At 61.1% G+C, this 179,391-nt stretch carries 135 protein-coding genes and 5 pseudogenes; 68 read left to right on the forward strand and 72 right to left on the reverse strand.

All coding sequences use genetic code 11. From position 1 onward, the window contains the following. Positions 1-197: 197 nt before the first annotated feature. The gene (locus ACM110_RS19935) at positions 198-1,121 is read right to left on the reverse strand and encodes a TIGR03571 family LLM class oxidoreductase (protein ID WP_416129111.1); all 924 of its coding nucleotides are present in this window, start codon (positions 1,119-1,121) and stop codon (positions 198-200) included. Between the two features lie 237 nt (positions 1,122-1,358). Here ACM110_RS19935 and mrdA point away from each other — a divergent pair, with 237 nt between their 5' ends. The 6 genes and pseudogenes from mrdA (at position 1,359) to ACM110_RS19965 (ending at position 9,344) form a co-directional block, all read left to right on the forward strand. Next, positions 1,359-3,251, forward strand: coding sequence for a penicillin-binding protein 2 (gene mrdA / locus ACM110_RS19940; RefSeq protein ID WP_416129112.1), 1,893 nt, complete (start codon positions 1,359-1,361; stop codon positions 3,249-3,251). 11 nt (positions 3,252-3,262) lie between these two features. Further along, positions 3,263-3,502 (forward strand): annotated as a pseudogene (locus tag ACM110_RS19945) (histone deacetylase family protein); the annotation flags it as partial. A gap of 244 nt (positions 3,503-3,746) precedes the next feature. Then, positions 3,747-5,651, forward strand: coding sequence for a sigma-54-dependent Fis family transcriptional regulator (locus ACM110_RS19950; protein WP_416129113.1), 1,905 nt, complete (start codon positions 3,747-3,749; stop codon positions 5,649-5,651). Beyond that, positions 5,651-7,369 (forward strand): ABC transporter ATP-binding protein, encoded by a 1,719-nt coding sequence (locus ACM110_RS19955; protein ID WP_416129114.1) that lies wholly within the window; start codon positions 5,651-5,653, stop codon positions 7,367-7,369. Before ACM110_RS19950 ends, ACM110_RS19955 begins: the two co-directional genes overlap by 1 nt. A 5-nt stretch (positions 7,370-7,374) precedes the next feature. Continuing rightward, on the forward strand, positions 7,375-8,052 hold the full coding sequence (locus tag ACM110_RS19960) for a S8 family serine peptidase (protein WP_416129115.1): 678 nt from the start codon (positions 7,375-7,377) through the stop codon (positions 8,050-8,052). After that, the gene (locus tag ACM110_RS19965) at positions 8,049-9,344 is read left to right on the forward strand and encodes an NAD(P)/FAD-dependent oxidoreductase (RefSeq protein ID WP_416129116.1); all 1,296 of its coding nucleotides are present in this window, start codon (positions 8,049-8,051) and stop codon (positions 9,342-9,344) included. Before ACM110_RS19960 ends, ACM110_RS19965 begins: the two co-directional genes overlap by 4 nt. 89 nt (positions 9,345-9,433) lie before the next feature. Here the strand turns inward: ACM110_RS19965 and ACM110_RS19970 are convergent, their stop codons facing one another. Then, complete coding sequence (locus tag ACM110_RS19970) at positions 9,434-10,924, reverse strand: aldehyde dehydrogenase family protein (RefSeq protein ID WP_416129117.1); 1,491 nt, start codon at positions 10,922-10,924, stop codon at positions 9,434-9,436. 489 nt (positions 10,925-11,413) lie between these two features. Here ACM110_RS19970 and peaA point away from each other — a divergent pair, with 489 nt between their 5' ends. The 4 genes from peaA (at position 11,414) to peaD (ending at position 15,974) form a co-directional block, all read left to right on the forward strand. Then, a complete protein-coding gene (gene peaA, locus ACM110_RS19975) occupies positions 11,414-12,994 on the forward strand; it encodes a quinohemoprotein amine dehydrogenase subunit alpha (protein ID WP_416129118.1) in 1,581 nt (526 codons plus the stop codon). An 81-nt stretch (positions 12,995-13,075) separates the two neighbouring features. Beyond that, the gene (gene peaB / locus ACM110_RS19980) at positions 13,076-14,506 is read left to right on the forward strand and encodes a quinohemoprotein amine dehydrogenase maturation protein (protein ID WP_416129119.1); all 1,431 of its coding nucleotides are present in this window, start codon (positions 13,076-13,078) and stop codon (positions 14,504-14,506) included. 1 nt (position 14,507) lies between these two features. Then, a complete protein-coding gene (gene qhpC / locus ACM110_RS19985) occupies positions 14,508-14,831 on the forward strand; it encodes a quinohemoprotein amine dehydrogenase subunit gamma (RefSeq protein WP_008016081.1) in 324 nt (107 codons plus the stop codon). 24 nt (positions 14,832-14,855) lie between these two features. Further along, on the forward strand, positions 14,856-15,974 hold the full coding sequence (gene peaD, locus ACM110_RS19990) for a quinohemoprotein amine dehydrogenase subunit beta (RefSeq protein ID WP_416129120.1): 1,119 nt from the start codon (positions 14,856-14,858) through the stop codon (positions 15,972-15,974). Between the two features lie 135 nt (positions 15,975-16,109). Here the strand turns inward: peaD and ACM110_RS19995 are convergent, their stop codons facing one another. Beyond that, entirely contained in the window at positions 16,110-16,511 is a 402-nt protein-coding gene (locus tag ACM110_RS19995) for a lysozyme inhibitor LprI family protein (protein ID WP_338582125.1), read from the reverse strand. A gap of 160 nt (positions 16,512-16,671) precedes the next feature. Between ACM110_RS19995 and ACM110_RS20000 the strand changes: the two genes are divergently transcribed. Then, positions 16,672-17,160, forward strand: coding sequence for an SRPBCC family protein (locus ACM110_RS20000; protein ID WP_338582124.1), 489 nt, complete (start codon positions 16,672-16,674; stop codon positions 17,158-17,160). A 7-nt stretch (positions 17,161-17,167) separates the two neighbouring features. Beyond that, positions 17,168-17,534, forward strand: a pseudogene (locus tag ACM110_RS20005) (aminoglycoside phosphotransferase family protein). 270 nt (positions 17,535-17,804) lie between these two features. Here ACM110_RS20005 and inhA read toward each other — a convergent pair. After that, on the reverse strand, positions 17,805-18,491 hold the full coding sequence (gene inhA / locus ACM110_RS20010; RefSeq protein ID WP_416129229.1) for an isonitrile hydratase: 687 nt from the start codon (positions 18,489-18,491) through the stop codon (positions 17,805-17,807). 89 nt (positions 18,492-18,580) lie between these two features. Between inhA and ACM110_RS20015 the strand changes: the two genes are divergently transcribed. Beyond that, complete coding sequence (locus ACM110_RS20015) at positions 18,581-19,564, forward strand: GlxA family transcriptional regulator (RefSeq protein WP_416129121.1); 984 nt, start codon at positions 18,581-18,583, stop codon at positions 19,562-19,564. Here the strand turns inward: ACM110_RS20015 and ACM110_RS20020 are convergent. Both ACM110_RS20020 and ACM110_RS20025 read right to left on the reverse strand, forming a co-directional pair. Beyond that, positions 19,533-20,435: an alpha/beta fold hydrolase gene (locus ACM110_RS20020; RefSeq protein WP_416129122.1), complete on the reverse strand. Its 903-nt coding sequence runs from the start codon at positions 20,433-20,435 to the stop codon at positions 19,533-19,535. The genes ACM110_RS20015 and ACM110_RS20020 overlap by 32 nt on opposite strands. 201 nt (positions 20,436-20,636) lie before the next feature. Then, the gene (locus ACM110_RS20025) at positions 20,637-22,460 is read right to left on the reverse strand and encodes a glycoside hydrolase family 15 protein (RefSeq protein ID WP_416129123.1); all 1,824 of its coding nucleotides are present in this window, start codon (positions 22,458-22,460) and stop codon (positions 20,637-20,639) included. Positions 22,461-22,706: 246 nt separating this feature from the next. Here ACM110_RS20025 and ACM110_RS20030 point away from each other — a divergent pair, with 246 nt between their 5' ends. The 5 genes from ACM110_RS20030 (at position 22,707) to ACM110_RS20050 (ending at position 48,859) form a co-directional block, all read left to right on the forward strand. Further along, positions 22,707-23,879: an MFS transporter gene (locus ACM110_RS20030; RefSeq protein ID WP_416129124.1), complete on the forward strand. Its 1,173-nt coding sequence runs from the start codon at positions 22,707-22,709 to the stop codon at positions 23,877-23,879. A gap of 169 nt (positions 23,880-24,048) precedes the next feature. Then, entirely contained in the window at positions 24,049-24,783 is a 735-nt protein-coding gene (locus ACM110_RS20035) for a thioesterase II family protein (protein ID WP_416129125.1), read from the forward strand. Positions 24,784-25,000: 217 nt separating this feature from the next. Then, the gene (locus ACM110_RS20040; RefSeq protein WP_416129126.1) at positions 25,001-35,998 is read left to right on the forward strand and encodes an amino acid adenylation domain-containing protein; all 10,998 of its coding nucleotides are present in this window, start codon (positions 25,001-25,003) and stop codon (positions 35,996-35,998) included. Next, positions 35,998-47,760, forward strand: coding sequence for a non-ribosomal peptide synthase/polyketide synthase (locus tag ACM110_RS20045; protein ID WP_416129127.1), 11,763 nt, complete (start codon positions 35,998-36,000; stop codon positions 47,758-47,760). Before ACM110_RS20040 ends, ACM110_RS20045 begins: the two co-directional genes overlap by 1 nt. Before the next feature lie 142 nt (positions 47,761-47,902). After that, positions 47,903-48,859 carry an alpha/beta hydrolase gene (locus ACM110_RS20050; RefSeq protein ID WP_416129128.1) on the forward strand — a complete coding sequence of 319 codons (957 nt, stop codon included), beginning with the start codon at positions 47,903-47,905 and terminating at the stop codon, positions 48,857-48,859. Positions 48,860-48,944: 85 nt separating this feature from the next. Here ACM110_RS20050 and ACM110_RS20055 read toward each other — a convergent pair whose 3' ends face one another. The 6 genes from ACM110_RS20055 to pvdM all read right to left on the reverse strand — a co-directional run bounded on the left by ACM110_RS20055 (position 48,945) and on the right by pvdM (position 58,676). Continuing rightward, the gene (locus ACM110_RS20055) at positions 48,945-50,138 is read right to left on the reverse strand and encodes a Fic family protein (RefSeq protein WP_416129129.1); all 1,194 of its coding nucleotides are present in this window, start codon (positions 50,136-50,138) and stop codon (positions 48,945-48,947) included. A gap of 420 nt (positions 50,139-50,558) precedes the next feature. Beyond that, entirely contained in the window at positions 50,559-53,039 is a 2,481-nt protein-coding gene (locus ACM110_RS20060) for a TonB-dependent siderophore receptor (protein WP_416129130.1), read from the reverse strand. A 117-nt stretch (positions 53,040-53,156) separates the two neighbouring features. After that, on the reverse strand, positions 53,157-54,806 hold the full coding sequence (locus ACM110_RS20065) for a cyclic peptide export ABC transporter (RefSeq protein ID WP_416129131.1): 1,650 nt from the start codon (positions 54,804-54,806) through the stop codon (positions 53,157-53,159). 207 nt (positions 54,807-55,013) lie between these two features. After that, on the reverse strand, positions 55,014-55,877 hold the full coding sequence (locus ACM110_RS20070) for a formylglycine-generating enzyme family protein (protein WP_416129132.1): 864 nt from the start codon (positions 55,875-55,877) through the stop codon (positions 55,014-55,016). A gap of 127 nt (positions 55,878-56,004) precedes the next feature. After that, positions 56,005-57,297 carry an aminotransferase class V-fold PLP-dependent enzyme gene (locus ACM110_RS20075; RefSeq protein ID WP_416129133.1) on the reverse strand — a complete coding sequence of 431 codons (1,293 nt, stop codon included), beginning with the start codon at positions 57,295-57,297 and terminating at the stop codon, positions 56,005-56,007. Positions 57,298-57,326: 29 nt separating this feature from the next. Continuing rightward, positions 57,327-58,676: a pyoverdine-tailoring dipeptidase-like protein PvdM gene (gene pvdM / locus ACM110_RS20080; RefSeq protein WP_416129134.1), complete on the reverse strand. Its 1,350-nt coding sequence runs from the start codon at positions 58,674-58,676 to the stop codon at positions 57,327-57,329. Between the two features lie 238 nt (positions 58,677-58,914). On the opposite strand from pvdM, the gene ACM110_RS20085 reads away from it, so the two are divergent. Next, positions 58,915-60,525 carry a PvdJ/PvdD/PvdP-like protein gene (locus ACM110_RS20085; RefSeq protein ID WP_416129135.1) on the forward strand — a complete coding sequence of 537 codons (1,611 nt, stop codon included), beginning with the start codon at positions 58,915-58,917 and terminating at the stop codon, positions 60,523-60,525. Positions 60,526-60,634: 109 nt separating this feature from the next. Here ACM110_RS20085 and ACM110_RS20090 read toward each other — a convergent pair whose 3' ends face one another. Genes ACM110_RS20090 through ACM110_RS20100 form a run of 3 tightly spaced genes read right to left on the reverse strand, consistent with a single transcriptional unit; the run spans position 60,635 to position 65,183 of the window. Continuing rightward, positions 60,635-62,029: an efflux transporter outer membrane subunit gene (locus ACM110_RS20090; protein WP_416129136.1), complete on the reverse strand. Its 1,395-nt coding sequence runs from the start codon at positions 62,027-62,029 to the stop codon at positions 60,635-60,637. Positions 62,030-62,036: 7 nt separating this feature from the next. Beyond that, the gene (locus ACM110_RS20095; protein WP_416129137.1) at positions 62,037-64,010 is read right to left on the reverse strand and encodes a MacB family efflux pump subunit; all 1,974 of its coding nucleotides are present in this window, start codon (positions 64,008-64,010) and stop codon (positions 62,037-62,039) included. Continuing rightward, positions 64,011-65,183, reverse strand: a complete 1,173-nt coding sequence (locus ACM110_RS20100) for an efflux RND transporter periplasmic adaptor subunit (protein ID WP_416129138.1) — start codon at positions 65,181-65,183, stop codon at positions 64,011-64,013. Between the two features lie 232 nt (positions 65,184-65,415). Here ACM110_RS20100 and ACM110_RS20105 point away from each other — a divergent pair, with 232 nt between their 5' ends. The 6 genes from ACM110_RS20105 to ACM110_RS20130 all read left to right on the forward strand — a co-directional run bounded on the left by ACM110_RS20105 (position 65,416) and on the right by ACM110_RS20130 (position 75,085). Then, the gene (locus tag ACM110_RS20105) at positions 65,416-65,940 is read left to right on the forward strand and encodes a sigma-70 family RNA polymerase sigma factor (protein WP_416129230.1); all 525 of its coding nucleotides are present in this window, start codon (positions 65,416-65,418) and stop codon (positions 65,938-65,940) included. A 146-nt stretch (positions 65,941-66,086) separates the two neighbouring features. After that, positions 66,087-67,424 carry a lysine N(6)-hydroxylase/L-ornithine N(5)-oxygenase family protein gene (locus ACM110_RS20110; RefSeq protein ID WP_416129139.1) on the forward strand — a complete coding sequence of 446 codons (1,338 nt, stop codon included), beginning with the start codon at positions 66,087-66,089 and terminating at the stop codon, positions 67,422-67,424. A 483-nt stretch (positions 67,425-67,907) separates the two neighbouring features. Beyond that, positions 67,908-70,610 (forward strand): magnesium-translocating P-type ATPase, encoded by a 2,703-nt coding sequence (mgtA, locus tag ACM110_RS20115; RefSeq protein WP_416129140.1) that lies wholly within the window; start codon positions 67,908-67,910, stop codon positions 70,608-70,610. Between the two features lie 100 nt (positions 70,611-70,710). After that, the gene (locus tag ACM110_RS20120) at positions 70,711-71,124 is read left to right on the forward strand and encodes a response regulator (protein WP_416129141.1); all 414 of its coding nucleotides are present in this window, start codon (positions 70,711-70,713) and stop codon (positions 71,122-71,124) included. Positions 71,125-71,236: 112 nt separating this feature from the next. Further along, entirely contained in the window at positions 71,237-71,863 is a 627-nt protein-coding gene (locus ACM110_RS20125) for a response regulator (protein WP_416129142.1), read from the forward strand. Further along, positions 71,864-75,085: a transporter substrate-binding domain-containing protein gene (locus ACM110_RS20130; RefSeq protein ID WP_416129143.1), complete on the forward strand. Its 3,222-nt coding sequence runs from the start codon at positions 71,864-71,866 to the stop codon at positions 75,083-75,085. Positions 75,086-75,088: 3 nt separating this feature from the next. On the opposite strand, the gene dkgB is transcribed toward ACM110_RS20130, so the two are convergent. The 3 genes from dkgB to ACM110_RS20145 form a co-directional block, all read right to left on the reverse strand. Next, the gene (gene dkgB, locus ACM110_RS20135; protein ID WP_416129144.1) at positions 75,089-75,892 is read right to left on the reverse strand and encodes a 2,5-didehydrogluconate reductase DkgB; all 804 of its coding nucleotides are present in this window, start codon (positions 75,890-75,892) and stop codon (positions 75,089-75,091) included. 261 nt (positions 75,893-76,153) lie between these two features. Next, positions 76,154-76,693, reverse strand: a complete 540-nt coding sequence (locus tag ACM110_RS20140) for a PaaI family thioesterase (RefSeq protein ID WP_416129145.1) — start codon at positions 76,691-76,693, stop codon at positions 76,154-76,156. Positions 76,694-76,790: 97 nt separating this feature from the next. Continuing rightward, the gene (locus tag ACM110_RS20145) at positions 76,791-77,699 is read right to left on the reverse strand and encodes a LysR family transcriptional regulator (RefSeq protein ID WP_416129146.1); all 909 of its coding nucleotides are present in this window, start codon (positions 77,697-77,699) and stop codon (positions 76,791-76,793) included. Positions 77,700-77,803: 104 nt separating this feature from the next. Between ACM110_RS20145 and ACM110_RS20150 the strand changes: the two genes are divergently transcribed. The 4 genes and pseudogenes from ACM110_RS20150 (at position 77,804) to ACM110_RS20165 (ending at position 81,216) form a co-directional block, all read left to right on the forward strand. Further along, positions 77,804-78,670 carry a pirin family protein gene (locus ACM110_RS20150; RefSeq protein ID WP_416129147.1) on the forward strand — a complete coding sequence of 289 codons (867 nt, stop codon included), beginning with the start codon at positions 77,804-77,806 and terminating at the stop codon, positions 78,668-78,670. 94 nt (positions 78,671-78,764) lie between these two features. Further along, positions 78,765-79,448 carry an isochorismatase family protein gene (locus tag ACM110_RS20155; RefSeq protein ID WP_416129148.1) on the forward strand — a complete coding sequence of 228 codons (684 nt, stop codon included), beginning with the start codon at positions 78,765-78,767 and terminating at the stop codon, positions 79,446-79,448. A gap of 24 nt (positions 79,449-79,472) precedes the next feature. Next, a pseudogene (locus tag ACM110_RS20160) lies at positions 79,473-79,604 on the forward strand (hydrolase); the annotation flags it as partial. 169 nt (positions 79,605-79,773) lie between these two features. Then, positions 79,774-81,216: a mechanosensitive ion channel domain-containing protein gene (locus ACM110_RS20165; protein WP_416129149.1), complete on the forward strand. Its 1,443-nt coding sequence runs from the start codon at positions 79,774-79,776 to the stop codon at positions 81,214-81,216. A 131-nt stretch (positions 81,217-81,347) separates the two neighbouring features. Here the strand turns inward: ACM110_RS20165 and ACM110_RS20170 are convergent, their stop codons facing one another. The 3 genes from ACM110_RS20170 to ACM110_RS20180 are packed head-to-tail and all read right to left on the reverse strand — an operon-like array spanning position 81,348 to position 85,177. Further along, positions 81,348-83,696, reverse strand: coding sequence for a TonB-dependent siderophore receptor (locus tag ACM110_RS20170; RefSeq protein ID WP_416129150.1), 2,349 nt, complete (start codon positions 83,694-83,696; stop codon positions 81,348-81,350). A gap of 15 nt (positions 83,697-83,711) precedes the next feature. Further along, the gene (locus ACM110_RS20175) at positions 83,712-84,671 is read right to left on the reverse strand and encodes a FecR domain-containing protein (RefSeq protein ID WP_416129151.1); all 960 of its coding nucleotides are present in this window, start codon (positions 84,669-84,671) and stop codon (positions 83,712-83,714) included. Then, entirely contained in the window at positions 84,671-85,177 is a 507-nt protein-coding gene (locus ACM110_RS20180; protein ID WP_416129152.1) for a sigma-70 family RNA polymerase sigma factor, read from the reverse strand. Before ACM110_RS20180 ends, ACM110_RS20175 begins: the two co-directional genes overlap by 1 nt. Before the next feature lie 211 nt (positions 85,178-85,388). On the opposite strand from ACM110_RS20180, the gene ACM110_RS20185 reads away from it, so the two are divergent. Further along, positions 85,389-85,829 (forward strand): carboxymuconolactone decarboxylase family protein, encoded by a 441-nt coding sequence (locus ACM110_RS20185; RefSeq protein ID WP_416129153.1) that lies wholly within the window; start codon positions 85,389-85,391, stop codon positions 85,827-85,829. Positions 85,830-85,852: 23 nt separating this feature from the next. Here the strand turns inward: ACM110_RS20185 and ACM110_RS20190 are convergent, their stop codons facing one another. From ACM110_RS20190 to ACM110_RS20200, 3 genes are all read right to left on the reverse strand, one after another. Further along, positions 85,853-87,445, reverse strand: a complete 1,593-nt coding sequence (locus ACM110_RS20190) for a DHA2 family efflux MFS transporter permease subunit (protein WP_416129154.1) — start codon at positions 87,443-87,445, stop codon at positions 85,853-85,855. Next, the gene (locus ACM110_RS20195; protein ID WP_416129155.1) at positions 87,442-88,563 is read right to left on the reverse strand and encodes an HlyD family secretion protein; all 1,122 of its coding nucleotides are present in this window, start codon (positions 88,561-88,563) and stop codon (positions 87,442-87,444) included. The genes ACM110_RS20190 and ACM110_RS20195 overlap by 4 nt, the downstream gene beginning before the upstream one ends. 95 nt (positions 88,564-88,658) lie before the next feature. After that, a complete protein-coding gene (locus tag ACM110_RS20200) occupies positions 88,659-89,423 on the reverse strand; it encodes an AraC family transcriptional regulator (protein ID WP_416129156.1) in 765 nt (254 codons plus the stop codon). Between the two features lie 99 nt (positions 89,424-89,522). Here ACM110_RS20200 and ACM110_RS20205 point away from each other — a divergent pair, with 99 nt between their 5' ends. After that, a complete protein-coding gene (locus ACM110_RS20205; protein ID WP_416129157.1) occupies positions 89,523-90,659 on the forward strand; it encodes an MFS transporter in 1,137 nt (378 codons plus the stop codon). A gap of 69 nt (positions 90,660-90,728) precedes the next feature. Here ACM110_RS20205 and ACM110_RS20210 read toward each other — a convergent pair whose 3' ends face one another. Continuing rightward, positions 90,729-91,664 carry a choline ABC transporter substrate-binding protein gene (locus ACM110_RS20210; RefSeq protein ID WP_416129158.1) on the reverse strand — a complete coding sequence of 312 codons (936 nt, stop codon included), beginning with the start codon at positions 91,662-91,664 and terminating at the stop codon, positions 90,729-90,731. A gap of 404 nt (positions 91,665-92,068) precedes the next feature. Between ACM110_RS20210 and ACM110_RS20215 the strand changes: the two genes are divergently transcribed. After that, the gene (locus ACM110_RS20215) at positions 92,069-92,797 is read left to right on the forward strand and encodes a class II aldolase and adducin N-terminal domain-containing protein (RefSeq protein WP_416129159.1); all 729 of its coding nucleotides are present in this window, start codon (positions 92,069-92,071) and stop codon (positions 92,795-92,797) included. Positions 92,798-92,799: 2 nt separating this feature from the next. Here ACM110_RS20215 and ACM110_RS20220 read toward each other — a convergent pair whose 3' ends face one another. The 3 genes from ACM110_RS20220 to ACM110_RS20230 form a co-directional block, all read right to left on the reverse strand. Beyond that, complete coding sequence (locus ACM110_RS20220) at positions 92,800-93,873, reverse strand: GlxA family transcriptional regulator (protein WP_416129160.1); 1,074 nt, start codon at positions 93,871-93,873, stop codon at positions 92,800-92,802. A gap of 9 nt (positions 93,874-93,882) precedes the next feature. After that, the gene (locus tag ACM110_RS20225; RefSeq protein WP_416129161.1) at positions 93,883-95,544 is read right to left on the reverse strand and encodes a choline dehydrogenase; all 1,662 of its coding nucleotides are present in this window, start codon (positions 95,542-95,544) and stop codon (positions 93,883-93,885) included. A 137-nt stretch (positions 95,545-95,681) separates the two neighbouring features. Next, a complete protein-coding gene (locus ACM110_RS20230) occupies positions 95,682-96,851 on the reverse strand; it encodes an aromatic ring-hydroxylating oxygenase subunit alpha (protein ID WP_416129162.1) in 1,170 nt (389 codons plus the stop codon). Positions 96,852-97,244: 393 nt separating this feature from the next. Between ACM110_RS20230 and ACM110_RS20235 the strand changes: the two genes are divergently transcribed. After that, positions 97,245-97,595, forward strand: coding sequence for a hypothetical protein (locus tag ACM110_RS20235; protein WP_416129163.1), 351 nt, complete (start codon positions 97,245-97,247; stop codon positions 97,593-97,595). Between the two features lie 198 nt (positions 97,596-97,793). Here ACM110_RS20235 and ACM110_RS20240 read toward each other — a convergent pair whose 3' ends face one another. The 3 genes from ACM110_RS20240 to ACM110_RS20250 all read right to left on the reverse strand — a co-directional run bounded on the left by ACM110_RS20240 (position 97,794) and on the right by ACM110_RS20250 (position 98,715). Continuing rightward, positions 97,794-97,922, reverse strand: a complete 129-nt coding sequence (locus tag ACM110_RS20240) for a hypothetical protein (protein WP_416129164.1) — start codon at positions 97,920-97,922, stop codon at positions 97,794-97,796. Between the two features lie 19 nt (positions 97,923-97,941). Further along, positions 97,942-98,187 carry a DUF2790 domain-containing protein gene (locus tag ACM110_RS20245; RefSeq protein ID WP_416129165.1) on the reverse strand — a complete coding sequence of 82 codons (246 nt, stop codon included), beginning with the start codon at positions 98,185-98,187 and terminating at the stop codon, positions 97,942-97,944. 114 nt (positions 98,188-98,301) lie between these two features. Next, the gene (locus ACM110_RS20250; protein WP_416129166.1) at positions 98,302-98,715 is read right to left on the reverse strand and encodes an ester cyclase; all 414 of its coding nucleotides are present in this window, start codon (positions 98,713-98,715) and stop codon (positions 98,302-98,304) included. A 135-nt stretch (positions 98,716-98,850) separates the two neighbouring features. Here ACM110_RS20250 and ACM110_RS20255 point away from each other — a divergent pair, with 135 nt between their 5' ends. Further along, on the forward strand, positions 98,851-99,735 hold the full coding sequence (locus tag ACM110_RS20255) for a LysR substrate-binding domain-containing protein (protein WP_416129167.1): 885 nt from the start codon (positions 98,851-98,853) through the stop codon (positions 99,733-99,735). A gap of 98 nt (positions 99,736-99,833) precedes the next feature. Here ACM110_RS20255 and ACM110_RS20260 read toward each other — a convergent pair whose 3' ends face one another. Then, positions 99,834-101,015 (reverse strand): acetyl-CoA C-acyltransferase family protein, encoded by a 1,182-nt coding sequence (locus ACM110_RS20260; RefSeq protein ID WP_416129168.1) that lies wholly within the window; start codon positions 101,013-101,015, stop codon positions 99,834-99,836. Continuing rightward, the gene (locus ACM110_RS20265) at positions 101,012-101,794 is read right to left on the reverse strand and encodes an enoyl-CoA hydratase-related protein (RefSeq protein WP_416129169.1); all 783 of its coding nucleotides are present in this window, start codon (positions 101,792-101,794) and stop codon (positions 101,012-101,014) included. Before ACM110_RS20265 ends, ACM110_RS20260 begins: the two co-directional genes overlap by 4 nt. Positions 101,795-102,002: 208 nt before the next feature. Between ACM110_RS20265 and ACM110_RS20270 the strand changes: the two genes are divergently transcribed. The 3 genes from ACM110_RS20270 to ACM110_RS20280 are packed head-to-tail and all read left to right on the forward strand — an operon-like array spanning position 102,003 to position 105,472. After that, on the forward strand, positions 102,003-103,109 hold the full coding sequence (locus ACM110_RS20270; protein WP_338582067.1) for a polyamine ABC transporter substrate-binding protein: 1,107 nt from the start codon (positions 102,003-102,005) through the stop codon (positions 103,107-103,109). 39 nt (positions 103,110-103,148) lie between these two features. Beyond that, positions 103,149-104,567 (forward strand): aminotransferase, encoded by a 1,419-nt coding sequence (locus ACM110_RS20275; RefSeq protein WP_416129170.1) that lies wholly within the window; start codon positions 103,149-103,151, stop codon positions 104,565-104,567. Next, positions 104,564-105,472 (forward strand): LuxR C-terminal-related transcriptional regulator, encoded by a 909-nt coding sequence (locus tag ACM110_RS20280; protein WP_416129171.1) that lies wholly within the window; start codon positions 104,564-104,566, stop codon positions 105,470-105,472. The genes ACM110_RS20275 and ACM110_RS20280 overlap by 4 nt, the downstream gene beginning before the upstream one ends. A gap of 118 nt (positions 105,473-105,590) precedes the next feature. On the opposite strand, the gene paaZ is transcribed toward ACM110_RS20280, so the two are convergent. From paaZ to paaA, 9 genes are all read right to left on the reverse strand, one after another. Continuing rightward, positions 105,591-107,645 (reverse strand): phenylacetic acid degradation bifunctional protein PaaZ, encoded by a 2,055-nt coding sequence (gene paaZ, locus ACM110_RS20285; RefSeq protein ID WP_416129172.1) that lies wholly within the window; start codon positions 107,643-107,645, stop codon positions 105,591-105,593. A 58-nt stretch (positions 107,646-107,703) separates the two neighbouring features. Next, positions 107,704-108,957, reverse strand: a complete 1,254-nt coding sequence (locus tag ACM110_RS20290) for an OprD family porin (protein ID WP_416129173.1) — start codon at positions 108,955-108,957, stop codon at positions 107,704-107,706. A gap of 22 nt (positions 108,958-108,979) precedes the next feature. After that, on the reverse strand, positions 108,980-110,626 hold the full coding sequence (locus ACM110_RS20295; RefSeq protein ID WP_416129174.1) for a cation acetate symporter: 1,647 nt from the start codon (positions 110,624-110,626) through the stop codon (positions 108,980-108,982). Further along, positions 110,623-110,931 (reverse strand): DUF485 domain-containing protein, encoded by a 309-nt coding sequence (locus ACM110_RS20300; RefSeq protein WP_160387643.1) that lies wholly within the window; start codon positions 110,929-110,931, stop codon positions 110,623-110,625. The genes ACM110_RS20295 and ACM110_RS20300 overlap by 4 nt, the downstream gene beginning before the upstream one ends. 181 nt (positions 110,932-111,112) lie before the next feature. Then, positions 111,113-112,189 (reverse strand): 1,2-phenylacetyl-CoA epoxidase subunit PaaE, encoded by a 1,077-nt coding sequence (gene paaE, locus ACM110_RS20305; RefSeq protein WP_416129175.1) that lies wholly within the window; start codon positions 112,187-112,189, stop codon positions 111,113-111,115. Positions 112,190-112,223: 34 nt separating this feature from the next. Further along, positions 112,224-112,757 carry a 1,2-phenylacetyl-CoA epoxidase subunit PaaD gene (gene paaD / locus ACM110_RS20310; protein ID WP_416129176.1) on the reverse strand — a complete coding sequence of 178 codons (534 nt, stop codon included), beginning with the start codon at positions 112,755-112,757 and terminating at the stop codon, positions 112,224-112,226. Then, positions 112,744-113,505, reverse strand: coding sequence for a 1,2-phenylacetyl-CoA epoxidase subunit PaaC (gene paaC / locus ACM110_RS20315; protein WP_416129177.1), 762 nt, complete (start codon positions 113,503-113,505; stop codon positions 112,744-112,746). Before paaC ends, paaD begins: the two co-directional genes overlap by 14 nt. A gap of 8 nt (positions 113,506-113,513) precedes the next feature. After that, positions 113,514-113,795 (reverse strand): 1,2-phenylacetyl-CoA epoxidase subunit PaaB, encoded by a 282-nt coding sequence (gene paaB, locus ACM110_RS20320; protein WP_007943393.1) that lies wholly within the window; start codon positions 113,793-113,795, stop codon positions 113,514-113,516. Positions 113,796-113,965: 170 nt separating this feature from the next. Continuing rightward, positions 113,966-114,955, reverse strand: a complete 990-nt coding sequence (gene paaA / locus ACM110_RS20325) for a 1,2-phenylacetyl-CoA epoxidase subunit PaaA (protein WP_416129178.1) — start codon at positions 114,953-114,955, stop codon at positions 113,966-113,968. A 227-nt stretch (positions 114,956-115,182) separates the two neighbouring features. Between paaA and ACM110_RS20330 the strand changes: the two genes are divergently transcribed. After that, complete coding sequence (locus tag ACM110_RS20330) at positions 115,183-115,968, forward strand: hypothetical protein (protein WP_416129179.1); 786 nt, start codon at positions 115,183-115,185, stop codon at positions 115,966-115,968. A gap of 195 nt (positions 115,969-116,163) precedes the next feature. Here the strand turns inward: ACM110_RS20330 and paaK are convergent, their stop codons facing one another. From paaK to paaF, 6 genes are all read right to left on the reverse strand, one after another. Next, positions 116,164-117,489: a phenylacetate--CoA ligase PaaK gene (paaK, locus tag ACM110_RS20335; protein WP_416129180.1), complete on the reverse strand. Its 1,326-nt coding sequence runs from the start codon at positions 117,487-117,489 to the stop codon at positions 116,164-116,166. 99 nt (positions 117,490-117,588) lie between these two features. Then, complete coding sequence (gene pcaF, locus ACM110_RS20340) at positions 117,589-118,800, reverse strand: 3-oxoadipyl-CoA thiolase (protein ID WP_416129181.1); 1,212 nt, start codon at positions 118,798-118,800, stop codon at positions 117,589-117,591. Continuing rightward, positions 118,793-119,242, reverse strand: a complete 450-nt coding sequence (gene paaI, locus ACM110_RS20345) for a hydroxyphenylacetyl-CoA thioesterase PaaI (protein ID WP_416129182.1) — start codon at positions 119,240-119,242, stop codon at positions 118,793-118,795. Before paaI ends, pcaF begins: the two co-directional genes overlap by 8 nt. Beyond that, positions 119,235-120,752 carry a 3-hydroxyacyl-CoA dehydrogenase PaaH gene (paaH, locus tag ACM110_RS20350; protein ID WP_416129183.1) on the reverse strand — a complete coding sequence of 506 codons (1,518 nt, stop codon included), beginning with the start codon at positions 120,750-120,752 and terminating at the stop codon, positions 119,235-119,237. The genes paaI and paaH overlap by 8 nt, the downstream gene beginning before the upstream one ends. 3 nt (positions 120,753-120,755) lie before the next feature. Continuing rightward, positions 120,756-121,547 (reverse strand): 2-(1,2-epoxy-1,2-dihydrophenyl)acetyl-CoA isomerase PaaG, encoded by a 792-nt coding sequence (paaG, locus tag ACM110_RS20355; protein WP_416129184.1) that lies wholly within the window; start codon positions 121,545-121,547, stop codon positions 120,756-120,758. A 43-nt stretch (positions 121,548-121,590) separates the two neighbouring features. Further along, positions 121,591-122,364: a 2,3-dehydroadipyl-CoA hydratase PaaF gene (gene paaF, locus ACM110_RS20360; protein WP_416129185.1), complete on the reverse strand. Its 774-nt coding sequence runs from the start codon at positions 122,362-122,364 to the stop codon at positions 121,591-121,593. 347 nt (positions 122,365-122,711) lie between these two features. On the opposite strand from paaF, the gene paaY reads away from it, so the two are divergent. From paaY to feaR, 3 genes are all read left to right on the forward strand, one after another. Further along, on the forward strand, positions 122,712-123,314 hold the full coding sequence (paaY, locus tag ACM110_RS20365) for a phenylacetic acid degradation protein PaaY (RefSeq protein ID WP_416129186.1): 603 nt from the start codon (positions 122,712-122,714) through the stop codon (positions 123,312-123,314). 117 nt (positions 123,315-123,431) lie between these two features. Next, a complete protein-coding gene (paaX, locus tag ACM110_RS20370) occupies positions 123,432-124,355 on the forward strand; it encodes a phenylacetic acid degradation operon negative regulatory protein PaaX (protein WP_338582047.1) in 924 nt (307 codons plus the stop codon). Between the two features lie 85 nt (positions 124,356-124,440). Beyond that, positions 124,441-125,355, forward strand: coding sequence for a transcriptional regulator FeaR (gene feaR / locus ACM110_RS20375; protein ID WP_416129187.1), 915 nt, complete (start codon positions 124,441-124,443; stop codon positions 125,353-125,355). 93 nt (positions 125,356-125,448) lie between these two features. On the opposite strand, the gene tynA is transcribed toward feaR, so the two are convergent. The 3 genes from tynA to ACM110_RS20390 form a co-directional block, all read right to left on the reverse strand. Continuing rightward, positions 125,449-127,737, reverse strand: coding sequence for a primary-amine oxidase (tynA, locus tag ACM110_RS20380; RefSeq protein WP_416129188.1), 2,289 nt, complete (start codon positions 127,735-127,737; stop codon positions 125,449-125,451). 143 nt (positions 127,738-127,880) lie between these two features. Continuing rightward, positions 127,881-128,549, reverse strand: coding sequence for a DUF3313 domain-containing protein (locus ACM110_RS20385; protein WP_416129189.1), 669 nt, complete (start codon positions 128,547-128,549; stop codon positions 127,881-127,883). A gap of 23 nt (positions 128,550-128,572) precedes the next feature. Next, positions 128,573-128,887, reverse strand: coding sequence for a hypothetical protein (locus ACM110_RS20390; RefSeq protein ID WP_416129190.1), 315 nt, complete (start codon positions 128,885-128,887; stop codon positions 128,573-128,575). A gap of 164 nt (positions 128,888-129,051) precedes the next feature. Between ACM110_RS20390 and ACM110_RS20395 the strand changes: the two genes are divergently transcribed. The 5 genes from ACM110_RS20395 to ACM110_RS20415 all read left to right on the forward strand — a co-directional run bounded on the left by ACM110_RS20395 (position 129,052) and on the right by ACM110_RS20415 (position 135,375). Next, positions 129,052-129,759, forward strand: coding sequence for a response regulator (locus tag ACM110_RS20395; protein ID WP_416129191.1), 708 nt, complete (start codon positions 129,052-129,054; stop codon positions 129,757-129,759). Next, positions 129,756-131,111 (forward strand): ATP-binding protein, encoded by a 1,356-nt coding sequence (locus tag ACM110_RS20400; protein ID WP_416129192.1) that lies wholly within the window; start codon positions 129,756-129,758, stop codon positions 131,109-131,111. The genes ACM110_RS20395 and ACM110_RS20400 overlap by 4 nt, the downstream gene beginning before the upstream one ends. Before the next feature lie 95 nt (positions 131,112-131,206). After that, on the forward strand, positions 131,207-131,707 hold the full coding sequence (locus ACM110_RS20405; RefSeq protein ID WP_416129193.1) for a sigma-70 family RNA polymerase sigma factor: 501 nt from the start codon (positions 131,207-131,209) through the stop codon (positions 131,705-131,707). A gap of 160 nt (positions 131,708-131,867) precedes the next feature. Continuing rightward, a complete protein-coding gene (locus tag ACM110_RS20410) occupies positions 131,868-132,851 on the forward strand; it encodes a FecR family protein (RefSeq protein ID WP_416129194.1) in 984 nt (327 codons plus the stop codon). 97 nt (positions 132,852-132,948) lie between these two features. Next, positions 132,949-135,375: a TonB-dependent siderophore receptor gene (locus tag ACM110_RS20415; protein ID WP_416129195.1), complete on the forward strand. Its 2,427-nt coding sequence runs from the start codon at positions 132,949-132,951 to the stop codon at positions 135,373-135,375. Between the two features lie 93 nt (positions 135,376-135,468). Here ACM110_RS20415 and ACM110_RS20420 read toward each other — a convergent pair whose 3' ends face one another. Together ACM110_RS20420 and ACM110_RS20425 are read right to left on the reverse strand one after the other, a co-directional pair. After that, the gene (locus ACM110_RS20420) at positions 135,469-136,620 is read right to left on the reverse strand and encodes an MFS transporter (RefSeq protein WP_416129196.1); all 1,152 of its coding nucleotides are present in this window, start codon (positions 136,618-136,620) and stop codon (positions 135,469-135,471) included. Between the two features lie 109 nt (positions 136,621-136,729). After that, the gene (locus tag ACM110_RS20425; protein WP_416129197.1) at positions 136,730-138,301 is read right to left on the reverse strand and encodes a glucan 1,4-alpha-maltotetraohydrolase domain-containing protein; all 1,572 of its coding nucleotides are present in this window, start codon (positions 138,299-138,301) and stop codon (positions 136,730-136,732) included. 206 nt (positions 138,302-138,507) lie between these two features. On the opposite strand from ACM110_RS20425, the gene ACM110_RS20430 reads away from it, so the two are divergent. Further along, positions 138,508-139,500 (forward strand): diaminopimelate epimerase, encoded by a 993-nt coding sequence (locus ACM110_RS20430; RefSeq protein WP_416129198.1) that lies wholly within the window; start codon positions 138,508-138,510, stop codon positions 139,498-139,500. 128 nt (positions 139,501-139,628) lie between these two features. On the opposite strand, the gene codA is transcribed toward ACM110_RS20430, so the two are convergent. From codA to ACM110_RS20450, 4 genes are all read right to left on the reverse strand, one after another. Beyond that, positions 139,629-140,873, reverse strand: a complete 1,245-nt coding sequence (codA, locus tag ACM110_RS20435) for a cytosine deaminase (protein WP_416129199.1) — start codon at positions 140,871-140,873, stop codon at positions 139,629-139,631. 158 nt (positions 140,874-141,031) lie between these two features. Further along, on the reverse strand, positions 141,032-141,850 hold the full coding sequence (locus tag ACM110_RS20440; RefSeq protein ID WP_416129200.1) for an alpha/beta fold hydrolase: 819 nt from the start codon (positions 141,848-141,850) through the stop codon (positions 141,032-141,034). Positions 141,851-141,952: 102 nt separating this feature from the next. Continuing rightward, positions 141,953-142,309, reverse strand: coding sequence for a 6-carboxytetrahydropterin synthase QueD (queD, locus tag ACM110_RS20445; RefSeq protein WP_008056290.1), 357 nt, complete (start codon positions 142,307-142,309; stop codon positions 141,953-141,955). A gap of 75 nt (positions 142,310-142,384) precedes the next feature. Next, positions 142,385-143,464, reverse strand: coding sequence for a patatin-like phospholipase family protein (locus ACM110_RS20450; protein ID WP_416129201.1), 1,080 nt, complete (start codon positions 143,462-143,464; stop codon positions 142,385-142,387). A gap of 253 nt (positions 143,465-143,717) precedes the next feature. On the opposite strand from ACM110_RS20450, the gene ACM110_RS20455 reads away from it, so the two are divergent. The 4 genes from ACM110_RS20455 to ACM110_RS20470 all read left to right on the forward strand — a co-directional run bounded on the left by ACM110_RS20455 (position 143,718) and on the right by ACM110_RS20470 (position 146,334). Continuing rightward, the gene (locus ACM110_RS20455; protein ID WP_416129202.1) at positions 143,718-144,026 is read left to right on the forward strand and encodes a PepSY domain-containing protein; all 309 of its coding nucleotides are present in this window, start codon (positions 143,718-143,720) and stop codon (positions 144,024-144,026) included. A 77-nt stretch (positions 144,027-144,103) separates the two neighbouring features. Beyond that, positions 144,104-144,349, forward strand: a complete 246-nt coding sequence (locus ACM110_RS20460; protein ID WP_416129231.1) for a PepSY domain-containing protein — start codon at positions 144,104-144,106, stop codon at positions 144,347-144,349. A 3-nt stretch (positions 144,350-144,352) separates the two neighbouring features. Beyond that, positions 144,353-145,021, forward strand: coding sequence for a response regulator transcription factor (locus tag ACM110_RS20465; RefSeq protein WP_416129203.1), 669 nt, complete (start codon positions 144,353-144,355; stop codon positions 145,019-145,021). Further along, positions 145,018-146,334: a sensor histidine kinase gene (locus ACM110_RS20470; protein ID WP_416129204.1), complete on the forward strand. Its 1,317-nt coding sequence runs from the start codon at positions 145,018-145,020 to the stop codon at positions 146,332-146,334. Before ACM110_RS20465 ends, ACM110_RS20470 begins: the two co-directional genes overlap by 4 nt. Before the next feature lie 123 nt (positions 146,335-146,457). Here the strand turns inward: ACM110_RS20470 and ACM110_RS20475 are convergent, their stop codons facing one another. From ACM110_RS20475 to ACM110_RS20485, 3 genes and pseudogenes are all read right to left on the reverse strand, one after another. Then, positions 146,458-148,134, reverse strand: coding sequence for an MFS transporter (locus ACM110_RS20475; protein ID WP_416129205.1), 1,677 nt, complete (start codon positions 148,132-148,134; stop codon positions 146,458-146,460). Between the two features lie 294 nt (positions 148,135-148,428). Next, positions 148,429-149,184, reverse strand: coding sequence for a methyl-accepting chemotaxis protein (locus ACM110_RS20480; protein WP_416129232.1), 756 nt, complete (start codon positions 149,182-149,184; stop codon positions 148,429-148,431). A 102-nt stretch (positions 149,185-149,286) separates the two neighbouring features. Continuing rightward, positions 149,287-150,576 (reverse strand): annotated as a pseudogene (locus ACM110_RS20485) (HAMP domain-containing protein); the annotation flags it as partial. A gap of 323 nt (positions 150,577-150,899) precedes the next feature. Between ACM110_RS20485 and ACM110_RS20490 the strand changes: the two are divergent. From ACM110_RS20490 to ACM110_RS20500, 3 genes and pseudogenes are all read left to right on the forward strand, one after another. Further along, positions 150,900-152,216, forward strand: a complete 1,317-nt coding sequence (locus ACM110_RS20490; RefSeq protein ID WP_416129206.1) for a Na+/H+ antiporter family protein — start codon at positions 150,900-150,902, stop codon at positions 152,214-152,216. A gap of 150 nt (positions 152,217-152,366) precedes the next feature. Further along, positions 152,367-153,185 (forward strand): annotated as a pseudogene (locus ACM110_RS20495) (cache domain-containing protein); the annotation flags it as partial. Between the two features lie 102 nt (positions 153,186-153,287). Beyond that, positions 153,288-154,043: a methyl-accepting chemotaxis protein gene (locus ACM110_RS20500; RefSeq protein WP_416129233.1), complete on the forward strand. Its 756-nt coding sequence runs from the start codon at positions 153,288-153,290 to the stop codon at positions 154,041-154,043. 123 nt (positions 154,044-154,166) lie between these two features. On the opposite strand, the gene ACM110_RS20505 is transcribed toward ACM110_RS20500, so the two are convergent. Continuing rightward, entirely contained in the window at positions 154,167-155,102 is a 936-nt protein-coding gene (locus ACM110_RS20505) for a LysR family transcriptional regulator (RefSeq protein WP_416129207.1), read from the reverse strand. 111 nt (positions 155,103-155,213) lie between these two features. Here ACM110_RS20505 and ACM110_RS20510 point away from each other — a divergent pair, with 111 nt between their 5' ends. The 3 genes from ACM110_RS20510 (at position 155,214) to ACM110_RS20520 (ending at position 157,284) form a co-directional block, all read left to right on the forward strand. Further along, positions 155,214-155,708, forward strand: a complete 495-nt coding sequence (locus tag ACM110_RS20510; protein WP_416129208.1) for a DMT family transporter — start codon at positions 155,214-155,216, stop codon at positions 155,706-155,708. Then, positions 155,708-156,163, forward strand: coding sequence for a DMT family transporter (locus ACM110_RS20515; protein WP_416129209.1), 456 nt, complete (start codon positions 155,708-155,710; stop codon positions 156,161-156,163). Before ACM110_RS20510 ends, ACM110_RS20515 begins: the two co-directional genes overlap by 1 nt. Before the next feature lie 962 nt (positions 156,164-157,125). Beyond that, positions 157,126-157,284: a metallothionein gene (locus ACM110_RS20520; protein WP_416129234.1), complete on the forward strand. Its 159-nt coding sequence runs from the start codon at positions 157,126-157,128 to the stop codon at positions 157,282-157,284. A 75-nt stretch (positions 157,285-157,359) separates the two neighbouring features. On the opposite strand, the gene ACM110_RS20525 is transcribed toward ACM110_RS20520, so the two are convergent. Then, entirely contained in the window at positions 157,360-157,587 is a 228-nt protein-coding gene (locus ACM110_RS20525; RefSeq protein WP_338582022.1) for a DUF6555 family protein, read from the reverse strand. A gap of 147 nt (positions 157,588-157,734) precedes the next feature. Here ACM110_RS20525 and ACM110_RS20530 point away from each other — a divergent pair, with 147 nt between their 5' ends. The 5 genes from ACM110_RS20530 to mnmH all read left to right on the forward strand — a co-directional run bounded on the left by ACM110_RS20530 (position 157,735) and on the right by mnmH (position 161,974). Further along, positions 157,735-158,514, forward strand: coding sequence for an AraC family transcriptional regulator (locus tag ACM110_RS20530; protein ID WP_416129210.1), 780 nt, complete (start codon positions 157,735-157,737; stop codon positions 158,512-158,514). Positions 158,515-158,615: 101 nt separating this feature from the next. Next, a complete protein-coding gene (locus ACM110_RS20535) occupies positions 158,616-158,789 on the forward strand; it encodes a DUF1427 family protein (RefSeq protein WP_192304656.1) in 174 nt (57 codons plus the stop codon). 30 nt (positions 158,790-158,819) lie between these two features. After that, entirely contained in the window at positions 158,820-159,776 is a 957-nt protein-coding gene (locus ACM110_RS20540) for a quinone oxidoreductase family protein (RefSeq protein ID WP_416129211.1), read from the forward strand. 60 nt (positions 159,777-159,836) lie between these two features. Then, positions 159,837-160,871: a selenide, water dikinase SelD gene (gene selD, locus ACM110_RS20545; protein ID WP_416129212.1), complete on the forward strand. Its 1,035-nt coding sequence runs from the start codon at positions 159,837-159,839 to the stop codon at positions 160,869-160,871. Then, positions 160,871-161,974: a tRNA 2-selenouridine(34) synthase MnmH gene (gene mnmH / locus ACM110_RS20550; RefSeq protein WP_416129213.1), complete on the forward strand. Its 1,104-nt coding sequence runs from the start codon at positions 160,871-160,873 to the stop codon at positions 161,972-161,974. The genes selD and mnmH overlap by 1 nt, the downstream gene beginning before the upstream one ends. 111 nt (positions 161,975-162,085) lie before the next feature. Here mnmH and ACM110_RS20555 read toward each other — a convergent pair whose 3' ends face one another. Beyond that, on the reverse strand, positions 162,086-162,760 hold the full coding sequence (locus tag ACM110_RS20555) for a histidine phosphatase family protein (protein WP_416129214.1): 675 nt from the start codon (positions 162,758-162,760) through the stop codon (positions 162,086-162,088). Positions 162,761-163,128: 368 nt separating this feature from the next. On the opposite strand from ACM110_RS20555, the gene ACM110_RS20560 reads away from it, so the two are divergent. Continuing rightward, positions 163,129-163,839, forward strand: coding sequence for a glutathione binding-like protein (locus ACM110_RS20560; protein WP_416129215.1), 711 nt, complete (start codon positions 163,129-163,131; stop codon positions 163,837-163,839). A 138-nt stretch (positions 163,840-163,977) separates the two neighbouring features. Then, positions 163,978-164,952, forward strand: a complete 975-nt coding sequence (hemB, locus tag ACM110_RS20565; RefSeq protein ID WP_416129216.1) for a porphobilinogen synthase — start codon at positions 163,978-163,980, stop codon at positions 164,950-164,952. Positions 164,953-165,073: 121 nt separating this feature from the next. Here hemB and ACM110_RS20570 read toward each other — a convergent pair whose 3' ends face one another. Beyond that, positions 165,074-166,609, reverse strand: coding sequence for an FAD-dependent oxidoreductase (locus tag ACM110_RS20570; RefSeq protein ID WP_416129217.1), 1,536 nt, complete (start codon positions 166,607-166,609; stop codon positions 165,074-165,076). Between the two features lie 102 nt (positions 166,610-166,711). Next, entirely contained in the window at positions 166,712-168,916 is a 2,205-nt protein-coding gene (locus tag ACM110_RS20575) for a TonB-dependent receptor (RefSeq protein ID WP_416129218.1), read from the reverse strand. A gap of 228 nt (positions 168,917-169,144) precedes the next feature. Between ACM110_RS20575 and ACM110_RS20580 the strand changes: the two genes are divergently transcribed. Beyond that, entirely contained in the window at positions 169,145-170,236 is a 1,092-nt protein-coding gene (locus tag ACM110_RS20580; protein ID WP_416129219.1) for a DUF1615 domain-containing protein, read from the forward strand. Between the two features lie 210 nt (positions 170,237-170,446). On the opposite strand, the gene ACM110_RS20585 is transcribed toward ACM110_RS20580, so the two are convergent. The 4 genes from ACM110_RS20585 to ACM110_RS20600 all read right to left on the reverse strand — a co-directional run bounded on the left by ACM110_RS20585 (position 170,447) and on the right by ACM110_RS20600 (position 172,820). Then, positions 170,447-170,848: a hypothetical protein gene (locus ACM110_RS20585; protein WP_416129220.1), complete on the reverse strand. Its 402-nt coding sequence runs from the start codon at positions 170,846-170,848 to the stop codon at positions 170,447-170,449. Positions 170,849-170,993: 145 nt separating this feature from the next. Then, the gene (locus tag ACM110_RS20590; protein WP_416129221.1) at positions 170,994-171,698 is read right to left on the reverse strand and encodes an anti-sigma factor domain-containing protein; all 705 of its coding nucleotides are present in this window, start codon (positions 171,696-171,698) and stop codon (positions 170,994-170,996) included. Beyond that, positions 171,695-172,222 carry a sigma-70 family RNA polymerase sigma factor gene (locus tag ACM110_RS20595; RefSeq protein ID WP_416129222.1) on the reverse strand — a complete coding sequence of 176 codons (528 nt, stop codon included), beginning with the start codon at positions 172,220-172,222 and terminating at the stop codon, positions 171,695-171,697. Before ACM110_RS20595 ends, ACM110_RS20590 begins: the two co-directional genes overlap by 4 nt. 76 nt (positions 172,223-172,298) lie before the next feature. Continuing rightward, a complete protein-coding gene (locus ACM110_RS20600) occupies positions 172,299-172,820 on the reverse strand; it encodes a DUF3455 domain-containing protein (protein WP_416129223.1) in 522 nt (173 codons plus the stop codon). A 151-nt stretch (positions 172,821-172,971) separates the two neighbouring features. Here ACM110_RS20600 and ACM110_RS20605 point away from each other — a divergent pair, with 151 nt between their 5' ends. Continuing rightward, positions 172,972-173,601 (forward strand): glutathione S-transferase N-terminal domain-containing protein, encoded by a 630-nt coding sequence (locus ACM110_RS20605; protein ID WP_416129224.1) that lies wholly within the window; start codon positions 172,972-172,974, stop codon positions 173,599-173,601. 93 nt (positions 173,602-173,694) lie between these two features. On the opposite strand, the gene ACM110_RS20610 is transcribed toward ACM110_RS20605, so the two are convergent. Next, positions 173,695-174,135 (reverse strand): CBS domain-containing protein, encoded by a 441-nt coding sequence (locus ACM110_RS20610; RefSeq protein ID WP_084323695.1) that lies wholly within the window; start codon positions 174,133-174,135, stop codon positions 173,695-173,697. 369 nt (positions 174,136-174,504) lie between these two features. On the opposite strand from ACM110_RS20610, the gene ACM110_RS20615 reads away from it, so the two are divergent. Then, a complete protein-coding gene (locus ACM110_RS20615; RefSeq protein ID WP_416129225.1) occupies positions 174,505-176,865 on the forward strand; it encodes a DNA polymerase II in 2,361 nt (786 codons plus the stop codon). Here ACM110_RS20615 and ACM110_RS20620 read toward each other — a convergent pair. Together ACM110_RS20620 and ACM110_RS20625 are read right to left on the reverse strand one after the other, a co-directional pair. After that, positions 176,830-177,300 carry a DUF1810 domain-containing protein gene (locus ACM110_RS20620; RefSeq protein WP_416129226.1) on the reverse strand — a complete coding sequence of 157 codons (471 nt, stop codon included), beginning with the start codon at positions 177,298-177,300 and terminating at the stop codon, positions 176,830-176,832. The two genes, ACM110_RS20615 and ACM110_RS20620, sit on opposite strands and share 36 nt — an antisense overlap. 27 nt (positions 177,301-177,327) lie before the next feature. Next, positions 177,328-178,149: an aldo/keto reductase gene (locus ACM110_RS20625; protein ID WP_416129227.1), complete on the reverse strand. Its 822-nt coding sequence runs from the start codon at positions 178,147-178,149 to the stop codon at positions 177,328-177,330. A 305-nt stretch (positions 178,150-178,454) separates the two neighbouring features. Between ACM110_RS20625 and ACM110_RS20630 the strand changes: the two genes are divergently transcribed. Then, positions 178,455-179,192 (forward strand): hypothetical protein, encoded by a 738-nt coding sequence (locus tag ACM110_RS20630; protein ID WP_416129228.1) that lies wholly within the window; start codon positions 178,455-178,457, stop codon positions 179,190-179,192. Positions 179,193-179,391 lie beyond the last annotated feature (199 nt).

Below are 179,391 nucleotides of genomic sequence, written 5' to 3' on the forward strand. Positions count from 1 at the left end.
TCCCATCCCGAACTCAGCAGTGAAACGATGCATCGCCGATGGTAGTGTGGGGTTTCCCCATGTGAGAGTAGGTCATCGTCAAGATTAAATTCCGAAACCCCAATTGCGAAAGCAGTTGGGGTTTTGTTTTGGGCGAAAGAAAAGTGCCGCGAAAAAAAGGGATAGCCTGTTGGCTATCCCTTTTTCATTTCGCAGCATTAATGAAACTTCGGCAGCACGAACTCTGCAATCTCTTCAATAACCTCTGCGACTGGCCGTTCGCTGCGACGCACATGCAGCCCGACGTGCTGAACGTCTGCCTCACGTAATGCCTGAAGTTCGTCAATCAATGCCAACCGTCCACAGCTACCACCGAAGCGCACACGTCTCATCGGCGCATGAGGGTTGGCGACCAGGTCCAGGTGAACGAAGCTTACATAAGGTTTATCCCCGCCAACCTCTCGCCACAACCCCACTCGCCGACGATGCTCTTCCGGCGTTCCAGGATAGGCGAGCCAACCATCCATATGCTGGCCAATCCACGCTGGAGATTGCTGGCCAAGCCCCGCAACCAACATCGGCGCTGACTGATCGCGCTCCGGAAGCAAGCGTGCCCCTTCCGGCAATCGGCCCTCGCCCTGGCTGCGCAGCAATTCAACGGTCTCGCGGAATATTTCGCCGCGCTGATCGTAGTCCACGCCAAATAACGGATATTCCATCGGACGGTCGCCGCTGGCCACGCCCAGCAGCAGGCGCCCATCACTTAACTCATCAATGCTGTTGGCCGACTTGAGGGTCAGCCAAGGCTGACGCAATGGAAGTACAACCGCAGCCGTACCCAGCATGATGTTGTCGGTAATGCCGGCCAGATAACCCAGGTAGGAAAACGTTTCGAACACCTGTGCAGCGTCGCCGAAGTGCGGGTCATAAACCGGTACGTCGCGGACCCAGAGCGCGCGAAAGCCGGACTGGTCTGCCAAGCGCGCCATGGCGGCATGCTGCTTCAAATCAGGCACACCAAAGGGGCGGTCCTCGGCTATCCGCAGCCGTTGACCATCGCTGGACCAATCATTATCCAGCGGCAGTTCCAGTCCGATGGAAAACCCGTTCGAACCCAGTAAGCGTTGAAATCGCGGATGCATGAACACACTCCAGAAAATGACATGCATCCAGTATCGACTGGCCGATCAGCAAGAAAAATGCAGGCACGGGAACATCAATATTGACTGAGGCGCACGAGTCCTCGGCAAAATGGAAATTCAAGTAAAAAAAATGACATAAAAGTGGCTTTGCAGTTTTGTTATGGTGCAGCTCATTTTTTTGACGGACAGTTTTCACGCCAAGGAACGGTATCTTCTTTTCAAAGAGTTGCTTCAAAAATGCCCCAACCGATACCGATCAAGGATCACGAAAAAGAGACGCGCCTGGTCAACAAAAGATTGATGGCTTGCGCCTTGTTCGTCATCGCCATTACCTGCGCGCTGGTGGTGCGCATGTACATCCTGCAGGTCGTCGAATTCGACTATCACTCCACGATCTCCGAAAACAACCGCGTCCATGTACTGCCGATCACGCCTACTCGTGGATTGATCTATGACCGCAATGGCGTTGTCCTGGCCGACAACCGGCCCAGCTACAACCTGACCATCACTCGCGAACGCGCGTCCGATGTCAATCAAGAGCTGGACGAGGTGGTCAACCTGCTGCACCTGCCCGCTGAAGACCGCACGCAATTCGACAAGGCCATGAAACAGGCACGCCATCCGTTCGTACCGGTGACGCTGTTCTATGAGCTGAGCGAAGAACAGATCGCAGTACTCGCGGTCAACGAGTTCCGCTTGCCGGGCCTCGATGTCGAGCCGCAGTTCGTTCGGCACTATCCACTGGGCGAGCACTTCGCTCATTCGGTCGGCTACGTCGGACGGATCAACGAGAAAGAGTCCAAGGCACTGGATACGGTCGAGTACCGCGGGACGCAATCCGTCGGCAAGACCGGAATCGAAAAATTCTACGAGTCGCAGCTGCACGGCCATGTCGGTTATGAAGAAGTTGAAACCAATGCGCAGGGCCGCGTGCTGCGAGTGCTCAAGCACACTGACCCGGTGCCCGGCGAAAACATTGTCCTGAGCCTCGACGTCAAACTACAGGAAGCCGCCGAGCAAGCCTTGGGCGATCGTCGTGGCTCAGTGGTCGCGCTCGACCCATCGACCGGTGAAGTGTTAGCCATGGTCAGCAATCCGAGTTTCGATCCCAACCTGTTCGTCACCGGTATCAGCTCGAAGGAATACTCGACGCTGCGCGACTCCATCGACCGACCACTCTTCAATCGCGTGCTGCGCGGGCTCTATGCACCAGGCTCGACCATCAAGCCAGAGGTCGCGATTGCCGGACTCGACGCCGGTGTTGTCACGCCCCAGACCCGAGTCTTCGATCCGGGTTACTACCAACTCCCGGATTTCGATCACAAGTACCGCAACTGGAACCACAGTGGCGATGGCTGGGTGGACATGGACGCGGCGATCATGCGTTCCAACGACACCTACTTCTATGATCTGGCGCACAAGTTGGGGATCGATCGCCTGCACGACTACATGGCAATGTTCGGGCTCGGTGAGAAAGTCTCTCTCGACATGTACGAAGAATCCTCAGGTCTGATGCCATCCCAGGCCTGGAAACGCGCCACACGCCGCCAACCGTGGTTCCCGGGCGAAACCGTGATCCTCGGCATCGGTCAGGGCTACATGCAGGTCACACCGCTGCAATTGGCTCAGGCGACGGCGCTGATCGCCAATAAAGGAGTGTGGAACCGCCCGCATCTGGCAATGACCGTGGACGGCGCTGCGCCAGTGGATGAGCACCCGATGCCGAATATTCTGCTCAAGGATCCGCGTGACTGGGAGCAGGTCAACCACGGCATGCAGATGGTGATGCACGATGCTCGCGGGATTGCCCGGGCCGCAGCGGCAGGCGCGCAATACCGGATCGCCGGCAAGAGCGGCACTGCGCAAGTGGTGGCGATCAAGCAGGGTGAGCGCTACAACCGCGAGAAAACCCGCGAGCGTAACCGCGACAACGCCTTGTTCGTCGGTTTCGCCCCGGCCGAACACCCGAAGATCGTGATTTCGGTGATGATCGAAAACGGCGAGGCCGGTGGCCGAGTTGCCGGACCGGTAGTGCGGCAAATCATGGACGCCTGGCTACTCGATCAGGACGGCCACCTGAAGCCGCAGTACGCCGTGCCGAGCAAGGCGCCGGGCGATCCTCACGTCTGAACCATCAAGGCTTGAACGCGGTGACGGAGTTCGGCGCCGAGGTGCTGGTGCTGTCATTGGGCTTCGATATTTTCGAACTGGACCCGCAGAGCAAGGTGGCGGTGACACGGGAAGGATTCGCCGTGTTGGGTGAGCGGATTCGCAGTCTTGGCTTGCCGTGCCTGATTGTGCAGGAGGGCGGGTATCACTTGGAGAGTCTGGAGGATAATGCCAAGGCGTTTTTTGTGAGCCCTGAGGTTTGGCAGCTCTAAGTTTTTCGCGCCTGGGAGACCGTCATCGCGGGCAAGCCTTGCTCCTACAGGGGATGGGGTTGAATGCAATTGTTGGGTCGCCTCGATACCGTAGGAGCAAGGCTTGCCCGCGATGAACGATAATGCGGTCCACCTGACGGAACACAAGCGCCCTACGGCACTTGCCATCGCCCTGACGTTAACGTAAAGATTGCTCCAGGGCGCCGATGTTTGAAGGCGCAGGGCGGACGACCCGGAGCGCTTGATGACGCTAATAAAAACAAACTCCCCCAAACTGCACCGCGAAGCCCGGCTGGCCCGGGAAAAGCTGCATCTGGAAGGCGAAGTGCCCGATGGCGTGCTGCGCGCCGAAATCGACGCCTCCTGGCGACGCAGCCTCAGCCATGGCGTGCATTTCAATGCCAAGCATGAGCTGGCGCTGGAATCGAGTGCCAGCCTCGACGTGTTGCTGGCGAGCAATCGCTTGCTGATCGACGCCGCGCTGCCGGCCATCGATTACCTGGCCGAACGTCAGGGCAAGGAAGGGCTGATCATCCTCGCCAACTCCGACGCCACCATCCTTGCCGTCGAAGGTCGCGCCGATCGCCTCAAGGGCAGCGGCCTGCAAGACATCACCCTCGGTGCCTGCTGGAGCGAAGCGGCTCGCGGCACCAATGCACTCGGCACCGCGCTGGTGGAAGCCCGGCCAACGCTGATCGATTGCGGCGAACATTATCTGGATCGCCTCAGCGATTTTTCCTGCACCTCGGTGCCGATTCATTGCCCGCAGGGTGACATCCTCGGTGTCCTCGACCTGACCCGCGAAGGCCCGCTTGGCCGCGCCCACGACAGCACCGCACTGCTGGCCATGGCGGTCAGCCAGATCGAAAGTCGGGTGTTCAACGCCAGTTATCCGGACGAGATCGTCCTGGCGTTTCACAGCCGTCGCCAGTACCTCGAATCCCCATGGCAAGGCCTGCTGGCGGTCAGCCTCGGCGGGCAGATCCTCGCGGTCAGCGCCCAGGCCTGCCAGTTGCTGCATGCCGAGCGTTCGGCGCTGGTCGGTCGGCGTTGTGAGGAATTTCTCGGTGTCGATGGCCTGCAATTGCTGGCGCGACTGCATCAGGGCGGCGTCGGTAGCCTGCAAACCGCCAAAGGCGAGTTTTTCTACAAGACCCTGCGCGCGCCGCAACGCTCGATCAATGTCAGCAGCCCGCCGCGCAGCGTGGCGAAAACCGCCAAACCGCAACCGGATCTTGAATCCCTGGCCGGCAGCAATACCCGTTACGCTCGCGCGCTGCGCATGGCTCGACAAGGCCTGGCCAACGAACTGCCGGTTTTGCTGTTGGGCGAAACCGGCACCGGTAAAGAAGTCATCGCTCGCGCCCTGCACATGGCGGGCACTCGCTGCGACAAACCCTTCGTCGCGGTGAATTGCGCGGCAATCCCCGAAGGCCTGATCGAGTCAGAACTGTTCGGCTACCGCGAAGGCGCGTTCACCGGTTCGCGTCGTGGCGGCATGGTCGGTCGCTTGCAGCAGGCCCATGGCGGCACGCTGTTTCTTGATGAAATCGGCGACATGCCGCTGGCCCTGCAAGCACGCCTGCTGCGTGTGTTGCAGGACCGCAAGGTCGCACCGCTGGGTGCCGGTGAAGAACAGGACATCGACGTCGCATTGATCTGCGCCACCCACCGCGACCTCAAGCGTCTGGTCGAAGAAAAGCATTTTCGTGAAGACCTGTTCTACCGGGTCAACGGCATCAGCGTGATGCTTCCGGCCTTGCGCGAGCGCGAGGATTTCGCGGGTTTGGTCAGTCGTTTGCTGGCCAAACTCGATGCGCCGACGGTGGTGCTGCATGACGACCTCAATCGTTTACTTGGCGGGTATCACTGGCCGGGCAACATCCGTCAACTGGAGATGGTCCTGCGCACCGCGCTGGCCATGCGCGAACCGGGTGACACCGTGCTGACCCTCGATCACTTGCCCGACAGCATGCTCGACGAATTGACCGCGACCGAACGGCCCCAGGCCGGCAGCATCCGTGAAAACGAACTGGAGATGATTCGCCAGTCCCTGGACAGCCATCAGGGCAACGTCTCGGCCGCCGCCGACGCCCTGGGCATCAGTCGCGCGACCCTGTATCGCAAGCTCAAACAGTTGCGTTCGTGATGCAGCGTTTGATCGTTCGGCTGATCGACAGCCAGAACCCCGAGGCCCTGCAAGCGGCGTTGCGTTGGCTCTACAGCTTTGTGCGGCCGCATCGGCTGGCGATTGCCGGACTGCTGGGATTGTCGGTGTGCGCCTCGGCGCTGGTGCTGGTGCAGCCATGGCTGACCAAATTGCTGATCGACGATGGTTTGCTGGCGCGCAACTTCCCGATGCTGGTGCTGATCGCCGGGCTGATGATCGTCGCCGGCCTGCTGGACACGGCGCTGTCGGGGATCAACCGCTACCTGCACACGCGGTTGTCCGGGCGCATGCTGTTTGCCCTGCGCGATGATTTGTATCGGCACTTGCAAACCCTGTCGCCGAGCTTCTACGGCCAGCGGCGCATCGGCGACCTCATGTCGCGCCTCGATGGCGACGTGGCGGAGATCCAGCGCTTTGCCGTGGACTCGCTGTTCTCGGCGGTGTCCAGTGTGATCGGCCTGGTGGTGGCGGTGGCGATGCTGCTGACCTTGTCCTGGAAACTGTCGTTGTTGGCGCTGGTGCTGATTCCTCTCGACGTACTCTGGCTGCGCTGGATGCGGCGCAAGGTCGAGCGCGATGTGCGGCAGTTGCGTGAGCGTTCGGCGGACATGTCGTCGTTCATGGTCGAGACGCTGCCGGTGATGAAATTCATCCAGTCGGCCGGCCAGCAGCAGCGTGAAGCGCGACGGCTTGAGAGTCTGGGCCAGGGCTACATGAGCCAGTTGCTGCGCCTGCAAGTCACCGAGTTTTTCACTCAGGCAGTGCCGGGCACATTGACTTCGCTGTCCCGGGCCTGTGCATTTTTGATTGGCGGTTACTGGGTGGTGCAGGGCACTTGGCAATTGGGTGCATTGATCGCGTTTTCCACTTATCTGGGCATGGCCGTGGGGCCGGTGCAAAGCCTTCTCGGGCTGTACGTGGCGATTCAACGGATGACCGTCAGCCTCGGTCGGGTGATGGAGTTGCGTGGCGAAGAACCGACCGTGCTCACACCGGTCACACCGAAGCCGATGCCGGCTTCTGGCGAGCTGCGTTTCGAGGACGTGCACTTCACGCATCCCGGTCGCCAATCGACGTTGCGTGGTATCGAGGCGCGGATTCCCTACGGTCTGAAAGTTGCCCTGAGCGGCGGCTCCGGCGTCGGTAAATCGACGCTGATCGACCTGCTGCAACGACATCACGATCCGCAGTCCGGGCGGGTGCTTTTGGGCGAAGTGGATGTACGTGAACTGGACCTGTTCCAGTTGCGTCGGCGCATTGCGGTGGTCAGCCAGGACATCGTGCTGTTTCGCGGCAGCCTGGCCGACAACCTGGCCTATGCCGTGCCCGATGCCAGCCGTGAAGCAATTGCCGAAGTGGCGCGGTTGGCGCAACTCGACAGCCTGATCGCGTCCTTGCCTGAAGGTCTGGACAGTCCATTGGGCGAGCGCGGCCAGCAGTTGTCCGGCGGGCAGAAACAGCGTATCGCTATCGCCCGCGCGCTGTTGCAGGACCCGCTGATTCTGGTACTCGACGAAGCCACCTCGGCGGTGGATGAAGCCACCGAGCGCGAAGTGATCGAGGCCATCGACCGCCTGTTCGCCGGGCGCACCCGCATCCTGATCAGCCATCGCCCCTCAACCCTGGCCGATGCCAATCTGCGTTTCGAATTGATTGACGGTGTACTGATGTCGAAAACGGTGTTGCATGAAGTCTGAGCCTTATGAAAACTGAGTTGCGTATCGGTGTGGTGGACAGTGGTCACTCGGCGGCGCAACGGGTGCAGGTCGTAGCCGGGCGCAGGTTTTCCCTCGTGGAGGACGGACTCGCCGAAAGCGACTTGCGCGATGATCCATTGGGTCACGGCAGCGCGGTGATCGAAGCCATCGGCCGGCGTGCACCGTCAGCGCTGTTTTGCGTGGCCCAGGTGTTTGATCAGCGCGGGGTCACCAGCGCTTTACAGATCGCCACGGCCATCGATTGGCTGGTGGCGCAGGACGTGCGCCTGATCAATTTGAGCCTCGGTTTGCGTCAGGATCGCAGCCTGTTGCGTACAGCTTGCGCGGCCGCAGTGGCGCGGGGCGTGCTGCTTTGCGCGTCCAGTCCGGCGCAGGGCGAGGGCGTGTACCCAGCGAATTATCCACAGGTGCTGCGCGTCACCGGCGATGCGCGCTGTGCCGAACTCGAGTGGTCATGGCTCAACAGTGCGCAGGCCGATTTCGCCGCGTGTGTGCATGGCACGTATCCGGGGCAGTCGGGCGCCAGTCTCGGCTGCGCGGCATTGAGCGGGCACATCGCCGGTTTCCTGGTGGAACAGCCTGATGCGAGTAACGAACAAGTCATCGAATGGCTGCGACACAACGCGTGTTATCGCGGCCCTGAACGGCGTTTCGCGCCATGACCACGATCGTTATATTGGGCGCCGGACCGGCAGGCGCAGCGGTGGCCTTGGGGCTGCGGCGACTGGGTTTTGCCGTTACGCTGGTCAGTGAATGGCGCCGGTTTGCGGCGCTGGAAGGTGTTTCCATTCGGGTGCTGGAGGCATTGCGCGGCGCGGGCCTGCATCAGGCGTTGGCAGATGCGACGCTGCCTTCTCAACGTCAGGTGAACTGGAACGGCCAGCAGCACGCGCAAAACATCGAGTATCTGCTGGATCGCCCGACCTTTGATCGAGGTTTGCGTGAGGACTTGCGTGCGGCGGGGGTGGTGTTGATTGAAGGCCGGGTGCTTGGCGTGCAGTCGTCGACTTCAAGGCATCAAGTCCAGATCGAAGGGCATGAGGTGTTGAGCGCAGACTTTCTGGTCGAGGCCCGTGGGCGCCAAGCGCCGACCCTCGGCAAAGGCCTGCGCGGGCCGGAGACGGTCAGCCTGCTCAATCGTTGGCAAGGCGCGCCGGGCACTACCGCCAGCGCCGTGGAGAGCCTCAACGATGGCTGGGCGTGGATGGCGCGGCGGGCTGATGGTCAGTGCTACTGGCAATGGACGGTGGACGTGGCCAGCGCCGGGTTGCCGGGCAAGGCGCAATTGCTTGAGTACTGCCAACAGCGGCGTCAGGACTCGGCAGTGGCCCGGGCATTTTTCGGTGACGAACCCGAGCTCGATCTACAGCTGCACGCCCGCAGCAGCACGGCGATTCTGAGCCCGCAGGTGTGCGGCGATAACTGGATTCGCGTGGGCGACGCAGCGATGGCCGTGGACCCGCTGTCGGGCAACGGCATCTTTCAATCGCTGTCGTCAGCGTTGCAGACGCCGACGGTGATCAACACCCTGCTGCGCAAACCTGAACGCGCGGCGTTGGCCCAGCGTTTTCATCAGCAGCGGGTCGAGCAGTTGTTTCTGCGCTTCGCCCGGATCGGCCGGGACTTTTATGCCGATGAGCAGCGTTGGTTCGATCAACCCTTCTGGCAGGCACGGCGGCAATGGCCGGATGCCGAAGTCGCCCATGCCGAGTCGGATTTCCAGGCGCTGAGGATTAAGCGGGCGCCGGTGTTGCGTGATGGGTTTGTCGATGAGGCTGAGGTGGTGATTACCGTGGATCAGCCGTTGGGGATCTGGCATGTGCAGGGGGTTGAGGTGGCGGCGTTGGTGCGGCGGTTGCGCACGGAGCCGGCGGAGAAGGTGTTGGCGGGGTTGACCTGCGAACAGGGGCGGATGGTCAGGAGTTGGTTGTTGGCTCAAGGCTACAAACCGTAGGAGCTGCCGAAGGCTGCGATCTTTTGGCTGCCTCAAACGTACCGAGTATCAAAAGATCGCAGGCTTCGCCAGCTCCTACAAAAACTGTTTCACAGTTTTATCAACACCGATTTCAACTCGGTGTAATGCTCAATCGCCGCATACCCCATCTCACGCCCGACCCCCGACATCTTGTACCCGCCAAACGGCAGCGCCGGGTCCAGGGCGCTGTGGCAGTTGACCCACACCGAGCCGGACTTGATCCGCGGAATCATCCGGTGCACCGCCGCCAGATCGTTGGACCAGATGCTCGCGCCCAGCCCGTAAGGGCTGTCATTGGCCATGCGCAAGGCATCGGCTTCATCATCGAACGGGATCGCCACCAGGACCGGGCCGAAGATTTCTTCCTGCACCAGCGAATGCTTCTGATCGACATCGACAATCACCGTTGGCTTGACGAAAAACCCCGGCCCGAACTGCTCGCCACCGCAGGCGATGGTCGCACCGCTTTCCCGGCCTTTTTCGATGTAGCCGTAGACGCGTTCCTGCTGGCGCGCCGAGATCAGCGGCCCCATGTCGACACTCGGGTCCAGGCCGTTACCAAGCTTCATCGCATTGGCGATATCGCTGATGTCCGCCACCACATTGTCGAAGTGTTTGCGCTGCACATACAGGCGCGAACCGGCGCAGCAGACCTGGCCCTGGTTAAAGAAAATCGCGCTGGCGGCACCGGCAGCAGCGGTTTTCAGGTCGGCGTCGGCCATGACGATGGTCGGCGATTTGCCGCCCAGTTCCAGGGTGACCCGGGTCATCGAGTCCATGGCGATCTTGCCGATCTGCTTGCCCACTGCGGTGGAGCCGGTGAAGGTCAGCTTGTCCACCATCGGGTTGTGGGTCAGGGCGGAACCTGCGGTGATGCCGGTGCCGGTCACCACGTTGAACACGCCTTCCGGATACCCGGCTTCCAGTACCAGTTCTGCGAGTTTCAGCGCGGTCAGTGGGGTTTCGTCGGCGGGCTTGAGCACCACGGTGCAACCTGTGGCCAGCGCCGGGCCAAGTTTCCAGCAGGCCAGCAGCAGCGGGAAGTTCCAGGCAACGATGGCGCCGACCACACCCACGGCTTCGCGGCGGATGAAACTGTGGAATTGATCGTTGGGCATCAACGGCGCCGACACGTCGACCGTGGAACCTTCGATCTTGGTTGCCCAGCCGGCCATGTAGCGCAGGAAGTCGATGGACAACTGCACATCCATTACTTGGGCGACGGCGGCGCTTTTACCGTTGTTCAGGCATTCCAGTTGCGCCAGCAGCTCGGCGTCGCGCTGCATCAGGTCGGCGAGTTTCCACAGCAGGTTCTGTCGCTCCCGTGGGCGGGTGCGGGTCCAGGCTGAATCATCGAAGGCCTGGCGGGCGGCGAAGACGGCGCGGTCGACATCGTCCGGCGTGGCCCGTGGCACCACGCACAGCACTTCGCCGGTGGCCGGGTTGTGCAGGGGCATGGTCTGGCCGTCGGCGGCCTCGACCCATTCGCCGCCGATGAGCATGCGCGGGGCGCGCTGGATGAACGCCGAAGTGGCGGGAAGCAGGTTGGGAAGCGACATGATGAAACCTCGTCTTGTTCGTGTGGCGAGGTCTTTCGCAACGGTTGTGCCAGTTGTGTTTATTTGATTGAAACCCTGATCGGATGGGCCTTTTGAACTATTTGCCCATGGCAGAGGAACAAGTGAACGTCGCAAATTGCGACAGCAAAGATCAAAAGATCGCAGCCTTCGGCAGCTCCTACACGAAAATCGCCGTTCACCTGTAGGAGCTGCCGAAGGCTGCGATCCTTTGATCTTGATCCTATGCTTGTCTCAGGTTGAAACAGTTGTCGCGAAATTAAACGAGGAACGCAGATCCAGCCATTGGCAAAAACCCGGTACTAACCGGCAAATCATTGATTCATTGAGACATTCGTAAGCTGGCACGCTCCGTGTATTGCTCATCGCAGACGTTTCTCTTGCCTCCGTCAGTGGTTCGCCACCGACGGCAGAAACCAAAAAAACGATAAGCCACAAAAATAAGAAAGCACCGTGCGAGGTTCGACGTTGATGAAGAGAAAACTCCGATCAGGCATGAGCGCCAGCCTGCTGGCCGTGGCCGCTTGCGTGGCGCTGCATTCGCCTTACAGCCTGGCAGCCCGCGACGCCCAGACCATCCTCAAGGAAACCTGTCAGGGCTGTCACACCCCTGAAGCCGATAACGCCCTGAGCCGTATCAGCCACCAGCGCAAGACGCCGGAAGGCTGGCTGATGAGCATCGCCCGCATGCAGACCATGCACGGTTTGCAGATCAGCGATGAAGACCGCCGAACGCTGGTCAAATACCTGGCCGACACCCAAGGCCTGGCGCCGAGCGAAACCGATGGCGTGCGTTATGCCATGGAGCGCCGGCTCAACACCGTCGAGCAGTTCGACGACCAGACCAGCCAGATGTGCGGCCGCTGCCACTCCGGTGCGCGGGTTGCGCTGCAACGGCGTCCGGCCCAGGAGTGGGAACGACTGGTGAACTTCCACCTCGGCCAATGGCCGTCGCTGGAATACCAGGCGCTGTCCCGTGACCGCGACTGGTTCGATCTGGCCCGCAAAGAAATGGTGCCGCTGTTGGCCAAGCGTTATCCGCTGGACAACCCGGCCTGGAAAAAATGGCTGAGCACCGCGCCGAAAAGCGAGGCGCTGGTGGGCGACTGGAGCTTCAGCGGTCACCTGCCGGGCAAGGGTGAACTGGCCGGTGTGATGAGCGTCAGCGCCGACGGCAACGACACTTTCAAAGTCAGCGTCAAAGGCCAATACGCCGACGGCACGCCGTTCAAAGGTGAGGGCAGTGCAATCCTCTACACCGGCTACGAATGGCGCGGCAACGTGACCATCGATGGCGTGACCATGCGCCAGGTGTTCGCTGCCCAAGGCAATGCAATGCAGGGCCGGATGTTCGAGGCCGAGCACGATGAACGCGGTCTGGACTTCGTCGCCGCCAAGCAGGGCTCCCAACGTTTGCTGGCGGTGCAGCCGGGTTATGTGAAGGCCGGCAGCGAAACCGAAGTGACGTTGATCGGCAGCGGCCTGAGCGGCAAGCCGAACTTCGGTAAAGGCGTGGAAGTGCTCGAAGTCGTCGAGCAAGGCCCGGAGCAGATCAAAGTCAAAATCAAGGCTGCCGCCAATGCTCAGCCGGGCTTGCGCGCGGTCACCGTCGGCACGCTGAAAGGCCCGAATCTGTCGGTCTACAGCAAGATCGCCTCGGTCAAAGTGGTGCCGGAGTTCTCGGTGGCGCGGATCGGCGAGGGCGGCGGTTCGACGCCGAAAGTCCAGGGCCGTTTCGACGCCGAAGCCTGGGGCAAAGGCGCCGATGGCAAGCCGTATCGCATCGGTGTGTTCCCGGCGCAGTGGAAGGTCGAAGCCTTCGATGACCGCGCCAAGGAAGACGAAGACGTCAAGTTTGCCGGCACCATGCACGCCGACACGGGCGTGTTCACGCCGGGCGATGCCGGGCCGAATCCGGCGCGCAAGATGTCCACCAACAATGCCGGCAACCTCAAGGTGATCGCCGCCGTCGACGACGCAGGGAAATCCCTGACCGGCGAAGGCCACATGATCGTGACCGTGCAACGCTGGAACAATCCACCCATTCCGTGATGTGCCTGGACTTGTACGTTTCAGACATTTTTTCGGAATGACCGCAGGCCCTCAAAGCAGGGCTTGCACAGGAGGTTGGCAATGGGCGCTATCTTGAATCTGGTCGAACGCAACCTGCACGAAGTGCACGTCGATGCCGACCGCATGCTGTTTCACATCCCAAGCAGTTCGCTGTTCGCCAGCGATGAACTGACAGGGACCATCATCGATACCTTGCGCGGTCCAGGCTGTTCTTCGGACGACCTGATCCAGCGCCTGGCCGCGCGCTTCAACGGTGAGGAAATCACCGAAACCCTGCGTGAGTTGATGGCGCTGGAACTGGTCAGCGACGGCTCGCCGCTGACCCCGGACATCGCCACCAAACGCGTCGAGCGCACGGCGATCAATACCGTGGTCCTGAACGTCAACACCGGCTGCAACCTGAGTTGCACCTACTGCTACAAGGAAGACCTCGACAAGCCTTCGGCCGGCAAGAAGATGGACGTGGAAACGGCGATCGCGTCCGTGGAAATGCTGCTGCGCGAATCCCCGGACGAAGAGCGGTTCACCGTGGTGTTTTTCGGCGGCGAACCGCTGAGCAATCGCAAGCTGATCGAGTACATGGTCGACTACTGTGAGAAGCGTTTTCGCGAGGCGGGCAAGTTCGTCGAGTTCGTCATGACCACCAACGCCACGCTGCTCACCGAAGAAACCGTGGACTATCTGAATGCCCACCGTTTCGGGCTGTCGGTCAGTATCGACGGGCCGAAAACCGTGCACGACCGCAACCGCATCACCGTGGGCGGGCAGGGCACCTACGACGTGGTGCGGCGCAAGGCCGAGATGTTGCTGTCGCGCTACAACAGTCGTCCGGTGGGCGCGCGGGTAACGTTGACCACTGGCGTGACCGACGTCGAAACCATCTGGGATCACCTGTTCAACGAACTGGGTTTTGCCGAAGTCGGTTTCGCCCCGGTGACCTCCGGCGACATCAGCAGCTTCAACCTGACCAGCGACGAGCTGATTGAAGTCTTCGCCAGCATGAAACGCCTCGGTCGGCGTTACCTGGAAGCGGCGCTGGAACACCGCAACATCGGTTTCTCCAACTTGCACCAGTTGATCACCGACATCCATGAAGGTCACAAGAAAGCCCTGCCATGCGGCGCGGGCCTGAAGATGCTGGCGGTGGATCACAAGGGCGAGCTGAACCTGTGCCATCGCTTCACCGGTTCGAGCCTGCCGACCTTCGGCAACGTCCACAGCGGCGTCAAACAGGTTGAATTGAACGACTTCCTTTCGCAGCGCCTGGACCGCACCAACACCGGGTGCGAGGACTGCCAGATCCGCAACCTGTGCTCCGGCGGCTGCTACCACGAGAGCTATGCCCGCTACGGCGACCCAACCCACCCGACTTATCACTACTGCGAACTGATGCGTGACTGGGTCGACTTCGGCATCGAGGTCTACACCCGGATCATGGCTCACAACCCTGCGTTCATCAGCAGCTACATCACTCCGCGCAAGGCTCACTGATATGAAACATCTCAAGGCAATCAATAACAAAGCGTTGAAGCTGGATCAGGCCGCAGACGAGAACCGCATCGAAGAAGTGGTGGCAATGAGCTCGGTGGCGGGCTGTGCGTCGACCACCGATCCGGGCTGGGAAATCGATGCGTTTGGCGGTGTGTCGTCGCTGTGCCAGCCGATGGAGGCTGACCTCTACGGTTGCTCCGATCCGTGCTGGTGGCCGGCCCAGGTGCCCGACATGATGAGCACCTACCCGGACTGGAACAAGGATGCCCAGGCGTCCAACGACAACTGGCGCAACCTCGGCACTGTCTTCCCGAAAGACAAGTGATCTGACAAGAAGAAGGATTCCAGCATGCACAGCATAAAAGCCTGCGGCCTGGCCGCTTTCGCCGTCCTGAGCACCTGTTCGCTCAGTGTCCTGGCGGATGAAAACACCGCGTTGCAAGACGGTCACGAATACATGTTGACCACCAACTACCCGAACAACCTGCATGTGATCGACCTGGCCACCGACACCTTGTACAAGACCTGCAAGCTGCCCGACGCCTTCGGCCCCGGCACCGTGCAGTTGTCGCCGGACCGCAAGACCGCCTACGTGTTGAACAACCACTACGCGGATGTCTACGGCGTTGAGCTGGACAGCTGCAAGCAGGTGTTCCACGCCAGCATTACCCAGAAGCCGGGCGAGAAAGCCAAGTCGATGTTCGCCTTCACCCTCAGCCACGATGGCAAGGAGTTGTTCACCGTCGCCAACCCGACCTTGATGCTCAACGATCGCTACGAAGTGCAGCAGCCGCGGCTTGATGTGTACAAGACCGACGCCGGCATGGACGCCAAACCGGTGCGCAGTTTCCCGGCGCCACGTCAGTTGACCATCATGCAGAGCGGCGATGACGGCACGCTGTACGTGGCTGGGGCGGACGTCTACAAGGTCAATGTGCAGACCGGCAAGTTCGAAGTGCTGATCCCCAGTCGTCACTGGAAGCGTGCGAACTACAGCGCGCCGGACGTGCTCTACGTGTGGAACCAGCAGACCTATCGCCATGACTTCTCGCTGCTCTACACCGCCGCGAAATTCAAGGACAAGAAGCAGGACCCGGCCACCGCCGAATACCTGTACGGCCTGTTCAGCGTCGACCTGAAGACCGGCAAGACCGAAACCACCGATTTCGGGCCTCTGACGGAAATCTACTTCAGCGGCATGCGCTCGCCGAAAGACCCGAACCTGATGTTCGGCGTGCTCAACCGGCTGGCCAAGTACGACATCAAAGAGAAGAAAATGCTCCAGGCGGCGACGCTTGATCACTCCTACTACTGCATTTCCTTCAACAAGGATGGCAGCAAGATCTACCTGGCGGGGACGTTCAACGACGTGGCGATCTTCGATGCCGACAGCTTGAAACAGACGGGCAGCATCAAGTTGCCGGGTGGGGATATGGCGATTACCACGGCGCAGATTTTTGTCCGGTAATTGCGGCGTTTAAACTGACGCCATCGCGGGCAAGCCTTGCTCCTACAGATTCGAGTCGTTCACATCTTTGGCGAACAACACGATTACGTAGGAGCAAGGCTTGCCCGCGATGGGGCTCTTACAGGCACTAGAGATTCAAACCCCCGGCACCGGACACCCCAAATCCCCCTCCTGGCACTTCAGATAAGTCTTGAACGTCTCAACCCGCGCCTTGGTCAACTCAGTCACGCAATTGCTGTAGATCAGCGGATAAACACTCCCACCTTCCACCCCGGACGCCGAAAACTTGCACTCGGCATCGCGAAACGCAATCCACGACCGCTGCGCCCCCAGCAGCAGCTTCTTGCTGTCGGGGTTACCCTTCAGGCGCGAAGTGATTTGCTGGTAAAGCGCATTCAACTCCTTGTCCGCCGCCGCATGCTGCTGCGACGCACACTGGTTCATCGTGGCCTGATCGGTGGCGTTGTCGCAGTCAACGGCATGCGCCAGAGAAGTGAACAACAAAGGCGTCAACGCCAGGAGAAAGCGTGCGTACATGGCAGAAACTCGCTGTAACGGGGGAGATTGCGGTGCAGTGTAGCGAAGCCGGCATCGATGTCAGGCGTACGATTACGACAGCTGACAGCCCTCTCATACAACTTTCGGGCTGGACATGTGGTCTTAGAGGCCTACTGTTGTTCAGTACAGGAGGTGACGTATGAAACCAGTTCCCAATAGTTTTGAGCGCAAAATCAAGCTTAAATCGCCGCGCTCCCATGTATGGCGTGCCTTGGTCGATGCGGAGGCGTTTGGTCAGTGGTTCGGCGTAGCGCTTGAAGGCAGGCGTTTCATTGCCGGCGAGTGGACGCAAGGGCAGGTGACGTATCCCGGTTACGAACACGTGTTGTGGAATGTGCTGGTGGAGCGGGTCGAGCCGCAGCAGTTGTTTTCCTTTCGCTGGCACCCTTACGCCGTTAACCCGAAGATCGACTACTCCCAGGAGCCCACCACGCTGGTGAAGTTCGAAATGGAAGACTATGAGGACGGCACGCTGCTCAAGGTTTCCGAGTCCGGTTTCGCGCACATTCCCGACATACGACAGAAGGAGGCGTATTACATGGACAGCCGTGGCTGGGAAGAGCAGTTGAACAGACTGGAACAATTCCTTGTTGAAAACGCCAAGGCCCGCGAGCGCGAGAGTGACTGACGGCAGTATGTTTGAACCCTGGCTGAAACGCTGGGCGCTGGTGCCGGATGGACAACCGATCACCACGCCCGGCAGCCGCTTGTTGCCGGTGCGCCGGGGCGATGCGCCGGCCATGTTGAAGATTGCCATCGATGCCGAAGAAAAATTCGGCAACCTGTTGATGACCTGGTGGGACGGCCACGGACCCGCGACGTTTCCAGCGGCAGATCGAGGTAGTGGCCGAGGCTGCCGGGCTTGATCAGCGCAGGTTGTTGCAATGGGTATTGGCGTTTGCCGGTTTGTCGGCGGCGTGGTTTCTTGAGGATGGCGACGACCGGGCGGCTGAAAGTCAGCTGCACGTCGCGAAACTCGCGGCCTCCAGCCTTGGTGCATGAGGCATCCAAGGGTTTTCGGAGGGGGCGCTATAGCGAATGTCTTACACGCCGTAACAACTATGTCGTCTATTGCGGATTGGATCCCATGCGTATTCTGGCCCCATCCACTGATGCACAGGGAGTGCTCAGGATCATGGATGATCGGCCATTTGCATGGAATGCTGACGACAGGGAGTCGTAATGGTCTTGGAAGAACCCGCCTCGGCGGGTTTTTTTATGGGCGCAGGAAAAGTCCTGGCAGCGGGAGCCTTGGCCCCCCGCAGCTTTTTTCTAGCGACGGTCGAGTTTCGCGGCGGCACGCTCAGTGATTTCCGTGCGCAGTTTCAACGAGCCTGCCGCGCGTTTGCGGGCCTCTTCCAATACGCTGGCTGGCGCAGTTTCCGGGCTACCTGCCTGGAACGGCGGAGCCGGGGCGTATTCCAGCTGCAATTGCACCAGTTCGGCGGTGTCCTGATCGAACAGTTCTGCGGCCAGGGTCAGGGCGAAATCGATGCCCGCGGTGATCCCGCCACCGGTCAGCAGATTGCCGTCACGCACCACGCGATCCTTCACCGCAATCGCCCCCAGCGGTGCCAGCAATTCGTGATAGGCCCAGTGGGTAGTGGCGCGTTTGCCTTTCAACAAACCCGCCGCACCGAGCACCAGCGCGCCGGTGCAGACCGAAGTCACGTAACGCGCATTCGCGGCCTGAGCCCTGATGAACGCCAGCGTTTGTTCATCTTCCATGAGCGGCCCGACGCCGCTGCCCCCGGGCACACAGATCACATCCAGCGCCGGGCAATCGTCGAAAGTAACGGTCGGTTTCAACATCAGGCCGGTGCTGGCGGTGATAGGCATCAGGTCCTTCCAGATCAGATGCACCTTCACATCCGGCAACGAAGCCAGCACGTCGTACGGGCCGGTGAGGTCGAGTTGTTGCACCTGTGGAAACAACAGAAAACCGATCTGCAAGGTCATGGTGTTTTTCTCCTGAAGTGGGTGGACGACTTCACTGTAGACGCCTAGGATTTGGCGCATACGCCAATCACCCCACGAATTGCGCCAAAATGCCGAAAACCATTCACGTACTCGCCTTCGCCAACGTGCAATTGCTCGACGTCACCGGGCCGTTGCAGGTGTTTGCCTCGGCCAACGACATCGCCCGCCAGCAAGGTTCACCGACGCCGTACGCGCCATCGGTGATTGCCAGCGGCGGCGGGGCGGTGATGTCGTCGGCGGGGTTGGCGTTGTTGGCCGAACCATTGCCCGAGCAGGGCAGCGACACCTTGATCATCGCCGGGGGCTGGGGCGTTTACGCGGCGGCGGAGGATCAGCCACTGGTGAGTTGGGTGCGTGAGCATGCGGCCAAGTGCCGACGGGTGGCTTCGGTGTGCACCGGAGCGTTTTTGCTGGCGGCAAGCGGCTGGCTCGATGGCCGGCGCGTGGTCACCCACTGGACCCGATGCGAGCAGTTGGCGCAGCAGCATCCACAATTGCAGGTCGAACCCAATCCGATTTTCATCAACGACGGCCCGGTCTGGACCTCGGCCGGGGTCACTGCCGGCATCGACCTGGCGCTGGCGATGGTAGAAGCCGATCTGGGCCGCAAAATGGCACTCGAAGTCGCCCGACAGTTGGTGGTGTTCCTGAAACGGCCCGGAGGCCAGTCGCAATTCAGCGTGACCTTGTCCTTGCAGAAAGAAGGCAGCCGTTTCGACGAACTTCACGCCTGGATCAGTGAAAACCTCACCAAAGATCTCGGTATTCCGACCTTGGCGCTACAGGCCGGCATGAGCGAACGCAGCTTCGTCCGCCACTACCGCGCCGACACCGGCCAGACCCCGGCCCGAGCCATCGAGCTGATCCGGGTCGAGACCGCACGGCGATTGCTGAGTGATACCGGCGTACCGATCAAACGCGTCGCCATGCAATGCGGATTCGGCAGCGAAGAAACCCTGCGTCGCAATTTCCTACGGGCCATGGGCGTAACGCCGCAAGCCTATCGAGAGCGTTTTTCCGTCAGCGTTGCAGCAGATCCAGTAATGCCTTGAGCGTCGCCTCGGGGGCTTCTTCGGGAATGTTATGTCCGACACCCGCCAGCATCCGGCGCTCGTAAGGCCCGGTGAAATGCTCGATGTCGTCGTCGACCTCCGCTGCCGGGCCAACGCCATCGTCGGCACCACACAGGGAAATCGTCGGCACACTGATGGAGGGTTGTCGGGTCAGCGCCTCCTCGATCGACTCCAGCGCCGGGTCGCCGGCCACATACATGAAGCGGTGACGATAGGAATGAATCACCACGTCGACGAAATCCGGGTTGTCGAAGGCTGGCGCGCTCAAGGGATAGCGTTCGGCCCTGTTTGCCCAGGTCGGTGACCACAGCTTCCACAACAACTCACACACGCCCCGGCGATTTTCCGTCAGTCCCTCAACGCCACGCTGCGTATGAAAATAATACTGATACCAGAGACGATGCTCGGTTTCCGGGTCCCGTGGTCGTACCGAACGAGGAATGTTCTGCAGATTGTAGCCATCCCCCGTCACCAGACAACGAACCCGCTCCGGCCACAACGCCGCGACAATGCACGCCGCCCGACCGCCCCAGTCATAACCGCAGAGCGCCGCTTGCTTGATGGAAAGCGCATCCATCAGCTCGAGCAAATCCTGAGCGAGGGCGGCTTGCTGCCCGGAACGCAGCGTGTCAGGACTGTTGAATCGCGTCGGGCCGTAACCGCGCAGGTAGGGCACGATCACACGGTAGCCCTTGGCCGCGAGAGGCGGGGCGATTTCGTCGAAGGCGCGGGGGGAATAGGGGAAGCCGTGGAGCAGGATAACCGGGTCGCCGGTGAGGGGGCCGTGTTCCTCGTAGGCGAGGTTCAGAATCGGAGTCCGGACATACTGGATCAGCTTGTGATTACTCATTCGTCAGCTTTCCCCTAGGCTTCAACTTCCGCTATTTGGTTGAAATATTTCGCCCGATCCGGCGTAAACGCCACCACCATTTTCGTGCGTGAACAACCCGCTGATGCTCGATGTTAGGTGGGGATGTCACGGCTGGCAACAGGGTGTTTTTGCAGATTTTGTTTAACCAATGTAGGGCGCTGGCTTACGCAGTACCTGTGTTCAAGGCTGCCAAAAACTCTTCTCCGCGCTCAACTTGCGATCCAGAAAACACGCGGCGCTGATCAACGCCAGGTGCGTCAACGCCTGCGGGGTGTTGCCCATATGCCGCGCATGACTATCGAACTCTTCGGCATACAGGCCTAACGGATTGGCGTAACGCAGCAGTTGTTCGAACTCCAGATGGGCCTTTTCCACCCGACCGGCGCGGGCCAGGCATTCGACGTACCAGAACGAACACGCGGCAAACGCGCCTTCGGTGCCCGGCAGGCCATCGATCTGGTTGAGGTCGTTGTGGTAGCGGTAGACCATGCCGTCACGCACCAGGTTTTTTTCGATGGCGTCGAGCGTCGCCAGCCAGCGTGGATCCTTGGCGCTGACGAAACGTACCAGCGGCATCAGCAGCATTGAACCGTCAAGACCAGTGCCGCCGATGTGCTGGACGAAATGCCCGCGTTCTTCATTCCAGAAGTTGTCCCAGATGTCGGCGTAGATCGCTTGCCGAGTCTGATCCCAGCGGGCGAATGGGGCGGGCAACGAGCGTTTCGACGCGAGACGAATCGCCCGATCCAGTGCGACCCAGCACATCAGACGCGAGTGCAGGAAGTGATGCTGCTCGCCGCGCATTTCCCAGATGCCGACGTCTTCCTGCTGCCAGGTTTCGCAGACCTGATCGACCACTTCCACGGTGTGCTTCCAGCCCTCGTGGGAAATAGCCTCGCCGTACTTGTTGACCAGGTACACCGCGTCCATCAGCTCGCCGAAGATGTCGAGCTGAACCTGCGCGTACGCCAGATTGCCGATGCGCACCGGTTTCGCGCCACCGTGGCCGGACAGGTGCGTGAGTTCGATTTCCGGCAGTTCCTGACGGCCGTCGATGCCGTACAGAATGTTGAGTTTCATCGGTTGGCCGCGACAATCGCTGACCCGCCCGCGCAGCCAGCGCATGTAGGAGTTGGCCTCTTCGACAAAGCCCAGGCGCATGAAGGCGTACACCGTGAACGAAGCGTCGCGGATCCAGGTGTAGCGGTAATCCCAGTTGCGTTCGCCGCCGACGGTTTCCGGCAAGCCGAAGGTCGCGGCGGCGAGGATGGCGCCGTGTTTGCGTGAGGTCAGCAGCTTCATCGCCAGCGCCGAGCGGTTGACCATTTCCCGCCAGCGACCGCGATAGTTGGACTGGCCGATCCAGTCGCGCCAGAACTTCAGCGTGCGTTGCAGGCACAGTGCGGCGGCGCCTTCCTTGAAGCGCGGATCGTCGATGGCGCCGAGCAGGAACTCGGCGGTCTGGTCCTGTTCGAGGGTGAATTCGGCGACCGCCGCATTGGCGTCTATGCGCAAAACCTGATCGGCAGACAGGCGCAGCGATGGCTGATTGGCGGCTTCGAAAATTACGTCCTTTTTATCCATGCGCGCGCGGGTCATGGCGCGGGCGTAGTCATGTCGCACGGCGCAACGCAAGTGAAAGGTTGCCTTGCCGCTGACCACTCGCACCCGGCGCATCAGCACCGGAAAATCGTCCTCGCTGTCGCCGATCGGCAGCAGATCGGTCACCTCGACCACCGCGCGATCGCTGAGCCAGCGGGTTTGCAAGACGTTGGTGTCCGGCAGGTAAATCTGTTCACGGCGGGCGTCGGGCAAGTCCGGGGATAACTGGAAAATACCCGCATCGGGACTGTCCAGCAGCGAACAGAAAATCGACGGGCTGTCGAACTCCGGCCAGCAGAAAAAATCCACGCTGCCCTTGTCATTGACCAGCGCGGCACTGCGCATGTCGCCGATGATGCCGTGGGCGTCGATGGGGCTTTGGCGTTCGGGGTGATCAGCCATTGTCGCGAAACTCCGGGAATCAGGGGTCTATTTAGCTGACTGGTTTGGGTGGACTGGAGTTCATTTGTGCGGTGACTGTTATGGCCCTGTCGCCAGCGGCTGGCTCCCACAATGACTGATGTACACCCATCCAATGTGGGAGCCAGCCTGCTGGCGATAGGGCCTTCACATTCAACCAACAATTCCACGCTTTCTTCTCAATCAGCGTTTATGGCAACGTGCAGTCCCTTGACGAGACCTGCCCCCATGCCCAACCCCTACCGCGAACTGTTCAAAGCCCCGGGCGCCCGTGCTTTCGTGCTGGCCGGGATGATCGCGCGCATGCCGATTTCCATGACCGGCATCGGCTTGATCACCATGCTGTCGCAGTTGCAGGGTGGCTACGGATTGGCCGGCGCGGTGGCGGCGACGTTTGCGTTGGCCACGGCGTTTTGTGCGCCGCAGGTGTCGCGGCTGGTGGACCGTTTTGGTCAGCGACGGATTTTGCCGGTGTCAGCGTTGATCGGTGGCGGGGCGCTGTTGATGGTGTTGCTCTGCACCCGTTTGCAGGCGCCGAACTGGACGTTGTTTGTGTTTGCCGCGATTGCCGGTTGCATGCCGAGTATGTCGGCGATGGTGCGGGCGCGCTGGACCGAGTTGTATCGCGGCCAGCCGCAACTGCAAACCGCCTATGCCCTGGAGTCGGTGCTGGACGAAGTCTGCTTTATCGTCGGGCCGCCGCTGTCGGTGGGCTTGTGCGTGGTGGCGTTCCCCGAGGCCGGGCCGTTGGCGGCATTGCTGATGCTGGCGATCGGAGTTACGGCGTTCGTGTCGCAGCGCAGCACCGAGCCGCCCGTGCATCCCTATGAAGAGCATCACGCCGCGTCGATCATCCGCTCCGTGGACATCCAGTTGCTGATGCTGTTGATGGTCGCCATGGGCACCATCGTCGGTGTGGTGGATGTGGTCAGCGTCGCGTTCGCCCAGCATCAGGGCCAACCGGCGGCGGCGAGTATCGTGCTGTCGGTGTATGCGATCGGTTCGTGCATGGCGGGTTTGGCGTTCGGTGCGTTGCGTTCGAAAGTGCCGCTTCCAAGGTTGTTTCTCTATGGTGGCGTGGCGACGGCGGTGACGACCTTGCCGCTGTTGCTGGCGGTGAACATTCTCGGGTTGTCACTGGCTGTGTTTGTCGCCGGTCTGTTTTTTGCGCCGACGTTGATTGTCGCCATGGCTCTCGTGGAGCAGATCGTCCCACCGGCCAAGCTCACTGAGGGCCTGACCTGGCTGGTGACCGGGTTGAGCATCGGCGTGGCGATCGGTGCGGCGGGGTCGGGGTGGATGGTGGATGCGTTCGGGGCCAGGAGCGGGTTTTGGCTGGCGATTGGCGCGGGTGCGGTGGTTCTCGGTTCGGCGGTGCAAAGCTATCGCCATTTGAAATAGGGACCAATTGTGGGAGCGAGCTTGCTCGCGATAGCGGTGTGTCAGGTACCTTGATACCAACTGACACTCCGTCATCGCGAGCAAGCTCGCTCCCACAGGGTTATCAGTACGACTAATTCTCTGCGTACTTCATCCGTTCTCTTTACAGACAACTTTCGAGGTACGCCCGGTGACCCAGCTGACATTGCTGTGCCTGCCCTATTCTGGCGCGAGCGCCATGGCCTATAGCCGCTGGCGGCGCAAACTGCCGGAGTGGATCAAGCTGCAACCGGTGGAATTGCCGGGGCGTGGCGCGCGCTACGGCGAGCCGTTGCACACCGACATGCGCCGCCTGGCGCTGCAACTGGCTCACGAACAAAAGGCCATGCTCAAGGCGCCCTATGCTTTGTTCGGCCATAGCCTCGGCGCGTTGCTGGCCTGTGAAATGGCCCACGCGTTTCGCTCGCTCGGTGGTCCGGAGCCGGTGGCCTTGTTCGCCTCGGGCACCGCTGCGCCGACGATGCGCGCCGATTACGACCGCGGGTTTGCCGAGCCGAAATCCGATGCCGAACTGATCGAGCAACTGCGCACCCTCAACGGCACCAGCGAGGAAGTGCTGGCCAACGAAGAGCTGATGAGCCTGACGCTGCCGATCCTGCGCGCCGACTTTCAGTTGTGCGGGCGTTTCGAACCGATCCAGCGACCGTTGCTCAAGTGCCCGGTGCATGTGCTCGGCGGCAAGGCTGACCGCGCCACCACCGAGCAGTTGATCGGCTGGAGCAAGGAAACCCACGGCAGCTTTTCCGTGGACATGTTGGCTGGCGGGCACTTCTTCATTCATGAGCATGAGGCCAAGGTGCTGCGGGTGATCAAGGATCAGCTGGAGGTGCATCATCGGCGGCATGCCATGGCCGCCAGTGCCTGACCCCGATTCTTGTAGGAGCAAAGCTTGCTCGCGATAGCGGTCTGACATTCAACATAGATATCGACAGTCACACCGCCATCGCGAGCAAGCTTTGCTCCTACAGGTGTTTTACCTCCCTTCTGATACTTGTTCTCATTCGCTAATTTTTCCGGCCTGCATTCGTTTTATAGGGACGACGTGCCTTTGTGCTTCCCGCCACTGATCCGGATACCCAGAAATGAATGCTGAAGACTCCTTGAAACTTGCTCGCCGGTTTATCGGGTTGCCCCTGGAAAAGCGCCAGATGTTCCTAGCGGCCTTGCACAAGGAGGGCGTTGATTTCGCCCGTTTTCCCATTCCTGCCGGCGTCGAGGCCGAGGATCGCCAGGCGTTGTCGTACGCCCAGCAACGCATGTGGTTTCTCTGGCAACTGGACCCGCAAAGCGGCGCCTACAACCTGCCGGGCGCGGTACGCCTGACCGGTCGTCTGAATCTGCCGGCGCTGGAGCAGGCCTTCGCCAGCCTGGTGGCGCGTCATGAAACCCTGCGCACCGTGTTTGCGCCGCAACCCGATGACACCCTGCTGCAAGTGCCAGCCACGGCGCCGCTGGAGATCGATCACGTCGATTTCAGCGCCTTGCCCGCCACCGAACGCGAGCAGGCGGTGGCCCGGGCCGCCGAGCAGCAATCGGAGTTGCCGTTCGATCTGGGCAGCGGTCCGCTGCTGCGCGTGACCTTGCTCAAGCTCGCTGAACAGGAACACGTGCTGCTGCTGACCCTGCACCACATCGTGTCCGACGGTTGGTCGATGAACGTGCTGATCGACGAATTCATCCGCTGCTACGACGCCTTCGATGCCGGCACGCAACCGCAACTGGCTGCGTTGCCGATCCAGTACAGCGACTACGCCTTGTGGCAGCGCCGCTGGCTGGAGGCGGGCGAGCAGGCGCGTCAACTTGAATACTGGCAAGCGCAACTGGGCGACGAACACCCGGTGCTTGAATTGCCCCTCGATCATCCACGCCCGGCGATGCCGAGCTATCGCGGCACGCGCTACGAATTCGCCATCGACGGGCAACTGGCCGAGCAACTGCGCGCCACCGCGCAAAAGCACAACATCACCTTATTCATGCTGTTGCTCGGTGCGTTCAACGTGCTGCTGCACCGCTACACCGGGCAGAACGACATCCGCGTCGGCGTGCCGATCGCCAACCGTAACCGTGCCGAAATCGAAGGCCTGATCGGTTTCTTCGTCAACACCCAGGTGCTGCGCACGCAACTGGACGGCCAGACCCGTGTCGACGATCTGCTGCGCCGGATCAAGGAAACCGCGCTCGGCGCCCAGGCCCATCAGGACCTGCCGTTCGAGCGCCTCGTCGAAGCGCTGAAACTGGAACGCAGCCTCAGCCACACGCCGCTGTTCCAGGTGATGTACAACCATCAGCCGCAGGTCGCGGACATTTCCACGGTGACCACGGCGTCCGGCCTGGCGCTGGGCATGATCGAGTGGCAAGGGCGCACCACCCAGTTCGACCTGACCCTCGATACTTATGACCTCAACACCAATGAAAAGCGCGGCAAACTGCACGCCGCGCTGACCTACGCCAACGACCTGTTCGACGCCGCGACTATCACACGCATGGCGCAGCACTGGACACGTTTGCTGCAAGGCATGGTCAGCGATTCACAGCAGCGCATCAGTGATTTGCCGTTGCTGGAACAGGCCGAATATCAGCGCATCGTGCATGACTGGAACCTCGCCGATGAAAGCTTTGCCGGAGATCTGTGCATTCATCAGCTGATCAGCCAGCAAGTGGCTGCGAGCCCTGATGCATTGGCCGTGACCTTCGCGAACACGCAACTGACTTACAGTGAACTCGACCAGCAAGCCAACCGTCTGGCACACAAACTGATCGAACTCGGCGTCGGCCCGGAAGTGCGGGTCGGCGTAGCGATGCAGCGTTCCGAGCAACTGCTGGTGGCTTTGCTCGCCGTGCTTAAGGCCGGTGGCGCCTACGTGCCGCTCGACCCGGATTACCCGGCCGAGCGCGTTGCCTACATGCTCGAAGACAGCCGCGCACTGGTGCTGATCACGCAGCAGGCTGTCGCCGAATCGTTGAGTGTGAGCGCAGATACTCAAGTCCTGTTGATGGACGACATCCAGTCGCTAACCAACTACCCGCAAAGCGCCCCGGTCACCCGCGTCACGCCGGACAATCTCGCCTACGTGATCTACACCTCGGGCTCCACCGGCAAGCCCAAAGGCGTGGCCATCGCCCATCGCAACGTGTTGGCGCTGATCGACTGGTCCAGATCGGTTTACAGCCGCGGCGACATTCAAGGCGTGCTGGCTTCCACGTCGGTGTGCTTCGACCTGTCGGTGTGGGAGCTCTTCGTCACCCTGGCCAACGGTGGTTCGCTGATCATCGCCCGCAACGCGTTGGAGTTGCCGCACCTGCCGGCCCGGGACCGGGTGCGCCTGATCAACACGGTTCCCTCGGCGATCAACGCGCTGCAACGCGACGGGCAGATCCCGCCGAGCGTGCGCATCATCAATCTGGCCGGTGAGCCGCTCAAACAGAGTCTGGTGGAGGCGCTGTATCAGCAAGCGACCGTCGAACACGTCTACGACCTGTACGGCCCGTCGGAAGACACCACCTATTCGACCTGGACCCGCCGCGAGGCCGGTGGTCGCGCCAACATCGGTCGCCCGCTCAAGCACACCGCTAGCTATCTGCTGGATGCCGACCTGCAACCAGTGCCGCAAGGCGTGTCCGCCGAGCTGTACCTCAGCGGTGCGGGCATCACCCGTGGCTACCTGGCTCGCCCAGGCCTGACCGCCGAAAAGTATGTGCCGAACCCGTTTTCCAGTACCGGCGAACGCCTGTACCGCACCGGCGACCTGACCCGTTATCAAGCCGAGGGCACCCTGCAATACGTCGGCCGCATCGACCATCAGGTCAAGGTGCGTGGCTTCCGTATCGAACTCGGTGAAATCGAAGCGCGGCTGTTGCAGCAGGACGCGGTGCGCGAACTGGCGGTGCTGGCTCAGGACGGCGCCAGCGGTCAGCAACTGGTGGCGTACATCGTGCCAAACGATTCGGCGCTGGTAGTCGATGCCAAGGCGCGAGCAACCCTGCGCGAGACGCTGAAAGCCGCGCTGCGTCAGCATTTGCCGGACTACATGGTCCCGGCGTTCCTGCTGTTCCTCGACCATCTGCCACTGACCCCGAACGGCAAACTCGACCGCAAGGCCTTGCCGGCGATTGATGGATCGACTCAACAATGCGAACACGTCGCGCCGCGCAGCGAACTGGAAAAAGCCCTCGCCGCCATCTGGCGAGACGTGCTGGCCGTCGACAGCGTCGGCCTGGAAGACAACTTCTTCGAACTGGGCGGCGATTCCATCGTCTCGATGCAAGTGGTCAGCCGTGCGCGGCAGGCCGGTATCGTGCTCAGCCCCAAGGATCTGTTCCAGCACCAGACCATCCGCAGCCTCGCCCAAGCGGCGCGCACTGGCGGGCAATCGCAAATCGATCAAGGTCCGGCGGTTGGCGCAGTGGCGCTGGCGCCGGTGCAGCAATGGTTCTTCGAACAGGCGATCCCCGAGCGTCAGCACTGGAACCAGTCGCTGTTGCTGATGCCGCGCGAGGCGCTGAACATCGAAGCGCTGGAGCGTGCCCTGGACCAATTGCTGACTCAACACGACAGTCTGCGCCTGCGTTATGCACAGGCAGAAAACACCTGGCAGCAAACCTACGCCGCACCGACCACGGAGTCGGTGTTGTGGCACCGTCAGGCGCAATCGGTCGAGCAACTCAATGCCTTGTGCGACGAAGCCCAGCGCAGCCTCGATCTGCAAAACGGTCCGTTATTGCGTGCACTACGGGTCGAAATGGCTGACGGCACCGAACGCTTGCTGCTGGTCATCCATCACCTGGCGGTGGACGGTGTTTCCTGGCGCGTGTTGCTGGAAGATCTGCAGCACTTCTACAACGGAGGTACTGCGCAGGCGAAAACCAGCACTTATCAGCGTTGGGTCGCGCGTTTGCAGGATCATCTGCCAGCCTTCGAACACAACCTCGGCCACTGGCAGACCCAACTGCAAGACGCACCAAACGACTTGCCATGCGAACACCCGAACGGTGCGCTGGAAAACCGCTTCGAAGAAAAGCTCGAACTCAAACTCGACGTCGAACAAACCCGCAAGCTGCTGCAACAGGCGCCGGCGGCCTATCGCACCCAGGTCAACGACCTGCTGCTGACCGCACTGGCCCGCGCCGTTTGCCGCTGGAGCGGGCAGGGCAGCACGCTGATCCAGCTCGAAGGCCATGGCCGCGAAGACCTGTTCGACGACATCGACCTGACCCGCACCGTTGGCTGGTTCACCAGCCTGTTCCCGGTCAACCTGAAACCCGTCGCCGAGCTCGGCGCATCGATCAAGTCGATCAAGGAACAACTGCGCAACGTCCCGCACAAAGGCTTGGGTTACGGCGCGCTGCGCTACCTCGGCACGCCTGAGGTCCGCGCGGAACTGGCGGCGCTGCCGCAACCGCGCATTACCTTCAACTATCTGGGGCAGTTTGACCGTCAGTTCGATGAGGGCGCGTTGTTCACGCCGTCCACCGAAGGCAACGGTGTGGCGCAAGACCCATCGGCGCCGCTGGGTAACTGGCTGGTGGTCGAAGGTCAGGTCTATGGCGGCGAGTTGTCCCTGAGCTGGGGCTTCAGCCGCGAGATGTTCGACACCGCGACCATCCAGCGTCTGGCCGACGAATACGCGCATGAACTGAACGCGCTGATCGATCACTGCTGTGCGCTTGAAGTGGCGCAAGCCACGCCGTCGGACTTCCCGCTGGCGCAGATCAATCAGGCGCAACTCGATGAATTGCCGCTCGCCGTCTCGACGCTGGAGGACCTGTATCCGCTGTCGCCAATGCAGCAGGGCATGCTGTTCCACACCCTGTACGAGCCGCAAGTCGGCGCCTACATCAGCCAGTTGCGCCTGGACATCGGCGGTTTGGACACCGAGCGTTTCACCCGCTCCTGGCAGGCAGCGGTCGAGCGTCACGATATTCTGCGCAGCAGCTTTCACTGGCAGGGTCTCGACGTCGCGCATCAGGCGATTGCCCGTCAGGTCATATTGCCGTTGGAAGTGCTTGAAGCGACCGACACCGACGCGCTGGCCGATGCCGAACGTGCCCAGGGTTTCGAGTTGGGCACGGCGCCGCTGTTCCGCTTGAAACTGGTGCGTACCGGCACCGACGCCTGGCACCTGATCTACACCAGCCATCACATCCTGATGGACGGCTGGAGCAACGCGCAGTTGCTCGCCGAAGTCATCCAGCACTACGCCGCCGGGCAGTCGCTGCCAGCGCCAACGGGGCAATACCGCGACTACCTGGGCTGGTTGCAGCAGCAATCGGCCGTCGCTGGCGAGCAATTCTGGAAAGCTGCGCTGGCGCCGCTGGAAGCCCCGACCCTGCTGGCCGAAGCCCTGCGTCCACCGGTTGGCCCCGAGGGCAGCGAGGAACATCGCGTGGCCCTCGACAGCCGCGCAACCCAGCGTCTGGCCGAGTTCGCCCGTCAGCAGAAAGTCACCCTCAACACCGTGCTGCAAGCAGCGTGGAGCCTGTTATTGCAACGCTATACCGGCCAGGATTGCGTGGTTTTCGGCGCCACCGTGGCTGGACGTTCGGCACCGTTGCCGGGGATTGAAGAGCAGCTCGGGTTGTTCATCAACACGCTGCCGCTGGTGTGCTCGATGAAACCGGACCAGACCGTCAGCCAGTGGCTGGGCGAGTTGCAAGGCCTGAACCTGGCGATGCGCGAGTTTGAACACGTGCCGCTCTACGACATTCAGGGTTGGGCGGGGCAACAGGGTTCTGCGCTGTTCGACAGTTTGCTGGTGTTCGAAAACTTCCCCGTCGCCGAAGCGCTGAAGCAGGGCGCACCGGCCGGGTTGTCGTTCGGCAACCTGCACAACCACGAGCGCACTCACTATCCAATGACGCTGGGCGTCGAGTTGGGCGAAGCATTGAGTTTCGATTTCAGCTACGACGCGGCGCGTTTCAGTGCCGCCCAGGTCGCTCAATTGGCGGCCAATCTGCAGCACCTGCTGACGCAATTGGTCGGCGCGCCGGACGCTGCATTGGGTGCGCTGGAACTGCTCGATGCCGAAGGCAAAAACGCGGTACTCGCCATCAGCCAACCGGCCACGGTTGAGTTATCCACAACGCGTCTGGTCCACGAACGGATCGCCGCGCAAGCCGCTGCCACTCCGGATGCGCTGGCATTGCAGGTCGACGGTCACTCCCTGGACTACGGCCAACTGAATACCCAGGCCAATCGCCTGGCCCATCGCCTGATCGACAACGGCGCCGGTCCCGGCAAGCGTGTCGGCCTGGCGCTGCGTCGCGGCCCGCAGTTGATCGTCAGCCTGCTCGCGGTACTGAAAAGCGGCGCGGCTTATGTGCCGCTGGACCCGAAATATCCGGCCGAACGCCTGGGCTACATGATCGAGGACAGCCGTCTCGATGTGCTGCTGTGCGAATCGGGCCTGCTGGACGACTTGCCGCTGCCGGTGCATCTGCGCCTGCTGAGCCTCGACGAAGCCGCAGGTTATCCGGACAGCGATCCACAAAACCGCGCCGTCGCCGCAGACCTGGCCTATATCATCTACACCTCCGGTTCGACCGGTCAGCCCAAAGGCGTGGCCATCGACCATGGCGCGCTGCGCGAGTTCTGCCAGACCGCTGCCGACTATTCAGTGCTGTCGGCCGCCGACCGCGTGCTGCAATTCGCGACCTTCAGCTTCGACGGTTTCGTCGAGCAGTGCTACCCGGCGCTGTGCGTTGGCGGGGCGTTGATCATGCGCGGCGATGACCTGTGGGACGCCGGTCGACTGGCGGCGGAAATCGTCGATCAAGGCGTGACCGTGGCCGACTTGCCCGCCGCCTACTGGTTCCTGCTGGCCCGTGAGTGTGCCAGCGGAGTGGTGCGCAGCCTCGGCGATTTGCGTCAGTTGCACGTCGGCGGCGAAGCCATGTCGGTGGAAGGTTTGCGTCTGTGGCATCAGGCCGGTTTGAGTCACGTACGCCTGCTCAACACCTACGGGCCGACCGAAGCGACCGTGGTGTCCAGCGTGCATGAATGCCGTTTGGACGATGCCAGCGACGCATTCGGCATCCCGATCGGTCGCGCCATTCCCGGCCGAGCGTTGTATGTGCTGGATGCGGCCGGTCAGTTGCTGCCGGCCGATGGCGTCGGCGAATTGTGCATCGGCGCCCCGGCCTGTCTGGCGCAGAGCTATTTCGACCGTCCGGCGCTGACCGCCGAACGTTTCCTGCCGGACCCGTTTGCCTGTGAGCCGGGCGCACGTCTGTACCGCAGCGGCGACCTGGCGCGCTACAACGCCAACGGCGATCTGGAGTACGTCGGGCGTATCGACCATCAAGTAAAAATTCGCGGTTTCCGCATCGAAATGGGCGAGATCGAAGCCTGCCTGCAAGCCCGGGACGAGGTGCGCGAAGCGGCGGTCATCGCCCAGGACGGCACGCAACTGGTGGCGTACATCGTCGCCAGCGGCGCGGTGGCTTTCGAGGCTGATTATCTGGAAGGGCTCAAGGCCGTCATGCGCCAGTCGCTACCGGAATACATGGTGCCGAGCCATCTGATCCTGCTGGCGAAATTGCCGCTCAACAACAACGGCAAACTCGACCGCAAGGCCTTGCCGCGTGCTGAAGCCGGCGTTGCACAGCGCGCGTTCGTCGCTCCGGCTGAAGGGCTGCAAATGCAACTGGCGCAGATCTGGAAGAGCGTATTGCAGGTTGAGCAAGTGGGTCGCGACGACAACTTCTTCGAGTTGGGCGGCCATTCGTTGCTGGTGCTGCAAGTGATCTCACGGGTACGCCAGCAACTGAACATCGAACTGTCGGTGAGCAGCCTGTTTTCCGCTGCGAACCTGGCAGAATTCGCCGAGCGTGCGGCGCTTGCCGACACCAGCGCTCAGCCGCAACTGCGACGTGCGGCGGACGATCAACCGCGGATTCTGTCCTACGCGCAACAGCGCCAGTGGATACTCTGGCAACTGGACCCGCAGAGCAGCGCCTACAACATTCCCGCCGCGCTGCGTCTGAAAGGACCGCTGAACCGACAGGCCCTGCGCCAAGCCTTCCTGCAATTGCAGGCCCGCCACGAAACCCTGCGCACGACCTTCGAACAGGACGGTCAACAGGCGCGTCCTTTGGTGCACGCCGAACTGGCGTTGCAGTTGAGCGAGCGGCCAGTCGCAGAGTCTTCGATCAACGATGCCGTGGCCGAAGAAATCGCCCGGCCGTTCGACCTGCGCAACGGTCCGCTGTGGCGCGCATTGCTGCTGCAAGTCAGCGCCGAGGAACATGTGCTGGTCCTGACCGTGCACCACATCGCCGCCGATGGCTGGTCGATGCAGGTGATGGTCGATGAGTTCAGCGCGTTGTATCAGGCCGCTGCCGAGGGCCGCGCGGCTGACCTCAACCGTTTGCCGGTGGCGTACAGCGACTATGCCCGCTGGCAGCGCGACTGGCTGGAGGCGGGCGAGGGCGCGCGGCAACTGGCGTGGTGGCGCGAGCAACTGAACGGCAGCCAGACACCGTTGGAGTTGCCGAGTGAGCTGACCCGGCCGGCTCGCCGCAGCGAACGCGGGGCAAGTCTGTCGCTGAACGTGGAACGCGAATTGCTGGCCGGTTTGCGTCAGCGCGCACAAGAACAGCAAGTGACCTTGTTCATGCTGTTGCTGGCGAGTTTCCAGACCCTGCTGCACCGTCAGAGCGGGCAGTCGGGCATCAGTGTCGGCGTGCCGAGCGCCGGGCGTTCGCGCCTGGAAACCGAAGGCCTGATCGGCTTCTTCATCAACACCCAAGTGCTGCGTGCCGAGATCGACGGGCAACAGCCATTCAGCACATTGCTGCAACAGGTCAAGCAAACGGCGCTGACCGCGCAGGCCCATCAGGACTTGCCATTCGAGCAATTGGTCGATGCCTTGCAACCGGACCGCAGCCTCAATCACAGCCCATTGTTCCAAGTGCTCTACAACCACCAGCAGCAGCTGGGTGCGAGCGTTGAGCGGGTCATCGCTGGTTTGCAGGTCGAGCGTTTGCACTGGCAGCAGCACACCGCGCAATTCGATCTGGTGCTGGATACCCAAGAGCAGGGCGATGCACTGGACGCCAGCCTGAGCTACGCCACCGACCTGTATGACGAAGCTTCGATGCAGCGTTTGGCCGAGCAGTGGCTGAACCTGTTGCGTGCCGTGGTGGCCGATCCGCAGCAACGCGTCGCTGAGCTGCCGTTGTTGCAGGCGCCGCAATACGACGGTTTGATCCAGCACTGGAACCCGACGTTCCAAGCGCAAGCGCCGTCGCCAACCTTGCATCAACTGTTCGAAGCCCAGGCTGCGCAACGGCCGGACGCGATTGCGCTGGTGTATGAAGGCGAACACCTGAGCTACGCCGCGCTCAACGCCCAGGCCAACCGACTGGCGCGCAAACTGCGCGAGCAGGGCGTCGGCCCGGAAGTGCGCGTGGGTATCGCCACCGAACGGGCGATGCCGCTGGTGGTCGGTTTGCTGGCGATTCTCAAGGCTGGTGGCGCCTACGTGCCGCTGGACCCGCAATACCCGGCCGAGCGTTTGAGCTACATGATCGACGACAGCGGCATTGCGCTGCTGTTGACCCAATCTCACTTGATCGACGGCTTGCCGGCCCGCGATGGCGTGCAGGTGCTGGACCTGGCGTCGCTGCAACTGGACGCCTACAGCGCCGACAACCTGACGCCGCTGGCGACGCCGGACAACCTCGCGTACGTGATTTACACCTCCGGTTCTACCGGTCGGCCAAAAGGCGCTTTGCTCAGCCACGGCAATGTCGGCCGCCTGCTGACGGCCACTGCTGCCGAGTTCAATTTCGGCGCGGACGATGTCTGGACCCTGTTCCATTCCTACGCGTTCGATTTCTCGGTGTGGGAGCTGTTCGGTTCGCTGTGCACCGGCGGACGTCTGGTGATCGTGCCGTATTACATCAGTCGCGAGCCGCAGGAATTCCACCGCTTGCTCTGCGATCAAGGCGTGACGGTGTTGAACCAGACCCCGACCGCATTCCGTCAACTGCTGCCGATTGCCTGCACCAGCTCGCGCAATCTGGCGTTGCGTCAGGTGATCTTCGGTGGCGAAGCATTGGAAGTCGCCAGCCTGCGTCCGTGGTTCGAACGCTTCGGCGATCAACAGCCAACGCTGGTGAACATGTACGGCATCACCGAAACCACGGTGCACGTGACCTACCGCGCCATTCGCCTGGCCGACCTCGACGGCAAGGCGCAGAGCCCGATTGGTCTGCCGATCCGCGACCTGCGCTGGTACTTGCTCGACAGCCAGTTGCAACCGGTGCCGGTGGGTGTGGCGGGCGAGTTGTACATCGCTGGTGCGGGTCTGGCGCGGGGTTATCACGGGCGTTTCGGCTTGACCGCCGAGCGTTTCGTGCCGAGCCCGTTTGACGCATCGCAACGCCTCTATCGCAGCGGCGACCTGGCGCGTCAACGCGCCGACGGCAGCATCGATTACCTCGGGCGCATCGATCAGCAAGTGAAGATTCGCGGCTTCCGCATCGAACTGGGCGAAATCGAAGCCGCGCTGCTGGCGCAACCGGGCGTGCGTCAGGCGGTGTTGAGCGTGCATGCCGGTGACGCCGGGCCGCAGCTCTGCGCCTATGTCGTCGCTGAACAGACCCCGCATGACCCGATCGCCTGGCGCGACAACCTGCGCGCCGCGCTCAAGGTCGACCTGCCGGACTACATGGTGCCGAGCCACTGGCTGCTGCTCGATGACCTGCCGCTGACCAGCAACGGCAAGCTCGACCGCAAGGCCTTGCCGCTGCCGGATGCCGAGGATTGGCAGCGACCGTTCGAAGCCCCCGAAGGCCAACTCGAACAGCAACTGGCGGCGATCTGGGCCGACGTGCTGGGCGTGGCGCAGATCGGCCGTCGCGACAACTTCTTTGAATTGGGCGGGCACTCGCTGCTCGCCGCCCAGGCCAGTGCCCGCGTGGAACTGGAACTGGGCATCGAGCTGCCGCTGCGTGCTCTGTTCGAAAGCAACGACCTTCAGGCTTACGCCGCCATGGCCGGGCAACAAGCCCCGACTGACAACGATGCACGTCTGGATGCGCTTGAGTCGCTTCTCGACGAGATGGAGATCAACTGATGGAACACACCACCGCCATGCGTATCGCCACCCGCTTTGCCGGCCTGCCCGCCGACAAGCGCCGCGAGTTTTTGACCAAGATGCAAGAGCAGGGTGTGAGTTTTGGCCAACTGCCGATTCCGGCCGCTGCCGAGCCGCAAGCGACGTTTGAACTGTCCTACGCGCAGCAGCGCCAATGGTTCCTCTGGCAGCTCGATACACAGAGTTCGGCGTACAACATTCCTGCCGCCCTGCGTCTGCATGGACCGCTGAATGTCGCGGCCCTGCAACAGAGTTTCGATGTGTTGCTGGAGCGGCACCAGAGCCTGCGCAGCCGCTTCGTCGAGGACGACGGCCAAGTGCTGCAAACGCTGGCGGCGTTCACTTCGCTATCCATCGAACAGCACGATTTGCGCGATGAACCTGCGGCGCAACGTTTCGAATGCGCATTGAAAAAGGTCGAGCAGGACATCGCCCGGCCATTCGATTTGCAGCACGGCCCGCTGCTTCGCGTCAGCCTGTTGCAACTGGATGCCGAAGACCATGTGCTGGTGCTGACCCTGCACCACATCGTCACCGATGGCTGGTCGATGGGCGTATTGATCGAAGAGTTTTCCCGACTGTATGCCGGCCATTGCCAAGGGCAGGGCGCGGAACTGCAAGCGCTGCCGATCCAGTATTCGGACTACGCCGCTTGGCAACGTCGCTGGATGGAAGCCGGCGAGCTGGAGCGTCAACTGAACTGGTGGCGTGAAAAGCTCGGCAGCGAACAGCCACTGCTGGAATTGCCGACAGATCGTCCGCGTCCGGCCCAGCCGAGCCAGCGCGGTGCGCGTCTGGATTTCGCACTGGACGCCACTCTCGCAAGCGGTTTGATGGCCTTGGCCAAACAGCGCAGCGTGACGCCGTTCATGCTGTTGCTCGCCAGTTTCCAGGCCTTGCTCTATCGCTACAGCGGTCAGGCTGACCTGCGCATCGGTGTGCCGATCGGCAACCGCAATCGCGCGGAAACCCGTGGCCTGATCGGCTTCTTCGTCAACACTCAGGTGATGCGCGCCGAACTCGACGGACGCCTGCCGTTCAGCCAGTTGCTGGAGCAAACCCGCGCCACCTCGCTGGATGCCCAGGATTATCAGGACTTGCCGTTCGAGCGTCTGGTGCAGGCCCTGCAAGGCGAGCGCAGCCTCAGCCACAGCCCGTTGTTCCAGGTGATGTTCAATCACCAGCAAGCCCGGCCGGCAGCGGTCAGCGGTTTGCTGGCAGGGCTGCGGGTCGAGGCGCTGAACGCCACGGCGCAGACCACCCAGTTCGACCTGCAACTCGATACCCAGGAAGAGGGCGACAAACTGTTCGCCAGCCTGACCTACGCCACCGACCTGTTCGACGCCGAGCGCATCGAAACGCTGGCTCGGCATTGGCGCAACCTGCTCGCCGGGGTGCTGGCCAACCCGCAAACCCCGCTGGCCGAATTGCCGCTGCTGGATGCCGACGAGCGCCTGCGCATCCTCGATGATCTCAATGACACGGCTCAGGTGTATCCGGGCGAAGTCTGCGTGCAGCGGCATTTCGAAGCGCGGGTGATTGACAATCCTGAGGCGACGGCACTGGTGTTCCAGGGCCAGTCCTTGAGCTACGCCGAGCTGAATCTGCGCGCCAACCGCTTGGCCCATCACTTGCGTGCGCAGGGTGTCGGCCCGGAAGTGATCGTCGGGATTGCCTGCGACCGTTCGTTGGAAATGGTCGTGGGCCTGCTGGCAATCCTCAAGGCCGGTGGCGCCTATGTGCCGCTGGACCCGGAATACCCGCTCGATCGCCTGAGCTACATGATCGAAGACAGTGGCATTTCGCTGCTGCTGACCCAAGCGCATTTGCTGGCGCAACTGCCGACGCCGGACAACGTGCGCACTTTCAGCCTGCACGCCGATGCTGACTGGCTGAGCGACCTGCCGGGCAGCGATCTGCCGAACATCGCCGTGGCAGAAAACCTCGCCTACATGATCTACACCTCCGGCTCGACCGGTAAACCAAAAGGCGCGGGCAACCGCCATGTGGCGCTGCACAACCGCATCGAGTGGATGCAGGAAGCCTACAACCTGCTGCCGTCGGACCGCGTGCTGCAAAAGACGCCGTTCAGTTTCGACGTGTCGGTGTGGGAGTTTTTCTGGCCGCTGATGAAAGGCGCCACGCTGGTGATCGCTGCACCGGGTGACCATCGCGACCCGCAACGCCTCGCCGCATTGATCGTCGAGCAATCGATCACCACGCTGCACTTCGTGCCGTCGATGCTCTCGGCGTTCATCGGTGCCGACGAAGCGCTGGCCTGCACCTCGCTGACCCGGATCATTTGCAGTGGCGAAGCGCTGCCGATGGAACTGCAACGCCAGACCCTGCGCAGCCTGCCGCAAGCCAACCTGTACAACCTGTATGGCCCGACCGAAGCGGCCATCGACGTGACCCACTGGACCTGCGTCGAAGAGGGCCGCGACAGCGTGCCGATCGGCCGTCCGATCGCCAACCTGCGCACCTGCATTCTCGACAGTGAACTGCAACCGTTGCCGCTGGGCGCGGTGGGTGAGTTGTACCTCGGTGGCGTTGGTTTGGCGCGCGGTTATCACCGTCGTGGTGCGCTGACTGCCGAGCGTTTCGTGGTCGACCCGTTCGGCAGTGGCGAGCGCCTGTACCGCACCGGCGACCTGGCGCGGTATCGCGCCGATGGCGCCATCGATTACTGCGGACGCATCGACCACCAAGTGAAAATTCGCGGCTTGCGCATCGAACTGGGAGAAATCGAAGCGCGCCTGCAAGAACATGCCGACGTGCAGGACGCCGTAGTCCTGGCCCTCGACGGCCCGAGCGGCAAGCAACTGGTGGCGTACATCGTGCCGCAGGATCGCGCTTTGGTCGGCGCCGATGCCGAGCAACAAGGCGCGTGGCGTGAAACCCTGAAAAGCCATTTGCTCGGCAGCCTGCCGGATTACATGGTGCCGGCGCAGACCGTGTTGATCGAACAAATGCCGCTGAGCCCCAACGGCAAGCTGGATCGCAAACGCCTGCCGGCGCCGACCGCGCAGGTCAGCCAGCGCGCATTCGAAGCGCCGCGCAGCAGCCATGAGCAGGTGCTGGCGCAGATCTGGCAGGACGTGTTGGGCGTGGAGCAGGTCGGGCGTCAGGACAATTTCTTTGAACTGGGCGGCGATTCGATCATCTCGATCCAAGTGGTCAGCCGCGCCCGCCGCGCCGGCCTGAGCCTGCAACCGCGCGACCTGTTCCAGCAGCAGACCCTGCAAGCCCTGGCCGCTGTGGTCAAGGAGCAAGCGGCACCGCTGGCGCAACAAGGGCCGGTGGATGGCGTGCAAAAACTCACGCCGATCCAGCGCTGGTTCTTCGAAGAGCCGATCCCGCAACGCGCCCACTGGAACCAGGCGGTGTTGCTGACGCCGCGCGAAACCCTTGAACTGCCGCGTCTGCAAAGCGCCTTGCAGCGTGTGCTCAAGCAGCACGATGCCCTGCGTCTGCGCTTCAGTCAGGTCGATGGCCAATGGTCGGCGCGTTATGTCGGTGCCGACAGCGCCGACGTCATCGACATGCTCTGGACCGCCCGTGTCGCCAGCGATGCCTCGCTGGAGTCGGTGTGCGACGAAGCCCAGCGCAGCCTCAGCCTGCAAGACGGACCGCTGCTGCGCGTGGCGCTGATCGCCCAGGCCGATGGCTCGCAACGCTTGCTGCTGGTGATCCACCACTTGGCGGTAGACGGTGTTTCGTGGCGCGTACTGCTGGAAGATTTGCAGGCCGCTTATCAAGGTGAAGAACTGCCACCGAAGACCAGCGCTTTCCAGGCCTGGGCGGACAAACTCGATACTTACGCACGCTCTGAAACCGCCGCCGACGAACTGAACTGGTGGCAAGCGCAGTTGGCCGGAGCCAGTGATTTACTGCCGGCGGCCAACGCGCAAGCGAGTCAGGCCGGGCATCTGCGCCAGGGCGTGAGCATCGGTCTGGATCGCGATCAGACCCGCCAGTTGCTGCAACAGGCGCCGGCGATCTACCGCACTCAGGTCAACGATCTGCTGCTGACCGCGTTGGCCCGCACCCTCAGCCGCTGGACCGGTGAAGCGTCGGCGCTGATCCAGCTCGAAGGCCATGGCCGCGAAGAGCTGTTCGACGACATCGACCTGACCCGCACCGTCGGCTGGTTCTCCAGCCTGTTCCCGGTGCGCCTGACACCGACCGCCGACCTCGGCGCTTCGATCAAGACAATTAAGCAGCAACTGCGCGACATCCCAGGCAAAGGCCTGGGCTTCGGCTTGCTGCGCTACATGGGCGATGCCGCGGCGCAATCCGCATTGGCGGCGTTGCCGCAGGCGCGGGTGACCTTCAACTACCTGGGCCAGTTCGACCAGAGCTTTGCCGAGGACGCGCTGTTCACCCCGGCCAGGGAATCCAGTGGCGCCGCGCAATCGGCGGACGCGCCACTGCCGAACTGGTTGTCGGTGGACGGCCAGGTCTATGGCGGCGAACTGAAACTCGACTGGACCTTCAGCCGCGAATGCTTCGAGCTGCGCGAGATTGAAGCCCTGGCGATCGATTTCCGCGCCGAACTGCTGGCGTTGATCGACCATTGCCTGAGCGATGGCGCGGGTGGCGTGACCCCGGCGGACTTCCCGCTGGCGCGTCTGAGCCAGGCGCAACTCGATGGTCTGCCGATGCCGCCAGCGCAGATCGAAGATGTGTATCCGCTGTCGCCGATGCAGGCCGGTTTGTTGTTCCACAGCCTCTACGAATCGGCGTCTGGCGCGTATGTAAACCAACTCAGCGTCGAGGCTCGCGGTCTCGATGCCGAACGTCTGGGCCGCGCGTGGCAAGCGGTGCTCGACAGCCACGCGATCCTGCGCAGCAGTTTCCACTTCCCGCAAGGTTTCGAAGCACCGGTGCAACTGGTGCATCGTCATCTGCAATTGCCGCTGACCTGCCTTGACTGGCGGGGTCGTGACAATCAGGCCGAAGCGCTGGCGCAACTGATCGACAGCGAACGCCTGCAACTCGATTCGACCAAAGCGCCGCTGATGCGCCTGACGCTGGTGCGCCTGGACGACGAGCGTCAGCAATTGATCTACACCCACCATCACCTGTTGCTCGACGGCTGGAGTAACTCGCTGCTGCTGAGCGAAGTCTTGCAGCGTTATGCCGGGCAAGAGGTGCAGGCGCCCACCGGACGTTTTGCCGACTACATCGGCTGGCTGCAACGTCAGGATGCCGAGGCCGACGAGGCTTTCTGGCGCGGGCAACTGGCAACCCTCGACAACCCGACGCTGCTGGCTCAGAGCCTCGCGCATGGCGACAGTAAAAAACGCTCGGACGTCGAATTCGCCGACCATCGCCAGACGTTCGATGTCGCCACCAGCAAACGCTTCAGCGACTTTGCCCGCCAGCAGAAAGTTACCCTCAACACCTTGGTGCAGGGCGCGTGGGCGCTGCTGCTGCAACGCTACAGCGGCCAACGCAGCGTGGCGTTTGGCGCCACCGTGGCCGGGCGTCCGGTGGATCTGCCGGGGGCGGAAAGCCAACTCGGTCTGTTCATCAACACCTTGCCGGTGATCAGCAGCCCGGACGCCGTGGAAAGCGTCGAGCAGTGGCTGAGCCGTTTGCAGGCGCAGAACCTCGAACTGCGCGAACACGAATTCACCGCCCTCGGTGACATTCAGCGCTGGGCCGGGCGTGCTGGCGAGCCGCTGTTTGACAGCCTGTTGGTGTTCGAAAACTTCCCGGTGGCCGAAGCCCTGCAACAGGGTGCGCCGGCCGGATTGAGCTTCTCGATCCCGCAGAACCATGAACGCACCAACTTCCCGCTGACCCTGGCGGCTACCGCTGAAAGTCAGCTGAGCCTGAACTGGAGCTACCAGTGCAGCCATTTCAGCAGCACGGCGATTGCGCGCATGAGCGAGCATCTGGCTGCGCTGCTGGCGGCGATGGTCGCGGCGCCTCAGGCCGCTTTGAGTGAACTGGACCTGCTGACTGCGCCGGAGCGCGCCCAGCAATTGCTGGCGTGGAACCCGCCGTTCACCGTCGCCGAAAACCCGCTATGCGTGCACCAATTGATCGAGGCGCAGGCCGTTGCCCGACCGGACGCCACGGCGCTGATCTTCAATGATGTGGAGCTGAGCTTCGACGAACTCAACCGCCGCGCCAACCGCCTGGCTCACCACTTGCGCGGGCGCGGTATCGGCCCTGAAGTGCGGGTGGGCCTGGCGATGCAGCGTTCGCCGGAAATGATCGTCGGCCTGCTGGCGATCCTCAAGGCGGGCGGCGCCTACGTGCCGCTCGACCCGGCGTACCCGGCTGAACGCCTGAGCTATCTGATGGACGACAGCGGGATTTCGCTGCTGATCAGTCAATCCTGGCTGCAGGAAAAACTGCCGTTGCCGGAAGGCCTCGCGGTGCTGGAAATCGACCGTGAACCGTTGGAGTTCATGGCGGACAGCAACCCGGCCAACCTGACCTGCGGCGAAAACCTCGCGTACCTGATCTACACCTCGGGCTCCACCGGGCGGCCGAAAGGCGTCAGCGTGGCCCACGGTCCGCTGGCCATGCATTGCGTGTCGATCGGCGAGTTGTACGGCATGACCCCGGACGACCGCGAACTGCAATTTGCCTCGATCAGCTTCGACGGCGCCCACGAACGCTGGCTGACGCCGCTGGTGTTCGGTTCGGCGGTGATGCCGCGCGACGACGAGTTGTGGAGCGTTGAACGCACCTGCGCCGAAATCGAAAAACACCGCATCACCATCGCCTGTTTCACCCCGAGTTACCTGGCGCAGATCGCCGATTACATGGGCGAAGCGGGGCGTGATCTGCCGATCCGTTCCTACACCCCGTGCGGTGAAGGCATGGCCAAGCATGCGTTCGACGAAGTTCAGCAAGTGCTGCAACCCAAGCGCCTGATCAACGGCTACGGCCCGACCGAAACGGTGATTACCCCGCTGATCTGGCTGGCGTATCCGGATACCGAATTCGACTCGGCGTTCATGCCGATTGGCCGCCCGGTGGGCAATCGCAGCGCGTACATTCTGGACGGTGGCTTGCAGCCGTTGCCGGTGGGCGTGGCGGGCGAGTTGTACCTCGGCGGCGAGGGCGTGGCGCGGGGTTACCACCAGCGTCCGGACCTGACTGCTGAGCGTTTCGTGCCGGACCCATTCGTGCCGGGTGGGCGGCTGTACCGCAGTGGCGACCTTGCACGATTCCGTGCCGATGGCGTGGTTGAGTACCTCGGCCGCATCGACCAGCAAGTGAAGATTCGCGGTTTCCGTATCGAGCTCGGTGAAATCGAAGCCTGCCTGATGGAGCACGAAGGCGTGCGTGAAGCGTTCGTCATCGACCGCGACGGTCCGACCAGCCGCCAGTTGGTCGGTTACGTTGTGCCTCGCGATCCGCTCGCCGATGAGCAGGACCTGCGTGATGCATTGACCGCGCACCTGCGCAGCCGTCTGCCGGCGCACATGTTGCCGGCACACCTGATGTGCTTGGCCGCGCTGCCGCTGACGCCGAACGGCAAGCTCGATCGTCAGGGTTTGCCAGCGCCGGAAGCCTCGCGTCAGAGCCTCGATCAAGTCGCCGCGGCGACGCCCGCCGAGGCGCTGTTGGTAGAGATCTGGCAGGAGCTGCTGGGCCTGGATTCGCTGGGCGTCACCGAAAACTTCTTCGAACTGGGCGGTGACTCGATCATCTCGCTGCAAGCGGTGAGCCGTGCCGGGCAGCGCGGGTTGGTGTTCAGTCCGAAGCAATTGTTCGAACAGCAGACCATTCGTGCACTCGCCGCCGTGGCGACCCGTCGTGAAACTACGCTGGTCGACGCGCCGACCGTAGAGGCTTTCACGCTGGTTCCACACATCGACGTGACGGCGCGAGAGGGGCTGCAAGACCTGTATCCGCTGTCGCCGATGCAGCAGGGCATGTTATTCCATTGCCTCGATTCACCGGAGCTCAACCCCTACGTCAACCAGTTGAGCGTGGCGGTAGATGGCTTCCAGGTGCCGCGTTTCCGCGCGGCATGGCAGGCGTTGGTCGAGCGTCATGAAGTGCTGCGCGCGGCGTTCCGCTGGCGCGATGGTCTGGCCGATCCGCTGCAAGCGGTATTTGCCGAAGTCGAGTTGCCGATTGAAGAACTGGACTGGCGCGACCGTAGCAACACCGAGCAGGCACTGAGCGAACTGGCGGCTGCCGAGCAGGCCAAAGGCTTCGACCTGAGCTGCCCGCCGCTGATGCGCTTCATTCTGGTTCGCCTCGGTGAAGAGCGTTACCAGATGATCTGGATCTACCATCACCTGCTGCTGGACGGCTGGAGTGCTTCGCGCCTGCTGGGCGAGATGCTGCGTCTGTACCACCACGACAGCCTGCCGGCGCTGACCGGTCGCTACGCCGATTACATCGCCTGGCTGCAACGTCAGGACGATGCGCAGGCCGAAGGTTTCTGGCGCGAGCGTCTGGCGTTGCTGGAAGCCCCGACCATTCTGGCCAAGGCGTCCGGTGCCGCTGGCTCAGGCCACGGCGTCATGTACAGCGACCTCAATGCCGAGGCGACACGCAAGTTGCACAGTTTCGCCAAGCGTCAGCGCGTGACCCTCAACACCTTGGTGCAGGGTGCCTGGCTGTTGCTGTTACAGCGCCACAGCGGACAGCGCAGCGTAGCCTTCGGCGCGACGGTGGCGGGGCGTCCGACCGGTTTGCCCGGTGCCCAGGAAATGCTCGGCCTGTTCATCAACACCTTGCCGGTGATCCAGACCCTCGACCCGCAACAGCCGCTGGGCGAGTGGCTGCGTGAGTTGCAGGATTACAACCTGGCCGTGCGCGACTACGAACACACGCCGCTGTCCGACGTCCAGCGCTGGGCCGGACATGGTGGCCAAGGCCTGTTCGACAGCATCATCGTGTTTGAAAACCATCCGGTGGACCGTGCCTTGCGCGGTGGCGAGGAAGGCGAACTGCGCTTCGCCGAAGTCGGCAGCGGTGGCGTCACCAACTTCCCGATGGACTTGATGGTCAGCGCCAACGACGAAGGCCTGGAAGTCGAATACCTGTACTTGCGTGATCGCTTCAGCGAACAGGAAGTCGAGCGCATTCGTGCCCAGCTGGAAGGGTTGCTGCGCGCCTTGCCGGAAGACGCCGATTGCTTGCTCGGCAACATCGGCTTGCCCGAAGCGCGTTTGAGCCTTCCGCAAGCGTCTAACGACAACACGGATTTGTTGCACGCGTTCAATCAGCATGTCCGCATTCAGCCACAGAAAGTCGCGTTGTTCTGCGAGGATCGTGAGGTCAGCTATGCCGATCTCGATGCCCAGGCCAACGGTCTGGCGCAGCAGCTGATTGCTCGCGGCATCGGTGCCGAAAGCATGGTGGCGGTGGCGTTGCCGCGTTCCGAGCGCACCATCGTGGCGTTCCTCGCGGTGCTGAAGGCGGGCGCGGCGTACCTGCCGCTGGACCTCGCGTATCCGGCCGAACGATTGGCCTACATGCTCAGCGATTCGGCGGCGAGCCTGTTGATCTGCGACAGCGATCTGGGTGCACGCCTGACATTGGCCGATAGCCCGCCGCGTTTGTTGCTCGATCAGTTGAGCGTTGCTGGCAGCAGCGAATGCCCGGTCGTTGATCCACTGCCGGGGCACCTGGCGTACCTGATCTACACCTCTGGCTCCACCGGCCAACCGAAGGGCGTGGCCGTGGCGCGTGGACCGATTGCCCGGCATTGCCGCGGCATCATCGACCTCTATGAACTGGCACCGCGCAGCCGCGAACTGCACTTCATGTCGTTCGCCTTCGACGGCGCCCAGGAACGTTGGCTGAGTGTGATGCTGGCCGGTGGCAGCCTGGTGATCCGCGAGGACAGCTTGTGGACCCCGGAACAAACCCTGGAAGTGCTGCATCGGTACAACGTCACCGTCGCCTGCTTCCCGCCGGCGTACCTGCAACAGATGGCCGAAGTGGCCGAGCGTCTGGGTAATCCGCCGGCAGTCGAGGTGTATTGCTTTGGCGGTGATGCGGTACCGGATGCCAGTTTCGAACAGGTCAAGCGTGCCTTGCGTCCGCAGCGTCTGGTCAACGGTTATGGCCCGACTGAAACCGTGGTCACGCCGCTGCTGTGGCGTGCCGAAGCCAGCGAAACCTGCGACGCGGCTTATGCGCCGATTGGTCGTGGTGTGGCCGGGCGTGGTTTGTATGTGCTGGATGCCGATCTCAATCCGCTGCCGGTGGGCGTCAGCGGTGAGCTGTACCTGGGCGGTGAATGCCTGGCGCGGGGTTATCACCAGCGTTCGGGCATGAGCGCCGAGCGCTTCATTCCCGATCCGTTCGAGGCCGGTGGCCGCATGTACCGCACCGGCGACCTGGTGCGCCAGCGCGAATGTGGCTTGATCGACTACCTCGGCCGCCTCGATCAGCAAGTGAAGATCCGTGGTTTCCGTATCGAACTGGGCGAGATCGAGGCGCGCTTGCGTGAATGCGCAGGCGTGCAGGATGCCGCCGTGGTGGTGCACGACACGCCGACCGGCAAGCAGTTGGTTGGCTACGTGGTGGCTGCCGGAGCGGTCGGGCTGGATCGTCGTTTGAAGGCGGAGCTGCAAGCGCAAATGCCGGACTACATGGTGCCGGCGCGAATCCTGGTGCTGGAGCGTTTCCCGCTGTCGGCCAACGGCAAGCTCGACCGCCGCGCACTGCCGGAGCCGGAATGGGCGCTGGGTGGTTACCGCGCGCCGCGCAACGCACTGGAAACGGCGTTGACCGAGATCTGGCAAGAGGTGCTCGGCGTGCCGCAAGTGGGCATCGACGACAACTTCTTCGAACTCGGTGGCGACTCGTTGCAGGTGCTCAAAGTCATCTCGCGGGTGCGCAGTCAGCCGCAACTGGGCTTCGAATTGAAGCTGCGCGACCTGATGCAGAAACCGTGCATCGCCGAGCTCAGCGGCTATCAGGCTGCCGAGCCTGGGAAAGCGCCGGACCCGCTGCTGGCGTTGAATGGCCGGGTTGCCAACGTGCCGGCGCTGTTCTGCCTGCACGCCGGTTTTGGCACGGTGTTCGACTATGAACCGCTGGCCCGGCGTCTGGAAGGCCGACGCACGGTGTATGGCCTGCAATGCCGCATGCTGCTCGACCCGCAATGGCAGGACGAATCGCTGCTGGCGATGGCTCGGGCCTATACACAGCGGATTCGTGCGCAGCAGCCGCAAGGGCCGTATTACCTGCTGGGCTGGTCATTGGGTGGTGCGCTGACGCAACTGGTTGCCCATGAACTGGAAGCCCAAGGTCAGACGGTTGCGTTTGCCGGACTGGTCGACAGCTACGTGGCGGGCACGGCGGAAGCGGGGGACTGGCGCGAAGATTTGGCCGACTTCCTTAAATTCGTCCTCGGTCAACCGTCTGAAGAAGCAGAGACGCTGATTGCCTTGAAAGCCGCTGGCCTGAACGAGCGTGAAGGTGCCGCAGCGGTGATCGAAGCGGCGATGCACGGTTCCAACGAAAACGCCGCGCTGGGCGCGAGCGAACTGACGCAGATCTTCGCCACCGGTTCATCGCTCAAGCAACTGGCCCTGGCCCAACGGCAATTGCCGAAGGTGCAAGTGGCGGCCCATCGCTGGTGGGTGGCCGAGCGTGACGACGAGCGCCGGGTGTTCGAGGCGCAGGTCGGCCATCACGGGGTTGATCGCTTGTTGGCGGGCGGGCATTACGAGTTGCTGCGTGGTGATGAGTTGCTGGATGAGCTCGAAAACCTGCTGGAGCACCGATTGGCAATCGCATGATCCATTGTAGGAGCTGCCGCAGGCTGCGATCTTTTGACCTTGATTTTATCGGTGAATCGAACTCCGCCAAAAGATCGCAGCCTGCGGCAGCTCCTACAGGTGTTCCCGAATATTGACCTCTTTGTGTAAAAGGATTCACCCCATGGCCGTACTGCCAGAACTTGAAGCTTTCCTCGAACTCGCCGAGTTCGGCCGCCTGACCGGCAAAAGTCGCGCAATGCACGAGCAGACCCCGCAACAGGCGCGGATCGATTTCGAAGCGTCCTCGGGGTTTCTCGATGTGCCGCTGGATAACATCGTCTGCGAGAACTTCAACATCGCCGCGCGCGACGGCCACAGCCTGGCGGCGCGGCTGTATCGCGACGGGCAAACGGTCGACGGTTTGCAACCGGTGATCCTGTATTTCCACGGCGGCGGCTACGTGGTCGGCAGCCTCGATTCCCACGATGCGCTGTGCCGTCGCTTGGCCGCGCAGGGTGGTTTTGCCCTGTTGACCGTGGATTATCGACTGGCGCCGGAATGGCGTTTCCCGACCCCGGTGCAGGACGCGTGCGATGCCGGCAACTGGCTGGTTCGCGAAGGCGCGGCCCATGGCCTGGACGCGTCGCGGGTGGCGCTGGCCGGTGACAGCGTTGGTGCGACTCTGGCGACTGTGCTGTCACTGATCGCCGTGCGTGAACCCGAAGAACTGGCGTTGAAACCCAAGGCTCAGTTGCTGGTGTACCCGGTCACCGACGCCACCAGCCACCGCGCCTCGCACCGGGATTTTGCCGAAGGGTACTTGCTGGAAACGCCGACGCTGGACTGGTTCTACGCCCACTACGGCCGCACCCCGGCAGACCTGGCGGACTGGCGCTGCTCGCCACTGCTGGCCGAAGACTTGTCAGGCCTGGCGCCCGCCTTGGTGTATCTGGCCGGCCACGACCCGCTGCACGACGAAGGCCTGGCCTATGCCGAACACTTGCGCGCTGCCGGCAACGATGTGACCTTGCTGGAACAACCGGGCATGACCCATGACTTTCTGCGCATGGCGGGGTTGTTGAGTGAGGTGGAAGGGATTCATGCGGAAGTGGCGGGGTGGGTGCGGTCAAAGGTTTGATCTGAAGTAAACAGAACCGCCATGTTCTATTAAAAACAATGGCGGTTTTTTCGTTTCAGAGATGTTCGTTTTGCTTTGGCCCCAGCTACTGAAAGCGTCTGTGTAGGTCCGGGAAAATGTCTTGGGCAAACCATGCAGGAAGTCCAGGTGTGACGATGCGCGATTTGGGCGTCCGACTTTCTACTAGCCCGACTTTGATCAACCTGGACAACTCGTCGATTGCCGGACGGGGTGTCAGACCGGTGAATGTCTTGATCTCATTGCGTGGCAGGCTGCCTTGGGTGATCAAGGCAATGATCGCCGGTGCACTCTCCGGGCGGATACCTTGCTGTACAAGCTTTTCGTTATACCGAAACGCGCGTGTCACTCGCTCCCGAAGCCTGGAAGGGTCGACTGCGGCAGTCATGTAGTCCACTTGGTCATGACAAACCTGCAGCATGAACTCAATGAACTCAAAATAGCGTTTCTGCGACATTTGGCCCCGGCCGTCCAGATCGCCTTCACGCGGGCGATCGGCCATTGCAAGAGTCCTGTAGTAGTCCTCGTGCCGCCGCGCCAAGCCACGCGAGAGTGACCAGAGAGTGGGCTCCAGTCCCAGGCTAACTAACTGCAGATGAGTAATCAGTCGAGCAACCCGACCGTTACCGTCTGGAAATGGGTGAACCCAGGCGAGACGATGATGGTAAGCAAGCGCGGAAACAAGCTGACGACGAGGGTCTGTCTGGTTGCCAAAACCTGCTTGTAGATGACGCAGCATGATTTCAACCGATGAGGCGTCAGGGGCATCATGGTTGCCGACGATGACGTTCTGACCCGTGACCGACCGGAGTACACCTGACTCCATGATTGAGCCATCTGCCAAGGTGCGTTCTGCATCCGTGGTGCCCCTGAACAGTCGGTTGTGCAGCGTGCTCACCATTTCCGGTGCAAACATGCCGGACCAGCCAATCGGCCCGCGTTGGCGCAAAGTACGTTCAAACAATGCCTGGACCGCCATGTGTTCAACCGCGAGGCTTTTGAGCAATTTGCGCTCTTTGATCGGTGCCGTTTGCGCTCGCTGCATATCAGCAGGTTCGGTGTACTGGCCTTCGATAAGGTTCGAGTAGTAAGTGTTGGTGATTTGCAGGAGTCGGCCGAGACGCGCCGAAGTCTGTGTGGGAAGACGTCCGGCTAAAAATTGCGTCTTCCTGGGCAACGCATCCGCGAGTGCAATAATTGATTGAGGTAAAGCCTCGGGAAGAATCGGGTCGAGCCAGGTTTTTGATGAAATCAGGGGCATAGAAATTTTGCCGGTTGATTATTCTTCACATTTATTTCACATGTGTTGTTGATTGGCAAGCCTTAATTTATTGGGCTTTATCCATGTATTGCTCGAGTTTTCGTCGATTTATCTTCACATTTTTTTTCGCATACTGGTGCAAACATCACCTTAGGCATTCGACGATTGAACCTGATGCATTCGGTGCCGCCACGTTAGCCGTTGCCCTTCTGACGGCCAACCTTAAAAACACGTGTGAAATTTCGTCATTTTTCTGAGAACGAACGTCGCGTGTAGGACTTGATAGCAGCCCCGTAAGTCTTGGGGCAGTGTTTGTAAATTGCCATCGCGAGCAGGCGGTATCAAACTCAGTGCAAATTTCTCGCCCATAAAAAAATGCCCGCATCTCACGACACGGGCATTTTTCATTTCGGCTCAGGTTCAGAAGTCGTACTTAGCCGTTACCTGGAAGTTACGCGGCTCGCCGTAGAAGGTTGTGCCGAAGTTGCCCAGGCCTGTCAGGTACTTTTTGTCGAAGACGTTGTAGGCGTTGGCGGTGAAGCTCAGGTGCTCGTCGTACTGATAACGGGTCATCAGGTCGACAAGGGTGTATCCGCCTTGCTTGAGGTTGACGTTTGCGCCTTCACCGCTGCCATCCACGCTCGGGTTGAAAGTCTGGCCGTAGAACGCGCTCTGCCAGCTCACACCGCCACCGACGGTGACTTGGTCCAGTGCACCAGGCAGACGGTAAGTGGTGAACGTACGCACGACGTGTTCCGGCTTGGAGGTGGCCAACGGGAAACCGAAGATGCGTTGCTCGTCCTTGTCACGGGAGCGGGCGTAGGTGTAGCCGGCCGAGAGGTTCCAGCCTTCAGCCAGTTCACCAGCGAGCTCCAGCTCCACACCTTTGGTGGTGGCACCGTTCGTTGGCTTGTAGACGTCCTGACCGGTGTCGGTGTCGGTGGTGACGTACTGGGCGACGTTGTCCTGTTCGATGCGGAAGAAGGCCAGGCTGGCGTTCAACTTGCCTTCGAAGTAGGCGGCTTTCAGACCGGTCTCGTAGCTGTCACCTTCAACCGGTTCCAGGGTCTTGCCGCTGGCGTCCTTGTAGATTTGCGGCTGGTAGATGCTGGTGTAGCTGGCATACACCGAGTACGTATCGTCGAGGTCATAGACCACACCGGCGTAAGGCGTGACCACGCCATGTTCCTTGTAGCTGGCGTGGGTGTCGGCCAGGCCGGCGCCAGGGTAGTAGGTGTAATCCTCGTTGTACTTGAAGGTACTTACGCGGCCACCAAGGATGAACGACAGGTCGTCGGTCGGACGCAGGCGCGTGGCCAGGTAAGCGCCGTTCTGGCTTTGGGTACGTTCGTACTTGCCGTTTTTCGGGAACTCCTGTTTCGCGATGTGGCCTTCCCAGTCAAAGATGTCGCCCGGGACCAGGCCGAACTCGCTGGTGTCGTAGGTGGAACCTGTCTGACGCGAGTGGGAGGTCATGAAGCCCGCGACCAGTTCATGCTCGCGGCCGCCGAGGGAAAACGGACCGGAGACGTTGATGTCAGCGGTGTTCTGTACGCGGTGGCCTTCCCAGCGACCCCAGTAAAAGAACATGCCTTCGCCGGTGGCGCGATCCGGGTTGCCGCCGCTGGCGGAGGCCAGTTGGGTATCGTGATCGGTGGTTTTCTGGTCCAGCGTGGCCTTGAGTTTCCAGTCGTTGGCCAGCGCTTGTTCCAGGGACGCGAAGTAGGTGGTGCTGTCGAAGTCACGACGGCTCCAGTCGGAACCCGGGTTGAAACTGCGCGAGAAATCGGTACGGCCACCGTCGGTGAAGAACGGCGAGTTACCGGTCCAGGAGCTGCCGCGCGGGGTGGCGCTGGACTTGTCGACGCCCAGGGTCAGCAGAGTGTCATCGGTCAGGTCAGCCTCGAGGATGCCGTAGTACAGGTCTTTCTTCTGGCTGTAGTGGTCGATGTACGAATCTTTGTCCTGCAGGGCGCCGACAAAACGGCCGCGCACGCTACCGGTATCGTTCAGCGAACCGGAGATGTCGCCTTCGGTGCGGTAGTTGTCCCAGGAACCGGCGGTGGCGCTGACCGATGCCTTGAAATCTTTGGTCGGCTTCTTGCGCACCAGGTTGACGGTCGCGGCCGGGTCACCGGCACCGGTCATCAGGCCGGTCGAGCCCTTGATGACCTCGACGCGATCGAGGCTGGCGGAGTCGTCGCTGTTGTTCGGGTTTTCACCGTAGACACCGTCGTAAGGAATGTTGACGCCGTCGTACTGAAAGTTGGTGATGGCAAAGCCACGGGTGGAAAACTCGGTACGGTCACTGTCGTATTTTTGCATGGTGACGCCAGGCGTGTTGCGCAGGACATCACCCACGCTCTTTGAGCCTTGGTCATCCATCTGCTGACGCGTCACCACGGTCACCGATTGCGGCGTTTCGCGAATGGTCAGCGGCAGCTTGGTGGCGGTGGTGGTGGCGCCGGTGGTGTAGGAACCGGTGTCTTCGGTGGTCAGGCCCAGTGCCTGGCCGGAAATGGTGGTCGCGCCCAGTTGCAGGCTCGAGGAGCCGCCGGAAATCAGCGTCACGCTGTTGCCGTTGATCTGGAACGAAATGCCGGTGCCCTTGAGCATTTCGGCCAGGGCCGCGGACGGCTCCAGCGAACCGGACACGGCGCGGGACTTGATGCCGGCAACCTGGTCCGGGCTGTAGAGAATTTGCAGATTGGTCTGCATGCCCAGCTCGGTCAGCGCGCTGGACAGCGGCTGCACGGAGATACTCACTTTTACAGGCGCTGCGTTGGCCATGTTGCTCCCCAGCAACGTGGCGGTCAGCAGAACGCTGGTCAACAGGGTCCGATGCAGAGACGGGCGCTGTACGGCCAGTGCGAGAGGTGTGCGGCGTGGAAGAGATCGCATTACTTACCTGTGCTCCTGAAAAAGTGTCGTGCAGAGTTTTTGTTAATAGGAATGATTATTAAGACGGGGCGTGAATGCGAAACCGGAAAAGAAATGTGAAAAAAATGTCATTGGGGTTCAGGCAGGCGTCAGCTCGGTGACGACCCGGCCGCTTTCCATGCGCACCAGTTGATCGGCGACATCGAAATAACGGTCGTCGTGGGAGATCACGATGATGGTCTTGCCCAGGCGTTTCAGGTCCGGTAGCAGCTCGGTGTAGAAAATCCGGCGGAAGGTCGGGTCCTGGTCGGCGGCCCATTCGTCGAACACCAACACCGGGCGTTCTTCCAGCCACGCGTTGACCAGCGCCAGGCGTTTGCGCTGGCCGGTGGAGAGGTCGGTGGTGGTGAAATTGCCGTCCTTGACGCTGACCTTGTGTGCGATCTCCAGGCGTTGCAGGTATTTGTTGGCGTCTTCCGGGATGTGCGTATCGCCCTGGACCACGTCGTCGAACAGGTAGTAATCGGCGAAGATGGTGGTGAACAACTGGCGATAGTCGTCGCGGTTCTGCGCGTCGATGGCTTCGCCGTTGACGCGGATCTGCCCCTGTTGCGGGGTGTACAGGCCCAGCAGCAACTTGATCAGCGTGGTCTTGCCGCAGCCGTTCTCGCCGACGATGAAAGTGATGTCGCCTTGTTTGATCGTCAGGTTCACCGGCCCCAATTGAAACGGCGCGGCACCGTCGACGGACGGGAAGGCGTAGCGCACGTCGGCCAGTTGCAGTTCGTGTACAGCCGGTTTGACGTCGCCCTGATCGCTAAGCAGCAGATGCGCTTCCGGGGTGGAAAATTGCTCGGACAATTCGGCGATGCGGCGGAAGGCGATCTGCGCGCGGCTGACGATCGGCAGGGTGCTGATCAAGTGTTCCAGCGGGCCTTTCATGTACAGCAGCACCAGCACGAAGCCGCTCATCACGGTTTTGTCGGCGCTCGGCCAGAAGGTTTGCAGCGCCAACGCCAAGCCGATGACCACGAAGAACAGCATCGAGCCGAAGGTCTTGGCGATGACGAAGGTGTTGATCGAACGCACCTGGGTGTTGCAGATGAATTCGGCAGTGCCCTTGATGCCCGAGGTGAACATGCGCTGGCGACGTGGGCGGTGAATGCGCAGTTCCTTGGCGCCTTCGGCGATTGCGTTGTAGTGCTTTTGCAGTTCGTCTTCGGCGTCACGGGCGGCCATGAATCCTTGCACGCCTTTGCTCTGGGCATAGGCCTGGATCGCGGTGCCGATCAGGATCGCGGCGACCATGATCAGGAACATCGGCCACGAGAGGATCGCCAGGTAGCCCATGCAACCCAAAGTCACGGTGACGGAAATCGCCAGTGGCGCGAAGGCGAAGGCGAAGTCGCTGATGGTGTCGACGTCGTGGGTCAGCACCGGGATCAGCCGATGGCTGCGGTAGCGCTCGATCTGTTCGATCGGCGCCGACAGGACTTTTTCACCCAGCTGTTTACGCAGCTTGGCGATGATGTGCTGGCCGACGTAGTTGGTGCCGATGTCGGAGCAGATCGAACTGGCCAGCGCCAGCAGGCACAGACCGGCGAACAGCGCGACCACGCCCTGGGTCAGGCCGCTGTCCGAATGCAAAGCGTTGTTGATGGTCGCCAGCAGCACCGTGACGCTCAGGCCGCCGACCATGCCCAGGAAAATGGACGCAGCGACGATCAGTCGAAAGGGTTTGAGCAGGGCGAACAATTCGCCGATGGCGCCTCGGGTGGGCTGGGTCATGGAAGACAGTTCCTTGGGTCGGAAGGCAGATACCCAGTAGAACGTCTGGTCGAGGGGTTAATTTAGAGAGGTGCCGACTGATGGCGGAGTTGGCACACAGAAACCTGTAGGAGCTGCCGAAGGCTGCGATCTTTTGATCCTGTTTGTAAAAATCAAAGTCAAAAGATCGCAGCCTTCGGCAGCTCCTACAAGGGGAGGGGTTCAGGTTTAGAGGTCGCGCACTACCCGAAAGCCCATCCAGTCCCCACGTTCCTGCGGGTACTGGCTGTTGCGGTTGCCGGAGCGGGAGAACACCGGTGCTTCACCCCAGTCGTTGCCGCGGATGCGCACGGCTTCGCAGTTGGGTTCCAGCCAGGCGCTGCCGTCGGTGGGGGCGCCGACGTAGTTCGGGTGTTCGCAGTCTTCGACCCATTCGTAGACGTTGCCGTGCATGTCGTACATGCCGAAGGCGTTGGGCGGGTAGCTGCCCACTGGCGAGCTGTAGCTGTAGCCATCCGCCGGGCCGTAGGTGTTGGCGTGCTTGGCGATGCTGTATTCCTTGCCTTCATCGAACGGGAAGGGGAACGGGCCCTTGGTGCCGCCGCGTGCGGCGTATTCGCGTTGGGCTTCGCTGACCATGCTGTACTTCTGCCCGGTTTTTTTCGACAGCCAGGCAACGTAGTTTTTAACATCGTCGAAGTTCATGCACACCGCCGGCTGGCGCGGGCTCTGTGGATAACGCGGCTTGCTGGCGATGCATTCGCGACCGGGGCGGGTATCGCCGTTGGCGATGGTCACGCCGCTCTCCTTCACATAGCTGTCCCACTCACCGGCGGTGATCTGGAAGCGGCTCATGGCGAACGGCTTGGCGAAGGTCACATCATGCATCGGCCCTTCATCGGGCTCGCGGCCGACTTCGTCATCCGGGGTGCCCATGGTGAAGGTGCCAGCAGGCAGAACCACCATTTCCGGGCAGTTCTTGCAGTCCTTGAATACCTTGCCCGGTGGCGGGGACGTGGCGGCTTGCGCGGCAGACGGCAGCAGGAGGGCGAGGATGGCAGCCAGTCCAGCGGTCAGCAGATTTCGGTTCATGAATCATCTCTATCAAATAAAAAAACGGGGCGAACACTTTAGGAGCTGCCTCAGGATGCTATATTTTGATTTTTACAAGCAAGATCAAAAGATCGCAGCCTGCGGCAGCTCCTACAGGGGGAGCGTGTCAGGCGGTTTTGTTGAGCAAGGCCATGAAGCGGTCGATTTCGTTTTCGCTGTTGAGCAGGCCGGGGGCGATACGGATCACAGGGCCGACGTCGCGGTCGACCGAGTCACAGACCACGCGGTTCTGCATCAACCCGCTGGCGATTTTTTCGCAGTCCATATCCTTGATCCGGAAGAAGGTGAAACCGGCGGACAGCTGCGGACTTTGCGGCGTGACCAGTTCGATCCGTGGCTGTTCCAGCAGACGATTCTTGGCATAGGTGTTGAGCGCGTGGATGCGTGCCTGGACCTCGGCCTTGCCCAGGTCGAGGTGCAACTTGAATGCTTCGTCCGCCGCCCAGCGATGCTCGAAACTGTGATAGCCGCCGGGGGTCATGATGGTCGCGAAATCGGTGGATTCGCTGAAGGTCGGAATGATCGGCGTGACGTCCTTGACCTCGGCGGAGCGGGCGCAAATGATCCCGGTGCCGCGAGGACCGAACATCCATTTGTGGGTGCCGGCAATGAAAAAATCGCAGTGCATGTCGGGAAAATCCAGGTTCTCGACACCAAAACCGTGCACGCCGTCGACCACATACAGAATGCGATCCTTCTCGTCGCGCTGGCGGTTCAGCTCTTCGACCAATTTGCCGATTTCACCGATCGGCAGTTTCACGCCGCTGCCCGATTGCACCCAGGTCATGCCCAGCACGCGGGTTTCCGGGCGGATGCCTTTGCTGATCGAATCCAGCACTTCATCCACGGAAATATCGTGGCTGTTCTCGAACAACTTGAGTTTGCGCACCTTGGTGCCCTGGCGTTGCTGACGGAATTCCAGGGTGTAGTTGGTGGAGTAATGTTCGTGTTCGCTGACCAGGATTTCCTGATCCGGGCGCACATGAATCCCGCCGTAAATCATCGCCAGGCCTTCTGTGGTGCTGCCTGTCAGCGCGATCTGCTCAGGTTTGGCGTTGAGGTAACGGCCGGCCCAGACCCGCACGTTGTGCTCGCGTTTCTCGGTTTCCTGCAGGTCCCAGTCCATGGCGCGGCCGGGGTTGCGGTCGATGTTGGCGCGGTGCATGTCGATCGCATTGCGCACCGGTGTCGGGTGCGAGGTCACCAGAAAGTTGGCGAAGTGCAGGTAGTCCGGGTCCTGATTGAACAACTGGCGCAGTTGCGCCCATTTGCCCTTGGGCAGCGGTTGCGGCTGCTGTTGTAGATTGCCGGCCAGCGCCGGCAGACTCACACCGGCAGTCAACGGCAGGCCGGCGGCCAGAATACCGGCCTGCTTGAGGAATGAACGACGGTTGGTCATGGCTTCGGCTTCGCTTGGCAAAAGTGGCATCAGTTTTTGGCGACGGGTCTGGAGGATTTCTCGACCTGATCCCAGACCCGCAGGAAATTGCCGCCCCAGAGCTTGGCGATGTCGGCCTCGCTGTAACCGCGACTGATCAGTTCGGCGGTCACGTTGCGCGCCTCGCTGACATCCTTCCAGCCATCGAGGCCGCCGCCGTCGTTGAAGTCGGAGCTGATGCCGACGTGATCGATGCCGATTTTCTTCACCGCGTAGTCAATCGCGTCGCCGTAATCCTTGAGGGTGGCCTTGGGTTCTTCGTCGACGATGGCGTAGAGCTGGCTGGCGTATTCGCCGAAACGTTGCTCGGACCACACGGTGATGACCGGATCGCCCGGCATCAACGCCATTTCGAGGCCTTGCAAGGGTTGCAGGTCGAAGCGCGCACGCAGGGCGTTGAGTTTGTCCTGGGTGGCCTGGCTCAGCGGGCGGATGTAGGTCGGGAAACCGACGATCTGCACCACGCCGCCGCTGTCCTTGATCAGTTGCATTTCGTGGTCGCTCAAGTTGCGCGGGATGTCCACCAGCCCTCGCGGCGCCGAGTGCGACGCGACCATTGGCGTGCGGCTCAAACGCGCGACTTGCTCCAGGGCTTTGGTCGACATCTGCGATACATCGATAATCACGCCCAAATCGTTGAGGCGGTGCACGGCTTGTTTGCCGATGTCCGAGAGCCCGCCGAGGGCATCCCGCGAATCATTGAAAAACGGCAGCGGCCGCGACGAATCGGCCCAGGCGTTGTTGCCCACATAACTGAAGCCGAACATGCGCATGCCGCGTGCGGCCCACTTGTCCAGGGCGTTGAGGTCGTTGCCCAGCGGGTAGGCGTTGAGCATGCTCATGAAAATCGCAAACTTGCCTTCGCCATGCAGGCGGCGGAAATCGTCGGGGGTGTAGGCGATGGCGACCTGATTGGGATAGTCGCGCACCATCGTGCTGATGATTTTGTAGCGGGTTTCCTGCTCGAATCGCGCCTCTTCGATGAAACCGGCGGTAGGGCGATGCGGCGCGTTGGGACCGTTCCAGATTTCCGGCCAGCCGAAGATGGTCAGTGCCGCGCCGGACAGGCGACCGCGCCCGGTTTTCACCAGGTCGAACTGGCCGCTGCCGTCCTTGTCGGCTTCGTTGCCGGCGGTGCCGAAATCCATTGGCACGGTGATGTGACTGTCGAACGAAAGAAGGCGCTCATGCAGTTCATCGGCCTGTTTCATCACCTTGACCGGGTAGCCGGGATTGTCCTTGAACCAGTAATCCCAGGCCGCGAAGCCGGCACCGGCGCTGATCGCCAGGGCCAGCGGCAGGCCGATGAAAAGAGCCTTTTTCGAACGTGGTTTTGTCATTGCCGTCTCAGTCAGGTTCGCCGCAGGGGGCTTTGCTATCTGGGAGGAACGAGTAAACCGCACTGGAATTTAGGTTGTCCCGAAAAGATCGCAGCCTTCGGCAGCTCCTACATTGGATCGGCGTGCCCCTGTAGGAGCTGCCGAAGGCTGCGATCTTTTCGGGGCGCCATAAATTTATGGGGGCAACAAACGTTCTAGCTTGGATAAAGCCTGCTTCATGGCTGACACAGGTAGGGCAATGACGATTTCTCGACGATGGTTCATGGCGGGCCTGGCGCTGACCAGCGCTGCCGTGCCTGCGGCTTTTTATGGGCATCGCGAATGGACGAAACCGGATCCGACGATCACGCCGGGCGAAGCTTCATTCGATGTGGCGGATGTCGCCGGCCAACGCCTGGCGGATACGCTGCGCGGTGTCTGGCAGATTCGTTTCGAGGGGCGAGACGCGGGGCTTGAAGGCTTGCCGCGGGACGGTCTGGAAGTGTTTCTCGACATCGGGCACAAAGGTCGTGGCCTGATCGGTTTTCTCGACACCGCTGAACGTTTGCGTTCCAGCGAGCAGCCTCGTTACCGGGTGCTCGGCGATCTGGCCGGCGTCAAACCGGCGCAGTTGAGTTGGCGACTGGTCAGTGTCAATGGCAGCTGTGACTACGAATTCAGCATGGCGCTGGACGAAGTCTGGGCCGGTTTCGGCAATGCCGGCAGCGGCTCTTTGAGCGGTCGCGTGCTGGATCTGGATCGGCCGTTGATGCTGACGGCGCAGGACAATCGTTTCGTCGCCGTGAAGAAAGTTTTCCCCGAAGCCCGCGAGCGCACCGGCCTGAATCCGCCGCTGTTGGCGTGGCTGACGTCCCAGGAGCATCGCCTGTTTCACCAGCTCTGGCATGCGTCCCGTGACAAGTGGCACACCTTGCCCGAAGACAAGCGCAATGCCTTGCGCGGTATCGGCTGGCAGCCGGGCCCACGGGATCAGGAACGTGATGCTCGCGGCAAGCGCAAGGATCGCAACGGCTCGGGCGTGGATTTTTTCTTCATGCATCGGCACATGCTCGGTACGGCGCGCTCGTTACAGGATTTGCCATCGTGGATGCATTTTCCGCTGCCGCAGCCTGAACTGGCCCGGGACCGCATCGGCTTCGCCAACTATTTCGACAACCACGATGGCACCGCGCTGCCGCCGACCTGGCTGGCCGAGGACGATGACGAGTACTCGCAGTGGGTCAGCGATATCAAGTCCAATGAGACGTATCACAGCAATTTTCAGGTCTGGGAATCGCAGTACCGCGATCCGCGTTATTTGTCGAAGCTGACGTTGGGGCAGTTTGGTTCCGAGGTGGAGCTGGGCTTGCACGACTGGCTGCACATGCGCTGGGCTTCGGTGCCGCGTGATCCGTCCAATGGTCAGCCGGTGCCGTTCGCTCGCGATCCGGCGGATTTTTCCGCGCGTTGGTATGCGCCGGAGAATGACTTCCTCGGCGATCCGTTTTCTTCCCACGTGAATCCGGTGTTCTGGCATTTTCATGGCTGGATCGATGACCGCCTGGAAGACTGGTTCCGCGCCCATGAGCGCTTCCATCCGGGTGAGGTCAGTCGATTGCAGGTCAATGGTGTGCCGTGGTTTGCGCCGGGGCGCTGGGTCGAGATCGCCGACCCGTGGCTGGGCCCGAGCACTCATGGTTGCAGCACCACGCCGGGGTTGCAGGCCGGCAAGTCGGTGGAGATGGACCCGGAAACCATGAAGCTGGCGCTGCGGATTACCTTTGGCGAGGACGAAAAGAAACTCGCGGATCTGTTCCGCAAGGTGCCGCAACGGCCATGGTATGCGCGGCATTTGAAGGCCAAGGCCTAAAGCAAAAGATCGCAGCCTTCGGCAGCTCCTGCAGGTTATGTGTTATGCGCAAAATGCGCGGTAAACATCGCCCCTGTAGGAGCTGCCGAAGGCTGCGATCTTTTGATCTTCAGAGCGTTTGCCACCCACCCCCAAGCGCCTTGTACAACGCAATACTCGCCTGCATCCGCGACAACCGCAGTTGTACATTCAAATCCTGCGCCGCATACAGCGTGCGCTGGGTCTCCAGCACCGTCAGCAAATCTTCGGCACCCGCTTCATAGCGGCTTTGCGCAATGTTGAAGGCAGTTTGCGCCTGATTCAGTTCTTCGCTTTGCCACTGCCGTTGCTCGTCCAGTCCGCGAATGCTGTTCAGCGCTTTCTCGACGTCGGCGAAACCATTGATGATCGCCCCACGATAGCTTTCCAGCAGTTCTTCCTGACGGGCCGTGGCCTTGTCGCGCTCGGCGCCGAGGCGGCCATTGTTGAACACAGGCCCGAGCAATCCTGCGGTGAGGTTGTAGAACGGGCTGCGTAGAATGTCGCCCGCGCGGTCGGCACCAGAGCCGATTTCCGCGCTCAGGGTGACGGTCGGCAACATCGCGGCGCGGGCCACGGTGACGTCGGCCTGGGCCGCGGCCAGTTGCGCTTCGGCCCGGGCGATGTCCGGGCGACGGCTGAGCAATTGGCTGGGCACGCCGGCATCGATGGCTGGCCATGACAATTGGTCAAAGCGTTCCTGGCCGAGGGACAACTCCTGCACCGGGCGACCGAGCAGGGCGGCGAGGCTGATCTGCGCGTCCGTGGCTTGTTGCTGTACCAGCGGCAATTGCCGTTGCTGCGCTGCCACCAGGCTTTTTTGCTGGGCCAGTTCCAGAGCGGTTGCCGAGCCTGAATCAAAACGGGTCTGCACCAGTTTCAAAACGTTCTGCGCGTTGGCCAGATTCAACGCGGCGATGCGGCTCTGTTCGTGCAACGACAGGGTTTGCGCATAGCCATTGGCAACACCGCTGAGCAACGTCAGCTCAACCGTCGCCTGATCGAACTCGCTGGCGCGCAGGGCGAATTGCGCGCTGTCGCGGGAGGCGCGCTGGCCACCCCAGAAATCGATCTCGTAACTGGCCGTCAGATTGGCGTTGAAGTAATCCACAGCACTGTTGTCGCTGTCGGCATCCAGTTGGCTGTAGCCGTTGCCGCGCAGCAGTTTCTGGCGGTTGGCGTTGGCGCCGGCCTTGACCTCGGGCAACTGTGAGCCGCCGGCGACCACCGTTTCAGCCTGCGCCTGACGTACTCGGGCGATGGCGGCGGCCAGGTCGTAACTGCCGACCCTGGCCTGTTCGATCAGGCGCCCCAGCTGGGGGCTGCCGAAGCGGTTCCACCATTGCTGGTTGTCGCGGGTGGCGCCGGCGGTGTGCGGCGATTGCCAGGCGGCGGGCGGCGCAATGCCGCTGTCCGGACGCTGGGCAGGGCTGCCGCAGGCGCTGAGCAGCAGGCATATGGTCAACAGGCTGAGTGGCGGCTTCATCGATCGATTATTCACTGGTAAGGGCCGTGACCGGGTCGAGTCGGGCAGCTTTGCGGGCCGGCATGAAGCCGAAGACAACACCGGTGACCAGGGCACAGCCGAAGGCGCCGAGTACCGCTATCAGGGAGAATGCGACCGCGACTTCGCTGAGGATCAGCACGCCGCCGACAATCAATGCCAGGGCAATCCCGGCGAGTCCGCCGACCACCGAGAGCATCACTGCTTCAGTGAGGAACTGGCGCAGGATGTCGCGCTGTCGGGCGCCGGTAGCCATGCGGATACCGATCTCGCGGGTACGCTCGCGCACGGTCATCAGCATGATGTTCATCACGCCGATGCCGCCCACCAGCAGCGAGATCGCCGCGATCGAACCGAGCATCAGCGACAGGGTATTTTGCGTGCGCGCTTCAGCCTGGATCATCGCTGCGTTGTTGGTCAGCTCGAAATCCTTCTTGCCGTTGTGCAGGCGCAGCATCAGTTGCTCGATGGCGTGCTCGGTCTCCTTGACCTTGCGCGCATCCGCCGCGGCAATCGCGATGTACTCCGGATTGTGCGTGCCGAAAAGGCGCACGCTGGCGGCGGAGTAGGGGATGGCGATGCGGTCGTCGCTGTCGGAGTCGCCGGAGCTGGCGCCTTTTTCCGCCAGCACGCCGACCACCTGAAACGGCACGTTCTCGATCAGGATGTACTGGCCGATGGGGTTGGCCACGTCCTTGAGCAATTTGGTGCGGACCTTGTGGCCGATCACGGCCACCGCAGCCGCATTCTGTTCATCGGCCTCGGTGAAGTAGCTGCCTTCGACCACGGGCCAGTTGAAGATCGCCGGGAAGTTGGTGTCGTTACCGCCGACGTAGCTCAAGTGGTCGAGGTTGCCGAAGCGCACCCCGGCTTCCTGGCCGTTGACCGGCATGATCCGCATCACTTGTGGCAGGCTCGCCACGGCCTTGACCTCGTCGAGGGTAATGATGCCCAGTGGCGTGCGCGGGTTGGGCGCCGAGCCGCTGAGGTAGATGATGTTGGAACCGAAGGCGCCCATCTGCGCCATGACCTGGCGCTTGCTGCCTTCGCCGACGGCGAGCATCACCACCACCGAAGCCACGCCGATGATGATCCCGAGCAGGGTCAGTGCGGTGCGGAACTTGTTGATCCACATCACTCGCCAGGCGGCTTGCACGGCGTCGACCAGTTCGCCTTTCCAGGCGCCGGTGGCTTCCGCGCCTTCACTCAGGCGTTTGCGTAAATCGACGGCTTGCAGGGCGCCGGGGGTGGAGGAGTGTTGCGCGGCGGGGTTGTCTTGGGCGCTGTCGCTGATGATCAAACCGTCGCTGATTTCGATGATGCGTTTGGCCCGCGCCGCCACTTCGCGGTCGTGGGTAATCAGGATGACCACGTGGCCCTGGCTCGCCAGCTCGTCGAGCAGCGCCATGACTTCCTTGCCACTTTGACTATCGAGGGCGCCGGTGGGTTCGTCGGCGAGGATGATGTGGCCGCCGTTCATCAAGGCGCGGGCGATGGACACCCGTTGCTGCTGCCCGCCCGAAAGTTGGTGCGGTCGGTTGCCGGTGCGCGAGGCCAGGCCGAGGCGGTCGAGCAGGGCGGCGGCGCGGGCGTGGCGCTCGGCGGCCGGCAAGCCTGCATAGATCGCCGGCATCTCGACGTTTTCCTGGGCCGAGCCGGATGGAATCAGGTGGTAACCCTGGAACACGAAACCGAAGGCTTCGCGGCGCAGCCACGCCAGTTCGTCACTGTCCAGCGCCGCGACGTTTTCCCCGGCGAAACGGTACTCGCCGGAGGTCGGACGGTCGAGGCAGCCGAGGATGTTCATCAGCGTCGACTTGCCGGAACCGGAGGCACCGACAATCGCCACGAATTCTCCGGCATGGATCGACAGGTCGATGCCACGCAACACGTGAACTTCAGGCGCGTCGCCACCACCGTAGGCTTTGCGGATGTCCTGCAGTTCGATCAGGGGCGTTTGCATTCAACCGCCGCTCCCGTCAGCCGGGCCGATCAACAGGTGATCGCCTTCCTGCAAGCCGTCGAGGATCTGCACCCGCAGGCGATCGCTGATGCCGGTGCGCACGTTGCGTTGTTCGATGCTGCCATTCTTGGCGACCACTTGCGCGATCTGGGTATCGGCTTGCGCGCCTGCTTGCAGCGAGGCAATCGGCGCGGTCAGTACGTTCTGCGCCTGATCGGCGACGAAAAATACCTGGGTGGTCATTTCCGCCATCAGCGCGTTGTCGGCGTTGTCGACGTCGAGCAACACGGTGTACAGCACCACGCGAGCGCTGCCGCTTTTACTCGAACTGGCGGGGCTGCCACCGCCCTGGCTGGTCTGATCGAGAGGTTTTGGCGGCACGGGCAGAATCTGCCGCACGGTGCTTTTCCAGCGTCGGGTGCCACCGCTGAGGGTGGTGAACCACGCCGTCATGCCGGGTTTGACGTGGCCGATGTCGGCTTCCGAGACTTCGGCCCAAACGGTCATCGGCGACAGTTTGGCGATGCGCAGAATCAGTGGTGTCTGCTGCTGGGCGTTGAGCGTTTGGCCCTCGCGGGCATCGAGCGCGACCACCGTGCCGGACATCGGCGCGTAAATTCGTGTGTAACCGAGTTCGGCCTGATCGCTGCGCAGGCTGGCCTGAGCCTGGCGAATCTGCGCCAGGAACATGTCGATCCGCGCCTGGGTGGCACGCAATTCGGCCTGGGCGGTCTGCACGTCTTCTTCGCGGGTGGCGCCGCCAGCCTTGAGGTTCTGCTGACGCTGGAATTTCTGCCGGGCCAGTTCATGCAGTGCCTTTTGCTCTTGCAGCTGCGCCTGGAGGTTTTCGATGGAGAAACGCCCGGCGTCGAGTTTGGCCTGTTGCGTGGACGGATCGATTTCCACCAGCAACTGGCCTTCCTTGACCACATCGCCGACTTCCACATGAATCTTGTGGATTTGCCCGGACGCCTGGGCGCCGACGTCGACATAGCGACGCGGTTGCAGGGTGCCCAAGGCCGTGACACTGCTTTCGATGTCCGCGCGGGTGACCTGCACGGTGGCAAACTGGTCACGGCCGGGCGGGATGATTTTCCAGGCGGCGACGGCGATGATGGGAATCAGGCAGAGTGCGACAAGCAGGGCGCGTCGGGTGTGACGGGGACGTTTCATGCAGTGTTCCGGCCAAAGGATTTCGGCCCGTCGTTCAGCGGCGGGAAGACGGGGAGCTGTCCTTTATACGTTGAAAGACCCGGGGAATTTAGCCCCGGACATATGGGTTACACGTGTAGACCATGACTATTTGTCGGGCAACACAAAGCAGTACTTTAAATCTATATGAGAATTACTATAAATTACGCAGCTCAAACTGCCACTATCGTGCCATTGCCCGTTTTTTTGGTCGATTAGCTGGTTCAAGGACAGAAACCGCACCCGTGCCGGAGTCATGTTGGAAAACTACTATCGAGAGCTGGTGTGTTTCCTGAACGCCAAGCTCGGCAACCGTCAGGTCGCCGAAGATGTGGTGCATGACGCTTATCTGCGAGTGCTGGAGCGTTCCAGCGACACGCCGATCGAGCAGCCCCGGGCATTCCTTTATCGCACCGCACTGAACCTGGTGATCGACGATCACCGGCGCAACGCCTTGCGCCAGGTCGAGTCGCTGGACGTGCTCGATAATGAAGAGCGCTATTTCTGCCCATCGCCTTTCAGCAGCCTCGATCATGGTCAGCGCCTGGACATGCTCCAGCGCGCGTTGGAGGAATTGCCACGGCTGTGCCGCGAGAGTTTCCTGTTGCGCAAGATCGAAGGCCTGTCACACCCGGAGATCGCTGAACGCCTGGGCATTTCCAAGGCGTTGGTCGAGAAACACATCGTCAACGCGATGAAGCATTGCCGGGTGCGCGTGCGGCAATGGGATGCGCATTGATCCTCCTTTGATCCCTTCTTATTAAATTTTATTTCACTGTCCTCGTTCCTACTCAACAGACGACCTACTGTCCTGCTCAAGGCCGGTCAGGTCACTTAGGCTCTCCTTGCCCCATTGTTGAGGGGTTCATCCAGAGGACACTGGAAATGACACAGGCAATTGCATCGCCCATCGTTCACGACCTGATCGGCGTCGGTTTCGGCCCTTCGAACCTGGCGCTGGCCATCGCTCTGCAAGAGCGCGGGCCGATCCAGGGCGAACTGGATGTACTGTTTCTCGACAAGCAGGCCAACTACAGCTGGCACGGCAACACCCTGTCGACCCAGAGCGAGTTGCAGATTTCCTTCCTCAAGGACCTGGTGACCCTGCGCAACCCGACCAGCCCGTATTCGTTCGTCAATTACCTCAAGGCCCACGGCCGTCTGGTGGACTTCATCAACCTGGGCACTTTCTATCCGTGCCGCATGGAGTACAACGACTACCTGCGCTGGGTCGCCGCGCAGTTCGAACGGCAGAGCCGCTACGGCGAAGAAGTGCTGACCATCGAGCCGGTGCTGCATAACCACCAAGTCGAAGCGCTGCGCGTGATTTCCCGTGATGCGAGCGGCCATCAACACGTGCGCACCGCGCGTTCCGTGGTGGTCAGCGCCGGCGGCACGCCGCGCATTCCCGAAGCGTTCAAGGCGCTGAAGGATGACGGTCGGGTGTTCCACCATTCGCAGTACCTGGCGCAAATGGCCAAGCAGCCGTGCGTCAACAACCAACCGATGAGCATCGCGATCATCGGCGGCGGGCAGAGTGCGGCGGAAGCCTTCATCGACCTCAACGACAGCTTCCCGTCGGTTCAGGTCGACATGATCCTGCGCGGCTCGGCGTTGAAGCCTGCGGACGACAGCCCGTTCGTCAACGAAGTGTTCTCGCCGGAGTTCACCGACCTGGTGTTTCAGCAGGAGAGCAGCGAGCGTGAGCGCCTGGTCAACGAGTACCACAACACCAACTACTCGGTGGTGGACATCGACTTGATCGAACGCATCTACGGGATTTTCTACCGTCAGAAAGTCTCGGGCATCGCCCGTCACGCGTTCCGTACCCTGACCACCATCGAAAAAGCCAACGCCACCGAGCGCGGCATTGAACTGGCGGTGCGCAACAACGCCACCGGCGAAGTCACGGTTCGTCACTACGACGCCGTGGTGTTGGCCACCGGTTACGAGCGGCAAATGCACCGCAAACTGCTCGCGCCACTGGAGCAATACCTGGGCGATTTCGAGGTTGATCGCAATTACAAACTGATCACTGACGAACGCTGCAAGGCCGGCATCTATATGCAGGGCTTCTGCCAGGCCAGCCACGGCTTGAGCGATACGCTGCTGTCGATCCTGCCGATCCGCGCCGATGAAATTGCCGGGTCGCTGTATGACCATGGCAAGAACCGCGGGCACAGCCGTTCGGTGGTGGATTTGTTGTTGGCGACTGCCAGCTGATATCAAGTTCAACTGCAAAAGATCGCAGCCTTCGGCAGCTCCTACATTGAAATGGTATGCACCTGTAGGAGCTGCCGAAGGCTGCGATATTTTGATTTTGCAATCAATCCTGAACCCTCCCTGAAGAACCCCGCATTTCCCCAGCCATTCCCCGCCACAGCGTTTACTCTGCAAAAACCGGGGCGTAAGCTTCGCGCGTTTTCAATCAATAGCGGAGACCCACAGTGGGTACTTGTTCGAGTGACAGTAGTCGGCCGGTTTCGATAACCGGCACATCCTCGGCCAGATAACGCGCAGGCTTTTCGTGCCGTTGTCTCGCCGTAAAAGCGAGCAGCGGCATCCCGATCACGGCCGGTCCCGGTCCGTGTCCCGACGTCCTTCTCATCGACGCTGAACCGTGCGTGATGTTCGACCCTGTGTCGTCATCGCGGCGCACCGACACGCCTGCTCGACGGTTTCCCGGCTGATCCTGGGGGAACTGCCATGAACCTGACCCTGCTCAAAGAATTCTTCGCCGGATTCCTGCGCACCCGCCACATCGCCCGACACTTTCGTCGCCTGGCGCTGCTGGAAAACTTCACCGACACCACGGTCAGCCGTGAGGTGCCGCCGACCCTGGCGCAAACCCTGGTCAGTGCCGCCGGCAGTGACACCGGCCTGTTGCTCAACACGCTGGGCAGTCACACCGATGGCTTGAGCGAGCTGGAAGCCCAAGCCCTGCGCGGGCAATTCGGCCTCAATGAAGTCGAGCACGAACAACCGCTGCCGTGGTGGACCCATCTGTGGCACTGCTACAAGAACCCGTTCAACCTGCTGCTGACCTTGCTGGCGGTCATCTCCTGGCTGACCGAAGACATGAAAGCCGCCATCGTGATTTTTTCCATGGTGGTGCTTTCGACCCTGCTGCGCTTCTGGCAGGAAAGCAAATCCAACCAGGCTGCCGATGCGCTCAAGGCGATGGTCAGTAACACCGCGACGGTGCTGCGTCGCGACGAAGCCCGTCGTGAACTGCCGATCAAGCAACTGGTGCCGGGTGACCTGATCGTGTTGTCGGCCGGTGACATGATTCCCGCCGATTGCCGGGTGCTCAGTGCCAAGGATCTGTTCGTCAGTCAGGCAGCCATGACCGGCGAATCGATGCCGGTGGAAAAATTCCCGCGTCAGCAGGACAGCAACACGCTCAATCCTCTGGACCTGGACAACATCCTGTTCATGGGTACCAACGTGGTGTCCGGCACGGCGATGGCGGTGATCCTCACCACCGGCAACAGCACCTATTTCGGTGCCCTGGCCCAGCGCGTCGGCGCCACCGATCGTGCTCCGACTTCGTTCCAGACCGGGGTCAACAAAGTCAGTTGGCTGCTGATCCGTTTCATGTTCGTCATGGCGCCGCTGGTGCTGTTCATCAACGGTTTCACCAAGGGTGACTGGACCGAAGCGCTGCTGTTCGCGCTGTCGATTGCCGTGGGCCTGACCCCGGAAATGCTGCCGATGATCGTCACCTCGACTCTTGCCAAGGGCGCGGTGTTCCTGTCGCGCAAGAAGGTCATCGTCAAACGCCTCGACGCCATCCAGAACTTCGGCGCCATGGACGTGCTGTGCACCGACAAGACCGGCACGCTGACCCAGGACAAGATTTTCCTGGCGCGCAACGTCGACGTCTGGGGCAACGATTCCGATGACGTGCTGGAAATGGCCTACCTCAACAGCTACTACCAGACCGGCCTGAAAAACCTGCTGGATGTGGCGGTGCTCGAACACGTGGAAATCCATCGTGAACTGAAAGTCGGCACGGCGTTTCGCAAGGTCGACGAAATCCCGTTCGACTTCACCCGCCGGCGCATGTCGGTGGTGGTCGCCGAGCGCGATCAGCCGCATCTGCTTATTTGCAAAGGTGCCGTGGAAGAAGTATTGGCGGTGTGCACGCGTGTGCGTCACGGCGTGGTGGATGAAGCGTTGAGCGAAGAACTGCTGGGTCGGATTCGTCAGGTCACTGCGGCGTTCAACGCCGAGGGCCTGCGGGTGGTCGCCGTGGCTGCGCGGCCGATGATCGAAGGGCGCGACATCTACAGTCTCGCTGATGAACAGGCACTGACGCTGATCGGTTACGTGGCATTCCTTGATCCACCAAAAGAAAGCACCGCGCCGGCACTCAAGGCATTGGCAGCGCACGGCGTGGCGGTGAAAGTGCTGACCGGCGACAACGAACTGGTGACCGCGAAGATCTGCCGCGAAGTCGGGCTGGAGCAACAAGGCCTGCTGATGGGCAACGACATCGAACGCATGAGCGACGCCGAACTGGCGGTGGCGGTGGAGACCACCAACGTCTTCGCCAAACTCACCCCGTCGCTCAAGGAACGCATCGTGCGCCTGCTCAAGGGCAACGGCCATGTGGTCGGTTTCATGGGCGACGGCATCAATGACGCCCCGGCCCTGCGCACCGCCGATATCGGGATTTCCGTGGACAGTGCCGTGGACATCGCCAAGGAAGCGGCCGACATCATCCTCCTGGAAAAGAGCCTGATGGTGCTGGAGGAGGGCGTGCTGGAAGGGCGGCGGACCTTCGCCAACATGCTCAAGTACATCAAGATGACCGCCAGTTCCAACTTCGGCAACGTGTTCTCGGTGCTGGTGGCCAGCGCGTTCATTCCGTTCCTGCCGATGCTGCCGATGCACCTGCTGGTGCAGAACCTGCTCTACGACATTTCGCAGATCGCCATCCCGTTCGATAACGTCGATGACGAAATGCTCAAGCAACCGCAGCGCTGGCAGCCGGGCGACGTCGGACGCTTCATGCTGTTTTTCGGACCGATCAGCTCGATCTTCGACATCACCACGTTTGCCTTGATGTGGTACGTGTTCGACGCCAATACCCCGGATCACCAGACGTTGTTCCAGTCTGGCTGGTTCGTGGTCGGGCTGCTGACCCAGACACTGATCGTGCACATGATTCGCACGCCGAAGGTGCCGTTCCTGCAAAGCCGCGCGGCGATGCCGTTGATGGTGATGACCGGAATCATCATGGCCGTGGGGATTTTCCTGCCGATGGGGCCGCTGGCGCACTACTTCAAATTGCAGGCGCTGCCATCACTGTACTTCGTGTTCCTGCCGGTGATTCTGCTGGCGTACATGGGGCTGACTCAGGCGGTGAAGGGGTTTTACATCCGGCGATTTGGCTGGCAATGAGACGTCGACAGCGGTGCGAGGCATTTAGGAAAAGTCCTACAGAAAGCATTACGGGTCTTCCGTAGCCTTGCACCCTCGTTAATTTGACCCGGGGGCCACGTTGTCCAACAAGTCCTTACGTATCCTGATTGCTGATGAACAGCATTTTAACCGGATGAAAATCGAGCGATTGTTCAACCAGCTCGATTACTTCCGGGTAGCGCCGGTGCAAAGCCTGGAAGAGCTGCTCACTCTGGTGGAGTACGCTTGCGAGTCGTTCGATCTGTTGGTCGTCAATGCTGCGCTGGCAGATGGAAAGCTGGATTTGCTGGATTTCTGCCTGGATAACCGGCAACTGGATCGCGTGTTGATCTATGACGGCCAGCAGACCGATCTGCCACCGATCCCGGCTTGCGGGCAGCAGAAGGTTCAGGTCAGCCATGCCTTGTTGCCGGACTTCGCGTCGATCCAGCGCTTGATGGCGCTGGTTGATCCTCATCTACCGTTCGTCGGCACTGTCATTTCTGTCAGGTAGTGCGGCGCGGTTTTCCGTGCAAGAGTCTATGCGCAGCTACTGCGTTTGGTTCGGGCCTTGCCCATGGGCAGTCAGTGCCCGATCGTCGTGTTTTGCCCAGGGGAGTTGTGCCATGAAGTCAGTGCTGATTGTGGACGATCATCCGGTGATTCGCGGCGCAGTCAAAATCGTCCTCAAGCTTGAGGGTTACAAACGCATTTACGAAGCTTCCAGCGGTAATGAAGTCTTGCCGATGATCCGTGAGCACAAACCGGAACTGGTGGTGCTGGACTTGAACATACCGTCCCTTGACGGGCTGGACGTGCTGGCCCGGATCAAGGGGGGAGAGGTGCCGTGTCGTGTCGTGGTTTTCACCTCCCAGGAGCCGATGTTCTATCAGGATCGCTGCATGCGCGCCGGTGCTTCGGCCTACGTCGCCAAGACCAACGATTTGCAGCATCTGCACAAGGCGGTGCACGCCGTGATGGGCGGATACACGTATTTCACCCGTCTCCCGTCGAGTTCGGTGTCGATGAGCACATTGCAGCGCAGCGAAAAGCAGCTGATCGACAACCTGTCGGACCGCGAATTGACGATCTTCCAGCACCTGGCCCGAGGCATCAGCAACAAGGCCATTGCTGAAATCATGCATTTGAGCCACAAGACCGTCAGCACGTACAAAACCCGTTTGACCGAAAAGCTCAACGTCGAGTCGTCGGTGCATCTGCGGGATCTTGCCCGTCGCAATCATTTGATCTGAATGAACACCTTTCTCCGCCTGAACTGCCTCAACAGCCTGCTATTGCTGGGGCTTGGACTATGGGGGGCGAGTGTTTGCGCCGAGCCGCAAGCCCTGACATTGCTGGGGCGCTCTTACGAGGACAGGGCGACTGTCAGGCTGTCGGAGGCAGACGCTCGCTGGCTGCAGCAAAAGGGCAGGTTGGTGCTGGCCGTCTCTGCTCCGGACTATCCCCCCTTCGACATCACCACTACAGGTTATGCGCTCGAAGGGGTGACGGCGGACTACGCCGGGCTGCTCAAGCAACTGTTGCAGGTGGAGGTCGACGTCCAGCGCTATGCGTCGCGAGGCGAGGCCGTCCGGGCGCTCAAGCAAGGGGCGGCGGATCTGCTGGGGACGGCCAACAGTTATGAGGCACAAGATCCGCAACTGCAGATGTCCAGCGCCTATGCGGTCGATCAACCGGTGCTGGTGACGCGCATGGGGTCGCCGCAAACGCTGGACCCGACGCTGGCCGGCAAACGCCTGGCGATGTTGTATCACTACTTGCCTGAACAAAACGTGCAGAAATTCTACCCCCGGGCGCAGGTCGAACTGTTTCCGTCGACGCTGGGGGCCGTGGGGGCCGTGGCTTTCGGGCAGGCGGACGTCTATCTGGGCGATGCGATCAGCGCCCATTACCTGATCAGTAAAAACTACCTGAACAACGTACAACTGGCGGACTTTTCGCCTCTGGAGTCCGGTCGCTTCGCCTTTGCCATGGCCCGTGACAACCCGGCGTTGCTGCGCATCGTCAACAAGGCCCTGTCGGCGATAACGGCCAATGAGCAGATGAACATTCTGCGGCGATGGGGGGCGAGCGGAGTTTCCATGCCGGGCACGCAGTCATTGCAATTGAGCGTGGCCGAACAGCGTTGGCTCGACCGGCACCCGCGCGTCAGTGTGGCGATCAACGAGAACATCCCGCCGATCACGTTCATCGACAGTGAAGGCAAGTTTCGCGGCATCGGTGTGGATGTGTTGGCGAAAATCAGTCTGCGCACCGGCCTGCAATTCGACATCCGCTCGATGCAGTCAGTGGCCGAGATGATGAAGGCGATCAAGAGCGGTGAGGTGGATGTGCTGGCCGGCATTGGCCTCAGCTCCCGGCGCGAAGAGGACTTGCTGTTTACCCGGGCGATTCTGACCAGCCCGACCGTACTGGTGACGCGCCTGGGGCCGGACAGCCTCAAGACTCTGGATGACCTGGCCGGAAAAACCCTGGCGCTGACCCAGGGCAATATTGGCGGCGAGTTCATTCGCCAACACTTTCCATCGATCCGGTTTATAGATGCGCCATTGTCGGCGGATGCCATGGAAATGGTCGCCCAAGGCAAGGCACAAGGCAGCATCAATTCCTTGATCAGTGCCCGTTACCTGATTTCCCGGCAATACCGTGATCGCCTCCAGGTCAGCAGTACGGTGGGCACTGACCCTGCGCGCAGTACCCTGGCGACCAGTCGCGATGCCACCGAGCTGCATTCGATCCTGGACAAGGCATTGCTGAGTATCCCTCCCGAAGAAATCGACGAGCTGATACTGCCTTGGCGCAATGACCTGATGGTGGAGCAGAGCTATTGGCTGCGTCATCGACAGAGCATTTTCCAGGCATTCGCGGTTGTTGGCGCCTTGCTCTTGCTTGCCGTGGCGTGGATCGCCTGGCAGCGTCGGCAGATCCGTCAGCGCCAGCAATTGCTCGCCCAATTGCAGGAAGCCAAGGACGCCGCTGACGATGCCAATCGGGCCAAAACCACATTCCTGGCAACCATGAGCCATGAGATCCGCACGCCGATGAATGCCCTGATCGGCATGCTCGAGCTGGCGCTGAAACGGGCGGATGAGGGCGTGACCGACCGGGCGGCGATCGAGGTGGCATCAAATGCCGGGCAACAGTTGCTGGCCTTGATCGGCGACATTCTGGACATCGCCCGTATCGAGTCCGGGCATCTGTCGCTGTCGCCGGAGCGGGCCAATCTGCACTCGTTGGTGGTGTCGGTGTGCCGGGTCTTTGAAGGCCTGGCCCGGCAGAAAAACTTGCAGTGGCGGGTTGAAATGGATGCGCACAGTGACCGCGATGTGCTGATCGATCCCACGCGTTTCAAGCAGGTGCTGTCCAATCTGCTGAGCAATGCCATCAAGTTCACCGACAAGGGAGAAGTCAGCCTGAAACTGTTGGTCGAGCCCGTGTCACCGGAGCGCCTCGCGGTCAGCGTGCATATCGAGGACAGCGGCATCGGCATCAGCGCCTTTGACCAGCAACGACTGTTCAGCCCGTTCGAACAGGCCGGAAACAACCCGCAATCGGGCCGCCAGGGTTCCGGGCTCGGACTGGTGATCAGCCGCACGCTGTGCGAAATGATGGGCGGCCAGCTGCAGCTCGACAGCGATCTGGGGCGCGGCACCCGGTTGGACATCACCCTTGAACTGGTGGCGTTGCACCCTTTGCCCGCCACTGAAGTGTTGCCGAGCAACTCACAGGAAAAAACCCGGCCACTGACGATACTGGTGGTGGACGATTATCCAGCCAACCGGTTGTTGCTTTCGCGGCAGCTGAGTTATCTGGGGCACTGCGTACTGCTCGCCGAGGACGGCCGGCAAGGGTTCGAGCAATGGCGCGAACAGGCCTTCGATCTGGTCATCACCGATTGCAACATGCCGGTGCTCAGCGGTTATGAACTGGCGGGTGCGATTCGCGATGAGGAACGGTTTGGCGTGGAGCAACCGACGGTAATTCTGGGCTTCACCGCCAACGCACAACCCGAAGAAAAAATCCGCTGCATTGAAGCGGGCATGGACGATTGCCTGTTCAAACCGATTCGACTGGTCGACCTGAGCGCATGGTTGGCCGCGCGATTTTCCAGCGAAGCGCCATCCAGCGCCGAAATCGATTTAAGCGGGTTGCAGCAGTTCGCGGGTGCCGACAGCGAGCTGATCCTGCAACTGTTGCGTGATGTGGCGGCGACCAATCGCGATGATCGCGAACGCCTGCTGCACGAGCATGCCAGCGGCAATAGCCACGGCTTGCAGGATCTGGCGCACCGTATCAAGGGTGGGGCGCAGATGATCCGGGCGCGGGCGCTGGTGGATTGTTGCGAACAGCTGGAATATGCCTGCGGCGAGGGCGATGCGGCACTGATCGACGCCGCCGTCGATCAGTTGCATCAGGCCATGACGCGCCTGGACCAACGTCTTGAGCAGGGCTGAAGATCAGTCCCAGGCCGGTGCGATACCTTTCGGGCTGGTCAGGCGATGGCCGCGTTCCAGGCTGGCGATCAATGCCATGTCGGCGTCGCTCAATTTCATGGCGCAGGCCTTGAGGTTGCTGGCGAGATTGGCGCGTTTGGTCGACGACGGAATCACCGCGTAACCCAGTTGCATGGCCCAGGCCAGGGTGACTTGCGCCGGGGTCGATTGAAGGCGATCGGCGATCTTCGCGATGACCGGGTCCTTGAGCACTTCGCCGTAGGCCAGGGTCATGTAGGACGTGATCCGGATGCCTTGGCTTTGTGCGAACTCGACCACCTTGCGGTTCTGCAGGTACGGGTGCAGTTCGATCTGGTTGGTGGCGATGTTTTCGGCACCGACGGCGGCGATCGCTTGTTTCATCAGGTCGACGGTGAAGTTCGACACACCGATCTGCCGGGTCAGGCCCAGGCGCTTGGCTTCGAGCAAGGCACCCATGAATTCCTCGACCGGCACCTGGTCTTCCGGCGACGGCCAGTGGATCAGGGTCAGGTCCAGGTAGTCGGTCTGCAGTTTTTGCAGGCTTTCCTTGAGGCTTTCGATCAGGCGATCCTTGGCGAAGTTGGCGACCCAGATCTTGCTGGTGATGAACAGGTTTTCACGGGCAACGCCACTGGCGGCGATGGCTTCGCCGACTTCGGCTTCGTTCTCGTAGATTTGCGCGGTGTCGATGGCCCGGTAGCCCAGCTCCAGGCCGGTGCTGACCGAATCAATGACTACCTGGCCTTGCAAGCGAAACGTACCCAGGCCGAATGCGGGGATAGACATGAATGACTCCAGAGGTTGCAGTGGGAATGGGCGTGAGTATCCGCGCCTGCATTCGTGGGAAAAACCGCTGGATTGGCAAAGCAATGTTTACCGCAAGTCAAGAATCGGCCGTATGTCGGTAAGGTGTCGGTGTTGAAAGGTCCTCTTCGCGAGCAAGCCCGCTCCCACATTTAATCTGTATGGGACACAAACCCCGTGTTCACTGAAGATCAAATGTGGGAGCGGGCTTGCTCGCGAAGGCAGCACCACGGTTCTGGAGCCTTACCCCCGCGCCTCAAGAATCATGCAAGTCGTCGACCCCGTCGCATACAGCCGCCCATCCACATCATAAATCCGCCCCTCGGCCAACGCCGTAGAACGGCCCAGATGAACAATCTTGCCCTCGGCCCGCACCGGTCCGCTGGCGCTGTTCAAGGCGCGGACATAACTGATGCGCAGATCCAGCGTGGTGTAGCCCTGGCCTTTTTTCAGCTGCGTATGAATCGCGCAGCCCATGCACGAATCCAGCAGTGTCGCGGCGTACCCTCCGTGCACCGTGCCCAGCGGGTTGTAATGACGTGAATCGGGTGTGCCCTGGAAAATGAACACGCCGGCCGACCATTCGATCGGAATGAAATCCATCAGTGCGCCAATCGGCGGGGAGGGCAGTTTGCCGTCGCCGATGCCCTCGAAAAACTCGGCGGGCGTCAGGGCGCTGACTTCGGCCATGGACAAACTGCCAGGCCCGGCGAGGCGGGCGCGCATGGCCTGCTCCTGAGCGATCCATTGGGCGAGCGTGGCGTCGCGGGTTGGGCTTTGCATGAGATCAAGTCCTCGGCGGGAACGGATATTATGGTTGTAATCCTTGGCGATATTATGTCCGAAATAAAAACTTCGCCAGCCCCATGTGTCGCCGGCCTCAAGCGATATCGCTGTGACTGAATTCCTCTCCGAGAAAGTCGATCAAGCTGCGCACCGACGGCAGCAACCCTCTGCGCGACGGGAAAATCGCGTGGATGATGCCGCTTTTCGGCGCCCAACCCGGCACCAGTTCAACCAATTGCCCGGTAGCGATTTCATCGCGTACCACCACGCTGGGCAGGTGCACGATGCCGACCCCGGCGACGGCCGCATGGCGCAGGGCCAAGAGGTCATCGGTAACCATCCTCGGCGCGTGCCGGATCAACGCGGTGCTGCCCTCGGCGCCGAACAGTTCCCACTGATACTCACGTTGCGCCGCGCCCCAATGCAGGCTCGGCATGCCGCTCAGGTCTGCCGGCGACGGCGGTGTCGACAGGCGTTCGGCGAACGCCGGACTGCCGACGACACTCTGGGTGCTGTTGCCCAATACCTTCATCACCATGTCGGTATTTTCCAGCGGCGGAAAACGCACCCGCAGGGCGATATCAAAACCTTCATGAATCAGGTCGACCCGGCGGTTGGTGCTCTCGATGAACAACTCCACCAACGGGTACTTGAGCATGTAGCGGGTCAGCATCGGCCCGACCCAGGTGTGGAGCAGCGCCGTCGGGCAACTGATGCGCACCAGGCCTTGGGGTTCGGAGCGGTTGCGTTCGATCAGTTCAGCGGCGCTTTCCGCTTCCACGCGCATGGCCAGGCAACGCTGGTAATACGCCTGGCCGATTTCGGTCAGCGAGCAATGGCGGCTGGTGCGATTGAGCAGGCGTACGCCCAGGCGTTCTTCGAGCTCGGCGATGCGTCGGCTGAGCTTGGACTTGGGCATGTCCAGCGCGCGCCCGGCCGCTGCGAAACCGTGATGTTCCACCACTTGGGTGAAGTAATAGAGGGTGTTGAGGTCTTCCACCATCGTTCTCCAGATAGAACGCTAAGGCTGATTTTTGCATTCTAGCGCAGCAAAGGCCACGGTTTTAAGCTTTGTCCATGGCTTCACTCACTTCATCAGGAGACACCATGAAAAACATCATCGGTATCTACACCAGTCCTCGTGGTCATTGGGTTGGCGACGGTTTTCCGGTTCGCACGCTGTTTTCCTACGACAACCTGGGTAAACACATCAGCCCGTTCCTGCTGCTCGATCACGCCGGCCCCGCTGAATTCACCCCGACTACCGAACGGCGTGGCGTTGGTCAGCATCCGCACCGTGGCTTCGAAACTGTGACTATCGTTTACAAGGGCGAACTGGAACACCGCGATTCCACTGGCAGTGGCGGCAAGATCGGGCCTGGCGACGTGCAATGGATGACCGCCGCCTCGGGAATTCTCCACGAAGAGTTCCACTCCGAAGGTTTCGCCAAGAGCGGCGGCACCCTGGAAATGGTCCAGTTGTGGGTCAACCTGCCGGCCAAACACAAAATGGCCGACGCCGGATACCAGACGATTCTCGATGGCGACATTCCGGACATCGCCCTGCAAGACAACGCCGGCAGCCTGCGCCTGATCGCCGGTGAGTTCGACGGCCGCAAAGGACCGGCGCGGACCTTCACGCCGATTGACGTCTGGGACCTGCGCCTGAATGCCGGCAAGTTGCTCACCCTGGATCTGCATGAAGGGCGTAATACCGCACTGGTGGTCTTGCGCGGTGCGGTTCAGGTCAATGGTCTGGAATCGGTGCGTGAAGGGCAGTTGGCCCTGCTCGATCGCAAGGGTGATCAGTTGACCCTTGAAGCCAGCAAGGACGCAGTGGTGCTGTTGCTCAGCGGCGAACCGATCGACGAACCGATCGTCGGCCACGGCCCGTTCGTGATGAACACCGAGCAAGAAATCCACCAGGCGTTCGCCGACTTCCAGTCCGGCCGCTTCGGCCAGATGCACGGTTAAACCGTTTCGCTTCAACAACCCGCTCTACACAGGACGCGTAGGCCGGTTTTCGGGCCAGGGATGGCTGTTGCCTGTCAGTAAAGAGGAAACGCTCATGAACACCGTCAATGCTGCCAACTTCAATGGTCAGAAACCGACCATCGACCCCAACGACGCCGCGATGCTGTTGATCGACCATCAGAGCGGACTGTTCCAGATCGTCAAGGACATGGACGTGCCACAACTGCGCGCCAATGCCATCGCACTGGCCAAAGCCGCGACCCTGCTGAAGATGCCGGTGATCACCACCGCTTCCGTACCGCAAGGGCCGAACGGGCCGCTGATTCCAGAGATTCATGAAGCTGCACCGCATGCGCAGTACGTGGCGCGCAAAGGTGAGATCAACGCCTGGGACAACCCGGAATTTCACGCCGCGGTCAAAGCTACCGGCAAGAAAACCCTGGTGATCGCCGGTACGCTGACCAGCGTTTGCCTGGCGTTCCCGTCCATCGCGGCGGTGCACGAAGGCTACAAAGTGTTTGCCGTGGTCGACGCTTCCGGCAACCACTCGAAACTGGCCACAGATCTGACAGTTGCCCGTTTGGCCCAGGCCGGCGTGGTGCCGATCGACATCATGGCTACGCTCTCTGAGCTGCAAGGCTCGTGGAACCGTCCGGACGCCGAGCAGTGGGCCGCCGTCTACGCCCAGGCCATGCCGCATTATCAATTGCTGATCGAGAGCTATCTCAAGGCTCAGCAAGTGGCGAACGAGCACGAAAAGCTGGATTCCGAACGTTAAGCGGGTACTTCAAGTCGACTTTCAATCGGCCTGGCCTGTGAACTGCACCGAGACTGGCGCAACGATGTCGAGGGGTTGGGCGCGTTGTTCTCCGACCACATCCCGGCTTACCGCAACCTGATGACCAGCTATAGCACGCTGACCAACAGCAAGTAATTTTGGCGTAAATTGCCTTCCGTAGGAGCTGCCGCAGGCTGCGATCTTTTGATTTTGATCTTTTGGCATATTTCAAACTGCTAAAAATCGAGATCAAAAGATCGCAGCCTGCGGCAGCTCCTACAATGTGTGCGATATTTGCGTTAATGACTCTTGCTGGAGCTGCTTGATGCTGTCGTTGCTCGCTGAACACCCGCTGATCTGCGCCTTGATCCTGATCCTGATCGATCTGGTGTTGTGGCGCTTGATCGATGCCAGCCACCACAACTGGAAACTGCTTGCACGGCTGGTGATTTTTTCGCTGTACAGCGTTCTGTTGTTCAACGAAGGCATGAACCCGATGGTGCCGGCACCGTGGGTGGACAACGTTCCGTTGCACCTGGCGGCGACTGGTTTGCAAATCACCTGGTGGCTGTTCGCTGCGCGCACCCTGACGGTGACGATCGGTGCCGTGATGATGCAACGGGTCGGGCACACCGGGCGATTGCTGCAAGACTTGCTCGGGGCGGTGATATTCCTGATCGCCGTTATTGCGGCCCTGGCCTATGTGCTCGATCTGCCGGTCAAAGGCGTTCTGGCCACGTCCGGCGCCTTGGCGATCATTGTCGGCCTCGCGTTGCAAAGCACTCTCAGCGACGTGTTTTCCGGGATCGTCCTCAATACCACCAAGCCCTATCAACTGGATGACTGGATCGCCATCGACGGCACCGAAGGCCGAGTCATCGACATCGATTGGCGTGCCACGCGGCTGCAGACTTCCCAGGGCAGCATGATCGTGATCCCCAACTCGCTGGCGGCCAAGGCCAAGATCACCAACTTCAGCCGCCCCAGCGACATGTTCGGCCTTTCCATCAGTTTGCAGGTCAGCCCCCATGTCCGTCCGCAAACCGTGATCGATGCCCTTGAGCGGGCGATGCAGGGCTGCCGCATTCTGTTGAGCGTGCCCGGCCCGAAAGTGGCATTGAAAAGCTCCAGCGCCGCTGGCGCGGAGTATGAAATCAGCGGGTTTGTCGCGTCGATGAGCGAGAAGCGCACGGTGCGTAATCAATTGTTCGATCTGGCGTATCGGCACTTGCACGCATCGGGGATCAATTTGCTGTCGAGTGTGGAGCCCAATCCAGAGAGCGATTGTTCAAAGCCACGGGCGTTGCTCGACAGTTCGCCGATTTTCTCGACCTTGCGCCAGGAAGAGAAAGAAACCTTCAGCCAGAACATGAACCTGCAAACCTTCCGCGCCGGGGAGACGATCCTGGCGGCGGGGGAGGTCAGCCATCACTTGTTCATCATCGAGTCCGGGGTGGTTTCGGTGACGCTGAACATCCACGGTGCACTCATCGAAACCGGGCGCATGGGGCCGGGGGAAGTGATCGGCGAGGCCGGTATCCTGACCGACACCTCATCGGCCGCCGAATTTGCCGCGAAGACCTTTTGCACGCTTTACCGCATCGAAAAGGACTACCTGAAACCGTGCCTGGATGCCCGTCACGACATCAACGACGCGATGAAAACCTTGCTGGATTTCCGCTTGCACAAAGTGCAGGCGCTGATTCAGGAAGAGCCGGTGGTGGTGCGCAAGAAAGGGTTTTTGCAGTGGTTGCTCAAGCGGGCTTAGCGGTGAATGGCCGCTGCGCGGATCGCTAGCAGGCTAGCTCCTACAAGGGATTTGTGAGCGACGCAGATTCAATGTGGGAGTGAGCCTGCTCGCGATGACGGCATAAGCCGCGGCGCAAATTTCGGGCTGAATCAAAAATCCACCGTCACCGAAACCTTCAACGTCCGCGGTGTCCCCTGGGTCAGATACCCGCCATTGGCAGAGGCCCAATAGGCCTCATTGGCGACATTCTCGAGATTGGCGCGCAGCGTGACGTCCCGGTCATCGAATCCGAAGACATACCGCGCACCCAGATCGAAGCGACTCCACGCCGGAATGCTTTGGGTGTTGGCGGCATCGAGGTATTGCCCACCCGTGCGCAGCATTCTTGCACTGAGTGCCGCACCTTCAAGCCCCGGCACGCCGACGGCGCGGTTGCCGTCGTTGACGCCGTTGGCACTGCCTTCGATTTCAGTCTTCATCACGGTTGCGCCGCTGAGCAGGCGCAGGCCGTCGAGCGGTTCGCCGTAGGCGTTGAGCTCAATGCCTTTGTTCAGTTGCTGGCCGTCGACCCGGAAGATCCCGTCCTGGGTGTAGTTCGACGGTTGCTCGATGCGGTACGCCCCCAGGTTCGCGCCGTAGCTGCCCATGTCCAGGCGTACGCCGGCTTCGATTTGCTTGCTTCGTACAGGGGCAAAAGTGTCGTCGCGGTTGAGTGAAGTGGTCGGTGGCGTTGGGCCTTTGGCCAGGCCTTCGATGCGGTTGGCGTAGAACGAAACATATTCCCATGGGTTGATCACCAGACCGAAAACCGGGGTGGTGATCGACGCGTCATGACTGGACGTGCGGGCGCCGGAAGTGGTGCTCCAGCCATCGACTTTCAACGACTGGCGACGCGCACCGAGGGTCAGCAAGACGCGGTCGTCGAAGAATCCGAGGGTGTCGGCGATGGCGCCGCTGCGCAGGGTATTCTTGCCCACGACGCGCGGGTCGTGAATATCGCTGCCGAACGAAGTGGCCGCAGGTCGCGGTTGTTCAGCGATGTTGTAGAGGTTGGTGCTGTAGCGCCCGGTGCTGCCGATGGTTTCGAAGGCCGAACGCTGCTCGCCCCAGATGCCGGCCAGCCCGAGGCTCAGTTGATGACTGATCGGGCCGGTTTGAAGGCGACCGTTGAGGCCGGTCATCAGGCTTTGATTGTCCTCATCGTGGGGCGGGTAGAGCATGCCGCCACGGGCGTTGCCATCAAGGTCGGTGACGGTCAGCGATGAATACACACCGTTTTCGCGGGTGTGTTTGGCACCGCCCGCGACATAGGCCGTCCAGGTTTCGCTCAGGTCATATTCGGCGCGGGCCATGCCGAACGAGTCCTCCAGTTGCGAGTAACTCCAGCTCTGAGAATAGGCGGCATTGGCGTCGGGCACCTTGGGTACCTTGTTCAAGGTGGAATCGACATAAACCACCGCGCGCCCCTGATTGATCACCTGCTTCTGGTAGCCCAGATCGGTGGAGAGGCGCAGACGCTCGCCGCGATAATCCAGGCCCAGGCTGATCAGCGATGAACGCTGGTTTTCATCATCGACGGCGGTATCGCCCTCGCGTTGCAGCAAGTTGAGTCGCGCACCCAACCGGTTGTCTTCGCCGAAACGCTGGCCGAGGTCGAGGTGCCCGCCGATGCGGGCGTCGCTGCTGTAATCGAGGGTGATGCTGCGCGTCGGCGTGTCGCCGGCACGTTTGGGTTGCACGTTGACGCCGCCACCGACGCCGCTGCCGCTGGGCGTCACCCCGTTGATAAAGGCGTTCGGTCCCTTGAACAACTCGACCCGTTCCAAGGCTTCGGTGGCGATGATCTGGCGCGGCAGGACGCCATACAGGCCGTTGAAGGAAATATCATCGGAGGCCAGCGACAGGCCGCGAATGATGAACACCTGGGAAAAATTGCCGAAACCGGCAGACTGTCGCACCGACGCGTCATTGAGCAGCACATCGCCGACGGTCCGGGCCTGTTGGTCGGCGATGGTTTTGGCGGTGTAGCTGGTGACGCTGAAGGGCAGGTCGTTCAATGCCTGATGACCGAGCATGCCGATCTGTGCATCGCGGGCGAGCTGTCCGCCGCCGTAGGTGTCCGGGCTGTCGTTGCCCAAGGCACTGACGTTGGTCGTGTCCAGTTCCAGCGCCGGGCTGGCGGCGTCTTCAGGCTTCAAGGTGAAGCCGTTGTCGCGGGTGCTGATCAGGACGAAGCCGCTGCCATCGAGCAAGTGCTGAAAACCCGATTGCACACTGAAGTTGCCGTGCAGGCCCGGGCTCTGGCGGTTGCCCAGTAATGCCGGGTCGAACGACAACGGCACGCCTGCCTGAACGGCAAATTGCGCCAGTACCTGACTGAGCAAGCCCGGCTCGATAACAATGTTGCGACTGGCGCTAACGATGTCTGCCGCATGGCCGTGGATCGGCAGCAGCGCCGCGCAGCCCAGGGCAATGCGCAAAAACGAATGCTTGAACATCAACGACTGACCGCGTCAGACCCTCGGTTCTACCGACAACCAGTAGCGGGTCATGCGGCTGATGTTCAGCGGCAGGGTATCGCTGAGCAGGCGCAGACTGGCGTCGGTGTCACGCAGGGAAAACGCCCCCGACACCCGCAGCGCCGCGACGTCCGGGTGGCAACGCAATACGCCCGACCGGTAGCGGCTCAGTTCGCCCAGCAGTTCATCCAGGCGCATGTTGTTGGCCAGCAGCATGCCCTTGTCCCAGGAGATTGTCGCAATGTCGAAGTGTTCCGGGGCGTCGAAACGGGTCAGTTTGAAGCGCTGGCGCTCGCCGGCATTGAGCGTCGTGCTCTGTTGCAGCAATTGTGGCGTGACAACCACTTGGCCCTCCAGAACCGACACCCGGCTTGTGGAGCCTTCAGTGCGCACGCAAAACCGCGTGCCCAGCGCGCGGGCAGTGCCCTGAGGCGTTTCGACGATGAAGGGGCGTGCCGTGGAGTCTGTTGTCGTGCTGACCAGCATCTCGCCGTTAAGCAACATGACACGTCGCTCCCGTGGGTTGAAGGCGATATCCACGGCGCTGTCGGTGTTGAGCAGCAATTGGCTGCCATCGGGCAATTGCAGGCTTTTCTGTTCACCCACGGCGGTGCGTTGATCGGCGGTCCACTGTTGCCAGGGTAGATGTTGCGAGGCGATGCCCACGGGGCCTGCCAATAGCAGCAAGCCCAGACGGGTAAGCATCTGGCGGCGACTAAGCCCTTCTTTGCGCGCCGCCCGCTGCAGAGTTTGTATCGCAAGGCTGGCCGGCACGCTGCGAAATTCGCCAAGCAACACTTCGGCCCGTTGCCAGGCTTGGGCATGCTCAAGGCTGCGGCTGCGCCACTGGACGATAGCTTGGTGATCGGCCGGTGTTGCGGTGCCGGAATGCAACTGCACCAGCCAATCGGCGGCTTCGCCGAGAATCTGCGGGTTGATCATCGACGAATTCATCAAGCGACACTCAAGCAGGCAATGAACGCCGCACGCATGTGGCGCTTGACGGTAATCAGCGAGACATTCAGCCGAGTGGCGATCTGTGCATAAGTCAGGCCTTCGATCTGCGACAGCAGGAACGTATCGCGGGTCGCGGCCGGTAGTTCCCGTAGCAACGCTTCGATGCGCCACAGGGTTTCGAGGATCAGCAGACGGGTTTCCGGCGACGGCACTTCAGCCACCGGCAGGTACGCGATGGTTTCCAGATACGCGTGCTCGATGTCCTGGCGCCGCCAGCGGTCAATCACCAGGCCCTTGGCAATGTGCGTCAGCAACGCCCGCGGTTCGCAGCCCAGCGGTTTGACCACCTGGCGCGTCAACAGGCGCAGGAACGTATCGTGGGCCAGGTCGGCCGCATCACAACGGTTACCCAGTTTGCGGTGCAGCCAACCTTGCAGCCAACCGTGATGTTCGCTGTAAAGGGTGTGGACTTGCTGGTTCAGAGGCTGATCGGCAAACGACATGGCGGGCAGATACTCGACTCGGGCATCCTGCGTGAGTGCAATTAAGAATTGATCGCATTCTAGTGGCCCGGACCGAGTGATGGCAATTCTCATTTGGAACTTTTTTCAGGGAAGATGTCGGTGGCCTCCTCGACTTCTGAGGAATTGGCTATTTGTGCAATCCGCCCATGAGACTAACGTAGTGACACACCCACTTGCCCTGGAGCACGTAATGCAACCGCGCATCGATTTCTACACCGCCAGCCCTGACGCCCTGAAAGCCATGATTGCCCTGGAAACTGCCGTTTCCAAGTTGCCGCTGGAAAAGAACCTGATCGAACTGGTCAAGCTGCGTGCCTCGCAAATCAACGGCTGCGCGTTCTGCATCGACATGCACACCGCCGACGCGATCAAGGGTGGCGAAACCCCGCGTCGCCTGTTCGCCGTAACGGCCTGGCGCGAGGCGCCGTTCTTCACTGACCGTGAACGCGCCGCGCTGCTGTGGACCGAATCCTTGACCCAACTGAGCCTGACTCACGCCCCGGACGAAGACTACGAAGTGGTCGCCGCCCAGTTCTCGCCCAAGGAAATGGTCGACCTGACCGTAGCCATCAGCACCATCAACAGCTGGAACCGTCTGGCCGTCGGCTTCCGCAAAACGCCTCAAGCCTGATTATTCAGCACGCGTGCCGAGCCTCAATGCGCATCGGCACTCGGCGCGGCCGGTGGTTGCACCTTGCGCATCAAGGGCACCATGGCCGTGGCGATGACGAAGCACACCCCGATCATCAGGAACGCGTCGCCGTAGGTTTGCGTCTGCGCTTCGCGGTAGGTCAACAGCCAGAGCTGATGCAGGCTGGCCGTCACGCCGATATCGCCGGTCTGGCCCAGGGCGGCGAAGTTGTTGCCGACCTGGGACAGCCATTGGTTGAGCGCCTCGTTGGTGCTGTTGAGGTTTTCCGCCAACCGGGTGAAATGCAGGTTGGTGCGATCGTTGAGAATGGTCGCGCACACGGCGATGCCGATGGCGCCGCCCAGGTTTCGCATCAGATTGAATAACCCTGAAGCATGCTTGAGCCGCGACGGTGCGAGGCCGCCGAGGGTCAATGTCACGGCCGGCGGCACCGCCAGTTGCTGGGCAATCCCGCGCAAGGCCTGCGGCAGCATCAATTCCTTGGCCCCCCAGTCATGGGTGATCGGGCTGAAATCCCACATCGATAACGCGAACAGGCCAAGGCCGGTCATCATGATCCAGCGCAGGTCGACGCGGTTGGCCAGAAAGGCGTACAGCGGAATCGCCATGATCTGGAACACACCGGTGGAGAAAACCGCCAGACCAATGTCCAGCGCGCCGTAACCGCGAACCCGGCCGAGAAACAGCGGCGTCAGGTAAATGGTGGCGAACAGGCCGATGCCGGTGACGAACGAGAAGAAACAGCCGAGGGCGAAGTTGCGGTCCTTCAAGGCGCGCAAATCGACGATCGGGTTGGCCACGTGCAGCGTCCGACCAATAAACGCCAGGCCCGACAAGCCACTGATCCACGCGGTGGTCAGAATTGTGCTGTCGCTGAACCAGTTCCAGCGTGGACCTTCTTCGAGGGTGTATTCCAGGCAGCCGAGGAACAGCGCCAGGAACACCATGCTTATATAGTCGGCGCCTTTGAGCAGCGACAGTTCCGGTTGATCGATCTTCACTAGCATCGGCACGGCCACCGCGACGAAAATGCCGGGGACGAGGTTGATGTAGAACAGCCAGTGCCAGGACGAAATGTCGGTGATCCAGCCACCGATCACCGGCCCGAGAGTCGGCGCCAATGAGGCCACTGCGCCGATGGTGGCGGCGGCGATCACCCGTTGCTTGCCGGTGAAGAAAACGAACGCCGTGGTGAACACCATCGGGATCATCGAGCCGCCGAGAAAGCCTTGCAACGCGCGAAAAGCGATCATGCTCTGGATGTTCCAGGCCGCGCCGCAGAGCAGGCTGGTCAAGGTGAAACCCACGGCTGAGGCGCAAAATAGCCAGCGCGTCGAAAACACTCGCGAGAGCCAGCCAGACAGTGGAATCACGATGATCTCGGCGATCAGGTAACTGGTTTGCACCCATGCGGTTTCGTCGGTACCGGCGGACAGCCCGCCGCCAATGTCACGCAGCGACGCCGAGACGATCTGGATATCCAGCAGCGCGATGAACATGCCGATGCACATGCTGGCGAAGGCGAAGACCTTGGTCGCCGTCGCCATGTTCGCGGCATTGAACGGTTGCGCCGGGGCGGCGAGGGCGCGGCTCATGGCGCGCTGGCCACGGCTGTGGTTTCAGGCTCCTTGCGCGTGTCGACTTCAGCGGTCACCGACAGACCCGGACGCAGGTGACCAAGCACGCTGTCGGCCGGGTCGAGGTGAATTCGTACCGGCACCCGCTGCACGATCTTGGTGAAATTGCCGGTGGCGTTTTCCGGTGGCAGCACGCTGAATTGCGAACCGCTGGCCGGTGCGAGGCTGTCGAGGTAACCATGGAATTCCTGGCCATAGAGTACGTCGGCGTGAATCACCACCCGTTGCCCCGGCACCATGCGCGCCAGTTGGTCTTCCTTGAAATTGGCATCGACCCACAAACCGCTGGATGGCACCACCGACAGCAGTTGCGATCCGGCCTGAGCGTAGGCGCCGACCCGCGCCCGGCGATTGCCGATCACGCCGTCCACCGGGGCTTTCAATTCGGTATAGCCAACGTTCAACTGCGCCAGATCACGCTCGGCCTTGGCTTGAATCAACGCGGCGCGGGCCTGTTGTTTCTGTGTGGCGATCACGTTCAACTGCCGTTGCGCCGCCAGCAGTTCGGCCTGGGCGCGACTGCTTTGGGCCTGGGCGGTCTTGAACGTGGCGTTCGCCCGTTGCGCACTTTCCACCGACACGGCGCTGGTGGTGACCAGGCGTTTGTAGCGCGCATCGTCATCCCGCGAACGCGCAGTTTCGGCCCCGGCGGCATCAATGCCGGCGCGGGCCTGGCCGATCACCGCCTGTTGCAGTTGCTCGGTGGCGTCGAGATTGGCGAGCAAGGCTTCTTCAGCCGCTACCGCGCCTTCGGCCTTGGCCAGGTTGGCGCGGTAATCGCGCGAATCCAGACGAATCAACACGTCGCCAGCCTTGACCTTCTGGTTGTCGGTCACCAGCACTTCGTCAATGTAACCGGCGACCTTCGACCCGATCACCGTTACGTCGCCGCCGATGTAGGCGTCGTCGGTTTCCTCGATGAAACGGCCAGTCGTCCACCAGTGCGCGGCGTATGCGCCAACCAGCACCACCGCCGCGATGCCTAATGTCGACAGGAGCAGGCGTTTGAGCATTGGAGGTTTGGTGGTGGTCAGCGGGGCAGCCAGGTCAGGTTCAACGGTGGGCATGCTGGTCATGAAAGGGTACCTGTGAAATCGGCCTGTTATTACGGACGTAATATGACGTAGGTAATATATTGTTGCAATTGGTTTGTGCTGCCGGTCGTCAGGTCTTATTTCAGCCAGTCACCGGGAGTGATGCCAGTCATGTCCTTGAAGAACGCGATGAAGGCACTGTCGCTGGAAAATCCCAACTCGAAAGCACTGAAACCGATGTTTCGTCCGGTCGTGAGCAATTCAATGGCGCGCATCAGGCGCCATTGTTGGCGCCATTGCTGATAACTCATGCCGGTTTCACGTTGGAAGATTCGGCCGATGGTGCGGCCGCTGGCACCTATCTGCTCTTGCAGTGACTGAAGTTTCGGCGGCAGCTTTTCGATGGTCGCGAGAAGTGGTGCCAGGCGTTTGTCCGACGGCAGCGGGAGCAGCATGGGTTGTCGGGCCGCGTCACGAATTTCGCTCAGGCACAGCCCCAACAAATGCACGTACTTTCCCTGCTGCCAAGCTGTGTCGAAATCTGCGTGGGCGATCGACTCCAGCACCGCCCTCAGCAACGGATTGACTTCAATCACGCAGACCCGCTGCGGCAGGTCTGCGCACAACGCGGGGCTCAGGTAAATGGAACGGTAATCGACGCTCTGTTGCATCACGGCGCGATGGGCCACACCGCAAGGAATCCAGGCCGCGCGCGAGGGTGGCAGCAGGCACAATTGCTCGGCCAGGGTGATGCGCGTACAGCCCTGACGGGTAAACAGCAATTGCCCGCGTTGATGTTGATGCATGCCCGAATCGTGATCGCCGAGGGCGGCGGCGATGCCGACAACCGGTGCATTGAAGCTGTCAGGATCAAAAGACGCGTGGGCGTCGAGCCAAGCCATGGTTTGTCCGATTTCAGAGATAAGTCGGCAGGATCCTGATACTACGACAGTTACGACTTCTTAAGCTGCACGGCAGTTTCTTTCGAGAGTGAAGTCGTGATGAATGATAAAAAAATCGTCGTATTGGCGGTCGCGTTGTTGATGTTTCCACAGTTGGCGCAATCCATTTACAGCCCGGCGCTGGTAGACATTGGCCGAGTCTTCGGCGTTGGGCCGCAGGCATTGGCGCAATTGCTTTCTGTGTACTTCCTGGCGTTCGCGTTCGGCGTGGTGGTATGGGGCCGGATGTGCGACCTGATCGGGCGTCGTCCAACGATGCTTGCGGGGTTGGCCCTGTACGCTGCAGCTTCGTTGATGGCGCTCAGCGCAAGCACGTTCAATGCCCTGTTAGCCGGCCAGGGCGTGGCCGCGTTCGGCGCTGCGGTAGGCTCGGTCGTTACGCAAACCGTGTTGCGCGACCGCTTCAAGGGGGCGGCACTCGCTCAGGTGTTTTCGGTCATGGGCATCGCGCTGGCCGCCAGCCCGGCCATTGGCTTGTTCACCGGAGCAAGCCTGGTGCATGGCTTCGGATATCCAGGCGTGCCGGGAGGGCTTTTGCTGCTATCCATTGGACTGTGGTTCTGGTGCCTGCGGGTTTTACCGGAAACCCGACCACAGCATGTGGCGTCGCCCGCGCTGTTCGAGACGTTGTGGCAAATGCTGCGAGACCGCGACATATGGCGTTCGACGTTATTGGTAGCGGTCTTCAACATTGGCTTGTTCAGCTACTACAGCCTGGCTCCGTTCATGTTTGAGCGGCTGGGGCTGAGTGCGAAAATGTTCGGGTACAGTGGCGTCGTTCTCGCCCTGGGATCCGGTCTGGGAGCCGGGCTCAATAAACGGCTGCTGCAGCGCGGGTTGAGTAGTGCGCAACTCATACAGGTGGCGGGATCACTGACATTGGTTGGCGCCAGTTTTGTCTGGCTGATGGAAGACACTGCGCTGTTCGTGCTGGCGATGGTGTTGGTGGTGCTGGCCTTCGGCATGGCAATCCCGAACATCCTCGGTTCGGCGCTGGTCAACTATGGTGATCGATTGGGTACGGCCGGCGCGCTGTTCGGTTTGCTGTATTACCTGTTGATCGGTGTCGGATTGATGCTGGCTGCCTGGGGGCAGACACTGGGTGGGACGTTGATGGTCTGTGCGGTGGTGGCCTGGTTGCTGGCGTGCATCAAGCCACCGAAGGACCAGGCGTGATCAACCCATCAGTGAAACGGTCGCCTGACAAACTGCTCGTTGCCCTGTCAGGCGACAGACTTCAAATGATCATTGGCTGGCCAGACTGGCGCCGGCTACCGCCAATCCATCTTTCCCGTCGCGACTGCTGACCCCAACCAACCACGCCTCCAACACCGCAGGATTAGCCTTCAACCACGCCTTCGCCGCCGCCCGTGGCTTCTGGTTCTGGTTCAGCACCGCGTCCATCAACTGGTTCTCCATCACCAGGCTGAATTCCATGTTCTGCAGCAATTTGCCGAGTTTGCTGCATTCCTTGAGGTAGTCCTTGCGTACGTTGGTGTAGACCGTGGCCTGGCCGAAGTTGGGGCCGAAGTATTCGTCGCCGCCGCTGAGGTACTTCATCTTGTTGCGGGTGTTCATCGGGTGCGGTTCCCAGCCGAGGAACACCATCCATTCGTTCTTGCGCGTGGCGCGTTTGAGTTGCGAGAGCATCGCCGCTTCGCTGGATTCAACGACCTTGAAGTCCTTCAGGCCGAAGGCGTTCTTGTCGATCATGCTCTGGATCAGCCGATTGCCGTCGTTGCCCGGTTCAATGCCGTAGAGCTGGCCGTTGAGCTTGTCCTTGAATTTGGCGATGTCGGCAAAATCATGCAACCCGGCGTCGTACACATAGTCGGGCACCGCCAGGGTGTATTTGGCGCCGTGCAGGTTGGCGCGCACGGTTTCCACGGTGCCGGCGTCGCGGTAAGGCTTGATGTCGTTTTCGGTGGTGGGCATCCAGTTGCCGAGGAACACGTCCAGCTCCTTGCCCGAGGACAGGGCGCGGTAGGTCACGGGGATCGACAACAACGTGGTCTTGGTTTTGTAGCCCAGTGATTCCAGCACTTCGCTGGCGACGGCCGTGGTGACGGTGATGTCGGTCCAGCCGACATCGGAGAAACGCACCGTGGCGCAGGATTCCGGTTCCGCTGCCTGGGCGAGCAGCGGCAGACTCAGAGATGTAAGCAAGAGCAAGGCTTTCATGGATCAACTCCTCGAAGGTAAACGTCGGCAGCGGTTTGGGGTGTTCGGTTTTCTTGTTGTTGTGGGTGTGGCGAAACTTGCCTGTGGCGAGGGAGCTTGCTCCCGCTCGGCTGCGCAGCAGTCGTCAGTCTCAGGCTTGATCCATACCAAACCAGTTCAGCGCCGCCGGTTCGGTGTTGAGGTAGATGTGCTTGAGCTCAGTGAACTCTCCAGCCAAGTTGATCCGTGGCCGTCACTATGGCGGGGTCCGCAACGCGGCTCTTGATCAAACGCGGCATAACCACGCCGTTTTCCCTCGGTTGGGAAGTCGCGCAATAGCGGCAGTCAATGTCGTTTCGCGTCAGGTGCGCGCAAGGCGTCTCTCTACACTGCCAGGCAACCGATCAACATCTGTGGAGCACGGGATGAATCAACCTGTCGAGCAACTGAGAGTCCGCCTGGCCTGTGCGTTTCGCTGGGCCGCGCGGCTGAACCTGCACGAGTCCATCGCCAATCACTTCAGCGTGGCGGTGTCGGGGGATGGCCGGGAGTTTCTGATCAATCCGTACGGCAAGCATTTCTCGCGGATCAAGGCCAGCGACTTGCTGTTGGTCAACGCCGATGAGCCCGCAAGCCTCGACCGCCCTGACGCGCCGGACATCACCGCGTGGGCCTTGCACAGTGCCTTGCACCGCAACCAGCCTCACGCCCGCTGCATCCTGCACACCCATTCGAAATACGCGACAGCGCTGGCGGGTCTGGCGGATTCGCGGCTGCCACCGATCGAGCAGAACTGCATGCGCTTTTTCGAACGCGTGGTCATCGACGACGGCTTTGACGGCATGGGCCTGGGTGATGAGGCTGAGCGGGTCAGCCGCCTGCTCGGGGACAAGCCAATTTTGTTGATGGGCAACCATGGTTTGCTGGTGGCGGCGCCGAGCATCGCCCAGGCGTTCGATGATCTGTACTACTTCGAACGCGCTTGCGAGACCTACATCACCGCGCTTTCAACCGGTCGTGAGTTGCGCATCGCCAGTGATGAAATCGCGCGCAAGACCTGCCGGCAATGGCTCGATTATCCGGGCTTTGCCGACAAGCATTTCAACGCGCTGATGGAAATTCTCGACGAGGAAGAACCGGGCTATCGCCTGTGAATTCAGTCCGCCTCGACCGGCCGCTGCTCCTTGCGCAGCGGCTGGCGCATCACCGGGGCGGTCCAGATTTGGCTGCGGTCTTCGCTGGGCGGGCAGCCGAAGCGGGCGCGGTAGGTGCGCGAGAAATGCTCCAGTGAACCGAACCCGGAACAGGCCGCCACTTGCGCCACGCTCAGGCGCGTCTGTTGCAGCAAACTGTGGGCCTTGGCCAGCCGCAGAGTGATGTAGTACTTGAGCGGCGACAGGCCGGTCTGATGCTTGAACTGCCGCTCCAGTTGCCGCCGCGACAATCCGACCTTGTCGGCAATCGCTTCGCAGTCGAGAGGTTCCTCCAGCGCCTGTTCCATCAACTGCACGGCCCGGCGAATCTTGCTGCCGTACAGCCCGGTGTTGGTCAGGCCGCCGTCGAGTTGATTGTCGGCCGGCGCGCGCACCTGACCCATCAACAGATGCATGCCGATTTCCCGCGCCAGTTCGCTGTCGACGCTCTGGCCGATCCAGCCAAGCAGCATGTCCAGTGTCGTTGTCGCGCCGGCGCAAGTCATGCGCTGACGCTCCAGCGTATAGAGCTGCGGCTTGGCGTGGACCCGTGGATAACTTTCCTGAAAGCCCTGCAGATTATCCCAGTGCACAGCGGCTTCGTAGCCGTCGAGTACGCCAGCGGCGGCGAGCAGTTCGGTGCCGGTTTCCACGCCCATCAACACCGCGCCGAACAGCGCCTGCTTGCGCAGCCAGCTCTTGAGCGCGAGATTGCGGCTGTGTTTGTGCACATCGAAACTGGCGATCACCAGGCACACATCAAAACCCTGGTCGGCCTTCAAACCGTCATTGGCGACGGTGACCAAACCGTTGCTGGCCTGCACCGGTTCGCCGTCCAGCGACAGCAGCGACCACTGGAACAACTGGCGCTGGGTCAGCCAATTGGCGATGGCCAAGGGTTCCAGCACGGCCGCCAGACCGAAGTTGGAAAACGACGGCAACAGCAACACCGCAACCCGCAACGGCGCGACATCGCCGCGCCGCCAGGTGAAGGTGGATTGCGAAGGCATTGCGCTGTCAGGTGCGTGGTTGCTCATGCGTCGCCTCTATCGTTGCTGCGTCTGCCATTGCGGGTGAATCCAGACCGGCGCTTCAAATCCCGCCAGCGGTGGCAGGCCGCGAATCATGTCGCTGGCCTTTTCCGCGATCATCACCGTCGGCGCATTGGTGTTGCCGCTGACAATCACCGGCATGATCGACGCGTCCACCACGCGCAAACCGTCCAGGCCATGCACGCGCAGTTGCGGGTCGACCACCGCTTCCGGGTCGCTCGCCGGGCCCATCTTGCACGTACCGCTGGCATGGTAGCCGGTTTCCGTGACTTGCCTGGTCCACGCATCCAGCGCTTCATCGCTTTTTACGTGCCGGCCGGGCACCAGCTCTTCACCCTTGAATGCGGCCATGGCCGGTTGCTCGATGATCTCGCGCACCAGTCGCGCACCGGCACGCATGTCGGCTCGATCCTGCGCGGTTTTCAGGTAATTGAACAGGATGCGCGGCGGCTGTCGAGGGTCGGCGCTGTTGAGCGTCACGCTGCCCAGGCTGGTGGGGCGCATCAGGTCGATGTGGATCTGGAAGGCGTGATCCGGCACCAGATCGACACTGCCGGGTTTCACCGCCAGCGGCATGAAGGTCAGTTGCAGATCGGGATGCTCGACCCCGGCCCGCGAGCGAATGAACGCCCCGGCCTCGAAATGATTGCTCGCCGCCAAACCGTCGTGGGTGGCGAACCAGCGGGCGCCGATCCACCATTTGCCCGGTGCGGTGGTCCACGGATACAGCGACACCGGCTTTTTGCACAGGTACTGCACGACCGTGTCCGGGTGATCGTTGAGCCGCCGACCGACGCCGGGCAGATTGTGTTTGACGCTGATCCCCAGGTCGCGCAGTTCCGCCGCCGGACCGATCCCCGAGAGCAGCAGCAACTGCGGCGAGTTGATCGCGCCGGCAGTCAGCAGCACTTCACGTCGGGCAAACGCTTGATGCGTCTCACCGCTTTGTTCGTACTCGATGCCGACCGCGCGCGAACCCTCAAACAGGATGCGCAACGCCAGGGCATCAGTGACCACGCGCACGTTGCCTCGGCCCAGCGCTTCGCGCAGATAACCGCGTGATGTGCTCCAGCGACGACCGTTACGGGTGGTGCGGTCCACCGGTCCGAAGGCTTCCTGGCGATAGCCATTGAGGTCGCTGCTCAAGCCATATCCGGCCTCGGCACCGGCTGCCAGAAACGCCGCGCACAACGGCGTTTGCGTATCGCCGGGCGTGACATGCAGATGTCCGGTCGCGCCGCGATAATCGTCCGCGCCATCGGCGTGGGTTTGCGCACGTTTGAAGTACGGCAACACGTCCTGATAGCGCCAGCCTTCGCAGCCTTGTTCGGCCCAGCCGTCGTAATCGCGGGCATGGCCACGGATGTAGACCATGCCGTTGATCGACGACGAGCCGCCCAGCGTGCGACCTCGCGGCGTGCCGATCCGGCGCCCGTCCAGAAACGGTTCCGGCTCGGAACTGTAGCTCCAGTTGTAGCGCGTGCCGCCCACCACCAGGCCCACGGCGGACGGCATGTCGATGGTCCAGCTCTGGTCCGCCGGCCCCGCCTCCAGCAGCAGAATCCGCACGGCAGGGTCTTCGCTCAAGCGATTGGCCAACACACAGCCTGCGGACCCGGCGCCCACAATCAGGTAATCAAACGCATGGTTGGCCATGGTTCGGGGTGCTCCATCAATAGAAAGTCATGACACACCCTCTGTAGGAGCAAAGCTTGCTCGCGATGGCGGTGTGTCAGGTGACATAGATGTCGGGTATTACTCCGTCATCGCGAGCAAGCTTTGCTCCTACAGGATCAGGCTAATGAGGACCTATGAATCCCGTTAAACACCAACCGATGGAAGTGATGCACCAAATGCTCGCTTTCATTGCTGCGCTGGGCGTCGATCATGTAGCGGCCCTGGTTGTAGCCCATTGAGTGCAGGCCTTTTTGCACCGAGATGTTCAGCGCGATGTCTTCCGGCCCGAGGTCGTCGTTCATCCACTTCATGCACGACTGGCTGACCGCTGCCGTTTCGGCGTTGTTGGAGTAGTAACCAAAGCGCAGCAGCGAGCGCTCGGCGTCCAGCGGAATCATGATGAACGAGCCGAGGAACTCCGAGAACGGGAAGGTGTAGAAGGTGTTGTTCGGCCACATGCCGATGTTGAAAAAGCATTCGTCGGGGTTGAGGTCTTTGCGCAACGGCACGCCGTAGGCTTCGGTCACCGAGAGATTGGCCGGGGCAATGTAGGTCCACCAGTTGTCGCGTTTGGTCAACTGATAGCCCTTGAAGTCGATGAGCTTGGCCAGGTCGATATGGCACGGGCCCGACAACTTGAAGTGATAGCCCTCGATGGAGTTGTCCATGATCACCTTCCAGTTGGCCGGCACGATCACGTCCTGTTCCTCGATCAGGCGCATGTTGGCCAGGTCCGGGAACACCCGATTCATTTCCTCGTCGGCGCCGGGGAACAAGTCGCGTAGCGACGGCGCGTTCGGGTCGAGGTTGAAATAGATGAAACCGCCCAGTTCCTCGGTGCGAACCTGCGGAATGTTGAACTGCTGCAACTCGAAGTTTTTCATCTTCTCGCAACGCGGCGCGCTGCGCAGGCTGCCGTCCATTTCGTAGCACCACGAATGATAGGCGCAACGCACCACGCCACCGGTGGTGCCGCGACGTTCTTCGAGCAGACGATTGCCGCGATGCTGGCAAACGTTGTGGAACGCATGGATCTGCCCCTGACGATTCTTCGCCACCACCACGCTTTGGTCGAACAGATCCGTCACCACGTACTGCCCCGGCTCGGCGAACTCGCTGACGTGCCCGGCCACATGCCAGGCGTGCATGAAAATATTGTCGCGCTCAGACTTGAACAGAGTCTCGTCGTAGAAATAACGCGAGGGCAGGGTGAACGCCTCTTCCGGGTCCTGATGATCCCAGCCGTCGATCGAACTTTGGGTTTTGAGGTTCTGGATATTGTGCATCGGGATGATCTCCTCGGTGACTGGCGCCGCACGGTACGGCTTCGTTCTGGGACCTAATCTAGGGCGCGAGGAGGGAGGCAGATTGATGGAAAGCGACCAGTTGGCGGGTAAAAATATCAAGGACAAAGTCAAAAGATCGCAGCCTGCGGCAGCTCCTACAGATACGCGGACGCTGCAAATTTCAGGTCTGCATCGGCCAATGTAGGAGCTGCCGGAGGCTGCGATCTTTTGATTTTGATATGAGTCTATTTGACAGCAATGTAGTCGTATTAACTAATTTTTCATGTAGTCCTTATGACTTGTATATGTTTCAAGCTACTGAAAATAAACGATTTAAAAATTGGCACGCTTCGTGATGTATGCAAAGCATCGTAACCGAAGCAGGAAATCGCCATGCCCCGTTCAATCCCCCTCAGCTTTACCCTCTGCCTGTTGCTTTCCCCCCTGTGCATGGCCGATCAAGTGGTCCGTGAGGTTCCCGACACCACCGCCGGCAAAGGCTTCGGTGCACTCACCGGGTTGATGGTGGGCGCGGTGGGCGGGCCGGTCGGTGCGTTGGTCGGTGCTGGCGCCGGATTCTTTGCCGGTAGTTCGGTGCAGGAAGCGGCCGGCCTCACCGAAACCGCGTACGAAGTCAAAGACACTCAAGGAGAAATCAGCACTGTGCGCTCGCCCAACGCGCGCTTCGAGCCAGGCCAGCAAGTAACGCGTAAAGGCGCGCGCCTGGAGCCTCAGGACAGCTGAGCCCTCCGTCGATTCAAAGCAAACCACGAACTCCTTTTTAGGATCCGGTCATGGGTCGGGTCCTCTTTTTTCTCAGCGCCATCGTCAGTCCGTTGAACGGTACTGATCGATTTATAACGAATCACGTGCACAAAGAACTGTATTGAAAGTTTCCCGTTTTGGCGGGCAGACGAGCCGCAACTCGTCTGCCCGTCTTTTTTATGGGGACAGCAGCAGTGTCGACGGATACAGGCAGTGGCGGATATCCATGACAATTTCCGGCGGCCTTGCGCCATGGGCCGGGGTCAGGACATGCAGAAGCAACACGATCACCGCCATCGGACTCATCAGGTGGCCCATCGCATGTTCAGTCGTTCGCGTTGCCACAATCGGTGCCCGCCACCAAATACTTCAGGCTTTTCACATTGCCGTGGGAGTCCTGGTAAATCATGGTCACCGGCGATGGATGGCATTTGTCTTGCGGTTCCGAGATGGAAATGACCTGGGCAACGTCCAGATGCATGCCGTAGTGGTATTGCTCGGTGGCGGAAGGGGTTTGCGCGAGCGCCGAACCGGAGCACACCAGCGCCAATAACATCAGTAGCTTTTTCATGACGATCACCTTTTTTCAGGTAATAGCCTCCTGGGCAGCGGCTTTCGGCGCCGACGCGCAAAGGGGCGGATTATCAAACGGTCGTGGGCGGTTGAGCCCTGTAGTGATGGGGGCTTACAGGCCGATCAGGTCGCGGTGCACCTCCAGCGCATTACGCTCGACCCAGTTGTGCTGCAGCAGGCCATCGGCGCGCACTTGCCACACGGCCGTGCCGAGCATTTCGAACGGCGTGCCGCAGGAGCGTCCACCGATGAAACCGCGGTTTTTACCGCAGAGTTTCCAGCGTGACGCCACGCGCGTGCCGTCGGCGTTCTGAAAGGTTTCGATGGCGTCGAACTGGAAGTCGTCGATTTTCGACAGGAAGACACCGATCCATTCGATGAACTGCTCACGACCGGTGATTTCAACGCCACCGGAGGTAATGACGAAGTCTTCGGCGACGAACCTGGCGGCGGCTAGTGGATCGCGTGCCTGCCAGACCTCGCGCCAGAAGCTTTCGACGATCTCTACGGCTGTATTGGATGACATGGTGTTGCACCTCTTGGACAAGGACATAGTTGCCCGGCTGTTTGAAACCGGGCCTTGGACCAAAGTATTCGGTCTTTGCCATCTAGAAGTCGAACGCATATTATTTATGGCATCCAGTTGATTGGCGAATACATCATGCAATCCAGCGACCTTGAAATCGATTTGCTGCGCGCGTTTATCGCGGTGGCGGAGACCGGCAGTTTCACGGCAGCGGCCGAGGTGGTGGCGCGTTCTCAATCGGCGGTGAGCCAGAAAATCATCCGTCTGGAAGAGATCCTCGGCATGCGCGTGTTCGAGCGCACCAGTCGTACCCTGACGTTGACGGCGGAGGGTGAGCGACTGTTGGTCGGGGCGCGGAAAATGATGCTGCACTTCGACAGCTTCATGCGTGAGATGCGCGCGCCGGTGACGGTCAACACCTTGCGTCTGGGCATCTCCGAGAATCTGGTGCCCACGCAGTTGCCACGGTTGTTGTCGCGTTTCAGCAAGTTGTATCCCGACCTGGAACTGGAGCTGACCACCGGGCTGAGCAATGACCTGCTGGCCGACCATGAAGCGGGGCGGCTGGACGTGGTGATTTCCAAGCGCAAGATGGGCGCCGCTCAACGCGGCCGGATCATCTGGCGCGAGCCGTTGGTGTGGATTGCTGCGAAGGACTACGAAATCGAAGCGGCGCGACCGTTGCGCCTGGTGATGATGCGACCGCCCTGCGCGTATCGCGCGATCATGGTCGAGGCGCTGGCTTCGGTGCAGCGGGAATGGTCGTCGGCGTGTCTGGCGAGCAATCTCGGTGGGGTTCAGGCCGCCGTGGCTGCCGGGCTCGGAATTACCGCCCTGGGCACGTCGTTTTTGCAGGAAGGCATGCGGATTATCGAACCGTCGGAAAAGCTGCCGACGCTACCGTCCACGGAAGTCGCGGTGATCGGCGACGAGCCCCGCACCCAACATCTGCTGCAACCTCTGGTCGCGTTGCTGACCGAAGGTCTGATGTCGGGTACGAGCCTCACCCGCACGTTGTAGGAGCTGCCGCAGGCTGCGATCTTTTGACTTTGATTGTAAAAAAACAAAATCAAAAGATCGCAGCCTGCGGCAGCTCCTACAGGGTAAAAACGGAGTTGTTAAGTCCGTTCAAAAATCGCCGCAATCCCCTGACCACCACCAATGCACATGGTCACCAGCGCGTAACGGCCGCCGGTGCGATGCAGTTCGTGGATGGCTTTGGTGGCGATGATCGCGCCGGTGGCGCCGACCGGGTGACCGAGGGCGATGCCCGAGCCGTTCGGGTTGACCTTGGCCGGGTCGAGGTCCAGTTCCTGGCTGACTGCACAGGCCTGGGCGGCGAAGGCGATGTTGGCTTCGATCACGTCCAGGTCGGCGACGGTCAGGCCGGCACGCTTGAGCGCCAGGCGCGTAGCAGGGATCGGACCCAGGCCCATCAGTTCCGGCTCGACGCCAGCGTGGGCGTAGCTGACCAGACGGGCGAGTGGTTTCAGGTTGTTGATCTGGACCGCGGTGCCGGTGGCCATGACCAGCGCGGCGGCACCGTCGTTCAGCCCGGAAGCGTTGCCGGCGGTGACCGAACCGTCCTTCTTGAACGCAGGCTTCATGCCGGCCAGTTGTTCCAGGGAAGTGGCGCGCGGGTGCTCGTCGACGCTGAACAGTTTGGTGCCCTTGCGGTCCTGGATTTCCACGGTCGCGATCTGCTCGCTGAAGTAGCCGTTGGCGATCGCATGGGCCGCGCGTTTCTGATCTTCAAAGGCCAGGGCGTCCTGCATTTCGCGAGTGATGCCGTTGCGCGCAGCGACGTTCTCGGCAGTGATGCCCATGTGGATGCTCTGGAACGGGTCATGCAAGATGCCGAGCATGTAGTCGACGGCTTGCACGTTGCCCATGCGCGAACCCCAACGGGCCGATGGCAGCAGGTACGGGCCACGGCTCATGGATTCGGCACCGGCACCGACGACGATGTCGGCATCGCCGAGCAGCAGGCTCTGCGCGGCGTTGATGATCGCTTGCAGGCCCGAACCGCACAGGCGGTTGACGTTGTAGGCCGGGGTTTCTTTCGGGATGCCGGCGTTCATCGCGGCGACGCGGGAGATGTAGGCGTCACGGGTTTCGGTCGGGATCACGTTGCCCATCACCAGATGACCGACCAGCGCCGGGTCTACGGCGGCGCGTTGCAGCGCGGCTTTCACGGCTGTGGTCGCCAGATCGGCCAGTGGCACGTCCTTGAGCGAGCCGCCGAACGTGCCGATGGCGGTACGGGCGGCGCTGACGACGTAGATTTCTGGAGTGTTCATGGCTGGTTTCCTTTCGGTGGATTCTTATCTGTACTGCGATTGAGCAGGGCGTTCAAGGCTGTTTTCGCCTCATCGCTATTGAGGCGCTGAATGAACAGCGTGTTTTCTTCGCGCAGGGTGGCTTGCAGTTCTTCCATGCCGGGCTGCTTCATCAGGTGGCGTGATTGGCGCAAGGCTTGCTGAGGCATTGCCAACAAGCGTTGGGCGATTTTCCTTGCCGCAGCGAGGCATTGCTCGCCGTCATCGAAGGCTTCATTGGCCAAACCCCATTCAACCGCTTGAGCACCGTCGAGGCCGTCACCCAACAGCAAAAGGCGTCTGGCCCGGGCCTGGCCGAGCAGGCGCGGCAACAGCAGGCTGGCGCCAAATTCCGGGCACAGGCCGAGGTTGACGAACGGCGTGCGCAGCTTGGCGTTGCGGGTCACCAGCACCTGATCGCAGTGCAACAACAGGGTGGTGCCGATGCCAATGGCTGCCCCGCACACCGCTGCGATCAGCGGCTTTTGCAGATGCGTCACAGCGCGCATAAAGCGAAATGCCGGGCTGTCCAGGTGGGTCGGCGGCTCTTTCAAGAAGTCCACCAGGTCGTTGCCGCTGGTGAAGCAGTTCGGGCCACCGGTCACGATGATCACCCGGACTTCATCGTTTTCGTCAGCGGCAAACAACAGGTCGGCCAGCCGCATGTACATGGCGTTGGTCAGCGCGTTGAGCTTGTCCGGGCGGTCGATGGTCAGCGTCAGCACGCCATCGTTCAGTTCTTGTTTGATCAGGTCGGTCATGGGAGGCGCCTGCGGGTTCGGTTTGGCGGCCACTTTAAGCGTCAGGCAAACCCCGCAGCTATGACAAAACGGGTCAACCGGGCTGATGCTTTTTGCCATGTACGCGGTAGACACACCCATTCGGGGTATGGTGCCACTGGTTGAATCGCCCAATAGTAGGTGCATCCGCTCATCCAGAGCCGAACTCGCTTGATAAGGTGCATTTGCTATGGGCAAGACACTGCTTAAGGTGATTTCCAGTCTGTTTGTTGTACCGCTGACCCTGAATGCTTACGCCGCCGAGGTAAACGACAGCAACACGCTACGGCTCTATAACTGGGCGGATTACATCGGCGAAAAGACCCTGGCCGATTTCGAAAAGGCCAGCGGCATCAAGGTCATCTACGACACGTTCGATGCCTACGAAACGGTGCAGGCCAAGTTGCTCACCGGTCATTCCGGTTATGACCTGATCGTGCTGAACGCGTCCCTCGCACCACCGCTGATCCAGGCCAAGGTGTTCCAGCCGCTGGACAAGAAACTGCTGCCGAGCTGGCCCAACCTTGACCCGAAAATCTTGCAGGACCTGCAAGGCTTCGATCCGGGCACCACCTACTCGGCGCCCTACACCTGGGGCAGCAACGGCATCACCTATAACGTCGACAAGATCAAGGAGCGCATGCCGGACGCGCCGATCGGTTCGCTGGCGATGATTTTCGATCCGAAGATCGTCGCCAAGTTTGCCGACTGTGGCGTGACCCTGCTCGATGCACCCACCGAAGTCATTCCCATGGCTTTGACGTACCTGGGGCGCGACCCGCGAAGCGCTGCGCCGGAAGACCTGAAAGCCGCCCAGGCGTTGCTGTTGTCGGTGCGGCCGTACATCCGCAAGTTCGACTCGGTCAATTACCTGACCAGCCTGCCCAATGGCGATGTGTGCATGGCCATGACCTGGTCCGGCGATTACGCGACCGCCATGGCCCGCGCCGCAGAAGCCAAGAAAGAGATCAACCTGGCCTACTTCATTCCCAAGGAAGGCTCGCTGATCTGGTTCGACAACATGTACATCCCGGCCGACGCCCCGCACGTGGCCAACGCCCACAAATTTCTCGAGTACCTGATGCAACCGCAGGTGATGGCCGATGTGAGCGATTACATCAACTACGCCAACAGCAACGCCGCCGCCACTCCGTTGCTCAATGCCGCGGTGCGCGACAACCCGGCGATTTACCCCGATGCACAAACCCGTGAGCGGCTGTTTCCGCAGAAGACCCAGAACGCCAAGGACATGCGGGCCATGACCCGGGTCTGGAGCACGGTGAAAAGCGGGATCTGATTTGTTCGAACGTTAGTCAATTCGGTTAGAGGTTTATTTATGGCGACGCCAACACGCACCGTTTTTTCCCCAGCGGACGAGTCCCGGCTGGTCAAGGCCGACAAGGCCCACCATATGCACGGCTATCACGTGTTCGACGAACACGCCGAACAAGGTTCGCTGAACATCGTTGCCGGCGACGGCGCCTACATCTACGACACCCAGGGCAACCGTTTCCTCGATGCCGTGGGCGGCATGTGGTGCACCAATATTGGCCTGGGCCGTGAGGAAATGGCCGAGGCCATCGCCGATCAAGTGCGGCAACTGGCGTATTCGAATCCGTTTTCCGACATGTCGAACAACGTGGCGATCCAGCTCTGCGAGAAGCTCGCCAGCCTGGCGCCCGGCGACCTCGACCACGTGTTCCTGACCACCGGTGGCTCCACCGCCGTGGACACCGCGTACCGGCTGATCCAGTACTACCAGAACTGCCGTGGCAAACCGGAAAAGAAACACGTCATCGCCCGCTTTAACGCGTATCACGGCTCCACCACGCTGACCATGTCGATCGGCAATAAGGCTGCCGACCGGGTGCCGGAGTTCGATTACGCCAATCCATTGATCCACCACGTTTCCAATCCCAACCCGTACCGCGCACCGGACGGCATGGACGAGGCGCAGTTCCTTGAATTTCTGGTCAAGGAATTCGAAGACAAGATTCAGTCGATTGGCGCGGACAAGGTCGCCGGTTTCTTTGCCGAACCGGTGATGGGCTCGGGCGGGGTGATCATTCCGCCGAAGGGTTATCTCAAGCGCATGTGGGAAGTCTGCCAGCGCCACGACATCCTCTTTGTTGCTGACGAAGTGGTGACTTCGTTCGGACGGTTGGGCAAGTTCTTCGCTTCCCTCGACGTGTTCGACGTGCAACCCGACATCATCACCACCGCCAAGGGCCTGACCTCGGCGTATCTGCCGCTGGGTGCGTGCATCTTTTCCGACCGCATCTGGAAAGTCATCGCCGAACCGGGCAAGGGCCGCTGCTTCACCCACGGTTTCACCTACAGCGGGCATCCGGTGTGCTGCACGGCGGCGCTGAAGAACATCGAAATCATCGAGCGGGAAAACCTGTTGGCCCATGTCGACGATGTCGGTGGCTATCTGGAACAACGCTTGGCCACACTGCGGGATTTGCCGCTGGTGGGCGATGTGCGCTGTCTGAAACTGATGGCCTGCGTGGAGTTCGTCGCCGACAAACGCACCAAGGCGCTGTTCGCCGACGAGATCAATATCGGCGAAAAAATCCACTCGCGCGCGCAGGCCCGAGGCTTGCTGGTGCGGCCGATCATGCACCTCAACGTCATGTCGCCGCCGCTGATTCTCACCTATGAACAGGTGGATGAAATCGTCGAGATCCTGCGGGTGTGCATTCTGGAAGTGGCGGCCGAGCTTGAGGCGAGCGGACAGTACGCGGGCCAATGATTTCGTCAGTGCGGCTGTTACCAAGGGCTTGCTCAGCCGCTAGACTGCGGGGCATGAGCAAACCAAACGACGATACGCTGATCGCGATGCCCTTCGGGGCATTGCACAAATGGCATGGGGGAATGCGCGAGGCATTCGCCCACATTGATGAGCCTGACGCCCTGCAACACCTGGCGTCAGCGTTGGCGCAACTGGTGTCCGTCGAGTCAATAATGATCAGCCTGGAGCGCAAAGACCGCGCACCACAGTTGCTGCATCAGCGCGGCATCGCGCAGGAGTTTCAGGTCTCGATTCTTGAGCGCTATTTTGCCGGGGGGTATTTGCTCGACCCGTTCTGCCTGGCGGTGGAGCAAGGGTTGGCGCAGGGGTTCTATCACCTGGAGGAGATCGCGCCGGACAACTTCTTCGACAGCGACTACTACAAGACCTATTACCTGAAGGCGAACTGTTCGGAAGACAGTTACTACATCGTCGATACCGGCAATGACACGAAAATTTCCGTCAGCCTGTTTCAAGGTTTCGGCGGTGAATGCCTGGGTGTCGAACAGTTGAATCTGCTGCGCGCCGTCGAACCGCTGGTGCGCGAGTTCATCAGCGAATTCAGTCAGCGTGGCCTGCAACGCAGTAGCGAGATCGCGGGCAATAACGATCAAGGCCTGCGCGATGACCTCAAGCAACGGGTGCAATCGGCCTTCGAGCAGTTCGGTTGCAACGTGCTCACCGAACGCGAGCGGGAAGTGGCGCACATGGTGCTCAGGGGCCACTCGGTGAAATCCACGGCGAGCCAGATGAACATCTCACCGGAAACCGTGCGCATGCACCGCAAGAACCTGTACCTGAAACTGGAAGTGGGTTCGCAGTCGGAATTGTTTGCGTTGTTTATTGAGTGGTTGCGCAGGCATTAACAAGCAAAAGATCGCAGCCTGCGGCAGCTCCTACACCGATCCGGTACAACCGCCATTTCGCGAATGTACCCAATCCCTGTAGGAGCTGCCGCAGGCTGCGATCTTTTGACTTTAAGGATTACTCCTCGCGTTTTACGACCAAAGTCAAAATGTCATAGCTCGCCACCAGTTCACCCAACTGGTTGGTCACTTCCACATCCCACGCCACCACCCCTTGCGGGATGCCCTGCGGGCTCTTCTTGCCCTGGTCGATCTTGCGTTTGCAGGTCAGGCGCGCCTGGATGGTGTCGCCGATGCCCACCGGGTTGATGAAGCGCAGGGTGTCCAGGCCGTAGTTGGCCAGTACCGGGCCGACGCCAGGGGATACGAACAGACCAGCCGCCGCCGACAGCACGAAGTAACCGTGGGCAATACGCTTGCCGAACTGCGATTCCTTGGCCGCGATGTCATCGAAGTGCATGTAGAAGTGATCGCCCGACAGGCAACCGAAGTTCACCAGATCGGCCTCGGTGACGGTGCGGCGGTGAGTCAGTAGCGACTCGCCGATCTGCAGGTCCTGGAAGTAGCGACGGAACGGATGCACTTCGGTTTCGATGACCTTGGCGCCGCGCACGAATTCGCCGGTGACTGCCGCGAGCATGGTTGGCGAACCTTGGACCGCCGCGCGTTGCAGGTAGTGTTTTACCGCACGCAGGCCGCCGAGCTCTTCACCACCACCGGCACGACCCGGGCCGCCGTGCTTGAGTTGCGGCAGCGGCGAACCGTGACCGGTGGATTCGCCGGCGCAGTTGCGATCCAGCACCAGCAAACGCCCGTGCAAGGCTGCTGCAACCGGAACGGCTTTGGCGGCGATTTGCGGATCTTTGGTGATCAGGCTGGCCACCAGGCTACCTTTACCGCGCGCGGCCAACGCCAGCGCTTCGTCGAGATCGTCATAGGTCATCAAGGTGCTGACCGGGCCGAACGCTTCGATATCGTGAGCGCCGCCCTCGGCGTGTGGGTCGCGGGCTTGCAACAGGGTCGGAGCGAAGAACGCGCCTTTGTCGACATTTTCACCGCGCGGTTCGAAGCCGTCACGCGCACCGAACAACAGGTCGCTGCTCTGCAACAGGGCTTCCAGACGCTCGGCCACGTCTTTCTGCTGATCGTGGGACGCCAGTGCGCCCATGCGCACGCCTTCCACCGACGGATCGCCGACCACTACCTTGGCCAGGCGATCGCGCAGACGGGTGGCGACGGCATCGATGTGCTTGGCCGGGACGATGGCGCGGCGGATGGCGGTGCATTTCTGCCCGGCCTTGGTGGTCATTTCCCGGGCGACTTCCTTGATGAACAGCTCGAACTCTTCGTCATCCGGGGTTACGTCCGGGGCGAGGATCGCGCAGTTCAGCGAGTCGGCTTCGGCAGTGAACGGCACCGAGTTGCGGATCAGGTTCGGGTTGACGCGCAGCTTGGCCGCGGTGTCGGCGGAACCGGTGAAGGTCACCACGTCCTGGCCTTGCAGACGGTCGAGCAGGTCGCCGGTGCCGCCGATGATCAATTGCAGGCTGCCTGCCGGCAACAGGCCGGATTCATCGATCAGGCGCACCACGGCTTCCGTCAGGTAGCTGGTGGCGCTGGCCGGTTTGACGATGCACGGCATGCCCGCGAGGAAGCTCGGGGCGAATTTTTCCAGCATGCCCCAGATCGGGAAGTTGAAGGCGTTGATGTGCACCGCCACGCCACCGCGCGGCACCAGGATGTGAGTGCCGGCGAAGGTGCCCATTTTGCTCAGCTGCATGGCCGGGCCTTCATGAACGACGTTGCCCGACGGCAATTCACGGGAGCCGAGGCTGGCGTAGGTGAACAGCGTGCTGTTGCCGCCTTCGATGTCGATCCAGCTGTCGGCGCGGGTTGCGCCGCTGTGATGGGAGATCGCGTAGAGCTGTTCCTTGCGCTCGCTCAGGTACAGGGCCAAAGCCTTGAGACGCTGGGCGCGCTGCTGGAAATCCAGCGCCATCAAGCCGCTGACACCCTGGCGACGGCCGTGCTCGATGGCTTCGGCGAAGTCCGGGCGCTCTTCATGGGTGTACGCAATCTCGTGTCCGTCGATGGCGCTGCGCAGCACCTGTGCGCCGTGTTGGCCGATCCAGCGACCGGCGATGAAACTTTGCAGGGTAGGGGCGTGAGACATCACGAATGCTCCTGATTGTGAACGGTTGTGGCGCGGTCGCGACCGCGCCCTTGCGGAATTACCAAAGCGCCAGGGTGTAACCGACGATCAGCCGGTTTTCATCGAGGGCGGTAGTCAGGCCATTGCCGGAGCGGAAGGTCACGTTGCGCCAGCGCAGGCTGACGTTCTTCAACACACCGCTCTGGATGACGTAGCTGATATCGGTGTCGCGTTCCCATTCGCGCCCGTTGTCGACGCTGCCGGCCTTGACGTGGCGGCCGTCGGTGTAGCGGGTCATGAAGGTCAGGCCCGGAATGCCTTGCGCCGCGAAGTCATAGTCGTAACGCAGCTGCCAGGAATCTTCTTCGGCGCGGGTAAAGGTGTTGAACGTCACCAGGTTGACCACGTACGGATCGCCGCCGTTGAGGAACGGAAAGGCGCTGTCGCCGGACAGTTGCTGGTAGGCGGCACTGACCTTGTGGGCACCGTGGGACAGGGTGAACATGCTATTGAAGTTGCGGTTGTCGATGCGCCCGGCCCGTTCGGCGCCGTCGCCCCGGCTGTCGAAATAACGCAGGTCGCTGCGCAGGTTGAAACCGTTGCCCAGCGGTTGCGTATGCACCAGTCCGGCGAACTGCTGGCGATAGATCTGCTCAAGCTTGCCGTAGTAGTAACTCAGGTTCAGTTGTGGACTGAACGCGTAGCTGCCACCGCCGAAGTCGAAGTGATCGCTGCTGGCGGCGGCGTAGCCGATGTCATCGTTGCTCGACGAGTCGCGCAGGTTGGCCTTGGTCAGGCGACCGGCATTGACCGTCAGACCGTCGATTTCCTGGCTGGTCAGCAAGCCACCTTCAAAGGTCGAACCCAGCAGGCGTGTGTCGTTGTAGGTCGCCACTGGCAACAAGGGTTGCAGGGTGCCGAGTTTCAACACGCTTTTGGAGACCCGCACTTTGCCGGTCAGGCCCAGTTCGCTGTAGTTATCATCGGGCTCATGGCTCTGCGGGCCGAACGGCAGCAGGCCGGTGCCACGGCGGTCCGGGCTGGAGTCGAGTTTCAGCCCCAGCTCACCCAGTGCGTCGAGTCCGAAACCAAAGGTGCCGTCGGTGAACCCGGATTCGACACGCGCAGTGAAGCCCTGGGCCCATTCTTCGACCTTGGATTGCGGGGCGTTGTCCTGACGGAAATCGCGGTTGATGTAGTGGTTGCGCATTTCGATACGGGCCTTGCTGTCGCCGATGAAGTCGGCCATGGCGTTGGGGGCGATCATGGGCAGACTCAATGCGGCGGCCAGCGAAAACAGTGATTCATAGGGTGCGTTACGTGCGGGCTTCATTATTTTTATTCCCTGCCAATATTCAGTGATTGCTGGCGCCGGAGGCACCGATGCCGGTCATCGAACGGATGAACTGCGCCAGGTAACGACCACGCTCAAGGGCTGCACGGGGCGAGGTGTCGGTGACGGAAAACAGCCATGCACTGAAGAACGCCAGGCTCATGGAAAACAGCGCCGGGTTGGAGTACGGGAACAGCGCCTTGTCGTGATGCATCACGTTTACCCACACCGCCGGGCTCAGCACCAGCAACACAATCGCCGAGACCAGTCCGGACAGGCTGCCGAGGACGGCGCCACGGGTGGTCAGGCCTTTCCAGTACATCGAGAGGAACAGCACCGGGAAATTCACCGACGCGGCGATGGCCAGCACCAGGCCCGAGAGGAAGGCAATGTTCTGCGACTCGAACAGCAGGCCGAGGATGATCGCCAGCACACCGATGCACAGGGTGGCGATTCGCGACACGCGCATCTCTTGCTGCTCGCTGGCCTGACCTTTGCGCATTACGCAGGCATACAGGTCGTGGGATACCGCCGACGCGCCGGACAATGCCAGCCCGGCGACCACCGCCAGAATGGTGGCGAAAGCCACCGCCGAAATGAAGCCGAGGAACAGGTTGCCGCCTACCGCGTGGGCCAGGTGTACGGCGACCATGTTGCCGCCGCCGATGATCGCGCCGCTGGCGTCACGGAACGTCGGGTCGGTGCCGACCATGACGATGGCGCCGAAGCCGACGATGATCAGCAGCAGGTAGAAGTAGCCGATGAAACCGGTGGCGTAGAACACGCTTTTGCGTGCTTCCTTGGCATCGCTGACGGTGAAGAAGCGCATCAGGATATGCGGCAGGCCAGCGGTGCCGAACATCATGCCCAGCCCCAGGGAAATCGCATCGATCGGGTTGGACAGCAAGCCGCCGGGGGCCATGATCGCGCTGCCCTTGGCGTGCACGGCGGTGGCGCCAGCGAACATCGCTTCGGTGCTGAAACCGAAATGCTTGAGCACCATGAACGCCATGAAACTGGTGCCGAACAGCAGCATCACCGCTTTGATGATCTGCACCCACGTGGTGGCGAGCATGCCGCCGAAGGTCACGTAGAACACCATCAACACGCCGACCAGCATCACCGCGTAGAGGTAATCGATGCCGAACAGCAATTCGATCAGCTTGCCGGCGCCGACCATCTGCGCCACCAGGTACATCAGCGCCACGGTCAGGGTGCCGAAGGCCGAAGTCAGGCGCACCGGGGTCTGTTCCAGGCGATAGGAGACCACGTCGGCAAAGGTGTATTTGCCCAGGTTGCGCAGGCGCTCGGCAATCAGGAACAGGATGATCGGCCAGCCGGCCAGCACGCCCAGGGCATAGAGCAAGCCGTCGTAGCCATTGAGGAACATCATCGCGGAAATGCCGAGGAACGAGGCCGCCGAGATCATGTCGCCGGCAATCGCCAGTCCGTTCTGGAAGCCGGTCATGCCGCCGCCAGCGGTGTAGAAATCACTGGCGGAGCGGGTGCGCAGTGCCGCCCAGCGCGTCACGCCCAGGGTGAACAGCACGAACACCAGGAACATGCCGATGGCGTTCCAGTTCAGTGGGCGGGACGCGCCGTCGGCGGCCACCGCAAGATCAGTGACCACCGCCAGCGGCAGCAGGAACAACGCGAGAAGACGGCTCATCGGGCGCACTCCTGCTTGAGTTTTTCGTTCAGCGGGTCGATCACGTTGTTGGCGCGATAGACATAGAAACCGGTCAGCGCAAAGGCCAGCCCGACGATGACGACACCCACCAGCATGCCCACGGTGGTCACGCCGCCGCTCAGGGATTGGCCGAGGGTAGAAGGGGAGAAAGCCACCAGCAGTACGAAACCGAAGTAGATCACCAGCATGGCCAGGCTCAGTGACCAGTACAGCTTCTGTTTGCGACGAACCAGCTGGATGAAATCCGGGTGCTGGCCGATGAGTTCTATTTCCTGGGGTGTCATGACGCGCGCTCCTTTGTTGTTTTTGTTTTGGGTGAAACAGTTCCGGGCTACACCAGAGCTCTGTGGGAGCAAGGCTTGCCCGCGAAGACGGGGTGTCAGGCAACATCAGTGTTGAATGTAACGACGCTATCGCGGGCAAGCCTTGCTCCTACAGGTCCAAGGTGTGCCGGCGATATCGGTTTCAGAGCTGATCGAAATCCAGCACCACTTTGTCGCTGATCGGGAACGCCTGGCACGACAGCACATAACCGGCCGCGACTTCGTAGTCTTCGAGGGCGTGGTTGCTGTCCATTTCCACTTCGCCTTCGATGACCTTGCATTTGCAGGTCGAGCACACGCCGGCCTTGCACGAGTAGGGCAGTTCGGCGCCTTGGGCGTTGCCGGCGTCGAGGATGCTCATGCTGTTGCGCGGCAGGTCGAAGGCCAGGGCGCGGCCGTCGCTGATCACGGTGATCTGGCTGACAGCTGCATCCACCTGACGCGCCGCCTCGCGGGCTTCGCGTTTCTGCTGGCTGCCGACGGCGGCGAACAGTTCGAAGTGAATGCGCTCCGGCGCCATGCCCTTGGCCTTGAGGCTGTCGCGCACGGTCTCGGTCATTTCCTGCGGGCCGCAGATGAACGCAGCGTCGAGGGCTTTGACATCGAGCCAGCGGCTGAACAGTTGCTCGCATTTCTCGGCGTTGATCCGACCGTTGTAGAGGTCGACATCCTGCTGCTCGCGGCTGAACACGAAGATCAGGTTCAGGCGTTGCAGGTAACGATTTTTCAGGTCTTCCAGCTGTTCGCGAAACAGTGCGCCGGAACTGGAGCGGTTGCCGTACAGCAAGGTCACGCGGCTGTTGGGCTCGGTTTCCAGGGTGGTCTTGATTATCGACAGGATCGGCGTGATGCCGCTGCCAGCGGCCACGGCGAGGTAGCTGCCATGGCGCGCCGGGTCGAGTTCCACGCTGAAATGCCCGGCGGGCGGCATCACTTCCAGGCTGTGCCCGGCCTTGAGCTGTTCGTTGGCAAACGCGGAAAAACGCCCACCCGCTACGCGCTTGATGGCAACACGCAGTTCACCGTCGTTGACCCCGGTGCAGATCGAGTAGGAACGGCGCACTTCTTCGCCGTCCAGTTGCGTGCGCATCACCAGGTGCTGGCCCTGGGTGTAGTGAAAACTGTCTTGCAGTTCCTGCGGAATCTCGAAGGCGATGGACACCGCATCACGGGTCTCGGTGCGCACATCCTTGATGGTCAGGCTGTGAAATTTGCTCATTATTGTTCTCCAGCTGCGACGGCCGATTTGCCGCTCAGATGCACTTGAAATAGTCGAACGGTTCCCGGCAATCGACGCAGCGGTACAGCGCCTTGCACGCGGTGGAACCGAACTCGCTGAGCACTTCGGTGTGAGTGCTGCCGCATTGCGGACAGACGATCACCGGGCTCTCGCCGAGCAGGCTGCGTTTGCTGGTGCTGCCCTCGGGCGGCGCAATGCCGTAGGCGCGCAGGCGTTCGCGGCCACTGGCACTGATCCAGTCGGTGGTCCAGGCCGGGGTCAACTTGCGCTCAAGTTGCGGCGCCTTGAATCCGGCCAGTTCCAGCGCCTGGCGGATATCGCCCTCGATCACTTCGGTCGCAGGGCAACCGGAGTAGGTCGGCGTGACCACCACGTGCAGGTGTCCGGCCTGCCAGTCCAGGTCGCGGACGATGCCGAGGTCGACGACGCTGACCACCGGCACTTCCGGGTCCATGACTTCGGACAGGATCGCCCACGCAGCGGCCAGGTCGGTCGGTTGAGCCGGCCGGGCGCCGAGGTCGCTGGCGATCAGCTCACCAGATTGCATCGGGGTACGCTCGTGGCAGGAACTGCATTTCGGCCAGCAGAATGCCCAAGTGTTCGGTGTGCAGGCCCGTGCGCGCATTCAGGTAGAAATAGCTCGGCGCGGCGGGCACGGGCAGGGTGGCGCTGGCGAAGATTTCGTTGACCTTGGCTTGCCACAGCGCGGCGACGCTGGCGATGTCCGGGGTGATGCCGGCTTCGTACAGACGCTGTTCGCTGTCATCGGCTGCGATCAGTTCCACAGTAAAGCGCCAGACTTCCGGAATCGCCGCGAGCATGCGCTTGTGGCTTTCTTCGGTGCCGTCACCCAGACGCTCGACCCACTCGCCGGAGCGACGCAGGTGGTAAGTCACTTCCTTCACAGCCTTGGCGGCAATCCCGGCGATGCGCTCATCGCTGGACTGGCTCAGCCCGTGCAGCACCGGCAGGTGCCAGGCGTCATACAGGAACTGCTTGAGGATGGTCACCGCGTAGTCGCCGTTGGGTTGTTCCACCAGCAGCAGGTTGCGATAGGCGCGCTCGTCGCGGCGGAACGCCAGGTCGTCGGCGCTGCGGCCGTCGTCCAGCAGTTCGGCAGCGTATTCCAGCCAGTTGCGCGCCTGGCCGACGAGGTCGAGGCCGACATTCATCAGCGCCAGTTCTTCTTCCAGCGCCGGCGCCTTGCCGCACCATTGGCATAGGCGTTGACCCTGGATCAGGGCGCTGTCGCCGAGGCGCAGCAGGTATTCGATCAGATCAGTCTTGTTGTCCATGGTCGACCTCACATGTGCCCGACTTCGGCCGGCAGCTCGTAGAAGCTGGCGTGGCGATAAACCTTGTCGTCCGACGGGTCGAACAGCGGGTCTTTTTCATCCGGCGACGAAGCGGTGATCAGCGCCGAAGGCACGACCCACAGGCTCACGCCTTCGCTGCGACGGGTGTAGAGCTCGCGCGCGTTCTCGATGGCCATGGTGGTGTCGGCGGCATGTACGCTGCCGACGTGCTTGTGGTTGAGGCCGTGCTTGCTGCGCACGAAGACTTCGAAGAGGGTCCACTCGGACATTTCAGTTACTCCACATCTGTTCGGTTTTTGCTGGCGGGGCTGAAGATCAAAAGATCGCAGCCTTCGGCAGCTCCTACATGGGATCACCGGCTCCTGTAGGAGCTGGCGCAGCCTGCGATCTTTTGGCGGCATGGAAGGCGCCGAAGATCAAGATCATCAAACGTGCCGAATCAGGCGGCGTTCTTGTTTTGTTTTTTGCGGGCGTGGGCGACGGCGGCTTCACGGACCCAGGCGCCGTCTTCAATCGCCTTGCGGCGGGTGGCGACGCGTTCGATGTTGCAAGGGCCGTTGCCCTTGAGCACTTCGTAGAATTCGTTCCACTGGATTTCGCCGAAGTCGTAGTGGCCGCGCTCGGCGTTCCACTTCAGTTCCGGATCGGGGCAGGTGCAGCCCAGCAGTTCCAGTTGCGGAATGGTCTGGTCGATGAAGCGCTGGCGCAGTTCGTCGTTGCTCTGGCGCTTGATTTTCCAGGCCATGGATTGCGCGCTGTTCGGCGAGTGTTCGTCGCTTGGGCCAAACATCATCAGCGACGGCCACCACAGGCGGTTGATCGCGTCCTGGACCATGTCTTTTTGCGCCTGGGTACCGTGACGCATCATGGTCAGGAGGATTTCGTAGCCCTGGCGCTGGTGGAAACTCTCTTCCTTGCAGATGCGCACCATGGCCCGGGAGTAGGGGCCGTAGGAGGTGCGCTGCAGCACCACCTGATTGACGATGGCCGCGCCGTCCACCAGCCAGCCCACCGCGCCCATGTCGGCCCAGTTCAGCGTCGGGTAATTGAAGATGCTCGAATACTTGGCTTTGCCGCTGTGCAGCTTGGCGATTTCTTCATCGCGGTCGGCGCCCAGGGTTTCCATGGCGCTGTACAGGTACAAGCCGTGGCCGGCTTCGTCCTGGATCTTGGCCATCAGTTGCAGTTTGCGTTTGAGCGTCGGCGCTCGGGTGACCCAATTGCCTTCCGGCAGCATGCCGACGATCTCGGAATGGGCGTGCTGGGAAATCTGCCGGATCAGCGTCTGGCGATAAGCATCTGGCATCCAGTTCTTCGCTTCGATCTTGATTTCTGAATCGATTTTTTCCTGGAAGGCGCGTTCCTGTTCGGACATCTCCGACAGGTCCTTGATGCGCTTGACGCCGGTTTCTACGAGCTGTGCGTACATTTGTGGTCTCCCGCCTTGAATCTGTTCTGAGGCATGGAGAACTTTATAAGCGATACAGAAATTAATATCAAACACAAAATAACGTGTCGTAAATTTTTCTGTATCGCTTCCGACGTATGGAGGGCGATTACGGTTTCTGGACAGGCTAGTGGCTACTTAGTAGCATCCGCCGCTGACGGACCTTTCCTCCGGCGCATCGACCGACGTGGACTCATCAAGGAATCGAAATGCACACCTTCACCCATGGCGATAAAACCATTGCGTTCACTGTATTAAGCGGTGAAGTGGTGGGCAGCGAAAAACTCAGCGAAACCCGCGTGACGACCACCGGCGGCCCTGTGAGCGGCAACAGTGGTGAAGAGAAACCGTTGCGGGTCAGCTCGGTGTCGATCATCAACCATGAGTTCTGGATCAAGACCGCCGATGGCATCGAGCACGACGTGAAGCTGCGCGGCGTGGATATTCCGTTGCGTACCGGTCAGCAAATCTCCTTGATCAGTGCCTTGAAGAAGGACGGCAACCCTTTACACGTCCTGCTGCACAACCACACGGCGGCCAAGCGTTGGGAGTTGCGCGACGGCAAGATGCTCGGTACGGAGCTGGAACTATGGCCCTTTAACTGGAAGACCCTGCTGATCGTGCTGGGGTTGTGCGTCGCCGGTTTTGCAACGGCGGGGCTGGGTTTGCTGGCGGCGGCCGCTTACCTTTGCTACGCGCTTTATCAGGGCTCGCAGCGCAAGAAAATGCTGGCCAGCGATCTGGATGCCTACCTTGAGAAACTGAAAAACGAGGTCGGTAATGGTGTTCAGATGCCAAGCGCTGCTCAAGCACCCGTTGCTGCGCAGGTCGAAAGTCCGGCTCAGGCGGAAATTTCCTTTTCGATCGATAGCTTTTCCCAGTCGCAAATATCCTTCCAGGTCGAGCTCCCCGACCAGGCGGAAAAACCAGCGGAGCCTGAAAACGCGGTGCTGGACAGCAATGGCGTGCGCAGGGCGCTGTCGCGCAATCTTTAAGTGACTTTGGCCAAGGTGTACGCCGACTGGCTGTTCCTTTTCTGTGGGAGCGAGCTTGCTCGCGATGAGGCCATTTCAGGCAACATGGATGGTGTATGTAAGTCCGTCATCGCGAGCAAGCTCGCTCCCACAGGGTTTGCGTTGGCTTGCGGATAAAAAAAGCCCCGCAAAAGCGGGGCTGAAAAGGTGCAGCAGTCATGCTTTCGGACGTTTATCCAACACGTGGCAGGCCTTGCCCTCAGAGCGCTTGATCGAATGGAACGGCTGTAAAACGATCCGCGTACTGATCCCGATATACGTCTTGATGTGCTTGCTCAACTCCCCGCAAACAGCCTTCTGCTGTTCATCGGTCAGGTGCTGGTGCTCGGCCTTGAGCTCGACATGCACATCAACGCTGTCCAGGTTTCCATTGCGATACAGATGGATCTCGTAGCACTCGGCAAGCTGTTTGATTTTCAGCACCTGCTCCTCGATCTGCGTCGGGAACACGTTGACCCCGCGAATGATCAGCATGTCATCGCTGCGTCCGGTGATCTTGTCGATGCGTCGCATCGGCCGTGCGGTGCCTGGCAGCAGACGCGTCAGGTCGCGGGTGCGATAGCGGATCATCGGCAGGGCTTCTTTGCTCAATGAGGTGAACACCAGTTCGCCCATTTGCCCGTCCGGCAGCACTTCGCCGGTGACCGGGTCGATGATTTCCGGGTAGAAGTGGTCTTCCCAGATGGTCGGGCCGTCCTTGGTTTCCGCGCATTCCATGGCGACACCCGGGCCCATGATTTCCGAGAGTCCATAGATGTCCAGAGCGGTGATGCCCAGACGCGCTTCGATGGCGCTGCGCAGTTCGGCGGTCCACGGCTCGGCGCCGAAGATGCCCAGGCGCAAGGCCAGTTTGTGCGGGTCGATGCCCTGACGCTCGATTTCATCGGCGATGTTGAGCATGTAGGACGGCGTGACCATGATGATGTCCGGCTGGAAATCCTTGATCAGCTGCACTTGTTTTTCGGTCTGGCCGCCGGACATCGGGATCACCGTGCAACCCAGGCGTTCGGCGCCGTAGTGTGCGCCGAGGCCGCCGGTGAACAGGCCGTAGCCATAGGAAATGTGCACTTTGTCGCCACGACGGCCACCGGCGGCGCGGATCGAGCGCGCGACCACGTTGGCCCAGGTGTCGATGTCGTTCTGGGTGTAGCCGACGACGGTCGGTTTGCCGGTGGTGCCGCTGGACGCGTGCAGGCGCACGATGTCGTTCATCGGCACGGCAAACATGCCGTACGGGTAGTTGTCGCGCAGGTCGGACTTGGTGGTGAAGGGGAACTTCGCCAGGTCATCCAGTGACTTGATGTCGTCCGGGTGCACGCCCAGCGCATCGAAACGCTGACGGTACAGCGGCACGTTGTTGTAGGCGTGGTTCAGGCTCCAGCGCAGGCGCTCCAGCTGATGCTGGCGCAACTCGTCGATGCTGGCGGTTTCCAGCGGGTCCAGCACAGGGTTCAGCACGGCTTGGGCTATTGGCATGTTCATGTGTTCACTCGAATTGTTTTTGTGTTCCAGCCCTTTCACGGAAGGGCTTTGAGTGCATGCCCCAAGGATACCTCTCGGCTCCCTGGGAATCGCGATTCTTTAGTGGGATAGACGCTCGATGATCAGCGCGATCCCTTGGCCAACGCCGATGCACATGGTGCACAGGGCGTAGCGGCCGTTACGTTCTTCCAGTTCATGCAGGGCGGTGGTTACCAGACGCGCGCCGCTCATGCCCAATGGGTGGCCGAGGGCGATGGCGCCGCCATTCGGGTTGACCCGTGGGTCGGTGTCGCTCAAACCCAGTTCGCGCAACACCGCCAGACCTTGCGCGGCGAACGCTTCGTTGAGCTCGATCACGTCCATGTCCGCCAGACTCAGGTTGGCCAGTTCCAGTACCTTGCGGGTTGCAGGCACCGGGCCGATGCCCATGATCCGTGGCTCGACGCCGGCGGTGGCCATGGCGACAACGCGACCGCGGGCGGTCAGGCCGTGGCGTTTGGCGACTTCCGGGCTGGCCAGCAACAGCGCGCAAGCGCCGTCATTGACCCCGGAAGCGTTGCCGGCGGTGATGCTGCCGCCTTCGCGGAACGGCGTGCCGAGTTTGGCCAGTTGCTCAAGGGTGGTGTCGCCGCGCGGGTGTTCATCGTGCTCGACCACTTTGGCCGGGCCTTTGCGCTGGGCAATTTCCACGGCGACGATTTCCTTGGCCAGGCGCCCATTGGCCTGGGCGGCGGCAGCGCGTTGCTGGCTGCGCAGGGCGAAGGCGTCCTGGTCGGCACGGGAGATGTTGAACTGTTCGGCGACGTTCTCGGCGGTTTCCGGCATGGAGTCGATGCCGAAGGCCTTTTTCATCAGCGGATTGACGAAGCGCCAGCCGATGGTGGTATCGAAGATCTCCGCCGAACGGGAAAACGCCTGCTCAGCCTTGCCCATCACCAGCGGTGCGCGGGACATCGATTCGACGCCGCCCACCAGCATCAAACCGGCCTCGCCACTGCGAATGGCGCGCGCCGCAGTGCCGACCGCATCCAGCCCGGAACCGCACAGGCGATTGAGGGTGGTGCCGGGCACGCTGACCGGCAACCCGGCCAGCAGCGCCGACATGCGCGCAACGTTGCGGTTGTCTTCGCCGGCCTGGTTGGCGCAGCCGTAGATCACGTCGTCGACGCTGCTCCAGTCCACTTGCGGGTGACGGCGCAGCAGTTCGCGCAGCGGCACCGCGCCGAGGTCGTCGGCGCGCACGCTGCTCAATACACCGGCGTAGCGACCGATTGGGGTGCGGACTGCGTCGATGATCAGGGCGTCATTCATTCGGGTTCTCCTGCGTCAGCACCGGGCCGCGCACTTTGTAGGATTTGCCATGGAACAGGGCGATCAACTGGCCCTGCTGGTTTTCAATGCGTACGTCGTAATTGCCGGTGCGACCGGAACGGCTCTGCTCGATGCAATCGGCGTTCAGCGTGTCGCCCAGATGCGCCGGGGCGATGTAGTCGATGCTGCAACCGATCGCCACGGTGGCTTCGTTGTAGCTGTTGCAGGCAAAAGCAAACGCCGAGTCGGCGAGGGCGAACAGGTAGCCGCCGTGGCAAGTGCCGTGGCCCTGCAGCATGTCGGCGCGCACGGTCATGCCGACGCGGGCGCAACCGGGGCCGGCCGAGAGCAGGCGCATGCCCATCGCCTGGCTGGCGGCGTCACGCTGGAACAAGGACTGGGCGCATTCGCTGGCCAGCGTCATCGCTTCGTGGTTAGTCATGGAAGTTTCTCCCTTCGGCAACCCGACGGCGCAACAACAGCGACGGGCGGTAGCGTTCTTCGCCATAGCTGGCTTGCAGGTTTTCCAGCACGTTCAGAATGTGTGGCAGGCCAACGGCATCGGCCCAGGCCAGCGGGCCTTGCGGGTAATTGACCCCGGCGCGCATCGCCAGATCGATGTCGGCGGCCGAGGCCACGCCTTGCAGCAGGGCATCGGCGGCTTCGTTGGCGAGCATGGCGACGGTGCGCAGGACGGCGAGTGCCGGGCTGTCGCTGAGCAGGCTGACCTTGAGCCCGGCCCGTCTCAGCAGGGCGATACCTTGGTCGAGTGCCAGTGGATCAATGCCTGCCGCATAGCTGATGGCGATACGCTTGGCAGTGCCGAAATCGTGCGCCAGATCCAGCAGGATCAAATTGCGCAGGCCATCTTCCTTGGCGCGCTGGCAAGCCATGCGCCCGTCGCTCAAAGCCAGAACGGCGTCACCGACCCGCAGCAAACCTTGACCGTCACGCTGGATGATCGGGGCGCCGTGTTCACGCAAACGTGCGAGCAAACCCTGGGCGATGCCGAGTTCGCCTTCCACAGCGCAAATCTCGACCTGCGCATCGCTACCGATTTCGGCGGCGAGCGGACGTTCCGCGCCTTGGGCGTAGCTATAGAAACCCTGACCGCTCTTGCGTCCCAGCCGCCCACCGTCAACCAACTCTTTCTGGATCAGCGACGGCAGGAAGCGGGTGTCCTGGTAATAAGCGTCGAACACCGAGCAGGTCACGGCGTAGTTGACGTCGTGGCCGATCAGGTCGGTCAGCTCGAACGCGCCCATGGCAAAGCCGCCGGCCTCGCGCATCAACGCGTCGAGAGTCGGGCAATCGGCTGCGCCTTCTTGCAGCAAGCGCAGGCTCTCGGCATAGAACGGCCGGGCTACGCGGTTGACGATGAAACCCGGTGTGGAGCGGGTGTGAACCGGTTTTTTACCCCAGGCCTTGGCGGTGTCGTACAGGCACTCGGCGAGTGCCGGATCGCTGGCCAGACCGGAGACGATTTCCACCAGCGCCATGACCGGCGCCGGATTGAAGAAGTGCAGGCCGAGCAGGCGTTCAGGGTGATCAAGCTGCGCGGCGATGCTGGTGATCGACAACGACGAGGTGTTGCTGGCCAGAATGCAGTGTTTGCCGCAAATGCCTTCGAGCTGGCGGAACAGGGCGCGCTTGACCTCAAGGTTTTCGACGATGGCCTCGATGATCAGCTCGCAATCGGCCAGCGCCTCGATGGCTTCCACGGCTTGCAGGCGAGCGATGGTTGCGCTGCGCGACTCGGCGGACAGCTTGCCGTTCTCCACCCGTTTGCCCAGTTGCCGATCGATGCCTTCGATGGCCTGAGCGGCAGCACCGGGGCGGTTGTCCAGCAGCAGCACCGGATGCCCGGCCTGTGCCGCGACCTGGGCAATGCCCGCGCCCATGGCACCGGCGCCGATCACGGCGATGCGTGCGTTAGTGTTCAATGCGGTCATGACTCAGCGTCCCTTGAAGCTTGGGGTGCGTTTTTCCATGAAGGCGCCGACGCCTTCGCGGTAATCCTCGCTGCGGCCGGCCAGACGCTGCAGGTCGCGCTCCAGCTCAAGCTGTTCGTCGAAGCTGTTGCTCATGCTGGCGTTGAGGCTGCGCTTGATCAGCGCCAGGCCGTAGGTCGGCTGAGTCGCCAGGTGGCGGGCCAGTTTCAAGGCTTCGTCGCGCAAATCGGCGTCGTCCACACACTGGTAAATCAAGCCCCATTGCTCGGCCTGTTCGGCGCTCAGGCGGTTGCCCAGCAGTGCCAAGGCCTTGGCCCGGGCCATGCCAACCAGGCGCGGCAGGGTCCAGGTGCCACCGGAATCAGGGACGAGGCCGATCTTGCAGAACGCCTGAATGAAACTGGCCGAACGCGCCGCCAGCACCAGGTCGCACGCCAGCGGAATGTTCGCGCCGGCACCGGCCGCCACGCCGTTGACCGCGCAGATCACCGGCATCGGCAGGTCGCGCAATTGGCGGATCAGCGGGTTGTAGAACTTCTCGATGGACTCGCCGAGATCCGGCACGGCGCTGCCCGGCGCGACATTGCGGTCGCTCAGATCCTGCCCGGCGCAGAAGCCACGACCTTCACCGGTCAGCAGCAACACGCGCACTTCGGGGTTCTGCCGCACTTGCTTGAGCGCTTCCTTCACTTCGCCATGCATCTGGGTGTTGAAGCTGTTGAGCTGGTCCGGGCGATTGAGGCTGAGCAGGGCAACGCCGGCCTCGATGGAAAACAGGATGTGTTCGAAGTTCATGGTCTTGGCGCTCTCTTGGAGGTCGTTCGAATTCGTGGGCGGATTACTGGCCGATGAAGGTCGGCTTGCGCTTTTCCTGGAAGGCGGCAATGCCTTCGTCGCGGTCGCGGGTGCCGGCCAATACGGTGAAAGCGTGGCGCTCGAAACGCAGGCCGCTGGCGAGGTCGGTGTCCATCGCCTTTAGCAGCGACTCTTTGGCCAGACGCACCGCCAGCGGTGCCTTGGCGGCGATGTTGCGAGCGATGTGCAGGGCGCGTTCGACGGTGAATTCCGGTTGGGTGACTTCGCTGACGAGGCCGGCGCGCTGGGCCTGACGGGCGTCGATCGCCTCGCCGGTCAGGACCATTTGCATGGCCATGGATTTGCCGACGGCGCGCAGCAAACGTTGGGTGCCACCGGCACCTGGCATGATCCCGAGGTTGATTTCCGGCTGGCCGAAGCGGGCATCTTCACCGGCAATGATGATGTCGGCGTGCATCGCCAGTTCGCAGCCACCGCCGAGGGCGAAGCCGTTGACGGCGGCGATCAGCGGTTTGCTGAAGCGGGTGATGGTTTGCCACGAGGCCTGGCGCGGGTCGTCGAGGATGCCGACCAGGTTGCGCTCGGCCATCTCCTTGATGTCTGCACCGGCGGCGAAGGCCTTGCGACTGCCGGTGAGCACCACGACGCGGGTGTCGGCATCGGCTTGCGCGGCATTCAGTTCATCGGCCAGTTCACCCAGTAATTCGGTGGTCAGGGCGTTCAGGGCTTGCGGGCGCTGCAAGGTAATCAGGCGGACGCCAGGCTCTATCAGTTCGACGGCAAGGGTTTGAGGCATGGCAGATGCCCTCCGGTGCACGCTCGGCGTGGTGCCGGCTCGTTATTGGATCGGCCGCAGGGGCCGGTTTTGCCCAAGTATAGCTGTAACGTGATACGCAAATGCAATACTGAAATTGATTTAATGTGTCCTTTTGGTTGGTTGGTGGTTGCGAGGTGGTCCTTTGAAGCAACGGTCTATAGCAGGTTTTTCCCTTATTTCATTGGGTTTCTTTCGAGGTTTTGCGTAATGATGCAGGTCGTCGGAAAGCCGCTTGTCAAGTGATACGCTTTTTTGTCTTTGTGTATGTAAAAGCGATGTGATACAAAATAAGTCATTATCGGCATCGCTTTGTGAAGGAACCTTCCATGACCTGCTACAGCCTCGATGGCCTGACCCCGGTGGTCGACCCGACTGCTTATGTGCATCCGTCCGCCGTGCTGATCGGTGACGTGATCATCGGGCCGCATTGCTACGTCGGGCCGCTCGCCAGCCTGCGCGGGGATTTCGGCCGGATCGTGCTGGAGGAGGGCGCCAACTTGCAGGACACCTGCGTGATGCACGGCTTCCCGGACAGCGACACCGTGGTCGAGCGCAACGGCCACATCGGCCACGGTGCAGTGCTGCACGGTTGCCGTATTGGCGCCGACGCGCTGGTGGGGATGAATGCGGTGGTGATGGACAACGCCCGGATCGGTCCGCGTTCATTCGTCTCGGCGGCAGCGTTCGTCAAGGCCGGTTTCGAGTGCGCCGAGCAGTCGCTGGTCATGGGCGCACCGGCCAGCGTCAAGCGTACCCTCAGCGATCAGGAAGTGGCGTGGAAACAGGCGGGGACCCGCGAGTATCAGCAATTGGCCCAGCGTTGCCTGGAGCAGATGCAGGTGTGCGAGCCGTTGAGTGAACCGGAGCCGGATCGGCCACGGATCAGCGACCGCGGGTTGCGGCCCAAGGGCAGCACCAACGCCCTGTAGGAGCTGCCGAAGGCTGCGATCTTTTGATTTTGTTTTTTGAAGATCAAGATCAAAAGATCGCAGCCTGCGGCAACTCCTACCGGTATATTCCTTTTCTTTTTTTTGCACGGATCGCCCATGTCGTCCCTGACACCCTTGAACCATCTGATTACCCGCTTCCAGGAGCAGACGCCGATCCGCGCCAGTTCCTTGATCATCACCTTGTACGGTGATGCCATCGAACCCCATGGCGGGACGGTGTGGCTTGGCAGCCTGATTCAATTGCTCGAACCGATCGGCATCAACGAACGCCTGATCCGTACCTCGATTTTTCGCCTGACCAAGGAAGGCTGGCTGACCGCCGAGAAAGTCGGCCGTCGCAGCTACTACAGCCTGACCGGCACCGGTCGCCGGCGTTTCGACAAGGCCTTCAAGCGGGTCTACAGCACCACGATGCCGGCCTGGGATGGTTCGTGGTGCCTGGTGATGCTTTCGCAACTGACCCAGGACAAGCGCAAACAAGTGCGCGAAGAACTGGAGTGGCAAGGTTTTGGTGCGATTTCGCCCGTAGTCCTCGCCTGCCCGCGCAGTGATCGCACCGACGTTAACGCAACTTTGCTCGACCTCGGCGCCCAGGAAGACACCATTGTCTTCGAAACCACCGCCCAGGACGTACTGGCCTCCAAGGCGCTGCGCCTGCAAGTGCGCGAGAGCTGGAACATCGAGGAACTGGCGACCCATTACAGCGAGTTCATCCAACTGTTCCGACCGCTCTGGCAAGCGCTTCGCGAGCAGGAAAACCTGCAGCCGTCCGACTGCTTCCTGGCGCGGATCCTGCTTATTCATGAGTACCGCAAACTGCTGTTGCGCGACCCGCAACTGCCAGACGAGTTGTTGCCCGGCGATTGGGAAGGCCGCGCGGCCCGGCAGTTGTGCCGCAATATTTATCGTTTGATCTACGCCAAGGCCGAAGAATGGCTGAACAGTGCCCTGGAAACCGCCGACGGACCGTTGCCGGATGTGGGCGAGAGTTTTTATCGACGGTTTGGCGGGTTGAAGTAACCCGTCGCCGTTCAGGGAGAGTCGCTGTTCAGGAGAACCCGTGTTTTGACGTAGACAATAAAAATAAGCCTGCGTGAGGCCTGCCATGATTTCTACAAACGCACAGCGCCAGGATGGGTTCGATCAATGGATTCATCAGATCAACCAGATCTGTGGCGCCTTTAACGCACAACCCCTGGGCGCCGGTTTCGCCGGTCAGATCCGGGAGTACCGCAGCGATGCCCTCAAACTCAGCTTCGTCGATGCCTGCCAGGCGCGGTTGTACCGCACGCCGCATGAAGTCGCGGCGGGCGAGGGCGGCAAATACTTCGCGGTGTTCCAGCTCGATGGCACGGCGGGTATGGCGCAAGGCGACGACAAGGTGTTGTTGTCCGCCGGTGACATCACGCTGATCGATGCTTCGCGGCCAAGCGATTTCACTTACAGCGAAAACTCCCGGCAATTGTCGCTGATCCTGCCGTATCAACTGGTGGAGCAAACCCTGCGCTTCAATCGGGTCAAGTGCGGCCACCGGATCGCAGGGACATCGCCCATCGCCATGCTCTCGCATCGCTTGATCCTCGACGCCACGCGCCAACAAAACCTCAGCCGCCAGGAAAGCGAAGCAACCCTGGAAGCGATTGTCAGCCTGCTGCGTCCGGCGATCAGCCAGACCGACGATTGCGCGGACCCGCACGAGCGCATCTTCCGCAAGACCCTGAGCTTTATCGACGCGAACATCCGCTCCGAGGAGCTGTGCCCGGAATGGCTGGCGCGGGAAGTCGGCATGTCGACCCGTGGCCTGTACCGGATGTTCGCCAAGAAAGGCCTGGTAGTGGCGCGCTACATCAAGAATCGGCGGCTGGATTTATGTGCTGAGTCTTTGCGCCAGTCGGGCAGGGAACAGAAGCTGTCGGTGCTGGGGTATTCGTGGGGGTTTTCCGATTCGAGCTATTTTTCGACGGCGTTCAAGTCACGCTTCGGCATTGCGCCGGGGGAGTATCGTAAGCAACACGCTTGAAGTTCAAAAGATCGCAGCCTTCGGCAGCTCCTACATTGACGGTGTGTAAACCCGATCCTGTAGGAGCTGCCGAAGGCTGCGATCTTTTTGAGGTTACTTCGGTGAATTGAGATTCAACGTCGGCGTTTCATCAAAGAAATTCCACGGCTTCAACAGCACATGCACCCACTCGGTCGGCATGATCGGCCATTCCTCGGCGCGGGCGATGTGGGTCGTGCCGGTGGTCAGCCACACCACGTCGTCGGTGTTCTCGATGGACTGGTTATCCTGAGTGAACTGCCCCAGCCCCGAGTCCTTGTCCGAGCGGTTCGGGTACTTGCCTTCCGGGTACTTTTCTTCCGGGTTGTACTGCGTCACCCACAGTTGCTTGTCCATGAAGCTCAGGCGGTGATACAGCCATTCGTCCTTGCCGAAGTTGGCGCCCTTGGCCACCGGGTGCGTGCCGCCGGCATACGGAATCAGCTGATAGGAAACCGGGTTGCCGACCTTGTTTTCCTTGCTGAAGTTGGTCAGCAGGCGCACGGTCGACGGGTCGAATTTCTGCGCAGCCTGTTGCTCGGTTGTGACGACTTTGGTTTCGGTCTGCATGGTGCTGGTGCGCGGGCCGCCACGGTCGTTCGGCAGCACCACCGGGTTCACTTCCACCAGTGAGTTCTGCTCGCCGTCCACGTCCATGTCGAGGCGGAAGTTATAGATGTGCTGGTGCGTGGTGCCGACGATGTTGTGATCGAGCAGGGTGCCGTAGCGCGTGTCTTCCTTGGCGGTGTCTTCGTGCATGGTTTTGGACTTCACACCCTTGACCGCTTCGATGCCGGTGGCGCCGGCGTCGATGCCGATGGTGCCGTTCTGCTGGAAGACCCAGTCGAAAATGTAGTCGTAGTTGCCGACGGTACTGATCCAGCGCACCACCAGTTCACGGCGCTCGGTGCTGAGGTTGGGCTGGCCCATTTCCTGGTGTTTGTACTCCGGCCCGGCGTAGCGCTCGAACACCGCCATCGCACGTGGAATTGCGGTCGGCGCGCCGGTGTAGTCGGCGATGGTCGCGTCCAGCAGTACGGCGTTTTCGGGGGCGTCTTTGCCACGGGCGATCGGCGAAGTCAGCGTGCCCATGCCGTAGTCGCCGGAGTCGAGGTAAGCCTTGAAGTACCAGCCGACGTCCGGATCGCCGTAAGGCACAATCATCCCACCCAGCGAGCCCTCGTACATGATTTTGCGTTTCTTGCCCTTGTCGTCGTAAGTGACAGTGGACAGGATCGGACCAACCCGCGAATCGAGGCGAACGTGGAAGTCCCAGTTCTGCCAGTGAATGCTGTTGCCGGTGATGGTGTAGTTCTTGCCTTCCGGCTCAGTGATTTCCAGCGGTTTGACCGTCACACCCTTGCGCCCGCGGCCGTCATACGGCGTCGGTTTCATCGGCACCGGGATCAGCGCTTCGTCTTCGATCTTGATCAGCTTTTTCTGTTCCAGGTCGACAATCGCCACCAGACCTTCGATCGGGTGCGCCCAATAGTTGCCGTCATCGACATTCAGGTAGCTGACGATTTTCAGCAGGCGTTTGTCCTGCGCCAGTCCGTCCTTGCCGTCGAAGTAGCCGACGGTCAGCGGTGTGGCCACGACTTTTTTCACATCGTTGATACCGCGCTTGGCCAGGGCTTGTGCGTATTCGGGGCTGGTTTCGACGGCGGTTTGCACGGTCGCGAAGTCATCCAGCAGCACCATGCCGTGGGCGCCTTGCACCGGTTTCCAGGACTTGAGTTGCTTGCTGTCGAGATCGACCAGCGCCTCGATCACATGCTTGCCGTCCAGCACCACGATGTTCGCCTGGCGCGGCTGGGTGACGTTTTGCCCGGTGTAGACGAAGTTCCACACCTGGTCCTTCGGCGGTTCCTTGACCGAGACTTCGGTGAAGCGGAAGCCGGGTTTGTAGTTTTCCGATTTTTTGACGATGTCCACCGCGGCGGTGATTTCGTCGGCGCTCAACGGGTTGAGCGGGTTGGGGCGGGTTTCCACGACAAAAGTCGTGTCCAGCCCGGACTGGAACACCTGATTGATGAAGTCTTTGGACATGTAGGCAGTCTTGTCCTTGAACACCACCGGCACCGTCAACTCCATGCGTTTGCCGTTGAGCATCGCCACTTTGCTGTTCGGCTTGACCTTGAGGTAGACCCCATCCTTGGCGATGGTGAACAGGTTGGCGTAGTCGTCCCACTTGACCGTCGCGCCAAACTCCTCAAGGCCCGCTTGCAGCGGCACCATCTCGGCATGCCCGCCGTGAGCCTGGGCAGTGCTCGCCCAGAAAGGCAGGCCGAGGGCGCTCAGGGAGATGGCCAGGGCGAGCCGGGCGAGCGGTGATCTTTTTGGCGACGCTTTGGCGCTGAACATGGGTGCATTCCTGAAGAAAAGCCGGTGACTGGCATTCTTGCACTTTGCTACAGCCAGTCGATGGCTGCATTTGAATGGCTGCCAGATTGCTTGGGTTGCGTGCCTGAATCAACGTTCCTCTGCGGCTCCATGGCGCCCGACCGTTATTTGCGCATTGCCACATACGAATGGCGCAGATCACTGGCCCAGCCATCGAGCACGCTCTTGACGTTTGCCGTGGTGATGACTTGCTTATCGTTTTCCAGCGGTATTCCCGTGCCTTTGCGAACCACTTCGGCGACAACCGTTTGGGTCCCGCCATCGAGAAAGACGACTTCGGTGGCGATTTCGCTGTCCTGATCCCGAATTCCGGTGGCCGTGCTGACACCCGCTGCAACCAGGGTGATCGGCAACCATTCATAATAGCGCAGGCTCTGGGTGCTGGCCGTCACGCCGGTAATTGCCGGCCGGACGATCAGGGTTTTGGGGCCTGGGGTCGTCACCACGGTCAAGACCTTGCCCAACTCATGCTTGAGCGCGGCATCGTAGTACCAGGTCGTGTCGGACAGTGTGGTTTGCGGTATGCGCTGTGTCGGCAGCACCTTTGGGTAGAACTGGCTCGGTTCGAAATACACCTGGGTGTAGTGGTCGACCTTGAGCGTCGGGTTCACCCAGCTCAGCACGGTTTGACCCGAGGGCGACTGGTGCTCCGTCAACACGCTGTAGTCCGGCAAAAAACCGGAGTAGGCCTCAGGTGCGACTCTTTTGTTGCTGCACGCCGAGAGGGCGATGGTTGCGGCGGCCAACAGCGGCAGCGAGAAGTGTTTTCTCATCAGAGATGTCCTGGGTGGATTGATTAAAGAACAGAGGGGCTGCTGCCCGGCAGCTCGTCCGAGCATTCGATTCGCAAATCGCCGTTAGCCATGATCCAGTGGGTGAATTCGGCGATGGGGACGCGGTGGATGTATTCCACCCAGGTGCTGGTAGTCGGGCTGTAACGCTCGTAGTAGCGGCGCAGTAGGACGTGGGTCCGATCATCGGTCAGTCCCAGGCACGACTGCTGGAATAGAATCGGTTCGTTGTGCCCGGGCGCGCTGGTGCGCTGGTTGAGGATCACGGTGTGAGCGCTGTCGGCCGCTTCGGTCGGGTAGGTGCTGTTCGATCCCTGCATGGCAAACCTCATGAATTGGAATTCGCGCAGGGTGCCGCAGGGGGATTGCGGCGGTATGTCCCATTGATGTCTGGCAGGCAGGAATGTTGCTCGATTGAAATATATGACCGTGGCAGCAGAATGGTTTTAGATACGCTCCTTTTTGACCCGTGGACCCCTTGACCGTGAGCAGACTGCTGATCGTCGACGACGATGTGGAAATCCTGGCCTTGCTGAAGCAGTTCTTTGTTCAGCATGCCTATGAGGTGGAGCTGGCCACCCACGGCGCTGCCATGTGGGCGGTGATAGAAAAAAACCGGCCGGACATCATCATCCTTGACCTGATGCTGCCCGGCGAAGGCGGCCTGAGCCTGTGCCAGAAATTACGCGCTCAAACGACTATCCCAATCGTCATGTTGACCGCCATGGGCGAGTTGAGCGATCGCATCGTCGGTCTGGAACTGGGCGCCGACGATTACCTGACCAAACCGTTTGACCCTCGCGAGCTGCTCGCCCGATTGCGCGCCGTGCAGCGTCGCGCCGGCGAGCAAAGCCAGGGACACGAACCGGTGCGACCGGTCATCACTTTTGCCAATTGGCATCTGGACATCACCTGTCGCGAATTGCGCTCGCCCCAGGGCGTGATGATTCCGTTGTCCGCCGGCGAGTTCGATTTGCTGCTGGTGTTTCTCGAACATCCACAACGCATTCTCACCCGCGAGCAACTGATCGACCTGGCGCGTGGTCAGGGCCACGACGCCTATGACCGCAGTATCGACGTGCAGGTCAGTCGCCTGCGGCGCAAGATCGAACCGGACAACAAGCGCCCGGACCTCATTCGCACGGTGCGTAACGGCGGGTACATGTTCTCCGCCAAGGTGACCCGTTCGTGATCCGTCGCTTTGCGCCACTCGATACCCTGCGTAGCCGGATTGCGCTGACCATCGTCGCGGCGATGCTTGCTTCTCTGGCGCTCAACGGCCTGTTCGTTCAGGTGGCGGGCACTTGGGGTCGCCCGCCCATTGACCGCACCGGCCTGCTGGAGCAGATCGCCGCGAATGCCCGGGTGATCGAAGCGGCGCCTGTCGAATTGCGTCCGCAGTTGGCCGTTGCGGCGAGCAATCCGATGCTTGAGGTGATCTGGAACAAACAGCGAGCCGACTTCCATCTGCCCCCGGGCGGGACGCGGGTGACACCCGACAGTTCTCCGTTGCAGCAATTGCTGGGTGACACCCCCCGCGACATTGAAACCTTCAATCCCAGCGACTGGCCGGACGATAGCCCTTACGCGCACTACGTCGCTCTGGTTCAGTTGCGCGATGGCAGCTGGCTGTCGTTCACACCCCCGGAACGAAGCTGGGGGCTCGATTCAAATGTGCGGATCGCGATCATCATCGCGTTGGGGCTGATCGCGACCCTGCTGGTCGCCTGGATTGCCACTCGGCAACTGGCCAACCCGCTGCAACGCTTTGCCAGCGCGGCGCGGCGCTTTGGCGGTGACTTGCGTGCACCGCCGATCAAAGTCGAAGGCCCGCATGAAATACGCCAGGCGATCATCGCCTTCAACGCGATGCAGGCGCAGATTCGGCACTTTCTCAGCGAACGCACGCAAATGCTCGCGGCCATCTCCCACGACTTGCGCGCCCCATTGACGCGGATGCGCCTGCGCAGTGAGTTCATGGACGATCTGGAACAACAACGCAAAATGGTTCGCGACATCGAAGAGATGCAAACGATGATCAACGCGGCGCTGGGTTTTTTCCGTGAGGAAACCCACAGGGAGCAAACCACGGCATTTGACCTCTCGGAATTGCTGCAAACGATCGTCGATGATTTCCGCGACCAAGGCATCGCTGTCGACTTCACCGGTCCTGCGCACCTGGTGTACGACGGACGTCCGCTGGGGATAAAGCGTGTGATCGTCAATCTGCTGGAAAACGCCGTGAAATATGCGCAAAAACCGGGCATCGAGCTGATGTGTGACGAGCATTTGGTCTGCATCGAAGTCAGTGACGAGGGCCCCGGTATTCCCGAGTCCGCTCTCGATCAGGTGTTCGATCCTTTCTACCGGCTTGAAACCTCACGCAATCGCGATACCGGTGGCGTGGGCCTGGGGCTGTCCGCTGCGCGAGCGATTGTGCGCGAACAGGGTGGGGAATTGTCGTTGCGTAATCTTAGCGGCGGGGGACTGGTAGCGCGTGTTGAACTGCCGGGCACGCGCCGTGCAAACGCTGCCGAGCGATAGTGGGGCTCTACCGTCCGGCGGCTCAGCCGCAAATCATTGCCTTGGGTTAATAGGAAGCATTACTATTCACGCCCCTGTCTCCACAGCACACCGAAATGACCCCCAAGCTGCCCCGCAGACACGGCTTTTTCGAGCATTACGAAGAGTTGGTTGGCACCTGGACCCGTCGCCTGAGAAATCGCTCTCAGGCTGAGGATCTGGCCCACGATACCTTTGTGCGGGTGCTTGAGTCCGATTCGGCGGCGGTGCAGCAACCTCGGGCATATCTGCACCAGACCGCACGCAATATCGCGGTGGATGGTTATCGGCGCGAGGATCGGCGGGGCGCCATGGAGTCAGAGGCGATTGATGTCAGTGAGTCGCCCAACGGCGACCCGGAGCATTACATGCACGCAATCCAGTTGGCTGATTCCATCGAACGGGCGCTCACCGAGCTGCCAATCAACTGCCGCAAGGTCTTTGTCTGGCAGAAAATCGAGGGTTTGACCCAGGCGGAAATCGCCGAACGCCTTGGACTGTCCAAGAACATGGTGGAAAAGTATATGATCCGCACGCTGCGGCATCTGCGCGACCGCCTTGAAGGACTGCAATCATGATGTGCGGTTTTTTTTGTAGGAGCTGCCGCAGTGCTCGGGCCGCGTTCGGACGATCTTTTGATCGTCTTGAAATTGCTGAAGATCAAAAGATCGCAGCCTGCGGCAGCTCCTACACCAGGATGCGGTGTCATTTTTCATCCCCAGCCAAACAGGAACTTCCATGATGGATACTCGTGATTGTGCGTGCGGGCAAACAACAGTTCGCGATGAAGCGGCGCGGTGGTTTGTGCGTTTGCAGGAACCCGCCGTCGATGTCGACGCGCATCGCCAGTTCGAAACCTGGCTGGACGAACACCCTCAACACCGAAACGAATTCGAATTGCTCCAGGGCCTGTGGAAAGCCGCCGACCTGGTGCCGTCGGCGCGTCTGCGGGCGCTGTGTGAAGAAGCGCCGGCCCGCAGCAAACGTCGCCCGATCCTGCGTTATGCAGTGGCTGCCAGTGTGGTGGCGGTGGCGCTCGGCTTGGGCCTGTTCAGCGGCCTGAATCAACCGTCGCCTTACACGGCGGAGTTTTCCACAGCCCTCGGCGAGCGTCGCCACGTGGCATTGCCGGATGGTTCGGTGGTCGACCTCGACAGCCGCAGCCGGATTCAGGTGCGCTTTGAAAAGAATCGGCGCGGCGTCGAGCTGACCGAAGGTGAGGCGATGTTCAGCGTCCAGCACGACACCAGCCGACCGTTCGTGGTCGAGTCCGGCAGCGGCAAGGTCACGGTCACCGGCACCCGGTTCGATGTGCGCCACGGCAGCACCGACACCCGGGTCGTGGTGGAGCAGGGCACGGTCAAGGTTCAAGGTCGCTCGGCGGCCGATAACGATTTTGTCAGCCTCACCGCCGGCATGGGCACTCATGTCGATGCCGGGGGCAAGGTCGTGCCCGCCTACGCGGTTAATCCGGCTGAACTGACGGCCTGGCGCAGCGGCAAACTGGTGTTCAACAACGCCAGCCTGAGCGATGTCGCCGAGCAGGTTTCGCGTTATCGGGACAAGCCACTCAAGGTCGGCAACGCGGCGGTGGGCAATCTGCACCTGACCAGCGTGTTCAAGTCCGACAACACCGATGCGTTGCTCAAGGCCTTGCCGAGCATCCTTCCGGTGGCCGTGCGCACCCTCGATGACGGCAGTCAGGAAATAATTTCAAAATAAATTCAGGTTTTTTTCGAGTTCATCGTCTTCCTGTTCAACTGCAACTGGTTTGCATTAACAAGCGCACACTCTTGCGATCCACAGGAATACGTTCGACGTGAATAAATCCACCGCTAAAAACAAAACCTTCCCTTGGTTGCCGCTGGCGCTCGCGCTGGCGGTCAACGTGGCGATGCCTCAGGCATTCGCCGCCGACGCCATCCACATCCAGGCGCAACCCTTGGGCCAGGCCTTGACTCAGCTGGGCCAGCAGACTTCGTTGCAGGTTTTTTTCAGCCCGGAACTGGTTGCCGGCAAGCAGGCCCCGGCGGTGGACGGCAATATTTCGCCGGAAGAAGCGTTGCGTCAGTTGCTGCAAGGCAGCGGCCTGCAGTACCAGATCGATGAAGGTTCGGTGACCTTGATGCCGGCGCCGACTTCGGCGTCGAACGGCCCGTTGGAACTGAGCGCGACCGATATCAAGGTGGTCGGCGACTGGCTCGGCGATGCCGACGCTGCCGTGGTGCAGAACCACCCCGGCGCGCGTACCGTGATTCGCCGTGAAGCCATGGTCGAGCAGGGCGCGATGAACGTTGGCGACGTGCTCAAGCGTGTACCCGGTGTGCAAGTGCAGGACGCCAACGGCACCGGCGGTAGCGACATTTCCCTCAACGTCGGCGTGCGCGGTCTGACTTCCCGTCTGTCGCCACGCTCCACCGTGTTGATCGACGGCGTGCCGGCGGCCTTCGCCCCTTACGGCCAGCCTCAGTTGTCGATGGCGCCGATTTCCTCCGGCAACCTCGACAGCATCGACGTGGTACGCGGCGCCGGTTCGGTTCGCTACGGACCACAGAACGTGGGCGGCGTGATCAACTTCGTGACCCGTGCGATCCCCGAAAAAGCTTCCGCTGAAATCGGTAGCACCCTGGAAACCTCCCAGCACGGCGGCTGGAAGCACATCGACACCGCGTTTGTCGGCGGCACCGCGGACAACGGCATCGGTGTGGCGCTGCTGTACTCCGGCGTGAACGGCAACGGTTACCGCGAGCGCAACAACGGCAACGACATCGACGACGTAATCCTCAAGACCCACTGGGCTCCGACCGACTACGACGATTTCAGCCTCAACTTCCACTACTACGACGCCAGCGCCGACATGCCCGGTGGCCTGACGCAGAAGCAGTACGACGCCGACCCGTTCCAGTCCGACCGCAACAACGACAACTTCAGCGGCCGCCGCAAGGATGTGTCGTTCAAGTGGGCACGGCAGATCGACGACCGCACCCAGGCCGAAGTGCTGACTTACTATTCCGACAGCTTCCGTGGCAGCAACATCGCCGCCCGCGACCAGAAGACTATCGGCTCGTTCCCGCGCACCTACTACACCTTCGGCATCGAGCCACGGGTGTCCCATGTGTTCGACGTCGGCCCGACCACCCAGGAAGTCAGCGTCGGTTATCGCTACCTGAAGGAAGGCATGCACGAATCGGCCAGCCGCCTGGCGCTGAACAGCAGCAACGAACCGGTGGTACGTCCGGGTTCCGATGGACACATCTATCAGGACCGCACCGGTGGCACTGAAGCGAACTCGGTGTATGTCGACAACAAAATCGATGTCGGCAACTGGACCGTGACACCGGGCATCCGTTTTGAACACATCAGCACCGACTGGCACGACCGCCCGGTGCTCGACACCGCGGGCAAGCCTGTGCCGGAGAAGAACCGCAGCATCGAAAGCAACGAGCCGCTGCCGGCCCTGAGCGTGATGTACCACATCTCCGATGCCTGGAAACTGTTCGCCAACTACGAAACGTCGTTCGGCAGCCTGCAATACTTCCAGCTCGGCCAGGGTGGCTCCGGTGACGAACCGGCCAACGGCCTGGAGCCGGAAAAAGCCAAGACCTACGAGGTCGGCACGCGCTACAACGATGATGTGTGGGGCGGTGAAGTGACGCTGTTCTACATCGACTTCGACAAAGAGTTGCAGTACATCAGCAACGACGCGGGCTGGACCAACCTCGGCGCGACCACGCACCGCGGGATTGAAGCGTCGGTGCACTACAACATGGCCGCACTCGACCCTCGCCTGGATGGCCTGACCGCCAACGCCGGTTTCACTTACACGCGCGCCGTGTATGAAGGGGAAATTCCGGACTTCAAGGGCCGTGACCTGCCGTTCTACTCGCGTCAGGTGGCAACGGCCGGCCTGCGTTACGACATCAACCGCTGGACTTACAACATCGACGCGTTTGCCCAGTCCAAGCAACGCTCGCCAGGCGTCGCGGTAAACGCCGACGGCAGCTTCACCAACAACTACATCACCGAAGGCACCGCCGATGGCCAATACGGCGACATTCCGGGTTATGTCACCTGGAACGTGCGCAGCGGCTATGACTTCGGTCCGCAGGTGTCGAACCTGAAAGTCGGCGCCGGGGTGAAAAACATCTTCGACAAGCAGTACTTCACCCGCTCCAGCGACAACAACTCGGGCATGTACGTCGGTGCACCGCGCACGTTCTTTGTGCAGGCCAGCGTGGGGTTCTAAAAGCATAAGATCAAAAGATCGCAGCCTTCGGCAGCTCCTACTTTCAGATGTCGTCCATTCTGTAGGAGCTGCCGCAGGCTGCGATCTTTTGCTTTAGACCTTCAACACCTTCCCGCCAATCGCCACTGCAACCAGCAATAGCGCCATCAGGCCAAAGGCAAAACTCAAACTGGCGGCGTGGGCGACGAATCCGATCACCGCGGGCCCCGCGAGTATCCCCGCATAACCCAACGTGGTAATGGCCGGCACGGCGATGCTTTCCGGCATGACCGTCTGCTTGCCCACCGCGGTGTACAGCACCGGCACAATGTTCGAACAACCGGCACCCAACAACGCATAACCCGCCAGCGCCGCTTCCCAGCTCGGGGCGAATGTGGCCAGAGCCAATCCCGCCGCCGCCGTCAGCCCACCGAACACAATCACCCGCGTCGCGCCCAGCCGCCGCACGATTGAATCACCGGTCAAGCGACCCACCGTCATGGTCAGCGCAAACGCTGCATAACCCAATCCGGCATAAGCCGTGTCGATCCCACGTTCCTGCGCCAAAAACACCGCGCTCCAGTCCAGCGCCGCACCTTCCGCGAGGAACACGATGAAGCACATCCCGCCGATAAACAGCACGATGCCATGGGGAACGGCGAACGCCGGCCCGGAACTCTCGCTGCCATACGGCAACATGTGCGGCACAGCTTTCAGCAGTGTGACCAGCAACAAGGCAATCACCACCAGCATCGCGCCCAGCGGCGAAAGCCCAAGGCCGAGCAGGGCACTGACGCCCGCTGCGCCGACGATCCCGCCCAGGCTGAACAACCCGTGGAATCCCGACATCATGTTTTTGCCGCTGGCGCGCTCGACGATTACCGCTTGCAGGTTCACCGTCGAATCCACCGTGCCCAGGCCAGCGCCGAACATGAACAAGGCGCCGATCAAGGCCGGAATCGACGACACCGTCGCCAGCAACGGCAGCGCTGCACAAATCAGCAAGGTCCCGCCGGTCGCCACCTTGCGGCAACCGAAGCGTGTGGCAAGGATACCGGCCAACGGCATCGCCAGTATCGAGCCCACGCCGAGGCACAGCAGCAACAAACCCAACGTGCCTTCGTCCAGCCCGGCCCGCGCCTTGGCATACGGCACCAGCGGCGCCCATGCGGCGATGCCGAAGCCGGCGATGAAAAAGGCGAGGCGCGTGGACATCTGTTCCAGGCGCCCGGGTACGAAGAGCGGTGGCGTGTGGATGGCGGTCATGAAAAGTCCTTGGTAACGCAGGTGACTGACTGTGTGCAGACCGCCATCCTTGCACATCAGTTCACCTGTCGCGAGCTTGAAGACTGCTCACAACCGCAGATCCAACGGACTAAAAGGTTCCCCGGGTGACGCTGGCTTCGCCGCTGGTGAAACTGACGTTCGGCCCCGGTTGCCAGCGCACGGTGTCAGGCAACTCTTTGTTGCGCAGGATACATTTCCATTCGATGACTTGTTTCGCTGGAAGGTCGATGACCCTGGTCCAGCGGTTCTCTTGTGGATTGTGCGTCAAGGCGATGGCATGGCGCGGGTCCCACGCGCCGAGTTCAATTGATGAGCCCACCGCGTAAACGGTTTGACCGAAGCGGGTGTCGGCGTAGTCGCAATTGAAGTGAACACCGATGAGCGATTGTTCGGCAGGCGTACTCCAAACGCGGATTTTATCGCCGTCCGCTGCCAGCGCCGGTTGACCCAGGCTTTGCGGCAGTTTGGTCAAATCCGAATCCAGTGCGATCACCAGGCTTTTCAGAGTGCCTGTGGTGGTGGCGACCATCCCGGAATACTGCGGATGAAAGCGGATCCCGGAGTCTGCCTTGATGCCAGCCTCCTTGCGTAGCCTGATCAACTGGCGAATCAAATCGCCCCGTTGCCAGTCGTACATGTCCGGCCAGTACACCGCGGGTGTGCCGGGGCTGCTGAGGATATAGGCGTAGGCTTGATTACGCCGCTCTTCCGGCAACGGCCAGTGATGTTGTCCTTGATACGGTCCCGGTGAGTAGCCGGTGTCATGGTTATCCACAAAGGTTACGGCGACTGCGCGCCAGGCCGGATTCGGGTTACCGTTGAGCCCGTGCCGCCATTCGGCGAGCGAGCCGTTTTGCATGCGTTCCTTGAGGGCAAAGTCGAAGACCGTACAGTGCGAGCGGTCCGACCAGTCCTTGAGTGCATCCTGCCAACTGGCTTTATGGCGCCAGTCACCTTCAGGGTACTCATTGGGGCCTTTCCACATTTCACCGATGCAAAACTGCTGGTTGCCAAAAGCCTGCATCCAGCGATCAACCGTTTCCGCTGCGTAGCCGCGGACGAAGTCGAAGCGCAGGCCTTTGGCGCCGTAGTGGTCACGCAGGTTGATGAGTTCCTTTTCGAAGGTGGCGAATACTGCTGTGTTGGCGGTATTCAGATCCGCCGCGCCGTCCATGAAGGCATCGCCTTCGTCGCATTGCGCGCAGTCGTGACGCCACTCGTTTTGTCCCCTGGGAAACTGCGAATAGACGTCTTTATCGTTCATGTGATTGGGCACGATGTCGTACACCACTTTCACGCTGGCCTGACTCAGCGCACTGGCGGCGTGCTGCAGTTGTGCATCGCTGCCGTAGTGGCTGTTCTTGTCGAAGCTGTGCCAGAAGTAGCCTTCGCCGCCGCCTTCTGCCGAAACAGTTTTCCATTGGGAAACGTCGTTCCAGGGGGGAGGCATCCACAGGGCGGTGAAGCCATCGCTGCCAATCTGACCGGCCATGCGCGTCAGCACCGCGTACCATTTTTCCGTCGGGTTGCGGCTGGCGTTCCAGTGGAACCCTTGCAACAGGATTTCCTCGCCACCGCCATTGCGTACCGGCTCATCGGCGATTGCCGCCTCGCTCAAGGTCAGTGTTATCAGGAGAGTGGGCAGGGAAGTCCGTTTCATGGTGTCACCGGGCAGTAGTGGCCAGGATTCAACTCTGAGCTGGCGAGGCGAGGATGTCTGCTGTCATTAATGACAGGGCACGGCAACAGTTCGCGATAAAAACCGGGCGCTTGGTAACTGGAATTTTCGACGCGGCAATATTTGCTGTCGTCTTCCGTGAGGCCCTAAAGTACAGGCTCTTTTCTGGCTAATCTCAGGACCGGTACATGACGCGGCTCTACGATGCACGAGGCAACATTTATAGGGTCGTGGCGCCCGAGGCATTGCGCCTACAGGGTATCGCTGTACCCGATCAGGCCGGCTACGCCGCGCAAACCCGCGAAGAGTGGGCGTTGGCGGCCATCGAGGCGTGTTGTTCATGGGCTCCCGGCACGCAACCAGCGGGAAGCAAGGACCATTGCAGCGACGGTCTTCTGGTCGGCCCGTTCCAGTCCTCGCCGCCCTTCGATTTGTTGATCGTCAATACTGACGGCACCCTGGCCGAGCGCAGTGGCAACGGGCTGACGATATTCTCACAGGCGCTCAGCGACCAGGGGTTTTTGCCCAGCGACGAAGCCTGTTTACTCAGGGTTCACCACGACAAATCCGACACCCCTTCACCGGGGCAGACATCGGTGAAAGCCGCGCAAGTCGAGGGCGTGCAAGGTTTCTGGCTTGACCTCGGCCGGCCAGGGTTCGGGCCGTCGGCGGTCAGTGCCGTTGGCGTCGAAACGGCGCTGTTGAACGGCCGCGAACTCAGCCACGTGCAATCCTTGTCAGCACTCAATGGCGCTTGGTCGCGCAGCCAATTCGCGCGGGTCGGCAATCCACATTGCGTGACGCTGGTGGACAGCGCCGAGCACTTGCCGAGTAACGAGCAGATGCGCGAGCCGGCGTTGGGTGATGGGCTGACGCGTATCGCCTATGCCATGCCGACCGGGGCAGGGCGGCCGTGTCCGGCGGGGATCAACCTGCAATGGGCGATGCATGAGTCCGGGCAGCATGTGGTCGCACGAGTATTCGAACGAGGCGAGGGGCCAACGGCGTCGTCGGGCACCAGTGCCAGTGCGGTGGCGTGTGCGGCGTGGCGCGTGGGTTGGGTCAGTGCCGGCGAGGTGAAAGTGACCATGCCCGGTGGCACGGCGCCGATTTTGCTGGAGGAAGAGCAGGGGGAATTGAGTCGGGTCAGCTTGTTTGGGACGGCTCGATTGAGCGGTTGACGATTAGATCGCTATCGCGGGCAAGCCCGCTCCCACAGGACCGTAGTCGTACACAAATATTGTGTCCACTGAAGATCACTGTGGGAGCGGGCTTGCCCGCGATGGCGTCAGTCCAGCCAACGCAAGTCTCAACTCAGACCACTAAACTCCACCACCGGCTGCGTCCGCTTCATCAACACCTTGCCACCGCGCACCGAATACAGCGGCAACCCCTGGCTGCGGATCACCTCGTAATCATTCTCGGCAGAAAGAATCAGCAAGTTCGCCGGCCGCCCCGGTTCCAGCCCGTAGCGATCACCCAAGGCCAAGGCCTTGGCGCTGTTGTCGGTGACCAGGTCCAGCGCGCTTTGCAGATTGCGGTAACCGAGCATGTGACAGATGTGCAGCCCCGCTTCGAGTACCCGCAAAATGTTGCCGTTGCCCAGCGGATACCACGGGTCGACGATTGAATCCTGGCCGAAACACACGTTCATGCCCGCTTCGAGCAATTCGTTGACCCGGGTTACGCCACGGCGTTTCGGGAAATTGTCGAAGCGTCCTTGCAGGTGAATGCTTTCGGTGGGGCACGAAACAAAACTGATGCCCGAATGCCCGAGCAGGCGAAACAGTTTGGCGCAGTAGGCGTTGTCGTAAGAACCCATCGCTGTGGTGTGGCTGGCGGTGACCCGCGAGCCCATGTCGCGGCTGCGGGCTTCTTCGGCCAGCACTTCGAGAAAGCGCGAGTGCGGGTCGTCGGTTTCATCGCAATGCACGTCCACCAGGCAACCGGTGCGCTCGGCCAGGTCCATCAGGAACTTCACCGAGCTGACGCCTTGATCGCGGGTGTATTCGAAATGCGGAATGCCACCGACCACGTCGGCGCCCATGTGAATCGCTTCCTCCATCAAGTCCCGGCCGTTGCGGTAGGACTCGATGCCTTCCTGGGGGAACGCGACGATTTGCAGGTCGATCAGGTGACGGCTTTCCTCGCGCACTTCGAGCATGGCCTTCAGTGCGGTCAGTTGCGGGTCGGTAACGTCGACGTGGGTGCGCACATGCTGGATGCCGTGGGTGGCGAGGCTTTCAATGGTCTTTTTGGCCCGGGTCTTGGTGTCTTCCAGGGTGATGGTCGCCTTGCGTTCACCCCAGCATTCGATGCCCTCGAACAGCGTGCCGCTCATGTTCCAGCGCGGTTCGCCGGCGGTCAGGGTCGCGTCGAGGTGAATGTGCGGCTCGACAAAGGGCGGCACCACCAGATTGCCGCCGGCATCCAGATCGTCCGGCCCCAGGGTCGGCGCCTCGGTCTGGCGCGCGATGTTGCTGATCAGGCCGTTTTCCAGGTGCAACTCATGCAGGCCTTCCTGGTTGCGCAGCCGGGCGTTGATGATGTGCATCAGGAGAGTCCTTTTAGATAGACAGTGACTGTAAGTTAGCGCGATGGGGGCAATTTCTGCCAGCGGCATTGGGCAGCGCTACAGAAAAAAGATCGCAGCCTGCGGCAGCTCCTACAGGGACCGGTGTAGGAGCTGCCGCAGGCTGCGATCCTTTGATGTTAGAGCGGCAAGAATCTCAGAAGCGCAGCAACAATGGCTTCAGGCGCATCTTCCTGCACCAGATGTCCGGCGTTCGGGACCGGATGGAACTGTGCGCCAGGAATCATTTGCTGCAAGGCGCGCCCGCGTTCGATGGGAATCCACTGATCGTCTTCGCCCCAGAGAATTTGCACCGGGCAACGAATCGTCGGGTACAGGCCCTCGGCCTCGCGGGTGTAGCGCTCGTCCATCTGGGCGATCTGCCGATAAAACGCCGCTTGCCCCGGATCACCCAGCCACGGTTGCACATAGGGCGCGAGTTCATCGTCGGGAATTTCGCGCTTGATCGCCCCGCGAATGTAAGCCGGCACGATGGCTCGCTGAATGTAGTCGGGCAACCCACTGAACGCCGCTTCATGCTGACGCACGTGTTGCACGAACGGCGAGCCCCAGGGCGTCAGCGCCACCGGGTCGATCAGTGTCAGGCTGCGGTAATCCTTGCCGTTCAAAAGATGCGCGCGCAGGACGGTCGCACCGCCAAAGTCATGGGCCACCACGTCGGGATTATCCAGGCCCCAGTGTTCCAGCAGTTGTGCCAATAACTCGTTCTGCACGCCCAATGAAACGTCACCCTCGACTTTTTCGGATAGCCCATAGCCGAGCAGGTCGAAGTAGTGAATGCGGTGCGTGGTGATGAAATGCGGCGCAATCCGGTGCCATACATAAGAAGAGAAGGGCGTGCCGTGCACGAACACCAACGGCGGGCCATCACCGCGTACGGCATAGCGAACGGAGTGCCCGTTGAAGCGATAGGTTTGAGGTAATGGCCAATCAGTCATGCGCGTGTCCTCTTGGCTGGGGCGAGCCAAAAAGCATAGGCAAAAAAAAACAGCCTTTGAAGGCTGTTTTTTGTATCACTGACGAAACGCAGCTCTGTTGGCTTACTCGCCGCGATAGATGCAACCGCTGGTGCACGTCTCGTGGATGCGAATCGCGCTGAGCTCCGGCAGCAGCGGCTTGAGTTCCGCCCAGATGAATTTGGCCAGCACTTCACTGGTCGGGTTTTCCAGGCCAGGAATATCGTTCAGGTAGTTGTGGTCCAGACGCTCGTACAGCGGCTTGAAAATCGCCTTGATTTCCGAGAAATCGCGGATCCAGCCGGTGTGCGGATCAAGATCGCCGCTCAGGTGAATTGCCACTTTGAACGAGTGGCCGTGCAGGCGTCCGCACTTGTGGCCGTCCGGGACGTGAGGCAGGCGGTGGGCGGATTCGAAAGTAAACTCTTTGAAAATTTCCACAGTGTTTTCAGCTCTGTTCAGGTGACGTTCGCCGCAGCGATTCGGGCAGGCGGCGAGTTTAACAGCTTGTCCTGACTAAAGGGTCAGCAAGCGTTCGCCGAGGCGACCGTTGGCGGCGAGTTCGAGAAATTCATCGCCCAGCCGACGGCTTTCATCCATCGCCGCGCGCCAGTATTTCTGCCGGGCCGGGGAATCGCCCATGAAACGCTTGAAGTCGTCTCGGTCCGGCAGTTTGCCGTAAGGCAGGCGCGCCAGGTATTCCTTCGACGGTGCCAGCAACAGCACATTTTGCAGGCGTTGCGGACAAGCGCGGCGCCATGGCAGGGTCTTGTCGAACCAGCCGGGAATGACCCGGTCGGTGAAATGTGGATAGAGCACGATGTCATCGCCGCTGTAGGGCAGGTCGAGGTGATAGTCCAGCAGGCCGCCGTCGCGGAACGTGCCGGCACCGGCGCCCGGCAGGTCGCGCACGCCTTCCATCACCATCGGGATCGACCCCGAGGCGAGCAGGGCCTGGCGCAGATTGTTGGCATCGAGTACGACGAAGCGCGACGGGAAGTCGTTCAGCGCGTTGACCGGTGGCGCCAGGCGCGGGTCGTGGATGATCAGTCGCTCGAAGTGTCGCGACAGCCGGGCGCGACCGCGCAGGTTGTCGGCGATCACCGAAGACAAGCCCAGGCCCAACCGCCCGCGATGATCGTCGGCGAGCAGGCCGTGGCTTTTGACCACCATGATGTTCAAGCGGTAATGGGCGTTTTCGAGGAGGGTTGCATCGCGGCCGTCGAGCAAGTCATCGAGCATGCGCCGCGAACTCTGGCTGATCTGCGCCATGGTCACGCCCTTGGCGAAACTCTGCTCGGTGTAGAGGTGGCCGAGACGGCGGATGCCTTCGGCGGCGTCCGGCAGGCAGGCACTGGCGAAGCGCCAGGAGCCCACCGACGCACCGATCAACGAGCGCTCCCGTGGCGCCGCCGGCAGCCATTCGCCGAACAGCGCCAGGTCCAGCCCCTGAATTCCCAGTGCCTTCGGGCCACCCGCAGCGCCCGGCAGTGTGCCGACATCGGCAGCATTCAGGCCGTTTTCACGAATGCGCGCCAAGGCACGCGGCCCGGCCTTGAGCGTCAGGGAAGGGAACTTGATGTGGATGGCGGTCATACCGGTCTCTGTGTCTGGCTAGCGGGGAATTATAATCGCGGCCGAAGCTATCAATGGAGCTGCCGAAGGCTGCGATCTTTTGATCTTGATTTTTGGCATCCATGAAGCTGCCGAAGATCAAAAGATCGCAGCCTTCGGCAGCTCCTACAGTGGGATTCTATTCTGTGGTCAATGATGGCAATTCAGTTTCAATTAAGTTCGTATCGCTAAGGTGCACCCCGTAGGCAACACATAAAAGAATACGGAGACACCCATGAAAACCCTGACTGCCCTGTTCACCGCGTCCATCATCGGTCTCACCGCCAGCATCGCCCATGCCCGCGATCTGGGGCCGGATGAAGCCTTGCGGCTGCGCGACGCTGGTACCATTGTCTCGTTCGAGAAACTTAACGCCACCGCACTGGCCAAACACCCGGGCTCCACCGTCACCGAAACCGAGCTGGAAGAAGAGTACGGCAAGTACATCTACCAGATTGAACTGCGCGACCCGCAGGGCGTCGAGTGGGATCTGGAATTAGACGCGGTCGGTGGGCAGGTACTCAAGGATCATCAGGATTCGTAATGACGCTGTTTTCATTTACACACTGGCGCGCCAGCAGCCGATGGGCACTGGCGCTGCTGGCTTTCTGCTCGGTGGTCATGGCCCGCGACCTGGACCAGGACGAAGCCCTGCGCCTGCGCCAACAAGGTGTGATCCTGCCGCTTGAGCAGTTGTTGCAGCAGGCGCTGGACCGCTATCCCGGAGCCAAACTGCTGGAAGCCGAGCTTGAAGAGAAGCACGACGTCTACATTTATGAAGTCGAGTTGCTGACCACCGAAGGCGTGGTCCGTGAGCTCGACCTCGATGCCGCCACCGGCCGTTTACTGAAAGACAAGGAAGATTGACCGATGCGTTTGCTCCTGGTGGAAGACCACGTGCCCCTGGCCGACGAACTGATGGCCGGCCTCAATCGCCAGGGTTACGCCGTGGATTGGCTGGCCGACGGTCGCGACGCGGTGCATCAGGGCAGCACCGAACCCTATGACCTGATCATCCTCGACCTCGGTCTGCCGGGTGTTCCGGGGCTGGAAGTGCTGGAGCAGTGGCGGTCCGGTGGACTGGCCACGCCGGTGCTGATCCTCACCGCCCGCGGTTCCTGGGCCGAGCGCATCGAGGGGCTCAAGGCCGGCGCCGACGATTACCTGACCAAGCCTTTTCACCCGGAAGAACTGCACCTGCGCATTCAGGCATTGCTGCGCCGCTCCCACGGCCAGGTCAATCAACCGACGCTCAAGGCTGCCGGGCTGCAACTGGATGAAGGCCGGCAATGCGTGACCCGCGACGGCGCAGAGATTCAGCTGACCGCCGCCGAATTCCGTTTGCTGCGTTATTTCATGCTGCACCCCGAGCAGATCCTCTCCAAAAGCCACCTCGCCGAACACCTCTACGACGGCGAAACCGAGCGCGACTCCAACGTGCTGGAGGTCCACGTCAATCACCTGCGACGCAAGCTCGGCAAAAGTGTGATCGAAACCCGTCGCGGCCAGGGTTACCTGTTCGGCGGGCAAGCGCGGTGAGGTCGATCCAGCGTCGCTTGAGCCTGGGCCTGATCAGCGTGATGGTGGTGGTCGGCCTGATACTGGCGCAAACCAGTTTGTGGTTGTTCGAAATGGGCCTGCAACGCTACCTCGAAGCCGGGCTGCGCAATGACAGCGAGAACCTGTTGGTGGCGCTGGTGCGCGGTCCGCAAGGCTTGCAGCTGGATGAGCGACGCCTGTCACCGGCCTATCAGCGGCCATTTTCCGGGCATTATTTCCGTATCGACTTTGCCGACAGCCATTGGCGCTCCCGTTCGTTGTGGGACCAGGAGCTGCCACGCCTCGACCATCCCGGCCTGCACAGCAACCTGCAATTGGGCCCGGAAGGGCAGCAGTTGCTGGTGCTGCGTTCGGACTATCGCCGCCTCGGCCAGTCGATCTCCATCAGCGTGGCGCAGGATTACACGCCGGTACGCGAGAGCTTTCAGCGGATGCAGCAGGTCGGGCTCGCACTCGGGCTGGCGGGGTTGTTGCTGATTTTGCTGTTGCAGCGCATCACCGTGCGCCGTGCTCTGCGGCCACTGGAAAAGGCCCGCGAACAGATCGCCCAGTTGCAGCAGGGTCAGCGCTCGCAACTCGACGATCAGGTGCCGGTGGAACTGGAACCGCTGGTGGCGCAGATCAATCATTTGCTGACCCACACCGAAGACAGCCTCAAGCGTTCGCGCAATGCCCTGGGCAATCTCGGCCATGCCTTGAAAACCCCGTTGGCGGTGCTGTTGAGCCTGGCGTCGAGCGAGCAACTCGACGCCCATCCGAAACTGCGCAAGATCCTCAAGGACCAGTTAGAGCAGGTGCAGCAGCGGCTCAATCGCGAACTCAACCGCGCTCGCTTGTCCGGGGATGCCTTACCGGGCGCGCTGTTTGACTGCGACGCCGAACTGCCGGGATTATTGGCGACGTTGAACATGATTCACGGCGAACATCTGGACCTGAGCTATCGCGCCCCGACGGGGCTGCAACTGCCGTGGGACCGCGAAGACCTGTTGGAACTGCTGGGCAATCTGCTGGACAACGCCTGCAAATGGGCGGACGCCGAGGTTCGGCTGAGTGTGGTCGAGAAAGCGGATGGCTTTGAGCTGAGCGTCGAAGATGACGGGCCGGGCATTCCCGAAGACCGGCGTGATCAGGTGTTCAGTCGTGGCACACGGCTGGATGAACAGACTGATGGGCATGGTCTTGGTCTGGGGATCGTGCGGGACATCGTCGACACGTGGGGCGGGGAATTGCGCTTGGAAGAAAGCGAGTGGGGCGGGTTGAAAGTGCTGATCGAACTGCCAAAACGCATCTGAAGACACACCGCAAACCCTGTAGTAGCGAGCCTGCTCGCGATCGCGGTGTGTCAGCCAACAAGTTCATCGACTGACACTGCGCTATCGCGAGCAGGCTCACTCCTACAGGGAAACGCATCAGGCTCAGGTGTGATGAATCTCCCTATCCTTGGTTTCCGGCATGAAGAAAATGCCCAGGATCGCCGTCATCACCGCGATCACAATCGGATACCACAGCCCGTAGTAGATATCACCGGTCGCCGCCACCATGGCGAAGGCCACCGTCGGCAGGAAACCGCCGAACCAGCCGTTGCCGATGTGGTAGGGCAGCGACATCGAGGTGTAGCGGATGCGCGCCGGGAACAGTTCCACCAGCCAGGCGGCGATCGGGCCGTAAACCATGGTCACGTAGATCACCAGGATCGTCAGCAGCAGCAACACCATCGGGTAGTTGGTCTTGGCCGGGTCAGCCTTCTCGGGGTAACCGGCCTCTTTGAGGGCGGTAACGAGCGTGGCGGTGAAGGCGTCGTTCTGGGTCTTGAAGTCGGCGGCCGGCATGCCGGTGCCCTCAAAACTCTGGATCACTTTCTCGCCAATGCGCACCTGCGCCACGGTGCCGGGTTCAGCCTTGACGTTCTGATAGGGGATCGCCCGTTTGGCCAACACGGTTTTCGCCAGGTCACAGGAACTGGTGAATTTGGCCTTGCCCACCGGGTCGAACTGGAACGAACACTGGTCGGGGTTGGCGATCACCGTCACCGGGTTTTTCTCCTGCGCGATGAACACGTCAGGGTTACCGTACTGGGTCAGCGCATGGAAAATCGGGAAGTACGTGAGCGCCGCGAGAATGCAGCCGGCCATGATGATGCCCTTGCGGCCGATGCGGTCGGACAGGCTGCCGAAGATGACGAAGAATGGCGTACCGATCAGCAGCGAGCCCGCGATCAGCAGGTTGGCGGTCTGCGGGTCGATCTTCAGGGTTTGCAACAGGAAGAACAGCGCATAGAACTGCCCGGTGTACCAGACCACGGCTTGGCCGGCAGTCCCGCCGAGCAGCGCCATGATCACGATCTTCAGGTTGTCCCAACGGGCGAATGACTCGGTCAGCGGTGCCTTCGAGGCTTTGCCTTCAGCCTTCATTTTCAGGAACACCGGCGACTCGCTGAGTTGCAGACGGATGTACACCGAAATGATCAGCAGCAGGATCGACAGCAGGAAGGGAATCCGCCAGCCCCAGGCTTCGAAGGCTTCAGTGCCGAGGATGGTGCGGCAGGCGAGGATCACCAGCAGCGAAAGAAACAGGCCGAGGGTCGCGGTGGTTTGAATCCACGAGGTGAAATAACCGCGTTTGCCTTTCGGTGCATGTTCGGCGACGTAGGTTGCCGCACCGCCGTATTCACCGCCAAGGGCCAGGCCTTGCAGCAGGCGCAAGGTGATCAGGATGATCGGCGCCGCCACGCCAATGGTCGCGTAGCCGGGCAGGAAACCCACCACCGCTGTGGAAATACCCATGATCACGATGGTGATGAGGAAGGTGTGTTTGCGCCCGATCATGTCGCCCAGCCGACCGAACACAATCGCCCCGAAGGGCCGCACGGCAAAGCCTGCGGCGAAGGCGAGCAAGGCAAAGATAAAGGACGTGGTCTCGTTGACGCCGGCGAAGAAGTGCTTGGCGATGATCGCCGCGAGGGAGCCGTAGAGGTAAAAGTCGTACCACTCGAACACGGTGCCCAGGGACGAGGCGAAGATGACCTTGCGCTCCTCCTTGGTAATCCCGCGGTTGGGTGCGCTGCCCGTGGTTGTGTTGTCGATTGCCGCCATGAGTTTTCTCCGTTGTTCTTGTTAGGCCGGAGCACCTCTCAATTTTTGCCGTACCCGGGCCATTGGACACAGACTGACGGCCTCGCATCGCTGCAAGGTTTCATGAAGCATAATCGGCTTTGGGTAGATATCCACTCGCCATCATGAAAGAGAAATCGACATGTGCGCGAAATCTGTAGGAGCTGAGCTTGCTCCGGGCGGCGTTCCGACGATGGCGGTGGGTCAGACATATTGATACTGAATGTATCGCCGCCATCGCGAGCAAGCTCGGCTCCTACAAGGATGGGTCATGTCTTAAACCCGGAACTGATCCATCAAACCTTGCTGATGGTTGGCCAGGCAATTAAGCGACTGGCTGACCCGCGCCGATTCATTGGCCTGCCCAGACAGCGATTCGGTCACGTCGCGAATGGTCGCCACGTTGTTGTTGATCTCCTCGGCCACCGCGCTTTGCTCTTCGGCGGCGCTGGCGATTTGCAGGTTCATGTCGCTGATCACGGTCACCGCGTCGCCGATCTGTCGCAGCGCCGTCACGGCCTGCCCAACCTGTTCGACGCTGCCCTGGGCCTGGCGATGGCTGTTGCCCATCGAACCGACCACATCCTGAGTGCCGCTTTGCAGTTGTTCGATCACCAGGCGGGTTTCTTCGACCGACTCCTGGGTGCGTCGCGCCAGGTTGCGCACTTCATCGGCCACCACCGCAAAACCACGCCCGGCCTCACCGGCACGCGCCGCTTCGATCGCCGCGTTGAGTGCCAACAGGTTGGTCTGCTCGGCGATGGCGCGGATGACTTCCAGCACCGAACCGATTTTCTCGCTGTTGGCCGCCAGGCCTTCGACCTGAACCATGGCCGCGCTCATGTCGGCAGCGAGGTTGTCGATGCTGGTGGTCGTGCGGTCAATCACGGACAAGCCCCGGCGGGTCGCTTTGTCAGCATCCTTCGCAGCCTGTGCCGCTTGTGCCGCGCTGCGGGCGACGTCCTGGGCGGTGGCGCTCATTTCGTGGGACGCGGTGGCGACCTGATCCACCTGACGGTACTGCTGTTCCATGCCGGCGCTGGTCTGGGTGGCGATGGCGGACGACTGGTCTGCCGTGCTGCGGGCGTCCTGCACCGAGCGTTTCACCTCGGCGATGATCGGTTGCAGCTTGTCGAGGAAACGGTTGAACCAGCCGGCCAAGTGCCCCAGTTCATCCTGTTTGTCATAGGCCAGACGGCGGGTCAGATCGCCTTCGCCACTGGCGATGTCCTCGAGCATGCGGGCCACGCCGAGGATCGGCTTGGTCACGCTGCGCGCCATCAGCCACACCAGCAGCAGGCCGATCAATGCGGCCAGCACGCCCAGGCCGAGTTCGGTCAGGGTGCCAGCGGTGTTGCTGTCATCCAGTTGCTTTTTCAGGGTTTCAGCAGGGCCGACCAGCACTTTCTCCGGCACGTCGAGCAACACGCCCCAGGCTTTGCCGCCCGGAATCGGCTGGAATGGCGCCAGCACTTTCAGTTGTTGATTGCTGTGCAGGCTGCTGGTGTTGCTGCTGGTGGCGAGCAGGCGCATCAGCTCGGCGCCGCTGGTCTTGTCCACGGTTTCCAGGCGCTGGCTGAGCTTGCTCGCATCCGCGCTGTAACCGGCGAGCAAACCGGCCGGGCTGACGATGCTGACGCTGGTCTGGCCGTCGTAGAGTTTCTTGCTCGCGCTCTGGCTGAGGGTTTGCAGGCTGTTGAGGTTGATATCCACCGACAGCGAAGCGATGATCTTGCCGTTGACCATCAGCGGGAAGACGATGCTGGTCATCAGCACGTTGTGACCGTCGATTACATAAAAGTAGGGCTCGATCACGCAGGGCTTGAGGCTGGTGCGCGGGCAGGTGAACCAGGCGTTGGCCGCCTCGCCGCTGGGGCCGGTGCGGGTGTCGGCCATGTCGCTTTCCGGCAAGGGCATGGAGGTCAGCTTGCCCGGCGTCGGTTGCGACCAGTACAGGGCAAAGCGGCCCTTCTCGTTACTGCCGACTTCGCTCTGATCGGCGAACAGTTCGTCCTTGCCGTCCAGCCCATTGGGTTCGAACACCAACGACAAACCGAGCAACTCAGGATTGGCTTGCAGCGCCGATTTGACCTGACGAGTCAGGTCTTCGCGCAGGTCGAAGGCATCGAGAAAGCGCTTCTCGGCCTGGTCGCGCAGGAACAGCACCTGACGCGAAAAGCCGTGGCCATATTGATAGGCGTCCATGAACTGCTGGCGAATGACCAGCGCCTGGTTTTCACCCTGGGACTCGATCCGCGCCTGTGCCGCTTCATTCAGCATCTCCATGCTCGAGGCTTTCACCAGCTCGGAGCTGTGCTCCATGCGATACAGCGAAAGACCTACCAGCAGGGTCACAATGCCCGCCAGGCACAGCCCGGCCAGCAGGGTGATTTTCCATTGGATGGAAAGTTGTCTGAGCGACATGGAGACGTCCTTATTCGATAAATATCTGAGACTTTGCGCTGTAACGGCTGCAAAAGAGCTTTCTTTATCCCTCCCGTCGAATAACGGAGTGTCCTCTGTAGGAGCTGCCGAAGGCTGCGATCTTTTGATTTTTACGTCCTCGGCGGCGTTGAAGATCAGGAGATCGCAGCCTTCGGCAGCGCCTACACGAGCAAGTCTTGGCTTTGACAAGGAAGGCCTGCTGCGGCAAAGTGCGCGCCCTTCTAATAAGACCCATTCTTCAACCCGCTGGCCGCTGATGCAGACGCCCGGCTGGACTCTTTTCGCTTGTCTGGAGAACGACAATGAATGCAGTAATTGCCGCGGTCGGCATCATGCTGATACTCAGCCTGTCCCGCGTGCATGTGGTGATCGCGCTGATCGTCGGTGCGCTGGTGGGTGGTTTGACCGGTGGCCTGGGGATCGAAGCGACGCTGAAAGCCTTCAACAGTGGCCTCGGCGGCGGGGCGACGGTGGCGTTGTCCTACGCGTTGCTCGGTGCTTTCGCGGTGGCGATTGCCAAGTCCGGCATGGCCCATGCCCTGGCCGACAAGGCGTTGGCAATGGTCGATCGCCAGCACGCCACGGGCGGTGGCCAGGTCAAGTGGCTGTTGATCGGCCTGCTGTGGGTGGTGGCCATTGCCTCGCAGAACATCTTGCCGATACATATCGCCTTCATTCCCTTGCTGGTGCCGCCGCTTCTTTATGTACTGACCAAGTTGCAACTGGATCGCCGGTTGATCGCCTGTGTCATCACCTTCGGCCTTATCACCCCGTACATGTTCCTGCCGGTGGGTTTCGGCAACATCTTTCTCAATGAAATCCTGCTGGCCAACGTCGCCCGCAGCGGCGTGGACATCAGCGGCATCAATGTCACCCACGCCATGGGCATTCCGGCGCTGGGCATGGTCGCGGGCCTGCTGATTGCGTTTGTCAGCTATCGCAAAAAGCGTGTCTACGATCTGACAAAGATCGAGCAAGTCGAGCAGGTCGCGGTGCAATACAACCCGATGAGTCTGCTGGTGGCGGGTGTGGCGATTGCGGCGGCGTTCATCATTCAGTTGTTGCTGGACTCGATGATTATCGGTGCGCTGGCCGGTTTTCTGATCTTCTCGGTGTCGGGCATCGTCAAGTGGCGCGACACCGACGACCTGTTCACCGAAGGCATGAAGATGATGGCGATGATCGGCTTCATCATGATCGCCGCGTCCGGGTTTGCCGAAGTGATGAAGGCTACCGGTGAGGTGCAAACGCTGGTCGAATCGTCGGCGGCGTACATCGATCACAGCAAGGGCGTCGGCGCCTTGTTGATGTTGCTGGTAGGTTTGCTGGTGACCATGGGCATCGGTTCGTCGTTCTCCACCGTGCCGATCCTGGCGGCGATCTTCGTGCCGCTGTGCGTGCAACTGGGCTTCAGTCCATTGGCGATCGTGTGCATCGTCGGCACCGCCGGCGCCTTGGGCGACGCGGGTTCACCGGCCTCCGATTCGACCCTCGGCCCGACCTCCGGCCTGAACATCGACGGCCAGCACCATCACATCTGGGACACCGTGGTCCCGACCTTCCTGCACTACAACCTGCCGCTGCTGGTGTTTGGCTGGGTGGCTGCGATGGTCTTGTAACCCCGGCGCTCTCTGTAGGAGCACGGCTTGCCGGCGATAGCGTTCTCAAGGACGCAATCGCCGGCAAGCCGTGCTCCTACAGTTTTTTGTTCGCGTGCCGTTAAAGCCTTTACCCACGCCAACAAAATCAAAAGAGTGAACGTCATGCGCATGAGCCTGAAGGCTAAAGTCCTGTCCCTTGCCGTCCTCCCGGTGTTGCTCTTCGCGCTGGTCATCAGCCTGACCACGTTGTTTATCCTGCAAGGCCAGGCCCGCCAAGAGGTCGAGGTCACCCGCGAGCGCCTGCTCAGCGATGCCAAGACGACCCTGCAAAGTTACGTCGCCGTGGCCATGACCACGATCAAGCCGCTGTACGACGCTGCTGCTCAAGGCGATGACGCCGCACGGGCCCAGGCGATCAAGTTGCTGTCGAGCATCAGTTACGGCAAGGACGGTTACTTCTTCGGCTACGACTCCAACACTGTGCGCCTGTTCAAGGCCAAAGATCCGGAAGGCGTGGGCAAGAGCTTCAAGGACAACCGCGACCCGAACGGTGTCTACGTCAATCGTGATCTGGTGAAAGTGGCCAAGGAAGGTACGCATTACCTGCAATATAGCTCGCCGCTGCCGGGCAACAGCCAGGTGCTGGTGCCCAAACTCGGCTACACCGAATACTTGCCGAAGTGGGATATGGCGGTGGGTACGTCGGTCAACCTCGACGGCATCGAAGCGCAAGTCGCGGTGGTCGAGGCCAAGGTTCAGGAGCGCATGCAAGGCGTGGTGCTGAGCATTGTCGGCGTAGCCGTGGTGGTGCTGTTGCTGATCGCTGCGGCCGGGATGCTGTTGGCCAACACCATTCTGCGTCCGCTGAACCTGATGAAAGCCAACCTTGACGACATCGCGGCAGGCGAGGGCGACCTGACCCGTCGCCTGACCATCACCAGCCAGGATGAACTGGGCGAACTGGCCGGCTCGTTCAACCGTTTCGTCGACAAGATCCATGGCCTGGTGCGCCAGATCACCGAAATGACTTCGCAACTGACCGGGCTGGTGACGCAGGTGTCCGACCAGGCCCATCGTTCGGACAAGGCCATGGAGCGTCAGCGTCACGAAACCGATCAGGTCGCCACGGCGATCAACGAAATGTCCGCCGCTGCCCAGGAAGTGGCCAAGAGTGCGCAAAACGCGGCGGTGGCTGCCCAGCAGACCGACGAAGAAGGCCAGGCCGCCAAGCGTGTGGTGGCCGGCAGCATCGTCAAGATTCATGCACTGGTTGATGACATTCGCAGCAGCGGCGTATCGCTCGACAGCCTGCAAAAAGACGTGTCGTCGATCGTCAGCGTGCTCGGGGTGATCCGCTCGATTGCCGAGCAGACCAACCTGCTGGCGCTCAACGCCGCCATCGAAGCCGCTCGCGCCGGTGAGGCCGGGCGTGGGTTTGCGGTGGTCGCTGATGAGGTGCGGGCGCTGGCAAGCCGTACGCAAATCAGCACCCAGGAAATCCAGGGCATGATCGACCGTTTGCAGGCCGGCACCCAGTCGGCGGTGGAAGCCATGCGCCGCTCCAGCGAGGCTGGTGACGGAACGTCCGCGCAGGCCAACGAGGCGGGCACCTCGCTCGACACCATGGCGCAGTTGATCGCCACCATCAATTCGATGAACGCGCAGATCGCCAGCGCCGCCGAAGAGCAAACCGCCGTGGCTGAAGAGATCAACCGCAGCGTGCATCAGATTGCGGTGGCGGTGGACAACGTTGCCGGCGAAACCCAGCTCGGTGCGCAGACCTCCCGCAGTCTCGCGGATCTGGGGCAGCGGTTGGGCAGTTTGGTGGGGCAGTTCCGGATCTGACGGTCCCCTTAAACCTGTGGGAGCGGGCTTGCTCGCGAATGCGGTATGTCAGTCAATACATATGTTGACTGGTACACCGCATTCGCGAGCAAGCCCGCTCCCACATTGATCGAGGCGTTCGCACTACGGTCTATCCCAGTAGGGCACCTCGCCAAAGCACTCGACAAAGTAATCAATCACCGTTCTGACCTTAACCGACAAGCGTCGGCTGCCCGGCCAGAGCACGGCGATCTGCTGCGGCTCCAGGCTGTTTGACACCTGATAGTTCCTCAGCACCGGCACCAGCGTGCCGTTGCGCACCGCCTCACCAATCAACCACGACGGAAACATCACCAGCCCCAAGCCCTGTTCGGCGGCTTGCGTCAGGGTGTCGGCGTGGTTGCCGGTGATCGGCCCTTTCACCGAGTACGGCGTCCACGGCTGCTGGCCCTTGCGGAAAAACCAGCGTTGCAGCCCGGACACGCCTTTGTAGGCCAGGCACTGATGTTTGACGAGGTCGTCAGGATGCTGCGGCGTGCCGTGGCGTTCCAGGTAAGCGGGACTTGCCGCGACCTGAAAACGCTGGGGCGCCAGAACCCGCGCCTGCATGCTTGAGTCGTGCAGCGGTCCGATGCGAAACAGCAGGTCCGCGCCCTCCTGTAACGGTGCGACGTAGCTGTCGGTTTGCTGGATATCCAGTTGCAGCTTCGGATAGCGCGCGCACAACTGCCCCAGCCACGGTGTCAGATGCCGCTGGCCGAACACCACCGGCGCGTTGATCCGCACCAGCCCGCTTGGTTCGCTTTGCTGTTCCTGCAACGCCTGTTCGGCTTCCTCCAGTTGCACCAGCACCAATCGTGCGTGATCACCGAGCACTCGCCCGGCCTCGGTGGGTGTCACGGCGCGGGTGTGACGGTAGAGCAATTGCTGGCTGAGGGCCTGCTCCATCAACTGGATTTGTCGGGAAATCGAAGAGGGCGCCAGACCCTCACGGCGCGCGACTTCGGAAAAACTGCCATGGTCGAGCACCGCGACAAACAGCCGAAGTGCCTTGAATCCCAGTTCGTTGAGGCCGTGCATGGTGAATCCTGCTGTGCGAGTTACGCAAAAGTGTTGTCAGGATGCTCCCATTTATCGCACAGCAACGGCAATCGATAATGCGCGCCATATTTCCTTTAACGGTGTTCTCTTATGCAGTCTTCCTCTCTCGACAACGTTGGTGCAGTAGCGGCGCCCGTCACCCGGCCGGGGTTGCGGCTGTTGCTGCTGCCGCTGGTGATTCTGGCCGGCATGGGGCTGTCCGTAGAGGCCGGTTTGCTCGGGCCGCTGGGCGTTCAGGTCGGTCACTTGTGGGCGACCTTGAGCATTTTCGGCGTTGGCTCGGCGATCCTTTTTTTCCTGTTGCTGCTCAGCGGCCCTCAAAAGGGGCCGGCCCTGAGCGAGCTGCCGCGCTGGCAATTGATCGGCGGTTTTCTCGGGCCGGTCTATGTGGTGGTGTTGACGTTGGCGACGCCGCACATTGGCATTGCGATGACCATGATCGCGATTCTCTCCGGGCAGGTCGGCAAAAGTGTGCTGATCGACCATTTCGGCTGGTTCGGCGCCACCCGTAAAAAGGTCAACGCTGAACGTTGGCTGGCCTTGCTGCTGATTGTTGCGGCGCTTGTTCTGATTGCTCGGGGGTAATGATGAATCTGATTATTTTGTTGGCGGTGGTTGTGGCGGCTGGCGCGGTGTTGAGTGTGCAAGCGGCGATCAATGGACGTTTGGGCGAGACGGTCGGTGTATTGCGCAGCAGTTTGCTGACCTTCGTGGTGGGCGCGGTGTTGACCGGGTTGCTGATTGTGTTTTTCGAGCCGGCCCATGCGGTGAGCCTGCTGGAGGTGCCGAAGTGGCAGCTTGGCGGGGCGTTGTTTGGGGTGGTCTACATGATGGTCATGGTCGGCGCGGTGCCGCGGGTGGGGACTGCGGTGGCGACGGTGGCGGTGATTGTCGGGCAGTTGGGGATGGGGATGTTGATCGATAATTTTGGCTGGTTGGGGAATCCGGCTATCGAGTTGTCGGGGAGTCGGGTGTTGGCGATGGTGCTTTTGGGGTTGGCGCTTGTGTTTATGTATCGCAGTAGTCGGCGTGCGGTTTGACCTTGGCGGCCTCTGGGCCGACCAGGCTCCTGGGGTTTTGTGTACATATCCGTTGCTGCGGTAACGGCGGCTTAGGGTTTCGCCCTTACGGCGACTCCCTTTTTTACAAGCGCCTAAAAAAGGAAGCAAAAAACGCTCGCCCCTTACGTACGGCCCCTCGCTAGGGCTCGGGGTTCCTTCGCTCCGGCATTCATCCGGGGGCATCGCCTCCGGTCTGCTTCGCGACGACCTCCTCTCGATGTGTGCGGCTTCGCCGCACGGCGCTGCGCGCCCACCCCCGGATAAACGCCTCCACTCAGCCTCCCGATGGGGCGGGTGGATCAAGATCAAAAGCGGCAGGCGAGCTAACGCTCGGCCTGTGGAGTGGTGAAAAGCGTGGGTGTACGCCGATCTGTTTTTGCTCTTATGTAGGAGCATGGCTTGCCAGCGATGGCGTCCTCACAGCCAACCAATCCCTTTCAGATACACCCAATCCAACTGTGGGAGCCAGCTTGCTGGCGATGGCGGCCTGGCAGCCGACCAAAATCTTGCAGATATCCCCGCTCACTGTAGGAGCATGGCTTGCCAGCGATGGCGTCCTCACAGCCAACCAATCCCTTTCAGATACACCCAATCCAACTGTGGGAGCCAGCCTGCTGGCGATGGCGGCCTGGCAGCCGACCAAAATCTTGCAGATATCCCCGCTCACTGTAGGAGCATGGCTTGCCAGCGATGGCGTCCTCACAGCCGACCAATCCCTTTCAGATACACCCAATCCAACTGTGGGAGCCAGCCTGCTGGCGATGGCGGCCTGGCAGCCGACCAAAATCTCGCAGATCCCCGCTCACTGTGGGAGCTGGCTTGCCAGCGATGGCGTCCTCCAAACCACCGAATCTCTTCCAACTGTCCCCTCACCAACTCCTACACTGGTAAAACGGGCCATCAACCCAGCCCCCACGACCACCACAAAAGGAGTCAGCTCCATGTCCGATGACCGTAAATGCGACTGTCCGAAATGCAACTGCAAGCTCGGTGAGCATCCGATCGTGCGGCACGGCAAGCACTATTGCTGTGAAGCCTGCGCCAAGCATCACGAACACGGTGAAGAGTGCAGCCATCAAGGCTGCAAGTGCGCTCACTGAAAAGCATCGCACAAAGGAATGTGGAGCCTGGTCGGGCTCCACTTCCGGTTTCAAGCTTTTCCGCGTGTTTCGCTGTCAGTTGGCCGGTCGCCATTTAACATTTTCCACGCCGAATTTTTCTGCCATCGGCTTGCTGGTCTTTTGCACCTTTTCACGGCCAAAGCGCGGGATTCTTCCGATCCCTGCGTCGCAGCTGGCCCAATGCCAAGCCTCGGCGTTGTCCATTTTTTCCAGACGGATAATGAACGACTTGGGGGCGCCGTGAAGGGTGTATTCAATGACGAAAAGTTTTGCGTTGTTCATAAAGCCCTACTTCCTCCCTGTTGTACTTAGAAGGATCGCGGGCCACCGGGAAAATTCAGTCGGATTGTCAGGCGGTTGCCGTTGCTGGCGGCATCGGCGTCGCCTCGTTACCATGGCATGTCCCCCCAACCCCAATGATCATTGACCATGGCCCTTGCCGCACCGCCAGATCTGACCGATACCGATGTGCCGGTGCAACCGCTGGCGCGGACGTACCCGCGCGGGTTGTTCATTGAGCCGCACGAACATGTCTGGGGGCAGTTGCTGTATGCGATGAGCGGGGTGATGTGGGTCGAGACGCCGCAAGAAGCGCTGGTGGTGCCGCCGCAACGCGCCGTGTGGTTGCCGCCGGGTGTGCCCCACGGGATTCGCGTGGTGTCGGACCTGCAAATGCGCAATATCTACCTGCGGCCGTCCCTGGCCGCGACGCTGGATGACAGCGTGCAGGTGATTGAGGTGGGCGGGTTGTTGCGCGAGTTGATCGTGGGCCTGGTGGAGCAGGGCGATGACGGTGCTCCCGAATATTACGAAGCATTGGTGGGCCTGGCGCTGCTGGAGCTCAAGCGGGCCAGGCGCTCGCTGCTGAAGATCCCGTTGCCGGACGATTCCGACCGGCGTTTGATGAATCTCTGTCAGGCGGTCATGGCCCAGCCATCGCTGGATATTCCCTTCGAACAACATGCCGAAAACGCCGGCGCCAGCGTGCGTACCCTCGCGCGGTTGTTCAAGGATGGGCTGGGCATGGGTTTCGCCGAGTGGCGGCGGCAGGTGCAACTGGCGATGGCGGCGGCGGAGTTGATTCAGGGTGTGCCGGTCAGTGCGATTGCCCGGGAACTGGGCTATTCGCCCAGCAGTTTCAGCGACATGTTCCGTCGGGCGCTGGGCGTGGCGCCTTCGCAGTATTCAGCGAGTCAACGCCAGGGCTGAGTCGAGTCGGTGTTTGGCCGAAATTCAGAAGCACTTGGCCGGTGTTCGCGGTCCTCCCTCTCTAGACTCCAGGCATACCTCAATCGCCCACGGAGTCTGCCTTGAGCTACTTCATTTCACTGGTTATCGGTCTAGGTGTCGGCCTGCTCTACGGCGCCCTGGATTTTCGTTCGCCCGCGCCACCGGCCATTGCGCTGATAGGCCTGCTGGGCATGCTCGCCGGTGAAAAACTCTGGCCGATGGGCCGGCAGTTGGTTGCTGGCTGGATTTCCTGAAACCACTTCGCCTACTCGATGGATACATTCATGAAAGCATTACAGTTCGACAAAACCGGCGACCTCGCGGCCCTGCGCTACGTCGACGCGCCGACGCCCGTTGTCGGTGCCGATGAAGTCCTGGTGGAGATCAAGGCAGCCGGCCTCAATCCCAGCGACGTGAAGAACGTTTTGGGACGCTTTCCGTACACCACGCTGCCGAGGATTCCCGGCCGTGATTTTGCCGGCGTCGTGGTGCAAGGCCCGCAGGCGCTGCTCGGGCAAGAGGTTTGGGGAACGGGTCGTGAATTGGGTTTCTTCGCCGATGGCTCCCACGCGCAGTTCGTCAAACTGCTGGCCAATGGCGTAGCCCTCAAACCGACGCATTTGAGTTTCGCTCAAGCCGCCAGCCTTGGCGTGCCCTACACCACGGCGTGGGATGCGCTGGAGCGCAGCCTGGTGAACGCCGAAACCCGCTTGCTGGTTATCGGTGGCGGGGCGGTGGGCAGTGCCGCGCTGGCACTGGCGAAGGTGCGGGGTGCCAAGCTGCTGGCGGCGGCGCGCCGGCCGGAGCAGGTCAAGGACTTGCAGGCCCAGGGTTATCAAACGCTGCAACTGGAAAAATCCGAAGATCTGGGCGCGCAAGTGAGCGCTGTGTTCACCGGTGGCGCCGATGTGATCTTCGACACCACCGGCTTCTGGCTGCCGGCCTCCGTCGCGGCTTTGGCCCCGTTCGGGCGCATTGCAATCATCGCCGCGCCGGTCGATGGCATGGTCCAGTTGCCGGCGCTGGCGCTGTATCGCAAGGGCGGTTCGGTGGTGGGGATCAACTCGTTGCTGTATGGCGTGCAAGCCTGTGCGGCGATGCTCGACCAGTTCGGCAAGTTCTTCGATCAGGACTTGCTGCCGTTGCCTCAGGGGTTGTTCGAATCGCCATTGGCTGAAGGGCTGGAGCGATATGCCGAAGTGAATCAGGGCAGTGGCGACAAGGTGATTCTGTTGCCGTAAGTCGATCCTTCAAAATCGCGTTGGTATAAACTCCTCGCATTATTTTGCGAGGTGTCCCTGATGAGCGAGCCGATACGCCTGACCCAATACAGCCACGGCGCTGGCTGTGGCTGCAAGATTTCCCCCCAGGTGCTGGAGGTGATTCTGGCCGGCAGCGGCGCGCAGAATCTTGACCCGAAACTGTGGGTCGGCAATGCCTCGCGCGATGACGCGGCGGTGTACTCCATCGATGAAGAGCGCGGCGTGGTGTCGACCACCGATTTTTTCATGCCGATCGTCGACGATCCGTTCGATTTCGGGCGCATTGCCGCCACCAATGCCATCAGCGATATCTACGCCATGGGCGGCGATCCGTTGATGGCGATTGCGATCCTCGGCTGGCCGGTTAACGTACTGGCGCCGGAGATTGCCCGGGAAGTGATTCGCGGTGGTCGTTCGGTGTGCGACGAGGCGGGTATTCCACTGGCCGGCGGACACTCCATCGACGCGCCGGAACCGATCTTCGGCCTGGCCGTCACCGGCCTCGTGGAAAAGCGTCACATGAAGCGCAACGACACCGCCACCGCCGGTTGCCTGCTGTACCTGACCAAACCCCTGGGCATCGGCATCCTCACCACCGCCGAGAAGAAGGGCAAGTTGCGTAACGCCGACATCGGCCTGGCACGCGACTGGATGTGCACCCTGAACAAGCCCGGCAGCCGCTTCGGCAAGCTTGAGGGTGTGACCGCGATGACCGACGTCACCGGTTTCGGCCTGCTCGGGCATCTGGTGGAAATGGCCGACGGCAGCCACCTGACCGCGCGTATCGAGTTCGACCGGGTGCCACGCTTGCCGGGCGTCGAGTATTACCTCGAACAAGGCTGCGTTCCCGGTGGCACCTTGCGCAATTTCGACAGCTACGCCAGCAAACTCGGGCGGTTGCAGGAGCTGCACAAGCGCGTGCTGTGCGATCCGCAGACCAGCGGTGGCCTGTTGATCGCCGTTACTCCCGAAGGCAATACCGAATTCCTCAAGGTCGCCGCCGAGCTGGGCCTGGACCTGGCGCCGATCGGCGAACTGGTTGAGCGACAGAGCAACGCGGTCGAGGTGTCTTGATGTCTGTCGACTACACCGATTACCGCGACATCTTCCTCAACGACCGGCCGATGATGGATGCCCGTGCGCCCGTCGAATTTGCCAAGGGCTCGTTTCCCGGCGTGATCAACCTGCCGCTGATGAACGACCACGAGCGGCAGCGGATCGGCACCTGCTACAAGCAACACGGTCAGCAGGCCGCCATCGAACTGGGTCATCAACTGGTATCTGGCGCGGTCAAGGCCGAGCGCATCCAGGCCTGGGCGGATTTCGCCCGGGCGCATCCCGATGGGTTTTTGTATTGCTTTCGTGGCGGTTTGCGTTCGCAGATCGTCCAGCGCTGGCTCAAGGACGAGGCGGGCATTGACTACCCGCGCGTCGGGGGCGGCTACAAAGCCATGCGTACGTTCCTGCTGGACACCGTCGACCAGGCTGTCGCCCATTGCGATTTCGTTTTATTGGGCGGCATGACCGGCACCGGTAAAACCGAAGTCCTCACGCAATTGAGCAACGGGCTGGACCTGGAAGGTCACGCCAATCATCGCGGTTCCAGCTTCGGCAAACGCGCCACCGGCCAACCGTCGAATATCGATTTCGAGAATCGTCTGGCCGTGGACCTGCTGAAAAAACGCGCCCACGGCCTCGAACAATTCGTATTGGAAGACGAGAGCCGCGCGATCGGCAGTTGCGCGTTGCCATTGCAGCTGTTTCAGGGCATGCAGCAGTTTCCGATGGTCTGGCTCGAAGACAGCCTGCAAGGGCGGGTCGAGCGGATCCTGCGCGATTACGTGGTGGATTTGTGTGCCGAGTTCATCGCTGTGCATGGCGAGGAAGGTTTTGCGCTGTTTTCCGAGCGTTTGCTGGCGAGCTTGAACAATGTGCAGAAGCGCCTGGGCGGTGAGCGGCATCGGCGGATGTTGATCCTGATGGAAGACGCGTTGGCCGAGCAGGGGCGCAGCGGCGCGGTGGATTTGCACCGGGGCTGGATCGAAGGGTTGCTGGTTGAGTATTACGACCCGATGTATGTATTTCAGCGGGAGAAGAAAGGCGCACGGATCGAGTTTGCGGGGGAGCGGGGGGCGGTTGTTGAGTATTTGCGGGAGCGGCTGAGTCAGCGAGGGTGAAAGTGGTTTCGCTGGCCCCATCGCGGGCAAGCCTTGCTCCTACAAGGTCGGCGTCGTTCAACTGTGGGAGCGGGCTTGCCCGCGATGAGGCCCGCCCAGACAAAGCAAAACTCAAGTCGGGCAAGTCTCCTGCCCATTATCCAGCCCCTGCTTGTAAACGTGGCTTTGCAGGCTGGCCTTGCCGTTGTGCCAGGTCAACGTCAGCACATACAGCGAATCGAAGTCGCTGGATTCCCAATCTTCGGTGATCTTCTGCTTCTTGCCGACAGCTTCCCCGGCGACCTTGTTGATCAGTTCAGGCAGATAGCCGTGGGACCAGGCGGTGTAGATCACCGAGTTGTGGTACTTGTCGTGGAGCAGTTCATCGGCCAGGTCGCTGGTGTCGTTGGCCGAATATTTGATGTTCACCGGCAGGCCGAGTTTGATCGCGCTGGGGCTGATGGTCATCAATGGGCGAATGTAGCTGTAGGAATTGTCCAGCTCACCCTCCTCGACGTTGCGCGTCGGGTTGGCGGCAAACACATAGTTGGCCTTGCCGAATTTTTCCGGCAGCAAGGTCGCCAGATCGATTGCGCGGTTCAGGCCCTGGCAGTTGAGTTGGCCGAGGCCACCTTCGGGTTTTTCGGCGTGGCGCAGGAACACCAGCGTCTGAGTGCCGTCCGCCGTTTGGGCGCGGCTTTCGCGGGACTCGAGCAACATGAACAACGCGCTGGCCGCCAGCAGGGCGGGCAGGAATATATAGGCGCGATGTTTGAAGCGATTGGCGAGTTTCAGAAAATTCTTCATGGAAAAAAGGGTTCTTCAGCGTATTGGGTTAAGGCTGACAAACCTTTACACCGCGACTTGTCCTGAGTCGGGTGTTTTCCATGTCGTGGAGCCGGTCCGTTTCAAAAGGGCAGTGCTCAGAGTCCTCTGAAGCCCATTGGTTCGATTCCGGCCGAGAGCGCAGCAATCTACCGGTAACCTTCAACGAGTTGCAGCGAAGGTTATCGACAGGATGTTGCGGATTTATGGACACCCTACACTGAAGGCCTGAAAGCACACTGTGATCTGCATTGATCTCGACCATCAGCGTTATTGATGGCGCTAACGGTCCCAATCCGTGTGATCTCCATAATCATCGGCATTCTCAATTTTCTCGTGGATCCAACCCCATGACCGATTTGTCTGCGTTTTCCATCACTCAAAAATGGCCGGCCCAGTATCCGGAGTGGATTCAGCTGTACTCCTTGCCGACCCCCAACGGCGTCAAGGTCTCGATCATGCTCGAAGAAATCGGCCTGCCTTATGAGCCGCATCGCGTTGGCTTCGACACCAACGACCAGATGTCCCCGGAATTCCTGTCGTTGAACCCCAACAACAAGATCCCGGCCATCCTCGACCCCCACGGCCCGGATGGTCAGCCGTTGCCGTTGTTCGAGTCCGGGGCGATCTTGATTTACCTGGCTGACAAGAGCGGGCAGCTGCTGGCTCAGGAAGGCGCGACTCGCTACGAAACCATCCAGTGGCTGATGTTCCAGATGGGCGGGATCGGTCCGATGTTCGGCCAGCTCGGTTTCTTCAACAAGTTCGCCGGCAAGGATTACGAAGACAAGCGTCCGCGTGACCGTTATGTCGAGGAAAGCCGACGCCTGCTCAGCGTCCTCGATAAACGTCTGGAAGGGCGTGACTGGATCATGGGCGAGCGTTACACCATCGCCGATATCGCGACGTTCCCGTGGATCCGCAACCTGATCGGCTTCTATGAGGCCGGTGATCTGGTCGGCATCCAGAATTTCCCGAACGTCACCCGCGTACTTGAGAAATTCCTGGCGCGGCCGGCGGTGAAGCGTGGTCTGGAAATCCCGAAACCCATCACCAACTAAAACGCCTCCCTGCAGGAGCGAGCCTGCTCGCGAAAAACGTCCAGACAACGCGAACTTTCAGACAATGCGCGTTATCGTTGACGACCATCGCGAGCAGGCTCGCTCCTACATTTTGTCCCCCGATTTTCAGGATTACCCATGTCCAGCCAGTTCCCCGAAGCACGTCCACGCCGTCTGCGCCGCAATGCGAGCCTGCGCAGTCTGTTCCAGGAAACCGAATTCAGCCTGAACGACCTGGTGCTGCCGATTTTCGTCGAAGAAGACATCGATGACTTCGTACCAATCAAAAGCATGCCGGGTGTGGTGCGCATTCCCGAATCGAAACTGGCCGGCGAGATCGAACGCTATGCCCGCGCCGGGATCAAGTCGGTGATGACGTTCGGCGTGTCCCATCATCTGGACAGTTATGGCAGCGATACCTGGCGCGAGGATGGACTGGTATCGCGCATGTCGCGCATCGCCAAGGATGCGGTGCCGGACATGATCGTCATGTCCGACACCTGTTTCTGCGAGTACACCGATCACGGCCATTGCGGCGTGCTGCACAACCATGAAGTCGACAACGATCAGACCCTGATCAACCTCGGCAAACAAGCGGTGGCTGCAGCCAGCGCCGGGGCTGATGTGATTGCACCTTCGGCGGCCATGGACGGGCAGGTCCAGGCGATTCGCCGGGCGCTCGATCAGGCCGGGTTTACCCAGACGGCGATCATGGCCTATTCGACCAAATTCGCGTCGGCCCTTTACGGCCCATTCCGCGAAGCCGGCGGCAGCGCGCTCAAGGGCGACCGCAAAAGCTATCAGATGAACCCTATGAACCGCCGCGAAGCGCTGCGCGAATCGCTGCTGGATGAACAGGAAGGCGCCGATGCGCTGATGGTCAAACCGGCAGGTGCGTACCTGGACATCATCCGCGACATCCGCGAAGCCTCGCGTTTGCCGCTGTCGGCGTATCAGGTCAGCGGCGAGTACGCGATGATCAAGTTCGCCGCGCAGGCCGGCGCCATCGATGAAGACCGTGTGGTGCGCGAGAGCCTCGGGGCAATCAAACGGGCCGGGGCGGATTTGATTTTCACCTACTTTGCGATGGATCTGGCGTTGGCCGGGATCTGACTAACACTGCAAAACCCTGTGGGAGCGGGCTTGCCCGCGATAGCGGTATGTCAGACACATAGATGCTGGATGTGCCGCCGTCATCGCGGGCAAGCCCGCTCCCACAGGGGGCATGGTGTTTTCAGGGAACGCTGAAAAACGGTCGAATCCCCTGATGACTGAAATACCGCTCAATCACCTTCGGATCGGAACTCGTCTCGGCGATCGCCACATAGGTATCGGGCCGCAACAGGTAAAAGCCGTTGCGCCCCAGGCCTGCGGTTTCAAACGCCGGTCGCCAGTCGAACACATGCAGCGGCAAATGATGCTCGCTGCACCAGGCGATCATCTCGTCGCTGGTGTCGCCATACACATGCACCTGCCAGCCTGGACACTTCAGCGATTCGAAATTGTCGCCCTCGCCATCGTGTGCCCAGGGCAGGCGGTCGCCGCCATGGACGTGTCCGGCAACACCCGTGCTCAACGGCATGCCCCGGTAATTCAAAGTGATTTGCGAGACCGTGCGGAAGAGGAATTCGCGGGAGATCTCAAACGAAGCCATTTTCGGAATCAGGAACGGCGCCAGGCGCGTGCGCAGCAGGTCGGCGATACGGCCTTCGGCGGTGGCGAACGTGAAGACCCGGTCGGTGGTTGCCACCAGTTTGCGGGCAAACGCGATGCGTTCGGTTTCGTAGGTGGCGAGCAATCTGGCCTCGGCACCGCCGCTCAATACGGCCGCGAGTTTCCAGGCCAGGTTGATCGCATCGCCAATCCCGGTATTCATGCCCTGGCCCCCGGCGGGGCTGTGCACATGGGCCGCGTCGCCCAGTAGAAACGCGCGTCCGGTGCGGAAGTGATCTGCCACCCGATGATGCACACGATAGGTCGAGAACCAGTTCACTTGCTCGATCTTCACCTTCATGTGCTCGATGGCCTGGCTGCTGACGTCTTCGAACCGCAGGGTTTCGGCGTGCTCGGCGCGTTCGTCGCGCACCGTGCCGATCAAGCGCGCACGGCCTTGGCCGTCCAACGGGAACACGGCGAGGAAATCCGCTTCATCGAGATCCAGGTGCAGTTCGCCATTGGCCGTCGGTCCGCTGGTCTGCACATCGGCAACATAGAAAATCTGCTGATAAGTCCCACCGGGAAACGCGGTGTCGAGGGTTTTGCGCACGATTGAACGAGCGCCGTCGCAACCGGCCAGATAACAGGTCTGACAGGTTTCTTGCTGGCCGTCGGGCAGGCGCAACGTGGCGGTGATGCCATCCCCGGTTTCCTCGAAACCGAGCAACTCGGTGTCGCGTTCGACGGTAATGCCGAACGTGGCGAGGCGTTCGATCAGCAGCCGCTCATGTTCATCCTGCGGGAAGATTTCGAGGAACGCGTAGGGCGTGAGGCCTTCGCCGACGCGGCTCAGCGGCAGGCGCACCACGGGCTTGCCCTTGACCCAGAAATTGGCCGCCGCCACGCGGTGGCCTTTTTCCACGATAGCGTCGGCAAGGCCGAGCTGGCGATACAACTCCAGCGTCCGCGCCTGCACGGCCAACGCCCGGGACGTGGTGCCGGGTGTCGAGGTTTTATCGAGAATCCGCACGCGGATTCCCAGTTTGCTCAGCCACAGTGCCAGTACCAGCCCGGTCGGCCCGGCGCCGATGATCAACACGTCGCTACGCTGCATGAGCCTGTCCTCCTTTCCGTGTGCAGCAAGTATGGTCCAGCCTTGCGGGGCGGCCAGGTTGGCCGCCAAACGGAAATGATCGAGAGGCAATGCGTTCAGCGATCAGAAGTCGATCGTGCCCGACAACTTCGCCGTCCGTGGTTCACCCTGGGTCAGGAAGCCGCCCTGGGCCGATTCCCAGTACTCCTTGTTGGCCACGTTCTCGACGTTGAAGCGCAAGGTCACGTCTTTTTCCTGAACCCTGAAGGCATAACGCGCACCAGCGTCGAAGCGGTTCCAGGTCGGCAGGCTAAGGTTGTTCGCCGCGTCGGCGTACTGACCGCCAGTGCGCAACATCCGCCCGTTGAGAGCGACGCCTTGCAGGCCGGGGACATCCCAATCGACGCTGGCGTTGAACTGGAAGGTCGGTACGCCGATGGCGTGGTTGCCGTCGTTGAGGCCGTCCTGGGTTTTCTTCAGTTCGGTGTCCATGACCGTCACGCCACTGAGCAGGCGCAGGCCTTCGAGCGGTTCGCCGAACACGTTGAGTTCCACGCCTTTGTTGACCTGCTCACCGTCGTGAATGAACTCTGCCGTGGTGGCATCGATGGCTTGGGTGTAGCCATCCGCCGGTTGCTCGATGCGATACACACCGAGGGTCGCGCCATAGTTGCCCATGTCGACTTTCACGCCGGCTTCGATCTGTTTGGAACGGGCCGGTGAAAAGGCCTCGTTGCCGTTGACCACCACACGCGAGCCGGCAGTGGTCGGTGCAATCGGACCTTCAGCCAGGCCTTCGATGCGGTTGGCGTAGAACGACACGTGTTCCCATGGTTTGAACACGATGCCGTAGACCGGGGTGGTGATCGACTTGTCGTAGTTTGACGTGCGCGGCCCGGAACCATAAGCGTAGTTCTGCACCACCAATTGCTGGCGCCGCACGCCGACGGTCACCAGCAATCGGTCATCCATGAAGCCCAGGGTGTCGGAGGCCGCGCCACTGCGGGCGAAGGTTTTGCCGGTGATGCCGGGATCATGCAAGTCGCCGCCGGAGAAGCCGGGCTGGGGCGCCGGCACGTCCACCGGGTGATAGATGTTGTTCGGGTATTGAGTCAGGTCAAAATCGAAGGCGTTGCGCTGTTGGGTCCAGACGCCAGCCAGGCCAAGGTTGAGTTGGTGGGTGACCGGGCCGGTGGCGAATCTGCCCCGCAGGCCACCCATGGCGCTGGTGTTGTCCTCGTCATGGGGAATGAACGAGCCGGAGGTGGTGGAGCTGCCATCGTTACCGACCAGGGTGGTGCCGTCGTAGTTGCCGACCTCGCGGGTGTGCTTGGCGCCGGCAGCGACATAGGCCGTCCAGCTCTCGTTCAGGTCGTACTCGGCGCGCAGCATGCCGAAGGTGTCTTCGATCTGGCTGAAGCCCCACTTCTGCGCGTAGTTGGTGTCGGCCGATGGCGCATCCGGGATGTGCGTGGTGTTGCCCAGGTTCACCGAGCTGCGGCCAGCGTTGATGCGTTCCTTGGAATAGATGAAGTCGCCGGAAATGCGCAGGGCATCGCCGCGGTAGTCCAGGCCGATGGCGAACAGCTTGGAGCGCTGGTTTTCATCGTCGATGGCGGTGTCGCCTTCGCGCTGGGACAGGTTGATCCGCGCGCCGAAGCGGTTGTCTTCGCCAAAGCGCTGACCGACATCGATGTGCTCGCCGATGCGGCCGTCATCGCTGATGTCCATGGTGAAGCGCCGCAGGGGCGTGTCCACGGCACGCTTGGGTTGCACGTTGACGCCGCCGCCGATGCCGGAGCCGGACGGGGTCACGCCGTTGATGAAGGAGTTCGGGCCTTTGAACACTTCCACACGCTCCAGGGCATCGGTGGAAATGATCTGCCGCGGCAGGATGCCGTACAGGCCATTGAAGGAAATATCGTCGCCATTGAGGGGCAGGCCGCGGATCATGAAGGTCTGTGCCTGGTTGGAAAACCCGGAGGCCTGGCGCACCGATGAATCGTTGAGCAGAACATCACCGACGTTTTCGGCTTGCTGGTCGCGGATCAGTTCTTCGGTGTAGGCGGTGACGCTGAAGGGCACGTCCATGATGTCCTGGTTGCCCAGCACGCCCAGTTGCCCGCCCCGTGCGACTTGACCCCCGGCGTACACCGGAGGCAGATCCGGTGGCACCGGGGCGTCGGCATTGACGTTGACATCGCCCAGCACCAGCGGTTTTCCTTCGGTGGGTTCGGGCGTTGCCGCAAAGGCCGTCATGGATATTGAGCAGAGCAGGGCGAGCAGGGTCGGGCGAAAAGGTACGCAGGGAAGGGCTGGAGAAGTCATGGTCCGGTCCTGGGCGGCGCGCCGCCGATAGGTAAGTTGGAACGGCGCGGGTACTCCTTGCGCAAATGCGACTCCAGACACAAATGGTAGTTGTTCCCAAATGTATTGCAAAAACTGTTTGTCATTAGCCTCGCAGTCCGTGAACGGAGCCTCGCAAGCCATGGTCATAGCCAGCACCATGCCATCGGCCTTATCGTCGACCCGGCGCATCGAATGACCAGGAGCCACATGCAAGCCCATCGATTGATCATGAGCCTCGCCGCGTTGCTGGTGCTGGCCGGTTGCAGCAGTCAACGGACCCAGGAGCCACCGGCGCGCAAACCCGCCGAGGTCAAGGCGGAAATCGTGCGCCTGCTACCGGCGAAAACCGTCGACCGCCAGGGCTGGGCCACGGATATCTATGCGGCATTCGCCGCGCAAAACATCGCGCCGACCACGCAAAACCTCTGTGCGGTACTGGCCGTCACTGAGCAGGAGTCGACTTTTCAGGTTGATCCCACCGTGCCCGGCCTGGGTAAGATCGCCCGTGACGAAATCGACCGCCGGGCAGCCTCGGCGCACATTCCCGGTCTGTTGGTCAGCGGGGCTCTGCGGGTCAGTTCGCCCAATGGCAAAACCTACAGCGATCGATTGAATGCGGCGCGCAGCGAGAAGGAATTGAGCGCGATTTTCGATGATTTCATCGGCATGGTGCCGATGGGCAAGACGCTGTTCGCAGGCTTCAACCCGGTGCATACCGGCGGGCCGATGCAGGTCAGCATCGAGTTCGCCGAGCAACAGGCCAAGGATTATCCCTACCCGGTGGACGGTTCGATCCGCCGTGAAGTCTTTACCCGTCGTGGCGGTATGTACTTCGGCATCGCCCATTTGCTCGGCTATCCGGTGAATTACCCGCAGCCGTTGTATCGCTTCGCCGATTTCAACGCCGGTTGGTACGCCAGCCGCAATGCCGCGTTCCAGAATGCCGTGAGTCGAGCTTCGGGCATCCCCTTGGCGCTGGATGGCGACCTCGTTCGCTACGGTTCGATCATGCCCGGCACCACGGAACTGGCGGTACGCACCCTCGGCAAGCAACTGGACATGCGCAATCCGACGATCAGGGACCAACTGGAGGAGGGCAACACGCTGGCGTTCGAGAACAGCAAGCTGTATCAGCGGGTCTTTGCATTGGCGGAAAAGGCTGAAGGGCGGCCACTGCCCCGCGCGGTGCTGCCGGGGATCGTGCTGCAAAGCCCGAAAATCACCCGCAAACTCACCACGGCATGGTTTGCCAAACGAGTCGATGAGCGTTACCAGCGCTGCATGGCGCGTGCGAATTAGTTCCTTCAGGGAAATGCGGTCAACTGTAGGAGCGAGCCTGCTCGCGATGGACGTTAACGATGACGCGTACTCACAGGATTAACGCGGCGCACTTGAGGTCATCGTCGGAACGCCGCCCGGAGCAAGCTCGCTCCCACAGGAGATTGCACGCACGAAAAAGCCCGGCTGATCAGGCCGGGCTTTTCGGGGTATTGCGGTGAAGCGATTCGTTTAGGCGACAGTGTTGCCTTGCAGGCGGTCGGAGCCATCGGCAGCCACTTCATTACCTTTCAAACGATCCGAACCATCGGCGGCGACTTCATTGCCTTTCAGGCGATCAGAGCCATCGGCGGCGACTTCATTGCCTTTCAGGCGATCAGAGCCATCGGCAGCCACTTCATTACCTTTCAAACGATCCGAACCATCGGCAGCGACGCGGTTTTCGATCAGGCGATCAGAACCGCCTTCAGCCACACGATTCTGGATCAGACGATCCGAACCACCTTCAGCCACACGGCTTTCAATCAGTCGATCCGAGCCGCCTTCAGCGACTACAGGTTGAGCAGAAGTTGCGGCGAAAGCGTTAACCGCAAAGATCGAGAAAGCGATGCTGAGGATGGTTTGGCGTTTCATGATCGTGTGCTCCGGGGTGTAATGGGTTGGTATGGAGCTGATGTTACGCCGCGCAATTTTTAAGAGAACTTCATTGACGTGATTGTGAACATCGACGGCATTGATAGAGCGAGCGACATACCTGTCGTGCGGCTGATGATGCCGCTCAGAGCACTTTCACCGCGCGCCCGATGAACTGAATCGGCCCGGTCGGTTTGCCGATTGGCGAGCCATTGGGGTTTTCCAGGGTCAGTTCGAACAACTGGTTCGGTTCCAGTGGCGGCAATTTATCCAGCGGCACCGACAGTGTTTGGCCCGGTTTCACCAAACCGAGTGACACCGGCCCCTGCCAGCCTTCGCCTTTGGTCCAGAATTCCAGCGCCTTGTCTGCGGGCACCTCCACAACGCCCAGCGGGATCAACTGGATTTCTCTGGGGTTGCTGGCCTGGATCACCCAGCCCGGAGCCTTGTCCTGCGGGGCGACCAGCACCACGAGGTAGGTTGGTTTGACCGTGGTTTGCGTCAGCAACATCGTGCCGAGCAACAGCGTCGCGGCCAGCCCTGCACCGGCAAGCCCACGCCACAGTGGCAGGCGGTTCCACCAGGACGCCGCCGTTGGCTGGTGGTTCAGGGCATTCAGGCTGCGTTCGATGCGCCGCCACAAATGTGTCGATGGGGTGTACGGCTCGGCCAGTTCGGTCAGGCCCAGCAAGCGACGTTCCCAGGTGTCTATCGCGGTGCGCAGCCCGATATCGCTGTGCAGGCGTCGCTGAACTTCCGTTCTCTGTTCGGCCGACAGCGTCCCCAGCACGTATTCACTGGCCAGTTCGTCGAGCGCTTCCGGGGTTTCGTCGGTGGGTCTGGTGATCATCCCATGCACTCCCGCAATGCCGTCAGGCTCCGCTTGATCCAGGCTTTGACGGTGCCCAGCGGGGTACCGAGTTTGTGTGAAATCTGCGCGTGGGAATAACCGTCGACGTAGGCGTGCACAATGCAGCTGCGTCGCGCCGGTTCCAGTTGTTCCAGGCACAGATGGATGCGTGCCGAGTGTTCCTGTATTTCGAAGGTCTGTACGTCGTCCGGCAGATCGACATCGCCTTGCACCTCGCGGCTGTGATCACGCAGGTGGTTGAGTGCCAGATGCCGGGTCACGCTGAACATCCAGCCTCGCGCCGAACCCCGCGCCGGGTCAAAACGCCCGGCGCCGCTCCAGATCTTCAGGAACGCATCGTGGACGATGTCCTCGGCCAGCGCCGTGTCGCGCACCAGACGCTTGGCCACTCCCAGCAACCGCGGGCTCTCCTGCACATACAAATCGCGCAGGGCCTGACGCTCACCGCGTGCGCAGCGAGCCAGGTGCTGTTCGTAATCAAAAAGCGGTTCGGGCAGGGACACTGTTCTCGTCCGGCAATGGGGTGAAATGTCGAATGCAATCTAGCAAACAAACGGCATTCGGGTCGGATTCAGGGATTTAACTGGCCGCCCAGAAAATATAATCCGCCTGATACTTCACCACTTCCTGCTTGCCCTTGTTGGCCGTCGTGCACTCGGTGCCCGGCGCGACGCCACCCTTGAGGGCGACACGCTGGATGTAACTGACGCCGCTCATGGCGCCTTTGCCTTCGGCCGGGTTGGCCTTGACCAATTGGTAAGGCAGGTTGCCCGGACTCGACGGCGCGACAGCCAATTGGGTGCCAGTGACTTTCGACCCGTCCTTGGCTTGCCAGGTGGCCGGTGGTCCGAAATAGGTGCCAACCTGCTTGCCGCTGCGATCATTGAGTACGGCTTTGGGGCCGACGAAGGTCCATTCGGTCTGGCCGGCTGCATTGGCCTTGTCCCGGCACTCGTAGGTAATCTCGCCGACTCCGGTGGTTTCCATGGCGACCTTGTGCCCGTCCGGTACCTTGATGCTGTCGGGCAGGCCGGTCTGGGCGTAGGCCGCAGGGATGGCAGTGAACAATCCGACAAGGCAAATCAGCTGTTTGGCGTTCATCAATAGCTCTCCGAAAGTAAGTACTGCGCTCGACAGCAACAGGGGCTGCTACAGGTACTACCCTTGGATAAGCGTTTTGGATGCAGTGCGCTGAAGAAATTTTTCAACGGGGTCAGAGTCAGCTGCTAGAGAGCAACCCAAGGAGGTGTGTATGTACCAGCTCTATGGTCATAAGAATTCGGGCGCGGCGGCGATCGAGGCCGCACTGGAGCTGTGTGAGATTCCTTATCGTTTCATCGATGTCGAGTCATCCCCGGAGGCCGCCCAGGCTCTGGAAAAGCTCAACCCGCTCAAGCAGATCCCCACGCTGCAATTGCCCGATGGCGGCATCCTCACCGAGAGCGCGGCGATCCTGATTCATCTCGGGATGACGTTTCCCCGCTCGAAGCTATTGCCGTATGAAGCCGCGGAACGAGACCAGGTCATTCGCGGGATGGTATACATCGTCAGCAATTGTTATGCGGCCATTGGCATCATCGATTACCCCGAACGCTGGCTGGTCAGGGCGGATGAGGTGTCGCGAGAAAACCTCATGGCTGGCGCCCGGCAGCGTCTTCACTGGAGTTGGGAAGTGTTTGCCGACCAGTTTTCCGCTGAGCTGTATCTGGGGGACGAAAAACCCGGCGCTCTGGACGTGCTGGCCGCGGTGATTACGCGATGGGCCGGGAGCCGGGAGCATTTGCGCACCACCCGGCCGGGGTTTTTCGCGTGGCTGGAACGTATTGATCGGCATCCGACACTGGCACCGGTCTTCGCCCGGCATTGGCCCGCGCCCTTGTAGGAGCAAGGCTTGCCCGCGATGAACGATGACTCGGTTGGCCTGAAAACCGAGGTGCCTCAATCGCGGGCAAGCCTTGCTCCTACAGGACTCGCATTACTCGCCGCGAATGTACTGCTCTAGCTGACGAATCAGTTCAGCCTGTTCGGCGATGGCTTCCTTGACCAGGTCACCGATCGACAGCAGGCCGATCAACTTGCCGTTTTCCACCACCGGCAAGTGACGCAGGCGTCTGTCGGACATGATGCCCAGGCAGGTGTCGACAGTCTGGTGGGTGTCCACGGTGATCACCGGCGACACCATGATGTCGCGCACCGGCGTACCCACCGAAGAACGGCCATGCAGCACCAGTTTGCGCGCGTAGTCCCGCTCGCTGATGATGCCCAGCACTTGGTCGTTTTCCACCACCAGCAAGGCTCCGACGTTCTTTTCGGCCATTTTCATCAGCGCTTCGAGCACCATGTGATCCGGTTTGATCTGGTGCACTTCCTGGTTTTTCTGATCTTTCAGCTTGAGCAGTTGCGCGACGGTTTTCATGGCGGTTTCCCGGGTATTGTCGTTGTTATTGAAGAATCGTAGACGCAAGCGTTCAGGGCAAGGGCGAAAGCGGCAGATAACACTCAAAAAACGTCATTCGGCGGTTTTTTTCCCAGAACACCCACTTTCTGTAGCAGCTGCCGAGCCTGCGAGGTTGCGTTCGGCTGCGCAGCAGTCGCAAAACCGGCGAACGCGTTTTGCCTGATACACCGCAGCGCCTGAATTTACGACTGCTGCGCAGCCGAACGCAGCCTCGCAGGCTCGGCAGCTGCTACGGGGTGTTGGTGGGCGTCGGCAGGATGTTTGGGCGCTATCGTCGGCGATCACGCGTAGAATCATCACCCTGAATCAAATCTGAGGTTTGCAGTGGTGGATTTACCGCAGGGCTTCGTCCTGACCCGGCATTGGCGCGATACCCCGGCCGGCACGGAAGTCGAGTTCTGGCTGGCGACCGACAGCGGTCCGCAGTGTATCCGCCTGCCTCATCAGCCGTCGGTGGCGTTCATTCCGGCCGCGCAGCGTGAACAGGCCGAGGCGCTGTTGCACGACGAGAAAAACGTCGAGCTCAAAACCCTGGCGCTGCTGGATTTCGAACATCGACCGGTGCTCGGTCTGTATTGCCGGCAACACGGACAGTTGATGCGCCTGGAAACTGCGCTGCGTCGGGCCGGCATCGAGGTGTACGAAGCTGACGTGCGCCCGCCCGAGCGCTACATGATGGAGCGCTTCATCACTGCACCGGTACGCTTTAGCGCCACGCCGGGTGCCGATGGCCTGCTGCTCGATGCACAGATGAAACCCGATCCGGATTACCGACCGAGCCTGAAACTGGTGTCGCTGGACATCGAAACCACCGCTCAGGGCGACTTGTACTCCATCGCCCTGGAAGGCTGCGGCGAGCGCCAGGTGTACATGCTCGGCCCGGCCAATGGCGACGACAGCGAGGTGGATTTCCAGCTCGAATACTGCGAGTCACGAACGCTGCTGCTGAAAAAACTCAACGACTGGTTCGCCCAACATGACCCCGATGCGATCATCGGCTGGAACGTCGTGCAGTTCGACCTGCGGGTGTTGCACGAACATGCCCGGCGCCTGGCGGTGCCGCTGAAACTGGGGCGTGGCGGCGATGAAATGCAGTGGCGCGAACACGGCAGCGGCAACCATTACTTTGCGTCCGCCGCTGGCCGGCTGATCATCGACGGCATCGAAGCCCTGCGTTCGGCAACCTGGAGCTTCCCGTCGTTCAGCCTGGAAAACGTCGCGCAAACCCTGCTGGGCGAAGGCAAGGCCATCGATACCCCGTATCAGCGCATGGACGAAATCAACCGCATGTTCGCCGAGGACAAACCGGCGCTGGCCAAGTACAACCTCAAGGACTGCGAACTGGTCACGCGGATCTTCGCCAAGACCGAGTTGCTGACATTCCTGCTGGAACGGGCCAGCGTCACCGGTTTGCCGGTGGACCGCATGGGCGGCTCGGTGGCGGCGTTCACGCATCTGTATATGCCGTTGATGCATCGCCAGGGCTTCGTCGCGCCGAACCTGGGCAGTAAGCCAGCGCAAGCCAGCCCCGGTGGTTTTGTCATGGACTCGCAACCGGGCCTGTACGAGTCGGTGCTGGTGTTCGACTACAAAAGCCTCTATCCGTCGATCATCCGCACGTTCCTCATCGACCCGGTGGGGCTGATCGAAGGGCTCAAGCACCCTGACGATGGCGACTCGGTGCCAGGCTTTCGCGGGGCGCGGTTTTCCCGCACGCGGCATTGTTTGCCGGCCATCGTCTCGCGGGTCGCCGAGGGCCGGGAAACCGCCAAGCGCGAACACAACGCGCCCCTTTCTCAGGCGCTGAAAATCATCATGAATGCCTTCTACGGCGTGCTCGGGTCCAGCGGTTGCCGCTTCTTCGATACGCGTCTGGCGTCATCCATTACCTTGCGCGGCCACGAGATCATGCTGCGCACCCGCCAGTTGATCGAGGCCCAGGGCCACACGGTGATTTACGGCGACACCGACTCGACCTTCGTCTGGCTGCGCCGTGCCCACGGTCAACAGGAAGCCGCGCAGATCGGCCAAGCGTTGGTGGATCACGTCAATCAGTGGTGGCGTGAACATGTGCAGCAGGATTACGGCCTGGAAAGTGCGCTGGAGCTGCAATACGAAACCCACTACAAACGCTTTTTGATGCCGACCATTCGCGGGGCGGAGGAGGGCAGCAAGAAGCGTTATGCCGGACTGGTCACCCGCGCTGATGGCACCGACGAGATGATCTACAAAGGCCTGGAAACCGTGCGCACCGACTGGTCGCTGCTGGCCCGGCAGTTCCAGCAAGAGCTGTATTCAATGATCTTCCACCGCAAACCGTATCAGGACTACGTGCGCGATTACGTGCGCAAGACCCTGGCCGGCGAGTTCGATGATCGGCTGATCTACCGCAAGCGCCTGCGCCGAACCCTCGACGACTATCAGCGCAACGTGCCGCCGCATGTGCGGGCGGCGCGCATCGCCGACGAATACAACGACCAGCAGGGCCGCCCAAGGCAGTACCAGAACGGAGGCTGGATCAGCTACGTGATCACCGTCGCCGGCCCCGAGCCGCTGGAAATCCGCAGCGCACCCATCGATTACGATCACTACATCAGCAAACAGCTGCAACCGGTGGCGGACGCGATCCTGCCGTTTGTCGATGACGATTTCTCAACCCTGATTGGTGGGCAACTGGGCTTGTTTTGAGTCCATCAGCGACAACGTCCAGTCATCCAGTATGCCGTGGAAGTACTGGTTCAAGGCTTGGTGGAACGGGCTGTCGTCGGCGGCGACCTGGGCGAACAGGGTCATCGATGAGTGAAATTTCAGGTCATCGGGATGACCGAAAATGGCCGCCACCGAACGTTGCTCGATGTTCAGCACTTCCTGGGTGCAGGTGCGCAATCGGGCACCCAACAGGGGATGATCAAGGTAAGCCTGCGCTTCTTCCCGGGAGCGGATGGCGTAGCGTCGGGACATTTCGCTGCCGCCCAGCCCGGCAAACTGCGGAAAGACGAACCACATCCAGTGGCTGCGTTTGTGGCCGGCATTCAATTCGGCCTGGACCCGGTCGAACACCGGGTCTTGCGCCTGGATAAAGCGTTGCAGGTTAAAGTCGTCCGGTTGATCGGTGCTTCTCATGTCGAAGCCCTCTGACAGCGTGATGGCTCAGACCATGGCCAGCCGCTGCTTGCGTTTGGGCGCGTGAAACGCTTGGTCCAGCGCCTCCAGATCCCCAGCCTCCAGTTGCAACTGCGCCGCTTGCGCATTGAGTCGCACATGTTCGGGGCGGACCGCCTTGGGGATGGCAATCACTCCGTCCTGCCGAAGCAGCCATGCCAGCGATACCTGGGCGGGCGTCACGCCGTGGCGGGCAGCCACTTGTTTGAGCGTAGCGTTGGCGAGCATCTTGCCGCCCTGGCCGATCGGGCAGTAGGCCATGACCGGCATCTGGTGCTGCTGGCACCAGGGCAATAGATCAAATTCTATGCCACGTTCTTCCAGGTTGTAGAGCACCTGATTGGTGGCGCAGGCCGGGGCGTTCAATTCCTGCAGATCATCGACGTCGAAATTGGACACGCCCCAGCGGCCGATCTTGCCCGCTTCGCGCAGGCGTTCGAAGGCTTCGACGGTTTCTTCCAGCGGGTACTGGCCTCGCCAGTGCAGCAAGTACAGGTCGATATGATCAGTTTTTAGCCGGCGCAGGCTGCGCTCGCATGCCTCGGGGACGCCTTTGCGGCTGGCGTTGTGTGGGTAGACCTTGCTGACGAGGAAGACGTTGTCGCGCTGGCCGGCGATAGCCTGTGCCACCACTTGCTCGGCGCCGCCCTCGGCGTACATCTCGGCGGTGTCGATCAGGGTCATGCCCAGTTCGATACCCTGGCGCAGGGCGGCGACTTCTTCTTTTTGGCGGGTGTGGTCTTCGCCCATCTGCCAAGTGCCTTGGCCGATGACGGGTACGTGGATGCCGGCCAGTTGTAGCGTGCGCATGCTTGGTTCCTTTTGGGCATTATTGTGGTTGGCATCAGCATAGCCTTTGGGTTCATTTGATTGCTTCGGTTATACGCTCGGCTTGGTAGGAGCTGCCGAAGGCTGCGATCTTTTGATCCTGATCTTGAAAACCAAATCAAAAGATCGCAGCCTCGTTGCACTCGACAGCTCCTACAGAGGTAAGCAACCTGACTGCCGGTGATCGATTGCTCACCCGCACCACTGCACTTTTTCCAATTGACCGGCTCTATCCATAGCCGTTGCGGCGAATCCCGCCGCACAGGAATGTGTCAGTCCAATCCCTTATGGTTCGAGTGTTGCCCTTTAACCTTGTCCGCGTTCGCCTGTTGGCCGGTCTGTTGCTGCTCTGCGCCAGCGGCTGCAGTCATCAGCCAGGCAATGACCTTTTTACCCAGATCCGCGAAGGAAAACCCCAGGAATTCCTGCAAACCAGCGTCGACCGCATGGCCACGCTGACCATGCGTGACAACCTCGACAGCCTTTATCTGCTGATGAGCAAGCTCTACTTGCGCAACCCCGATGAACTGAAAAAATCCGGCTTCCTCGACGCCCGCACCGCCGGCAAGCAAGTACGCTTGGCCATCGAGCAGCAACAGCCGTTACCCACCCTGGGCGGAAAAAAAGACCTGGCGGCGTTGCGCTTTGCCATGAGTCCGGAGTTTCTCGGCGACCGGGTCGGGGCGTTTATTTATGCCATCGGCAGCATGCTGGTCACCGCCCACGGCAATCGCCTGGAGTTCTACATGACGGACGCAATCAACCCGACGTTCGTCAGCAACGCCGCGCGCAACATTGAAATCGCCACCTGGATCTTGAGCCAGCGACAGAACAAGGATGGCCAGCCGATGCTGTTCTCCAACGAAATCTCGGAGGAGGGCAGCAACCTGAGTTTTGCCGTGGAGTTCGGCAAGATCGTTGCGAGGCTGGACTTGTTGACGCAGATGCTCGATGAGCGCTACCGGCGCATCGGTCTGAATTATGCGCAGAGCCTGTTGTTTCTGAATTTCCTGCCGGTGCAATAACCCCCACCGTAACCCCCTGTAGGAGCTGTCGAGTGCAACGAGGCTGCGATCTTTCAATCTTGAAAAATCAAGTCAAAAGATCGCAGCCTGCGGCAGCTCCTACAGGGTGGTGGCGAGTAAGGCATAAAGATAGATCGTATCGATATAACTGGTTATAAGAAAAATCGCTATGCTGCGGGCCAGATTTTCCCTGCGGTCT

The sequence above is a fragment of the Pseudomonas sp. NFX98 genome (genome assembly GCF_047784845.1).
Taxonomy (GTDB): Bacteria; Pseudomonadota; Gammaproteobacteria; order Pseudomonadales; family Pseudomonadaceae; genus Aquipseudomonas.

Bases quoted from the DNA above. Each gene is read 5' to 3' on its own strand.
- ACM110_RS19935 (WP_416129111.1), bottom strand. From the start codon at position 1,121: ATGCATCCGCGATTTCAACGCTTACTGGGTTCGAACGGGTTTTCCATC.
- mrdA (WP_416129112.1), top strand. From the start codon at position 1,359: ATGCCCCAACCGATACCGATCAAGGATCACGAAAAAGAGACGCGCCTG.
- ACM110_RS19950 (WP_416129113.1), top strand. From the start codon at position 3,747: ATGACGCTAATAAAAACAAACTCCCCCAAACTGCACCGCGAAGCCCGG.
- ACM110_RS19955 (WP_416129114.1), top strand. From the start codon at position 5,651: ATGCAGCGTTTGATCGTTCGGCTGATCGACAGCCAGAACCCCGAGGCC.
- ACM110_RS19960 (WP_416129115.1), top strand. From the start codon at position 7,375: ATGAAAACTGAGTTGCGTATCGGTGTGGTGGACAGTGGTCACTCGGCG.
- ACM110_RS19965 (WP_416129116.1), top strand. From the start codon at position 8,049: ATGACCACGATCGTTATATTGGGCGCCGGACCGGCAGGCGCAGCGGTG.
- ACM110_RS19970 (WP_416129117.1), bottom strand. From the start codon at position 10,924: ATGTCGCTTCCCAACCTGCTTCCCGCCACTTCGGCGTTCATCCAGCGC.
- peaA (WP_416129118.1), top strand. From the start codon at position 11,414: ATGAAGAGAAAACTCCGATCAGGCATGAGCGCCAGCCTGCTGGCCGTG.
- peaB (WP_416129119.1), top strand. From the start codon at position 13,076: ATGGGCGCTATCTTGAATCTGGTCGAACGCAACCTGCACGAAGTGCAC.
- qhpC (WP_008016081.1), top strand. From the start codon at position 14,508: ATGAAACATCTCAAGGCAATCAATAACAAAGCGTTGAAGCTGGATCAG.
- peaD (WP_416129120.1), top strand. From the start codon at position 14,856: ATGCACAGCATAAAAGCCTGCGGCCTGGCCGCTTTCGCCGTCCTGAGC.
- ACM110_RS19995 (WP_338582125.1), bottom strand. From the start codon at position 16,511: ATGTACGCACGCTTTCTCCTGGCGTTGACGCCTTTGTTGTTCACTTCT.
- ACM110_RS20000 (WP_338582124.1), top strand. From the start codon at position 16,672: ATGAAACCAGTTCCCAATAGTTTTGAGCGCAAAATCAAGCTTAAATCG.
- inhA (WP_416129229.1), bottom strand. From the start codon at position 18,491: ATGACCTTGCAGATCGGTTTTCTGTTGTTTCCACAGGTGCAACAACTC.
- ACM110_RS20015 (WP_416129121.1), top strand. From the start codon at position 18,581: ATGCCGAAAACCATTCACGTACTCGCCTTCGCCAACGTGCAATTGCTC.
- ACM110_RS20020 (WP_416129122.1), bottom strand. From the start codon at position 20,435: ATGAGTAATCACAAGCTGATCCAGTATGTCCGGACTCCGATTCTGAAC.
- ACM110_RS20025 (WP_416129123.1), bottom strand. From the start codon at position 22,460: ATGGCTGATCACCCCGAACGCCAAAGCCCCATCGACGCCCACGGCATC.
- ACM110_RS20030 (WP_416129124.1), top strand. From the start codon at position 22,707: ATGCCCAACCCCTACCGCGAACTGTTCAAAGCCCCGGGCGCCCGTGCT.
- ACM110_RS20040 (WP_416129126.1), top strand. From the start codon at position 25,001: ATGAATGCTGAAGACTCCTTGAAACTTGCTCGCCGGTTTATCGGGTTG.
- ACM110_RS20045 (WP_416129127.1), top strand. From the start codon at position 35,998: ATGGAACACACCACCGCCATGCGTATCGCCACCCGCTTTGCCGGCCTG.
- ACM110_RS20050 (WP_416129128.1), top strand. From the start codon at position 47,903: ATGGCCGTACTGCCAGAACTTGAAGCTTTCCTCGAACTCGCCGAGTTC.
- ACM110_RS20055 (WP_416129129.1), bottom strand. From the start codon at position 50,138: ATGCCCCTGATTTCATCAAAAACCTGGCTCGACCCGATTCTTCCCGAG.
- ACM110_RS20060 (WP_416129130.1), bottom strand. From the start codon at position 53,039: ATGCGATCTCTTCCACGCCGCACACCTCTCGCACTGGCCGTACAGCGC.
- ACM110_RS20065 (WP_416129131.1), bottom strand. From the start codon at position 54,806: ATGACCCAGCCCACCCGAGGCGCCATCGGCGAATTGTTCGCCCTGCTC.
- ACM110_RS20070 (WP_416129132.1), bottom strand. From the start codon at position 55,877: ATGAACCGAAATCTGCTGACCGCTGGACTGGCTGCCATCCTCGCCCTC.
- ACM110_RS20075 (WP_416129133.1), bottom strand. From the start codon at position 57,297: ATGACCAACCGTCGTTCATTCCTCAAGCAGGCCGGTATTCTGGCCGCC.
- pvdM (WP_416129134.1), bottom strand. From the start codon at position 58,676: ATGACAAAACCACGTTCGAAAAAGGCTCTTTTCATCGGCCTGCCGCTG.
- ACM110_RS20085 (WP_416129135.1), top strand. From the start codon at position 58,915: ATGACGATTTCTCGACGATGGTTCATGGCGGGCCTGGCGCTGACCAGC.
- ACM110_RS20090 (WP_416129136.1), bottom strand. From the start codon at position 62,029: ATGAAGCCGCCACTCAGCCTGTTGACCATATGCCTGCTGCTCAGCGCC.
- ACM110_RS20095 (WP_416129137.1), bottom strand. From the start codon at position 64,010: ATGCAAACGCCCCTGATCGAACTGCAGGACATCCGCAAAGCCTACGGT.
- ACM110_RS20100 (WP_416129138.1), bottom strand. From the start codon at position 65,183: ATGAAACGTCCCCGTCACACCCGACGCGCCCTGCTTGTCGCACTCTGC.
- ACM110_RS20110 (WP_416129139.1), top strand. From the start codon at position 66,087: ATGACACAGGCAATTGCATCGCCCATCGTTCACGACCTGATCGGCGTC.
- mgtA (WP_416129140.1), top strand. From the start codon at position 67,908: ATGAACCTGACCCTGCTCAAAGAATTCTTCGCCGGATTCCTGCGCACC.
- ACM110_RS20125 (WP_416129142.1), top strand. From the start codon at position 71,237: ATGAAGTCAGTGCTGATTGTGGACGATCATCCGGTGATTCGCGGCGCA.
- ACM110_RS20130 (WP_416129143.1), top strand. From the start codon at position 71,864: ATGAACACCTTTCTCCGCCTGAACTGCCTCAACAGCCTGCTATTGCTG.
- dkgB (WP_416129144.1), bottom strand. From the start codon at position 75,892: ATGTCTATCCCCGCATTCGGCCTGGGTACGTTTCGCTTGCAAGGCCAG.
- ACM110_RS20140 (WP_416129145.1), bottom strand. From the start codon at position 76,693: ATGCAAAGCCCAACCCGCGACGCCACGCTCGCCCAATGGATCGCTCAG.
- ACM110_RS20145 (WP_416129146.1), bottom strand. From the start codon at position 77,699: ATGGTGGAAGACCTCAACACCCTCTATTACTTCACCCAAGTGGTGGAA.
- ACM110_RS20150 (WP_416129147.1), top strand. From the start codon at position 77,804: ATGAAAAACATCATCGGTATCTACACCAGTCCTCGTGGTCATTGGGTT.
- ACM110_RS20155 (WP_416129148.1), top strand. From the start codon at position 78,765: ATGAACACCGTCAATGCTGCCAACTTCAATGGTCAGAAACCGACCATC.
- ACM110_RS20165 (WP_416129149.1), top strand. From the start codon at position 79,774: ATGCTGTCGTTGCTCGCTGAACACCCGCTGATCTGCGCCTTGATCCTG.
- ACM110_RS20170 (WP_416129150.1), bottom strand. From the start codon at position 83,696: ATGTTCAAGCATTCGTTTTTGCGCATTGCCCTGGGCTGCGCGGCGCTG.
- ACM110_RS20175 (WP_416129151.1), bottom strand. From the start codon at position 84,671: ATGAATTCGTCGATGATCAACCCGCAGATTCTCGGCGAAGCCGCCGAT.
- ACM110_RS20180 (WP_416129152.1), bottom strand. From the start codon at position 85,177: ATGTCGTTTGCCGATCAGCCTCTGAACCAGCAAGTCCACACCCTTTAC.
- ACM110_RS20185 (WP_416129153.1), top strand. From the start codon at position 85,389: ATGCAACCGCGCATCGATTTCTACACCGCCAGCCCTGACGCCCTGAAA.
- ACM110_RS20190 (WP_416129154.1), bottom strand. From the start codon at position 87,445: ATGAGCCGCGCCCTCGCCGCCCCGGCGCAACCGTTCAATGCCGCGAAC.
- ACM110_RS20195 (WP_416129155.1), bottom strand. From the start codon at position 88,563: ATGACCAGCATGCCCACCGTTGAACCTGACCTGGCTGCCCCGCTGACC.
- ACM110_RS20200 (WP_416129156.1), bottom strand. From the start codon at position 89,423: ATGGCTTGGCTCGACGCCCACGCGTCTTTTGATCCTGACAGCTTCAAT.
- ACM110_RS20205 (WP_416129157.1), top strand. From the start codon at position 89,523: ATGAATGATAAAAAAATCGTCGTATTGGCGGTCGCGTTGTTGATGTTT.
- ACM110_RS20210 (WP_416129158.1), bottom strand. From the start codon at position 91,664: ATGAAAGCCTTGCTCTTGCTTACATCTCTGAGTCTGCCGCTGCTCGCC.
- ACM110_RS20215 (WP_416129159.1), top strand. From the start codon at position 92,069: ATGAATCAACCTGTCGAGCAACTGAGAGTCCGCCTGGCCTGTGCGTTT.
- ACM110_RS20220 (WP_416129160.1), bottom strand. From the start codon at position 93,873: ATGAGCAACCACGCACCTGACAGCGCAATGCCTTCGCAATCCACCTTC.
- ACM110_RS20225 (WP_416129161.1), bottom strand. From the start codon at position 95,544: ATGGCCAACCATGCGTTTGATTACCTGATTGTGGGCGCCGGGTCCGCA.
- ACM110_RS20230 (WP_416129162.1), bottom strand. From the start codon at position 96,851: ATGCACAATATCCAGAACCTCAAAACCCAAAGTTCGATCGACGGCTGG.
- ACM110_RS20235 (WP_416129163.1), top strand. From the start codon at position 97,245: ATGCCCCGTTCAATCCCCCTCAGCTTTACCCTCTGCCTGTTGCTTTCC.
- ACM110_RS20240 (WP_416129164.1), bottom strand. From the start codon at position 97,922: ATGAGTCCGATGGCGGTGATCGTGTTGCTTCTGCATGTCCTGACCCCG.
- ACM110_RS20245 (WP_416129165.1), bottom strand. From the start codon at position 98,187: ATGAAAAAGCTACTGATGTTATTGGCGCTGGTGTGCTCCGGTTCGGCG.
- ACM110_RS20250 (WP_416129166.1), bottom strand. From the start codon at position 98,715: ATGTCATCCAATACAGCCGTAGAGATCGTCGAAAGCTTCTGGCGCGAG.
- ACM110_RS20255 (WP_416129167.1), top strand. From the start codon at position 98,851: ATGCAATCCAGCGACCTTGAAATCGATTTGCTGCGCGCGTTTATCGCG.
- ACM110_RS20260 (WP_416129168.1), bottom strand. From the start codon at position 101,015: ATGAACACTCCAGAAATCTACGTCGTCAGCGCCGCCCGTACCGCCATC.
- ACM110_RS20265 (WP_416129169.1), bottom strand. From the start codon at position 101,794: ATGACCGACCTGATCAAACAAGAACTGAACGATGGCGTGCTGACGCTG.
- ACM110_RS20270 (WP_338582067.1), top strand. From the start codon at position 102,003: ATGGGCAAGACACTGCTTAAGGTGATTTCCAGTCTGTTTGTTGTACCG.
- ACM110_RS20275 (WP_416129170.1), top strand. From the start codon at position 103,149: ATGGCGACGCCAACACGCACCGTTTTTTCCCCAGCGGACGAGTCCCGG.
- ACM110_RS20280 (WP_416129171.1), top strand. From the start codon at position 104,564: ATGATTTCGTCAGTGCGGCTGTTACCAAGGGCTTGCTCAGCCGCTAGA.
- paaZ (WP_416129172.1), bottom strand. From the start codon at position 107,645: ATGTCTCACGCCCCTACCCTGCAAAGTTTCATCGCCGGTCGCTGGATC.
- ACM110_RS20290 (WP_416129173.1), bottom strand. From the start codon at position 108,957: ATGAAGCCCGCACGTAACGCACCCTATGAATCACTGTTTTCGCTGGCC.
- ACM110_RS20295 (WP_416129174.1), bottom strand. From the start codon at position 110,626: ATGAGCCGTCTTCTCGCGTTGTTCCTGCTGCCGCTGGCGGTGGTCACT.
- ACM110_RS20300 (WP_160387643.1), bottom strand. From the start codon at position 110,931: ATGACACCCCAGGAAATAGAACTCATCGGCCAGCACCCGGATTTCATC.
- paaE (WP_416129175.1), bottom strand. From the start codon at position 112,189: ATGAGCAAATTTCACAGCCTGACCATCAAGGATGTGCGCACCGAGACC.
- paaD (WP_416129176.1), bottom strand. From the start codon at position 112,757: ATGCAATCTGGTGAGCTGATCGCCAGCGACCTCGGCGCCCGGCCGGCT.
- paaC (WP_416129177.1), bottom strand. From the start codon at position 113,505: ATGGACAACAAGACTGATCTGATCGAATACCTGCTGCGCCTCGGCGAC.
- paaB (WP_007943393.1), bottom strand. From the start codon at position 113,795: ATGTCCGAGTGGACCCTCTTCGAAGTCTTCGTGCGCAGCAAGCACGGC.
- paaA (WP_416129178.1), bottom strand. From the start codon at position 114,955: ATGTACGCACAGCTCGTAGAAACCGGCGTCAAGCGCATCAAGGACCTG.
- ACM110_RS20330 (WP_416129179.1), top strand. From the start codon at position 115,183: ATGCACACCTTCACCCATGGCGATAAAACCATTGCGTTCACTGTATTA.
- paaK (WP_416129180.1), bottom strand. From the start codon at position 117,489: ATGAACATGCCAATAGCCCAAGCCGTGCTGAACCCTGTGCTGGACCCG.
- pcaF (WP_416129181.1), bottom strand. From the start codon at position 118,800: ATGAATGACGCCCTGATCATCGACGCAGTCCGCACCCCAATCGGTCGC.
- paaI (WP_416129182.1), bottom strand. From the start codon at position 119,242: ATGACTAACCACGAAGCGATGACGCTGGCCAGCGAATGCGCCCAGTCC.
- paaH (WP_416129183.1), bottom strand. From the start codon at position 120,752: ATGACCGCATTGAACACTAACGCACGCATCGCCGTGATCGGCGCCGGT.
- paaG (WP_416129184.1), bottom strand. From the start codon at position 121,547: ATGAACTTCGAACACATCCTGTTTTCCATCGAGGCCGGCGTTGCCCTG.
- paaF (WP_416129185.1), bottom strand. From the start codon at position 122,364: ATGCCTCAAACCCTTGCCGTCGAACTGATAGAGCCTGGCGTCCGCCTG.
- paaY (WP_416129186.1), top strand. From the start codon at position 122,712: ATGACCTGCTACAGCCTCGATGGCCTGACCCCGGTGGTCGACCCGACT.
- paaX (WP_338582047.1), top strand. From the start codon at position 123,432: ATGTCGTCCCTGACACCCTTGAACCATCTGATTACCCGCTTCCAGGAG.
- feaR (WP_416129187.1), top strand. From the start codon at position 124,441: ATGATTTCTACAAACGCACAGCGCCAGGATGGGTTCGATCAATGGATT.
- tynA (WP_416129188.1), bottom strand. From the start codon at position 127,737: ATGTTCAGCGCCAAAGCGTCGCCAAAAAGATCACCGCTCGCCCGGCTC.
- ACM110_RS20385 (WP_416129189.1), bottom strand. From the start codon at position 128,549: ATGAGAAAACACTTCTCGCTGCCGCTGTTGGCCGCCGCAACCATCGCC.
- ACM110_RS20390 (WP_416129190.1), bottom strand. From the start codon at position 128,887: ATGCAGGGATCGAACAGCACCTACCCGACCGAAGCGGCCGACAGCGCT.
- ACM110_RS20405 (WP_416129193.1), top strand. From the start codon at position 131,207: ATGACCCCCAAGCTGCCCCGCAGACACGGCTTTTTCGAGCATTACGAA.
- ACM110_RS20410 (WP_416129194.1), top strand. From the start codon at position 131,868: ATGATGGATACTCGTGATTGTGCGTGCGGGCAAACAACAGTTCGCGAT.
- ACM110_RS20420 (WP_416129196.1), bottom strand. From the start codon at position 136,620: ATGACCGCCATCCACACGCCACCGCTCTTCGTACCCGGGCGCCTGGAA.
- ACM110_RS20425 (WP_416129197.1), bottom strand. From the start codon at position 138,301: ATGAAACGGACTTCCCTGCCCACTCTCCTGATAACACTGACCTTGAGC.
- ACM110_RS20430 (WP_416129198.1), top strand. From the start codon at position 138,508: ATGACGCGGCTCTACGATGCACGAGGCAACATTTATAGGGTCGTGGCG.
- codA (WP_416129199.1), bottom strand. From the start codon at position 140,873: ATGCACATCATCAACGCCCGGCTGCGCAACCAGGAAGGCCTGCATGAG.
- ACM110_RS20440 (WP_416129200.1), bottom strand. From the start codon at position 141,850: ATGACTGATTGGCCATTACCTCAAACCTATCGCTTCAACGGGCACTCC.
- ACM110_RS20450 (WP_416129201.1), bottom strand. From the start codon at position 143,464: ATGACCGCCATCCACATCAAGTTCCCTTCCCTGACGCTCAAGGCCGGG.
- ACM110_RS20455 (WP_416129202.1), top strand. From the start codon at position 143,718: ATGAAAACCCTGACTGCCCTGTTCACCGCGTCCATCATCGGTCTCACC.
- ACM110_RS20460 (WP_416129231.1), top strand. From the start codon at position 144,104: ATGGCCCGCGACCTGGACCAGGACGAAGCCCTGCGCCTGCGCCAACAA.
- ACM110_RS20465 (WP_416129203.1), top strand. From the start codon at position 144,353: ATGCGTTTGCTCCTGGTGGAAGACCACGTGCCCCTGGCCGACGAACTG.
- ACM110_RS20475 (WP_416129205.1), bottom strand. From the start codon at position 148,134: ATGGCGGCAATCGACAACACAACCACGGGCAGCGCACCCAACCGCGGG.
- ACM110_RS20480 (WP_416129232.1), bottom strand. From the start codon at position 149,184: ATGGAACAGCAGTACCGTCAGGTGGATCAGGTCGCCACCGCGTCCCAC.
- ACM110_RS20490 (WP_416129206.1), top strand. From the start codon at position 150,900: ATGAATGCAGTAATTGCCGCGGTCGGCATCATGCTGATACTCAGCCTG.
- ACM110_RS20500 (WP_416129233.1), top strand. From the start codon at position 153,288: ATGGAGCGTCAGCGTCACGAAACCGATCAGGTCGCCACGGCGATCAAC.
- ACM110_RS20505 (WP_416129207.1), bottom strand. From the start codon at position 155,102: ATGCACGGCCTCAACGAACTGGGATTCAAGGCACTTCGGCTGTTTGTC.
- ACM110_RS20510 (WP_416129208.1), top strand. From the start codon at position 155,214: ATGCAGTCTTCCTCTCTCGACAACGTTGGTGCAGTAGCGGCGCCCGTC.
- ACM110_RS20515 (WP_416129209.1), top strand. From the start codon at position 155,708: ATGATGAATCTGATTATTTTGTTGGCGGTGGTTGTGGCGGCTGGCGCG.
- ACM110_RS20520 (WP_416129234.1), top strand. From the start codon at position 157,126: ATGTCCGATGACCGTAAATGCGACTGTCCGAAATGCAACTGCAAGCTC.
- ACM110_RS20525 (WP_338582022.1), bottom strand. From the start codon at position 157,587: ATGAACAACGCAAAACTTTTCGTCATTGAATACACCCTTCACGGCGCC.
- ACM110_RS20530 (WP_416129210.1), top strand. From the start codon at position 157,735: ATGGCCCTTGCCGCACCGCCAGATCTGACCGATACCGATGTGCCGGTG.
- ACM110_RS20540 (WP_416129211.1), top strand. From the start codon at position 158,820: ATGAAAGCATTACAGTTCGACAAAACCGGCGACCTCGCGGCCCTGCGC.
- selD (WP_416129212.1), top strand. From the start codon at position 159,837: ATGAGCGAGCCGATACGCCTGACCCAATACAGCCACGGCGCTGGCTGT.
- mnmH (WP_416129213.1), top strand. From the start codon at position 160,871: ATGTCTGTCGACTACACCGATTACCGCGACATCTTCCTCAACGACCGG.
- ACM110_RS20555 (WP_416129214.1), bottom strand. From the start codon at position 162,760: ATGAAGAATTTTCTGAAACTCGCCAATCGCTTCAAACATCGCGCCTAT.
- ACM110_RS20560 (WP_416129215.1), top strand. From the start codon at position 163,129: ATGACCGATTTGTCTGCGTTTTCCATCACTCAAAAATGGCCGGCCCAG.
- hemB (WP_416129216.1), top strand. From the start codon at position 163,978: ATGTCCAGCCAGTTCCCCGAAGCACGTCCACGCCGTCTGCGCCGCAAT.
- ACM110_RS20570 (WP_416129217.1), bottom strand. From the start codon at position 166,609: ATGCAGCGTAGCGACGTGTTGATCATCGGCGCCGGGCCGACCGGGCTG.
- ACM110_RS20575 (WP_416129218.1), bottom strand. From the start codon at position 168,916: ATGACTTCTCCAGCCCTTCCCTGCGTACCTTTTCGCCCGACCCTGCTC.
- ACM110_RS20580 (WP_416129219.1), top strand. From the start codon at position 169,145: ATGCAAGCCCATCGATTGATCATGAGCCTCGCCGCGTTGCTGGTGCTG.
- ACM110_RS20585 (WP_416129220.1), bottom strand. From the start codon at position 170,848: ATGAAACGCCAAACCATCCTCAGCATCGCTTTCTCGATCTTTGCGGTT.
- ACM110_RS20590 (WP_416129221.1), bottom strand. From the start codon at position 171,698: ATGATCACCAGACCCACCGACGAAACCCCGGAAGCGCTCGACGAACTG.
- ACM110_RS20600 (WP_416129223.1), bottom strand. From the start codon at position 172,820: ATGAACGCCAAACAGCTGATTTGCCTTGTCGGATTGTTCACTGCCATC.
- ACM110_RS20605 (WP_416129224.1), top strand. From the start codon at position 172,972: ATGTACCAGCTCTATGGTCATAAGAATTCGGGCGCGGCGGCGATCGAG.
- ACM110_RS20610 (WP_084323695.1), bottom strand. From the start codon at position 174,135: ATGAAAACCGTCGCGCAACTGCTCAAGCTGAAAGATCAGAAAAACCAG.
- ACM110_RS20620 (WP_416129226.1), bottom strand. From the start codon at position 177,300: ATGAGAAGCACCGATCAACCGGACGACTTTAACCTGCAACGCTTTATC.
- ACM110_RS20625 (WP_416129227.1), bottom strand. From the start codon at position 178,149: ATGCGCACGCTACAACTGGCCGGCATCCACGTACCCGTCATCGGCCAA.
- ACM110_RS20630 (WP_416129228.1), top strand. From the start codon at position 178,455: ATGGTTCGAGTGTTGCCCTTTAACCTTGTCCGCGTTCGCCTGTTGGCC.